199 protein-coding genes, 1 tRNA gene and 2 pseudogenes (2 of these 202 running past the window's edge) are annotated in these 230,686 nt (G+C 72.9%); 89 read left to right on the top strand and 113 right to left on the bottom strand.

The features are described 5' to 3' along the window. Positions 1-608: the 5' portion of a MurR/RpiR family transcriptional regulator gene (locus O7546_RS22855; protein WP_194800673.1), read on the bottom strand. The gene continues 307 nt to the left of window position 1, outside the view; 608 of the gene's 915 nt are visible here — the first part of the coding sequence; its start codon is at positions 606-608; its stop codon lies beyond the left edge, outside the window. Between the two features lie 268 nt (positions 609-876). Here O7546_RS22855 and O7546_RS22860 point away from each other — a divergent pair, with 268 nt between their 5' ends. Then, entirely contained in the window at positions 877-1,554 is a 678-nt protein-coding gene (locus O7546_RS22860) for an SDR family NAD(P)-dependent oxidoreductase (protein WP_194800672.1), read from the top strand. On the opposite strand, the gene O7546_RS22865 is transcribed toward O7546_RS22860, so the two are convergent. Next, positions 1,539-2,252: a dTMP kinase gene (locus O7546_RS22865; RefSeq protein WP_269697525.1), complete on the bottom strand. Its 714-nt coding sequence runs from the start codon at positions 2,250-2,252 to the stop codon at positions 1,539-1,541. The genes O7546_RS22860 and O7546_RS22865 overlap by 16 nt on opposite strands. A 149-nt stretch (positions 2,253-2,401) precedes the next feature. Between O7546_RS22865 and O7546_RS22870 the strand changes: the two genes are divergently transcribed. From O7546_RS22870 to O7546_RS22890, 5 genes and pseudogenes are all read left to right on the top strand, one after another. Beyond that, a complete protein-coding gene (locus O7546_RS22870; RefSeq protein ID WP_194800670.1) occupies positions 2,402-2,983 on the top strand; it encodes a nucleotidyltransferase in 582 nt (193 codons plus the stop codon). Positions 2,984-3,039: 56 nt separating this feature from the next. Further along, the gene (locus O7546_RS22875; protein WP_225853111.1) at positions 3,040-3,249 is read left to right on the top strand and encodes a hypothetical protein; all 210 of its coding nucleotides are present in this window, start codon (positions 3,040-3,042) and stop codon (positions 3,247-3,249) included. A 10-nt stretch (positions 3,250-3,259) separates the two neighbouring features. Beyond that, positions 3,260-4,040, top strand: a pseudogene (locus O7546_RS22880) (metallophosphoesterase). After that, positions 4,031-4,177, top strand: coding sequence for a GPGG-motif small membrane protein (locus O7546_RS22885; RefSeq protein ID WP_013288160.1), 147 nt, complete (start codon positions 4,031-4,033; stop codon positions 4,175-4,177). Before O7546_RS22880 ends, O7546_RS22885 begins: the two are co-directional and overlap by 10 nt. A 145-nt stretch (positions 4,178-4,322) precedes the next feature. Further along, positions 4,323-4,820, top strand: coding sequence for a TspO/MBR family protein (locus O7546_RS22890; RefSeq protein WP_281600020.1), 498 nt, complete (start codon positions 4,323-4,325; stop codon positions 4,818-4,820). Positions 4,821-4,863: 43 nt separating this feature from the next. Here O7546_RS22890 and O7546_RS22895 read toward each other — a convergent pair whose 3' ends face one another. Beyond that, positions 4,864-5,640: a peptidoglycan DD-metalloendopeptidase family protein gene (locus tag O7546_RS22895; RefSeq protein WP_281600021.1), complete on the bottom strand. Its 777-nt coding sequence runs from the start codon at positions 5,638-5,640 to the stop codon at positions 4,864-4,866. A 237-nt stretch (positions 5,641-5,877) separates the two neighbouring features. On the opposite strand from O7546_RS22895, the gene O7546_RS22900 reads away from it, so the two are divergent. The 5 genes from O7546_RS22900 (at position 5,878) to O7546_RS22920 (ending at position 12,114) form a co-directional block, all read left to right on the top strand. Continuing rightward, the gene (locus O7546_RS22900) at positions 5,878-7,218 is read left to right on the top strand and encodes an ABC transporter substrate-binding protein (RefSeq protein WP_194800665.1); all 1,341 of its coding nucleotides are present in this window, start codon (positions 5,878-5,880) and stop codon (positions 7,216-7,218) included. Positions 7,219-7,289: 71 nt separating this feature from the next. Continuing rightward, on the top strand, positions 7,290-8,336 hold the full coding sequence (locus tag O7546_RS22905; protein ID WP_194800664.1) for a sugar ABC transporter permease: 1,047 nt from the start codon (positions 7,290-7,292) through the stop codon (positions 8,334-8,336). A 1-nt stretch (position 8,337) separates the two neighbouring features. Beyond that, positions 8,338-9,297 carry a carbohydrate ABC transporter permease gene (locus O7546_RS22910; protein WP_194800663.1) on the top strand — a complete coding sequence of 320 codons (960 nt, stop codon included), beginning with the start codon at positions 8,338-8,340 and terminating at the stop codon, positions 9,295-9,297. 61 nt (positions 9,298-9,358) lie between these two features. After that, a complete protein-coding gene (locus O7546_RS22915; RefSeq protein WP_194800662.1) occupies positions 9,359-10,429 on the top strand; it encodes a LacI family DNA-binding transcriptional regulator in 1,071 nt (356 codons plus the stop codon). Between the two features lie 41 nt (positions 10,430-10,470). Next, entirely contained in the window at positions 10,471-12,114 is a 1,644-nt protein-coding gene (locus O7546_RS22920; protein ID WP_194800734.1) for an alpha-amylase family glycosyl hydrolase, read from the top strand. Between the two features lie 21 nt (positions 12,115-12,135). On the opposite strand, the gene O7546_RS22925 is transcribed toward O7546_RS22920, so the two are convergent. The 3 genes from O7546_RS22925 to xylA are packed head-to-tail and all read right to left on the bottom strand — an operon-like array spanning position 12,136 to position 16,249. Beyond that, a complete protein-coding gene (locus O7546_RS22925) occupies positions 12,136-13,572 on the bottom strand; it encodes an MFS transporter (protein ID WP_194800661.1) in 1,437 nt (478 codons plus the stop codon). A 56-nt stretch (positions 13,573-13,628) separates the two neighbouring features. Beyond that, entirely contained in the window at positions 13,629-15,050 is a 1,422-nt protein-coding gene (gene xylB, locus O7546_RS22930; protein WP_194800660.1) for a xylulokinase, read from the bottom strand. A gap of 11 nt (positions 15,051-15,061) precedes the next feature. Continuing rightward, positions 15,062-16,249, bottom strand: coding sequence for a xylose isomerase (xylA, locus tag O7546_RS22935; protein ID WP_194800659.1), 1,188 nt, complete (start codon positions 16,247-16,249; stop codon positions 15,062-15,064). 53 nt (positions 16,250-16,302) lie between these two features. On the opposite strand from xylA, the gene O7546_RS22940 reads away from it, so the two are divergent. The 3 genes from O7546_RS22940 (at position 16,303) to O7546_RS22950 (ending at position 20,411) form a co-directional block, all read left to right on the top strand. Beyond that, positions 16,303-17,562, top strand: a complete 1,260-nt coding sequence (locus O7546_RS22940) for an ROK family protein (RefSeq protein WP_194800658.1) — start codon at positions 16,303-16,305, stop codon at positions 17,560-17,562. Between the two features lie 147 nt (positions 17,563-17,709). Next, positions 17,710-19,377 (top strand): PP2C family protein-serine/threonine phosphatase, encoded by a 1,668-nt coding sequence (locus O7546_RS22945; RefSeq protein WP_281600022.1) that lies wholly within the window; start codon positions 17,710-17,712, stop codon positions 19,375-19,377. Further along, positions 19,374-20,411 carry a cobalamin-dependent protein gene (locus tag O7546_RS22950; protein WP_194800657.1) on the top strand — a complete coding sequence of 346 codons (1,038 nt, stop codon included), beginning with the start codon at positions 19,374-19,376 and terminating at the stop codon, positions 20,409-20,411. Before O7546_RS22945 ends, O7546_RS22950 begins: the two co-directional genes overlap by 4 nt. Before the next feature lies 1 nt (position 20,412). Here the strand turns inward: O7546_RS22950 and O7546_RS22955 are convergent, their stop codons facing one another. Further along, on the bottom strand, positions 20,413-20,928 hold the full coding sequence (locus O7546_RS22955; RefSeq protein WP_194800656.1) for a MarR family transcriptional regulator: 516 nt from the start codon (positions 20,926-20,928) through the stop codon (positions 20,413-20,415). Between the two features lie 95 nt (positions 20,929-21,023). On the opposite strand from O7546_RS22955, the gene O7546_RS22960 reads away from it, so the two are divergent. Then, positions 21,024-22,154: a PP2C family protein-serine/threonine phosphatase gene (locus O7546_RS22960; RefSeq protein WP_281600023.1), complete on the top strand. Its 1,131-nt coding sequence runs from the start codon at positions 21,024-21,026 to the stop codon at positions 22,152-22,154. Between the two features lie 9 nt (positions 22,155-22,163). On the opposite strand, the gene O7546_RS22965 is transcribed toward O7546_RS22960, so the two are convergent. From O7546_RS22965 to O7546_RS22995, 7 genes are all read right to left on the bottom strand, one after another. Further along, positions 22,164-23,645, bottom strand: coding sequence for a sugar transferase (locus O7546_RS22965; RefSeq protein ID WP_135241737.1), 1,482 nt, complete (start codon positions 23,643-23,645; stop codon positions 22,164-22,166). Positions 23,646-23,857: 212 nt separating this feature from the next. After that, the gene (locus O7546_RS22970) at positions 23,858-25,612 is read right to left on the bottom strand and encodes a substrate-binding domain-containing protein (protein WP_269697532.1); all 1,755 of its coding nucleotides are present in this window, start codon (positions 25,610-25,612) and stop codon (positions 23,858-23,860) included. Positions 25,613-25,789: 177 nt separating this feature from the next. Continuing rightward, positions 25,790-26,824, bottom strand: coding sequence for a lactonase family protein (locus O7546_RS22975; protein WP_194800653.1), 1,035 nt, complete (start codon positions 26,822-26,824; stop codon positions 25,790-25,792). A gap of 101 nt (positions 26,825-26,925) precedes the next feature. After that, complete coding sequence (locus tag O7546_RS22980; protein WP_194800652.1) at positions 26,926-27,528, bottom strand: ATP/GTP-binding protein; 603 nt, start codon at positions 27,526-27,528, stop codon at positions 26,926-26,928. After that, the gene (locus tag O7546_RS22985) at positions 27,509-27,898 is read right to left on the bottom strand and encodes a DUF742 domain-containing protein (RefSeq protein ID WP_281600024.1); all 390 of its coding nucleotides are present in this window, start codon (positions 27,896-27,898) and stop codon (positions 27,509-27,511) included. The genes O7546_RS22980 and O7546_RS22985 overlap by 20 nt, the downstream gene beginning before the upstream one ends. Beyond that, a complete protein-coding gene (locus tag O7546_RS22990) occupies positions 27,888-28,310 on the bottom strand; it encodes a roadblock/LC7 domain-containing protein (protein ID WP_013288181.1) in 423 nt (140 codons plus the stop codon). The genes O7546_RS22985 and O7546_RS22990 overlap by 11 nt, the downstream gene beginning before the upstream one ends. Continuing rightward, positions 28,310-30,658: a nitrate- and nitrite sensing domain-containing protein gene (locus O7546_RS22995; RefSeq protein ID WP_281600025.1), complete on the bottom strand. Its 2,349-nt coding sequence runs from the start codon at positions 30,656-30,658 to the stop codon at positions 28,310-28,312. Before O7546_RS22995 ends, O7546_RS22990 begins: the two co-directional genes overlap by 1 nt. 305 nt (positions 30,659-30,963) lie before the next feature. On the opposite strand from O7546_RS22995, the gene O7546_RS23000 reads away from it, so the two are divergent. The 5 genes from O7546_RS23000 to O7546_RS23020 all read left to right on the top strand — a co-directional run bounded on the left by O7546_RS23000 (position 30,964) and on the right by O7546_RS23020 (position 35,257). Further along, entirely contained in the window at positions 30,964-31,569 is a 606-nt protein-coding gene (locus O7546_RS23000) for a hypothetical protein (RefSeq protein WP_194800649.1), read from the top strand. A gap of 13 nt (positions 31,570-31,582) precedes the next feature. Next, positions 31,583-32,671 (top strand): hypothetical protein, encoded by a 1,089-nt coding sequence (locus O7546_RS23005; RefSeq protein ID WP_194800648.1) that lies wholly within the window; start codon positions 31,583-31,585, stop codon positions 32,669-32,671. A gap of 126 nt (positions 32,672-32,797) precedes the next feature. Further along, the gene (locus O7546_RS23010; RefSeq protein ID WP_281600026.1) at positions 32,798-34,456 is read left to right on the top strand and encodes a sodium:solute symporter family protein; all 1,659 of its coding nucleotides are present in this window, start codon (positions 32,798-32,800) and stop codon (positions 34,454-34,456) included. 17 nt (positions 34,457-34,473) lie between these two features. Continuing rightward, positions 34,474-34,797 carry a hypothetical protein gene (locus O7546_RS23015; RefSeq protein WP_194800646.1) on the top strand — a complete coding sequence of 108 codons (324 nt, stop codon included), beginning with the start codon at positions 34,474-34,476 and terminating at the stop codon, positions 34,795-34,797. A 76-nt stretch (positions 34,798-34,873) separates the two neighbouring features. Next, positions 34,874-35,257: a hypothetical protein gene (locus O7546_RS23020; protein WP_194800645.1), complete on the top strand. Its 384-nt coding sequence runs from the start codon at positions 34,874-34,876 to the stop codon at positions 35,255-35,257. Positions 35,258-35,365: 108 nt separating this feature from the next. Here O7546_RS23020 and O7546_RS23025 read toward each other — a convergent pair whose 3' ends face one another. Further along, entirely contained in the window at positions 35,366-37,177 is a 1,812-nt protein-coding gene (locus tag O7546_RS23025; protein WP_194800644.1) for a glycoside hydrolase family 6 protein, read from the bottom strand. Positions 37,178-37,755: 578 nt separating this feature from the next. Between O7546_RS23025 and O7546_RS23030 the strand changes: the two genes are divergently transcribed. Further along, the gene (locus O7546_RS23030; protein ID WP_281600027.1) at positions 37,756-38,961 is read left to right on the top strand and encodes a hypothetical protein; all 1,206 of its coding nucleotides are present in this window, start codon (positions 37,756-37,758) and stop codon (positions 38,959-38,961) included. Then, entirely contained in the window at positions 38,948-39,841 is an 894-nt protein-coding gene (locus O7546_RS23035) for a class F sortase (protein WP_194800642.1), read from the top strand. Before O7546_RS23030 ends, O7546_RS23035 begins: the two co-directional genes overlap by 14 nt. A 63-nt stretch (positions 39,842-39,904) precedes the next feature. Here O7546_RS23035 and O7546_RS23040 read toward each other — a convergent pair whose 3' ends face one another. Then, positions 39,905-44,968 carry an NAD-glutamate dehydrogenase gene (locus O7546_RS23040; RefSeq protein ID WP_194800641.1) on the bottom strand — a complete coding sequence of 1,688 codons (5,064 nt, stop codon included), beginning with the start codon at positions 44,966-44,968 and terminating at the stop codon, positions 39,905-39,907. 288 nt (positions 44,969-45,256) lie between these two features. On the opposite strand from O7546_RS23040, the gene O7546_RS23045 reads away from it, so the two are divergent. Continuing rightward, positions 45,257-47,224: a penicillin-binding transpeptidase domain-containing protein gene (locus O7546_RS23045; RefSeq protein WP_281600028.1), complete on the top strand. Its 1,968-nt coding sequence runs from the start codon at positions 45,257-45,259 to the stop codon at positions 47,222-47,224. A 73-nt stretch (positions 47,225-47,297) separates the two neighbouring features. Here the strand turns inward: O7546_RS23045 and O7546_RS23050 are convergent, their stop codons facing one another. From O7546_RS23050 to O7546_RS23060, 3 genes are all read right to left on the bottom strand, one after another. Next, positions 47,298-48,467 (bottom strand): arginase family protein, encoded by a 1,170-nt coding sequence (locus O7546_RS23050; protein ID WP_194800639.1) that lies wholly within the window; start codon positions 48,465-48,467, stop codon positions 47,298-47,300. 58 nt (positions 48,468-48,525) lie between these two features. Beyond that, complete coding sequence (locus O7546_RS23055; protein ID WP_194800638.1) at positions 48,526-49,443, bottom strand: tetratricopeptide repeat protein; 918 nt, start codon at positions 49,441-49,443, stop codon at positions 48,526-48,528. Between the two features lie 201 nt (positions 49,444-49,644). Continuing rightward, a complete protein-coding gene (locus tag O7546_RS23060; protein ID WP_194800637.1) occupies positions 49,645-51,333 on the bottom strand; it encodes a methylmalonyl-CoA mutase family protein in 1,689 nt (562 codons plus the stop codon). A gap of 317 nt (positions 51,334-51,650) precedes the next feature. Here O7546_RS23060 and O7546_RS23065 point away from each other — a divergent pair, with 317 nt between their 5' ends. Further along, positions 51,651-52,031, top strand: a complete 381-nt coding sequence (locus O7546_RS23065; RefSeq protein ID WP_281600029.1) for a hypothetical protein — start codon at positions 51,651-51,653, stop codon at positions 52,029-52,031. Positions 52,032-52,034: 3 nt separating this feature from the next. Here the strand turns inward: O7546_RS23065 and O7546_RS23070 are convergent, their stop codons facing one another. Beyond that, the gene (locus tag O7546_RS23070; protein WP_281600030.1) at positions 52,035-53,678 is read right to left on the bottom strand and encodes a PucR family transcriptional regulator ligand-binding domain-containing protein; all 1,644 of its coding nucleotides are present in this window, start codon (positions 53,676-53,678) and stop codon (positions 52,035-52,037) included. 149 nt (positions 53,679-53,827) lie between these two features. Between O7546_RS23070 and O7546_RS23075 the strand changes: the two genes are divergently transcribed. From O7546_RS23075 to O7546_RS23095, 5 genes are all read left to right on the top strand, one after another. Beyond that, entirely contained in the window at positions 53,828-55,318 is a 1,491-nt protein-coding gene (locus tag O7546_RS23075) for a CoA-acylating methylmalonate-semialdehyde dehydrogenase (protein WP_269698152.1), read from the top strand. 20 nt (positions 55,319-55,338) lie between these two features. Further along, the gene (locus O7546_RS23080; RefSeq protein ID WP_194800634.1) at positions 55,339-56,667 is read left to right on the top strand and encodes an aspartate aminotransferase family protein; all 1,329 of its coding nucleotides are present in this window, start codon (positions 55,339-55,341) and stop codon (positions 56,665-56,667) included. 116 nt (positions 56,668-56,783) lie between these two features. Beyond that, positions 56,784-57,914: a thiamine pyrophosphate-dependent enzyme gene (locus O7546_RS23085; RefSeq protein ID WP_281600031.1), complete on the top strand. Its 1,131-nt coding sequence runs from the start codon at positions 56,784-56,786 to the stop codon at positions 57,912-57,914. 28 nt (positions 57,915-57,942) lie between these two features. Further along, positions 57,943-58,911, top strand: coding sequence for an alpha-ketoacid dehydrogenase subunit beta (locus O7546_RS23090; RefSeq protein WP_228531967.1), 969 nt, complete (start codon positions 57,943-57,945; stop codon positions 58,909-58,911). A 14-nt stretch (positions 58,912-58,925) separates the two neighbouring features. After that, entirely contained in the window at positions 58,926-60,209 is a 1,284-nt protein-coding gene (locus O7546_RS23095; protein ID WP_194800632.1) for a dihydrolipoamide acetyltransferase family protein, read from the top strand. Positions 60,210-60,282: 73 nt separating this feature from the next. Here the strand turns inward: O7546_RS23095 and O7546_RS23100 are convergent, their stop codons facing one another. From O7546_RS23100 to O7546_RS23140, 9 genes are read right to left on the bottom strand one after another with little or no spacing between them, the layout of a single operon-like run. After that, positions 60,283-62,583, bottom strand: a complete 2,301-nt coding sequence (locus tag O7546_RS23100) for an arylsulfatase (protein ID WP_281600032.1) — start codon at positions 62,581-62,583, stop codon at positions 60,283-60,285. Between the two features lie 8 nt (positions 62,584-62,591). Next, positions 62,592-63,347 (bottom strand): SDR family oxidoreductase, encoded by a 756-nt coding sequence (locus O7546_RS23105; RefSeq protein ID WP_269697542.1) that lies wholly within the window; start codon positions 63,345-63,347, stop codon positions 62,592-62,594. Further along, complete coding sequence (locus tag O7546_RS23110; protein WP_194800629.1) at positions 63,344-64,168, bottom strand: ATP-binding cassette domain-containing protein; 825 nt, start codon at positions 64,166-64,168, stop codon at positions 63,344-63,346. The genes O7546_RS23105 and O7546_RS23110 overlap by 4 nt, the downstream gene beginning before the upstream one ends. Continuing rightward, complete coding sequence (locus O7546_RS23115; protein WP_252450490.1) at positions 64,165-65,151, bottom strand: ABC transporter ATP-binding protein; 987 nt, start codon at positions 65,149-65,151, stop codon at positions 64,165-64,167. Before O7546_RS23115 ends, O7546_RS23110 begins: the two co-directional genes overlap by 4 nt. Positions 65,152-65,156: 5 nt before the next feature. Next, entirely contained in the window at positions 65,157-66,041 is an 885-nt protein-coding gene (locus O7546_RS23120; protein WP_013288207.1) for an ABC transporter permease, read from the bottom strand. After that, positions 66,038-66,982: an ABC transporter permease gene (locus O7546_RS23125; protein WP_194800627.1), complete on the bottom strand. Its 945-nt coding sequence runs from the start codon at positions 66,980-66,982 to the stop codon at positions 66,038-66,040. Before O7546_RS23125 ends, O7546_RS23120 begins: the two co-directional genes overlap by 4 nt. A gap of 22 nt (positions 66,983-67,004) precedes the next feature. Beyond that, entirely contained in the window at positions 67,005-68,447 is a 1,443-nt protein-coding gene (locus O7546_RS23130) for an aldehyde dehydrogenase family protein (RefSeq protein ID WP_281600033.1), read from the bottom strand. Next, the gene (locus O7546_RS23135) at positions 68,444-69,688 is read right to left on the bottom strand and encodes a M20 family metallopeptidase (protein WP_281600034.1); all 1,245 of its coding nucleotides are present in this window, start codon (positions 69,686-69,688) and stop codon (positions 68,444-68,446) included. The genes O7546_RS23130 and O7546_RS23135 overlap by 4 nt, the downstream gene beginning before the upstream one ends. An 11-nt stretch (positions 69,689-69,699) precedes the next feature. After that, positions 69,700-71,226, bottom strand: a complete 1,527-nt coding sequence (locus tag O7546_RS23140) for a PLP-dependent aminotransferase family protein (protein ID WP_194800624.1) — start codon at positions 71,224-71,226, stop codon at positions 69,700-69,702. Positions 71,227-71,411: 185 nt separating this feature from the next. Between O7546_RS23140 and O7546_RS23145 the strand changes: the two genes are divergently transcribed. The 3 genes from O7546_RS23145 (at position 71,412) to O7546_RS23155 (ending at position 75,106) form a co-directional block, all read left to right on the top strand. Further along, the gene (locus O7546_RS23145) at positions 71,412-72,500 is read left to right on the top strand and encodes a 3-isopropylmalate dehydrogenase (RefSeq protein ID WP_269697546.1); all 1,089 of its coding nucleotides are present in this window, start codon (positions 71,412-71,414) and stop codon (positions 72,498-72,500) included. A gap of 7 nt (positions 72,501-72,507) precedes the next feature. Further along, positions 72,508-73,464: a formylglycine-generating enzyme family protein gene (locus tag O7546_RS23150; RefSeq protein ID WP_281600035.1), complete on the top strand. Its 957-nt coding sequence runs from the start codon at positions 72,508-72,510 to the stop codon at positions 73,462-73,464. A gap of 124 nt (positions 73,465-73,588) precedes the next feature. Next, positions 73,589-75,106 (top strand): ABC transporter substrate-binding protein, encoded by a 1,518-nt coding sequence (locus O7546_RS23155; protein ID WP_281600036.1) that lies wholly within the window; start codon positions 73,589-73,591, stop codon positions 75,104-75,106. Positions 75,107-75,790: 684 nt separating this feature from the next. Here the strand turns inward: O7546_RS23155 and O7546_RS23160 are convergent. The 4 genes from O7546_RS23160 to O7546_RS23175 all read right to left on the bottom strand — a co-directional run bounded on the left by O7546_RS23160 (position 75,791) and on the right by O7546_RS23175 (position 78,897). Continuing rightward, positions 75,791-77,257: a P1 family peptidase gene (locus O7546_RS23160; RefSeq protein ID WP_269697549.1), complete on the bottom strand. Its 1,467-nt coding sequence runs from the start codon at positions 77,255-77,257 to the stop codon at positions 75,791-75,793. Between the two features lie 190 nt (positions 77,258-77,447). After that, on the bottom strand, positions 77,448-78,164 hold the full coding sequence (locus tag O7546_RS23165; protein WP_269697550.1) for an FCD domain-containing protein: 717 nt from the start codon (positions 78,162-78,164) through the stop codon (positions 77,448-77,450). A gap of 152 nt (positions 78,165-78,316) precedes the next feature. Then, a complete protein-coding gene (locus O7546_RS23170; RefSeq protein ID WP_194800618.1) occupies positions 78,317-78,574 on the bottom strand; it encodes a hypothetical protein in 258 nt (85 codons plus the stop codon). Next, entirely contained in the window at positions 78,571-78,897 is a 327-nt protein-coding gene (locus O7546_RS23175) for a DivIVA domain-containing protein (protein WP_194800730.1), read from the bottom strand. Before O7546_RS23175 ends, O7546_RS23170 begins: the two co-directional genes overlap by 4 nt. A gap of 263 nt (positions 78,898-79,160) precedes the next feature. Here O7546_RS23175 and O7546_RS23180 point away from each other — a divergent pair, with 263 nt between their 5' ends. Then, positions 79,161-79,577: a winged helix-turn-helix domain-containing protein gene (locus O7546_RS23180; protein WP_030503874.1), complete on the top strand. Its 417-nt coding sequence runs from the start codon at positions 79,161-79,163 to the stop codon at positions 79,575-79,577. Between the two features lie 15 nt (positions 79,578-79,592). On the opposite strand, the gene O7546_RS23185 is transcribed toward O7546_RS23180, so the two are convergent. The 3 genes from O7546_RS23185 to O7546_RS23195 form a co-directional block, all read right to left on the bottom strand. Then, positions 79,593-79,997, bottom strand: coding sequence for an Asp23/Gls24 family envelope stress response protein (locus O7546_RS23185; protein ID WP_281600037.1), 405 nt, complete (start codon positions 79,995-79,997; stop codon positions 79,593-79,595). Positions 79,998-80,185: 188 nt separating this feature from the next. Then, positions 80,186-81,121 (bottom strand): methylmalonyl Co-A mutase-associated GTPase MeaB, encoded by a 936-nt coding sequence (gene meaB / locus O7546_RS23190; RefSeq protein ID WP_228532036.1) that lies wholly within the window; start codon positions 81,119-81,121, stop codon positions 80,186-80,188. Between the two features lie 78 nt (positions 81,122-81,199). Then, positions 81,200-82,393 carry an acetyl-CoA C-acetyltransferase gene (locus tag O7546_RS23195; RefSeq protein ID WP_194800615.1) on the bottom strand — a complete coding sequence of 398 codons (1,194 nt, stop codon included), beginning with the start codon at positions 82,391-82,393 and terminating at the stop codon, positions 81,200-81,202. A gap of 62 nt (positions 82,394-82,455) precedes the next feature. On the opposite strand from O7546_RS23195, the gene mce reads away from it, so the two are divergent. The 5 genes from mce (at position 82,456) to O7546_RS23220 (ending at position 89,868) form a co-directional block, all read left to right on the top strand. After that, the gene (gene mce, locus O7546_RS23200; protein ID WP_194800614.1) at positions 82,456-82,920 is read left to right on the top strand and encodes a methylmalonyl-CoA epimerase; all 465 of its coding nucleotides are present in this window, start codon (positions 82,456-82,458) and stop codon (positions 82,918-82,920) included. A gap of 281 nt (positions 82,921-83,201) precedes the next feature. Continuing rightward, a complete protein-coding gene (ccrA, locus tag O7546_RS23205; protein WP_281601180.1) occupies positions 83,202-84,557 on the top strand; it encodes a crotonyl-CoA carboxylase/reductase in 1,356 nt (451 codons plus the stop codon). 263 nt (positions 84,558-84,820) lie between these two features. Beyond that, on the top strand, positions 84,821-86,071 hold the full coding sequence (locus O7546_RS23210) for a DivIVA domain-containing protein (protein ID WP_194800613.1): 1,251 nt from the start codon (positions 84,821-84,823) through the stop codon (positions 86,069-86,071). Positions 86,072-86,243: 172 nt separating this feature from the next. Next, positions 86,244-88,358, top strand: a complete 2,115-nt coding sequence (locus O7546_RS23215) for a hypothetical protein (RefSeq protein WP_269697552.1) — start codon at positions 86,244-86,246, stop codon at positions 88,356-88,358. A 292-nt stretch (positions 88,359-88,650) separates the two neighbouring features. Continuing rightward, positions 88,651-89,868, top strand: coding sequence for an AI-2E family transporter (locus O7546_RS23220; RefSeq protein WP_194800611.1), 1,218 nt, complete (start codon positions 88,651-88,653; stop codon positions 89,866-89,868). A gap of 4 nt (positions 89,869-89,872) precedes the next feature. Here the strand turns inward: O7546_RS23220 and O7546_RS23225 are convergent, their stop codons facing one another. The 7 genes from O7546_RS23225 to O7546_RS23255 all read right to left on the bottom strand — a co-directional run bounded on the left by O7546_RS23225 (position 89,873) and on the right by O7546_RS23255 (position 96,420). Beyond that, the gene (locus O7546_RS23225; RefSeq protein ID WP_269697553.1) at positions 89,873-90,682 is read right to left on the bottom strand and encodes an alpha/beta hydrolase; all 810 of its coding nucleotides are present in this window, start codon (positions 90,680-90,682) and stop codon (positions 89,873-89,875) included. 67 nt (positions 90,683-90,749) lie between these two features. After that, a complete protein-coding gene (locus O7546_RS23230) occupies positions 90,750-91,082 on the bottom strand; it encodes a hypothetical protein (protein ID WP_281600038.1) in 333 nt (110 codons plus the stop codon). Positions 91,083-91,182: 100 nt separating this feature from the next. Continuing rightward, the gene (locus tag O7546_RS23235; RefSeq protein WP_281600039.1) at positions 91,183-92,262 is read right to left on the bottom strand and encodes a hypothetical protein; all 1,080 of its coding nucleotides are present in this window, start codon (positions 92,260-92,262) and stop codon (positions 91,183-91,185) included. After that, the gene (locus O7546_RS23240; protein WP_281600040.1) at positions 92,259-92,753 is read right to left on the bottom strand and encodes a SigE family RNA polymerase sigma factor; all 495 of its coding nucleotides are present in this window, start codon (positions 92,751-92,753) and stop codon (positions 92,259-92,261) included. Before O7546_RS23240 ends, O7546_RS23235 begins: the two co-directional genes overlap by 4 nt. Before the next feature lie 41 nt (positions 92,754-92,794). Further along, on the bottom strand, positions 92,795-94,585 hold the full coding sequence (locus O7546_RS23245) for a 3-hydroxybutyryl-CoA dehydrogenase (protein WP_013475372.1): 1,791 nt from the start codon (positions 94,583-94,585) through the stop codon (positions 92,795-92,797). 123 nt (positions 94,586-94,708) lie between these two features. Then, on the bottom strand, positions 94,709-95,773 hold the full coding sequence (locus O7546_RS23250) for an alpha/beta hydrolase (RefSeq protein WP_194800606.1): 1,065 nt from the start codon (positions 95,771-95,773) through the stop codon (positions 94,709-94,711). 200 nt (positions 95,774-95,973) lie between these two features. Next, positions 95,974-96,420, bottom strand: a complete 447-nt coding sequence (locus tag O7546_RS23255; RefSeq protein WP_194800605.1) for an FHA domain-containing protein — start codon at positions 96,418-96,420, stop codon at positions 95,974-95,976. A 215-nt stretch (positions 96,421-96,635) separates the two neighbouring features. On the opposite strand from O7546_RS23255, the gene O7546_RS23260 reads away from it, so the two are divergent. Next, a complete protein-coding gene (locus O7546_RS23260) occupies positions 96,636-98,138 on the top strand; it encodes an aldehyde dehydrogenase family protein (protein ID WP_269697558.1) in 1,503 nt (500 codons plus the stop codon). 9 nt (positions 98,139-98,147) lie between these two features. On the opposite strand, the gene nucS is transcribed toward O7546_RS23260, so the two are convergent. Next, positions 98,148-98,807 (bottom strand): endonuclease NucS, encoded by a 660-nt coding sequence (gene nucS, locus O7546_RS23265; protein WP_030503891.1) that lies wholly within the window; start codon positions 98,805-98,807, stop codon positions 98,148-98,150. A gap of 71 nt (positions 98,808-98,878) precedes the next feature. Between nucS and O7546_RS23270 the strand changes: the two genes are divergently transcribed. Further along, positions 98,879-99,496, top strand: coding sequence for a DUF4126 domain-containing protein (locus tag O7546_RS23270; protein ID WP_013288236.1), 618 nt, complete (start codon positions 98,879-98,881; stop codon positions 99,494-99,496). Between the two features lie 59 nt (positions 99,497-99,555). Beyond that, a complete protein-coding gene (locus tag O7546_RS23275; RefSeq protein WP_013288237.1) occupies positions 99,556-99,852 on the top strand; it encodes a DUF1540 domain-containing protein in 297 nt (98 codons plus the stop codon). 17 nt (positions 99,853-99,869) lie between these two features. Here the strand turns inward: O7546_RS23275 and O7546_RS23280 are convergent, their stop codons facing one another. The 4 genes from O7546_RS23280 to O7546_RS23295 form a co-directional block, all read right to left on the bottom strand. Then, positions 99,870-101,873: a protein meaA gene (locus O7546_RS23280; protein ID WP_194800603.1), complete on the bottom strand. Its 2,004-nt coding sequence runs from the start codon at positions 101,871-101,873 to the stop codon at positions 99,870-99,872. 100 nt (positions 101,874-101,973) lie between these two features. Next, positions 101,974-104,127: an ABC transporter permease gene (locus tag O7546_RS23285; RefSeq protein WP_194800602.1), complete on the bottom strand. Its 2,154-nt coding sequence runs from the start codon at positions 104,125-104,127 to the stop codon at positions 101,974-101,976. Beyond that, entirely contained in the window at positions 104,124-104,804 is a 681-nt protein-coding gene (locus O7546_RS23290; protein WP_194800601.1) for an ABC transporter ATP-binding protein, read from the bottom strand. Before O7546_RS23290 ends, O7546_RS23285 begins: the two co-directional genes overlap by 4 nt. Then, positions 104,801-105,325, bottom strand: coding sequence for a PadR family transcriptional regulator (locus O7546_RS23295; protein ID WP_091422661.1), 525 nt, complete (start codon positions 105,323-105,325; stop codon positions 104,801-104,803). The genes O7546_RS23290 and O7546_RS23295 overlap by 4 nt, the downstream gene beginning before the upstream one ends. Before the next feature lie 86 nt (positions 105,326-105,411). Here O7546_RS23295 and O7546_RS23300 point away from each other — a divergent pair, with 86 nt between their 5' ends. After that, on the top strand, positions 105,412-106,260 hold the full coding sequence (locus O7546_RS23300) for an ABC transporter ATP-binding protein (RefSeq protein ID WP_281600041.1): 849 nt from the start codon (positions 105,412-105,414) through the stop codon (positions 106,258-106,260). Then, the gene (locus O7546_RS23305) at positions 106,257-107,102 is read left to right on the top strand and encodes an ABC transporter permease (RefSeq protein WP_043328679.1); all 846 of its coding nucleotides are present in this window, start codon (positions 106,257-106,259) and stop codon (positions 107,100-107,102) included. The genes O7546_RS23300 and O7546_RS23305 overlap by 4 nt, the downstream gene beginning before the upstream one ends. 6 nt (positions 107,103-107,108) lie before the next feature. On the opposite strand, the gene O7546_RS23310 is transcribed toward O7546_RS23305, so the two are convergent. Continuing rightward, complete coding sequence (locus O7546_RS23310) at positions 107,109-108,062, bottom strand: helix-turn-helix domain-containing protein (RefSeq protein WP_121685141.1); 954 nt, start codon at positions 108,060-108,062, stop codon at positions 107,109-107,111. Between the two features lie 58 nt (positions 108,063-108,120). On the opposite strand from O7546_RS23310, the gene O7546_RS23315 reads away from it, so the two are divergent. Continuing rightward, on the top strand, positions 108,121-109,332 hold the full coding sequence (locus tag O7546_RS23315) for an MFS transporter (RefSeq protein WP_269697559.1): 1,212 nt from the start codon (positions 108,121-108,123) through the stop codon (positions 109,330-109,332). Between the two features lie 47 nt (positions 109,333-109,379). Beyond that, the gene (locus tag O7546_RS23320) at positions 109,380-110,189 is read left to right on the top strand and encodes an alpha/beta hydrolase-fold protein (protein WP_269697560.1); all 810 of its coding nucleotides are present in this window, start codon (positions 109,380-109,382) and stop codon (positions 110,187-110,189) included. Positions 110,190-110,232: 43 nt separating this feature from the next. On the opposite strand, the gene O7546_RS23325 is transcribed toward O7546_RS23320, so the two are convergent. Both O7546_RS23325 and murA read right to left on the bottom strand, forming a co-directional pair. Further along, on the bottom strand, positions 110,233-111,081 hold the full coding sequence (locus tag O7546_RS23325; protein WP_135241796.1) for a 3-hydroxyacyl-CoA dehydrogenase family protein: 849 nt from the start codon (positions 111,079-111,081) through the stop codon (positions 110,233-110,235). Positions 111,082-111,150: 69 nt separating this feature from the next. Continuing rightward, a complete protein-coding gene (murA, locus tag O7546_RS23330) occupies positions 111,151-112,572 on the bottom strand; it encodes a UDP-N-acetylglucosamine 1-carboxyvinyltransferase (RefSeq protein ID WP_281600042.1) in 1,422 nt (473 codons plus the stop codon). Here murA and O7546_RS23335 point away from each other — a divergent pair. Together O7546_RS23335 and O7546_RS23340 are read left to right on the top strand one after the other, a co-directional pair. Next, entirely contained in the window at positions 112,571-113,143 is a 573-nt protein-coding gene (locus O7546_RS23335; protein ID WP_013475364.1) for a cob(I)yrinic acid a,c-diamide adenosyltransferase, read from the top strand. The two genes, murA and O7546_RS23335, sit on opposite strands and share 2 nt — an antisense overlap. Next, a complete protein-coding gene (locus tag O7546_RS23340) occupies positions 113,119-113,535 on the top strand; it encodes a VOC family protein (RefSeq protein WP_194800595.1) in 417 nt (138 codons plus the stop codon). The genes O7546_RS23335 and O7546_RS23340 overlap by 25 nt, the downstream gene beginning before the upstream one ends. A gap of 56 nt (positions 113,536-113,591) precedes the next feature. Here the strand turns inward: O7546_RS23340 and O7546_RS23345 are convergent, their stop codons facing one another. The 14 genes from O7546_RS23345 to glyA form a co-directional block, all read right to left on the bottom strand. Then, entirely contained in the window at positions 113,592-114,167 is a 576-nt protein-coding gene (locus tag O7546_RS23345) for a hypothetical protein (RefSeq protein ID WP_281600043.1), read from the bottom strand. Positions 114,168-115,246: 1,079 nt separating this feature from the next. Next, entirely contained in the window at positions 115,247-115,702 is a 456-nt protein-coding gene (locus O7546_RS23350; RefSeq protein ID WP_120573385.1) for a DUF2550 domain-containing protein, read from the bottom strand. 12 nt (positions 115,703-115,714) lie between these two features. Further along, positions 115,715-115,993 (bottom strand): F0F1 ATP synthase subunit epsilon, encoded by a 279-nt coding sequence (locus O7546_RS23355; protein WP_047893558.1) that lies wholly within the window; start codon positions 115,991-115,993, stop codon positions 115,715-115,717. 109 nt (positions 115,994-116,102) lie between these two features. Continuing rightward, a complete protein-coding gene (locus tag O7546_RS23360) occupies positions 116,103-117,248 on the bottom strand; it encodes an LCP family protein (protein WP_194800593.1) in 1,146 nt (381 codons plus the stop codon). Between the two features lie 217 nt (positions 117,249-117,465). Continuing rightward, positions 117,466-118,911, bottom strand: coding sequence for a F0F1 ATP synthase subunit beta (atpD, locus tag O7546_RS23365; protein WP_194800592.1), 1,446 nt, complete (start codon positions 118,909-118,911; stop codon positions 117,466-117,468). Beyond that, complete coding sequence (locus tag O7546_RS23370; protein WP_194800591.1) at positions 118,911-119,840, bottom strand: F0F1 ATP synthase subunit gamma; 930 nt, start codon at positions 119,838-119,840, stop codon at positions 118,911-118,913. The genes atpD and O7546_RS23370 overlap by 1 nt, the downstream gene beginning before the upstream one ends. A gap of 4 nt (positions 119,841-119,844) precedes the next feature. Next, a complete protein-coding gene (gene atpA, locus O7546_RS23375) occupies positions 119,845-121,497 on the bottom strand; it encodes a F0F1 ATP synthase subunit alpha (protein WP_194800590.1) in 1,653 nt (550 codons plus the stop codon). A gap of 85 nt (positions 121,498-121,582) precedes the next feature. Next, the gene (locus tag O7546_RS23380) at positions 121,583-122,404 is read right to left on the bottom strand and encodes a F0F1 ATP synthase subunit delta (RefSeq protein WP_194800589.1); all 822 of its coding nucleotides are present in this window, start codon (positions 122,402-122,404) and stop codon (positions 121,583-121,585) included. Next, positions 122,404-122,943, bottom strand: a complete 540-nt coding sequence (locus tag O7546_RS23385; protein ID WP_194800588.1) for a F0F1 ATP synthase subunit B — start codon at positions 122,941-122,943, stop codon at positions 122,404-122,406. The genes O7546_RS23380 and O7546_RS23385 overlap by 1 nt, the downstream gene beginning before the upstream one ends. Positions 122,944-122,972: 29 nt before the next feature. Then, a complete protein-coding gene (locus O7546_RS23390) occupies positions 122,973-123,200 on the bottom strand; it encodes an ATP synthase F0 subunit C (protein WP_091422600.1) in 228 nt (75 codons plus the stop codon). A 70-nt stretch (positions 123,201-123,270) separates the two neighbouring features. Beyond that, positions 123,271-124,068 (bottom strand): F0F1 ATP synthase subunit A, encoded by a 798-nt coding sequence (gene atpB, locus O7546_RS23395; RefSeq protein ID WP_194800587.1) that lies wholly within the window; start codon positions 124,066-124,068, stop codon positions 123,271-123,273. Positions 124,069-124,079: 11 nt separating this feature from the next. Further along, complete coding sequence (locus tag O7546_RS23400) at positions 124,080-124,316, bottom strand: AtpZ/AtpI family protein (protein WP_194800586.1); 237 nt, start codon at positions 124,314-124,316, stop codon at positions 124,080-124,082. A 174-nt stretch (positions 124,317-124,490) separates the two neighbouring features. Continuing rightward, the gene (locus O7546_RS23405) at positions 124,491-124,922 is read right to left on the bottom strand and encodes a hypothetical protein (protein ID WP_194800585.1); all 432 of its coding nucleotides are present in this window, start codon (positions 124,920-124,922) and stop codon (positions 124,491-124,493) included. Beyond that, entirely contained in the window at positions 124,915-126,204 is a 1,290-nt protein-coding gene (gene glyA, locus O7546_RS23410) for a serine hydroxymethyltransferase (RefSeq protein ID WP_281600044.1), read from the bottom strand. Before glyA ends, O7546_RS23405 begins: the two co-directional genes overlap by 8 nt. Positions 126,205-126,239: 35 nt before the next feature. On the opposite strand from glyA, the gene O7546_RS23415 reads away from it, so the two are divergent. Beyond that, positions 126,240-127,706 (top strand): SDR family oxidoreductase, encoded by a 1,467-nt coding sequence (locus O7546_RS23415; RefSeq protein WP_281600045.1) that lies wholly within the window; start codon positions 126,240-126,242, stop codon positions 127,704-127,706. On the opposite strand, the gene O7546_RS23420 is transcribed toward O7546_RS23415, so the two are convergent. Then, complete coding sequence (locus O7546_RS23420; protein ID WP_194800582.1) at positions 127,703-128,485, bottom strand: SDR family oxidoreductase; 783 nt, start codon at positions 128,483-128,485, stop codon at positions 127,703-127,705. The genes O7546_RS23415 and O7546_RS23420 overlap by 4 nt on opposite strands. 120 nt (positions 128,486-128,605) lie before the next feature. Between O7546_RS23420 and O7546_RS23425 the strand changes: the two genes are divergently transcribed. Beyond that, positions 128,606-129,232 (top strand): TetR/AcrR family transcriptional regulator, encoded by a 627-nt coding sequence (locus O7546_RS23425; protein WP_194800581.1) that lies wholly within the window; start codon positions 128,606-128,608, stop codon positions 129,230-129,232. Between the two features lie 3 nt (positions 129,233-129,235). Here the strand turns inward: O7546_RS23425 and O7546_RS23430 are convergent, their stop codons facing one another. From O7546_RS23430 to prmC, 4 genes and pseudogenes are all read right to left on the bottom strand, one after another. Next, positions 129,236-131,344 (bottom strand): transglycosylase domain-containing protein, encoded by a 2,109-nt coding sequence (locus O7546_RS23430; protein ID WP_194800580.1) that lies wholly within the window; start codon positions 131,342-131,344, stop codon positions 129,236-129,238. Positions 131,345-131,460: 116 nt separating this feature from the next. After that, complete coding sequence (locus tag O7546_RS23435; RefSeq protein ID WP_281600046.1) at positions 131,461-132,072, bottom strand: phosphotyrosine protein phosphatase; 612 nt, start codon at positions 132,070-132,072, stop codon at positions 131,461-131,463. Further along, positions 132,073-132,726, bottom strand: a pseudogene (locus tag O7546_RS23440) (L-threonylcarbamoyladenylate synthase); the annotation flags it as partial. It lies immediately after the preceding gene. Continuing rightward, entirely contained in the window at positions 132,717-133,664 is a 948-nt protein-coding gene (gene prmC, locus O7546_RS23445; protein ID WP_281600047.1) for a peptide chain release factor N(5)-glutamine methyltransferase, read from the bottom strand. The pseudogene O7546_RS23440 and the gene prmC, both read right to left, overlap by 10 nt. A gap of 73 nt (positions 133,665-133,737) precedes the next feature. Between prmC and O7546_RS23450 the strand changes: the two genes are divergently transcribed. Beyond that, positions 133,738-135,291 (top strand): GGDEF domain-containing protein, encoded by a 1,554-nt coding sequence (locus tag O7546_RS23450; protein ID WP_194800576.1) that lies wholly within the window; start codon positions 133,738-133,740, stop codon positions 135,289-135,291. Between the two features lie 67 nt (positions 135,292-135,358). On the opposite strand, the gene prfA is transcribed toward O7546_RS23450, so the two are convergent. The 12 genes from prfA to argS form a co-directional block, all read right to left on the bottom strand. Beyond that, the gene (gene prfA, locus O7546_RS23455; RefSeq protein ID WP_194800575.1) at positions 135,359-136,447 is read right to left on the bottom strand and encodes a peptide chain release factor 1; all 1,089 of its coding nucleotides are present in this window, start codon (positions 136,445-136,447) and stop codon (positions 135,359-135,361) included. An 88-nt stretch (positions 136,448-136,535) separates the two neighbouring features. After that, positions 136,536-136,760, bottom strand: coding sequence for a 50S ribosomal protein L31 (gene rpmE, locus O7546_RS23460; RefSeq protein ID WP_013288272.1), 225 nt, complete (start codon positions 136,758-136,760; stop codon positions 136,536-136,538). 313 nt (positions 136,761-137,073) lie between these two features. Further along, a complete protein-coding gene (locus O7546_RS23465) occupies positions 137,074-140,502 on the bottom strand; it encodes a phosphodiester glycosidase family protein (RefSeq protein ID WP_269697565.1) in 3,429 nt (1,142 codons plus the stop codon). 141 nt (positions 140,503-140,643) lie between these two features. Continuing rightward, entirely contained in the window at positions 140,644-142,740 is a 2,097-nt protein-coding gene (rho, locus tag O7546_RS23470) for a transcription termination factor Rho (protein ID WP_281600048.1), read from the bottom strand. A gap of 336 nt (positions 142,741-143,076) precedes the next feature. Continuing rightward, positions 143,077-143,979: a homoserine kinase gene (gene thrB / locus O7546_RS23475; protein ID WP_194800572.1), complete on the bottom strand. Its 903-nt coding sequence runs from the start codon at positions 143,977-143,979 to the stop codon at positions 143,077-143,079. Positions 143,980-144,043: 64 nt separating this feature from the next. Next, positions 144,044-145,288 (bottom strand): MFS transporter, encoded by a 1,245-nt coding sequence (locus O7546_RS23480; RefSeq protein WP_194800571.1) that lies wholly within the window; start codon positions 145,286-145,288, stop codon positions 144,044-144,046. Between the two features lie 9 nt (positions 145,289-145,297). Continuing rightward, on the bottom strand, positions 145,298-146,119 hold the full coding sequence (locus O7546_RS23485) for a polysaccharide deacetylase family protein (RefSeq protein WP_194800570.1): 822 nt from the start codon (positions 146,117-146,119) through the stop codon (positions 145,298-145,300). A 116-nt stretch (positions 146,120-146,235) separates the two neighbouring features. After that, positions 146,236-149,481: an efflux RND transporter permease subunit gene (locus tag O7546_RS23490; RefSeq protein WP_194800569.1), complete on the bottom strand. Its 3,246-nt coding sequence runs from the start codon at positions 149,479-149,481 to the stop codon at positions 146,236-146,238. Between the two features lie 309 nt (positions 149,482-149,790). Next, a complete protein-coding gene (gene thrC, locus O7546_RS23495; RefSeq protein WP_135241817.1) occupies positions 149,791-150,840 on the bottom strand; it encodes a threonine synthase in 1,050 nt (349 codons plus the stop codon). A 112-nt stretch (positions 150,841-150,952) separates the two neighbouring features. After that, the gene (locus O7546_RS23500; RefSeq protein WP_194800568.1) at positions 150,953-152,257 is read right to left on the bottom strand and encodes a homoserine dehydrogenase; all 1,305 of its coding nucleotides are present in this window, start codon (positions 152,255-152,257) and stop codon (positions 150,953-150,955) included. Further along, positions 152,254-153,639, bottom strand: coding sequence for a diaminopimelate decarboxylase (gene lysA / locus O7546_RS23505; RefSeq protein WP_281600049.1), 1,386 nt, complete (start codon positions 153,637-153,639; stop codon positions 152,254-152,256). Before lysA ends, O7546_RS23500 begins: the two co-directional genes overlap by 4 nt. A gap of 4 nt (positions 153,640-153,643) precedes the next feature. Then, entirely contained in the window at positions 153,644-155,311 is a 1,668-nt protein-coding gene (gene argS / locus O7546_RS23510; RefSeq protein ID WP_194800566.1) for an arginine--tRNA ligase, read from the bottom strand. A 98-nt stretch (positions 155,312-155,409) separates the two neighbouring features. On the opposite strand from argS, the gene O7546_RS23515 reads away from it, so the two are divergent. The 8 genes from O7546_RS23515 to O7546_RS23550 all read left to right on the top strand — a co-directional run bounded on the left by O7546_RS23515 (position 155,410) and on the right by O7546_RS23550 (position 163,090). Next, positions 155,410-156,246: a DUF3105 domain-containing protein gene (locus O7546_RS23515; protein WP_194800565.1), complete on the top strand. Its 837-nt coding sequence runs from the start codon at positions 155,410-155,412 to the stop codon at positions 156,244-156,246. A gap of 10 nt (positions 156,247-156,256) precedes the next feature. After that, complete coding sequence (locus O7546_RS23520) at positions 156,257-156,931, top strand: DUF305 domain-containing protein (protein WP_194800564.1); 675 nt, start codon at positions 156,257-156,259, stop codon at positions 156,929-156,931. Positions 156,932-157,734: 803 nt separating this feature from the next. Next, on the top strand, positions 157,735-158,430 hold the full coding sequence (locus tag O7546_RS23525) for a winged helix-turn-helix domain-containing protein (RefSeq protein WP_194800563.1): 696 nt from the start codon (positions 157,735-157,737) through the stop codon (positions 158,428-158,430). A 76-nt stretch (positions 158,431-158,506) separates the two neighbouring features. After that, positions 158,507-158,578, top strand: a tRNA-Arg gene (locus tag O7546_RS23530). Between the two features lie 146 nt (positions 158,579-158,724). Next, the gene (locus tag O7546_RS23535; RefSeq protein WP_194800727.1) at positions 158,725-159,120 is read left to right on the top strand and encodes a GntR family transcriptional regulator; all 396 of its coding nucleotides are present in this window, start codon (positions 158,725-158,727) and stop codon (positions 159,118-159,120) included. After that, entirely contained in the window at positions 159,117-160,016 is a 900-nt protein-coding gene (locus tag O7546_RS23540) for an ABC transporter ATP-binding protein (protein WP_194800562.1), read from the top strand. Before O7546_RS23535 ends, O7546_RS23540 begins: the two co-directional genes overlap by 4 nt. Beyond that, complete coding sequence (locus O7546_RS23545) at positions 160,013-160,984, top strand: ABC transporter permease (protein ID WP_281600050.1); 972 nt, start codon at positions 160,013-160,015, stop codon at positions 160,982-160,984. The genes O7546_RS23540 and O7546_RS23545 overlap by 4 nt, the downstream gene beginning before the upstream one ends. A 108-nt stretch (positions 160,985-161,092) precedes the next feature. Then, the gene (locus O7546_RS23550; protein ID WP_194800560.1) at positions 161,093-163,090 is read left to right on the top strand and encodes a helix-turn-helix transcriptional regulator; all 1,998 of its coding nucleotides are present in this window, start codon (positions 161,093-161,095) and stop codon (positions 163,088-163,090) included. A 39-nt stretch (positions 163,091-163,129) separates the two neighbouring features. On the opposite strand, the gene O7546_RS23555 is transcribed toward O7546_RS23550, so the two are convergent. Both O7546_RS23555 and O7546_RS23560 read right to left on the bottom strand, forming a co-directional pair. Continuing rightward, complete coding sequence (locus tag O7546_RS23555; RefSeq protein ID WP_228531962.1) at positions 163,130-164,281, bottom strand: cupin domain-containing protein; 1,152 nt, start codon at positions 164,279-164,281, stop codon at positions 163,130-163,132. Continuing rightward, a complete protein-coding gene (locus O7546_RS23560) occupies positions 164,265-164,705 on the bottom strand; it encodes a hypothetical protein (RefSeq protein WP_228531961.1) in 441 nt (146 codons plus the stop codon). The genes O7546_RS23555 and O7546_RS23560 overlap by 17 nt, the downstream gene beginning before the upstream one ends. On the opposite strand from O7546_RS23560, the gene O7546_RS23565 reads away from it, so the two are divergent. Next, complete coding sequence (locus O7546_RS23565; protein ID WP_194800559.1) at positions 164,698-165,429, top strand: YoaK family protein; 732 nt, start codon at positions 164,698-164,700, stop codon at positions 165,427-165,429. The genes O7546_RS23560 and O7546_RS23565 overlap by 8 nt on opposite strands. Positions 165,430-165,441: 12 nt before the next feature. Here the strand turns inward: O7546_RS23565 and ligD are convergent, their stop codons facing one another. Then, positions 165,442-166,401, bottom strand: a complete 960-nt coding sequence (gene ligD / locus O7546_RS23570; RefSeq protein WP_281600051.1) for a non-homologous end-joining DNA ligase — start codon at positions 166,399-166,401, stop codon at positions 165,442-165,444. A gap of 90 nt (positions 166,402-166,491) precedes the next feature. Between ligD and O7546_RS23575 the strand changes: the two genes are divergently transcribed. The 3 genes from O7546_RS23575 (at position 166,492) to O7546_RS23585 (ending at position 169,739) form a co-directional block, all read left to right on the top strand. Beyond that, positions 166,492-166,893 (top strand): helix-turn-helix domain-containing protein, encoded by a 402-nt coding sequence (locus tag O7546_RS23575; protein ID WP_194800557.1) that lies wholly within the window; start codon positions 166,492-166,494, stop codon positions 166,891-166,893. A gap of 91 nt (positions 166,894-166,984) precedes the next feature. Next, entirely contained in the window at positions 166,985-167,530 is a 546-nt protein-coding gene (locus O7546_RS23580; RefSeq protein ID WP_194800556.1) for a TetR/AcrR family transcriptional regulator, read from the top strand. Between the two features lie 28 nt (positions 167,531-167,558). Continuing rightward, positions 167,559-169,739 carry an MMPL family transporter gene (locus O7546_RS23585; protein ID WP_194800555.1) on the top strand — a complete coding sequence of 727 codons (2,181 nt, stop codon included), beginning with the start codon at positions 167,559-167,561 and terminating at the stop codon, positions 169,737-169,739. A gap of 34 nt (positions 169,740-169,773) precedes the next feature. On the opposite strand, the gene O7546_RS23590 is transcribed toward O7546_RS23585, so the two are convergent. Further along, complete coding sequence (locus tag O7546_RS23590; protein ID WP_269697588.1) at positions 169,774-171,030, bottom strand: erythromycin esterase family protein; 1,257 nt, start codon at positions 171,028-171,030, stop codon at positions 169,774-169,776. Between the two features lie 92 nt (positions 171,031-171,122). Here O7546_RS23590 and O7546_RS23595 point away from each other — a divergent pair, with 92 nt between their 5' ends. Then, entirely contained in the window at positions 171,123-171,317 is a 195-nt protein-coding gene (locus O7546_RS23595) for a DUF2795 domain-containing protein (protein ID WP_091422483.1), read from the top strand. Here the strand turns inward: O7546_RS23595 and erm are convergent. Beyond that, the gene (gene erm, locus O7546_RS23600; RefSeq protein ID WP_281600052.1) at positions 171,301-172,107 is read right to left on the bottom strand and encodes an ErmE/ErmH/ErmO/ErmR family 23S rRNA (adenine(2058)-N(6))-methyltransferase; all 807 of its coding nucleotides are present in this window, start codon (positions 172,105-172,107) and stop codon (positions 171,301-171,303) included. The two genes, O7546_RS23595 and erm, sit on opposite strands and share 17 nt — an antisense overlap. Before the next feature lie 424 nt (positions 172,108-172,531). Further along, positions 172,532-173,428 (bottom strand): Gfo/Idh/MocA family oxidoreductase, encoded by an 897-nt coding sequence (locus O7546_RS23605; protein WP_194800552.1) that lies wholly within the window; start codon positions 173,426-173,428, stop codon positions 172,532-172,534. A gap of 125 nt (positions 173,429-173,553) precedes the next feature. Between O7546_RS23605 and O7546_RS23610 the strand changes: the two genes are divergently transcribed. Together O7546_RS23610 and O7546_RS23615 are read left to right on the top strand one after the other, a co-directional pair. Further along, the gene (locus O7546_RS23610; protein ID WP_269697590.1) at positions 173,554-173,976 is read left to right on the top strand and encodes a hypothetical protein; all 423 of its coding nucleotides are present in this window, start codon (positions 173,554-173,556) and stop codon (positions 173,974-173,976) included. Continuing rightward, positions 173,969-174,391 (top strand): hypothetical protein, encoded by a 423-nt coding sequence (locus O7546_RS23615; protein WP_194800550.1) that lies wholly within the window; start codon positions 173,969-173,971, stop codon positions 174,389-174,391. Before O7546_RS23610 ends, O7546_RS23615 begins: the two co-directional genes overlap by 8 nt. 25 nt (positions 174,392-174,416) lie before the next feature. Here the strand turns inward: O7546_RS23615 and fabG are convergent, their stop codons facing one another. Continuing rightward, positions 174,417-175,175 carry a 3-oxoacyl-ACP reductase FabG gene (gene fabG, locus O7546_RS23620; RefSeq protein ID WP_281600053.1) on the bottom strand — a complete coding sequence of 253 codons (759 nt, stop codon included), beginning with the start codon at positions 175,173-175,175 and terminating at the stop codon, positions 174,417-174,419. A 61-nt stretch (positions 175,176-175,236) separates the two neighbouring features. Then, positions 175,237-176,889, bottom strand: coding sequence for an alpha-amylase family protein (locus tag O7546_RS23625; RefSeq protein WP_281600054.1), 1,653 nt, complete (start codon positions 176,887-176,889; stop codon positions 175,237-175,239). Positions 176,890-176,942: 53 nt separating this feature from the next. Here O7546_RS23625 and O7546_RS23630 point away from each other — a divergent pair, with 53 nt between their 5' ends. Together O7546_RS23630 and O7546_RS23635 are read left to right on the top strand one after the other, a co-directional pair. Continuing rightward, the gene (locus O7546_RS23630; protein WP_194800548.1) at positions 176,943-177,539 is read left to right on the top strand and encodes a DUF1349 domain-containing protein; all 597 of its coding nucleotides are present in this window, start codon (positions 176,943-176,945) and stop codon (positions 177,537-177,539) included. Positions 177,540-177,609: 70 nt separating this feature from the next. Continuing rightward, entirely contained in the window at positions 177,610-178,272 is a 663-nt protein-coding gene (locus O7546_RS23635) for a DedA family protein (protein ID WP_281600055.1), read from the top strand. A gap of 13 nt (positions 178,273-178,285) precedes the next feature. On the opposite strand, the gene O7546_RS23640 is transcribed toward O7546_RS23635, so the two are convergent. From O7546_RS23640 to O7546_RS23655, 4 genes are all read right to left on the bottom strand, one after another. Continuing rightward, positions 178,286-179,848 carry a cellulose binding domain-containing protein gene (locus O7546_RS23640; RefSeq protein ID WP_194800546.1) on the bottom strand — a complete coding sequence of 521 codons (1,563 nt, stop codon included), beginning with the start codon at positions 179,846-179,848 and terminating at the stop codon, positions 178,286-178,288. Positions 179,849-179,990: 142 nt separating this feature from the next. Continuing rightward, positions 179,991-181,415, bottom strand: coding sequence for a carbohydrate-binding protein (locus tag O7546_RS23645; protein WP_194800545.1), 1,425 nt, complete (start codon positions 181,413-181,415; stop codon positions 179,991-179,993). Between the two features lie 78 nt (positions 181,416-181,493). Beyond that, entirely contained in the window at positions 181,494-182,240 is a 747-nt protein-coding gene (gene yidC, locus O7546_RS23650; protein WP_194800544.1) for a membrane protein insertase YidC, read from the bottom strand. Between the two features lie 126 nt (positions 182,241-182,366). After that, entirely contained in the window at positions 182,367-182,642 is a 276-nt protein-coding gene (locus O7546_RS23655; protein ID WP_091422448.1) for a DUF6412 domain-containing protein, read from the bottom strand. 206 nt (positions 182,643-182,848) lie between these two features. Between O7546_RS23655 and O7546_RS23660 the strand changes: the two genes are divergently transcribed. From O7546_RS23660 to O7546_RS23675, 4 genes are all read left to right on the top strand, one after another. Beyond that, on the top strand, positions 182,849-183,997 hold the full coding sequence (locus O7546_RS23660) for a glutamate--cysteine ligase (RefSeq protein WP_194800543.1): 1,149 nt from the start codon (positions 182,849-182,851) through the stop codon (positions 183,995-183,997). A 41-nt stretch (positions 183,998-184,038) separates the two neighbouring features. After that, on the top strand, positions 184,039-185,421 hold the full coding sequence (locus O7546_RS23665) for an FAD-dependent oxidoreductase (protein WP_281600056.1): 1,383 nt from the start codon (positions 184,039-184,041) through the stop codon (positions 185,419-185,421). A 78-nt stretch (positions 185,422-185,499) separates the two neighbouring features. Further along, positions 185,500-186,921: a WGR domain-containing protein gene (locus O7546_RS23670; protein ID WP_194800541.1), complete on the top strand. Its 1,422-nt coding sequence runs from the start codon at positions 185,500-185,502 to the stop codon at positions 186,919-186,921. 97 nt (positions 186,922-187,018) lie between these two features. Next, positions 187,019-187,891: an aminoglycoside phosphotransferase family protein gene (locus O7546_RS23675; RefSeq protein WP_281600057.1), complete on the top strand. Its 873-nt coding sequence runs from the start codon at positions 187,019-187,021 to the stop codon at positions 187,889-187,891. A 48-nt stretch (positions 187,892-187,939) separates the two neighbouring features. Here O7546_RS23675 and O7546_RS23680 read toward each other — a convergent pair whose 3' ends face one another. Beyond that, a complete protein-coding gene (locus tag O7546_RS23680; RefSeq protein WP_281600058.1) occupies positions 187,940-188,749 on the bottom strand; it encodes a DNA-formamidopyrimidine glycosylase family protein in 810 nt (269 codons plus the stop codon). A 278-nt stretch (positions 188,750-189,027) separates the two neighbouring features. On the opposite strand from O7546_RS23680, the gene O7546_RS23685 reads away from it, so the two are divergent. The 5 genes from O7546_RS23685 (at position 189,028) to rocD (ending at position 194,551) form a co-directional block, all read left to right on the top strand. Further along, the gene (locus O7546_RS23685; protein ID WP_194800538.1) at positions 189,028-189,777 is read left to right on the top strand and encodes a cellulose binding domain-containing protein; all 750 of its coding nucleotides are present in this window, start codon (positions 189,028-189,030) and stop codon (positions 189,775-189,777) included. A 5-nt stretch (positions 189,778-189,782) separates the two neighbouring features. Then, a complete protein-coding gene (locus tag O7546_RS23690; protein WP_194800724.1) occupies positions 189,783-191,240 on the top strand; it encodes an RICIN domain-containing protein in 1,458 nt (485 codons plus the stop codon). Between the two features lie 113 nt (positions 191,241-191,353). Then, on the top strand, positions 191,354-192,232 hold the full coding sequence (locus O7546_RS23695; protein ID WP_194800537.1) for a thrombospondin: 879 nt from the start codon (positions 191,354-191,356) through the stop codon (positions 192,230-192,232). A 289-nt stretch (positions 192,233-192,521) separates the two neighbouring features. Then, positions 192,522-193,337: a dimethylargininase gene (gene ddaH, locus O7546_RS23700; protein ID WP_281601181.1), complete on the top strand. Its 816-nt coding sequence runs from the start codon at positions 192,522-192,524 to the stop codon at positions 193,335-193,337. Further along, the gene (rocD, locus tag O7546_RS23705) at positions 193,337-194,551 is read left to right on the top strand and encodes an ornithine--oxo-acid transaminase (protein WP_269698155.1); all 1,215 of its coding nucleotides are present in this window, start codon (positions 193,337-193,339) and stop codon (positions 194,549-194,551) included. The genes ddaH and rocD overlap by 1 nt, the downstream gene beginning before the upstream one ends. 80 nt (positions 194,552-194,631) lie before the next feature. On the opposite strand, the gene O7546_RS23710 is transcribed toward rocD, so the two are convergent. Next, a complete protein-coding gene (locus O7546_RS23710; protein ID WP_135241854.1) occupies positions 194,632-195,780 on the bottom strand; it encodes an FHA domain-containing protein in 1,149 nt (382 codons plus the stop codon). A gap of 228 nt (positions 195,781-196,008) precedes the next feature. Here O7546_RS23710 and O7546_RS23715 point away from each other — a divergent pair, with 228 nt between their 5' ends. Beyond that, positions 196,009-196,773, top strand: coding sequence for a hypothetical protein (locus tag O7546_RS23715; RefSeq protein ID WP_194800536.1), 765 nt, complete (start codon positions 196,009-196,011; stop codon positions 196,771-196,773). Between the two features lie 51 nt (positions 196,774-196,824). Here the strand turns inward: O7546_RS23715 and O7546_RS23720 are convergent, their stop codons facing one another. Next, positions 196,825-197,877: an acyl-CoA desaturase gene (locus O7546_RS23720; protein ID WP_269697595.1), complete on the bottom strand. Its 1,053-nt coding sequence runs from the start codon at positions 197,875-197,877 to the stop codon at positions 196,825-196,827. Between the two features lie 284 nt (positions 197,878-198,161). Here O7546_RS23720 and O7546_RS23725 point away from each other — a divergent pair, with 284 nt between their 5' ends. After that, positions 198,162-198,941, top strand: a complete 780-nt coding sequence (locus tag O7546_RS23725) for a glucose 1-dehydrogenase (RefSeq protein ID WP_194800534.1) — start codon at positions 198,162-198,164, stop codon at positions 198,939-198,941. Positions 198,942-198,999: 58 nt separating this feature from the next. On the opposite strand, the gene O7546_RS23730 is transcribed toward O7546_RS23725, so the two are convergent. Genes O7546_RS23730 through O7546_RS23745 form a run of 4 tightly spaced genes read right to left on the bottom strand, consistent with a single transcriptional unit; the run spans position 199,000 to position 204,666 of the window. Then, entirely contained in the window at positions 199,000-202,386 is a 3,387-nt protein-coding gene (locus tag O7546_RS23730; RefSeq protein ID WP_281600059.1) for a hypothetical protein, read from the bottom strand. A 47-nt stretch (positions 202,387-202,433) separates the two neighbouring features. Beyond that, entirely contained in the window at positions 202,434-202,754 is a 321-nt protein-coding gene (gene cutA / locus O7546_RS23735) for a divalent-cation tolerance protein CutA (protein ID WP_194800532.1), read from the bottom strand. A 55-nt stretch (positions 202,755-202,809) separates the two neighbouring features. Further along, positions 202,810-203,832, bottom strand: coding sequence for a 1-acyl-sn-glycerol-3-phosphate acyltransferase (locus tag O7546_RS23740; RefSeq protein WP_269697596.1), 1,023 nt, complete (start codon positions 203,830-203,832; stop codon positions 202,810-202,812). Next, positions 203,833-204,666 carry a patatin-like phospholipase family protein gene (locus O7546_RS23745; RefSeq protein ID WP_281600060.1) on the bottom strand — a complete coding sequence of 278 codons (834 nt, stop codon included), beginning with the start codon at positions 204,664-204,666 and terminating at the stop codon, positions 203,833-203,835. A gap of 179 nt (positions 204,667-204,845) precedes the next feature. Between O7546_RS23745 and O7546_RS23750 the strand changes: the two genes are divergently transcribed. After that, positions 204,846-206,303 carry a serine/threonine-protein kinase gene (locus O7546_RS23750; protein ID WP_281600061.1) on the top strand — a complete coding sequence of 486 codons (1,458 nt, stop codon included), beginning with the start codon at positions 204,846-204,848 and terminating at the stop codon, positions 206,301-206,303. 4 nt (positions 206,304-206,307) lie between these two features. Here O7546_RS23750 and O7546_RS23755 read toward each other — a convergent pair whose 3' ends face one another. The 9 genes from O7546_RS23755 to O7546_RS23795 form a co-directional block, all read right to left on the bottom strand. Then, positions 206,308-207,369 (bottom strand): glycosyltransferase family 4 protein, encoded by a 1,062-nt coding sequence (locus O7546_RS23755; RefSeq protein WP_269698156.1) that lies wholly within the window; start codon positions 207,367-207,369, stop codon positions 206,308-206,310. A gap of 133 nt (positions 207,370-207,502) precedes the next feature. Next, the gene (locus O7546_RS23760) at positions 207,503-208,174 is read right to left on the bottom strand and encodes a BON domain-containing protein (RefSeq protein WP_194800527.1); all 672 of its coding nucleotides are present in this window, start codon (positions 208,172-208,174) and stop codon (positions 207,503-207,505) included. A 135-nt stretch (positions 208,175-208,309) separates the two neighbouring features. Then, positions 208,310-209,818: a trypsin-like peptidase domain-containing protein gene (locus O7546_RS23765; RefSeq protein WP_269697598.1), complete on the bottom strand. Its 1,509-nt coding sequence runs from the start codon at positions 209,816-209,818 to the stop codon at positions 208,310-208,312. Positions 209,819-209,880: 62 nt separating this feature from the next. Then, on the bottom strand, positions 209,881-211,437 hold the full coding sequence (locus O7546_RS23770) for a HAMP domain-containing sensor histidine kinase (protein WP_194800525.1): 1,557 nt from the start codon (positions 211,435-211,437) through the stop codon (positions 209,881-209,883). After that, positions 211,434-212,135, bottom strand: coding sequence for a response regulator transcription factor (locus O7546_RS23775; protein WP_043328553.1), 702 nt, complete (start codon positions 212,133-212,135; stop codon positions 211,434-211,436). Before O7546_RS23775 ends, O7546_RS23770 begins: the two co-directional genes overlap by 4 nt. A 64-nt stretch (positions 212,136-212,199) precedes the next feature. Beyond that, complete coding sequence (locus tag O7546_RS23780) at positions 212,200-212,820, bottom strand: PadR family transcriptional regulator (protein WP_194800524.1); 621 nt, start codon at positions 212,818-212,820, stop codon at positions 212,200-212,202. Continuing rightward, positions 212,817-213,647, bottom strand: coding sequence for a DUF4097 family beta strand repeat-containing protein (locus O7546_RS23785; protein ID WP_269697599.1), 831 nt, complete (start codon positions 213,645-213,647; stop codon positions 212,817-212,819). Before O7546_RS23785 ends, O7546_RS23780 begins: the two co-directional genes overlap by 4 nt. Positions 213,648-213,778: 131 nt before the next feature. Next, positions 213,779-214,654: a lysophospholipid acyltransferase family protein gene (locus O7546_RS23790; protein WP_281600062.1), complete on the bottom strand. Its 876-nt coding sequence runs from the start codon at positions 214,652-214,654 to the stop codon at positions 213,779-213,781. Further along, positions 214,651-215,427 carry a GNAT family N-acyltransferase gene (locus tag O7546_RS23795; RefSeq protein WP_269697601.1) on the bottom strand — a complete coding sequence of 259 codons (777 nt, stop codon included), beginning with the start codon at positions 215,425-215,427 and terminating at the stop codon, positions 214,651-214,653. The genes O7546_RS23790 and O7546_RS23795 overlap by 4 nt, the downstream gene beginning before the upstream one ends. A 172-nt stretch (positions 215,428-215,599) precedes the next feature. Here O7546_RS23795 and O7546_RS23800 point away from each other — a divergent pair, with 172 nt between their 5' ends. The 5 genes from O7546_RS23800 to O7546_RS23820 all read left to right on the top strand — a co-directional run bounded on the left by O7546_RS23800 (position 215,600) and on the right by O7546_RS23820 (position 222,407). Further along, positions 215,600-216,256, top strand: a complete 657-nt coding sequence (locus O7546_RS23800) for a hypothetical protein (protein ID WP_269698157.1) — start codon at positions 215,600-215,602, stop codon at positions 216,254-216,256. 140 nt (positions 216,257-216,396) lie between these two features. Beyond that, on the top strand, positions 216,397-217,335 hold the full coding sequence (locus tag O7546_RS23805; RefSeq protein WP_194800521.1) for an ABC transporter ATP-binding protein: 939 nt from the start codon (positions 216,397-216,399) through the stop codon (positions 217,333-217,335). Continuing rightward, complete coding sequence (locus tag O7546_RS23810; protein WP_194800520.1) at positions 217,332-218,159, top strand: ABC transporter permease; 828 nt, start codon at positions 217,332-217,334, stop codon at positions 218,157-218,159. The genes O7546_RS23805 and O7546_RS23810 overlap by 4 nt, the downstream gene beginning before the upstream one ends. A gap of 258 nt (positions 218,160-218,417) precedes the next feature. Further along, the gene (locus O7546_RS23815; protein WP_281600063.1) at positions 218,418-222,161 is read left to right on the top strand and encodes a multifunctional oxoglutarate decarboxylase/oxoglutarate dehydrogenase thiamine pyrophosphate-binding subunit/dihydrolipoyllysine-residue succinyltransferase subunit; all 3,744 of its coding nucleotides are present in this window, start codon (positions 218,418-218,420) and stop codon (positions 222,159-222,161) included. A 66-nt stretch (positions 222,162-222,227) separates the two neighbouring features. Next, positions 222,228-222,407, top strand: coding sequence for a DUF6104 family protein (locus tag O7546_RS23820; protein WP_194800518.1), 180 nt, complete (start codon positions 222,228-222,230; stop codon positions 222,405-222,407). Positions 222,408-222,413: 6 nt separating this feature from the next. On the opposite strand, the gene O7546_RS23825 is transcribed toward O7546_RS23820, so the two are convergent. Both O7546_RS23825 and O7546_RS23830 read right to left on the bottom strand, forming a co-directional pair. Next, the gene (locus O7546_RS23825; protein WP_281600064.1) at positions 222,414-224,651 is read right to left on the bottom strand and encodes a bifunctional polysaccharide deacetylase/glycosyltransferase family 2 protein; all 2,238 of its coding nucleotides are present in this window, start codon (positions 224,649-224,651) and stop codon (positions 222,414-222,416) included. Further along, complete coding sequence (locus tag O7546_RS23830; protein WP_194800516.1) at positions 224,644-225,180, bottom strand: hypothetical protein; 537 nt, start codon at positions 225,178-225,180, stop codon at positions 224,644-224,646. The genes O7546_RS23825 and O7546_RS23830 overlap by 8 nt, the downstream gene beginning before the upstream one ends. 102 nt (positions 225,181-225,282) lie before the next feature. On the opposite strand from O7546_RS23830, the gene pta reads away from it, so the two are divergent. Next, positions 225,283-227,349 (top strand): phosphate acetyltransferase, encoded by a 2,067-nt coding sequence (gene pta, locus O7546_RS23835; RefSeq protein ID WP_194800515.1) that lies wholly within the window; start codon positions 225,283-225,285, stop codon positions 227,347-227,349. Then, positions 227,346-228,458 carry an acetate kinase gene (locus tag O7546_RS23840; protein WP_194800514.1) on the top strand — a complete coding sequence of 371 codons (1,113 nt, stop codon included), beginning with the start codon at positions 227,346-227,348 and terminating at the stop codon, positions 228,456-228,458. The genes pta and O7546_RS23840 overlap by 4 nt, the downstream gene beginning before the upstream one ends. Positions 228,459-228,512: 54 nt before the next feature. On the opposite strand, the gene O7546_RS23845 is transcribed toward O7546_RS23840, so the two are convergent. Further along, a complete protein-coding gene (locus tag O7546_RS23845; protein WP_269697605.1) occupies positions 228,513-228,686 on the bottom strand; it encodes a hypothetical protein in 174 nt (57 codons plus the stop codon). 181 nt (positions 228,687-228,867) lie between these two features. Between O7546_RS23845 and O7546_RS23850 the strand changes: the two genes are divergently transcribed. The 3 genes from O7546_RS23850 to O7546_RS23860 form a co-directional block, all read left to right on the top strand. Continuing rightward, a complete protein-coding gene (locus O7546_RS23850; protein ID WP_281600065.1) occupies positions 228,868-229,866 on the top strand; it encodes an alpha/beta hydrolase in 999 nt (332 codons plus the stop codon). 135 nt (positions 229,867-230,001) lie between these two features. Then, positions 230,002-230,535 carry an aminoglycoside adenylyltransferase gene (locus O7546_RS23855; protein WP_194800511.1) on the top strand — a complete coding sequence of 178 codons (534 nt, stop codon included), beginning with the start codon at positions 230,002-230,004 and terminating at the stop codon, positions 230,533-230,535. Positions 230,536-230,575: 40 nt separating this feature from the next. After that, positions 230,576-230,686, top strand: the 5' portion of a protein-coding gene (locus O7546_RS23860; protein ID WP_194800510.1) for a chlorophyllase. It continues 855 nt past the right edge of the window; the window shows 111 of its 966 coding nt (coding positions 1-111); its start codon is at positions 230,576-230,578; the stop codon falls past the right edge of the window.

The raw sequence follows: 230,686 nt of genomic DNA on the forward strand, positions 1-230,686 counted from the left end.
GTGTGCGAGATGCCGACCGCGACGTCGCCGCGGCCCAGCAGGGCGGCGGAGGTGAGCGCGGTGTGCACGTCCGGGAAGTAGAACGCGATGCGGCCGATGCGGTGCAGCTTCTGCTGGAAGTCGGAGGCGACGAAACCGCTGGCGCCCGCGCCGTAGACGTCGATCCGGCCGGCCGCGGTGATCGCCTCGACCACCTGCTCGCAGACCGCCGGGTCGAGCTGCTCGGCAGTCTCCTCGACGGCCCGGGCGTCGTTGAACGCGATCGTGGCGATGATCTGGGCGAGATCCGCGCCCGGCGGGATGTCGCCGCCGACCACCCGCGCGTCCGGCGGCTCGACCCGGCGGGCGGCCTCGGCGGCGAGCCGGATCCGCAGCTGCGGGTAGCCGTCCATGCCGACCGAGCGGCAGAAGCGGATCACCGTCGCCTCGGACGTCTCGGCGGCGGTGGCGAGGTCGGTGATCGTGCGCCGGGCCGCATCCGCCGGATCGGCGACGACCAGCCGGGCCACCCGCTGTTCGGCCGGGGACAGCGAGGGCAGCAGGCCGCTGATGTGGACGATCAGTCCACCGGGCTCGTGACTCGCAGAAATCTTCGGACTCTTCGCCACGGATGAAACTTACTTTCACGAGGCGTGAGCGTCAACCATGACACCGCGTATCGGGAAATTTACTGTCTTCCGTACCCGCCCCCGGGCCAAGGATCCCATTGTCGCAGCCCCACTGCCTCATCCGGTCCGGTCGAGTCACTCCTGCCGCCCGACGTGCCGGTCCGCCGTCGCGCGGCAGGTCCTGCCTGGTCGGCCTCGGCCGGGCGGGCCGGACGGCCCGTGCGGGTCACCGGTCGGTCGGCGCGACGGTTGGCTAGCGTGTGTGTCCATGACGGAACGCACGGTGCTGGTGACCGGAGGCACGGGTGGGCTCGGCGGCGCGGTCACCGCCGCCTTCCTCGACGCGGGTTGGCGGGTGGTCGTACCCCAGCGGGAGCCCGGGGCGGACGACGGCCCGGTCCGGGTCGTGGCCGACCTGCTGACGCCCGAGGGGGCCGCGCGGGCGGTCGAGGCGGCGACCGCCGAGCCGGCCGCGCCGCTGCGCGCGGTGGTCAACCTCGTCGGCGGGTACGCCGCCGGCGGCCTGGTGCACGAGACCCCGGTCGAGGACTTCGAACGGATGCTGCGGCTCAACCTGCGCCCCACGTACCTGGTCACCCGGGCCGCGCTGCCGCACCTCGTGGCGTCCGGCGACGGCGCGGTGGTCTGCGTCTCGGCCCGGGCGGCGCTCTCGCCGTTCCCCGGCGCCTCCGGCTACGCCACCGCCAAGGCGGCGGTACGGGCGTTCGCCGAGACGGTGGCGGTCGAGTACCGGCAGCGCGGCGTGCGGTGCAACACGGTACTGCCGAGCGTCATCGACACCCCGGCCAACCGCGCCGCCCAGCCCGACGCCGACCATGCACGCTGGGTGCCGCCGGCCGAGATCGCCGCGGTGATCCGCTTCCTGGCCTCCCCCGAGTCCGCGCCCACCAGCGGCGCGAGCATCCCGGTCTACGGGCGGGCCTGAACCGGCACCGGCCCGTCCCGCCCGGCGCCACCGGCCGGCGTCGGACCGGGACCGGCGGACGGGTCGTCGGGCAGCCACTCGCTCAGGTGCGCCCGGATCCGGCGGGCCACCTCCTCCGGCGGGCCGTTGCCGTCCACCACCACGAAGCCGCCGTACTCCGGCAGCTCGCGGTAGGCGGCGTCCGCGGCGGTGAGCCACGCCATCGTCTCGTGGTCGGTGCCGCGCCGTTCGATCCGCCGGTACGCCTCGGCGGGGTCGACGGTGAGCAGGAACGTCACCCTCGGCGCCGGGAAGATCCGGTACCCGGCCCGGGCCAGCCGCTCCCACCGCTGTCCGCCGTGCGCCCGGATGCTGGCGTACTGGCAGGCCGACCACCTGTCCATCACCGCGGTCCGGCCGGTCACCAGGCAGCTGAGCAGCGCGAGCGCGATGGCCAGCCAGCGCAGCACCGACTCGACCACGAGCAGGCCGTCGCGCCCGACGAGCCGCTGCGCGTCCGGACGGCCGAGCCGCTGCGCGATGCGGCCGAGCCAGCGCCGGCCACCGGCGTTGCGGTGGTACGTGGCCGGAAGGCCGGCGGCGGTGAGCGCCTCGGCGAGCCGGTGGGCCTGAGTGGTCTTACCCGAGCCGTCGATGCCGATCAGGGCGACGGCACGCAGTCGGGCCCTGCCCCGCCGCGTCCGCAGTGAGCTGGCCACCCTCCCGAGGTTATCCGACCGATGCTCACACCGGCCCGTATGTCGCTTTCCTGCCCTGACGGGCCGATCGCGCCGCAACAGGTGTGACCGGAGCGTCCGCCGGGTACGCATCGTGGTCCCACCGCCCAATGACGACGAGGGAGCCGCAGATGGCCGAGCGCGGGGACGAGACCCTGGTGCACACGCTGAAGAAGGTCGCCGCCGTGCTCAAACAGTCCGACATCCCGTTCGCACTCGGTGGCAGCTTCGCGGTGTACGCGCACGGCGGCCACTCCAGCGACCACGACGTGGACTTCCTGCTCCGCGAGGCGGACGTGGAACGGGCGCTGGAGGCGCTGGTCGAGGCCGGCTTCACCGCCGAGCGCCCGCCGGAGGACTGGCTGGTCAAGGTCTACGACGAGGACCGGATGGTGGACCTGATCCACCGGCCGGTGGAGACCCCGGTCACCGAGGAGACGTTCGCCGACACGATCGTGCGCCCGGTCGACGCGATCCACATGCCGGTGCTCTCGGCCAGCCAGCTCATGGTGCACAAGCTGCTCAGCTTCTCCCAGCACTACTGCGACTTCGCCCGGGCCCTGCCGCTGGCCCGCTCGCTGCGGGAACAGATCGACTGGGAACGGGTACGGAAGGAGACGCAGCACTCGCCGTACGCCGAGGCGTTCCTGGTGCTGCTCGACCGGCTGGACGTGCTGCCCGGCGGCGCGCCCGGAGGAAGGGAGACCCTGTGACCGGACTGTCCGGCGACATTCCCCCCGACGAGTACGTCGAGGCGGAGATCCAGAGCATGCTGGCCGAGGACCCGACGGTGGCCGAGCAGGGCATCACCGTGGTGCGGCGGGAGAACGGGCTGGTGCTCTACGGCGAGGTGGAGAGCCCGCACCGGCGGGAGGAGATCCTGCGCCGGGTGGCCGAGCGCTTCCCGGACACGCCCGTGACCAGCGACATCGGGGTGATCCGCACGCAGGCGCCCACCCAGGTCGAGGAGTTGCCGTGAGGGAGGTTCGATGGTGATCCGGATCGCCGCCGTGGGCGACGTGCATCTGGACCAGGACGTGGTGGGCCGGTTCCGTCCGGCGCTGGAGGAGCTGCCCGGCTGCGCCGACGTGCTGCTGCTCGCCGGTGACCTGACCCGGCACGGCACCGAGGCCGAGGCGCGGTGCGTGGCCCAGGAGTTCGGCGACCTCGGCGTACCGGTGATCACCGTGCTCGGCAACCACGACCACCAGTGCGACGAGGTGCCGCAGGTGGTGAAGGTGCTGGAGGACGCCGGGATCACGGTGCTGGAGGGCACCGGCACGGTGGTGGAGACCCCCGGCGGGCGGCTCGGGGTGGCCGGCGTGAAGGGGTTCGGCGGCGGGTTCGCCGGGCGGTGCGCCAGCGACTTCGGCGAGCCGGAGATGAAGGCGTTCGTACGGACCACCCGGGAGAGCGCCGACGCACTCACCGGCGCGCTGCTCTCGCTGGAGTGCGACGCGCTCGTCGCGCTCACCCACTACTCCCCCGTGCCGGACACGCTCGCCGGCGAGCCGCTGGAGATCTACCCGTTCCTCGGCTGCTACCAGCTCGGCCAGGCGATCGACTCCGCCCCCACCGCGCTGGCGCTGCACGGGCACGCCCACCACGGCACCGAGCGCGGTACCACACCGGGCGGGGTACGGGTCCGCAACGTGGCCCACCCGGTGATCAAACAGGCGTACAGCGTCTTCCACCTGGGCGGTGATCAGCTCGACTGACCGGGAGGTTTCCGGTATCGGGCGGCCGGGTATTCAGCCGACATGGAGCTGATTCTCTGGATTCTCGCAGTCGTACTGGTGGTCGCCGGAATTCTCGCCCTGTTCCGCCGGCAGATCCTCTGGGGCATCGTCCTCATCGTCGTCGGCCTGCTGGTCGGCCCGGGTGGCGTCAGCATCTTCAACACGTAACAGCGGTTCCCGTACCCGCCGGGGTCACCCGGCCCGGGTGTTCCGTCCTGCCGGACCGGAACACCCGGGCCGGGTGACCCCGGCTTTTCCGCGCCCGGCGGCTCCCGGGCGTTTGCCGGGCCGGTCGAGCGGAAACATCTCGACCATGGAGATGTCGCAGAGTGCCGCCCGGCGTACCACAGGCGCCCGCACGTGGTTGGCGCTGCTCGCCTTCGGCGCCGCCACCTTCACCGCCGCCGCGATCGGCGGGCTGGGTGTCCAGGGCACCTCCGCCGAGTACCAGAGCCTGGAGCAGCCCGCCTGGGCGCCGCCGTCGTGGCTGTTCGGCCCGGTCTGGACCGTGCTCTACGTGCTCATCGCGATCGCCGGCTGGCTGGTCTGGCGCCGGGCCGGGTTCGGCCCCGCGGTCTGGGCCTGGGTGGTGCAGCTCGTGCTGAACGCGATCTGGACCCCGCTGTTCTTCGGCGCCGGGGCGTACGGGCTGGCGTTCGCCGAGATCGTGCTGATGTGGCTGGCGATCGGGGTGACGGTGGCCCTGTTCCGGCGGCTCTCCCGGCCGGCCACGCTGCTGATGCTGCCGTACTGGGCCTGGGTGACGTTCGCGTCCGCGCTGAACTTCGCGGTCTGGCGGCTGAACTCCTGACCGGTACGGGCGCGGGGGCCGCTCGCCTCCGCGCCCGCCGGGTTCAGCAGCGGGGTACGCCCGGGATGTAGCCGTCGTACCCGGTGTAGACGTAGGCGTCGGAGATGAACCGGCCGGAGCCGATCCGGTCCCAGATCGAGCTGGTGCCGTACGTGCCGGTGACGCTGGTGCCGCTGGTCTGACACTGGATGGTCACCTTCGCCCCGTCGGCGACCGTGCCGACCGAGCTGTAGCCGGTGCCGGGGCCGGAGCGGACCGTCAGCGGGGAGCCGGCCGTGTTGACGGTGCCCTCGCCGGTGTTCGTCCCGCCGCAGCCGTTGTCACTGGTGTAGGTCTTGGTGCCCCAGTAGAGCGCCTGGACGCCGTTGAACTTGATCTTCACAGAGCTGCCGTCGATGCGCTGCTCGTAGTGCAGGTGCGGGCCGGTGGAGCCGCCTGTCGTGCCGACGTACCCGATCACCCGGCCGTAGCCGACGGTCTGCCCGACGGAGACGTTGAAGGCGTTCAGGTGGGCGTAGTAGGTGGTGTGACCGCCACCGTGGTTGATCCGGACGTACTTGCCGTAGCTGGTGTCGCCGAGGTTGGTGACCACGTCGACGGTGCCGGGCGCGCTGGCGACCACCGGGTCGCCCAGGTCGTCGGTGCGGTTGAAGTCCATGGCGTTGGCCGGGCTGTGGTTGGTCCGGGTCTGACCGGACCAGGACTGGTTGCACGGGAACGGGACCTTGAACGTCGGGGCGGCCATCGCCGGCGCGGCCGGCACGAGCGTCGCCGCCAGGACCGCGGCGCTCGCCCCGAGGGCGAGCCATCGCTTACGCATCCACTGCCTCCAATGTTGAAAGTCTTCAATGTGATGCGGACATCCTGACAGAAAGTTCCGTTCCCGGGAAGTTTCGTGGGAGCGCACCCACCGCCGGTGGCCAGGGTTTCGGGATTGTTACCGGGCCGTGTCCGGCCAGGGGTGGACCCGACACGATGCAAGCGCTTACATGTGAGGACGACCATCGGACCGGCGCGGGTTCGATCCCCCCACGCGCCGGCAAGGAAGGAGATCGGCATGGCGTTTGCCAGATCGCGCCAGGCGCTCGCGGTCGCCGGCGTCCTGGGGCTGGCGCTCGGCGTCGCCGCCTGCGGCACCGGCAACGACAAGAAGAGCAGCAACGCGGGCTCGGCCGAGTGCGGCGCATACGAGAAGTACGAGGGTCACGACGGCAAGAAGGTGACCATCTACTCCTCGATCCGTGACATCGAGGACGAGCGCCTCCAGCAGTCCTGGAAGCAGTTCGAGGACTGCACCGGCATCGAGATCGACCACGAGGGCTCCGGCGAGTTCGAGGCCCAGCTGCCGGTGCGGGTCGACGGCGGCAACGCCCCCGACCTCGCCTTCATCCCGCAGCCGGGTCTGCTGAAGCGGTTCGTCGACTCGGGCAAGCTCAAGCCGGTCGGCGCCGACACCAAGGCGATGGCCGAGCAGAACTACTCCGCCGACTGGCTGAAGTACAGCACCGTCAACGGCCAGCTCTACGGCGCCCCGCTCGGCTCCAACGTGAAGTCCTTCGTGTGGTATTCGCCGAAGACCTTCAAGGAGAAGGGCTGGACGGTCCCCACCACGTGGGACGACATGATCAAGCTCTCCGACCAGATCGCGGCGAGCGGCACCAAGCCGTGGTGCGCGGGCATCGAGTCCGGTGACGCCACCGGCTGGCCGGCCACCGACTGGATCGAGGACGTGCTGCTGCGCACCGGCGGCCCGGAGGTCTACGACAAGTGGACCACCCACGAGATCCCGTTCAACGACCCGCAGGTGGCTGACGCCCTCAACCGGGCCGGCACCATCCTGAAGAACGAGAAGTACGTCAACGGCGGCTTCGGCGGCGTGAAGAGCATCGCCACCACCTCCTTCCAGGAGGGCGGCACGCCGATCACCGCCGGCAAGTGCGCGCTGCACCGCCAGGCGTCCTTCTACGCCAACCAGTGGCCCGAGGGCACCAAGGTGGCCGAGGACGGCGACGTCTTCGCGTTCTACTTCCCGGCCATCGACCCGTCGAAGGGCAAGCCGGTTCTGGGTGGTGGCGAGTTCGTCGCGGCCTTCGCCGACCGTCCCGAGGTCCAGGCGGTGCAGACCTACCTGGCCTCCGGCGAGTACGCCAACAGCCGCGCCAAGATCGGTGACTGGGTCTCCGCGAACAAGAAGCTGGACCTGAACAACGTCCCGAACCCGGTGGACAAGCTCTCCGTGGGCATCCTCCAGGACGAGAAGACGGTCTTCCGCTTCGACGGCTCGGACCTGATGCCGGCCGCGGTCGGCGCCGGCACCTTCTGGAAGGGCATGGTGGCCTGGATCAACGGCAAGGACACCACCGCCGTCCTGAACGACATCGAGGGCAGCTGGAAGTGATCTGGCAGGTGGCCCGGTCCGGTTCTCCGGACCGGGCCACCTCTGCTAGCCGAACCCTTGAAGGAGGGTCGATGGAGTTCGACTTCGCGGCGGAGCAGCCGAAGTTCCTCATGCTGATGTACGGCTTGATCGCCTTCGTCGCGGTGGTGGGCGGGCTGCTCCTGCTCCTCGACGTGGTGCCGTCGTACTTCGCCCGGCGCCGGGAGGCGCAGCTCGTCGCGGCCTCGGCCAGCGGCGCGCCGCTGGCCCGGCCGCGCAAGCGGGGCGAGGGCGCGTTCGCGTTCTTCTTCCTGTTGCCGACGCTGCTGCTGCTCGCCGTCGGGCTGGTGGTCCCCGCCGTCCGCACCACGCTGCTCTCCTTCATGGACTCCGGCAGCAACAACTGGGTGGGCCTGGACAACTACCGCTGGATGTTCGCCGAGGACTCGATCGTCCGGGTCCTGATCAACACGCTGATCTGGGTGCTCCTGGTGCCGCTGGTGGCCACCGCGTTCGGCCTGATCTACGCGGTCCTGGTGGACAAGGCCCGGTTCGAGGCGGTCGCCAAGTCCCTGATCTTCCTGCCGATGGCGATCTCGTTCGTCGGCGCCTCCATCATCTGGAAGTTCGTCTACGCCTACCGGGGCGAGGGCGACCAGATCGGCCTGCTCAACCAGATCGTGGTGAGCCTCGGCGGCGAGCCGAAGCAGTGGCTGCTGGACTCGCCGCTGAACACGTTCCTGCTCATCGCGATCATGGTGTGGATCCAGGCCGGTTTCGCGATGGTGGTGCTCTCCGCGGCGATCAAGGCCATCCCGGCCGACATCGTCGAGGCGGCCCGGCTCGACGGCACCACCCCGTGGCAGATGTTCTGGCGGATCACCATTCCGAGCATCCGGCCGGCCCTGATCGTCGTGGTGGTGACGATCTCCATCGCCACGCTCAAGGTCTTCGACATCGTCCGGACCGCCACCAACGGCAACTACGACACGAACGTGATCGCGACCGAGATGTACAACCAGGCGTTCCGCTACCAGGAGAACGGTCAGGGCTCGGCGCTGGCGGTGTTCCTGTTCGTCCTGGTGATCCCGATCGTGATCTACCAGATCCGCAACCTGCGCAAGCAGCGGGAGGGCTGAGATGACCACCGCCACGCCCACCGTCGGAGTCGGCGCCCAGGCCACCGGACCGACCACCCGGGGCGCCCGGGTGCGCAAGCGCCTGAACAGCCGTACCGCCACGCTCGTGTCGATCGTCATCGCGATGCTCTGGACGATCCCGACCTTCGGCCTGTTCATCTCCTCGCTCCGGCCGGAGAACGAGATCAAGACCACCGGGTGGTGGACGTTCTTCACCAACCCGCAGATCACGCTGGAGAACTACCAGGAGGTGCTGTTCAGCCGCGGCTCGTCCGGGCAGCTGGCCAGCTACTTCATCAACTCGCTGGCGATCACCATCCCCTCGGTGCTCTTCCCCCTGGCCTTCGCGTCGCTCGCCGCGTACGCGCTGGCGTGGATGAACTTCAAGGGGCGGGACTGGGTCTACATCGGGATCTTCGCGCTCCAGATCGTGCCGCTGCAGATGGCCCTGGTGCCGCTGCTGCGGTTCTTCTCCACCGGTGTCACAGTCGCCGGCGTGCAGATCATGCCCGCGTGGGACCTGGTCGACGAACAGAAGTTCGCCCAGGTGTGGTTCGCGCACACCTGCTTCGCGCTTCCGTTCGCCGTGTTCCTGCTGCACAACTTCATCTCGCAGCTGCCCGGCGACCTGATGGAGGCGGCTCGGGTCGACGGCGCCACCCACCCGAAGATCTTCCGCACCATCGTGCTGCCGCTGATCATGCCCGCGCTGGCGGCGTTCGGCATCTTCCAGTTCCTCTGGGTCTGGAACGACCTGCTGGTCGCGCTGATCTTCGCCGGTGGCGGCGACGAGACCGCCCCGATGACCGTCCGGCTCGCGGAACTGGCCGGTACCCGGGGCAACGAGTGGCAGCGGCTGACGGCCGGCGCGTTCGTGTCGATCGTCGTACCGCTGATCGTGTTCCTGTCCCTTCAGCGCTTCTTCGTGCGAGGTCTGCTCGCCGGCAGCGTCAAGGGTTGATCCGGTGCCCCGCCGCCGGCACGGCCGGCGGCGGGGTCCGGGTCACAGCGGGGAGATCACGATGACCAGGATTGACGACGTCGCCCGGCTGGCCGGGGTCTCCACGGCCACCGTCTCGCGGGCGCTGCGGGGCCTGCCGACGGTCTCGGCCGCGACCCGCCGCCGGGTGCTCGCCGCCGCCGAACAACTCCAGTACGCGGTGTCGCCCAGCGCGAGCCGGCTGGCCGGCGGCCGGACCGGCACCGTGGCGGTGGTGGTGCCCCGGATCACCAGATGGTTCTTCGGCACCGTGGTCGAGGCGGTCGAGGAGTTCCTCCAGGACAGCGGCTACGACCTGCTGCTCTACAACCTCGGTGGCCGGGAACGGACCCGGCAGCGCGTGCTGCGCACGGCGAGCCTGCACAAGCGGGTGGACGCGATCATCCTGGTCGCCACCCCGCTGCGGGCCGCCGACGTGCACGCGCTGACGAAGCTGGACCTGCCGGGCGTGACGATCAGCTCCGGCAGCGAGGTGCCCGGGTGGCCCTGCGTCCGGATCGACGACGTGGCCGCCGCCCGCACCGCCACCCGCCACCTGCTCGACCTCGGCCACACCCGGATCGCGCACATCTCCGGCGACCCGGACGACGAACTGGCCTTCACCACCCACCTGGACCGGCGGCGCGGCTACCAGGAGGCGCTGCGGGCCGCCGGTCTGCGGCCCGACCCGAGCCTCGACGTCGAGTCGCGGTTCACCATCGACGGCGGCACCCGGGCCACCGCGGAACTGCTGGCCCGGGGCGAGCCGCCGACAGCCATCTTCGCCGCCTGCGACGAGATGGCGATGGGCGCGGTCACCGCGCTGCGCGACGCCGGGCTGCGGGTGCCGCAGGACGTGAGCGTGATGGGCATCGACGACCACGACCTCGCCGGTGTGCTCGGGCTCTCCACGATCGCCCAGCCCGCCGCCGACCAGGGCCTGCTCGCCGCCCGCATCCTGCTCGACCCGCTCGGCGTACGGGCCTCCGAGCCGTACCCCGGCCTGGTGCCCGCCCCGCGCGGCCCCGACACCGACGGCGGTACGCCGTCGCCGGTGATCCTGCCCACTCGCCTGGTGGTGCGCGAATCGACAGCGCCGCCCCGGGCACACTGAAGAACTCGCTGGTCCCGCACCACCCAGACAGGAGTAAGGCGCTGAACACCGACGCGACGCAGCAGACCCCGGGCACCGGCTGGTGGACCGAGGCGGTGATCTACCAGGTCTACCCGCGCTCGTTCGCCGACTCCGACGGCGACGGCATCGGTGACCTGCCGGGCATCACGTCCCGGCTCGACCACCTCGCCGAGCTGGGCGTCGACGCGCTCTGGCTGTCCCCGTTCTACCCGTCCCCGCAGGCAGACGCCGGGTACGACGTGTCCGACTACCGCGACGTCGACCCGCTGTTCGGCACGCTCGCCGACGCCGACAAGCTGATCGCCGAGGCGAAGGCGCGCGGGCTGCGGGTGATCGTCGACCTGGTGCCCAACCACACCTCCTCCGCGCACCGCTGGTTCACCGCGGCCGTGGCCGCCGCGCCGGGCAGCCCGGAGCGGCAGCGCTACGTCATCCGCGACGGCAAGGGCCCGGACGGCGCCGAGCCGCCGAACGACTGGGTGAGCGTGTTCGGCGGCCCCGCCTGGACCCGGCTGCCCGACGGGCAGTGGTACCTGCACCTGTTCGACTCCGGCCAGCCCGACCTCAACTGGGACAACCCGGAGGTGCGCGCGGAGTTCCTCGACGTGCTGCGTTTCTGGCTGGACCGGGGCGTCGACGGCTTCCGGGTGGACGTGGCGCACGGCCTGATCAAGCAGGCCGACCTGGCCGACTGGCAGGAGCCGCAGGAGATCCTCTCCGGCAGCGAGGTGGACAAGCCGCGCCCGCCGATGTGGGACCAGGACGGCGTGCACGAGATCTACCGGGAGTGGCGGCGGGTGCTCGACTCGTACCCCGGTGAGCGGATCCTCGTCGCCGAGGCGTGGGTGGAGCCGGCCGAGCGGCTGGCCCGGTACGTGCGCCCGGACGAGATGCACCAGGCGTTCAACTTCGAGTACCTGCTGGCCGCCTGGACCGCGCCGGCCCAGTACGCGGTGATCACCCGCTCGCTGGAGGCCACCGACTCCGTCGGCGCGCCCACCACCTGGGTGCTGTCCAACCACGACGTGGTCCGGCACGCCTCCCGGCTCGGGCTCGGCACCGGCGGCGGCCGGGCCAACGGCGTCGGCGTGGACGACCCGCAGCCGGACGCCGCGCTGGGCCTGCGCCGGGCCCGGGCGGCCAGCCTGCTGATGCTCGCGCTGCCCGGCTCCGCCTACCTCTACCAGGGTGAGGAACTGGGGCTGCCGGAGCACACCACGCTGCCCGACGAGGCCCGGCAGGACCCGACCTGGAAGCGCAGCGGGCACACCGAGCGCGGCCGGGACGGCTGCCGGGTGCCGATCCCGTGGGAGGCCGACGCCCCGTCGTACGGCTTCGGGCCGACCGACGCGAGCTGGCTGCCCCAGCCGCCGGTGTGGGCCGAGTACGCACTGGACCGGCAGCGCGGCGTTCCCGGCTCGACGTACGAGCTGTACCGGACCGCGCTGCGGTTGCGCCGCGAGCACGCGCTGGCCCGGGGGCCGCTGCGGTTCCTGTCCTCCGGCGACGAGGTGCTCACGTTCACCAACGGCGACCTCACCGTGCTGACCAACTTCGGCGCCGACCCGGCACCGCTGCCGGCCGGCGCGCAGGTGCTGGTGTCGAGCGCGCCGCTCGACGGCGACGTCGTGCCGACCGACGTGACGGTCTGGTTCCGCAGCTGAGGCAGTGGCCCCGCCGGGCGGTCACCGTCCGGCGGGGCCCTCGCTCTCCAGCCGACCGGCGCGGGCGTGCAGCAGGTCGTGCACCTGCGCGATGTCCCGGGGTGAGGTGCGGGCGGCGAGCCAGTACATGATCCCGGTCGGGATGAAGAAGAGCTGGAAAGCGGCCAGCCCGACCGCGTAGTTCAGCGGCGGCGGGAACGCCGCCCGCAACCCGGCGAACGCCACCCCGACCAGCCCGTTGCCCGCCGCCCGGCCGACGCCGTTGACCAGGTTGCCCAGGCTGTAGACGGTGCCCCGGTGCTCGGGCGGGTTGACGTCGGCGATCAGGGCGAACCAGTTCGGCGAGTTCGCCGAGGTCAGCGCCAGCGCCACCACGGCGGTGAGCAGGCTCAGCCCCACCGACGGTTCGGTCAGCACGCTGGACAGCACGGCCGTGACCACCGCGCCGGAGCCGGCGCCGTCCGGCACGTCGATGCGGATCGGCACGAAGAACAGGACCAGGTAGAACGGCAGCGCCGCGAGGATGCCGACGGCCGCGACCACGGCCCGGCCACTCGGCGTACGCCGTTGCAGCGCGTCGCCCACCAGTCCGCCCACGATGGACAGCACGCCGCCGAGCTGGAACAGGGTGGCGAAGACGCTGCCCACCACCACGGCCGTGGCCGGTGAGTAGCCCTGCGCCTCGGCCCGCTGACTGAACAGCACCGGCAGCCAGACCAGCGAGCCGAACGCGGCCTGAGCGGTCAGCCCCTGCAGGATCAGCCAGCGGTTGGTCCGGCGGGCCAGGATCCGGGGCAGGTCGGCGCGGCTGATCCGGTAGTCGTACTCGTTCCCGGCGTCGATCGCCCCGGCCAGCTCCGGTTCGCTCTGCCCGCGCCGGATGTCGTAGGTGAACAGGTACGCCACTGTGGCGGCCAGGCCCACACCGGTCAGCAGCAGGAACGGCCGCCGCCAGTCGGTCGCGCCGAGGACGCCGCCGAGCAGCGTTCCGGCCAGCGTGCCGACGCCCTGCGACAGCCCCCAGAAGCTCATCACCAGGCCGCGGCGGCGCGGTGAGATCAGGTCGGTGACCACGGAGAAACCGACCGAGCCCACCGCGCCGAGCCCGACCGCGCCGACGAACTGCGCGATCAGGAACGTCGCGTACCCCCCGGCGAGCGCGCTGCCGGCGGTGCCGGCGGCCCACAGCAGCGTGCCGACCATGAGCAGCGGCTTGCGGTTGGTGCGGTCCCCCACGTACGCCCAGCCCACCGCCGCCACCGCGCTGACCAGGAAGCTGACGGCGGTGACCAGGCCGAGCATCCGCTGGGGTACGTCGAGGGCGGCGGAGATCGGCCCGTACAGCGGGGGCACCAGGCCGATCGCCACGTTGTCCAGCGAGGCGAGCACCACGAAGACCACGACGCTGTAGAACCGGTGTGCCGCGTTCCCGCGCCGGGAGATCCTGGTGCCCGTCATGCCGGGCAGCAAATCAGGTGCGGGTCACCTGCGCAGCACGACCCCCCGTACCGGCGTCATCCCCGCGCCTCGGCGTAGCGCTCGCGGATGGCGGGGACCGCCTCGCCCGTGTACTCCTCGGTGTCGCCGATGGACCAGGCGGGCGGGGTGTCGCCACCGAGCGCCACCCAGGCGGCCTGCCGGGCCGCGCCGTCCGCCACGTACTCGCCGGGCGGCGGCACCACCACCGGGCGGCCGAAGACCTGCGGCGCGATCCGGCGTACCGCAGCGGACCGGGCGCCGCCGCCGACCAGGATGATCCGGTCGGCGCGGGCGCCCTGCGCGATCAGCGCGTCCAGGCCGTCGGCCAGCCCGCAGAGCATGCCCTCCACCGCGGCCCGGGCCAGGTGCGCCGGGGTCGAGGTGCGCAGCGTCAGGCCCTTCAGCTCGCCGGTGGCGTGCGGCCGGTCCGGTGTCCGCTCCCCTTCCAGGTACGGCACCAGCACCAGCCCGTCCGCGCCGGGCGGGGCGGACAGGGCCAGTTCGCCGAGCGTGTCGAGGTCGACGCCGAGCAGCGTCGCGGCGGCGTCCAGCACCCGGGCCGCGTTGAGCGTGCACACGAGCGGCAGGAACCGGCCGGTGGCGTCGGCGAATCCGGCCACCGCGCCGCTGGGATCGGCGGCCGGCGTGTCCGCCACCGCGAACACGGTGCCGGAGGTGCCGATCGAGACGATCACGTCGCCCGGGCCGGCTCCGGCACCGAACGCCGCGGCGGCGTTGTCCCCGGTGCCCGGCCCGAGCAGGACCGGGCCGGACGCCGCGCCGTCGCCGAGCACGGCCGGGTCGAGGTGCCCGGCCGCCTCGGCCGGGCCGAGCACGACAGGCACCGTCACGCGCCGGCCGAAGGCCCGTTCCAGCAGGTCCAGCCGGTACTCGCCGGTGCGCGGCGACCAGTAGCCGGTGCCGCTGGCGTCGCCCCGGTCGGTGCGCAGCGCGTCCAGGCCGGGAGCACCGGCGAGCCGCCAGGTGAGCCAGTCGTGCGGCAGGCAGACGGCGGCGACCCGGTCGGCGTTGTCCGGCTCGTGCCGGGCCAGCCACCGCAGCTTCGTCGCGGTGAAGCTCGCCACCGGCACCGCGCCGGTCGCCTCGGCCCAGAACCGGCGGCCGGTCTCCCCGCCGCCGGCCTCCTCGACCAGGTCCCGGGCCGCGTCGGCGGACCGGGTGTCGTTCCACAGCAGCGCCGGCCGGACCACCTCACCGGAGGCGTCCAGGCAGACCATGCCGTGCTGCTGGCCGCCGACCGAGACGGCAGCCACGTCGGCCAGGCCGCCGGCCTCGGTCACCGCCGCCCGCAGGGCCTCCCACCAGGCGTACGGGTCGACCTCGGTGCCGGGCGGGTGCGGCGCGCGGCCCTGCCGGACCAGCGCGCCGGTCTCCGCGTCCCGGACGACCACCTTGCAGGACTGGGTCGACGAGTCGACCCCCGCGACGAGCGGCATGGCGGCCCGCCTCAGCGCGCGCCGAGCACGTGCTCGACGGCGAGCTGGTTGAGCCGGACGAAGCCGAAGCCCTTCGCCCCGGCGGCCTCCGGGTCGAACTCCTCGAACGCGGTCCGGTCGGCCAGCAGCTCGCGGTAGCCCTCACCGGGGTTGAGCGTCGGGGTGGCCAGCTCGGCCACCCGGGCGGCGGCGAGCGCCTCGATCACCTCCGGGTCGGCGCGGAACGCCGCGGCCCGCTCCTTGAGCAGCAGGTACGTGCGCATGTTCGCCTCGGCGGAGGCCCACACGCCGGTCATGTCCTCGGTGCGGGACGGCTTGTAGTCGAAGTGGCGCGGGCCGTCGTAGGCCGGGCCGCCGTTCGGGCCGCCGTGCTCCAGCAGGTCGACCAGGGCGAACGCGTTGAGCAGGTCGCCGTGGCCGAAGACCAGGTCCTGGTCGTACTTGATGCCGCGCTGGCCGTTGAGGTCGATGTGGAACAGCTTGCCCTGCCAGAGCGCCTGGGCGATGCCGTGGGCGAAGTTCAGCCCGGCCATCTGCTCGTGCCCGACCTCCGGGTTGAGCCCGACCATCTCCGGGCGGGCCAGGGTGGAGATGAAGCCGAGCGCGTGGCCGACGGTGGGCAGCAGGATGTCGCCGCGCGGCTCGTTCGGCTTGGGCTCCAGGGCGAAGCGCAGGTCGTAGCCGTTGTCGACGACGTACTCGCAGAGCAGGTCGACGGCTTCGCGGTAGCGGTCCAGCGCTGCCTGGACGTCCTTGGCGACGTCGTACTCGGCGCCCTCCCGGCCGCCCCACATGACGAACGTCTTGGCGCCCATCTCGGCGGCCAGGTCGATGTTGCGCAGCACCTTGCGCAGCGCGTACCGGCGCACGTCGCGGTCGTTGCTGGTGAAGCCGCCGTCCTTGAACACCGGGTGGTTGAACAGGTTGGTGGTGACCATCGGCACGACCAGGCCGGTCTCGTCGAGGGCCTTGCGGAAGCGGCTCAGCCGGGCGTCGCGGGTGGCGGCGTCCGCGCCGAACGGGACCAGGTCGTCGTCGTGGAAGGTGATGCCGTACGCGCCCAGCTCGGCGAGCCGGTGCACCGCCTCGACGGCGTCCAGCTCCGGGCGGGTGGCGTCGCCGAACGGGTCACGGGCCGGCCAGCCCACCGTCCAGAGACCGAAGGAGAACTTGTCCGCGGGGGTGGGGCGGGGTGCCATGGCAGACCTCCAGGTGGTGGTGTCGTCCGCGATTTGTTCAGCGGTTGAATTAAATGGCGGCGATGTGGCAGTGTCAAGAGGTGACAAGCACCAGCACCGCCGGGGCGGTCCGGCAGGGCAGCCTGCGCGAGTTGAACCTCGCGGTGGTGCTGCGGCGGATCGCCGCCGCCGACCGGCCGCCCTCGCGCGCCGGAATCGCCGCCGACACCGGCCTGACCCGGGCCACCGTCTCCGCCGTGGTGGACGACCTGATCGCCGGCCGGCTGGTCGCCGAGGCGGAGCCGGAGCCGCGTACCGGGGCGGGCCGCCCGGCCCGGGGCCTGGTGCTCGCCTCCGACGGCCCGGCCGGGCTCGGCCTCGAGGTGAACGTCGACTACCTGGCGGCCTGCGTGGTCGACCTGACCGGCGCGGTCCGGCACCACCTGGTCCGCCGCGCCGACCTGCGCCCGGTCTCCCCCGCCGACGCGCTCGCCCGGCTCGCCGCGCTGGCCGCCGAGGCGCGCGCCGCCGCCGTACGCGACGGGCTGACCCTGGCCGGCGCGGCGCTCGCCGTGCCGGGCCTGGTGGGCGACGGCGGCCTGGTCCGGCTCGCGCCGAACCTCGGCTGGCGGGACGTGGACGTGCCGGCCCTGCTCGCCGGGCACCCGCTGGCCGAGCCGGTCGACGGGGTGCCGCCGCTGGTGGTCGACAACGAGGCCAACCTGGCCGCCCTCGGCGAGTTGTACGCGGGCCCGGCCGGCCCGCGCAGCTTCCTGCATGTCACCGGCGAGATCGGCATCGGCGCCGGGATCGTGCTCGACGGCGCGCTCTACCGGGGCGCGCGCGGCTGGAGCGGAGAGATCGGTCACTTCCCGGTGCAGCCGCAGGGGCGGCCGTGCCGCTGCGGCGGCCAGGGCTGCCTGGAGCGGTACGCGGGCCAGGAGGCGATCCTCGCCGCCGCCGGGCTGCCCGGCGCGGAACTGCCTGCTGACACCGCCGCCACCCGGCTCGCCGACCTGGCCGAGGCCGGTGACCCGGCCACGCTGACCGCCCTGACCGACGCCGGCACCGCCCTCGGGGTGGCGGTGGCGGGCGTGGTGAACCTGCTGGATCTGGACACCGTGGTGCTCGGGGGCGGATACGCCCGGCTCGCGCCCTGGCTGCGGCCGACGGTGGAGGCGGAGGTCTCGCGGCGGGTGCTCACCGCCGCCTGGGCACCGGTGACGGTGCGCCCGGCAGTGCTCGGGGCGCAGTCCGCCGCGGTCGGCGGAGCCGGCTCGGTGGTCCGCCGGATCGTCGACCGGCCGGTGGGCTGGCTGGCCCGGGCCGGCTGACCGGATGACCGGATGACCGGATGATCCTCGACGGGCATTCCGTGCCTGCGCTCGGTACGCTTGCCGCCAGGCAACCTGTCCGCCGAGTGAGGGGTGCACCGACAGCATGCGCACGGGTCGACCGACCGAAGCGCCCGGCCACCGGAGGTGACCGCCGCGCGCCGGGGCGGTGTCGCGGGGCCGGTCAGCGGCGGTGGACACGCTTCGCGGAGACGGCCCCGGCGGATTGCCGAGGCCGCGCTACCGGCTGACGACCATCTGGCCCGGGAACTGCTCGACGGGCTCGCCGAGGCGGTCGTGACAGTCGACCACGCGGGCGTGGTGACGCTCGTCAACGCGATGGCCGCCGACCTGCTCCCCGAGGTGGCGCCCGGCGTCGACCTGGCCGCGTGCCGGGTGCCGGCGCTGGCCGACGCGGCCACCGCCGGATCGGACGCGTTCGAGACCGACCACCACGGCCGGCGGCTGCGCGGCGTGCGGCGGCCCCTGGCCGACGACCGCAGCGCCTGGTACGTCCGCGATGTCACCGAGGAACACGCGCGTACCGACGCACTGCTGGCCGAACGGTCGCGCACCGCGTTCCTCGCCGAGGCGGGCAGCCGGCTCGGGCTGTCCCTGCACCGCGAGCAGACGCTGCGTACCGCGGTGACGCTGCCGGTGCCCTACCTGGCCGACGTCGCGGTGGTGGTGCACCGCCCGCCGCCGCCCGCCGAGGACCAGCCGCACTGGATCCGGTACGCCACCGGCGATTCCGGCCCGGTCACCGGCCTGGCCGGCTGGCCGACTGTGGAGTCCGTACCCGGCCTGGTCGAGGCGCTCGACGGCGACCTCACCGAACCGAGTCCCTGGCTGGACGCCGAGCTGGCCGACCTGGCCGAGGTGCTGCCCGCCGGGTTCGGCCGTCCGGGCACCGTGTTGATCAGCCCGATGCCGAGCGCCGGTGGGCCGGCCGGCGCGCTGGTGCTGGCCCGGCGCCCGGAGCGGCCCGGTTTCGACAGGCGGGAGATCGGCCTGGCCCGGGAGTTCGCCGGGCGGGCCGGCGCCGCGCTGGCCGCCGCCGAGCTGTACGGCGAGCAGGCCCACCTGGCCCGGGTGCTGCAGAACAGCCTGCTCCCGCCGGAGCTGCCGCGCCTGCGCGGGATGACGCTGGCCGGCGGTTATCGCGCCGCCGGGGACAGCCTGCGCATCGGAGGCGACTTCTACGACCTGTTCCCCACCGGCGACGGCGGCCTGTTCGCGCTCGGTGACGTCTGCGGCAAGGGTGTCGGCGCGGCAGTGCTGACCGGCCGGGTCCGCCAGTCGCTGCAGACCCTGCGCCTGGTCGAGCAGCGCCCCCGGGAGCTGCTGGAGCTGCTCAACCGGGCGCTGCTGGACGCCCCCGACGCGGCCCGCCGGGCCCAGTTCACCACACTCCTGCTGGGCGCGCTGCGCCGCGAGCCGGACGGCGGGCTGCTGGTACGGCTCGCCGGTGGCGGGCACCCGTCACCGCTCGTCGTCCGCGCCGGCGGCGAGGTGGAGACGGTCCGGGTGGGCGGCATGCCGGTGGGCGCGCTCACCGACGCCCGGTTCACCGGCACCGAGGTACGGCTGGCGCCGGGTGACCTGCTGCTGGCGTACACCGACGGGGTGACCGAGGCCCGCGGCGGCCCCACCGAGCCGGCCATGTTCGGCGACGCCCGGCTGCGTCAGGCGCTCGCCACCGGCACCGGGCTTCCGCCCGCCGCGCTCGTCGAGCGGGTGCTCCAGCTCGTCGACGAGTGGCTGGACGGGCAGCCCCACGACGACATCGCCATGCTCGCCGTGGCGGCCGGGTGACACCGCCGCCGCCGGACCGCCCCACCCCCGCGGCCGGGCGCCGGATCGGGCCGGACACGCTCGTCGCGTACCTCGATCACCTGGACGCCGCCGACCGGGCCGGCGCGGTCACGCTGGCGCTCAGCCTGCTCGCGGACGGGTTCTCGGTCGCGGACGTCCTGGTCGACCTGGTCGCGGTGGCGCAGCGGGAGGTCGGCCGGCGCTGGCTCACCGGCTCGTGGAGCATCGCCCAGGAGCACGCCGCCACCCACGTCAGCGAGCAGGTGGTGGACGCGCTGGGCGCGACGGTCGGCCCACCGCGACGCGGGCACGTGGTGATGGCGTGCGTGGAGGGCGAGTGGCACGCGCTTGCCGCCCGCATCGTCACCGAGGTGGTCCGGGCGGCCGGCTGGCGGGTGACGTTCCTCGGCGCCAGCGTGCCGGCCCGGCACCTGGTCTCCTACCTGCACCAGACCGGTCCGGACGCGGTGCTGCTGAGCTGCGTGCAGCCGAACCGGCTGGTCCGGGCGGCGCGGATGGTGGAGGCCAGCCGGGCGGCCGGGGTGCCGGTGCTCGCCGGTGGTCCCGGCTTCGGCCCGGACGGCCGGTGGGCCACCGCGATCGGCGCGGCGGGCTGGGGCGCCAGCGCCCGGGACGCGGTGGAGCTGCTGGAGCGGCCGCTGTCTACCGAGCACACCGGCGCGCCGCCGCCCCCGCCCGACGACGCGTACGTGGCGGTGCTGCACCGGCGACGTGAGCTGGTGCGGCTCGCGCTCGCCGCGGTGGACCCGCCGCCGGAGAACGCCGAGGATGTCGCCGCCGGTATCGCGCACCTGGTGGACGCGCTGATCGCGGCCGTGCGGGTGGACGACGACCGGCTGCTGCGTGACTTCGTCGGATGGCAGGAGGAGGCGCTGACCTCCCGCGGCGGCCGGGCCCTGCTGGACCGGGTGCTCGACACGCTGGAACGGGCGCTGACCGAGCATCCCCGGGTGGTGGCACGGCTGCGGGCCGCCCGCGAAGCGGTGCCGGACGATCCAGGCCACGCCGGCTGAGTCAGGCGGTACGGGCCACCGGAGTTTCGCCGGACGGCCGGGCCGGGTCGCCGATCCGTTCCCCGGAGGGTTGCAGCATCGGCCAGCCCTCCGCCACGGTGGCCTCCCCGCGCCGGCCCACCTCGTCGAACTCGCGCATGCCGCGTACCAGCGCGGCCCGGCCCTCCGGGCTCATCCCGGCCAGGATCCGCTCCAGCCGGTGCCGCCGGTCGGCACGCAGCTCGGCGAGGAGCCGGAGGGCGGCGGGCGTGAGGTGCAGCGAGATCTCCCGCCGGTCGTAGCGGCCCGGCTCGCGCTCCAGCATCCCGGCCGCGACCAGCCGGTCGCACAGCCGGCTGGCGGAGGAGAGCAACATGTCGGTGAGCGTGGCGAGACGGCGGAGGTTGATGCCGTCATACTGCTCGACGACCATGATCGCGCGTAGTTGGGCACTCGACAGCCGGCTGGTGGTGCGCTCCCGGGCCGCCTCCCAGACGGCGAGCAAGGTGCCTGCCGCCTCGTCCAGGGCGGCGGACATACTCGTTACAGGTTCCCGGGTACTGCGCTCTTCGGTCATGGTGGGGCCGAGACTACTCCCCGGATCTGCCCGGCGACCTGTGCAAAGGAGCAAAGATGAGCGGAGCGGAGGGCCGCGCTCGCCGGGTCCTGACCGAGGCGCCGACGGATCTCATCGTGGACCGGCTCGCCGCCGAGCTCGCGCGCACGTACGGCGTCACCCACACCGAGCTCTACCAGGTCGACTACCGGCTCGCCGAGCTGCTGCCGCTGGACGACGGGCCGTCGGTCACCGGGCCCGGCCACCCGGCCTGGCGCGCCTTCGACCACCAGGAGCCGGTGATCGCCGACGGCGTCGGCTGGTTCCCGGTGGGCATGCGCGGCGAACGCCGGGGCGTGCTGAAGGTCTCGCCGGTGCCCGCCGACCCGGACGCCCGCCGGGAGCTGGACACCATCGCCACGGTGCTCGGGCACGAACTGAGCGCGGTCATGGCGACCACCGACATCTACCGGACCGCCCGGCGCAGCCGGCGGCTCACGCTGGCCGCCGAGATGCAGTGGGAGCTGCTGCCCGGGCGCAGCCGGATCCGGCCGTCGTTCAGCCTGGCCGGGCAGCTGGAGCCGGCGTACGCGGTGCGCGGGGACAGCTTCGACTGGTCCGACGACGGGCACCGGCTCTGGCTGGCGGTGCTGAACGGCTACGGCGAGGGGGTGGCGGCGGCGCTGCTCGCCTCGCTGGCCACGTACGCGCTGCGTAACGCGCGCCGGGCCGGGCTGGACCTGGCCGACCAGGCCGCGCTGGCCGACCAGGCCATCTACGCCCAGCACCGGGGCGAACAGCACGTCTCGGTGCTCCTGATCGAGCTGGACCTGGCCTCCGGCGAGATGACAGTGGTGGACGCCGGTTCGCCGCGGCTGCTGCGGCTGCGCAACGGCGCGGTGACCGAGCAGGAGCTGGAGAAGCAGTTCCCGCTCGGCATGTTCGAGGGCACCGACTACCGCCCGCAGCGGTTCCGGCTGGAGCGCGAGGACCGGCTCTTCGTGGTCAGCGACGGCGTGATCGACGCCACCACCGAGCAGGTGCGCTACGGCGAGGTGGCGCTGGACCGGTTCCTGCGCCGGACCGGCCCGATGGAGCCGCTGGACGCGGTCCGGTCGCTGATCGGCGACCTGCGGGCGTTCGTCGCCGGTGACCTGGTCGACGACGCCGTGGTGGTCTGCCTGGACTGGCTGGGGCCGCAGCCCTGACCCGCCCGGTCAGTACGCGCCGCGGCTGTTGACCACCGCGCCGAACGTCTTCCACAGGATGGTCAGGTCGGCGGCCAGGGACCAGTTCTCCACGTAGTACAGGTCGAGCCGGATGCCGTCCTCCCAGCTCAGATCCGACCGGCCGCTGACCTGCCAGAGGCCGGTCATGCCGGGCTTGACCAGCAGCCGGCGTGCCACGTCGCCGTCGTAGCGGGCCACCTCGGACGGCAGCGGCGGGCGCGGGCCGACCAGGCTCATCTGGCCGAGCAGGACGTTTGCGAGCTGGGGCAGCTCGTCCAGCGACCACTTGCGCAGCAGCCGGCCGACCCGGGTGACGCGCGGGTCGTCGCGCATCTTGAACATCAGGCCGTCGGTCTCGTTGCGCGCGGCAAGCTCGGCGAGCAGGGCGTCGGCGTTCACCACCATGGTGCGGAACTTGAAGACGCCGAACTCCTCGCCGCCCTGGCCGACGCGGGTCTGCCGGAACAGCACCGGACCACGGCTGTCGATCTTGATGGCGAGCGCGATCACGATCAGCAGCGGCGCCAGCACGAGCAGCGCGATCGACGAGATCGACCTGTCGACGAAGCCCTTTACCAGCTTGCGGGCGCCGCGGAACTCGGGTGCCTCGACGTGGATCAGCGGCAGGCCGGCGACCGGGCGGGTGTGGATGCGGGGGCCGGCCACGTCGGTGAGCGCCGGCGCCACCACCAGGTCGACGCCGGTGCCCTCCAGCTGCCAGCCGAGGCGGCGCAGCCGCGTCGCGGTCAGCTCGCCGGAGGCGGTGACCGCCACGGTGTCGGCGCCGATCGCGGTGGCCGCCTCCGGGATGCCGCGGAAGCTGCCGACCACGGGCACGTCGCCCAGGCGTTGCGGCACCGGGGCGAGCAGCGCGTCCGGGATGCACGCGCCGACCACCTGGTAGCCGGCGTACGGTTCCCGGCGCAGCGTGTGCACCAGCTCCAGCACGTGTGCGGTGTCGCCCACCACGAGCACCTTGCGGGACCAGCCGGCGCCCCGGTCGCGGGCCCGGTGCAGCCGCTTGCGGGCCGCGAACCGCGCCACCTCCAGGCCGATCGTGCCGACCGCGAAGGAGATGGCCAGGAAGCCCCGGGAGACGCCGACGTCGGCGATGTACCCGGCGATGGCGATGCCGCCGGCGAGTCGCATGCTGGCCGCGCTGACCCGCCGGTACTCGTCGGCGCCGTAGCCGAGCACCTGGTCGTCGTAGCACCGCATCGCCTTGAGCGAGACGAGCCAGACCAGCAGCAGCGCCGGGGCGACCACCACGTACGGGATCTCGGAGCCGGTCGGTTCCTCGTCGCCGAACCGAGCCAGGTAACCGACCAGGATGGCCACCGCGAGCACGGCGGTGTCCAGCACCACCAGGACCCGGATGTAGGCCCGCTCCGCCGCTCGCGTCGTCTTGCCCGGGCGTTCACCACCGGGTCGCGACGACGTGGCAGGGGTCAACAGCGTCGCCGAGGTCACCGGCCCTCCCCACTTCGCTCAGGACCGCCCCGTCCCCGCCCGGCTCCGGTGTGGAGCCCACGGTCGAGGCACCCGGTCATCATGCCTGGACAATTATGGTTACCGATTGATTCGGACGCATTACCGTCAGTTCTCATCCCGTGTCTTGACCCGGGAAGCCTTCCGCCGTACCGGATTTCCGGTACGGCGGAAGACTAGCGCTGAGCTTCAGGTCAGCGGGGAGCGGGCGGCCGCAGCGCGATCGCCCGGAGGAAGATCTCGCCGATCTTGCTGGGGTCGGTGGTGACGAACGCGCCGCCGCCGGTGACCTTGGTGATCGACTCCAGCTCGGCCCGGTTCACCTCGGTGCCGATGCCGATGATGACGACCTGGACCGGCTGCTCGTCGTCCTTCAGCTTCTTCAGCTGGTCCAGCAGTTCCTTCTGCGAGATGCCGTTGTCGTCCTCGTTCTTGCCGTCGGTGAACAGCACGATCGAGTTGACCTTGCCCGGCTCCCAGTCCTGCTGCACCTTCTTGTACGCCGCGAGCATCGTGTCGTACAGGCCGGTGTCGCCGCTGGAGGGCTTGATCGAGGCCAGGCCGCGCTGGAGGGCGCCCCGGTTGCTGGACAGAGGCTTTATTCCGACCAGCTCGCTCCAGTCCTGTGAGCCCTGCAGGTTGGTGGAGAACGTCCAGAGGCCGATCGACCAGGAGTCGTCGAACAGCCCGAGGCCCTGGCTCGCGGCGGCCACCGTGACCTGCTCCCGGCTGGCGCCGTTGGCGGTCGCGACCGGCTTCTTCATCGAGCCGGAGACGTCGATGACGCAGAGCATCCGGCCGGACTGGGTGGCCACCGACCAGGTGGTGGTGGCGGTCGAGATGGCACCGGGGTCGAGGTCGGCCGCGCCGCCCTGGCCCGACGGCGGCACCTGACGCTCGCCGCCGTTGGCCGGGCTCGGCGCGCCGGTCGGCGCCTGGAAACCCCGGCCCCAGTTGCCGTCCGGCGCGCGCAGCGCCTGCGCGGCGAGCCGGTCCTTGAAGCCCGGCGTACGCAGCACCTCGAAGAGCACCTTGGCGGCGGACGCCTTGGCCGGCTCGATGCCGGGCAGCACCGCGAACGGGTAGTCCAGCGAGATCGGCGGCGGCTGCAGGTACAGCGCGGCGAGCCGGATCGGCGGCTTGGTGCTGTTGTAGGCGATCACGTCCTCCTCGGACAGCGCCGCCGCCCCCAGCCCGTTGGCGATCGCCGTCGGGTCGGAGGAGCGCGGGAACCGCGCGAGGAGGTCCTGCCGCAGCGAGGACCGGTTGGTGGCAAGGGCCCGCAGCGCGCCGACCATCGCCTCCTGTGCCTTCGGCGAGCCGGACTCGCCGGCGGAACTGGCCGCGGCGGTCAGCGACAGCAGGCCGGACAGGCCGGCCGCGTCCTGGGTCGGCTCGACGATCCCGGCCCGCAGCGGCTTGCTGGCGGTGACCTGGGTGAGCAGGTCGGACCAGCGGAGTTCCTTGTCCGGCCACCCTATGCGGGAGGCCACCGGCTCGGGCAGCGCCACCACGACCGGGCTGCGTGCGATGGACGCGCCGTTGGTCGGCGCGAACGCGCTGGCCCCGCCGCTCTTGAGCCGGACCAGCCAGGTCGAGGAGTCCGGCACCCAGACGTCGGGGGTGACGGCGGTGCCGCTGGCCTGCCCGACGCCGGCGAGCGTGGCACCGTGCTTGCTCGCCACCGCGGCGGCCACCTCGACCGGCTCGGCCGAGGAGACGTTGACCGCGATGCAGGTTCCGCCCACCGCGGCGCCGTCGGAGACCCACTGGTCGGCGGCGGCGCGCACCGCGGGGGCGATCTCCGGGGCGGTCGCCACCGACAGCTCGACGCGGCCCGAACAGTTCGGGCCGGCCAGCTGCTGGTAACCGAACCAGGAGCCGGCTACGACGGCGACCAGGGCGGCCGCCACGGCGGCGGCACCTGCTCCGCGGAGGTGAGAACGCATGCGATGGCGGCCAGACACGGTGACCATCTTGCGTACCTCGTGGGGTTACCACCACAACCGTTCGGACGAAAGTTACGCAGCAGAAACAGTTGATCAGCTAACCCATACGCTAAGTTACCAGTCAGTCATTTATGGTGATGTCAATCCACTTCGGACTTTCACTTGGTGACCGTCCGGTCACGGCCGGACGCACGTCGGGCTCGCCATCGGCACCGGTTCCCCCACCGGCTCCGGCACCCCGCCGTCCGGATCGACCCGGAAGATCCTGATCATGTCGGCCCGCTCGTCGGCCACGTACAGGTGCTCCCCGGCGAACGCGAAGTGCCGCGGCCACTCGCCGCCGGTGTCGACCTCGGCCACCAGCTCCGGCGCCGGGCCGTCGAGCGCGAAGACAGCGATCGTGCCCACGCCGCGGTTGCCCACGTAGAGGAAACGCCCGCCCGGTCCGACAGTCACCTCGGAGGGCTGGACGTGCCCGGTCCGGCCGCTGGCGTCGACACGCGTCCGCTGCCGCGGCCCGTCCGGCGTCAGCTCGTACGCGGTGACGGTGGCGTCCAGCTCGCCGACCAGCCAGCAGCGCCGCCCGTCCGGGTGCCGGGCCAGGTGCCGGGGACCGGTTCCGGGCGCCGTCCGCAGCCTCGGCTCCCGCTCGGCCAGCCGGCCGGTGGCGTCGTCGACGTCGTACCGGTAGACCGAGTCGGTGCCCAGGTCGACGGCGAGCAGCCCGCCGCCGGCCGGGTCGGGCGAGACCATGTGGCAGTGCGCGTGCTCCTGCCGCTGCGGGTCGGCTCCCTGGCCGGAGTGCCGGACCAGGTCGGCGCGCTCCCCCGGCACGCCGTCGGCGTCCAGGCCGAACACCGCCACGCTGCCGCCGCCGTAGTTCGCCACGAACAGGTGCCGCCCGTCCGGGGCGACGGACACGTGGCACGGCTCCGCGCCGCCGGTCTCGCGGACGCCCAGCGGTGCGAGGTCGCCGTCCGGGGCCACCCGGAACGCGCTCACCTGACCGTCGGGCAGCTCGTTGCACGCGTACAGCACCGGCAGCGCCGGATGCCGCACCAGGAACGACGGCGACGGGGTGACCGCCACGACGCCCAGCGGGGTCAGTTCCCCGGTCGCCCGGTCCCGCCGGGCCGCCACGACGCCCTCGGCCCGCCCGCCCGTCTCCGCCGTGTAGCCGCCGATGTGGACGATCTCGTCCTGCCCGGTCACCGCACCCACCTCTCGTCGGTCCTGCCTGCGATCCAACCAGAGGCTTCCCGGTGGCGCGCCCGGTCAGTCCCACCAGGCCCGACGGATCGGGTACGGCGTGCTCAGCCCACCGGCACCGGCTCGCCGCGCTGCCGCGCCACGTGCTCGACGAGCGAGATCAGCACCAGCTTGCCGGACTGCCGGTCCCGGGCGTCGCAGAGCACCAGCGGGACGTCCGGGTCCAGGTCCAGCGCGTCGCGGACCGCCTCCATGCCGAACCGGCGGGAACCCTCGAAGCAGTTGACGCCCACCACGAACGGGATGCCCCGCTGCTCGAAGTAGTCGATCGAGGGGAAGCAGTCGGCCAGCCGCCGGGTGTCGGCGAGCACCACCGCACCGAGCGCGCCGAACGCCAGCTCGTCCCAGAGGAACCAGAACCGGTCCTGGCCCGGGGTGCCGAACAGGTAGACCTGAAGGTCGTCGTTGATGGTGATCCGGCCGAAGTCCATCGCCACCGTCGTGGTCGACTTCTGCTCGACCCCGGAGACGTCGTCGGTGCCGAGCCCGGCCCCGGTCAGGACCTCCTCGGTCTGCAACGGCCGGACCTCACTCAACGCGCTGACCAGCGTCGTCTTTCCGGCGCCGAAGCCACCGGCGATGAGGATCTTCAAAGCCAGCGGCACTCGTGGCGCCCCCGGCTCCCGGTCATAGCGCACGGAGTCCACTGACCACCGCCTTGAGGATGTTGTCGTCGGGCAGGTACGCGGTGGCCGGTGGCCGGTGCACCGCGACGAGCTCATGGGCGAGGAGGTCGCCGAGCAGCACCCGGACCACGCCGACGGCGAGGTCCAGGTCGGCGGCGAGGTCGGCCACGGCCTTCGGCCGCCGGGCCAGCTCGATCAGGCGGCGGTGCTCCGGCTGGAGACCGGGCGTGCCGGCCGGGTCCGCGCCGCTGGTGGCGAGCACGAACGCCAGCAGGTCGAAGCCGTCGACCGGCGGGTGCACCCGGCCGCCGGTGAGCGTGTACGGGCGCACCACCGGTCCGGCGTCGGCGTCCAGCCACTCGTGCTGCGGTCCCGGCGACTCAGCGCGCATCGGTCCGCTCCCCCGCCACCCGGCTCGGCGCGGCCAGGTTCTCCCCGACCCGGATGACGAGCATCGCCATCTCGTACGCCACCAGGCCGATGTCGGCGTCGGCGTCGCTCGCCACGGCGAGGCAGGCGCCCTGCCCGGCGGCGGTCACGAACAGGTAGGCCGACTCCATCTCCACCACGGTCTGACGGACCGCGCCGCCGCCCAGGTGCCGGGTGGCGCCCTTGGCCAGCCCGGAGAAGCCGGACGCCAGCGCGCACAGGTGTTCCGCGTCGGTGCGGTCCTGGTCGGTGGAGGCGCCGAGCAGGAGCCCGTCCGCCGAGAGCACCACCGCCTGACGGGCGGCGGGAACGCGCTCCACCAGGTCGTCGAGCAGCCAGTCGAGATCGGCGTTCTGCCGCGTCGTGTGCACCACTAGGCGTCCCTCTCAGTCGCGGTTCGTTGGTCCGGCGCCGGCGGGGCGGGCTGAACGGCCGACCCCGCGGTGGTGGACGGCGTACCGGTGTCACGCGTTTCGGTGGCGGGGGTGGCCGGATCGGTTCCGGCGGCGCGGGAGCCGTCCCGGCGCCCGCGCGCGGTGCCGGCCTGCAACGCCGACATGGCCCGGCGGGCCTCCTCCGGGGTGCGGTGGGCCGGGGTGTCGGCGACGGCGGCGCGAGGACGCGCGGTCGCGCCGCGGCGCCGGATCCGGCGGGGCAGGCCGTCGTCGTCGGCGGGTGGCTCCACCGTCGAGGCCCGTGCCGACTGCAGCGGGACGACTGTGCTCTCCGACCGGTCCCGGCCCGGCCGGACCGGCCGCCCCGGCCGCGGCACGGTGGTCAGCCGGGTCACCTTGGCCAGGCGCCGCCGTTCCGGCCCGGCGGAGGCGTCCGCGCCCACCGGCGGCTCGTCGGTGATCAGTTCCGACGGTACGAACACCGCGGCCACGATCCCGGCCGGGCGGGACGGCCGCAGCTCCACCCGGACGCCGTGCCGGGCGGCCAGGCGCGCCACCACGAACAGCCCCAGCCGGGCGCTGCCGGCCGGGTCGAACTCCGGTGGCTCGGCCAGCTTGCGGTTGGCCTCGGCCAGGGCCGGCGCGGACATGCCCAGCCCTCGGTCGAGGATCTCGACGGTGTAGCCGCCCGGGACGCTCCGGCCGGTGACGTCCACCCGGGTGCCGGGCGGGGAGAACGTGGTCGCGTTCTCGATCAGCTCGGCGAGCAGGTGGATCACGTCGCCGACGGCGCGGCCCAGCACCCCGGCCGGTGCCACCTCGCCCACGTCGACCCGGTCGTACGCCTCGACCTCGGAGATCGCGCCGCGCATCACGTCGACGGCGGCGACCGGCCGGCGCCAGCCGCGTCCGGGCGCGGCCCCGGCGAGGATTACCAGGTCCTCGGCGTGCCGCCGCAGCCGCGTCGCCAGGTGGTCGACCTGGAACAGCCCGGCCAGCTCGTCCGGATCCTCGGTACGCCGTTCCAGCCGGTCCAGCAGCGCCAGTTGCCGGTGCACCAGCCCCTGGCTGCGCCGGGCCAGGTTGAGGATCACCTCGTTGAAGCCCCGGCGCAGCGTCACCTCGTCGACAGCGGCCCGGACCGCGGTCCGGCGTACCTCGTTGAAGGCGCGCGCCACCTGGCCGATCTCGTCGCCGCCGTGGTCCAGCTCGGGCGCCTCCCGGGCCACGTCGACCTCCTCGCCCCGGCGCAGCCGCGCGACCACGTCGGGCAGCCGGCGTTCGGCCACCTCGGTCGCGGCCGCCCGTACGCCGCTCAGCCGCTGCGCCAGCGACCGGCCGACCCGCAGCGCCACCAGCACGCACACCACGATCGCGACCAGGCCCAGCACACCGGCGGCGGCGAGCTGGACGAGGATCCGGGTGGCCATCGGCACCGACCGCTCGGCGAGGGCGTCCGCGCCGCGCAGCTCGAAGTCGCGCAGGCTCTGCCACACCTCGGCGTGGCCGGTCTCCCACGCCCGCATGTCGAACCGGGCGGGCAGGGCGGGCGAGCGGATCAGGCTGTCCTGGAGCGCGCGCAGCCGGAGGAACCCGGCGCCCTCGGTCATCCGCTGGTAGGCGGTCCGCTCCCCGGCCGGCAGGTCGGCGACCGCCGTCTCGGCCAGGAAACGCTGGTTCTCCACTGTGCGTACCAGTTGCTCGTGCTCGCCGTCGGCGTACCGCCCGGCCGTGACGGCGCCGGCCAGCAGCGCGTCGGCCTGCCCGAGCAGCTCCCGGGAGCGGCCCAGCGCGGTCAGCGCGGTGGCCTCCCGGTTGAGCTGCGCGTCGGGCAGCGCGGCCATCGCGCCGAACGCCTGGAACGCCGAGCCGATCATCCCGCTGTAGAGGCCGACGGCGCCGGCCCGGTCCACCTTGCGGTCGTCGATGAACGCGCGTCCGGCGGGCAGCGCGTCGAGCGCCGAGACGAGTTGGTCGAGCCGGTTGTCGAGCTGGGCGTCGGCGACGTCGCGCAGGTCGCCGCCGTCGACCTTGCGGCGCAGCTCGACGATCGCGTCGTCGGTGCGTACCCGCTGCTCGGTCAGCTCGGGGAGGGCGCGGTCGCCGGCGAGCTGGACCACCGACAGCCGCCGCTCGCGTTGCAGCTCGGCCACCACGGCCTCGCCGGGACGGCCCAGGTCGTAGAGGAGGGTACGCGCGGAGAGCAGGTCGAGCGCGGGCCCGAAGGTGAGCGTGGTGGCGAAGATCCACAGGGCCAGCAGCCCGGTCACCGGGCCGATGACCAGCGCGGTCAGCTTGGCGCGGATCGGCCAGTCACGGGTGTTCAATCAGACCTCGCCCGGGAAGGTGTCGCTCGGTGGCGCCGGCAGCGGCCGTCACGTTCGCCGGCCACGACGCCGGGCCCCGGCCCGGACGCCTTGGGCAGGATACGTAATCCGGGGCGGATGCACTACCGGCCGTCTCGGCTCTCACTACGGTCCGAGACGGGCACGGCGGGCGCAGTCGGACACCGGTCCGGCACCGGACGGCGGTCGCGACACCGCGCCTATTTCCAGAAGCGGGGCGGAAAGTGCCGCACAACGGGATTGGCGATCACCCGCACGAGGGAATACCAGCGTGCGAAGGAGGAGCCATGTCGTCCACCCAGGTAGTCGTCATAGTCATCGTCGTCGCCGTCATCGCCGCGCTCGTCGCGGTCGCCGTGGTCGCCAGCCGCCGCCGGGCGCTGCGCGAGCGCTTCGGCCCCGAGTACGACCGGGTCGTCGCCGAGCAGGACAGCCGCAGCGCCGCCGAGCGCGAGCTGCGGGAACGCGAACGCCGGCACGCCGAGCTGGAGCTGACCCCGCTGAGCCCCGAGTCCCGGGCCCGCTACGCCGCCGCCTGGGAGGAACTCCAGGTGCGCTTCGTCGACTCCCCCGCGGAGACCGTCGGCGAGGCCGACGAGCTGGTCAGCCGTCTGATTGCCGAGCGCGGTTACCCCACCGGGGACTTCTCGGACCAGATCGCCCACCTCTCCGTCGAGCACGCCCGCACCCTCACCCACTACCGCGACGCCCACGAGATCCGGCAGCGCAACGAGCGCGGTGAGGCCGGCACCGAGGACCTCCGGCAGGCGCTCGTGCACTACCGGGCCCTCTTCGCCGACCTGCTCGGCGAGGAGCCGGTGCCCATGTCCACGCAGCAGCCGGAGCAGCGCCACCCCGACCACGACCACGACCACGACGTCCCGAGCCGCTGAGGAGGCCGCCGCCATGCGCCAGGATGAACAGCAGGTCACGCAGGACCACCCCGAGGCCGTCCGGTCCGCACCGGTGCCGGTGCCGCAGCCGGGCGAGCACGCCGACACCGACCGCCGCGACACCGACCGGGCCGACGTGCCCGAGGACGCGCTGGACGACCGCGGCACCTTCGACGACCCGGCGGTGACCGACGAGCGGCGCGACGCCGAGGTGGACGAGACCCGCGCCTACGACGCCGGGGAGCTGCGCGACGCGGCCGACCGGACCGACGACGACGGGCGTGCCCCGTACGCCGAGCCGGCGCCGCTGCCGACGGCGTTCGGCGCGGCCACTGTGGGCGACGCGGTGGCCGCCTCGGCCCTGGCCGGCGGCCGTCCGCAGGACGAGCGCGACGCGCGCGACGAGGACACGGCGGCGCCGGGCGACGGCGCGCCGGGACGCACCGACCCGCTGGACGACGAGCGGGCCGACCCGACCGCCGGGGACCGCCTGCACGACCGGGACCGCTGGGACGCCGAGCACCCCGGCGCCGGCGACCGTGACGTGGACGGCGACGGCCGGGACGACCGCACGGTGGACACCGACGCCCGGGACGACCGCATCGACGGCGTCGTCCGGGACGACGCGGCCGCCGACGGCGCGGTCGGGTACGGCAGCGCTGAGCCCGGCCTGGTCGACCCGGACGCCGAGCCGGTCCCCGCCACCGACGACGCCGACCGGCGGCACGACCGGGTGGACACCGCCACCGCGGCGGCGGGCGCGGCAGCCGCCGGCACGGCCGGCGCGAGCCTGGGCGGCGCGGACCGGCCCACGCCCGGCGCGGTACCCGCCGACGCGGCGACGCTGTTCGCGCCGGAGGCCGCCCAGGGCTTCCGGGACCGCTGGCGCGACGTGCAGCTGCGCTTCGTGGACGACCCGCGCGCCGCGGTCGGCGAGGCCGAGTCGCTGGTCGAGGAGGCGATCGAGGCGCTCTCCACGGCCCTGCGCGAGCAGCGCACCCGGCTCGGTGCCTGGCAGGAGTCCGGCTCCACGGACACCGAGCAGCTCCGGGTCGCCGTGCGCGGCTACCGCGACTTCCTGGACCGCGTGCTGGGCCGCTGAGAAACCGCCACGAAGCCCCGGCCGGTGACCCGGCCGGGGCTTCCGCACGTCCGGACCGAACAGCAGGTATGAAACTTCCCAATCGGGGTACGTGCGGTCAGCGGTGCACACGAGGGGAGCACGGTCATGGGCGGTGGCGGCCTGCGATTGAACATGAACGCCCTGGACTATCTGATTCTGGCGCTCTACTTCGTCACGGTGCTCGGCGTCGGTTTCGCCGCCCGGCGCGCGATCCGCACCAGCGTGGACTTCTTCCTCTCCGGCCGCTCGCTGCCCGCCTGGGTCACCGGCCTGGCGTTCGTCTCGGCGAACCTGGGCGCCCTGGAGATCATCGGCATGGCCGCCAACGGTGCCCAGTACGGCATCATGACCGTGCACTACTACTGGATCGGCGCCGTGCCGGCGATGGTCTTCCTCGGCATCGTGATGATGCCGTTCTACTACGGCTCCAAGGTCCGCAGCGTCCCCGAGTACCTGCGGCTGCGCTTCAACCGCCCCACCCACCTGCTCAACGCGATCAGTTTCGCGGTCGCGCAGGTGCTCATCGCGGGCGTGAACCTCTACGCGCTGGCCCTGATCATGCAGGCGCTGCTCGGCTGGCCGCTCTGGTTCGCGATCATCGTCGGTGCGGTGATCGTGCTGGCGTACATCACCGTCGGCGGGCTCTCCGGCGCGATCTACAACGAGGTGCTCCAGTTCTTCGTGATCATCGCCGGTCTGGTGCCGATCACGGTGATCGGGCTGGTCAAGGTCGGCGGCGTGAGCGGCCTGATGGACGCGGTCCGCGACTCCAGACTCGGCGAGGCCGGCCTGCACGCCTGGGAGGGCACCGGCAGCACCGGCAACCCGCTCGGCGCGCACTGGCTGGGCATCGTGTTCGGCCTCGGCTTCGTGCTCTCCTTCGGCTACTGGACCACGAACTTCGCCGAGGTGCAGCGCGCCCTGTCCGCGCGGAACATGAGCGCCGCCCGGCGTACGCCGATCATCGCCGCGTACCCGAAGCTGCTCATCCCGGCGGTCACCGTGATCCCCGGCCTGATCGCCCTGGTCACCGTGAAAGGGCTGGGCGCCGACGAGGGCGACCTGGTCTACAACAACGCGATCCCGCTGCTCATGCGCGACCTGCTGCCAAACGGCGTGCTCGGTATCGCGGTCACCGGCCTGGTGGCCTCGTTCATGGCCGGCATGGCGGCGAACGTCAGCGGCTTCAACACCGTGTTCACGTACGACATCTGGCAGGCGTACTTCCGGCGGGAAATGCCGGACGAGCACTACGTGAAGGTGGGCCGGCTCGCCACCGTCGGCGCCGTGGTGATCGGCATCGGCACCGCGTTCATCGCGGCCGGATTCAGCAACATCATGAACTACATCCAGGCGCTGTTCTCGGTGTTCAACGCGCCGCTGTTCGGCACGTTCATCATCGGCATGTTCTGGCGGCGGATGACGCCGCTGGCCGGGTTCTGGTCGCTGCTGTCCGGCACCGTCGTCGCCACCGCCACGTACCTGCTCTACAAGGGCGGCGTGATCAGCTTCAACTCGGACCTGGAGGAGAGCTTCTGGGGCGCGGGCCTGGCCTTCGCCACCGTCGCGGTGGTGGCCGCGATCGTCACGCCGCTGACCCGGCCGAAGACCGACGACCAGCTGACCGGGCTGGTGTACGGCCTCAGCGACACCACGCTCGCCGACGACACACTGGCCGGCGACGCCGCCTGGTACCGCTCCCCGGTGCTGCTCGGCGTCGTCGCGGTGATCCTCGCCGCCCTGTTCTACATCCCGGTCTTCTGAAGGAGGGGACGCACACCATGCCAGACGACGCGGACCGCCACTACCAGGGCGGCGAGGCGCACGACCCGCTGGTCGACGAGACCGAGGACGCCCGGGAGGAACGCTCCGCCGCGGCCCGGCTCTTCGACATCCGCCGGGTCATCGGTGGCCTGTTCGTGGTGTACGGGCTGATCGTCGGGCTGATGGGGCTGTTCGACACGTCCGCCGAGATCGACAAGGCGCAGGGCGTCCGGATCAACCTGTGGGCGGGCGCGGCGATGCTGGTGTTCGGCCTGCTGATGCTGCTGTGGCTGCGGCTGCGCCCGACCGAGACGCCGGAGCCGCACCGCGACGAGTCCTGATCCCCGCCGCCCGCATGGCGCGGCCCGCACCGGGTACGCCTCGGGGATCAGGCGGAAGGGACAGGAGGGCAGCAGCATGACCGATCGTGACCGCGGTGGCGAGCGGCCGCTGGAGGAGACCCCCGAGGTGGCCGCGGCGGTGGACGACGACAGCACGGTGCCCCAGTTGCGCGGCGGCGGCACCGACCCGGACAACCCCGTCTTCACCGAGCCCGACGGGGCGGTGCCCGACACCGGGTCGCCGAACCTCATCGGTGACCCGTACGCGGCCGGTACCGGCGCGACAGGCACCGGCACCGGTGCCGCACCGGACGACATCCGCACCGGAGCCGAGCAGCCCTGGGATCCGGAGGACCTGGTGCAGGCCCGGGGTCAGGACGTGACGCCGGAGAACCTGGAGCGGGCCCGCCGCGACCTGGCCGAGCTGGGCCGGGCGGCGATCGAGCGCACCGTGCCCTGACACCGGCACGGCCGAGGGCCCCTGGCCGACGTGGGCGTCGACCAGGGGCCCGGGGAACCCGCGCGGCGGTGCCTCACTCCCGCCGCCGCGGGTGGCCCGTACCGCGGCTCAGGAGAGCGGCGGGTACGCGTTCTGCATGAGCTGCTGGAACTGGGCGGCGAACCAGGCGCCGGAGATCGGCGCGTCCGGCAGGGCACCGGACATGCTGTTGCCGTTGCGGGCGTTACCGGTGTAGGTCGGGTCGCACATCCGGTCGAAGCCCTTGCCCTCGTTGTTCGGGATCTCCTTGCTGGAGCCGTCCGACTCACCCGGAGGCTTCACCCAGACGTAGGCGTCGATCCCGGGCTCCGGGTTGGCCTGCGGCCGCTCGCCGAGACCCGCGCCGGCCTGGTTGCACCAGTTGCCGGTGTGGAAGCGGCGGTCGACCCGGCCGCCGTCGACGTACGCGTCCACGCTGGTCGACGGGCCGGGGCCGGTCGGCCGGGCGGCGCCGCCCCAACCGTTGCGGGAGGTGTCGATCAGCATGCCGATGTTGCTGTCGAAGCCGATCGAGACCAGCTTCTGCCGGAACGCCTGGGCGAACGACAGCTCGTCGAGGTACTGGTTCCAGTCGGCCCACTTGGACTGCCGGACGGTCTGGCCGTTCACCGTGTCGGTGATCTTGACGTACGGCTCCTTCAGCGCGGAGTAGTTCGCCGTGTTGACGATGAAGCCCTGCACGTTGGCGACGGTGCTGCCGGACGCCACAGCGGCGGCCTTGAGCTGGTCGGCGACCGGGCCGAAGTTGCTGTCCCAGCCGATCCAGCCGTGGTGGGCGGCGTCGATGTAGTTGTAGACGTTGCCGATCGCGCCCAGCTTCGCCAGGGCGTAGCCGACACCGTTCACGTACGCGCCGTTGGCCTTCACCGTGTCACACATGACGGTGCCACCCGCGTTGCCCGAGGTGTTGGTCACCAGGTTGGGCAGCGAGTCGATCTCGATGATGTTGACGATGCGCAGGTTCCGGTACTTCGCGTCGCCCTGGATCGCGGCGATCGGGTCGATGTACTCGGCCTTGTAGCGGGGCAGCTCGTCCGGGCCCAGCTCACCGTTCGAGGCGAGCGCGGAGCAGTCCCGGCCGGGCAGGTTGTAGATGACGAACTGGATGTAGCCGGCGCCCTGGGCGAGCGCGGCGTCCAGGTGGTCACGGACGCCCATCGCCCCGTTGGAGCTGCTGTCCGGCGTGCCGTTGATGGCGGCGATCCGGTCGATCCAGACGGCGGTCGGGTTGTTCGACACCCGGTTGCCGCCGGACACCGACTCGGCCTTGGCCTTCCACTCGGGGTTCACGTACCCCTTCACACCGGCGTACGGGTTGTCGACCCGCTGCCCGGGCGGCGGCGGAGTGGTCGTCGGCGGCGTCGAGGTCGGCGGGGTCGACGTCGGCGGGGTGCTCGTGGGGGGCGTGCTGGTCGGCGGCGTGCTCGTCGGCGGGGTGCTGGTGGTCGGCGTGCCGCCGTTGCACACGGTGCCGTTGAGCGTGAACTGGGTCGGCTTGGGGTTGCTGCCGCTCCAGGAGCCGTTGAAGCCGATGGTGGTGCTGGCGCCGCTGGCGAGCGACCCGTTGTACGACTCGTTCTGCGCGGTGACGTTCTGGCCGCTCTGGGACCACCGCGCGGACCAGCCGTTCACCACCCGCTGCGAGCTGTTCGGGAAGGTGAAGCCGAGGTTCCACGAGCTGAGCGCGTCACCGATGTTCTTGATGGTCACGGTGCCGGTGAATCCACCGGGCCAGTCGCTGGTCGTGTAGGTCACGCTGCACTGCGTGGCGGCCTGCGCCGCGGTGACCGGGAGGGTCACCAGTCCACCGGCTACCAGGACGCCGGCGCTGGTGAGCGCAAGCGTCCGGTTCCGGCCGGACAGCCTTCTCCACAGATTCATGCCACTGATCTCCTTGGGCGAGACCGGATCCGCGTACGGCCCGGCGCAATGGCGGCTGCGGGCGTCCTGCGGGAACGACCGTGCGCGCCACGGGTTACTTCGGGGGACGCCCGACCCGGACGGGCGTTGTGGGGGTGGTGGTGCCGACCGGTCCGCAGGACCGGCCGATGGAGCCGGACGTCGGCCGGTGGTGCCGGCTGCCCTCGACGTCTGAGCTCGCGGTGTGGCTCCCCGAACCGCGTGGAACGATTCTTGCATGGGAGCGCTTCCATGACAATGGCTCGATGCGCCTCGCCCCACCGTACCGCCCGCCCCCACTCGCGCCGCCCCACCGACGCCCCTCAGCTCGGGTGGAACACCACGGGTGTCAAAACGGCCCGGAGACACCCATGACGTTCCACTCGGCGCGCGGACCGCGGTCGCGGCGAAGGGCATTCGATCCGCGCGCGACGTCGGACAGGGCACGCATCCGCCCCAACGTCAGCAAATCCCTAAAAGCGAATCTTTCCCCGAATAACTCGCGAAAAGGTCTAACGTCGGTCTTAGCTCGACTGACGTCGGGCTCAGGACGAACAGGGATGGAGACGCTGGTCATGGCTAAGAAGATGCTCGGGAAGGTGGTCGCGGGCGCCGCTCTCGGCGGAGCGGGCCTTCTCGCGTTCACCCCGGGAATGGCCTACGCGGGCGGGCACGACGAGGGCAAGGTCATCGCCAAGCCGCACGTGGTGAAGGCGGGGGACACCGTCGAGCTGCTCGCGATCTGCTCCGAGCCGCAGAAGCACGCCACCGTCTGGTCGAAGGTCACCGGCAAGGTCGACCTGCACCCGGCCCGCGACGGCGAGCACGGCGACTGGGCCGACCGCGGCGGCGACTGGGGCGGCGACAAGGACTGGGGCTGGGACGACAAGGGCCCGGACGGCAAGGACGACCACGGCAAGGGCCCGGACGGCAAGGACGACCACGGCAAGGGCCCGGACGGCCGCGGCGAGCCGGGCGGGGACGGGCACGGCCCGGACGGCAACGGCCCCGGTGGCAACGGGCCCGGCGGGAACGGCCCGGGTGGCGACGGCATGCCGCAGCCTCCGGCGAACCAGCCCCAGCCGCCGGCCGGCCAGCCGGAAGGGCAGCCGCAGCCGGGTGGCGCGGGCGCCGGCGCGGCCGTCGACCCCGGCGACTGGCAGGGGCACGACGAGTACGGCCAGGACGCCGAGCCGGGCTGGGAGAAGGAGAAGCCGGGCGGGCCGGACTGGACCAAGGACGAGCACGGCCCCGACGGCAAGGACCGGCACGGCAAGGACGCCAAGGACGAGCACGGCAAGGACGACCGTGGCGCCCGGCCGGACGACAAGGGCAAGGACGGCAAGGACGAGCACGGCTCCTGGCAGGACGGCAAGGACGACTGGCAGGGCGGCAAGGACTGGCAGGGCGGCAAGGACGACTGGCAGGCGAGCGGAGGCGCCTGGCAGGAGGACAAGGGCGACTACGGCAAGGACGCCGAGCGCGACTACGGCAAAGACGAGTGGGAGCACGGGAAGGACTTCGTCTACTACGGCGAGGCCACCGTGTCGCACGACGCCCGGCCGGGCCGGTACGAGCTGCGGGGCACCTGCGGTGAGGGCGAACTGGTGGTCCTGCCGCGCGGTGGGGTCGACGGCGGCGACGGCGGCATGACGACCACCGGCGTGGACCGCAACCTCGCCACCGGCGGCGCGGGCATGATCGGCGCCGCCGCGCTGGGCGGCCTGGTGCTGCTGCGCCGGCGGCGGGCCGGTGGCCTGGTCTGACCGGACGACGACCCGGGCCGGCGGCCGCCACGGAAGTCCGTGGCGTGCCGCCGGCACGGCCGTCGTCGTCCTGCTCGCCATGGCCGGGGCCGGTCTGATCGGCGCGTCCGTCCGGACCGTCCCGCCACCGTCACCGCCGCAGCCGCTCGGTCAGGCGGCCCCGGTCACCACCGGCCCGCAGAGCGATCCGGGTGGCGCCTACGCCGACCCGGACGCCGAGGGCCAACCCGCACCGGGCGCCGAGAGCCAACCGGCACCGGGCATCGGGCAGTCCACACCGGGTGGCACCGGCCGGCCGGCAGCGGGCCCCGCCGGGGGCGGCCCGGCGACGCCGGGCCCACCGAACGCCGCACCCGGCGCCACTCCGGGCGCCGCAGCCGTCCCGGGCGTCCCGAACACGACGGGCGCCGCCCCGGCCCCGCTGCCCCGGTCGGCGCCGGTCACCATCTCGATCCCCCGCATCGGGGTGCAGGCGCCGATCATGTCGCTCGGCACGAACCCGGACGGCACGGTCCAGGTGCCCCCGCTGGACCAGGCCATGAACGCCGGCTGGTACTCCCCCGGCGCCAGCCCGGGCGAGGCCGGCAACGCGGTGATAGTGGGTCACGTCGACTCCGCCCAGCTCGGCCCGGCGGTGTTCTTCAACCTCGGCGCGCTGGTGGCGGGCGACACGATAGTGGTCGCCCGGCAGGACGGCTCGTCCGCCACGTTCACGGTGCGGGAGGTCGCGTCGTACCCGAAGACCGCCTTTCCCGCCGCGCAGGTCTACGGCCCGTCGGACGTGCCCGCCCTGCGGGTGGTGACCTGCGGCGGGGTGTTCGACAAGACGGCCGGGAGCTACCTGAACAACATCGTCGTCTACGCCCCGATGACGAGCTGAGGGGCGGAAACGGCAGTGGCCCGGCGGTCGGGAACCGACCACCGGGCCACTCGCGTCGAGCGGTCAGGCCGCCGCCGAGGTCCGGACCAGGGTACGGATCTGTCGCAGCAGCACCGACAGCGCGGACAGGTCGGCGCGGGACTCGTCGAACTCCCCCATCGCCCGGTGCGCCCGGTGGATCGAGGTGGCGTTCGCCTGCTCCCACTCCTGCACCCGCTCCACCGGCGGCACGTCCTCCGGTGTGGACCCGAGCACCTCCGCGGTGAGCGCGGCCAGCGCGGCGTACAGGTCGTAGCGCAGCGCCATCCGGGCCAGGGTCTGCCACCTGTCCTCGCGGGGCAGCAGGGAGATCTTCGACAGCAGCGCGTCGACCCGGAACCGGTCGGAGAGCACGAAGTAGACCGAGGCCACCTCGCTCACGTCCCGCCCGGTCGCCTGCGCCGTCTCGACGATGTCCAGCAGGCCGAAGCTGTACATCAGGCGAGTCGCCTGCTCGGCCAGGTCACGCGGCAGCCCGCGCTCGACAAGCGACTCGATGTGCGCCGCGATGGCCTCCCGCTCGGTGCCCCAGAACCGGTTCTCCAGGTCCGGCAGGAGCCGGGCCACACCGTCGCGCAGCCGGGCGATCTCCGCCGGCACGTCGATCGGCGAGCGCCGGTTGGTGACCAGCCAGCGCACCGCGCGGTCGAGCAGCCGCCGGGTGTCCAGGTAGACAGCGGTCTGCAACTCGGGCGAGACCTTGTTGTCGAGCGCCTCGACCGCGTCCCACAGGTCGCGCAGGCCGAACACCTCGCGGACCACCACGTACGCCCGGAGCACGTCGGCAGCGGACGCGGCCGTCTCCTCGACCACCCGGAAGACGAACGAGATGCCACCCCGGTTGATCGCCTCGTTGACCAGGACCGTGGTGACGATGTCCCGGCGCAGGCGGTGCCGGCCCATCCGCTCGGCGAAGCGCTGCCGCAGCGGCGTCGGGAAGTAGTTGACCAGGACCTCGGTCGTCCACTCCTCGTCCGCCAGGCCCTCGCCGACGATCTCGCGCTCCAGCACGATCTTGACGTACGCGAGCAGCACCGCGAACTCCGGCGCGGTCAGGCCGCTCTCGGTGCGGACCGCCAGTTCCTCGTCCGAGGGCAACGCCTCCAGCGACCGGTTCAACGCGCCGGACCGCTCCAGCTCGTTGATCATCCGCCGGTGCACCGGGAGCAACGAGGCGGCCTGGGCCTGGGCGTTGTTGAGCGCACGCGCCTGGTCGTAGTTGTCCCGCAGCACCAGATCGGCGACCTCGTCGGTCATCTGGGCCAGCAGCTCGTCGCGCTCCGGCCGGTCCAGCTCGCCGTCGGCCACCGCCGTGTTGAGCAGGATCTTGATGTTGACCTCGTGGTCGGAGCAGTCCACACCGGCCGCGTTGTCGATGAAGTCGGTGTAGATGCGGCCGCCGGTCGAGGCGTACTCGATCCGGCCCTGCTGGGTGAAGCCCAGGTTGCCGCCCTCGCCGACCACCCGGCAGCGCAGGCCCTTGCCGTCCACCCGGATGGCGTCGTTTGACTTGTCCCCCACCTCGGCGTTGGTCTGGCTGGACGCCTTGACGTAGGTGCCGATGCCGCCGTTCCAGAACAGGTCGACCGGCGCGGTGAGGATCGCCTTCATCAGCTCCTGCGGGCTGAGCTGCGTGACGTCCTCGTCGAGGCCGAGCACCGCGCGGACCTGCGGCGAGATCGGCACCGACTTCGCCGTACGCGAGTGGACGCCGCCGCCTTCGGAGATCAGCTCGCGGTCGTAGTCCTCCCACGACGAGCGCGGCATGTCGAACAGCCGCTTGCGTTCCTCCCAGGACCGGGCCGAGTCCGGATCCGGGTCCAGGAAGATGTGCCTGTGGTCGAACGCGGCCACCAGCCGGATGTGCTTCGACAGCAGCATCCCGTTGCCGAACACGTCGCCGGACATGTCGCCGACGCCGACCACAGTGAAGTCCTGCGTCTGGGTGTCGTGGCCCAGCTCCCGGAAGTGCCGCTTGACCGACTCCCAGGCGCCGCGGGCGGTGATACCCATCTTCTTGTGGTCGTAGCCGGCCGAGCCACCGGAGGCGAACGCGTCGCCCAGCCAGAAGCTGTGCGCCTCGGAGATCTCGTTGGCGATGTCGGAGAACGTCGCCGTGCCCTTGTCGGCGGCCACGACCATGTACGGGTCGTCGCCGTCGTGCCGGACCACGTCGTCGGGCGGCACGATCTCGCCGCTGACGATGTTGTCGGTGACGTCGAGCAGCGCGGAGATGAACTCCTTGTAGCAGATCACCGCCTCGTCCCGGTCGCCCGGCTTCTGCTTCAGCACGAAGCCGCCCTTGGCGCCGACCGGCACGATCACCGCGTTCTTCACCATCTGCGCCTTGACCAGGCCGAGCACCTCGGTCCGGAAGTCCTCGCGCCGGTCGGACCAGCGCAGGCCGCCGCGGGCCACCGGCCCGTACCGCAGGTGCACGCCCTCGAACCGGGGCGAGTAGACGAAGATCTCGAACTTGGGCCGCGGCGCGGGCAGGTCCGGGATGGCCTGCGGGTCCAGCTTGAACGCCACGTACGCCTTGGGCCGCCCGCCCACCGGCTTCTGGTAGAAGCTGGTGCGCAGCGTGGCCTGGATCAGCGTCAGGTAGGCCCGCAGGATGCGATCCTGGTCGAGGCTGGCCACCTCGTCCAGCGCCTCACCGATCGCGTCGACCAGCTCGCCGCTGCGCTGCCGCCGCTCGTCGAGCGTGGTCGCGCCCGGGGCGAACCGGGTCTCGAACAGCTTCACCAGCAGTTCGGCGATCTGCGGGTACGCGATGAACGTCTGCTCCATGTACTCCTGGGAGAACACGGTGCCGGCCTGGCGCAGGTACTTCGCGTACGCGCGCAGCACGACGACCTGCCGCCAGGTGAGCCCGGCCCGCAGCACCAGCTCGTTGAAGCCGTCCACCTCGGCCTCGCCCCGCCAGGCGGCGGCGAAGGCGTTCTCCACGTGCGGACGCACCTCGGCCAGGTCCTGGTGCCGCTCGGGCAGCTCCAGACCGAAGTCGTAGAGCCAGATCCGGCCGTCGACGCGCTCCACCTCGTACGGGTGCTCGTCGACCACCTTCACGCCGAGCGAGTGCAGCACCGGCAGCACGGCGGAGAGCATCATCGGCTCGCCGTACCGGTAGACCTTGAACCGCACGTCCATCGTCTCGTCGGCGTCGGCGGCGCGGGCGGCGTACGGACGCGGCGGTGCCTGCTTGCGGAACAAGTGCATCTCCAGCTGGCCGGGCTCCTCCAGCAGCTCCAGCTTCGCCAGGTCCTTCATCGCCTCGTACGGCGTGTGCCCGTCCTTGTAGCCCTCCGGGAACGCGTCGGCGTACCTGGCGAACAGGTGCTTGGCCTGCTCGTCGCCGAGCTTGCGCTCCAGCACCAGCCGGTAGTCGTCGTCCCAGAGGCGGGTCGCGTCGGCCAGCTCCTCGGCGAGCAGGTCGGCGTCGATGTCGCCGGGCGGGTTGTTCGGGTCGGTACGCACGATGAAGTGCACCCGGGCCAGCATCGACTCGGTCACCCGCGTGGTGTAGTCGACGCCGACGCCGTTCAGCTCGCGCAGCAGGATGTCCTGCATGCGCAGCCGGTTCTGGGTGGTGAAGCGGTCCCGCGGCAGGTAGATCAGGCAGGAGATGAACCGCCCGTACGCGTCGCGGCGCAGGAACACCCGCAGCTGCCGTCGACCCGCCATCCGCAGCACGCCGATCACCGCGTGGTACAGGTCGTCGGTCTTGATCTGGAACAGCTCGTCGCGCGGGTAGGTCTCCAGGATCTGCAGCAGGTCCTTGCCGGAGTGGCTGCGCAGGCTCAGGCCCGAGCGGTCGAGCACCTCGGCGACCTTGCGCCGGACCACGGGCAGCTCCTGCACGCTGGTCCGGTACGCGGCGGTGGAGAACAGACCCAGGAAGCGCCGCTCCCCGACCACCTCGCCGGCCTCGTTGAAGATCTTGAAGCCGATGTAGTCGAGGTACGCCGAGCGGTGCACAGTGGCACGCGAGTTGGCCTTGGTGATGATGAGCAGGCGCTTCTCCAGCACCTTCTCGTGCGCCTCGGGCGTCATCGAGTTCAGCGACCGGGCCTCCGGCGAGTCGGAGCGCAGGATGCCAAGCCCGGTGCCGAGCACCGCCTCCAGGGCCTGCCCGCCGCGCGCGCCGTCGGTGTCGACCAGGCGGTACTCCCGGTAGCCGAGGAACGTGAAGTGGTCGTGCGCCAGCCAGCGCAGCAGCTCCACCGAGTCGGTGATGTCCTTCTCCGGCACCGGCGGGCGGTTGTCCGACGTCCGGGCGGCGGCCAGCTCGTCGGCGAGCGCGAGGGCCCGCTGCCGCATCTTCGGCCAGTCCTCGACCGCCTCGCGCACGTCGGTGAGCACCCGCTGCAACTCGCGCCGCAGCGTCTCCCGCTCGGCCGGGTCACGGACCGGGTCGATCTCGATCCGCATCCAGCTCTCGACCAGGTCACCGGCGATGGCGTCGTCCGGTTCCACGTCCGCCGACACCTCGGTGAGCCGGCCCAGCGGCTCGCGCCGCACCACGACCAGCGGGTGCACAAGCAGGTGCACGTCCAGGTGGTGGGAGTTCAACAGGGCGGTCACCGAGTCGACGAGGAACGGCATGTCGTCGGTGACGATCTCCACGACCGTGTGGTGCTGCTCGGCGTCCGGCTCGTGGATGCGGAGCTTCAGCTCGCCCGGCACCCGCTGCTGGGCCAGGTCCCGGTGCGCCCGGGCCGCCTCCAGCATCTCCTCGGCGGTGAAGCCGATCAGCTCCTCGTCCGGCGCGAACCGCCAGAAGCGGTCCACCAGTGTGGCCGCGTCGTGGTCGTCGCCGGCCAGCGCGACCGCCTGGGCGACCAGCCGCTCCGCGTTGGGAACGGGCTCGTCCAGCTCGGCGTCCTCCGACTCGTCGGCCAGCGCCTGCGCAGGCAGGCCCAGGTCGTAGAGGGTGTCGATGCTGGAACCGGTCATCCCGGTCACTCCTGTGTCGAGACGGCTGAAACCGTCCCCGTCGGTCGCCGAATCGAAGCTGTCGTCGTCCCGGCCGGTGTCAGCCTGCCGGAGGTCGGGTCCCGGTTTGATCGCCGGACGCCGGTCCATCGGTGCCACTCCCCTCGACCCACCGCGTTGTGGGTCACTCTGCCGCCCAGCCTAGGCCCTACCGCGCGGTACCTCCCGCGGCGGATCACTGGCCGGACGTCCGGATCGGGACTCTGTCCTTTCACCCGTTGCGGGTCCGAGGTCGGCCGCTCGCGGAGTACCCCGACTGGCGATGTTCATCACACTGCCACACGCTGCTTCTCGCGCTGCCGGAGGCCGTGGCGGGGCGGTGGGGAGCGCCGGGCCGTACTAGCGTGCAGGGCAGTTGAGCACCGGAGGGACCGCTTCATGCCCGTGTCGTACCCCGTCCGCCCCCACCGCCACACCCGTCACCGCGCCCTCGCGGCACTGGCCGCAGTCCTGGTCACGGCCGGTGCGCTGACCGGATGCTCCGGGGACGACGGCCCGGAGACGGCCGTCGAGGCGTTCCTCGGCGGCTGGCGCTCCGGCGACCTGCAGGCGGTCGGCTTCGTCCAGCCGGCCGGCGGGCGGGTGCCCGCCGGCGACGTGACCAAGCAGATCCAGGCGCTCGCCGGCGCGCTCGCGGCGAACCCGCCGGAGCTGGCGCGCACCGGCGAGATCACCACCAAGGGCGACGTCGCCACCGCCCGGGTCAAGGTGAGCTGGGCGCTGCCCGGCGGCGGCACCTGGGCCTACGAGAATCCGGTACGCCTCAAGCGCGGCGGCGACGACCAGTGGCAGGTGATCTGGGAGCCGTCGGTGGTGCACGAGAAGCTGGAGAGCGGCGACCGGATCGCGCTGCGGCGGGAGCCGGCGCAGCGCGCCGGTGTGCTGGACGCGGCCGGTCAGCCGATCGTCGCACCGCGCCCGGTGGTCCGGGTGCAGCTCGTCCCCGGCGAGGTCACCGACGTGCCCGGCACGGTCAAGAAGCTGGACGCCGCGTTCAAGGCGATCCGGCCCGCGCTCACCCCGCCGGTCGACCTGGGCGACCTGCCCAAGCGGCTCAAGGAGGCGAAGGCGGACGGGCTCGTCGAGGTGGTGACGCTGCGCGACGAGGCGTACCGGCAGATCAAGCCGCGCATCTACGACCTGCCCGGCACCCGGTTCGTCTCGGAGCAGCTCATGCTGGCGCCGACCCGCGAGTTCGCCCGGGCGCTGCTCGGCTCGGTCGACCAGGCCACCGCCGACGACCTCCAGGCCCACCCGGAGCGGTACGTGCGCGGCGACCTGGTCGGCCACGGCGGCCTTCAGGGCCGGTACGACGAGCGGCTGCGCGGCGTCCCCGGCGTCACCGTGATCACCGAGCGGACCACCCCGGACGGCAAGGTCGAGCCGACCGGCACGGAGCTGTACCGCGCCGACCCGAAGCCCGGTCAGCCGGTGAAGACGACGATCGACGCGGCCACCCAGAACGCCGCCGACGCCGCGTTGCGCGGGCAGACCCGCCGGTCCGCCCTGGTCGCCGTGCGGATCAGCGACGGCGCGGTGCTGGCCGCCGCGAACGGCCCGGGTGCGGCGGGCGAGAACCTCGCCTTCACCGCCCAGGTTCCGCCCGGCTCGACGTTCAAGATGGTCAGCGCGCTCGGCCTGCTCGACCGCGGTGCGGTGACCCCACAGACGACTGTGAACTGCCCGAAGACGGCGACCGTCGAGGGCCGGGTCTTCAAGAACTCGGACAACTTCGAGCTGGGCGCGGTGCCGTTCGCCACCGACTTCGCCGAGTCCTGCAACACCGCGTTCGTGGCGCTGGCGCCGAAGCTCGGCCCGGACGGGCTCGCGCAGGCGGGCCGGTCGCTCGGCCTGGAGGCCGCGTGGGATCTGGGCACCGACGCGTTCACCGGCAAGATCTCCGCCAACGGCCCGGCCACCGAGCAGGCCGCCGCCGCGATCGGTCAGGGCACCACGCTGGTGAGCCCGCTGGCGATGGCCAGCGCCACGGCGGCGGTGGCCCGGGGCAAGTTCGAGCAGCCCAAGCTGCTGCTCGACCCGGCGCCGGCCAAGCCCGCGCCGGCCGGCGAGGCGCTCAAGCCGGAGTCGGTGGCGGCGCTGAAGTCGATGATGCGCGGGGTGGTCACAGCGGGCAGCGGCAGCGCGCTCGCGGACGTGCCGGGCGAGCCGGTGCACGGCAAGACCGGCACCGCGGAGTACGACAACAACCCGGCGCACACGCACGCCTGGTTCGTCGGCTGGCAGGGCGACGTGGCCTTCGCCGTCTTCGTCGAGCAGGGCGGGGCGGGCTCGAAGGTCGCCGCGCCGATCGCCGAGAAGTTCCTGCGCGGCCTCGCCGCGAGCTGAGCGGGTCCCGCGCCGCCCGGCCGTGAGCTGAGCCCGGTCCTGCGCGGCGGGACGGCGCGCTGAGGCGTACCGGTCAGGCGATGTCGATGCCGGAGCGGGCCGGGTCCGGCTCGTCTCCGGCGGAGGCGCGGCGCAGCAGACCGGGCCCGAGCGGGTCGTCACCGAGGTCGTCGTCGGCGGTCGGGTCGGGGCCGATCGGCTCCACCGCGACCGCCGGCGCCGGTACGGCCGCCGGGGCGGGCAGCGGCTCGGGCTTCGACCGGCTGTCGGCGGCGCGGGGCTGCGGTGCGACAGGTCCGGCCGGCAGCAGCCGGGGCGGCACGGCACCCGGCGCGACGACCGGGGCGAGCCCGGCCACCACCGTGTTCACGATCTCGGCGGCGTACGCCCCGTCCGGGTCGTAGTCGGGGTCGAAGACGGTCAGCTCGACGCCGAGGCAGTGCGGGGTGTCGACCAGCCCGGCGAGCAGGATCTCCAGCTCGGCGAAGGCGATGCCGCCCGGGTCGGGTGCGTCCACTGCGGGCATCACCGCCGGGTCGAGCACGTCCACGTCGATGTGCACCCAGTAGCCGGCGCAGTCGACGAGCTGCTCGTGCGCCCACTGGGCGGTCCGGGCGGCGCCCTCGGCGCGCAGCGCCGGCACCGGCCGGGTGGTGATGCCGGCGGCCTGGAGGTCGAGCCGGTACTCGTCCTGTGCCCGGATGCCGAGTACCACCACGTCGATGTCCCGGAAGTACGGCCGGCGGCCCTCGATCGCGGCCAGGTCGGGCTGCCCCCGGCCGGTGACCAGGGCGAGATCCTCCCCGGCGGCGGCGCCGACGTACGAGGCGTTGCCGGGGTGCCGGAAGTCGGAGTGGCCGTCGACGAAGACCAGCCCGATCCGCCCGCCGACCGCCTCGCCGAGACGGTGCATGGCCAGCGCCGAGCCGAGCAGCACCGAGCAGTCACCGCCGAGCACCAGCGGGAACTCGCCCCGGTCGATGATCGCGCCGATCCGGTCGGCGAGCGCCACCGAGTACGCGGAGATCTCCGGCGCGTGGCAGACGCCGTCACCGGGTCGCCAGTCGCCCGGGTCGTACCGGGGCGGGGTGAGGCAGCCGGCGTCGCGGGCCCGCAGCCGCGCGAGCAGGCCGTGGTCGCGCAGCGCACCCGGCGCCTTGCCGCACCCGGGGACGGAGCTCGCGGTGGGCGGGCGCAGTCCGAGGTTCGTCGGCGCGTCGAGGACGGCGATCCGGCGCATCATGGGCTCCCGTCCTCGGCGGTCGGGCGGGCCGGCGGTGCGCCGGCCCGCGCGGGTTGACTCAGAACAGCGCGCTGGCCAGGGCGCGTCGGGCGGAGGCCACGGCGGGGTCGTCCGGGCCGGCGATGGTGAACAGGCCGAGCAGGTGCTGGCGTACCCGGTCCCGGTCGTCCCCGGCGGTGCGCCTGACCAGGCCGACCAGCCGCTTGTACGCCTCGTCGGCGAGGCCGCTGAGCACCTCGATGTCGGCGGCCAGCAACTGGGCGTCCACGTCGTCGGGGGCGGCCGCAGCGGCGTCCAGCGCGCCCTGCGGGTCGGCGCCGGCCACCCGGCGGGCCAGCCCGACCTGCGCCAGGCCCGCCTCCGCCGCCGCGTCCGCCGGCGACTCGGCCAGGATCTTCCGGTACGCCGCCTCGGCCGCGTCGAGGTCACCGCTCATCAGCGCGTCGTCGGCGGCGTCGAGGCGCGGGTCCTCCGGTTCGGCGACTGTGACGCCACCGGCCTTGAGTACGGCCTGGAGCCACTGTCGCAACTGCGACTCCGGCACCGGGCCGGGGAAGGCGTCGATCGGGCGGCCACCGACGATGGCGTACGTGGTGGGCAGCGTCTGGAGCTGGAACATCTGCGCGAGCCGCGGCTGCTGCTGCACGTCGACCCGGGCCAGCAGCCACGCTCCGCCGCCCTCGGCGGCCAGCTTCTCCAGCACCGGGGCGAACTGGTCGCTCTCCGGGTAGCCGGCGGCACCGAAGAAGACCACCACCGGTGTGGTGAGCGAGCGTTCGAGCACCTCGGACTGGATGTTCGCCTCGGTCACGTCGATCACGGCGGCGGAGCCTGCGGGGCTGCCCGGCAGCCCGGTCGGCCCAGCGCCCTGGGACGGTGTGGCGGAGGAGGTGTCGGCCGGTGCGGGGGTGCGCAGCGCGCTGAGGTCGACCGCGCCGCGGGTGAAGATCGACGAGGTGATCCGTGGGTCGCTCATGGTTGTCTAGTCTCGCACGTACCCCGGGGATCTCCGACCACCCGCAACGCCCACATCGCCACTCTCACCCCTGCTCAACCCCCGCGCCGCCCCCTCACCCCCACCTCCCCGCGATCTTGCACTTTCCGCCCCGGCAAATGCGACGAACTGCCACACGCGGAGGGCTCGAACTGCAAGATCGCGGGGGCGGGGGTGGGTGGGTCAGAAGCGGGCGGGTTCGCGGTAGACGCCCCACTCGGCGCGGAGTGCGTCGCAGATCTCGCCGAGGGTGGCCTCCGCGCGGACCGCGTCGAGCATGGCGGGGATCATGTTCTCGCCGGTCCGCGCCACCTCGACCATCCGCGCCACGGCGGCGGTGACGGCGGCGTCGTCGCGGGCCGACTTGCGCTCGGTGAGCACCCGGCGCTGCTCCAGCTCCACCTCGTGCGAGATGCGCAGGATCTCCAGGTCCTTGGCGACGGTGCCGGTGTGGCAGTTGACGCCGACGATCTTCTTGTCGCCCTTCTCCAGCGCCTGCTGGTAGACGAACGCCGACTCGGCGATGTGCCCGGTGAACCAGCCGTCCTCGATGCCGCGCAGGATGCCCGAGGTCATCGGGCCGATGGTGTGCGGGCCCTCGCCGCCGAGCTGCTTGATCCGGGCGAAGATCTCCTCCGCCTCGGCCTCGATCCGGTCGGTGAGCGCCTCGACGTACCAGGAACCGCCGAGCGGGTCGGCCACGTTCGTCACCCCGGTCTCCTCCATCAGCACCTGCTGGGTACGCAGGGCGATCTCGGCCGACTCGTCGGTGGGCAGGGCGAGCGTCTCGTCGAGCGCGTTCGTGTGCAGCGAGTTGGTGCCGCCGAGCACCGCGGCCAGGGCCTCCACGGCGGTACGGACCACGTTGTTCACCGGCTGCTGCGCGGTCAGCGACACCCCGGCGGTCTGCGTGTGGAACCGCAGCCACTGCGCCTTCTCGCTGGTGGCGCCGTACACGTCACGCAGCCAGCGGGCCCAGATCCGGCGGGCGGCGCGGAACTTGGCGATCTCCTCGAAGAAGTCCACATGGGAGTCGAAGAAGAAGCTCAGGCCGGGGGCGAACGTGTTCACGTCCAGCCCGCGCGACAGGCCCAGCTCGACGTACCCGAACCCGTCGGCCAGCGTGTACGCCAGCTCCTGCGCGGCGGTCGAGCCGGCCTCGCGGATGTGGTAGCCGGAGACGGACAGCGGCTTGTAGCGGGGGATCTCCCGGGCGCAGTACTCCATCAGGTCGCCGATGAGGCGCAGGTGCGGCTCGGGGTCGAACAGCCACTCCTTCTGCGCGATGTACTCCTTGAAGATGTCCGTCTGGAGCGTCCCGTCCAGCGTGGACAGGTCGGCGCCCTGCCGCTCGGCGGCGACCAGGTACATGCAGAAGACCGGCACGGCCGGGCCGGAGATGGTCATCGAGGTGGTCACGCCGGCCAGGTCGATGCCGTCGAACAGCACCTCCATGTCGGCGGCCGAGTCCACAGCGACGCCACAGTGGCCGACCTCGCCGAGGGACTGCGGGTCGTCCGAGTCGCGGCCCATCAGCGTCGGCATGTCGAAGGCGACGGAGAGACCGCCGCCGCCGGCACCGAGGATCATCTTGTAGCGCTCGTTGGTCTGCCGGGCGTTGCCGAAGCCGGCGAACTGCCTGATGGTCCAGGTCCGCCCGCGGTAGCCGGTCGGGTACAGACCCCTGGTGTACGGGAACTCGCCCGGCCAGCCGATCCGCTCGAACCCGGGGTACGGGGTGTCCTCCGGCGGGCCGTACACCGGTTCGACCGGCATTCCGGACAGCGTGGTGAAGTCCGCGTCGCGCTTGCGGGCGGCGTCGTAGCGGGCCTGCCAGCGGGCCCGACCGGCGGCGATCTCGTCAGCGTCCATGCGCGGAGCTCCTTCTCAAGTCGTCGTCCCGAGTCCGAGTGTAGAGCGAGATCCTGAACGATCCTTAAGGGCTCGCGTACCGGCCGGTAACCCCGCCACGGCCCCGCCGGGACGACCCATCACCGTCGATCCGCAGGTCAGGGCGCTGTCTCACGTGGCGGACGACTGCCCGGCGCAGCCTCCCGGGGACCGGGTTCCCGTGCCAGACTCCGGCCGTGGGCAATCGAATCGCGACCCGGCTGATTACCTAGGCGGCGTACGCCTCCGCGTGCGTCGCCGGCCAAGCGATCCTGTCGGCTCGTCCTAGTGAGGCCCCCGTGAGCGTGTCCGCATCCACCCCCGCAACCGTCGACCATCCCCGGCCCGCCCCCGGCCGCCCGTACGACGAGCCCGCCGCCGAGCACGGCACGCCGAGCACGATGGTGATCCACCTCGGCGTCGGCCACTCCACCACCGGCCTGCTCAAGGTGCTGTCCGTGCTGCACTCCCGCCGGGTCGCCGTCTCACACGTCCAGTACGTGCAGTGCCCCGACCGGTCCGCGGTGATGATCGTGGAGTGCTCCCCCGCCACGGCGCCGATGGAGACGGTCCGCAAGAGCGTCGCGAACGCCGTACCTGTGGTCAGCGTCAGCGTGCACAGCGCGCCGGCCCGCGACGGCGTCCGGCGCCTGCGGTCGGGCCGCGGCACCCACAGATGACCGTCAGCCGGTGGGCTCCGGGCCACCGGCGCGCATGACGTCCCGGGCGGTGAGCGCCACGTGCAGCGACAGGCGCCGTTCGCTCGAGTCCAGGTCGACGCCGAGCACCCGCTCGATCAGCTCCAGCCGCTGGTAGAGCGCCGACCGCGACAGCGACATCGCGTCCGCCGCGCGCCGCTTGTTGCGCCCCTCCACCAGGTACGCCTCCAGCAGCGCGACGTGGTTCGTGCCGTGGCGCTGGTCGTAGGAGAGCAGCGGGCCCAGCTCGCGCTCCACGAACGTCTGCAGGCGCACGTCGTCGCGCAGCAGGTACAGCAGGCCCCGGAGGCGGACGTCGTGCAGCCGGTAGAACGGGCGCGGTTCGGCGGTGTGCACTGTCGCGTCGGCCACCTGCGCCGCCTCGGCGAGTGAGCGCCGGGCCAGGTCGAGCGTCCGGACCACCGACCCGGCGGCGACCACCACGTCCGAGCCGGCCCGGTGGCCCGCCCGGGTGAGCGCGGCGGACAGGCCGCCCAGCGCCGCCTCGTCGGAGCCGGTCTCGTCGAGCGCGACGAGGAGGGTGACGCCGGTGCCGCCGGCCGCCTCGTCCACGTCGCCGGCGAGCGCGGCGAGCCCGCACTCGCGTACCGCCGTCTCCACCGCGTCGAGCAGTTCCCGCCGGTTCGCGGTCCCGTCGGCGCCGGTGCCCGGGGCCGGCCGGCGCCGCCGGACCACGACGCCGAACAGCCGGCGCTGGTCCAGGACGACACCGAGCCCGCGCGCCCGCAGCGCCACGTCCCGGGTGGGCGCCGAGTGGGTGACGATGCTCAGCAGCAGGCTGCTGCGCGCCTGCCGCTCGACCGACGAGGAGTCCCGGGCGACGAGCTGGTTCAGCGCGATGGTGGACGCGGCGCGTTCCAGCAGCACCCGGGTCCGGGCCGGTGGCTCCTGGTCGCACAGCAGCACGAGCCGCCCCCACCGGTTGCCGCGCGCCTCGACGCTCGTCACCAGCCAGCCCGAGCGCGGCTCGTAGCCGGTGCCGGACGGCATCTCGACCGCGCGGGAGCGGGTCTCCCAGCGGTCGAGCAGCTCCTCGGCGGTCAGCGGGCCGGTCTCGTACGCCAGCACCTGGTGGGCGAGGTTCTCCAGCACCGCGGGCCGCCGGGACAGGCGGGTGACCTCGCGGAGCACCTGGCGGGGCTCGGCGCCCTCCACCGACAGCTCGGTGAAGATGCGGTGGATCTCGTCCTTCGCGAGCAGATCCGCCGTCTGCTCCTCGACGATCACCGAGTGGACGACCTCGGTCACGGCCACGAACCGCATCTCGCGCCGCAGGGCGATCAGGGGCAGGTTCCGGCTGCGGGCGTGCTCGACCAGCCCGGCCGGCAGCGTGCCGCCGAACCGGCGGCCCAGCTCGACCACCACGCCCGCCACCCCGACGGCCGCGAGGCCGTCGATCCACCGGCGCAGCCCGTCGTCGTCGGGGGGCAGGCCGATGCCCGTGGTCAGGACCAGCTCGCCACCGCGGAGCAGGTCGGCGATCTCGGGGATCTCGGCGACGTGCACCCAGCGCACCGGCGCGTCCAGCCGGTCCCGGCCCGCCAGGACGCGCGGCCCGGCCTGCTGCAGAGCCGGCAGTTCCAGCACGTCACGGACGGTCATCGGCATCGGAGCGCCTCCCCCTTCCCTCCGGCGCACAGTATGTGCGCTTCCCGCGGACGGGAACGACACAGTGCCCATTGCCCGGACCTGGGGAAGCGCAGATGATCCCGGGCATGACCCAGACAGCACCCGGCACCGCGCCCGCTCCCGTCCCGCTGGAGCGGGTGACCCACTGGATCGACGGCAAGCCGTTCGCCGGAGTCACCGAGCGTACGGTCCCAGTCTACGATCCGGCGCTGGGCGCGGTCCGGACGGAGGTGCCGCTGGCCTCGGTCGACGAGGTGGACCAGGCCGTCGCGTCCGCCGCCGCCGCATTCGCCTCCTGGCGGACCTCGTCGCTGACCAAGCGCACCCAGGTGCTGTTCGCGTTCCGGGAGCTGGTCAACCAGCACAAGCAGGAGCTGGCCGAGCTGATCACGGCCGAGCACGGCAAGGTCGTCTCGGACGCCCTCGGCGAGGTCACCCGCGGCCTGGAGGTCGTCGAGTTCGCCTGCGGCATCCCGCACCTGCTCAAGGGCGGCTACTCGGAGGGCGTCTCCACGAACGTGGACGTCTACTCGATCCGGCAGCCGGTCGGCGTCTGCGCCGTCATCTCCCCCTTCAACTTCCCGGTGATGGTCCCGATGTGGTTCGTGCCCATCGCCATCGCGGCCGGCAACACCGTCGTGCTCAAGCCCAGCGAGAAGGACCCGTCCGCGTCGCTGCTCGTGGCCCGGCTCTGGGAGCAGGCAGGGCTGCCCGCCGGCGTGTTCAACGTCGTGCACGGCGACAAGGTCGCGGTGGACCGCCTGCTGGAGCACCCCGAGGTCAAGGCGGTGTCGTTCGTCGGCTCCACGCCGATCGCCCGGTACGTGTACGAGACCGGCACCCGCAACGGCAAGCGCGTCCAGGCCCTCGGCGGCGCCAAGAACCACATGGTGGTGCTGCCGGACGCCGACCTCGACCTGGCCGCCGACGCGGCGGTGAACGCCGGCTTCGGTTCGGCCGGCGAGCGGTGCATGGCGATCTCCGCCCTGGTGGTCGTCGAGCCCGTCGCCGACGACCTGGTGGCCCGGATCCGGGAGCGGATCGCCACGCTGAAGGTCGGTGACGGGCGGCGCTCCTGCGACATGGGTCCGCTGGTCACCAAGGAGCACCGCGACCGCGTCGCGTCGTACCTCGACGCCGGTGCCGAGGCCGGTGCCGAGCTGGTGGTGGACGGCCGCGAGGTGCAGGTCGACGGCGACGAGTCCGGGTTCTGGCTCGGGCCGAGCCTGCTGGACCGGGTGTCGCCGGAGATGAGCGTCTACACCGACGAGATCTTCGGGCCGGTGCTGTCGGTGGTGCGCGTCGGCAGCTACGACGAGGCGCTCGCGCTGGTGAACGCCAACCGGTACGGCAACGGCACGGCGATCTTCACGAACGACGGCGGCGCGGCCCGCCGCTTCCAGAACGAGGTCGAGGTCGGCATGGTCGGCGTCAACGTGCCGATCCCGGTGCCGATGGCCTACTACTCCTTCGGCGGCTGGAAGGACAGCCTCTTCGGCGACTCGCACGCCCACGGCGCCGAGGGCGTGCACTTCTTCACCCGCGGCAAGGTCGTCACGTCCCGGTGGCTCGACCCCAGCCACGGCGGCATCAACCTCGGCTTCCCCGAGAACGTCTGAGCAGCGGAGAGAGAACGCCGATGAGCAGCAGCGCACGCACCTACGAGCTCGACCGCGCGCACGTCTTCCACTCCTGGTCCGCCCAGTCGCTGCTCGACCCGATGGTGGTCGAGCGCGCCGAGGGGTCGTACTTCTGGGACGGCGACGGGAACCGCTACCTGGACTTCTCGTCGCAGCTCGTCAACACCAACATCGGCCACCAGCACCCGGTGGTGGTCGCGGCGATCCAGGAGCAGGCGGCCCGTCTGTGCACGATCGCGCCCTCGTACGCCAACGACGTTCGCGGCGAGGCGGCCCGGCTGATCACCGAACTGACCCCGGCGGGGCTCGACAAGGTGTTCTTCACCAACGGCGGCGCGGACGCGATCGAGCACGCCGTCCGGATGGCCCGGCTGCACACCGGCCGGCCGAAGGTGCTGTCGCAGTACCGCAGCTACCACGGCGGCACCCAGACGGCGGTGAACCTCACCGGCGATCCGCGCCGCTGGCCCAGCGACAACGGCACCGCCGGGGTGGTGCACTTCTTCGGCCCGTTCCTGTACCGGTCGGAGTTCGGCGCCACGACCGAGGAGGAGGAGTGCGCGCTCGCGCTGCGCCACCTCGAACGCGTCGTGGAGATGGAGGGCCCGTCCACCATCGCCGCGATCGTGCTGGAGACGGTGCCGGGCACCGCCGGCATCATGCCGCCGCCGCCGGGCTTCCTCGCGGGCGTACGGGAGCTGTGCGACAGGCACGGCATCCTCTACATCGCCGACGAGGTGATGGCGGGCTTCGGGCGTACCGGCGCCTGGTTCGCGCTGGACCACTACGGCGTGACGCCCGACCTGATCACCTTCGCCAAGGGCGTGAACTCCGGTTACGTCCCGCTCGGCGGTGTGGTGATCGCCGACCACGTGGCCGACACGTTCGCCACCCGCGCCTACCCCGGCGGCCTGACCTACTCCGGTCACCCGCTGGCCACCGCCGCCGCCGTCGCGACCATCAACGTGATGCGCGACGAGCGGATCGTCGAGAACGCCGCCACGATCGGCGCCGACGTGCTGGGCCCGGGGCTGCGCGAACTGGCCGACCGGCACCCGAGCGTCGGTGACGTCCGCGGGCTCGGCGTGTTCTGGGCGCTGGAACTGGTACGCGACCGCGAGACGAAGGAGCCGCTGGCGCCGTACGGGGCGTCGTCGCCGGAGATGAACGAGGTGCTGGCCGCGTGCAAGCGGGGCGGCCTGGTCGCGTTCGCGAACTTCAACCGGATCCACGTGGTGCCGCCGTGCACCGTGTCGGAGACGGAGGCCAAGGCGGGCCTGGCGATCCTCGACGAGGCGCTGACACTCGCCGACCGCCACACGGTCTGAGGCACTGCCCACCACCGCCCGCCGGGTCCACCCCGGCGGGCGGTCCCGTATCCGAGATCCGCGAGACGGCCGGCGACCCCGGTGACGCGGAGACCGACGCACCCAGAAGGTGACGAATGACTACCGTAGATCACGCCGACCCACCGGTAACCAACCCCTTCGCCGGCACCACCGGCCTTCCGCGTACGTCCGAGGGCTGGACCCAGCTCGTCACCTCGGACGGGCGCCTGCACCCCGAGGTCGACGCCGACCGTGACGCCCTCGGCCGCCTCACCCGCGACCTGTACCGGGGGATGCGGCTCGCCCGCCGCCTCGACGACGAGGCGTTCGCGTTGCAGCGACAGGGCGAGCTGGGCCTGTGGCTGCAGTGCCGCGGCCAGGAGGCCGCCCAGGTCGGTTCGGTCGCGGCGGTACGCGCCGACGACTACGTCTTCCCGAGCTACCGGGAGCACGCCGCGGCCCTGTGGCGCGGCATCGGCCCGGCCGACCTGCTGCGCCAGTGGCGCGGCGTCGCGCACAGCGGCTGGGATCCGGAGCCGTACTCGTTCCACATCTACACGCTGGTCCTGGCCGCCCAGCTGCTGCACGCCACCGGCTACGCCCTCGGGGTGCAGCGCGACGGCAGCGACACGGTCGTCGTGACGTACTTCGGTGACGGCGCCGCCAGCGAGGGCGACGCGAGCGAGGCGATGAACATCGCCGCCGTCAACGCCGCCCCGATGGTGTTCTTCTGCCAGAACAACCAGTGGGCCATCTCCACCCCGACGGCGTCGCAGACGCGTACCCCGATCCACCGGCGCGGCGCCGGGTTCGGCCTGCGCAGCGAGTGGGTCGACGGCAACGACGTGCTGGCGGTGTACGCGGTGACGTCGGCGGTGACCGCGCACGCCCGGTCCGGCGCCGGCCCCGCGATCGTCGAGGCCACCACGTACCGGATGGGCGGGCACAGCACGTCGGACGACCCGACCCGGTACCGCACCGACGACGAGCTGGCGGCCTGGCGGGCGCGGGATCCGCTGGCCCGGGTGGAGGCGCTGATGCGTGCCGAGGGCTGGAGCGACGAGGCGTTCCTCGGCGAGATCCAGGCCGAGGCGGACGAACTCGCCGACCGGACCCGCCGGGAGTGTCTGGCCCTGACAGCGCCGGACCTCGCGGACGCCTTCGCCACGGTGCTGGCCGACGTGCCCCAGCTCCTGCGGGAGGAGCGCGAGGCGTTCGTCGCCTACCGCGCCTCCTTCCTCGACTGACGCCCGCCTGCGATCGGAGAACTCGTTCATGCTCACCCTCTGTCAGGCACTGAACTCCGGCCTGCGCCGCGCAATGGAGGACGACGACAAGGTCCTCCTGATGGGCGAGGACGTCGGCCGGCTCGGCGGCGTGTTCCGGGTCACCGACGGTCTCCAGAAGGACTTCGGTGAGGCCCGGGTGGTGGACACCACCCTCGCCGAGTCCGGGATCGTCGGCACCGCCATCGGGCTGGCGCTGCGCGGGTACCGCCCGGTCTGCGAGATCCAGTTCGACGGCTTCGTCTACCCCGCGTTCAACCAGATCGTCTCCCAGCTCGCCAAGATGCGGGCCCGCACCGGCGGCCGTACCGCCCTGCCGGTGGTGATCCGGATCCCGGTGGGTGGCGGAATCGGTGCGGTGGAGCACCACAGCGAGTCGAACGAGGCGTACTTCGCGCACACCGCCGGGCTGCGGGTCGTCTACTGCGCCAGCCCGGACGACGCGCACTGGATGATCCGCCAGGCCGTCGCCGGTGACGACCCGGTCATCTTCTACGAGCCGAAGCGCCGCTACTGGGTCAAGGGCGAGGTGACCCCCGCCGGGCCGCCGCTGCCGCTGGACCGCGCCCGGACCGTGCGGCCGGGCACCGACGTGACGCTGCTGACTTACGGCGGCACCGTCGCCACCTGCGTCGCCGCCGCGGAGGCCGCGGCGCAGGAGGGCCGCGACATCGAGGTGATCGACCTGCGGTCCATCTCCCCGCTGGACGTGGCGACCATCGAGGAGTCGGTGCGCCGCACCGGCCGGGCGGTGGTGGTCCACGAGGCCCCCACGTTCGCCGGGTTCGGTGCCGAGGTCGTCGCGCAGGTGACGAGCCGGTGCTTCTACTCGCTGGAGGCGCCGGTCGAGCGGGTCGGCGGCTTCAACCTGCCGTACCCACCGGCCAAGGTCGAGGAGGAGTACCTGCCCGACCTGGACCGGATCCTCGACGCCGTCGACCGCGTCCTGGCCGCGTGAAGGGAGAGGTACCCGTGACCGTTCAGCAGTTCCGTCTGCCCGACGTCGGCGAGGGCCTCACCGAGGCCGAGATCGTCACCTGGCGGGTCGCCCCCGGCGATCCGGTCGGCCTCAACGACGTCATCGTGGACATCGAGACCGCCAAGGCCGTGGTCGAGCTGCCCAGCCCGTACGCCGGTGTGGTGGACCGCCTGCTGGCCGAGGAGGGGCAGACAGTCGAGGTCGGCGCGCCGATCATCGCGATCCGGGTGCCGGGTGACGGCCCGGCGGCGCCGTCCGCCGACGAACCGCCGACCGGCGACGAACCGGCCGCCGAGGAACCGGCGGCGGAACGCACCGCGGTGCTCGTCGGCTACGGGGTGTCGGCCCAGGCGCGGACCCGCCGGCCGCGTCGCGGGCCGTCCGTCCGCCCGGCCGAGCCGACCCGCCCGGCGCACACGTCCCGGCCGCCGGTGCTCACCAAGCCGCCGCTGCGCAAGCTCGCCAAGGACCTCGGCGTGGCGCTGGCCGACGTGCGCGGCACCGGCCCCGGCGGCCGGATCACCCGCCAGGACCTGCTCGACCACACCACCGGCCCGGCACCCGTGGCCGACCAGCGGCGGGACGTGCGCCTGCCCGTGCGCGGGGTCCGCAAGGCGACCGCCGCCGCGATGGTCGCCAGCGCGTTCACCGCGCCGCACGTCACCGAGTTCCTCACCGTCGACATGACCGGCACCGTCGAGTTCGTGGACCGGCTGAAGCAGGACCCGGCGTTCCAGGGCGTGAAGGTCAGCCCGCTGCTCGTGGCGTCGCTCGCGGTGCTGGACGCCGTCCGCCGGTACCCGGACGTCAACGCCCGGTGGGACGAGGAGAACCAGGAGATCGTCCGGTTCGCCGACGTCAACCTGGGCGTCGCCGCCGCGACGCCGCGCGGCCTGCTCGTACCGAACGTAAAGGCCGCGCACAACCTGGGGGTACGGGATCTCGCGGCCGCCCTGAACGAGCTGGCGGCCACCGCGCGGGAGGGCCGCACCCGTCCCGCCGACCTGGCCGGCGGAACCATCACCATCACCAACATCGGTGTGTTCGGGGTGGACGCCGGCACCCCCATCCTCAACCCCGGTGAGGCGGCGATCCTCTGCCTCGGCGCGCTGCGCCGCATGCCGTGGGTCGTCGACGAGCAGGTCGTTCCCCGGTGGACGGTGCAGTTGTCGCTGTCGTTCGACCACCGGCTGGTGGACGGGGAACTGGGCAGCCGGGTGCTCGCCCACGTCGGCCGGTTCCTGGAAGACCCGCTGTGGGGCCTGGCCCTGCGCTGAGCCCCCGGTGGACGGACGGCGCGTGGCGGACAAGGAGGTCCGTCCACGCGCCGTCGCCGTACGCGGGCGCGCGTCAGTCCACCACTTCGAACCCCACGCCGACGGACGGACGCGGCGCGACACCGCCCGCCGGTGCGATGGGCTCACCCACCTCCTCGGACGCGGCGAGGCGGAACCGCACGTACTCCAGCTCGCCGGAGAACTCGTGCCGGGCCGGGTAGCTCGGCGACACCGGCGAGTGGATGCTGCGCCCGACGTCCATGCCGGCGAAGCCGTGGAAGAACGGCAGCAACTGCGGGAACAGCGCCTCGCCCGCCGCCTCGCCGTCCACGTAGAGGCGGCCGGTGCCCTGGCAGTCGGCCGTCTTCGTCAGCTCGAAGGTCAGCTCCACCGGACCCAGCGGCAACTCGCCCTCGGACCGCAGCACGTAACGGGTGCCGAGGTGGTTGTACTCGTACACCAGGTGGTTGTCCTTGATGTGCAGCACGTACCCGCCGCTGACGTTGCCGAGCACCACGATCACGCCGCCCTGGGCGGCGTCGGTGCGATGCACCCGCGCCGTGATGACGTGCGAGCGGTTCATCGTCGGCGGCACCGCCGCGCCGGAGATCGTCGGTACGCCGGCGAGGTAGGTGAAGTCCAGCCGGTCCCGCACCGAGCCGGGGCGCGGCACCCGGGCCCGGATCGCGAATCCCCTGTCGTCGAGCGGCAGCACGTCGTAGCGGGCCGCCTCGATCCAGAACTCCTCGATGAGGCGCCGCAGCACCTCCGGATGCTCGGCGGCCAGGTCGCGGCTCTCGGTCGGGTCCTCGTCGATCCGGTACAGCTCCCAGCGGTCCTCGTCCCAGGAGGTGCCCCGCTCGTGGAACGCGACAGCCTTCCAGCCCTGGTGGTAGATGCCGCGGTGGCCGAACATCTCGAAGTACTGGCGGTCGCGCGACGGCGGCGCCGCCGGGTCGCGCAGCCCGTCGCGGAAGCTGCGGCCGTGCAGCGGCATCTGCGGGATGCCCCGGCGCACGGCGGGCGGCCGCACCCCGACGAGGTCCAGCACCGTCGCGGTGACGTCGATGCTGTGCTGGAACTGCGTCCGCACCTCCCCGCCGGGTACGTCACCGGCCGGCCAGCTCAGCACGAACGGCACTCGGACTCCGCCCTCGTGGGTGTGCTGCTTGTAGCGGCGGAACGGGGTGTTGCTGACCTGCGCCCAGCCCAGCGGATAGTTGCTCTGCGCCCGCGGGCCGCCGATCTCGTCGATCCGGTCCAGGCTGTCCTGGAGGTTCTCCGGCACCCGGTTCTGGAAGGCCGTCGGGTTGAGCGTGCCGAGCGGCGTGCCCTCGGGGCTCGCGCCGTTGTCCGACATGACCACGAAGATCGTGTCGTCCAACCGGCCGATCCGTTCCAGGAAGTCGACCAGGCGCCCGAGCTGGGCGTCGGTGTGGTCGACCATCGCCGCGTACGCCTCCTGCATGCGGGCGAACAGGCGCCGCTGCTCCGGCGGTACGTCGTCCCACGGCACGACGCCGGGGTTGTGCGGTGGCAGCGGCGCTTCCGGCGGGATGATGCCCAGCCCGATCTGCCGCCGGTGCCGGTCCGCCCGGATGACGTCCCAGCCGGCGTCGTAGCGGCCCCGGTACTTCGCCAGGTACTCCGGCGGGGCCTGGTGCGGCGCGTGCGCGGCGGCGTACGCCAGGTAGAGGAAGAACGGCTTCTCCGGGGTGAACGAGGTCTGGTCCCGGACGAACCCGATGGCCCGGTCGGTCAGGTCCTCGGTGAGGTGGTAGCCCTCCTCCGGGGTGGCCGGCGGGTCCACCTGGTGGTTGTCGTACACCAGCTCCGGATAGAAGTTGTCGGTCTCGGCCTCCAGGAATCCGTAGTACCGCTCGAAGCCGCGGCCCAGCGGCCACTGGTCGTACGGGCCGGACGGCGTGGTCTGCTCCAGCGGCGCGACGTGCCACTTGCCGACCGCCATCGTGTTGAACCCGGCGTCGGCGAGCATCTCCGCGACTGTGGCGGCGGCGTGGGTGATCCGCCCCCGCCCGCTCGGGAAGCCGCTGTCGAAGTTGGACAGCATGCGCATGCCGACGCTGTGGTGGTTGCGGCCGGTGAGCACGCTGGCCCGGGTCGGCGAACACAGCGGCGAGGTGTGGAAGTTGGTGTACCGCAGCCCGGTGGCGGCCAGCCGGTCGATCGTCGGGGTGTCGATCTCGGCGCCGAAGCAGCCGAAGTCGGCGAACCCGACGTCGTCCAGCAGTACGTACACCACGTTCGGCGTACCCGCGGCGGCCGACGGCGGCGCGCTCCAGTGCTCCGTCGACTCGTCGTAGGTGCGTCCGATGGTCCCCTCGTACGGAGGGTCCGCCAGAGGTCCGGTCACGGTACGCCTCAGCCGGCCGTCGTGCCGCCGTCGAGGACGAGCGTGTGGCCCGTGATCATGCGCGCCTCGTCGCCGGCGAGGAACACCACCGCGTCGGCCGAGTCTCGTGGCGTCGCCATGCGGCCCAGCGGGATCGACGCCCGGAAGTTCTCCCGCGCGCTGTCCGGCACGTCGCCCATGCCGCCCAGGAACGCCGACAGCATCGGCGTCTCGGTCGCCGCCGGGGCGATCGCGTTGACCCGGACGCCGTGCGGCGCGAGTTCCAGCGCCAGCGCCTTCATCAGGCCGATGACGCCGTGCTTGGCGGCGGTGTACGGCGCGTACCGGGGGCGGGCGATGACGGCCTGGAGCGACGCGGTGAACACGATCGCGCCGCCACCGGCCTCGATCAGCGCGGGCGCGGCGGCCTGCGCGGTCCAGAACGCACCCTTGAGGTTGACGTCGACCACGCGGTCCAGCGTCGCCTGGTCCACCTCGTCCAGCGGGCCGGTGAACGGCGTACCGGCGTTTGCGTGCATGAGGTCGAGCCGGCCGAACCGCTCGACGGCGGTCTCGACGGCGGCGCGGCAGTCGGCGGCCCGGGTGACGTCGCAGGCCACGCCGACCACGGCGGACCCGAAGCCGGCGGCGGCCTCGGCGGCGCGGTCGCCGTCGAGGTCGGCGATGACGACTCGCGCGCCCTCCTCGACGAGCCGGCCGACGGTGGCCAGTCCGATGCCGCTGGCGCCTCCGGTGACGACGGCGACGCGGTCAACCAACCTCATGTGCTGCTCCTGTTGAATCGGTCCAGGAGGTCGCCGCTCAGGGTGGGCACCGCGGACAGCAGCCTCTGGGTGTAGGGGTGCCGGGGGTCGGAGTAGATCGATTCGGTGTCACCCGTCTCGACGATCCGGCCCTGGTTCATCACCGCGATCCGGTCGCACAGGTACCGGACCACGGACAGGTCGTGGGAGACCAGGATCAGGGTCAGCTTGAACTGCTCGGCCAGGTCGGTGAGCAGGTTGAGGATCTGCGCGCGGACCGAGACGTCGAGCGCGCTGACCGGCTCGTCGCCGACGATGACCTTCGGCCCGGCCGCGAGGGCGCGGGCGATGGCGATGCGCTGCCGCTGGCCGCCGGAGAACTGGTGCGGGTAGCGGGTCACCGCCTCCTCGGGCAGACCCACCGAGTGCATCAGCTCGGCCACGCGGGCCCGGTGGTCGCCGGGCAGGCGCAGCGCGCGCATCGGCTCCGCGATGATGTCCGCGACGCGCATGCGCGGGTTCAGCGACGACATCGGGTCCTGCAGCACCATCTGCACGTCGCGGCGCAGGAATCCGAGCCGCCGCTCCGGTACGCCGCTGATCCGCTGGCCGTTGTAGTACGCGGTGCCGGAGGTCGGCTGGTCGAGTGCCATGAGGATGCGCGACAGCGTGGACTTGCCGGAGCCGCTCTCCCCCACGATGCCGAACGCCTCGCCCTCGTGGACCTGCACGCTCACGCCGTCGAGCGCGCGGATCGGCCGGCCCGGCGTACGCAGCGACCGCCGCGGGGCGCGGTACTCGCGCACCACGTCGACGGCTTCCAGCAACGGGGTGGTGGTCATGCGCTGGCCTTCCCGCTTCCTAGGGGCTGATCGCTCTCGATCGGGTGGTGGCAGGCCGCCCGCTGGGTGCTGCCGGGCGGCGCCGTCAGCAGCGGCACCGTGCCGCAGACGTCGTCGGCGCGCGGGCAGCGGTTGCGGTAGACGCAGCCGGTGGGGAACGATCCGAGCGACGGGACGCGGCCCGGGATCGTCGACAGCCGGCCGCTTCCGTCGGTGCTCTCCAGCACCGTGGACGCCCGCAGGCCCGCCGTGTACGGGTGCCGGGGCGAGTCGAACACCGTCGCCACGTCGCCGTGCTCGACGATCGAGCCGCCGTACATGACGAGCAGTTCCTCGCAGATGCTGGCGACGACCGGCAGGTCGTGCGTGATGAGCAGCAGCGACGCACCCTCCTCGCGCACCAGCGTGTCCATCAGCCGCAGCATCTCCGCCTGCACCGTGACGTCCAGGGCGGTGGTGGGCTCGTCCGCGACCAGCACGGCCGGGTCGCACGCCAGCGCGATGGCGAGCACGACGCGCTGGCGCTGGCCACCGGAGAGCTGGTGCGGGTACTTGCGCGCGGTCCGGTCGGGCTCGGGGAGCTGGACCCGTTCGAGCAGTTCGACGGCCCGGGCCGAGGCCGCGGCGCGGCTCATCCCCTTGTGCAGCCGCAGCGACTCGGCGACCTGGTTGCCGACCCGCATCAGCGGGTTGAGCGCCGTCATCGGCTCCTGGAACACCATGGCGATGTCGTTGCCGCGGACCGCGCACATCTCCTTGTCGGAGAGGTCGAGCAGGTTCCGGCCATTCAGCAGCACCCGGCCGGACGCGGTCACGCCGTGGGGCAGCAGGCCCATCAGCGCGAGCGCGGTCAGGGACTTGCCGCAGCCGGACTCGCCGATGAGCCCCATCCGGCGGCCCCGCCCGATCTCGAACGAGACGCCCTTGACGGCCTGGATGTCGTGGACCTTGACGACGAGGTCCTCCACCACGAGCCCGCTCACGCCGCTCACCGTCCTCTCAGCCGCGGGTCGAGGGCGTCGCGCAGCCCGTCGCCCATGAGGTTGAAACCGAGCACCGACAGGGCGATGGCCAGACCGGGCCAGACGGCGAGCATCGGCTGCACGACGAAGTAGTTCTGGGCCTCCTGGAGCATCCGGCCCCAGGTGGGGGTCGGTGGCGGGGTGCCGTACCCGAGGTACGACAGCGCCGCCTCGGCGAGCACCGCGTGCGCGAACGACACCGACGCCTGCACGATGAGCAGTGCCGCGATGTTCGGCAGCACGTACCGGACCATGAGCACCACGCCCCGGCGGCCGTAGCTGCGCGCGGCCAGCACGAAGTCGCTCTGCAGCACCTGCATCGCGCCGGCCCGGGTGAGGCGGCCGAACACCGGCACGTTGGCGACGCCGATGGCGATCATGCCGGTGAGCGTGGAGGCGCCGAAGCCTGCGGCCAGGATGATCGCCAGCAGGATGGCCGGGAAGGCGAACACGATGTCCAGCGCCCGCATCACCGGCTCGCTGAGCCAGCGGTGCCCGGTGGCGGCGAGCAGACCCAGGGGTACGCCGACGGCGGCGGCGATCGCGACGGCGACGACACCGACGAACAGTGTGGTCCGCGCGCCGACGAGGAGCTGGCTGACGATGTCCCGGCCGAAGTGGTCGGTGCCGAGCCAGTGGTCCCCGCCCGGGGAGAGCAGCGTCTGCGACGGGTCGACCCGGGTGGGGTCGTACGGCGTCCAGAGGAACGACACGAGCGCGGTGAGGACGACCAGGCCCACCAGGCCGGCGCCGATCACCAGCGTGAGGTTCCAGCGGCGGCGCGGCTTGACCGGGCCGGCCGCGACGACGTCGGCGGTGGCGTCCGGTGGGGCGTCGGCGACCGATGTCATGCCTTGCTCCTCAGCCTGGGGTCGACCGCGTGGTACACCACGTCGACGACGAAGTTGATCAGAAGCACCGCGGCGGTCAGCACCATCACGGTGCCCTGCACCTTCAGCAGGTCGCGGTTGCCCACGTCCTGCAGCAGCATCCGGCCGAGACCGGGCAGGCCGAAGACGTTCTCGATCACGACGGTGCCGATGAGCAGCGTCGCGAGTTGCAGACCGAGGACGGTGATGACCGGGATGGCCGCGTTGCGCAGCGCGTGCCGGGTCAGCGCCTGCGAGCGGCTGAGGCCCTTGGCGCGCGCGGTCTGGATGAAGTCCTCCTGCATGACCTCGACCACCGCGGACCGGACGTAGCGCATCAGGATCGCGCCCTGGGCCACGCCGAGGACGAGCGCCGGCATCAGCAGGGCCTGCACGGCGCCGCCGACGTCGTCCCATCCGGTGAACCCGCCGGCGGGCAGCCACTGCAACTTCACCGCGAACACGGTGATGAGCAGGATGCCCAGCCAGAACGACGGAACGGCGATGCCGACCTGGCTCAGCGCCGACAGCGCCGTCCCGATCGCGGTGCGGCTCTTCACCGCGGCGAGGATGCCCAGCGGGACGGCGATGAGCAGCGCCAGCGTCATCCCGGCCAGGATCAGCGGCACCGTCACGCCGAGCTTGTCGGCGATCTCCGAGCCCACCGACACCCCGCTGAGCGGCGAGATGCCGAAGTCACCGCGGATCAGGCCGCCGGCCCAGTCGAGGTACCGCTCGGTGAACGGCCGGTTCGTCCCGAACTGCTCCCGCAGCGCCTCCAGCGCCTCCGGCGTGGCGTTGACGCCGAGCATCGCCTGCGCCTGGTCGCCCGGCAGCAGCGACAGCATCGTGAAGACGAGGATCGACGCGGCGAACAGGGATACCGCGAGGATGGCCAGCCGCCGGACGAAGTAGATCACCATGCGTGTGTGCTCCCACTCCGAGTCATGGCCTGATCATCACCATCTTGGTCACGGTCAGCTCCTCCATGGCGAAGCGCGGTCCCTCCCGGCCGATGCCGGAGTCCTTGACGCCGCCGTACGGCATGTTGTCGGCGCGGAAGCCGGGCACCTCGTTGACCAGCACACCGCCGACGTCGAGCCGGCGCACGACGTCCAGGGCCACCGCCAGGTCACGGGTGAAGACGGCAGCCTGGAGCCCGTACCGGGACCGGTTCACCAGCTCGACCGCGGCGTCCATGTCCGGCACCGACCGGACGCAGACCACCGGACCGAAGATCTCCTCCGCCCAGCACTCGGCGTCCTCGGGGACGTCGACGAGCACCGTCGGTTGCAGCACCCGGCCCTGCGCCGTACCGCCGGCCAGGCAGCGCGCCCCGGCGGCGACCGCGCGGTCCACCCACGAGTGGACCCGCTCGGTGGACGCCTCGTCCACCAGGGCGGACACACGGGTGTCGGCGGACCGGGGGTCACCGGTGGTGACCGTCGCCAGCAGCGGCTGGAGGCGTTCCAGCAACGCCTCGCGGACCGGCTCCTCGACGATCACCCGCTGCACGCTGATGCACGCCTGACCGGAGGCGTAGAACCCGCCGCGTACCACCGCTTCGGCCGCCCGGTCGAGGTCGGCGTCGCGGCCGACGACGAGCGCCGCGTTGGACCCGAGTTCCAGCAGCACCTTGCGCGGGGCCGCGGCGCGGGCGATCTGGTGGCCGACGTGCGCCGACCCGGTGAACGACACGGCCGCGACGCCGGGGTGCGTGGTCAGGAGCTTGCCGACCTCGACGCCACCGGTGACGAGCTGGACGCCCGCCGCCGGGCAGCCCGCCCGCCGGAACAGGTCGACGAGCACCAGCGTGGCCAGCGGCGTGTTCGGCGCCGGCTTGACGATCACCGGGCAGCCCGCCGCTACCGACGGCGCGACCTTGTGGGCGGCCAGGAGCAGGGGGTAGTTGAATCCGGTGATGCCGACGACGACACCGACCGGGCGGCGTACCCAGAAGCCGAGCATGCCCTCGCCGGCCGGCTGCATGTCCAGCGCCACCGTCTCGCCGGTCAGGTGCCCGACCTCCTCGGCGGCCGTCTCCAGCGTGACAAGCGTGCGGGCGACCTCGACCCGGCAGTCGACGAGCGGCTTGCCGGTCTCCAGGACCAGCAGCTCGGCCAGCGAGTCGGCGCGGGCGCGCACCTCGGCGGCGACTGCCGTCAGGATCGCGCGCCGCCGGTGACCGGGCAGCCCGGCCATCTCCGCGGCGACCCCCTGCGCGGCCTCGACAGCCGCCTCCGCGTCGGCGATGTCGCCCCACGGCGCCTGGGTCACTGTGCTGCCGTCGTACGGGAAGCGCACCGGCGCGGTCTGCGCGGTGCTGGTCCAGCCCGCGCCGATCGGCAGGCCGGCGGGCAGCGCGGTCAGCAGCTCCTGCGCGGTCACGACGCCGCACCCGTCCGGGCGCCGGTGGCACCGGTGAGGAAGGCCAGCGCCGCCTCGGCGTACACCTTCGTCTTGCGGACGATGTCGTCGACCTCGACGTACTCGTCGGGCTGGTGGGCGATCCACTTCGGACCGGGGCCGTACACCACATTCGGGATGCCGCTGTCGCGCCACAGGATGGTGCCGTCGGTCGCGCCGGGCACGCCGCCGAAGACGGGCTCGGCGCCGGTGACGGTGCGGTGCGCGTCGGCCACGGCGAGCGAGATCGGGTGGTCCTCCGGGGTGACCGCGCACGGCCGGTCGTCGACGACCTCGACGGCGAAGGCAACGCCGTGCCGGACGCCGATGGCGTCGGCGTCGGAGCGCACCCGCGCGGCGAGGGCGGCGTGGTCGACACCGGGTACGGTCCGGCAGTCCACGCCGAGGACGGCGCGACCGGGGATGACGTTGAGCTGATCGGCGGAGCCGGCGTCCAGGACCGTGGGGGTCAGGTACGTCGGGCCGAGGTGCACGTGCTCACCCGGGTCGGCCTGCAGTTCCTTCTGGTACCGGCCGAGCGCGGCGACCAGCTCGGCCACCGCGGGGACCGGGTTGCGGCCGTGCTGCGGCATCGCGCCGTGCGCCATCTTGCCGGTGCAGGTGACAAGCAGCCGGACGGCGCCCTTGGCGACCGCGCAGATCTCCTCCGCCTCCGGCTCACAGATGATCGCGGCGTCCACCTCGCGGGCCAGCGCGGTGGTGGTGAAGTGCTTCGCCCCGAGCATCTGGCCCTCCTCGTCCACCAGGGCCGCCACCACGATCCGGCCCGGGAACGGCCCGGCCAGCTCGACGGCCCGGGCCGCGTGGATCATCGCGGCGACACCGGCCTTCATGTCGGCGGAGCCGCGACCGTACAGGCGGCCGTCGACGATGTCACCGCCGAACGGGTCGACCGTCCACTCCTCGGGAGCGCCCTCGGTGACGACGTCGGTGTGCCCCTCGAACATCAGCGTCGGGCCGGGCAGGCCACCGTCCACCACGGCGACGACGTTGGGGCGCCCGGGGACGACCTCGGTGACCTCCGGCCGCCAGCCGAAGCCCCGCATGACCCGCGCGACGAGGTCCGCCGCGGGCTGCTCGCTTCGCCCCTGCGCGGCGTCCCAGGTCGAGGGGATGCGGACCAGGTCCTGGGTCAGCGACACGACGGCTTGCTCGTCCACGAGATGGCCGGCGCGGAGGGAGGCGTGGGTGTCCGACGTCATGGCGTCGGAGGTTACGAACTCCGCCCCCGGAGGGGAACGTCCAGTTTCCGGGTCGGTGGGGGTACCAGTCGCGGCCGGACCTGGTCTTCTACCGCCTCGACGACCCGTCGCACCCCCTCGTCGATCCGGTCCAGCGGCATCACCTGGTACCCCAGGCGCAGGTGGTGACGCGGTGCCGGCCGGGCAGCCCAGTACGGCGCGCCCGGGTCCAGCAGCACGCCCTGCCGGCGCAGTTCGCGGGCCAGTTCACCGGCGTCCAGCCCCGGCGGGCCGGTGATCCACCGGGCCAGTCCACCGCGCGGCACCGGCTGCGGTCCCCAGCGCACATGCCGCTCGACCGCCCGCACCATCTCCTCGTACAGCCCCAGGTAGTGGGCGCGGACGCGGCGCACGTGGCGGGCCAGGTCGCGGCTGGCGATCATCTGCGCGAGGGCGCGTTGCATCGGGCCGGGCGGGTGACGCAGCACGTAGCGGGAACGGGCCCGCATGGCGTCCACGAGCGCCGGGGACGCCACCACGTAACCGAGCCGCAGGCCCGGCGCCAGCAGCTTGCTGAAGCTGCCGAGGTAGACCACGCGGTCCTCGTCGTCGAGCGCCCGCACCGCCACCGCGGGCATCCCCCGGAACGTCATCTCCGGGTCGTAGTCGTCCTCGATCACGACCGTGTCCGCCGCCCCGGCCCGGCGCAGCAGCTCCTCCCGCCGGGACGCCGACATGGTCGCGCCGGTCGGGTACTGGTGGCTCGGCGTGACGTACACGAGCTGGGCGCCGTGCAGGTCGGCCGGCAGGTCCTCCACGACCAGGCCGTCCTCGTCGACCCGGCCGGGCACCACGTCGGCGCCGGCCATCTGCATGATCGTCCGGGCGTCCGGGTAGCCGGGGTCCTCGACGAGCACCACGCTGCCCGGCCGGACGAGGACGCTCGCCAGCAGGTGCAGCGCGTGCGTCGAACCCAGCGTGATCATCACCTGGTCCGGGTGGGCGGAGATGCCGCGCGCGGGCAGCACGTGCTCGCAGAGCTGACGCACCAGCTCCGGGTCGTCGGCCTGGCCGGCGTCCCCGATGACCCGGGACAGCCCGTCCTGCCGCAGCGCCTCACGCTGCGCCCGCTCCCACGCGCCGATCGGGAACATGGACGGGTCGGGCTGGCCGACCACGAACGGGAACGGCGCCCGCGACCAGGCCGGATCCCGGTGTACCGGCGTGGGCGGCGGTTCCGGCAGCCGCGCCGCCCAGTCGATCGGCTGCATCGGCGAGCGGGCGGTCCGCCGCGCGGCCCGCATCCGCACCACCGCGTCGGAGGAGACGTAGAGACCGCGCCGCGGAACGGTCACGATCAGACCCTGCTCCATGAGCCGGTCGTACGCGGTCAGCACCGTGTTCCGGGAGACGCCGAGCGCCTCGGCCAGGCGGCGCGTGCTCGGCAGCGGGCCGTCGTCGTACTGCCCGGCGAGGATGGCGTCCTCGAGCCCGGTGATGATCTGTTCGTAGAGCGGAACCGTGCTCTGCGGGTTGACCGGCAGCAGGAAATCCGCCACCTCGACCTCCCACTTCCGCGGGGGCCTCGCCTCGTCCCGTCGTCGTACGCCCTGCACACGCCCTGTGCGTCCCGCTGGTACCAGCCTAGCCGGAGACCTGGACCTGTTGCGGAGGGCCCGTTCCCGCCACGCTTGGCCGGGCGATGGCAGGTGACGGTCTCCTGCACGCGGACAGGGGTGGACTCATGAGCGCCCAGCGAATCGCGCTGGTGCCCGGCGACGGCATCGGACCGGAGGTCACCGCACAGGCGGTCAAGGCGTGCGACGCCGCCGCCCGACGGTTCGGGATCGACCTGGTCTGGGAGGACTACGAACTCGGCGCGGACTACTGGCGGATAACCGGCCAGGTCGTACCGCCGGACGTGGAGCAGGAACTGGCCAAGGCGGACGCCATTCTCTTCGGCGCCGTCGGCGACCCGTCGGTGCCGCCCGGCGTGCTCGAACGCGGCCTGGTGATCCACCTGCGGACCGCGTTCGACCAGTACGTGAACCTGCGGCCGGTCAAGCTGCTGCCCGGGGTGCCCACGCCCATCGGCGGCCTGCGCCCCGAGCAGTGCGACCTGGTGATCCTGCGGGAGAACACCGAGGGCGCGTACGTCGGCGCCGGCGGCTTCATCCACCGGGGCGGGCCGGACGAGATCGCCACCCAGGAGTCGGTGAACACCCGCAAGGGGGTCGAACGCCTCATCCGGCACGGTTTCCGGCTGGCCCTGACCCGCCGCAAGCACGTGACCCTGGTGCACAAGGCGAACATCCTCACGTACGCCGGCGACCTGTGGCAGCGGACCTTCGAGGAGGTCGCCGCGGAGTACCCGGACATCGCTGTGGACTACGTACACGTCGACGCGATGTGCCTCTACCTGGTGACGCAGCCGGAGCGGTTCGACGTCGTGGTCACCGACAACCTGTTCGGCGACATCATCACCGACCTGGGCGCCGCCGTGCAGGGCGGTCTCGGTCTGGCCGCCAGCGGCAACCTCAACCCGACCGGGTCGGCGCCGAGCATGTTCGAGCCGGTGCACGGCTCCGCGCCGGACATCGCCGGCCGCGGCTGGGCCAACCCCGCCGGGTCGATCCTCAGCGCCGCGCTGATGCTGGAGCACCTGGGTCACCCGGAGGCGGCCCGCAGCCTGGAGGACGGCGTGAAGGCGGTGCTGCCGCGCCTGGGCGCCATGCGCGGGCCGGAGATGGGCATGTCGACCGAGGACTTCGGCGACGCGGTCGCCGCCGCCATCGGCGAGGGCGCGCACCAGGCGGACGCCCTGCCGGCGTGACACGGATGTGAGCACCGAACCGGTCGATCCGGGCGACGGCGGGGGCACTTCCCCGCCGTCGCCGTGTTGCGCGCCGAAACGCCCGCCCACCGCCGCCGACACCGGCGCCGCGGCGGGCGCGGTCCGCTCACCACACGGGGGTACGGACGACCTGATCGCGCTGCCCGGCGGCACCTTCCTCATGGGCACCGACGACCCGGAGGGCTTCCCGGAGGACCTGGAGGGACCGGTCCGGCCGGTGACCGTGGGCCCGTTCGAGATCGGCGCGACGCCGGTGACGAACCGGCAGTTCGCCCGCTTCGTCGACGCCACCGGCTACCGCACGGACGCGGAACGGTACGGCTGGTCGTTCGTCTTCCACCTGCTGCTGGCGCCGTCCGCGCACCGGTACGTGCTCGACGCGTCGGTGCCGCAGGCGCCGTGGTGGCTGGCCGTCGAGGGGGCGTACTGGGCCGCCCCGGACGGGCCCGGGTCGGACGTACGCGGACGCGAGCGGCACCCGGTCGTCCACGTCTCGCACCGGGACGCCGAGGCGTACTGCCTGTGGTCCGGCACCCGGCTGGCGACCGAGGCCGAGTGGGAGTACGCGGCACGCGGCGGCCTGTCGCAGGCCCGCTACGCCTGGGGCGACGAACTGACCCCGGGCGGGCGGCACCGCTGCAACATCTGGCAGGGCGCCTTCCCCACTGTCAACACCGCGGACGACGGGTTCGCGGGCACCTCTCCGGTGACCGCGTTTCCGCCGAACGGCTACGGCCTGTACGACGTCGCGGGCAACGTTTGGGAACTCACGGCCGAACCCTGGCGCGACCACCGAGGCCGCATCTCACCAGGTGAGAGCGTCATCAGGGGTGGTTCGTACCTGTGCCACGACTCCTACTGCAACCGATACCGCGTGGCAGCACGGAGTCGGACCACCGTCGACTCGTCGACCGGCAACACCGGGTTCCGGGTGGCCCGGTAGCCGGACGCTGATTGGTACCTGCCGACCCCGCTGAACTGGCCCTTTTGCATCGGGTACCACGCTCATAGTGTCCCGCCTCACAGGCTACGAGCGCCCTTGGCGTTCTTCGCGATGGGACACACGAATGAATCGGCTGAAGATAACGCTGCCCGCCGTGCTGCTCGCCACGGCGCTGGCTCTGACCGCGTGCAGTAGCGACGGCGACTCGGAGACCACCACCGGCGGTGGTTCCGGCAACGGAACGGTCACCCTCGGCGCCTACCTCGAGCCGGTGAGCCTCGACCTGACCGCCGAGGCCGGCGCCGCGATCCCGCAGGTCCTGCTCTACAACGTGTACGAGGGCCTGGTGCGCCAGAACGCCGGTACCGGCGAGGTGGAGCCGCTGCTGGCCAGCGAGTGGAAGGTGTCCGAAGACGGCACCAAGTACTCGTTCAAGCTGCGCGACGGCGTGACCTTCCACGATGGCCAGAAGCTCACCGCGCAGGACGTGGTGTGGAGCTTCAAGCGGGTCACCGCCGAAGGCTCGACGAACCCGTTCAAGTCGCAGATGACAGTCGTGAAGACCGTCGAGGCGCCGGATGCCTCCACCGTGGACGTGACGCTGTCCCGGCCCAGCCAGAGCTGGCTGTTCGACGTCGCCGGCCGGGTCGGCGTGGTGCTCAAGGAGAACGCCACCGACCTGGGCACGAAGCCGAACGGCACCGGCCCGTTCAAGTTCGACAAGTGGAACCGCGGCGACAGCATCACGCTGGTGCGCAACGACGGCTACTGGGGTGAGAAGGCCAAGGTCGGCACCGCCGTCTTCCGGTACATCACCGACGCCAACGCGCTGAACAACGCGATGCTCTCCGGCCAGCTCGACATCGTGGCGAACATCCAGGCGCCGCAGCTCCTCGAGGTGTTCAAGGGCAACAAGCAGTTCGAGGTGGTCGAGGGCAAGACGACCGGTGAGGTCGTCCTGGCGATGAACAACGCCAAGGGCCCGCTGGCCGACGCCCGGGTGCGCCAGGCCATCCGCCACGCGATCGACCACGACGCGCTCATCAAGACCGTCTGGTCCGGCTACGGCACGAAGATCGGCAGCATGGTGCCGCCGAGCGACCCGTGGTACGAGGACCGCACCGGCGACTTCCCGCACGACCCCGCCAAGGCCAAGCAGCTGCTCGCCGACGCCGGTCACGCAAACGGGCTCACCCTGACCATGGACGTCCCGCCGCCCGGCTACGCCCGCGCCTCCGCGCAGTTCGTCGCCTCGCAGCTCGCCGAGGTCGGCATCAAGGTGACCCAGAACAACGTCGAGATGCCGCAGTGGCTCGACAAGGTGCTCGGCAAGGCCAACTACGACCTGTCGATCATCGCCCACGTCGAGCCGCGTGACCTGGTTCGCTACGGCCAGCCGGAGTACTACTACCGCTACAAGAACCCGGCCGTCACGCAGCTCATGAACGAGGCCGACACGGCCCTGGACGCGGCGACCCGGGACAAGAAGTTCGCCGAGGCCGCGAAGGTCATCTCGCAGGAGGCGGCCAGCGACTGGCTGTTCCTGCTGCCGAACCTCGCGGTGATCCGCGACGGCGTCGAGGGCTACCCGAAGGACGCGGTGACCCAGTCCTTCGACGTCACCAAGGTCTCCAAGAAGTAACTCGGTTCCACGCGCAGAAGGACCTGGTGGGCTCCGCCCACCAGGTCCTTCTGTCATCCCCCCGCTCCCCGTCCCCGCTCCCCCCTCCCCGCGATCTTGCACTTGCGGCCCCTGGCGCGGGGGATTTGACCCCGTTCGCCGCGGCACAAAGTGCAAGATCGCGGGGGGCGGGGGGCCGAGGACGCCCGAGGAGCCGCGGTCGGTGCGGAGTGGACTGACGCGGTCGAGGTGCTGCCCGCGTGTAGCCCTGCGCGTCCGGGACCGCGGGGCGTCGACACAACGCACTGCCGAGCGAGGACTATGCCGCGGTGGACGTGTTCCGCCCGGCCGACGACCACGTCTGGCCCTACGGTGCGGCCTCTGCGTTGGAGCGCGATGCACCGGGCTGCCGAGGAACGGCGCAATCCCGCTCGCACTCCACACGCCAGGAGCTGACGTGCTGCGAAGTGGGTCGGCGTAGAACGCCCCGCGCCCCGTCGATCTTGGACTTGTGGCGCCTGGGATGCCCCGTATGCGAGCTGTGCGAGGTGCCACAACTCCAAGATCGGCGGGCTAGACCGAGCGCGGACGCGCCACCGGGCGGCGGGGCGGGAACGACGTGAGGCGGGCCCAGTCCGGGTGGACGGAGCCCGCCTCGATCGTCACGCGCCTACGGTGCCGGCGCGAGGTGAGACAGCGTGCGTGTCAGCTGAGCCGGGTGGAGGGCGTCCGGCGGCGTCCCCGCAGGTGCATCCCCAGCAGGCCGACACCGAGGATGGCGGCGGCCAGCAGGCCCGTGGTCACACCCGTGGAGAGCGTGGGGCCACCGGTGTTACCGGAGGCGAGAACCATGCCGTTCTGCGACTCCTGAGCGGCGTCGTTCGTGGTGTTGCCCGCCGGAGCGGCCTTGGGCTTGGGCTTGTCCTTGCCGTTGTCGGCACCGGCCGGCGCGGGGACCGGGGTCTGGGCCAGCGCCTGGGTCGCCTGGGCGAAGGTCTGCGGGGTCACGTCCGGGGCGTTGCCCTGCGTACGCCACTGCTTGAGCTGCTTCATGCCCTTGCAGGCCGAGGGGTAGCGGTCGCAGTAGCTGGTGGTGTTGCCGATGCTCTCGGACGAGAGGACAGCCTTGGCGATGGCCCGGGCGAGCGTGCTGGCGCCGGCGTTGAAGATGGCGTTGAGCTGGCGGCTGTCGGCCGGGTCGTTGATCTGGAGCGCCTCGCCCTTGCCGGTGGACACCGCGAACACGGTGTCACCGTCGCCGAGCGTGTGGATCGGGCTGATCGCGCGGGCCATGCCGTCGTGCGCGTTGCCGGACATGCGCTGCGCGGCGGCCTTCTCCAGCGGGGCGTTCGTGGCGACCACGGCGATCGTGGTGTTCGCCGGCTGCTCGGCGGCGGCGGCCGGCGGGGTCGGCGGGTTGCACTCCTTCTTCTTGGGAGCCTTGTACCCGGCGAACTCGTCGCCGATGCCGTACTTGACGCCGTACAGGGTGCAGTCGGCCGGGTCGACCGGGGAACCGGCCGGGTTCACGATCACCATCGCGCCGACGTAGATGCCGTCGCCGAGGTGGACGCTCGCGGTGCCGACGCCGCCGCGCATGCCGCCGCCCCGGGCGCCGGTGCCACCGCCGACACCGCCCTGGCGAACGGGACCGTCCGAGGTGGCCTGTGCCGCGAGGTAGCCCCACTCGGCGGAGGTGCGGGCCTTCGGGTCGCCGCCGCGGCCGAGGTCGAAGATGTCAGCGGCCGGCACGATCGGGGCCACACCGCCGGCGCCGACGCGTACGCCCTCGCCGCGGTCCTCCAGCCAGCGGATGATGCCGTTGGTGGCAGACAGCCCGTACATGCTGCTGCCGCCGAGCTGGATCGCGTTGACGCCCGGGTTCGAGTTCAGCGGGCTGAGCAGGTCGGTCTCCTTGGTGGCGGGGGCGCCACCACGCTGGTCCACACTCGCCACGGACATCTGCGGCATGTAGACGACCGAGGTGCCGGTCAGGTACGGAGCGGTGTCGGACTGGACCTGGCCGACCTGGATGCCGGGGACGTCGGTGATGGCGTTGTGGGCGCCCGGGGCACCGGCGGCGGGGTTGGCCGACGCGGGCGACCCGACGAGCACGAGTCCCGGACAGACCAGGGCTGCCGCGGCGAACGCGGCGAATCTGGACGACTTCATGCAGCTTCTCCCATGTGAAGCGGTGCGACCTCCGCCCCGATCGGGGCGGTCGATGCATTGGGCAACTGGTGGTCCCCCGTGGTACACGACGAGATGTGGGGGAGGCTACTGGTCAGACCAGTTGAAGGGAAGAGCCTGCTCAGCTGATGGCCGACTCGAATAATCCGAGGTCAGGCCACATCAGGCGGATTCAGAGCAATACGTCCACCATCGAGCGGCGCGCCTCCGGCACGTACTCGGCGTAGTAGTGGTGCAGCTCCTGACGGGTCAGCCGGGCCACCTCGTCGGCCTCGCCCGCCCGCATCGCGTCGATGACGCGCCGGTGGTGCGCGAGCGTGCGCTCCATCAGGGCCTCCGGGTCCGGAGCCTGGGCGAGCTTGGTCGAGATCAGGTCCAGCACCATGCTCCGGACCGCGTCGAGGCAGAGCACGAGCAGCTCGTTCCCGGACAGCCGGGCGACGTACTCGTGGAAGCGGAGGTCCGCCGCGCTGAACGCCTCGTATCCCTCGGCGACCGCGTCGCGCATGCCCGTCAGCGCCTGCTCCAGCTCGTCCAACTCGGACGGTGACGCCAGCCGGGCGGCGACCGACCCGGCCGCCGATTCGATGATCATGCGGAACTGGAGCAGCTCCGCCACGCCGAGCCGCCGACTGTCCACGACCCGGGCGAACAGCTTGCGCATCGCCGAGGCGGTCGACGCGATCACCTGCGGCCCGAGCGGGTCACCGGGGCGGGAACGGATCAGGCCGCTGCTCTCCAGCACGCGCAGCGCCTCACGCACAGTGGACCGGCTGACGTCGAACTGGGTCGTCAGTTCGCGCTCGCTCGGCAGGCGGTCCCCCGGCCGCAGATCCCCGGCGGCGATCCGCTCCTCGACCTGCCGGACGATCCCCTCGTACGCCCTCACGGTGCGCACTGGAGCGAACGAGACACCCTTCGGCATGGCGAACCTCCCGACGCACGGCGGCCTCGCGCCGCTGGGAACAACGGTACGGTGCATCGACCCGCGCGGTGGTCAGCCCCCGCCCGCCACGACGAGTGCGCAGGCCGCGCGGCGGGTCACCGGAGCAGCCGGCGGGCGCACGGGCCGTCGTGGTCGGCCCGCAGCAGGCAGCGCCGGCCGTCGCCCATCCGAAGATCGCAGAAGACCCGATGGCGTACGCCCTGCTCGTCCTCGGCCGAGACGGTGGTCTCGCCCGGGTCGGCCTGGGCGAGCACGCCCGACCAGCGGGCGACGACCCGGGCCAGGCGTACGGCGCCGGCCAGGTCACCGGCGACGACCGGCAGGTGGATGACGAACCGCTCGCGGGAACTCATCGACGGTACGCTCCCGCGTTCATCCGCCTCTGCGCCTGCTCGGACTGCCAGCACCGCAGCGCGTCCCGGACCCGCGCGGTCTCCTCCCGGCTGACGCCGAGCGCCCGGTAGACGTCGGCCAGGTCGAGCGCCACCCGGTCGAGGAACTCGTGCACCTCGGCCGGGTCGAGCCCGCGCCGGCCCAGCCGGGTCGTCCGGAACCGCCGTTCCCGCACCTGCCAGGGGCGCAACGGCGTGTAGTTGGCCGCCCGGTAGCAGCCCGGCTGGGTGGTGCCGCGACCGGCTCGCGCGCGCCGACCGGGCCACCGGAGGTTCCACCGCACGAACGCCTGCCTCTCGTGGTCGAAGGGACTGGAAGGGCGGGACCACCCGCCCGCCGCGCGCGGGCGGACCCGCCCGCCCCGCCACCGCAGCGTCACTTCGCGGTACGGCACCGGGGCAGTCGAGATTGAGCACTCGAAGGAGTCATGTCCGCCGGTTACCGCACGAACACGCTCCGACCATAGCAAGAATCCAACATGGCTACAATCCATCATCGCCATAAAGCCTTGATGGATCAGATCTACCGGGGCACAAGGCTTACGTCATGACCATCGATCCGCGCTCGCACACGCCGGTCTACGTCCAGCTCGCCGACCTGATCCGAGAGCAGATCGAATCGGGCGCGCTGCCGCCCGGGGCGAGCGTCGGCAGCGAGTCGCGGCTCAGCCAGGAGCACCAGATCGGCCGCGACGCGGTCCGGATGGCGATTTCGCTGCTGCGATCGGAAGGGCTCGTCACCACCAGCCGTCCGCTCGGCACGCGGGTCCGGGAGACGCCGCAGCGCAGGCAGGTGGAGCTGGCCGCGGGCGCGAGAGTCGTCGCGCGGATGCCTACCGGCGCCGAGCGCCGGAACATGCTGCTGGACGAGGGCGTACCGGTGCTCGAGATCCACGGCCCGGAGGGCGACGTGGAGTTGCTGCCGGGCGACGAGGTGGAGCTGACCCGCCCGGCACACGACTGAGCCGGGCGGCGCGCGTCAGGCGGTGGGCGTACCCATCGCCACGTCGTCGACCTTGATGTTGATCTCGGCGGCCCGCAGCCCGTACGCCTCGATCGCGGACGCCACCGCGGCCCGGACCTCACCCGTCACCTGCGGCACCGGGTACCCGGCGTCGATCACGAGGACGAGGTTGACCACTGCCGACCCGTCGGTGACGTGCGCCGAGCAGCCGCGCCGCGCGTCCCCGACCTGCTCCAGCCCGACCCGGTCCAGCACGGCGTTGAAGAAGCGGGCGATGTCGCCGCCCAGCTCGGCAACCCCGGGCACCGACTTCGCGGCGGCCACCGCGATCTTCTCGACCACCTCGTCCGAGACCGAAGTGCTCCCGCCCGCCACGGCCTCAGGCATCGCCGGCAGCTCCTGAGTAGCGTCGTGCTCCACGCGCCCACCCTCCTTCGTCCGAGGGAGCGTACATCGACCGTCGATCATGGAGTTACGGCCCCGGCACAAGCCGCGAAGCAGGCGCAACCGGGGCCGCAACTGCAAGATCGCGGGGTTTGTGGGAGCGCCTCCCGTCACGCGAGATCGGCGTTCCGTCAGGTGGCAGCGGTGGACGGGGCGGGGGCGGGTCAGGAGCCTAGCTGGGAGAGCAGCTCGTCCGCCGCCGCGTACGGATCGATCGCGCCCTCGGCCACCTTCGCGGCGAGCGTCGGAAGCTGCGTACCGTCGCGCAGTGAGCCGATCCGGGCGCGCAGCACGCCCAGCGCGATCGCCTCGATCTCGGCGGCGGCCCGCGCCTCCCGGCGGCGGCGCAGCTCGCCGTGGCGCTCCAGCCAGTCGCGGTGCTTGTCGATCGCGGCGGCGATGTCGTCGATGCCCTCGGCACGGGCGGCGATCGAGCGCACCACCTGCGGACGCCACTCCCCCGGCCCGCGCTCGCCCAGCGCGATCATGCCCTGGATGTCGCGGACTGTGGCGTCCGCGCCGTCCCGGTCGGCCTTGTTGACCACGAAGACGTCGGCGATCTCCAGGATGCCTGCCTTCACGGCCTGGATCGCGTCACCCATGCCCGGCGCGAGCAGCACGAGCGTGGTGTCGGCCAGCGAGGCCACCTCCACCTCGGCCTGCCCGACGCCGACGGTCTCGACCAGCACCACGTCGCAGCCGGCACCCTCCAGCACCCGCACCGCCTGCGGCGTCGCCGCCGAGAGCCCGCCCAGGTGGCCCCGGCTGGACATCGAGCGGATGTAGACGCCCGGGTCGGTCGCGTGGTCCTGCATCCGGACCCGGTCGCCGAGGATCGCGCCGCCGGTGAACGGGCTGGACGGGTCGATCGCCAGCACGCCGACCCGGTGCCCGCGCGCCCGCAGCGCCCGGACCAGCTCGTTCGTGGTGGTCGACTTGCCCACACCGGGCGAGCCGGTCAGGCCGACCACCTGGGCGTGCCCGGCGTACGGCGCGAGCGCCGCCGCCACCTGCGGCAGCACCTCGTCGCCGGACTCGACCAGGGTGATCAGGCGGGCCACCGCGCGGGGGTCACCCGCGCGGGCCCGCTCCACCAGCATGGGTACGTCCCGGCTGCGGCGCACCGGGCCGGTGGCCGCCGCCGGGGCGTTCTGTGCATCGTTCACAGGTATCAGCAATCAGCTCTCGGCGCCGTTCGGCACGTGGATGATCAGCGCGTCGCCCTGCCCGCCACCGCCGCAGAGCGCCGCCGCGCCGGTGCCGCCGCCGCGCCGCTTCAGCTCCATCGCGAGCGTGAGGACGAGGCGGGCGCCGGACATGCCGATCGGGTGGCCGAGCGCGATCGCGCCGCCGTTGACGTTGACCTTGTCGGGGCTGATGCCGAGGTCACGGGTGGACTGGATGCCCACCGCCGCGAACGCCTCGTTGATCTCGATGAGGTCGAGGTCCTCGATGCTCAGGCCGCCCTTCTTCAGGGCGTGGTTGATCGCGTTGGACGGCTGCGAGTGCAGGGAGTTGTCCGGGCCGGCCACGTTGCCGTGCGCGCCGATCTCGGCCAGCCAGGTCAGGCCCAGCTCCTTGGCCTTGGCCTTGCTCATCACGACCACGGCGGCCGCGCCGTCGGAGATCGGCGAGGAGCTGCCGGCGGTGATGGTGCCGTCCTTGGTGAAGGCGGGACGCAGCTTGCCGAGCGACTCGGCGGTGGTGTCCGGGCGGATGCCCTCGTCCTCGCTGATCACCAGCGGGTCGCCCTTGCGCTGCGGGATGACCACCGGGGTGATCTCGTCGCCGAAGTGGCCGTTCTTCTGCGCGGCGGCGGCGCGCTGGTGGCTGGCCGCGGAGAACGCGTCCTGCTCCTCGCGGGTGATGCCGTGCTTCGCGCCGTGCCGCTCGGTGGACTCGCCCATCGAGCAGCAGTCCCATGCGTCGGTGAGGCCGTCGAGGGCCATGTGGTCCTTGACCGTCACGTCGCCGTACTTGTAGCCGGAGCGCTGCCCGAGCAGCAGGTGCGGGGCGTTGGTCATGGACTCCATGCCGCCGGCCACCACGACGTCGAACTCACCGGCCCGGATGAGCTGGTCGGCGAGCGCGATCGCGTCCAGCCCGGAGAGGCAGACCTTGTTGATGGTCAGCGCCGGGGTGGACATCGGGATGCCGGCCTCGACGGCCGCCTGCCGGGCCGGGATCTGCCCGGCGCCGGCCTGGAGCACCTGGCCCATGATCACGTACTGGACCTGCTCGGGCGCGACGCCGGCGCGCTCCAGGGCCGCCTTGATCGCGATGCCACCGAGCTTGGTCGCGGGGAGGTCCTTGAGGTTGCCCAGCAGGCGCCCCATGGGGGTCCGCGCGCCGCTGACGATCACCGAAGCCATTGCCTGCCTCCGAGGGGGTGCCGACCTGTACGCCTTAACGATTGTTCGGTCAGACTAGCGTCATGGCTGAGAACTCCCCCGTCGAGCCCGCTGCCGAGTTTGTCACAGACATCGGCCTGCGCCGCATCGACCACGTCGGGATCGCCGTGGCCGACCTGGACGCCGCGATCGACTTCTACCAGCGCACGTTCGGGATGCGCTGCGTGCACACCGAGACCAACGACGAGCAGGGCGTACGCGAGGCGATGCTCGCGGTCGGGCCGGACGCCTCCGGCGGCATGGTGCAGCTGCTCGCGCCGCTCTCGCCGGACACCACGATCGGCAAGTTCCTGGACAAGCGCGGTCCGGGCATCCAGCAGGTCGCGTACACGGTGGCGGACATCGACGTGGCATGCGCGGCGCTGCGTGAGCGCGGCGTCCGGCTGCTCTACGACGCGCCCCGACGCGGCACGTCGGACTCCCGGGTCAACTTCGTGCACCCCAAGGACGCCGGCGGCGTGCTGATCGAGCTGGTCCAGCCCGCCTGACGCGCGTGGAGGGGGCCGGTCGCGGCCCCCTCCCGGCATGTGAGAAGGCGCGCGGCAGTGCGCACTTGCACGTTCCCACGGACACCTCCACGCATCGGTGGATGCAGTTTTTCACAGAGGGGTTCCCGCTTTAGCTACCGTTCAGTAACGTCCGCCCGAACAGCAGCGGCGACCGGTTGCCGAATGTGTCGATTGCCGACATGGCGGTCCCGTCGCACCGGCGCCGACGATGGCAGCACCCCTGCCCGCGTCGTGCGGGTGTGGACAAACGGGAGGTCACCGTGCAGGACATCCTCGAAGCGATCATGGCGGCGGAGGGTTCGTCGCAGCCGGAGCGGGAGCTCGCCGGCCTCGCCGGCCTGCCCGTGCCGGAGAGCTACCGGGGCGTGGTGGTGCGTGCCGAGGACACCCGCATGTTCGAGGGCATGGCCACCCGCGACAAGGACCCGCGCAAGGCGCTGCACGTGCAGGAGGTGCCCATCCCCGAACTGGGCCCGGGTGAGGCGCTCGTCGCGGTGATGGCCAGCGCGATCAACTACAACACGGTGTGGACGAGCATCTTCGAGCCGCTGCCCACCTTCAAGTTCCTCCAGCGCTACGGCCGGCTCTCCGAGCTGACCCGCCGCCACGACCTGCCGTACCACGTGGTCGGCTCGGACGCCGCGGGCGTGGTGCTGCGCACCGGGCCCGGCGTGACCAAGTGGAAGGCCGGCGACGAGGTGGTCGCGCACTGCCTGTCGGTCGAGCTGGAGGACTCCGCCGGCCACGACGACACGATGCTCGACCCGCAGCAGCGGATCTGGGGCTTCGAGACCAACTTCGGCGGCCTGGCCGAGCTGGCGATCGTCAAGGCCAACCAGCTGATGCCGAAGCCGCGCCACCTGAGCTGGGAGGAGGCGGCCAGCCCGGGGCTGGTCAACTCCACCGCGTACCGGCAGCTCGTCTCGCACCACGGCGCGAACATGAAGCAGGGCGACGTGGTGCTGATCTGGGGTGCCTCCGGCGGCCTCGGCGGCTACGCCACCCAGATGGCGCTCAACGGCGGCGCGATCCCGGTCTGCGTGGTCTCCTCGCCGGAGAAGGCCGAGCTGTGCCGCAAGATGGGCGCCGAGCTGGTCATCGACCGGACCGCCGAGGGGTTCAAGTTCTGGTCCGACGAGCAGACCCAGGACCAGGACGAGTGGCGGCGCTTCGGTGAGCGCATCCGCGAGCTGACCGGCGGCGAGGACCCGGACATCGTCTTCGAGCACCCGGGCCGGGAGACCTTCGGCGCCAGCGTCTACGTCGCCAAGAAGGGCGGCACGATCGTCACCTGCGCCTCCACCAGCGGCTTCAACCACCAGTACGACAACCGCTACCTGTGGATGCACCTCAAGCGCATCGTCGGCAGCCACTTCGCCAACTACCACGAGGCGTGGCAGGCCAACCGGCTGGTCTCGCTGGGCAAGGTGCACCCGACCGTGTCGAAGACGTACGCGCTGGAGCAGACCGGCCAGGCCGCGTACGAGGTGCACCGCAACGCGCACCAGGGCAAGGTCGGCGTGCGGTGCCTCGCCCCCGCCGACGGGCTCGGCGTCCGGGACACCGAGATGCGCTCGCGCCACGAAAGCGCCATCAACCGGTTCCGCGGTCACTGACCGTACGGTCGCACCGGATTGCCTTTCCGGCGGAGCCGGGCACCATTCGACCGGCGTACGCACAAAGGGCCGCGGGTACCCGCCCGCGGCCCTTTTCGCGCCGCCTTCCCCGCAGAAGCCCGACCCGCCCCACCCGCCCGGGAGCTGCCAAGATCGCCAATTGGTCCGGTCTCACCGGCCGACCGAGTTGACCATGTAAACAGGACGCGAAAGGTGCCGACCGCTCTTGCGAACCACCCTGGGGCGTCTGCCAGTATGTCCCAATGCCCCAGCAGCAGTCCTCCCCTCTTGCGTTCTTCGATAACGCGAACTCACAGCCCGATTTCACCGTTGGCCTGCGTGGTTACAACACCAACCAGGTCGACGACTTCATCGGCCGCCTCAGCGCCGCCCTGAGCCAGTCCGAACAGGCCCGCGCCGAGGCCGAGCAGCGGATGAACGACGCCCAGCGCCGGCTGCGGCAGGCCGAGCAGCGCCAGAGCGCGCTGGAGCAGAAGCTCACCGAGACCAACAAGCAGCTCGAGGAGAACAGCCGGCCGACGCTCTCCGGCCTGGGCACTCGCGTCGAGCAGATCCTGCGGCTGGCCGAGGAGCAGGCCAACGACCACCGCAACGAGGCCAAGCGCGAGTCGGAGGGCATCCTCTCCGCCGCCCGCCTCGAGGCGCGTGAGATCACCGACAAGGCCCGCGCCGAGGCCGCCGCCATGAAGGCGACCGCCGAGCGTGAGGCCGGCAGCGTCCGTACCGCCGCCGAGCGCGAGGCCGCCGAGGTCCGCGTGCAGGCCCGCCGCGAGGCCGACACGCTGCGCGCCGACGCCGACCGGGAGACCAAGCAGCTGCGTACGGTCACCGCGCACGAGGTGGCCGAGCTGAAGTCGACCGTGGAGCGCGAGGTCGCCACGCTGCGCGCCACCGCCGAGCGGGAGATCACCCAGCAGCGCGCCAAGGCCGCCCGGGAGGCCGAGGAGAAGCGGGCCGAGGCGACCAAGCTGCTCACCGACGCGCGCGACAAGCGCGACAAGGACCTGCAGGCCCTGGAGCTCCAGCTCGCCGAGCGGCGCGAGAAGGCCGAGCGCGAGGAGTCGGAGCGGCACGCCGCCCAGGTCGCGCAGACCCAGAAGCTGGTGAACGAGGCCGAGCAGCGCGCCCGCGCCGCGCAGGAGCGGGCCAAGGAGATCGAGCAGCGGGCCGAGGCCCGGCGGGTCGAGTCCGAGCGCACCGCCAACGAGACCGTCGACAAGGCCAAGGCGCTGGCCGACAAGACGCTCAACGAGGCGCGCGCCGAGGCGCAGCGGGTGCTCAACGAGGCCCGCACCGAGGCCGAGCTGACCACGCAGGCGGCCCGCCGCGAGGTCGAGGACCTGACCCGTCAGAAGGACGCGGTCACCTCGCAGCTCGGGCAGATGCTGTCCGGCCTGGCCGGCATCGTGCCGGGCGTGCCGGCCGGCGGCAAGACCGAGGCGCCGAAGGGCGACGCGGCCGCGCAGAAGGTGACGGCCGAGTCGGCCGGCTGACCGTTACACCCGCTGTCGGGGGCATGAGCCACGGCGCGGGGTGACGCCGGGTGACCGGTGTCGCCCCGCGCCGTCATGCTTGTGCGGCCCGTTTCGCCAGGAGGGTGAAGTAGCTCCCAGAAGGGGCGTCCGTATCGCCCCAGCAGAGCCGGATGCGTGTGAGGATGGGGGCATGTCGCACGGCGAGGAACTGTTCGCGCTCGGCGGGGACGTGACGACGGAGCCCAGCTTCGAGTCAGCCCTGCGGGGATACGAGAAACGGCAGGTCGACCGCTACGTCGCTCGCGCGGAGCACGAGATCGCGGCGTTGACCACCGAGCGGGAACAGGCATACACCCAGATCCACAAGCTGGCCGGTCAGGTCGAGGTGCTCCAGCGCGACCTGGCCCAGGTGCGCAAGCAGGCGGCGGTGGTGGACCGGGCGTCGTTCCGGCACCTCGGTCCGCGCGTCGAGCAGATCCTCACCATGGCCGAGGAGCAGGCAGACGACATCCTGGCCGCCGCCAACGAGGAGATCGAGGCCCGCCGCGCCGCCGCCGAGCACATCGTCGAGGAGGCCCGGGAGCAGGCCGCCCAGGCGCTCAAGGACTTCGAGATCGCGCTTGCGGCCCGCCGGACCGAGGAGGAGCGGCACACCGCCGCCCGCAAGGCCGAGGCCGAGGCCACGCTGAAGGCCGCCAAGGACGAGTCGGCGAAGCTGCGCAAGGACGCGCAGGACGAGTCGACGAGGCTGCGGACGGCCGCCCAGGACGAGGCCGAGAAGCTGCGCCGGACCGCCCAGGACGCACTGGCGAAGGCCCAGCAGGAGGCCACCCAGCTCCGCGACACCGCCAAGGAGATCCACTCCCGGGCCCAGCAGGAGGCCGCGCGGCTGCGGGAGTCGGCCAAGGAGGCGCTGGCCAAGGCCCAGCAGGAGGCGAACCAGCTCCGCGAGGCGGCCAAGGAGGTGCACGCCAAGGGCCAGCAGGAGGCCAAGCGGCTGACCGACGCCGCCGCCGAGGCCGGCCGGGCCACGCACGCCAAGGCGCTGGCCGAGGCCAAGAAGATCGTGGACGACGCGGAGGAGGCCGCCAAGGCCACCCGCGGCCGGGCCCGCAGCGAGGCCAACCGGCTCACCACCGAGGCCGCCGAGGCCGGGAAGCGCAACCGCGCCGAGGTCGAGGCGTACGTGCAGCGCATGCGCACCGAGACCGAGGCGTACGTGCAGCAGGCCCGCGCGCAGACCCAGCAGGAGCTGGGCGCATGGCGGGCCGGCGTGGAGAAGGAGGTCGCCGAGCGGCGGGACGGCGCGGAGAAGGAGCTGGCCCAGCGCCGGGCCGCCGCCGAGCAGGAGTTCGCCAAGCGCCGCGACGAGCTGGACAAGCAGCACGCCAAGCGGCAGGAGGAGCTGGAGCAGGCGTACACGACGCGGCGCGACGAGATCGAGCGCACCGCCGCCGACGTCCGGCAGGCCGCCGAGGCCGACGCACTGAGCATGCGGCAGCAGGCCGAGCTGGAGGCCGCCGAGCTGCTGCGCCGCGCCGAGGCGGATGCCGGCGCGCAGCGCCGCAAGGCCGACGAGCACGTCGCGGCCTCGCGACGCCAGTTCGAGGAGTACGCGGCCACCACCCAGCAGCACCTCGCCACCACGCAGCAGCACCTGGCCGCCACCCAGCAGGAGGTGGCCGCCGGCCGGCAGCAGCTCGCCGGGGTCATGTTGGAGATCGCCAAGGCCCAGCAGGAGCTGGCCGACCTGCGTACCGAGACCTGGAAGTCGCGGCAGGAGTCCGACGACCTGCAGCGCCGCCTCACCGACCTGCGGCGCGACGCCGATTCGGCCGGGATCGCGGCCACCCCGGTCGACCCGGACGACCTCGCTGCCGCCTCCACCGGCCGGTCCACCGGCGACGGCACGCCGGCGGGCGAGGGCACGCCGGCGGGCGAGGGCACGCCGGTCACCAGCGGCGCGGAGAGCCCCGGCGACACCCCGGCCGGCGGCGGGGCGCCGGTGGCCGCGAAGGGCACCGCCACCGCGGTCCCCAACGGCGCCGGGCCGGCCAGGGGTGACGGCGAGCCCGCCGACGCGGGCAAGGCGAAGCCGGTCGGCGAACCGGTGACCACGATGGACTCCCCCGGCGGAGCGGGCGTCGACGGCGAGCCCACTGTTGCCGCCGTACCGGGTGAGGGCGGCCGGGGCGCCACCCCCACGAAGATCACCAGCACCGGTGAGAACGGCAAGCGCCCGACCAAGCCGACCACCGACGAGCGCAGTGCCAAGCCCAGCACGGTGACTGTCGACAAGGACTGATCCACCCACCGCGCCGGATCGGGGAGGTGGCGGCATCCGCCCCACCCGGACCACGCCACCTCCCCGACCTGGCGGACCCAGCGCCACTTCGGCGAAGTGGCGGCATCCCACCCACCCGGACCACACCACCTCCCCGAACTGGCGGGTGACCCGCGCCGGGACGGCCCGGCGGGAAGTGGTGGTGGGATGGTCGGGGCGGACGGCGAGGACTACCCTGCGGGCAGAGGGCCGCGCGTCGGGCGTGGACGGCACCGGCGGGCGAGCCGGGCAGCGCGGGAGCCGGGAGGCACGGGTGTCGCAGGAGGGTTCCGCCGTCCCGGGTGACGAGGCGGCGGCCGTGCACCCCACCGGCGAGGCGGAACCCGCGCGCGACGCCACGACCGCCGCCGGCGAACCGCGATCCGGCACGGACACGAGCAGCGGACGGCCGACCGACGTCGAGCCGGGTGAGTTCGAGCCGAGCGGGCGCTTCGGCGTACCGGGACGCCCGCTGCGGCGCAGCGCCTTCCTGGTCGGGTTCACCGGCGCGCTCGGCGTGCTGCTCGCGTACGCGTTGTTCCTGGGCATCCGCAACGCCGCCGGCATCCTGGTGCTCGTGGTGATCGCGCTGTTCCTCGCGGTCGGCCTGCACCCGGCGGTGGTCCGGCTGCGCAAGTGGGGCGTGCCGCGCGGGCTGGCGGTGGCGGTCGTGACGCTCACCCTGCTGCTGCTGATCGTGGCCGGGCTGCTGGCGCTGGTGCCGCCGGTGGTGACCCAGTCCGGTCAGTTCATCCAGCAGCTGCCCGGGTACGTCGAGGAGCTGCGCCGCAACCCCACGGTCAACGACCTGGTGATCCGGTACGACGTGATGGAGCGGGTCCAGGCGGCGGCGAACGCGGACAACGTCGGGCGGGCGCTCGGCGGGGTGCTCGGCGGCGCGCAACTGATCTTCGGGACGATCTTCCGTCTGCTCACCGTGCTGGTGCTGACGATCTACTTCCTGGCGTACTTCGACAAGCTGCGCGAACTCGGGTACGCGCTGGCGCCGCGCTCACGCCGGGAGCGGGTCCGGCTGATCGGCGACGAGATCCTCACCCGGGTCGGCGCGTACATGGTCGGTGCGCTCGCCATCGCGGTGCTGGCCGGGGTGAGCACGTTCGTGTTCGCGCTGGCGGTCGGCCTGCCGTACCCGTTCGCACTGGCCGTGGTGGTCGCGGTGACCGACCTGATCCCGCAGATAGGCGCGACGCTGGGCGCGGTGGTGGTGACGCTCGTCGGGCTCGCCACGGACCTGCCGGTGGGCATCGCCTGCCTGGTGTTCTTCGTGCTCTACCAGCAGGTGGAGAACTACCTGATCTATCCGAAGATCATGCGCCGGGCGGTGTCGGTCAACGAGGTGGCCGCGTTGCTCGCCGCGCTGCTCGGGGTGGCGCTGCTGGGCGTGGTGGGCGCGCTCATCGCGATCCCGACGGTCGCCGCGTTGCAGCTGATCCTGCGCGAGGTGGTGCTACCGCGTCAGGACGCGCGCTGAGCCGTTACTCGGCGCGCCGCTGGGCCGGGCCGGGCACCGGGGTGTCGGCGAACGCGGCGACGGTGCGGTCGGCGTACGCGCTGACGTCGCCGGTCTCCATCGGGCCGTCCCAGGCGGTGGGCAGCGGCAGCGGTACGCCGGGGGCGACCCGCCGGACGATCTCGTCCAGCACCTTCTCCGCGTCGCCGACCCAGAGGTGCTTGGCGCCGTCCACGCCCACCACCTCGGCCTGCGGCACGGCGGCGAAGCGCTCCCGGGCCTCCTCCGGCCGCAGGTAGTCGTCGAACTCGGGGACCAGCGCGGTGAGCGGCTTGCCCGTCTCGGCCCAGACCCCCAGGTCCTCCGGGGCTGAGTAGCGCAGCGGCGGGGAGAGCAGGATCGCGCCGGCCACCGCCGGGTCGCAGCCGTACTTCAGCGCCAGGTCGGTGCCGAACGACCACCCGACCAGCCAGATGTTCGGCAGCTCGTGGAACTCGGCGTACTCGATCGCCGCGGCCACGTCGAACTTCTCGCCGACGGCGCCGTCGAACACCCCCTCGCTGGTGCCGCGGACGCTGCTGGTGCCCCGGGTGTTGAACCGGAGCACGGCCAGGCCGGCCAGCGCGGGCAGCCGCCACGCCGCCTTGCGGAACACGTGGCTGTCCATCATCCCGCCGTGGGTGGGCAGCGGGTGCAGGCAGACGAGTGTGGCGGCCGGTTCACGGTCCAGCGGCCGGGCCAGCTCACCGACGAGCGTCAGCCCGTCGGCGGTGTGCAGCTCGATGTCCTCCCGGCGGCCGGGCAGGATCGACGACGCGCGAATCGGAGTGCTCACGCCTGCCAGTCTCCCGCGTCGGCGGCCCCGCCGCCCAGCGGGACGGGAACCGGGTGATCCAGATCGCTCAGCCGTAGCGCGGGGCGCCCCGGCCGCGCTGGAGGCTCGGCCCGCGCCGGTCCCGGGCCCGCCAGCAGCCGGAGTGCCAGTGCCGGCGGTCGGTCAGGTCGCCCCGGTCGTCGGCCGGCCAGGCCACCACGTGCGCCACGCCGGGACGGATCTCCTGGTCACAGCCGGGACAACGGTACGTCTTGACCGATGCCCCGCCGCTGATCGCGCGTATCTGCCAGTCGCCGTCGCGCCACTGCTGCACTGTCGGCACGCCGTGGCGGGCACGCTCGGCGTCCAGGCCGGGGTTCTCCTCCCGGCGGGGGCGGTTGCGACGAGGGCTCACGGTCACCAAGCGTACGGTCCGCCGGCCGGACCCGGGTCGGGCGATCTTGGTACGGATGCGCCCTTCCCGGGGCCGTTCCGCACCAGGATCTGCTCGTGGTGACCGATCAGGGCCAGGTCTGCGGACGGGTGAGGTCTCTCGCCACCTTCGTCCCGACGAGCACCGTCGCCGCGTCGGCCTCGGTGAAGTTCACCTGGCCCGGGGGTCCGTAGCCGGGGAAGGGCCAGGCGAAGTCGACTGTCAACCGCACCTTGGGCAGGCCGAGCAGTTCCAGGCGGTTGCCGTCCGGATACCGGAAGCCCGGACGGCCACCGAGGTCGCGGTTGCTGGCGCGGCCCGTGTCCTCCCCCATCTCCGCCCCGTAGACCAGCTTGATCCACATGTTCGACGAAGGTGCCCGGAAGACGGTGAGCTGAACCGTGAGGCCCTTCGGGAAGGCGGCCGCGTCCACCGAGCATCCCGTCACCGCCGCATTCGCCGGCAACGTGGTCGGTCGGACCGGCCCGGTGCATCGCCGGGCTTCCTCCCAGCGCACCAGACCGGCCACCCGGTCCAAGGCGGCTACGTCACCGCGAAGCGTGGCCGCCCGGGCGTAGAGACCGGGGAAGGGCTGCCACGACTTGACCAGACCGTCGGTACCGGCAACCCGCAACACGGCACCGTCGAAGGTCAGCCGACCGCTGACGGCCTGCACCGGGAAGCCTTCGATCGGGGTGTCGTCGAGGGTCTTCGCCACCGGGCTCACCTCGAGCAGGACCGGGTGCCCGTCACCGACGCTGAACCGGATCGACTCGACCAGGTTGGCGCTGTGGACGGACCAGCCCAGATAGCGGGCCCGGGTGGTGTCGACGCCTAGGTGCAGCACCTGCGGGTCGGTACCCACCAGATCGGGACGCTGAAGCGCCCCGGGCACCCCGTCGGCGAGCGGCGGCACCGGCGGTGGCGCCGCCTCCGGGGTTGCGGCCGTCCAGGGCATCCGCCCGGCCACCCCGCCCACGTCCGCGCGTATCGCGCCGGTGAAGCCGAGCACGCCGACCAGGGCGAGCGCGGTGCCGGCGGTGAGTCGGCGGCGTACCTGCCGGCGCCGGCCGAGCGCGCGGGAGCGGCGCAGCAGGCGCCCGGTGTCTGTCTCGCCCTCGGCGTGCTCCCGCAGCACCGAGGCGATCCGCTGGTCGAGGTCGGTCACGGCCGGCTCCCCTTTGTCATCGGGACGCCGCAGCGCTCCCGGAGGTGGGCGAGCGCCCGCATCGCGTGGGTGCGGACGGTGACCGGGGAGCAGTCGAGGATCTGGGCGATCGTGGCGTCGTCCAGGTCCTCGTAGTAGCGCAGCACCAGCACGGCGCGCTGGCGGTCCGGGAGGGCGCGGATCAGCCCCCACATCTCGTCCCGGTCCGCCGCCTCGCCGCTCAGGTCTCCGCGTTCGGGCCGGTCGGCGAACGTGTCCACCGCCAGTTCGCGGTTGGACCGCCGCCGCCACCAGGACGTGTTGGCGTTGACGAGCATCCGGCGCACGTACACGTCGGGCCGGTCGATCCGGGCGATCTTCCGCCAGTGCACGTACGCGCGCGCCAGCACGTCCTGGGTCAGGTCCTCGGCCCGGTGCGCGTCGCCGGTCAGCAGCCGGGCCAGACGCAACAGCACCGGGCCGCGGCTGCCGACGTACTCCTCGAAGGTCACACCTCGAAGACGCCGTCACCGGGCCCGGCTGTTGACAGCGGTCAGCGCCGGGTGTGGTCGCGGAACCCGCGGCCGGACTTGCGGCCCAGGTAGCCGGCGGTGACCAGGTGCTCCAGCAGCGGCGCCGGGGCGAATCCGGGCTCGCGCAGTTCCAGATACAGCTCCCGCTGGATGGCCAGCGAGACGTCCAGGCCGACCACGTCGAGCAGCTCGAACGGGCCCATCGGGTAGCCACAGCCGAGCTTCATCGCGTAGTCGATGTCGTCGGCGGTCGAGTAGCTGGCCTCCAGCATCTTCACCGCGTCGTTCAGGTACGGGAACAGCAGCGCGTTGACGATGAAGCCGGACCGGTCACCGCAGACCACGCCGGTCTTGCCGAGCTTCGCGCAGACCGCGCGGGCGGTGGCCGACGTCTCGGCGGAGGTGCGGATGGTCTGCACGATCTCCACCAGCGGCATGATCGGCGCCGGGTTGAAGAAGTGCAGGCCGACCACGTCGGCGGGACGCTGGGTCGCCATCGCCACGTCGATCACCGGCAGCGACGAGGTGGTGGTGGCGAGCACGACGCCCGGCTTGCAGATCTCGTCGAGGCTGGCGAAAAGCGCCTTCTTGACGCTCAGCTCCTCGATCACGGCCTCGACCACCAGGTCGACGTCGGCCAGGTGCTCCAGCGTCGCGGACCAGGTGATCCGGCCGAGCGCGTCGTCCCGGTCGGTCTCGCTGAGCTTGCCCCGCACCACGCCCTTGTTCAGCGAGGTCTTCACCGCCTCGCAGACCTTCGCGGACTTCTCCGCGCCCCGGGTCACCGAGATGACCTCGTACCCGGCCTTGGCGAACACCTCGATGATGCCGGTGGCCATGGTGCCGGACCCGACCACGCCGACCTTCGCGATGGCGCGGGCGCCGTCGGCGAGCGCGGCGTCCGCGGCGAGCGGCGTGTACTCGTCGGGTACGACCTTCGGCGAACCCGGCCGCTCGTAGGTGTAGAAGCCGCGGCCCGACTTCCGACCCAGCAGACCGGCGGTGACCATCTGCTTGAGCAGCGGGGCCGGGGCGTGCCGGCGGTCCCGGCCGCCGCGCCGGTACATCGTGTCGAGGATCTCGTACGCGGTGTCCAGACCGATCAGGTCCATCAGCGCCAGCGGGCCCATCGGCAGACCGCAGCCGAGCTTCATGGCGGCGTCGATGTCCTCGCGGGTGGCGTAGCGGGCCTCGAACATGCCGACCGCGTGGTTCAGGTAGCCGAACAGCAGCGCGTTGGCGATGAACCCGGCCCGGTCGCTGATCGTCACGTCGACCTTGCCGAGCCGCTCGCAGAGCGCCTCCACGTCGGCGACCACGTCGGCGGAGGTGACCACCGTGCGGACCACCTCGACCAGCTTCATCACCGGGGCCGGGTTGAAGAAGTGGATGCCGATGACCTGGTTGGGCCGGGTGGTGGCGACGGAGATCTCGGTGACGCTCAGCGAGGACGTGTTGGTGGCGAGGATCGCCTCGGGCTTGCAGACCCGGTCCAGCTCGGCGAAGATCCGCTGCTTGAGGTCCAGGTGCTCGGGCACCGCCTCGATCACCAGGTCCACGTCGTGCAGCGCGTCCAGGCCGACCCGGAAGTCGACCCGGGCCAGCAGGGCGTCCCGCTCGGCCTCGGCGAGCTTGCCCTTGGCCACGGCCCGGTCCGTGGAGCCGGTGAGCGTGGCCCGGCCGCGCTCCAGCGCCGCGTCGGAGATCTCGACGGCTGTGACGTCGACGCCGTTGCGGGCGAACACCTCCACGATGCCGGCACCCATGGTGCCCAGACCCACCACGCCCACCCTGGTGAACTCCCGCGCCACGACCGGCCTCCCCTGGCTCGACTCCGCCGTCCGCGACATGAACGGCCGCTAAGGTTATGCGCCGGAGTCTGCCACGTGACGCTGTGTTGTCGAGACGCCGTGGGATATTTCACGCACCGCGCCTCACCCGGTGGCGTTCTCCCCGGTCAGCGCCAGCAGTTCGGCGACGAACTCGGCCGGCCGTTCCAGGTGCGGGCTGTGCCCGCAGCCGGGCAGCACCACCTCGCGGTACGTCCCGCCGGCCGCCGCGTACCGGTCCAGCACCGCGCGGGTCTGCCCGACCATCGGCTGCGGCGGGCACTGGGCCTCGCCCGGCCAGCCGGGCACCACACCGAGCCGGCCGAGGTACGCCAGGTCGAACAGCGAGGTGTCCGAGACGATCACGTCGGCGTCGCCGCGTACCCAGGTCACCGGCGGCTTGACCGGCACGGCGACGAGCTCGTCGGCGAGCCGGAAGTGGGCCGGGGCCAGCGCGTTGAGCACGCCGCGCGGACCGGCGGCGGTCCCCGGCCAGTGGGCCGAGGCCACGGCGGTGCCCGGGTAGTTGTCGTCCCCGGTGGCGGTGGTCAGCATGCTCTCCAGCAGCAGGTCCTCGTCGTCGCCGAGGGACGCCGGGTCGGCCACGTACGCGGCACGCAGCACCGCACGTGGGCTGGTCGGGCCGTCCGCGCTCCGGTCACCGGCGGCGAGCCGGGCCACGAAGTCGGGGTTCGCGCCGCCGGCGCCGGTGCCCGCGAAGTCGGGCGTCGTCGGGGTGCCGTCGAGGTCCCGGGTGCCGCCGAAGCCGTACGGGGACACCGGCGCCTCCAGCAGCAGCCCTGCGACCCGCTCGGGGTGGCCGACGAGCAGCCGCATCGCCACGCCGCCGCCCAGCGAGTGCCCGGCCACCACCGGCCGGGCGCCGGGCGGGAACAGCCCCGGGGCGTCCAGCAGCGCGGCCACGTCGTCGGCGAAGTCGTCCAGCCCCCGGGTGGCGTCGACAGGCGCGGTGTCTGTCTCGCCGTAGCCGCGCAGGTCGGGCGCGACCACCCGCAGCGTCTCCGGCAGCCGGGCCAGCAACGGTTCCCAGAACGCGGAGGAGGAGACGTTGCCGTGCACCAGCAGGACCGGTACGCCGTCCGGTGGACCGGCCACGCGGACCGCCTGGGTGATGCCGTTGGCCTGGACCGTGAGCCGTGCGCTGCGCATCCGCGCATGCTGGCACGCGCCCCCACCCCCGGTCCATGTGCCCCACCCCCACACCGCCGCACGCGACGGTGGCGCACACCCCCGCCCCCTCACCGCGTCGATCATGAGGTTGGCGGCGACAAATCGGACGCGGACCGCCGCCAACTTCATGATCAACCGAGGGTCGCGGGGGGCCCGAGAGGGCGGCGGGTGGTGAGGGGCTAGCGGGCGTCGGCTGGCTGCGCCTCGCGCGCCTCGATCGGCTGGCGTGGCCCGGGGACGGGCAGCGGCACTGTGGGGCGCTGGTCGCGGCGCATCGCGCCGAAGCTCATCCCGACCGGGTCGGTGCGGGCCACACCCGGGTCGTAGAGGCGCAGATCGGTGCGGCCGAGCCGGACCACGTCGCCGTCGGCGATCGCCACGCTGCCGGTGACCCGGGTGTCGTTGAGCCAGGTGCCGTTCGTCGAGCCGAGGTCGGTGAGCAGCACCCCCTCCGGGGTGGCCCGGACGGTGGCGTGCCGCCGGCTCAGGTGCGGATCGGCGAGCACGATGTCGGCGGTCGGCGCACGGCCGATCACCTGCGCCTCCTGGCCGACCCGGAACGTGAGCCCCCGCATCGCCCCGCCCGACACCGTCAGCAACGGCATCAGCTCAGGATGCTCCTCCATGGACAGTCCTCCACCCCACATCGCCCCGCGGCGTCAGCCTGCCACCTCACCGTAGTGGCTTGCACCACCGCGCGGTCACCCCCGCGACCCCGGCCGGTCATCTCCCGTTCGCCGTTTCGGACGGCACTTCCGTCGATGCGACGGCTGATCGTCCGCGCAGCGTACGGCGCATTCGACACCTACCGGCGAGTAATCCTCGGGTCTAGACTTCGGCCATGACCGCTGTACATGTGCCGGGCGCCCCGCTCATCTCCGAGGGTCAATTGGTGTCGACCAGCCCGGCCACCGGCGCCGAGGCGGGCCGATTTCCGCTGGCCACCGAGGCGGACGTGCGCGCCGCCGTCGACCGCGCCCGGGCGGCCGGTGACTGGTGGGCCGGGCTCGGCTTCGCCGGCCGGCGCGACCGCCTCCAGCGCTGGCGCGGCGTGCTCGCCCGGCGGATCGAGGAACTGGCCGACCTGATGCACACCGAGGGCGGCAAGCCGGTCGGGGACGCGGTGGTGGAGATCCTCACCGCGCTGGAGCACATCGACTGGGCGGCCCGCAACGCGCAGCGGGTGCTCGGGCCGCGCCGGGTCCGCTCCCGCCTGGTCCTCGCCGAGTTCAGCGGTCACCTCGAATACCAGCCGTACGGCGTGATCGGTGTGATCGGCCCGTGGAACTACCCGGTCTTCACCCCGATCGGCTCCGCCGCGTACGCGCTCGCGGCAGGCAACGCGGTGGTGTTCAAGCCCAGCGAGTACACGCCGGCGGTCGGCCAGTGGCTGGTCGACAGGTTCGCCGAGGTGGTGCCGGAGCAGCCGGTGTTCCAGGTGGTGCACGGCTTCGGCGCGGTCGGCGCGGCGCTGTGCCGCTCCGGGGTCGGCAAGGTCGCGTTCACCGGCTCGACCGCCACCGCGAAGCGGGTGATGGCCGCCTGCGCCGAGACGCTCACACCGGTGCTGCTGGAGGCCGGCGGCAAGGACGCGATGATCGTGGACAGCGACGCCGACCTGGACGCCGCCGCCGACGCGTGCGTATGGGGCGGGATGACGAACGCCGGCCAGACGTGCATCGGCATCGAGCGGGTCTACGCGGTCGACCAGGTCTTCGACGCCTTCGTGGAGAAGGTGGTGGCGAAGGCCGGGCGGCTCACCGTGGGCGCCGACGGCTCCGACCTCGGCCCGATCACCATGCCGTCGCAGATCGACGTCATCCGCCGGCACATCGACGACGCGATCGACCGGGGCGGCCGGGCGGTGCTGGGCGGCCCGGAGGCGGTCCAGCCGCCGTACGTGCACCCGACGGTGCTGGTCGACGTGCCGGAGGACTCGGCCGCCGTGCAGGAGGAGACGTTCGGCCCGACGCTCGTGGTCAACCGCGTCCGGGACGTGGACGAGGCGGTCGAGCGGGCCAACGCGCTGCCGTACGGGCTCGGGGGTTCGGTCTTCGGCCGGGCGCGGGCGGTGGCGGTCGCGCGGCGGCTGCGTTCCGGCATGGCCTCGGTCAACTCGGCGCTGACCTTCGCCGGCATGTCGACGCTGCCGTTCGGCGGCACCGGCGAGTCCGGCTTCGGCCGCATCCACGGCGAGGAGGGGCTGCGCGAGTTCGGCCGGCCCAAGTCGGTCACCCGCCGCCGGGCCCGGTCGCTGCTGCCGGCGATGACGTTCGAGCGCACCCCGGCCGACATCGCCCGCATTGTCAAGATCGCCAAGCTGATGTACGGCCGGGGCCGCTGAGGCGGCGCCTCAGAACAGCGTCAGCTCGTCGCGCTCGATGCCGCGCAGCTTGTCGTAGTCGACCACCACGCACCGGATCCCCCGGTCGGTGGCGAGTACCCGCGCCTGCGGCTTGATCTCCTGCGCGGCGAACACGCCGGCCACCGGCGCGAGCAGCGGATCGCGGTTCATCAGCTCCAGGTAGCGGGTGAGCTGCTCGACGCCGTCGATCTCGCCGCGCCGCTTCACCTCGACCGCCACCGCGCCGCCGACCGCGTCCCGGCAGAGCAGGTCGACCGGCCCGATAGCGGTCATGTACTCGCGCCGGACCAGCGTGAAGCCCTCCCCCAGCGTCTCCGGGTTCGCGGCGAGCAGCTCCTGCAGGTGCGCCTCGACGCCGTCCTTGCGCAGGCCCGGGTCCACGCCCAGCTCGTACGAGGTGTCCTGGAAGATCTCCTCCAGGGTGATGCGCAGTTCCTCGCCGGCCTTGTTGACCACCCGCCAGACGCCGGGTGCCTCCTCCAGCCGGCAGGGCGGGCTCATCCAGTTCAACGGCTTGTAGGCCCGGTCGTCCGCGTGGATCGACACCGACCCGTCCGCCTTCACCATCAGCAACCGGGTCGCCGGGGGCAGGTGGGCCGAGAGCCGTCCGACGTAGTCCACCGAGCACTTCGCAATCACCAACCGCACCCGCCGAGGGTAGCCGAGGCCCCGGCGGACGCCGACGAGCGCCACTGGCGTACCGGTGCCATATTGAGATCGTGCTCGAAGTCCTCACCGGTTCCGGCCTGGCCGCCTCGGCGGGCCTGAACGCCTACATCCCGCTGCTGCTGATGGGGCTGCTGTCCCGCTACACCGATCTGGTCGAGCTGCCGAGCGGCTGGCAGTGGCTCGGCAACGGCTGGGTGGTGCTGATCCTCGCCGTCCTGCTCGCGGTCGAGGTGGTGGCCGACAAGGTGCCTGTGGTCGACCACGTCAACGACGTGGTGCAGACGGTGGTGCGGCCGACCGCGGGCGGGCTCGCGTTCGGCGCGGGCGCCGGCTCGGAGACCGTCACGGTGAGCGACCCGGACACGTTCTTCTCCACCCACCAGTGGGTGCCGGTGGTGGTCGGCGTACTCATCGCGCTCGGCGTGCACCTGCTCAAGGCCGCCGCCCGGCCGGTCATCAACGCGACCACCGCCGGGGTGGGCGCGCCGGTGGCCAGCACCGCCGAGGACGCGACGAGCGTGGTCATGTCGGTGGTGGCGCTGCTGCTGCCGGTGCTGGTCCTGGTCTTCCTGGTCGCCCTGGTGTTCTTCGTACCGTGGCTGTTCCGCCGCCGCCGGGAGCGGCGCCGCGAGCGCGCCGCCGCCCGCGCGGCGGGCTTCCGCGTCTGACGCGCACCGACTCCCGAAACCTCTAAAATCGGGGCAAGACACCCAAGGAGGTACGGGAGATGACCGCGTCGTTGGAGATGCCCCGGGTCCAGGAGTGCGCCGTCCGGTCCTGCGCCTACAACCACACGAACGACTGCCACGCGTTCGCCATCACGATCGGCAGCAGCGACCACGCGCACTGCCACACGTTCGTGGAGATGCCGGTGCGCGGCGGTCTCGACCAGTTGGTCGCCCAGGTCGGCGCGTGCTCGCGCGCCGACTGCCGGCACAACGCCGACCTGGAGTGTCACGCCCCGGCCATCACCGTCGGCCCGGACATGGACATGGCCGACTGCATGACCTACGAGAGCCGCTGACCCACCCGCGAGGGCGTTCAGCTCAGCGCGTTGGCCTCGCGGATCACTGTGACCAGCTCGTCGATGATGCCGGTGAGCGCGAAGTCCTTCGGCGTGAACACCCGGGCCACCCCGGCGGTCCGCAGCGCCTCGGCGTCGGCGGCCGGGATGATCCCGCCCACCACCACCGGCAGGTCGCCCCGCCCGGCCGCGCGCAGCCCGTCCAGCACCGCCGGCACGGCGGCCAGGTGCGAGCCGGACAGCACGGAGAGGCCGACCAGGTCGACGTCCTCCTCCACCGCCGCCGCGACGATCTGCCCGGCGGTCAGCCGGATGCCCTGGTAGACCACTTCGAAGCCGGCGTCGCGGGCGCGTACCGCGATCTGCTCCGCGCCGTTCGAGTGCCCGTCCAGCCCCGGCTTGCCGACCAGCAGCCGCAGCCGGCCGCTGCCCAGCTCCCGGGCGGTCGCGGCGACCCGCTCCCGGACCCCGGCGAGGGTCGCGTCACCGGTTGTGCCGACCGCCCCGGCCAGGCCGGTCGGCGCGCGGTACTCGCCGTACACCTGGCGCAGCGCGCCCGCCCACTCGCCGGTGGTGACACCGGCCCGCACGCAGTCCAGCGTCGCCGGCATCAGGTTCGCCGTGGTGGCGGCGTCGGCGCGCAGCCGGTCCAGCGCCGCCTCGACCGCCGCCGCGTCCCGGTCGGCCCGCCACCGGCGTACGCCGTCGGTGGCGGCCTCCTCGACGGCCGGGTCGACCTGCTCGATCGCCTCGGCACCGGCCGCGGTGAGCGGCGACGGCTCGGTCTCGGTGAACCGGTTGACGCCGACCACCACGTCCGAGCCGGACTCCATCCGGCGGCGCCGGTCGGCGAGCGACGCCACCAGCGCGCTCTTGAGGTAGCCGGTCTCGACGGCGGTGACCACGCCGCCCATCTCCAGCACCTTCTCCAGCTCGACGCGGGCACCGGAGACGATGTCGTCGACGAGCGCGGTCATCACGTGCGAGCCGGCGAACAGGTCCGGGTACTCCAGCAGGTCCGACTCGTACGCCAGCACCTGCTGCATGCGCAGCGACCACTGCTGGTCCCACGGGCGGGGCAGGCCCAGCGCCTCGTTCCAGGCGGGCAGTTGCACGGCCCGGGCGCGGGCGTCGCGGGACAGCGTGACGCCGAGCATCTCCAGCACGATGCGCTGGATGTTGTTCTCCGGCTGCGCCTCGGTCAGGCCCAGCGAGTTGACCTGGACGCCGTAGCGGAACCGGCGCTGCTTCGGGTTCTCCACGCCGTAGCGGTCGCGGGTGATCTCGTCCCAGAGCGCGCCGAACGCGCGCATCTTGGCGATCTCCTCGACGAAGCGCACCCCGGCGTTGACGAAGAACGAGATCCGCTGGACCACGTCGCCCATCCGCTCGGGCGGCACCTGGCCGGAGTCGCGGACGGTGTCCAGCACGGCGACGGCGGTGGCCAGCGCGAAGCCCACCTCCTGCACCGGCGTGGCGCCGGCCTCCTGAAGGTGGTACGAGCAGATGTTCACCGGGTTCCACCGGGGCATCTCACGCAGTGTGTACGCGATCACGTCGGCGGTCAGCCGCAGCGACGCCGCCGGCGGAAAGATGTACGTCCCCCGGGACAGGTACTCCTTGATGATGTCGTTCTGCGTGGTGCCGGCGCAGCGGCTCAGCTCCGCGCCCTGCTCGGCCGCGACGGTGCCGTAGAGGCCGAGCAGCCACATCGCCGGGGCGTTGATGGTCATCGAGGTGTTCATCTCGGCGAGCGGGATGCCCTCGAACAGCGCCCGCATGTCGCCCAGGTGCGCCACCGGCACGCCGACCCGGCCCACCTCGCCGGAGGCCAGCTCGTGGTCCGGGTCGTACCCGGTCTGGGTGGGCAGGTCGAAGGCGACCGACAGGCCGGTCTGCCCCTTCGCCAGGTTGCGGCGGAAGAGCGCGTTGGTGGCCGCGGCGGAGGAGTGCCCGGCGTACGTGCGCATCACCCACGGGCGGTCCCGCTCGGGCAGCCGTCCCGGCATCGCGTCGTCCATGGCCGGAGTTTAAGTTACCGTTCAGTAAAAGAGAGTGTGGAAAACCACACAACCCGATGCCCGCACCGGTGGGCCGGCGTGCGGCCGGCCCACCGACGGGTCATTCGCTACGGGCGGTCTCCGGACCGGTGATCCGTTCCAGCAGCGGCAGGGTGGCCGCGATGACGGCGAGGCAGCCCAGCACGCCGAGGACCACCACGGCGGCGAACCCGATCCCCGGTAGGCGCAGGTCGTAGTCCATCTGCGCGCGCAGGAACAGCTGCGCGGCGACCAGTCCCATCCCGACCGCCACCACGGCGACGGTCAGCAGCGGCACCGCGCTCTCCAGGGCCACCACCCGGCGCAGCAGCCGCACCGGGGCGCCACTGAGCCGCAGCAGGCTGAACGGCCGCTTCCGTTCACTGAGGCCGGCCGCCACCGCGACCGCCAGGCTGCACCCGGCGAGCACGAGACCGGTCACCACGACGAGGTCGGCCAGCCGCTGCCAGCCCCGCATGGTGTCGGCGAAGTCGGCCTCGAAGTCGCCCGGCACGTTCGGGGCCACGAAGAACGTGGGGAAGGCGGCTTCGAGGACCGTCCGGACCCGCTCGACAGCGGCCGGGTCCGCCGCCTCGACCGCCACCGAACCGGCGGGCAGCCCGGGAAGCGCGGCCGGCTCCACCGGGGACGGCGGCCAGACCCGGTCGGCCGAGGCGGACTCCCGCCAGGGGATCAGGTCCGGCGGCACCTCGGCGACGCTCGCCCCGGCGGCGCACCGCCCGTACGCGGGTGGGATGTCCGCGCAGGCGATCACGCCGGAGTCGCGGCCGTCACCGCGTACCGGGTTCTCCCGGACGAGCACCGGGTTGCGGACCCCGGGAATCGCGGCCAGGTCGGCCACCAGCGTTCCGGGCACCGGCGGGTCGTCCGTCAGCACCATCGACACCCGACCGGCCTCCAGGGAGCCCTGGGGCGCGGGACCGCGCTCGTACGCGATCGTCCCCATCACGCCCACGGCCACCGTCGTGACGAACAGCGCGAGCATCACCCCGCCCACCGCGCGGAAACCGGCGGCCGGGTTGTCGGCGAGCCGGCGCGCGGCGATGAGCGCGGCGGGCCGGGTGGCGCGAGCGGCCATCGCCCGGGCGCCGACCATGGTGAGCCACGGCCCGCCCGCGATCAGCCCGACCATGACCAGCAACAGCGCGGGCAGGAACAACGCGGTCTGACCGTCCGACGTGGGCGGCCGGTACACCAGGGCGAAGCCCAGCCCGGCCAGGCCGAGCGCGAGCGGGATCAGCCGGTACACCCGGGGCGGCCGGGGTGTGACGCGGCGGCTGACACCGAGTGGGGAGATCCGGACCCGGCGCAGCGCGACCCAGGCCGCGGCCGCCGCGCCCGCCGGCACGCCGAGCGCCACCAGGACGGCCTCCGGCGCACCGATGGCCATGTCCCGGGGGAAGAACGGCATGCCGGTGAACGGGATGCCGGCGAGCTGTCCACGGAACGCGAAGAACACCGCGAAGCCGACCGCCGCGCCGGCCGCCGCCGCGAGCGCGGCCTCGACGGCCGCGACCGCCGAGATCTGCCGGGGCGTGGCCCCGACCAGCCGCATCGCGGCGAACCGCTGCTCCCGGCGGGCGGCGCCGAGCCGGGTCGCCGTGCCGATGAAGACGAGTACGGGAAACAGCAGTCCGCCCGCGGCCACGCCGAGGATGAGGTCGATCGCCGCCCTCGGCAGCGGAGCCCGGTTGTCGTCGAGCCGGGTGACCTTCCTGACCTGGTCCAGCTTCCTCACCTGCTCCGGGGTGCCACCGACCAGGACGAGCAGGGTGTCCGGCGAGGTGAGCGCCGCCGGCCCGACGACGCCGAGGTCCCGGCCCGGGTAGCGGTCGGCGAGCTGGTCGGCGGGGGTGGTGGCCAGCAGCTTCCGCAGCGCCGGGGAGGCGTAGAACTCGCCGGGCCCCGGCGCGCGGGGGACGCCGATCGGCGTGGGCGCGTCCGGACCGGTCGCGGCGACGTCGATGCGAACGATCTGATCGCCCCGGAAGTAGTCAAACCGGGTCGACCACAGCAGCGGGTCGGCGGACCCGCCCGCCGTCTCCTGCGGGTACATCGACGCGTAGCGGGTGAGCTGGGCGTCGGTGGCGTGCACACCGGCGAGCGTGGTGAGCAGCAGCCCGGTGCCGACCGCGACGGCGGCGGCGATGGCGACCAGCCGGACCAGCGCCTCCCGGCCACCCGCGACGGCGAGCCGGAGCGCGAGCCCGATCACGAGGCGACCCCGGCGGGGGCGTTGACCCGGCCGTCGCGCACCATGACCTCCCGGTCGGCGTACGCCGCGATGCGCGCCTCGTGCGTCACCAGGACGACTGTGGTGCCCTTCTCGCGGGCGGCGTCCACCAGCAGCGTCATCACCTCCTCGCCGGTGAGCGAGTCGAGCGCGCCGGTGGGCTCGTCGGCGAACAGCACCCGGGGCTCGGCGACCAGGCCACGGGCCAGCGCGACCCGCTGGGCCTGCCCACCGGACAGCTCCCCGGAGCGGCGGTGCTCCATGCCGGCCAGGCCGAGCCGCTCGAACCAGCCCCGCGCGGCGCGCAGCGCCGGAGTGCGGCGGACACCGCGCAGCAGCAGCGGCAGCGCCACGTTCTCCGCCGCGGTGAGTTCCGGCACGAGCTGGCCGAACTGGAAGACGAAGCCGAAGCTGTCGCGGCGCAGCGCGCTGCGGTCGGCCTCGCCGAGCGTGTCGATCCGGGTGCCGTCGAACCGGACCTCACCGGAGTCGGGGCGCAGGATGCCGGCCAGGCAGTGCAGCAACGTCGACTTGCCGGAACCGCTCGGTCCCATCACGGCGACGACCTCACCGGCGGCCACGGCGAGGCTCGCGCCGCGCAGGGCCGGTGTCTCGCCGAACGCGTACGTGACGTCACGTGCCTCGATCATCGGGCTCATGGCCGTACCGCCTTTCTCAGGGCGTCCAGCCGGGCGCCCGTCGTCTCGATCCACCGCAGGTCCGCCTCGAGGTGGTAGAGGCCGTGGTCGGCCAGCATCACGTCGACGAGTTCGCCGCTGCGCTTGATCTCGGTGAGTTCGCGCATCCGGCGCAGGTGGGCGGCGCGCTGGGTGTCCAGGTACTCCTCGGCCGGGCGGTCGAGCATCAGCGCGAGCACGACCTTGGTGAACAGCAGGGTCTGCAGGTGCGGTTCCGGTTCGACCGGCTCGGTCAGCCAGTGCTCCACCTCGGTGGCGCCCACGTCGGTGATGACGTAGCGCTTGCGGTCCGGCCCGGCGCCGGGAGCGACGTCGCCGACCACCACCTTGCCGTCGCGGGCCAGCCGGCTCAGCGTCGAGTAGACCTGCCCGTACGGCAGCGGCTTGCCGCGTCCGAAGAAGGTGTCGTAGTCGCGCTTGAGGTCGTAGCCGTGGCTGGGTTCGCGTTCGAGCAGCCCGAGCAGGGTCAGGGGAACCGTCATGAGCAGAGACTACACCGAGTGTATACCTCGCGTATATAGCTGACCCGGCAGTGGAACGGGCTACCGCACGACGCACACTTGACGTCATGGAGAACGAGCTCGCGATTTCCGTGCGAGGGCTGCGCAAGGCGTACGGCGACAACGTCGCCGTCGCCTCGGTGGACCTGGACGTCCACCGGGGTGAGGTGTTCGCCCTGCTCGGCCCGAACGGCGCCGGCAAGACCACAACGGTCGAGATCCTGGAGGGCTACCGGCAGCGCGACGCCGGCGAGGTACGCGTGCTCGGCGCCGACCCCGCCCACCCCGACGCCGGCTGGCGTTCCCGGGTCGGCATCGTGCTCCAGGGCACCGGCGAGTTCGACGAGCTCAGCGTCATCGAGGTGGTCCGCCACTTCTCCGGCTTCTACCCGGGCGCCGACGACCCGGACAAGGTGGTCGAGCGGGTCGGGCTGGGCGCCAAGGCCAAGGCGCGCACGCACACGCTCTCCGGCGGGCAGAAGCGCCGCCTGGACGTGGCGCTGGGCATCATCGGCCGCCCCGAGCTGCTCTTCCTCGACGAGCCGACCACCGGCTTCGACCCGGAGGCCCGGCGCGAGTTCTGGGAGCTGATCCGGGACCTGTCCGCCGCCGGCACCACGATCGTGCTCACCACCCACTACCTGGACGAGGCCGAGGCGCTCGCCGACCGGGTCGGCGTGATCGCCGCCGGGCGGGTGATCGAGGTCGCGCCGCCGAACGCGCTGGGCAACCGGCAGGAGTCGCTGGCGACCGTCGCCTGGCGTACCCCCGACGGGACACCGGCCTCGGCGGAGACCGCGACGCCGACGGCGCTGGTGTACGACCTGGCCGCGCGCTTCGGCGGCGAGGTGCCCGGTCTCACCGTGACCCGGCCGACCCTGGAAGACGTCTACCTGCGGATGATCGGACACCCATGACCACCACGACCAACCCCGCGGCCCCGGTCACCGCCGCCGCGGCCCGGCGGCCCGGCGCGGGCGCGCTGGCGCTGCGCCAGGGGCGGCTGGAGATCACCCAGTTCCTGCGCAGCCGGGAGTCCGTCGTGTTCACGATGGGCTTCCCGATCATCATGATCCTGATCTTCGCGGCGATCTTCAGCGACGAGATCGCCCCCGGGGTCAGCTACACGCAGTACTTCATCACCGGCATGATCGCGACCGGCCTGATGACGGTGAGCTTCCAGAACCTCGGCATCTGGATCCCGATCGAACGGGACCGGGGCGTGCTCAAGCGCTACCGCGGTACGCCGATGCCGAAGTGGGTCTGGTTCGCCGGCAAGGTGATCATGGTGGTGGTCATCGGCATCGCCGAGACCGTGCTGCTGCTCGCCGTCTCGGTGGCGATGTTCGACCTGGACCTGCCGCAGACCACCGCCAAGTGGCTGACGTTCGCCTGGGTCTCCGTGCTCGGTGTCACCGCCTGCACGCTCTGCGGCATCGCCATCTCGTCGCTGGCCCGCACCGCCCGCAGCGGCTCGGCGGTGGTCACCCCGGTCGCGCTGGTGCTCCAGTTCATCTCCGGCGTGTTCTTCGTCTTCACCAGCCTGCCCACCTGGATGCAGCAGGTCGCGGCGATCTTCCCGCTCAAGTGGATGTGCCAAGGGCTGCGCTCGGTCTTCCTGCCGGACAGCTTCGGCGCCCGGGAGCCGGGCGGCTCGTTCGAGCTGGGCACCGTCGCGCTGGTGCTGGGCGCCTGGTGCGTCATCGGCCTGGTGCTGTGCCTGACCACGTTCCGCTGGACCACCAAGCGCGACGGCTGACGCCGCTCATCCGCCGTCGACGAGCGCCGCACCGAGCGGCGTACGCCAGTAGAGCACCTCGCGCCCGGACCGCCGCTTCGCGACCGCGCCCGCGTCGAGCAGCACCCGCAGGTGGTCGCTGACCGTGCCCAGGGACAGCCCGGTCACCACCACGAGCTGCGAGGTGCTCAGCGGAGCGTCCAGCCGGGCCAGGATCTCGGCCCGGTTCGCGCCGATCAGCCGGGCCAGGCCGTCCGGCGCCGGTGAGGTCGGATCGACCAGGATCCCGCGCGCCGGATAGACCATCCCGAACCGGGCCGGCGCGTCCCAGACCACCCAGCCGCGGCGGCAGTGGGCCGGCACGAACACCAGCTGTTCGGCCGCGTGCAGCGACAGCGGCGGTTCCGGGTAGTCGTTCACCTGGAGCCGGCCGTCACCCAGCCACCGCACGTTGCGGTTGATGTCGACGATCGCCCCGGCCAGGCCGCGCATGCTCAGGGCGGCGGTACGGGCCACGATGTCCGCCCGCAGCCGGCGTTCCCGCTCCGGCCACTCCGGCGCGACTGTGTGCGCCCAGATCCAGTCGAGCAGTTCCACGACCTGCCCGGTGAGCCCGTCCGCCAGCAGCTCGGCCGCCAGCGGGCCCGGCCGGGTGGCACGCAGGTCGGCCCGGATCCGCTCGTCGGACAACCGCTCGATCGCCGCCAGTTCCCCGGCGAACGTCGGATCCGCCGAGGCGGGCGCGATGGTGAGGAAGTCCGCCACCCAGCGAAGGCCGAACGACGCCTCCACCAGCGCCCGGACCACCGGCCGGGCAGCCAGCATCTCCCGGAACGCGTCCACGTGCGGCCGTCGCCAGGCCTGCTCCCAGGGGACCTTCGGATGGCGCAGCGCCTTCAGCGCGCCGACGGTCTCGGCCATCGGCGACACCGTGAAACGACTCCGCGCGACCAGGTCGGACGGCACCTGCCAGACGCCCACGTTTCGCCTCCAGACGTAAGTCTAGGGATTCCGCCGACGACCGGCCGACCATGCCCGGGTGAGAACGTACGCAGAACTGTTCGCGGTCCGGGAGTTCCGCAACCTGTTCCTGGCCAACTGCGCCGGGATCGCCGCCCACACCACGTCGGCGCTGGCCCTGGGCGCGCTGACCTACGCGTCGACCGGCTCGGCGCTGCTCACCGCGCTGAGCATGTTCGGGGCGCCGCTGGCCGGTGTCCTCGGCAGCCTGACGCTGCTGTCCGCCGCGGACAGCGTGCCGCCGCGCCGGGCGATGGCCTTCGCCGCCCTGCTCGCCACCGCCGGCGCGGCGCTCCAGGCGGTGCCCGGGCTGCCACTCTGGGCCCGCTTCGCGATCATCTTCGCCAACGCGTACGTGGGCTCGGTCGCTGCCGGCGCCAAGTGGGCCCTGCTCACCGACATCGTGCCGGTGAACGCCTACGTGCTGGCCCGGGCCACGATGAACACGAGCGTCGGCGTCATGCAGATCGCCGGGTTCGGGCTGGCCGGCGTCCTGCTGGTGTGGCTGAGCCCGTACCAGGTGTTCCTGCTGGCGCTGGTCCTGCGGGCGGTGTCCGCCGCGGTGGGATGGTTCGGGCTCACCGAGCGTCCGGCCCGGACCAGCGAGCGGGTGACGGTCGCCCGCACGCTGCGCGTGAACCGGGTGCTCTGGGCCGACCCCGGCCGCCGGTCGCTCCTGCTCAACCTCTGGGTACCGGGCGGCCTGATCGTCGGCTGCGAGGCGCTGTTCGTTCCGTACGCCGCCGACCGCGCCGGCTTCCTGCTCGCCGCCGCCGCGCTCGGCATGCTGGCCGGGGACGTGGTGGTGGGGCGGTTCCTGTCCCCCGCCCTCCGCGAGAGGTGGATCCACCCGCTGCGGGTGCTGCTCCCCCTGCCGTACCTGCTGATCCTGCTGTCGCCGCCGCTGCCGGTGGCCGTGGCCGTCGCGCTCGTCGCGTCGGTCGGCTACGCCTCCACCCTGCCGATGCAGGAACGGCTGATCGCCCACTCGCCGTCCGAGGCCCGGGGCCAGGTGCTCGGCCTGCACGGCAACGGCATGCTCGCCGCGCAGGCGGTGTGCGCCGCGCTCGCCGGGGCGCTCGCCGACCTGACCACCCCGGCGCACGCCGTCGCGGTGCTCGCCGCCGTTGCGCTGGCCGTCACCGTCGCGCTCACCCCCGGCCTGCGCCGGACCACGCCGGGCGCCGGGGAGCCGGACAGCAGACCCACGGCGGCCGTCCCGGCACCGTGATGCCGCGCGGCTCCCCGCGACGCGTACCGGATGGCACACTCGCCGGCATGGCACACACGCTGACCCGGCGGACGGTGCTCACCGCCGCCGCCGGGATCGCCGGGGCCGGCCTGGTCGGCGGCCTCGCCGCCCGGCAACTGGCCGGCCCCCGCCCGGGACCGGCGCCGGCCCTGCCGGACGCCCCGCCCGGCGACGAACGGCTCATCCGCATCGCGTCCGGCGCGCGCGGCCGCGAGGTGGACTTCTGGACGGCGGTCCCCGAGGGGTACGGCGACGGCCGCGGCCTGCCCGTCTGCCTGGTGCTGCACGGCGCGTCGGCCACCCCGCGCGACTACGGCCGGTTCGGGCTGGCCCGCTTCCTCACCGAGGCGGTACGCCGGGGCGCCCCGCCGTTCGCGCTCGCCGGCGCCACCGGCGGGCGGCTGTCCTGGCGCGCCTCCGGTGACGACGACCCGCAGCGGATGGTGCGCGAGGAGGTGCCCACCTGGTGCGCCCGGCGCGGGTTCGACAGCAGCCGGCTGGCCGTGTGGGGCTGGTCGATGGGGGGCTTCGGCGCCTTGCTGCTCGCCGAGACGTACCCGAAGTGGCTGCGGATGGCTGCGGCCTTCTCCCCCGCGGTGAGCCCCGGCGACGCGGTCTTCACCGGCGCGGAGAGGCTGCGCGGCACCCCGGTGGGGCTGTGGTGCGGGCGGCAGGACAACTTCCTCAAGGACGTGCGCGCGCTGGCCCGGGCGCTGCCCGAGGAGCCGGTACGCGCCGCCTGGGCCGACGGGCGGCACAACTTCGGCTACTGGGGCACAGTCATCCCGGACGCGTTCGCGCTGATCGGCGCCGCGCTCAGCCCACCCCGGACGTGAACCGCCCCCGGCCGCGCGGGCCGGGGGCAGGAGGACGGGCCGGTCAGTACGAGTAGAAGCCCTGGCCGGTCTTGCGGCCCAGGTCACCGGCGGTGGCCATGCGCTGGAGCAACTCCGGCGGGAAGAACTTCTCGTCGGCGGTGTCGGTGTAGATGTTGCGGGTGGCGTTGAGCAGCACGTCCACGCCGGTCAGGTCGACAGTGGCGAGCGGGCCCATGGCGTGGCCGAAGCCCAGCTTGCAGGCGGTGTCCAGGTCCTCGGCGGAGATCACGCCGGACTCGACGAGCTTGACCGCCTCCATCGCCAGCGCGCAGATCAGCCGGGTGGTGACGAAACCGGCGATGTCCCGGTTGACCACCACCACGGTCTTGCCGATCCCCTCGGCGAACGACTTGACCGTGTCCATCGTCGCGTCGCTCGTCTTGTAGCCGCGTACCAGCTCGCAGAGCTTCATCATCGGCACCGGCGAGAAGAAGTGCGTGCCGACTACCGACTCCGGGCGCTCGGTGGCGGTGGCGATCTGGGTCACCGGGATGGCCGACGTGTTGGTGGCGAGCACCGCGTCCGCCTTGCAGATCTTGTCGAGCGCGCGGAACACCTCGTGCTTGATCTCGATCTTCTCGAAGACGGCCTCGACCACGATGTCCGCGTCGGCGGCGGCCTCCAGGTCGGTGGTCGGGGTGATCCGGCCCAGCGTCGCCTCGACGTCGGACGCCTCGATCTTGCCCTTCTCGGCGAACTTCGTCAGCGACTTCCGGATGCCGTCCACACCGCGCTTCGTGGCCGCGTCGTCGATGTCGCGCAGCGTCACCTGCCAGCCCGCCTGCGCCGCCACCTGGGCGATGCCCGAGCCCATCAGCCCGGCACCGACGACCGCGAGTCGACCCGCCATCTGCTTCTCCCTCGCCGTGTTCTGCAACGTCTGCGAGAACCCTACTTAACGAGGGATAAGCCCCGGCTGTCAGATGGCCAGGTCCGGCTCCTCCGGCGCGGTGCCGCGCTCCACCTCGACGCCGAGCGCCCGCAGGTCGGCCACGAAATCCGGGTAGCCCCGGTCGACGTGGTGCACGTGCGAGACCTCGGTCAGGCCGTCGGCACAGAGCCCGGCGATGATCAGGCCGGCGCCGGCCCGGATGTCGGTGGCGCGGACCGGGGCGCCGGACAGCCGCTCCCGGCCGCACACCAGCGCGTGGTGGCCGTCGGTACGGATCTCCGCACCCAGCCGCATCATCTCGTTGGCGAACATGAACCGGCCGTCGAAGATGTTCTCGGTGATCAGCGAGCCGCCCTCGCTCACCGCCGCCAGCCCGATCGCCATCGGCAGCAGGTCGGTGGCGAAGCCCGGATAGGGCAGCGTGACCACGTCGACCGCCCTCGGGCGGTCGTCCACGCGTACCCGGAAGGCGTCGCCCCGGGTCTCCACCAGGCCGCCGGCCGCGACCAGCTTGTCCAGCGCGACCTCCAGGTACGCCGGGTCCAGGCCGGTCACCGTCACGTCGCCGCGGGTCATCGCGGCGGCGAACGCCCAGGTGCCGGCCACGATCCGGTCCCCCACCGTGGCGTGCCGGACCGGGCGCAGCTCGGGTACGCCGACGATGTGCAGCGTCGAGGTGCCGGCCCCTTCGATCCGGGCGCCCATCCGGTTCAGCATCGTGCAGATGTCGACGATCTCCGGCTCCCGGGCCGCGTTGTCGATAGTCGTGGCGCCCCGGGCCAACACCGCCGCCATCACCAGGTTCTCGGTCGCGCCCACGCTCGGGAAGTCCAGCACGATGTCGGCGCCGTGCAGCCCGCCCGGCGCCTCGGCGATGACGAAGCCGTGCTCACCGGAGATCTCCGCGCCCATCCGGGCCAGCCCGGCGATGTGCATGTCCAGGCCGCGCGAGCCGATGGCGTCGCCGCCCGGGTGCGCCACCCGGACGTACCCCCGGCGGGCCAGCAGCGGGCCCAGCACGCAGATCGAGGCGCGCAGCCGCCGGACCAGGTCGTAGTCGGCCTCCGCGCCCGGCTGCTCCGGCACGTCGATGAGCACCGAGCGGGACCGCGCCACACCGCCGTGGGCCACCATCGGGTCGACCGGGTCGTCCGGCCCGAAACGTACGCCGCAGCCGAGCCGCCGCAGCACCTCGCCCATGATCGCGATGTCGGTGATCCGGGGCACGTTGGTGATCATGCTGCGGCCGGGCGCGAGCAGCGCCGCGGCCATCAGTTTCAGCGCGGAGTTCTTCGCACCCACCACGTGCACGGTGCCGGCGAGGCGGGCGTCACCGCGTACCCGGATGACGTCGACATCGCTGAGCGCCGGATCTCCCGCGTCCCCCGGCCCCACCGGGCTCGGCCGGGCCGGGATGGTCAGGTCCGGTATCCGTAGGCTGTGCGTCATGGCCGTCCACCTCACGCGCATCTACACCAAGGCCGGCGACGCCGGCATGACCAGGCTGAGCAACAACGAGCAGGTGCCGAAGACCGATCCGCGTATCGCCGCGTACGCGGACGTGGACGAGTGCAACGCCTCGATCGGCGTCGCGCTCGCCCTGGGGCAGCTCTCGGACGAGCTGCGGGCCGTGCTGGAGTCCGTGCAGAACGACATGTTCGACGTCGGCGCGGATCTGGCGACGCCTGTCGAGCCGGATCCGAAGTACCCGCCGCTGCGGGTGACCGAGGAGTACGTCGAGCGCCTCGAGGGCTGGTGCGACGAGTACAACGCGCGCCTGAGCAAGCTCGACTCCTTCATCCTCCCCGGCGGCACCGCTGGTGCGGCACTGCTGCACGTGGCACGGACGACCGCCCGGCGCGCCGAGCGTGCGGCATGGGCGCTGGTCGCACACGACCCCGATCGGACCAGTCCCCTCCCGGCAAAGTATCTCAACCGGCTCTCCGATTTGCTCTTTATCCTGTCAAGAACGGCAAATCCGGACGGCGACGTGCTATGGGTGCCGGGCGGGAAGCGCTGACCATCGGCGGCCTCCATCACGTGGAGGTCTGGGTACCCGACCTGGCGGCGGCCAGTCGTTCCTGGGGCTGGCTTCTCGGCGAGCTGGGCTGGACGCCCTACCAGGACTGGCCCGCCGGCCGCTCCTGGCGGCTCGGCGCGACCTACATCGTGCTGGAGGAGTCACCCGCGCTCACCGGCCGCACCCATGACAGGCGCGCGCCCGGCCTGAACCACCTGGCCTTCCACGCCGGCCCGCCGTCCGCCGTCGAGCGGCTGGTCACTGCCGCCGGAGAGTACGGCTGGACGCTGCTGTTTCCGGACCGGCACCCGCACGCGGGCGGCCCGGACAGCTACGCCGCTTACCTCAGCGACGGGCAGGGGTACGAGGTCGAGCTGGTCGCGGAGACGTGAAAAGGCCGGCACCCCGTTTGGGGTGCCGGCCTTTCGCTGTGTCTTGCTTGTTGGTCTTAGCTGTTCCAGTGCTCGGCGACGAGGTCGGCGGCCTGCTGCTCCCACTGGGCGTAGTGGTCCGGGTAAGCACTGACCTGGACGGTCTGGGCGGCCTTGGTCAGCGGCATGTCCTGCCAGCCGTCGACCTGCTTCAGACCCTTCAGGAACGCCGTCGTCGAGTACTCAGGATCGGTGATCTGCTCCACCGTGCCCCAACCGGAGGACGGGCGCTGCTGGAACAGGCCCTGCGAGTCGTGGTCGTTACGGTCACCCAGGTGGCCCAGGTTCTCCAGCTTCGACTCCTGCAACGCCGTCGCGATCGACACCACCGCGGCACGCTCGTCCATACCGGCCTTCTTCGTCGCCGCGATGATCGCCTTCACGTTCTTGGTCTGCTCGTCGTTCAGCTCGATGCGCGACTGCTCACCCTGCACACCGTGCGGGATCAGCTTGTCACCCTGCACGCTCACACTCACCGGCTTCACGCTCGCGGTGGTGTCCGCCGCGTGGGCGGCCACCGGACCGGCGAACACGCCACCGGTGAAAGCCAGACCAGCAATACCCAGAACGCTCTTACGCAGAATCGTGTTCATCACAAGTGCTCCATTCGGGGGTCGACGCACCCGCCGGGGAACGGGATACGTGGGCACCGTCAGGCGCTCAAAAAGTCTTCGGGGGGATCTCCCGGCTGCTCGCGGGGGCGGGGGCCTCTACGCGGCGCCGGAAGCATGTCCAACGACCCGCCACCCGGCATCATTCCCGGGCCGGCTCACGCCGTCGGAACCGCAACGACCGGCCGGGCCGGGGTGATTCCCCGCGGCTCACGTCGCCGGAACCGTACTCAACGACCAGCCAGCCACGTCCGTTCCCGCAGGCCGTGCGGCCCATCAGGGGCGGGGCCGGTGCTCGGTCGTTCACCCGGTTACAACGCCACCGGCCCGCCCACGATTCCGCCCCCAGAGTGCCGCCCACCACCCCCGAACCGGACACCCCACACACACGCTCGGACCCGGCACCACACCCACACGCGCCCGGCACTCCCGCCTCCCGCACCTCGGAGCACCTCGGAGACCTCCCGCCAGCACCTTCTTCCATCACCTGAGACACATGTCCGCATTCCAGGAACAGCCGTAGATCTCCGCACAAAAGTGCCCTCACGGGCTCCGTTTCGTACCAAGATCTAGAGATAGCTCGGTCGCAGGCTGCGGAGGGCGCGCGGGGCAGGCTCGCGTGCACGGGTGGCACCACAGCCCACCCGCCCCCCAGACCGTCGATCATGAGGTTATCGGCGGCAAACCGGACACCAGACGCCGCCAAGTTCATGATCGGCCCGACCCAGGCGGGGCTGGCCGGTCAGAGCTGGCCTGGGCGGGACTGACGCAGGGCGGGGCCGGCCCGAGCGGGGCTGGCCCGGTGCGGAGCGCGACGCCGCCGGTCGCCCGCACGACTGCCCGCGCGATCTTGCAGTTCGAGCCCTCCAGGCGTCCCGTTTGCGAGTTTCGCCGGGGCCCCAAGTGCAAGATCGCGGGTGCCCCCGGGAGGGCGCGGCGATCTTGGAGTTGTGGTGCCTCGCGAAGGGTGCGAAATGGGCATCTTGTGGCGCCACAACTCCAAGATCGGCGTCAGCGGCGGCGCCCCGGCACGCCCCCCGTAACCCGGGGAGGGGGCGAGGTCAGGCGGCGGGCCAGTCCTGGGAGGCCAGACGCGGCGAGACCGCCCCGGGTGGGGCGGCCTCGAGCCAGGACAGGAATCCGGTGACAGTGGATCGCGCCATCGCGATCTCGATCGGCGCGTGGTGGCTGGTGCAGCGCAGGATCACCCACTCGGCGGGCATGGACATGCGCTCCTGCCCCTCGGGCAGCCGGCGGCGCTCGACCGCCAGCCCCTTGCGGGAGAGCACCCGCTTGGGGCGCAGCGCGAAGCTGAACATGCGGTACCAGCGGAGTTCGTCGCCCACGAAGCGACCGAACCCGGGTGACCAGCCACGACCGTCGAGGATCGTGTTGACCCGGACGCTCAGCCGAATGATGCCACCGCTACGCGTGAACAGGGCCCGCCGGATGAAGAGGATCAGAAGCGCGACGACGACGATCGCGACGCCGATTCCGATCCCTTCGACGATCTCCATCGGCGGGTCGGCTCAGCGGGCCGGGGTGGCGGGGGTTGCGCTCTCGGCGAGTACCGTGACGCCCTCACCGGTCACCGACAGGAAGCCGCCGGCCACGTCGTACGCGACCTGCTGGCCGCCGGCCTGCTTGATACGTACCTGGCTGGGTTCGGCGAGCTGGCCGAGCAGCGGTGCGTGCCCTGGCAGCACACCGAGCTCACCCTCGGTCGTCCGGGCGACGACCATCTCGGCCTCGCCGGTCCAGACCTTCTCCTCGACGGCTACGAGCTCGACGTGAAGCTGCTGTGCCACGCTGTCTCCTTGCTGCGGCGGCGGATTGCCGAAAGTCTAGTCGCGCCCCCGCAGCCCACCCAACGCGGGTGGTGAGAGCCGGACCACCACGGCCCCGCACCCGCTCAGGCTACTTGGTCTTCTGGACGAAGTCGGGGTGCTCCAGGAGGAAAGCGTCGAGCTGTTCGGTACGCAGGGCGGTGAAGAAGTCCTCCGCCGGTTCGAGCAGTTGCTCACCCCGGTAGTTGCTGCCGGTGCCGATCCCCCCGCCCGGCAGCTTGATGGTCTCGATCGCATCCGGGCGGATGTCCTTCAGGGCCAGCCCGAAGTCCACCACGCTGTTGCCGCGTCCGTTGAACACCAGCGACTTGCCGGCCGCGCGCAGCACCCGGTCCAGCTTGACCGGGTTGGTCACCACGTCGGCGCTGAACGCCTGGCTCGCCATCGCCTTGACGAACTGCTGCTGGTGCCGCTGCCGGCCGTAGTCGCCGTCGGGCACGCCGTTCTTCGGGTAGCGCTGCCGGACGTAGTCCAGCGCCTGCCAGCCCTCCAGGTGGGCGTTGCCCTTCTTGTACACCGCCTGCGGCCCGAGGTAGCCACCGCCGCCGGGCCGGAGCTGGCGTGGGGTGCCGTCCGGCTGGAGGTGCTCGGAGCGCACCTCCCGCTCGATGTACATGTCGACGCCGCCCATCGCGTCGACGATCTTCTTGAAGCCGCTGAAGTTGATGATCGCGCCGGCGTCGAAGCGCTTGATGCCGGTGACGTCCTGCACGGTCTTGGCGAGCAGCTCGAAGCCCTGTGCGGTGCTGGGGTTCTGCCCCGGCACGTTGCTGCCGTGCGACATGGCCGCGTTGAGCCGGTCGTTGGCGCCCGCGTAGTCGGCCTTGGGGAAGGCCGGGATGTCCACCCGCAGGTCACGTGGGAGCGAGAAGAGGTAGCCGCGGTCCATGGTGGCGGGCACGTGCAGGACCATGATCGAGTCGGCGAGCGGGCGAGCGGTCGACGTGCGGGGGTCCACACCGACGAGCAGGATGTTGAGCGGGCCCTTGATGTCGCTCTTCTTCTCGTTGGCGCCGGCCGCCTGGTCACCGAAGAGGTCGGCCTTGCCCACCGATCCCTCGTAGCGGGCGACCAGGGCGCGGGAGCCGATCAGCACGGAACCGCTGAGCACCACCATGACGATGCCCAGGATCGTGCAGACGCGGGCCCACCGGGGCACGCCGCGCCACATGGACCGCTTGCCGCGATCCGCGCCGCCCTTGTCACCCACGAGCATCTCCAATCGTCGCGCCCACGGGTAGGAAGACGGGCACGGGGGTCCGTTTGGTTGCAGAGATCAACGGCCAGGATGTGAAGTCGTGTCAGGAACGGTACCGCGCGATCCGGCGAACTGCTTTGCTGGAGAACCGGGCATCTGGTAGTGGAGTGGCCCGAAAAGGCGAAGGCCGCCCCGGCTTTCGCCGGGACGGCCCTCGTGGGTTGTGAGCGGGCTCTCAGCCCTCCTCGCCCATCAGCTCCTTGGCCTTGGCCCGAAGGTCGTCCAGGCCGCCGCACATGAAGAACGCCTGCTCCGGGAAGTGGTCGAACTCCCCCTCGCTGATCCGGCGGAAGGCGTCGATGGTCTCGGCGATCGGGACCGTCGAGCCGGGCACGCCGGTGAACTGCTCCGCCGCGTACGTGTTCTGCGAGAGGAACCGCTCGATCCGGCGGGCGCGGCCGACGGTGAGCTTGTCCTCCTCGGAGAGCTCCTCGATACCGAGGATGGCGATGATGTCCTGCAGGTCCTTGTAGCGCTGCAGGATCCGCTTCACCTCGGTGGCGACGGCGAAGTGCTCCTCGCCGACGAACTCCGGGGCGAGGATCCGGGACGAGGACGCCAGCGGGTCCACGGCCGGGTAGATGCCCTTGTCGGAGATCGACCGCTCCAGGTTGGTGGTCGCGTCGAGGTGGGCGAACGTGGTGGCCGGCGCCGGGTCGGTGTAGTCGTCGGCGGGCACGTAGATCGCCTGCATCGAGGTGATGGCCTGGCCCCGGACGGAGGTGATCCGCTCCTGGAGCTCGCCCATCTCGTCGGCCAGGGTCGGCTGGTAACCCACGGCGCTCGGCATACGGCCGAGCAGCGTGGAGACCTCGGAACCGGCCTGGGTGAAGCGGAAGATGTTGTCGATGAAGAGCAGCACCTCCTGCTTCTTCACGTCACGGAAGTACTCCGCCATGGTCAGCGCGGACAGGGCGACCCGCAGGCGGGTGCCCGGCGGCTCGTCCATCTGGCCGTAGACCAGCGCGGTCTTGTCGATGACGCCCGACTCGGTCATCTCGGCGATGAGGTCGTTGCCCTCGCGGGTGCGCTCACCCACGCCGGCGAAGACCGAGGTACCACCGAAGTTCCGGGCCACACGGGTGATCATCTCCTGGATGAGCACCGTCTTGCCCACGCCGGCACCGCCGAACAGGCCGATCTTGCCGCCCTTGACGTACGGGGCGAGCAGGTCGATGACCTTGATGCCGGTCTCCAGCATCTCGGTCTTCGGCTCCAGGTCCGCGAAGGCCGGGGCCTTGCGGTGGATGCCCCACCGGTCGTCGGCCTGGATGGTCTCGCCCTCGGTGAGGTTGAGGCACTCGCCGATCGCGTTGAACACGTGGCCCTTGACCGCGTCGCCCACCGGCACGCTGATCGGCGCGCCGGTGTCGCGCACCTCGGTGCCGCGGACCAGGCCGTCGGTCGGCTGCATCGAGATGGCGCGGACCAGGTTGTCACCCAGGTGCTGGGCGACCTCCAGGGTCAGCGTCTTCTCGCCGCCGGAGAGCGTCACGTTGACGTGCAGGGCGTTGAACAGCTCCGGCATGCCGTCGCGCGGGAACTCGGCGTCGACGACCGGGCCGATGACCCGGACCACGCGACCCGTGGCCGTCTTGGTCTCAACTGCGGATACAGTCATCACACTTCACTTCCCGACGCGGCCAGCGCGTTCGCGCCGCCGACGATCTCACTGATCTCCTGGGTGATGCCGGCCTGACGGGCCGAGTTCATCTCACGCGTGTACTTCTCGATCATCTCTTCGGCGTTGTCGGTGGCGCTCTTCATCGCTCGCCGACGGGCGGCCGACTCACTGGCCGCCGACTCCAGCAACGCCGCGTAGATCCGCGTGTTGATGTACTTCGGCAGCAGGGCGTCGAGCAGCGACTCCGGCTCCGGCTCGAACTCGTACGCCGGCAGCAGACCCTCGGACCGGGGCCGGTCCTCGACCTGCATCGGACCGACGATCCGGGTCACCGGGTTCTGCGTCATCAGGGACTTGAACTCGGTGTAGACGATGTGCAGTTCGTCCACGCCGAGGATCCCGTCGGCGCCGGCGTCGTTGTCGGTGTCGTCCGCGCCGGCGGTGAACGCCTTGATCAGCGTCTCACCGACCTCGCGGGCGTCCTCGAACGACGGCTGCTCGGAGAAGCCCGTCCAGCTGGCGGCGATCTGCCGGTTGCGGAACCGGTAGAACGCCACGCCCTTGCGGCCGATGACGTAGAGCACGGGCTCCTTGCCGTCGGCACGCAGGCGGGCGATCAGCGACTCGGCGGTCCGGATCGCGTTCGAGCTGTAACCACCGGCCAGGCCCCGGTCGGCGGTGACCAGCAGGACGCCCGCCCGCCGCACCCGCTCGCGCGGGGTGAGCAGCGGGTGGTCGATCCGCGCGTTCGAGGCCAGCGCCGTCAGCACGCCGGTGATCGCCTCGGCGTACGGCAGCGACGCCGCCACCTTGGCCTGGGCCTTGGCGATGCGGCTCGTCGCGACGAGCTCCATCGCCTTGGTGATCTTCTTCATCCCCTTGGCGGAACGGATCCGCTGCCGGAGAACGCGTACCTGGGCGGCCATCGGATCAGCTCTCGGCCGGGCGGTCGGTGGTGCCGTCGCGGAAGCGGGTCACCGTCTCGCGGGTCTGGTCGCCCTCCAGCGGCTTGGCCGGCGCGTCGTTGACCCGGACCTCGTCCTCCTTGCCCAGGAAGACCTGCTTGAACTCGGCGATCGCGGAGTCGAGCGAGGAGATGATGTCGTCGTCCCACTTGTTGTCCGCGATCCCGGCCAGGACGCCCTCGTGCTTGTGCCGGAGGTACTGGAGGAACTCCGACTCGAAGCGGCGGACCTCGCCGACCGGGACGTCGTCCAGCTTGCCCTCGGTGCCGGCCCAGACGGAGACGACCTGCTCCTGCACCGGGTACGGCGAGTAGTTCGGCTGCTTGAGCAGCTCGACCAGGCGGGAACCGCGGTCCAGCTGGGCCCGGGAGGCCCGGTCCAGGTCGGAGGCGAAGGCGGCGAACGCCTCCAGCTCGCGGAACTGGGCCAGGTTCAGCCGCAGCGAGCCGGCGACCTTCTTCATCGGCTTCACCTGCGCGGCGCCACCGACCCGGGAGACCGAGGTGCCGACGTTGATGGCCGGCCGGACGCCCTGGTTGAACAGGTCGGTCTCGAGGAAGATCTGGCCGTCGGTGATGGAGATGACGTTGGTCGGGATGAACGCCGAGATGTCGTTCGCCTTGGTCTCGATGATCGGCAGACCGGTCATCGAGCCGCCGCCCAGCTCGTCGGAGAGCTTGGCGCAGCGCTCCAGCAGACGCGAGTGCAGGTAGAAGACGTCACCCGGGTAGGCCTCGCGGCCCGGCGGGCGGCGCAGCAGCAGCGACACGGCGCGGTACGCCTCGGCCTGCTTGCTCAGGTCGTCGAAGACGATCAGGACGTGCTTGCCGCCGTACATCCAGTGCTGCCCGATGGACGAGCCGGTGTAGGGGGCGAGGTACTTGAAGCCGGCCGGGTCGGAGGCCGGGGAGGCGACGATGGTGGTGTACTCCATCGCGCCCGCCTCCTCCAGCGTCCCCTTGATGGAGGCGATGGTGGAGGCCTTCTGGCCGATCGCGACGTAGATGCAGCGGACCTGCTTCTTCGGGTCGCCGGAGCGCCAGTTCTCGCGCTGGTTGAGGATGGTGTCCAGGGCGACCGTGGTCTTGCCGGTCTTGCGGTCACCGATGATCAGCTGGCGCTGGCCGCGGCCGATCGGGGTCATCGCGTCGACGGCCTTGATGCCCGTCTGGAGCGGCTCGTCGACCGACTTGCGGGACATCACGTTCGGGGCCTGGAGCTCCAGCTCGCGGTAGCCCTCGTTGGCGATGTCGCCGAGGCCGTCGATCGGCTCGCCCAGCGCGTTGACCACGCGGCCGAGGAAGGCGTCGCCGACCGGCACGGAGAGCACCCGGCCGGTGCGCTTGACGCGCTGACCCTCTTCGATCCCGCCGAAGTCACCGAGGACGACGACACCGATCTCCCGGACGTCGAGGTTCAGCGCCACGCCGAGCGTGCCGTCCTCGAACTCCAGGAGCTCGTTGGTCATGGTCGAGGGGAGACCCTCGACGTGGGCGATGCCGTCACCGGCGTCGGCGACGGTGCCGACCTCCTCGCGGGAGACGTCGGCCGTGTAGGAGGAGACGTAGCGCTCCAGGGCGCCGCGGATCTCCTCCGTCGAGATGGTCAGCTCGGCCATCCTCTGCTTCCTTAAGTATCAGGGGCCCGGGATACCTAGTACCGACCGGTCCGATGGCGTCGAATCAGGGCTGCTAAGACGCTGGTCAGCGCTTCGCGAGCGCGTTGCGGGTCTCGTTGAGGCGGCGCAGGACGGTCCCGTCGTACAGGTCGGATCCGACCCGTACGCGCACTCCGCCGAGCACGTCGGGGTCGACCGTCTGCTTGACGGACACCTCCCGACCGTACATCTGGGAGAGGCGGGCGCCGAGGCGTCGCTCCTCCTCGTCGTTCAGCGGAGCCGCCACTGTCACGTACGCGACCTGACGGTCCCGCCGGTCGGCGGCCAACTCGACCAGCCGGGTGAGCGCACCGGTGAAGGAGCGCCCCCCGAAGCCGGCGAGCGCGGCCTCGACGAGGCGGACGGTGACCGGCCGGGCCTTGCCGGCGAGCAGCTGCCGGGCCAGTTCGGCCCGCCGCTCGACAGTGGCCATCGGGTCGGAGAGCGCGTTGGACAGCTCGCCGGAGCCGGAGACGACCTGCCCGAAGCGGAACAGCTCGTCCTCGACCTCGCCCAGCTCGCCGGTCGAGTCGGCGCTCGCCAGGAGCGCCTCCACGCCGAGCCGCTCGACGCCGTCGAGCAGCTCCGACGGGGCCGACCAGCGACCGGAGACCAGCGTGGCCAGCAGGTCGAGCGCGTCCGCGCCGACCTTGCCGCTCAGGATCCCGGTGAGCAGAGCGGTGCGGTCCTCACCCGAGCGCGCCGGGTCGGACAGCGCCCGGCGCAGCCGCGGCTCCCGCCGCAGCAGGGCGGCGACGGAGAGGATGTCGTCGGCGGTGGAGGCCACCGCCGACGGCTCCGCGCCGCGGGCGTACGCGTCGAGGCGCTCGGCCCCGGCGGAGTACGACTCCCGGCTGGCGGCCTGCATCAGCGGGCCCCCGTGCTCTCGAGACCGCTCAGGAACCGGTCGACGGTGCCCTTGCGACGCGCCTCGTCGGCGAGCGACTCACCGACGATCTTGCTGGCCAGGTCCACCGCGATGGTGCCGACCTCGGTGCGCAGCTCGCGCACGATGGTGGCCCGCTCCGCGGCGAGCTGCTCCTTGCCTGCGGCGATGATCCGGTCGGACTCCTCGCGCGCCTTGGCGAGGATGTCCTGGCGGATGCCCTCGGCGTCGGCACGGGCGTCGTCACGGATCTTGGCGGCGTCGGTACGCGCCTCCGCGAGCTGGGCCCGGTACTGCTCGAGCAGCTGGTTCGCCTCGGCCTGCGCGGCCTCGGCGCGCTTGATGCCGCCCTCGATCGCGTCCACCCGGGCCTGGAACGTCTGCTCCATGCGCGGGAAGACGAACTTCATCAGCACGAAGCAGAGGACACCGAAGGCGACCAGGCCGACCACGATCTCCTGCCAGAGCGGGATGATCGGGTTGTGGGTCGTCTCACCACCCTCAGCGGCGAGGAAGTACATGGGAAAACCTCCCGGTCAAAGGGGCTGGTTCAGCCGGCCCAGATGAAGCCGAAGGCGATGCCCAGCAGCGCCAGCGCCTCGATGACGGCGAAGCCGATCCAGACGTACGGAAGGGTCATCCGGGACGACTCCGGCTGGCGGGCGGTCGACTGGATGTAGGCCGAGAAGACCAGGCCCACGCCGATGCCCGGGCCGATGGCCGCGAGACCGTAGCCGATGGCGGCGGTGCTGCCCTCTACCGCGGCGTAGATGTCCATTGGTTGGTTCCTCCTGGTTATCACGCGTGACGGTCACGCGGGACGACAACGGTTGGTGCGAAAGATCGGATCAGTGCTCGTCGGCGAGGGCGCCCTGCACGTAGCTGGCGGTCAGCACCGTGAAGACGTACGCCTGCAGACAGATCACCAGGAACTCGAGGAAGGTCAGCGCGATCGTCATCGTCCAGGACAGCACCGAGACCGGCGCCAGCCAGGCGTTCGCGCTGAGCATGGCGAACCCGCCGAGCGTGAAGACCAGCAGGAGCATGTGGCCGGCGAACATGTTCGCGAAGAGACGAACGGCCAGCGAGAACGGCCGGACCAGGAACGTGGAGAAGAACTCGATCGGGATCAGCAGCGGCAGGATGTACCAGGGCGCCGGCGGGACCAGAGAGTTCTTGAAGTACTTCACGAAGCCGTGGTGCCGGATGCCGACCCAGTTGAACAGCACGTAGCTGATCACGGCGAGGATGGCCGGGAACGCGATGTGCGAGTTCGGCGAGATCTGGAAGAACGGCACGATCGCGAAGAAGTTCGTCAGCAGGACGAAGCAGAAGAGCGTGGTGAAGTACGGCGCGAACCGCACCCCCGCGTGCCCGATCATGTCCACCGCGATGTTGTTGCGCACGAAGCCGTAGATGGACTCGGCGAACCACTGCTTCTTGGTGGGGACCAGCTGCGGGTTCCGGTAGCTGGCCAGGAAGAAGATGATCAGCACGCCGACGGCGATCCACACCATCGCCGTGATCTTGGTGAACCAGTACGAGTTCTCCGCACCCCAGGGCAGGATGCTGGGCAGGTAGAAGTCCCCCACACTGGGTGGGAATTCCGCCTGGCCCTGAGCCAGGACGTTCGCCTGTCCGAACACCGCGTCCCTTCCTAAGTAGGCGTGCCCAGTCGGCGGACGACCAGGATGATCCCCCCGGCCATGCCGAGCACGACCCCGATACCGGTGGCGACGCCGCCGGTATCGAGCCAACGGTCGACCAGCCAGCCGATGAAACCCCAGACGAGCATGCCCCCGATGAGGTATGAGAGCGCAGTCCAACCCTGACCGGCACCGGACGGAACGTCGCCCGGGCCGCCAGTGCTGGGGGGTTTCTGGTCACCGGCCATGACGGGGCGAACGATATCAGTCGAGCAGAAGAGGCTGTGCCTCACCCCCCGCACAACCTGGTTGTGTGGGACACGGGCGGGCGAAGTCGTCTGGAGGCACGGTACTCCTCCCCCGCCACTGAGAGAATGACCGATCGCGGACAGAACGGCGCGTCGCCCGAAGGGTGGGACGCCTCAGCGCGACATCCGTCGGGCATGGACGGTTGTGAGCCACCAGACGTGCACACCGGTCCACACCACGACACCCGCGGCGATGCCGAGCGCGAACGGGATCAGTCCCGGCCAGCCGGTCGACGCCACCAGCACCATCACGCCGCCGAGCGCGGTGATCTTGGCGACGTACAGGCCCAGGCCGAACGGCAGCACGAGCTGCGGGTCCTTGGAGTCCGCCCAGGCCAGAACCACTGTGGTGAGCGTGTAGCTGGCAGCCGTGACGGCCACCCCGGCCGCCGCGCCGAGCGCGCCGTCCGCGCCGCGCCACACCCCGCCGGCCACCGCCGCGGCAGCGGCGAGCACCGCCACCGCCGCCAGCAGCACCGGCAGGTGGCGCAGTCGCCAGCCGCGGTCCGCGGCCGCCTCCGCCGCGTGCGTCCCGGGCTCAGCCACGGGGGTACGCCGGGAACTCGGTGACCAGCTCGGTCACGTCGGCGGCGATCCGGGTCAGCTCGTCGCCGCCACCGGGAGACTCCGGATCGGTGCGCACCGCCCGCCCGACAAGCGCGGCGATCCGGCGCATCTCCCCCTCGCGCATGCCCTGGGTGGTGACGCTCGGCGAGCCCACCCGGATGCCGGAGGCCACGGCGGGCGGCTGCGGGTCGTACGGGATCGCGTTCTTGTTGAGCGTGATGCCGGCGGCGTCGCAGCGGGCCTCGGCCTGGGCGCCGGTCACGCCGGTCTCGCGCAGGTCGAGCAGGGCCAGGTGGGTGTCGGTGCCGCCGGAAACAGGCGGCAGCCCCTCCGCGGCCAGCCCGTCGGCGAGCGCGCGGGCGTTCGTCACCACCTGGGCGGCGTACGTGCGGAACTCGGGCTGCGCGGCCTCGCGCAGCGCGACCGCCTTGGCGGCGACGGCGTGCATCAGCGGGCCGCCCTGGGTGAAGGGGAAGACCGCCTTGTCGACCCGGGCCGCGAGCGGCTCGCGGGAGAGGATCATGCCGCCGCGCGGGCCGCGCAGCACCTTGTGGGTGGTCGCGGTGACCACGTCGGCGTACGGCACCGGGGACGGGATCGCGCCGCCGGCCACCAGGCCGATGAAGTGGGCGGCGTCCACCATCAGGTACGCGTCGACCTCGTCGGCGATCTCCCGGAAGCGGGCGAAGTCGATCAGGCGCGGGTACGCGGTCGCGCCGCAGATGATCATCTTCGGCCGGTGCGCGCGGGCCAGGTCGCGTACCTCGTCGTAGTCGATCCTCCCGGTGTCCCGCCGGACGGTGTAGCCGACCGGGTGGAACCACTTGCCGGAGAAGTTCACCCGGCTGCCGTGGGTCAGGTGCCCGCCGTGCGGCAGGTCCATGGCCAGCACCGTGTCGCCCGGCTGCACCAGGGCGGCGTACGCGGCCAGGTTGGCGCTCGCCCCGGAGTGCGGCTGCACGTTCGCGTGCTCGGCGCCGAACAGCTCCTTCGCCCGGGACACGGCCAGCTCCTCGGCCCGGTCCACCTCGGCGCAGCCGCCGTAGTAGCGCCGCCCCGGGTAGCCCTCGGCGTACTTGTTCGTGAGCGTGGAGCCCAGCGCGGCCAGCACCGCGGGCGAGGTCAGGTTCTCGCTGGCGATCAGTTGCAGGCCGCCGCGCAGCCGGTCCAGCTCACCCAGCACCACCTCGGCGATCTCCGGGTCGACGGTGCTGAGCTGCTGGAAGTCCGGTCCCCAGAAGGTGTCCCTCGCGTTCTCCACAGCGAAGGAGTCTACGGAGCCGCACACTGGAGGCCGTGAGATGCCTCGTCACCGGTGCTACCGGCTACATCGGCGGACGCCTCGCGCCCCGGCTGCTGACCGAGGGGCACACCGTACGCTGCCTGGCCCGGACCGCCGGGCGGCTGCGGGACGTGCCGTGGGCGGCCCAGGCGGAGATCGTCGAGGGTGACCTGCGCCGGCCGGAGACGCTGCCGGCCGCGTTCGAGGGCGTGGAGGTGGCGTACTACCTGGTCCACTCGTTGGGCCAGCGCGGGTTCGAGGCGGCCGACCGAGAGGCGGCGACGAACTTCGCCGAGGCGGCGCGCGCCGCGGGCGTACGCCGGATCGTGTATCTCGGCGGGCCGCAGCCGGCGGAGCGCGAGGGCCTGCCCTCGGCGCACCTGCGCTCCCGGGCGGAGGTCGCACGGATCCTGCTGGACAGCGGCGTGCCCACGGCGGTGCTGCGCGCCGCGGTGATCATCGGGTCCGGCTCGGCCTCGTTCGAGATGCTGCGCTACCTGACCGAGCGGCTCCCGGCGATGGTCACCCCGCGCTGGGTGCGCAACCGGATCCAGCCGATCGCGGTCCGGGACGTGCTGCGCTACCTGGCCGGCTGCGCCCACCTGCCGGCCGACGTGAACCGGGCCTTCGACATCGGCGGCCCGGACGTGCTGACGTTCGCCGAGATGATGCAGCGGTACGCCCGGGTGGCCGGGCTGCGGCGCCGGCTCATCCTGCCGGTCCGCCCGCTCACCCCGTCGCTCTCCTCGCACTGGGTCGGCCTGATCACGCCGGTGCCGAACGCGATCGCCCGGCCGCTCGTGGAGAGCCTGGTGCACGAGGCGGTGGCGCACGAGCACGACATCGCCCGGTACGTGCCGGACCCGCCGGACGGGCTGATCGGCTTCGACCAGGCGGTCGCGCTGGCGCTGACGAAGGTGCGGGACGCGGAGGTGGAGACGCGCTGGTCGAACGCGAGCGGGCCGGACGCACCCGCCGAGCCGTTGCCGTCGGACCCGCACTGGTCCGGCGGCACCGCGTACACCGATCTGCGGGAGCGGACGGTGGACGCGCCGCCGTCGGCGCTGTGGCGGGTCATCGAGGGCGTCGGCGGCGAGCACGGCTGGTACTCGTTCCCGCTGGCCTGGTCGGTGCGCGGCTGGATGGACCGCCTGATCGGCGGCGTCGGGCTGCGCCGCGGCCGGCGCGACCCGCACCGGCTGCAGGTCGGCGAGGCGCTGGACTTCTGGCGGGTCGAGGAGATCGTCCCGGGTGAGCTGCTGCGGCTGCGCGCCGAGATGCGGCTGCCCGGGCGGGCCTGGCTGGAGATGCGCGCCGAGCCGGACGGGGACGGCCGCAGCAGGTACGTCCAGCGTGCCGTGTTCCTCCCGCGCGGCCTGCCCGGCCACCTCTACTGGGCCTCGGTGGCCCCGTTCCACGCCGTCGTCTTCGGCGGCATGGCCCGCAACATCGCCAAGGGCGCCGAACACCCGGCCGGTTAGGCCGGAGAGCCGTTCTTCAGTGCGGGGCCGAGGAGCAGCCCTCCGTCGATGACGTACTCGGCGCCGGTGATGAAGGCCGCCTCCGGCGACACGAGGAACATCAGCAGCGCGGTGATGTCGGCGGGCTGCCCGAGTCGCGGGACGGCGAACGGCTCGGGCGAGTAGAAGTCGGCGATCGGGGCGTCGCTGCCGGCTGCCGGCTCGGTGATGAACGGGGTGGCGACCACGCCGGGGTGGATCGCGTTGACGCGGATGTTGTCGCGACCCAGTTCGAGGGCGGCGGTCCGGGTGAGCCCTCGAACCGCCCACTTGCCGGCCACGTACGGCGCGTAGAGGGCGGTGCCGCCGATGCCCATGGTGGAGCCGATGTTGACGATCGTTCCTCCCCCCGCGCGCCGCAGCGCCGGGGCGGCTGCCTTGATGCCGAGGAACGTGCCGGTGAGGTTGACGTCGAGGATGCGGGACCACGTGGCCCGGTCGGTGGACTCGATGAGGGCCGGCGGGTTCTGCACCCCGGCGTTGTTGACCAGGATCGTGAGCGCACCGAATGCCCTCTCGGTCTCCGCGACGGCGGCCGCCCACGACTCCTCCCGGGTGACGTCCAGGCGGACGGAGAGGGCCCGGTGCTCCAGCTCGGCGGCGAGGCCGGCGCCACGCTCGGCGTCGACGCCACCGATGACGACATTGGCGCCTTCGGCGTGCAGGGCGCGGACGTGGCTGGCCCCCTGCCCACCGCTGCCTCCGGTGACGAGAACTGTCTGATCGGCGAAGCGGGACATCGGATCCTCCGATACGTACGACGACCACCCGGGACCGGGTGGTGAGTCGAGCGACTCACCACCCGAAGCTACGCTCCCGTCGATGGTGAGTCAACCCACTTACCTCGCTATGATGGGCGCATGACCCCAGCGCCGTCGGCCTATCACCAGCGCGTGGCGGAGGAGAAGCGCGCGCTGATCGTGCAGGCCGCCACCGAGCTCTTCCTGGAGTCGGGCTACGACCGCGCGTCACTGGCGCGTATCGCCGAGAGTGCCGGCGTGTCGAAAGCGACGCTGTTCAAGCAGTTCCCGACGAAGGCGGCGCTGTTCGATGCCATCGTCATCGACTCGTGGGCCCGCGACGACGTCGCCGACGTGCCGCCCGCCGGTGACCTGACAGCCGGCCTGACGGTTCTCGGGCAGCACTACGCGACGCTGTTGAGCCGGCCGGAGATGAGCGACCTGTTCCGCATCGTGATCGCCGAACTGCCACGCTTTCCCGAGCTGGCCCGAGCGCATTTCTCCCAGGGCAAACTGCCGTACTTCGAGTCCGTGCGGACCTACCTCGTGGCCGAGCACGAGGCGGGAGCCGCGGACATCGACGACCCCGAGATGGCAGCTACGCAGTTCCTCGGGATGATCTCCAACTACCTGTTCTGGCCGCGCCTGGTCCTCCCGGACTGGACGGTCACTCCCGACCGCACGACAGCGGTGGTGGACGAAGCCGTCCGGACCACTGTCGCGCGGTACGGCAGGTCGACGAGCTGACTCTCAATTGCCGGTGCGCGGGCTGGTGTGCTGGAAGGCCACCGCCTGGCCGGGCGGCACGAAGTCGCGTACCGGCTCGTCGCGCAGCGACCACGCCAGGATGCGGCCCACGGCGGCGATCTGCCGCTTCTGCACGCCGCCGCCGACCGCGTCCCGGGGGTCGTCCGGGTTCGCCGCGATCGTCGCCACCGACAGCTGCGGGGTGAACGCGACGACCGTCTCGGTGGCGTTCCGCTCCGAGCTGCCGGTCTTGCCCGCCACCGGCCGGCGCAGACCGGGGGCCAGTTCCTCGGCCGTACCGCCGTCGCAGCGCCGGTACATCGACTGGTCGCCGACCGGGCAGCGGCTGGCGTCCGCCGCCGCGCGGGCGACCTCGGTGTCGAGCACCTGCCGGCAGTCGGTGTTGCCGGCCGCCACCTTCCGGCCGGCCGGGTCGGTGATCGAGGCGACCGGCGTGGGCCGGCACCAGGTGCCCTCGGCGGCCACCGCGGCGTACGCGCCGGCCAGGTCCAGCGGCGTGGTGGCGGAGACCCCGAGCGTGAACGGTCCCCAGCTCCTGGCGCCCTCGCGGGCCATCTCGGCGTCGGCCGGGGCACGAAACACGATGCCCAGCCGCTGGGCCATCTCGACCACCCGGTCCGCGCCGACGCGCTCGGTCAGCCACGCGAAGTACGTGTTCACCGACCGCCCGAACGCGTCCCACATGTCCCGGTCGCCGTCCATCCAGTAGGTGTTCGCGTTCTCCGGGCACCACCGGCCGCCGCAGCTCGCCGGGCCGGCACCGACCGGGTACTGCGTCACGTAGACGCGCGGCGCGTCGAACTCGGTGTCCAGCGGCAGCCCCGACTCCAGCGCGGCCAGCAGCGCGAACAGCTTGAACGTGGAGCCCGCCTGGTAGCCGGTGATGCCGCCACCGCCGGCCACGAGCTGGTTGACCGTGTTCGGGTAGTTCTGCTGCCCGTCCGGGTTCGCGGCCGTGCCGTAGGTGCGGTTCACCGCCATCGCCAGCACCCGGCCGGTGCCCGGCTGCACCACGGCTGTCGGCGCCGCCCGCGCGATCGTCTCCGGGTAGATCGCCCGCACCTGCTCGCTCGCCTTGGCCTGCACGTCCGGGTCGAGCGAGGACACGATCTTCCAGCCGCCCCGGCGCAGCGTCCGCTGCCGCTCGTCCACGTTCTCGCCGAACGCCGGCTGGGCGTTCCACCACTGGGTGAACCAGTCGCAGAAGAAGCCCCAGTCGTTGTGGTCGGCGGGCACCGCCGCGCAGTCGTTCGGCGTGGTGTTGGGTTTGAGGGCCAGCTCGGTGGCCTTCGCCGCCTCGGCGTCCGGCGCGCTCACCCGGCCGGTCTCCACCATCCGGTCCAGCACGTACGCCCGCCGTTGCCGGGCCGCCTCCGCGTCGCCGTTGATCGGGTCGTCGGCCGGGGACCGGACCAGCCCGGCGAGCAGCGCGGCCTGGGCCAGCGTGAGCCGCTCCGGGGTGGTGGAGAAGTAGCGCTTGCTGGCCGCGGCGATGCCGTACGCACCGGCGCCGAAGTACGCGATGTTCAGGTAGCGCCCGAGGATCTCGTCCTTGCCGACCTGCCGTTCCAGCGTCAGCGCGTACCGCATCTCGCGGATCTTTCGCCCGACGGTGATCTCGGTGGCGGCGGCGCGCTGCTCCTCGGTCAGCCGGGTGTCACCGGCGAGCGCGTTGCGCACGTACTGCATGGTCAGCGTGGAGGCACCCTGGCGGGTGCCCTCGCGGCGGTTGGCCGTGAACGCCCGCGCCACGCCGCGCACGTCGACGCCGTGGTGCTCGTAGAAGCGCACGTCCTCGGCGGCCACGATGGCGTCGCGCATCACCGGCGCCACCTCGCCGACCGGCACGTCCACCCGGTCCTCGACGTAGAACGAGGTGATGAGCGTCCGCCCGTCGTTCGCGTACAGGTTGGACCGCTGTGCCGGCTGCGGCGTCTTGAGCGCCTCCGGCAACGCGGTGTACGGCATCAGGTTCTTCACGCCCAGCCCGAAGACCAGCGCGGCCGGCAGCGCGGCTGCGGCCAGGGCCAGTCCGGCGAGCACGCCGGCGAGCACAACGGTGAACAGCTTGTCGAGATAGGCCCGGTTCATCAGCTCTCCCCGCAGGAGCCGGCCGTACGGACCCGTTCAGAATGACCGGATTGGCCGCTTTCGCCGCCATCTTCCGCGAAATGCGCAGGAAGTTCGCGAGGAAGGATGAACCGCGATCAGGGGAGCAGGACGGCAGCCAGGGGCTGCACGGTCTCCTCGATCTCGTCGGCGACCCGGCTGAAGCACTGGTCGCCCCGGCCCCACGGGTCGTCCAGGTCGTCGGTGGGCAGCGCGGAGGCGTTCTGCCGCGCCGCGTCGACGGCCGCGACGAGCGCGGTGCCGCGGGCGTACACGGCGTCCGGCGTCGGCTCGGCCGGCGGCAGGGCGGACCGGTCCAGCGCGCCGAGCAGGCGGCCGAACTCACCGAGCACGAACGTACGCGCGGCGGCGTCCGGCCGCAGCGCCACCACGTACTCCTGCTGGTCGGCGGTGGCCGTGAGCACAAGGTCGGCGGCGTCGATCAGGTCGGAGCGCAGCCGCCGGGCGGCGAACCCCTCGGTGTCACCGCCGCGCGAGATCACCTGCCGGGCGGCGGGCGGGTTCATCTCCTCCCCCGCGTGCCAGCCGCCGGTGCCGGCGCTGTGGCTGTGCACGAGCGCGTCCGACCCGGCCGGGTCGACGTCGAGGCGGACCAGCCGCTCCCGGACCGCGAGCAGCAGCAGCCGCTCGGCCATCGGCGACCGGCAGATGTTGCCCATGCAGACGTGCAGGACGGTGAAGGGCGGCACTCAGACCCCCCGCTCGTCGAGGATGTCCGGCACGACCTCGCGCAGCTTCGCCAGCGTCACCGCGCCCTCGCGCAGCACCCGCGGCACGTCGCCGGTCAGGTCGACGATGGTGCTCGGCACCGGGTCCACCGCCGGCCCGGCCTCCAGGTACGCCCGGACGCCGTAGCCGAGCTGGTCACGCGCCTCCTCGGCGGTGAGCGCGGCGGGCTGGCCGACCTTGTTGGCCGACGCGACGGCCATCGGCCCGGTCTCCCGCAGCACCTCCAGCGCGACCGGGTGCAGTGGCATCCGCACCGCCACCGTGCCGCCGTTGTCGCCCAGGTCCCACGCCAGGCTCGGCGAGTGCTCCACCACGATGGTCAACGCGCCGGGCCAGAACGCCTCGACCAGGTCGCGGGCCGCGCCGGGCAGCGAGAAGACCAGGCCGTCGAGCGTGTGCCGGGAACCGATGAGCACCGGTGGCGCCTGCCGGGCGCCACCCTTGGTGTCCGCCAGGGCCTTCACCGCGTACGGGGTGAACGCGTCCGCCCCGATGCCGTAGACCGTGTCGGTCGGCAGGACGACGAGTTCCCCGTTCTTGACCGCCTCGATGGCAGCGGCGATGCCGCGGTCCCGGTCGGCGGGCGACCGACAGTCGTAGAGCATCACGAGGAGTCAGTCTGCCACGCCCGGGCGGGCTCGGCGTGGGTGCCGTCCGCCCGCCGGGACGCGCTCGCCCAGCGCGGCCGCCCGGCGAGGTCCCGGTGCTCCTCGACCCGGTCGTAGCGGCCGTCGCCGCGCAGCAGCGCGGGCACCGCCGCGGCGTGCGTGTCGTCGTGCTCGATACCGATCGCGCCGCCCGGGCGCAGCAACGCGGCGGCCCGGCCGACCACCGGCCGGATCACGTCCAGCCCGTCCGCGCCGCCGAACACCGCCTCGTCCGGGTCGTGCCCGGCCACCTCCGGCGGCACCGGCACCGACCTCGGCACGTACGGCGGGTTGCACAGCAGCACGTCGACCCGCCCGGCCAGGCCGGCCAGCAGCTCCGAGTCGGTCACGTCGGCGGCCACCACCTCGACCGGCCGGTCCCCGGCGGCGGCCCGGTCCGCCGCGTTGCGCCGCAGCCACGACAGCGCGGCCGGGGACCGCTCCACCGCCACCACCCGCGCCGTGGGCACCTCCTGCGCGACGGCGAGAGCGATCGCGCCGGAACCGCTGCACAGGTCGACAACGAGCGGCGCGGCGTGCTCCCGGGCCCGCTCGATCCCCCAGCCGGCCAGCAGTTCGGTCTCCGGCCGGGGCACGAAGACGCCCGGCCCGACCGCCAGTTCCAGATGGCGGAAACCGGCCGAGCCGAGCAGGTGCTGCAACGGCTCGCGGGTCACCCGCCGCCCGACCAGCTCGTCGAGGCGGTCACGCTGCGCCGGGGTGAAACCGTCGGCGAGCGCCAGCCGGCCCCGCGGCACGTCGAGCACGTACGCGGCGAGTTGCTCGGCCTCGGCGCGGGGCGCCTCGACGCCCGCCGCGGCGAGCGCACGCGCCACCCGGTTGATCACCAGCGAGGGCCGTTCGCGTTCTGTCCCTTCGGACGGGTGTTGCGGGAGTGCGGTCACGCAATAATCATGAGGCGTCGCGGCTCACCTCACGAGCGGGTGCGTCCGGGCGCACACCGCAGGGAGGTCGCGAGTGGGCTGGCTCGACCAGGTCGAGGACCAGGTTGACGCTCTCCGCCGCGCTCGGTCCCTCCAGGAGGCCAGCCGGTCCGCGGAGGCGTGCGCCCTGCTCGACCGCGTCATCCGCACCACAGACGACCCGTACGCCCGCGCCGACGCGCTCGTGCAACGCCTGTCCGCGCTGATCAACCTCGGCCGCACCGCCGAGTTCACCAGGGCCGTCGAGGACGCCTCCGCCGCCGTCCGCGACCTGGCCGAGCCCTACCTGCACGGGCACCTCAACGCGCTGGCCGCGCTCGCCGCCCACCATCAGGGCGCGCTGGACCGCTGCGTGATGCACCTGGTCCGGGCCGCCCGCGCGCTCGGCGCCGACGACGACCCAGACCGGGACACCGCCTGGGGCTGGCACGACCTGGCGATGGCGTACTCGTACCTCAGCTTCCACGGTCACGCGCTCGGCGCGATCGAGCGGGCCCGGGAGGTCGGGCTCAGCGTCGGCATCCCCGAGGAGACGTTCGCCGCGCCCGGCATCCGGCTGCGCAACGCGGTCGCGCTCGACCACAACGGCGACAGCGACGGCTGCCTGCGGGTGCTGCGCGACGTCGCCGGTGACCTGGCCCGATTCCTGCGCGGCGGGCGGGCCGGCAACCTGCGGCCGAGCAGCCTGGCCGCGTACGGCTACGCCGCCGCCCGCCGGGCCGCGCTCGGCGACCGGGTGGAGTCCGCCGGAGACGCCGACCCGAACCGGCTGCTCGGCCACGGCGGGGACAGCGCACGCGCCCGCGACCTGCGCCAGCTCGGCCAGGTCTGCCTGGCGGTGGCGGCCGGCCGCCCGATCGAGGCGGTCACCCGGCTGGACGCGCTGCGGGTCTCCGACGAGACGCTCGGCGCGGCCGAGCCGCCCCGGCTGCGCAGCATCGCGCTCGCACGGGCCGGCGACCACGCGGGCGCGCACCGGGCCGACCGGCACGCGTTCCGGCTGGCGGCGCGGCGCAGCGATCGGCTACGGGACGTCTACATCGACGGCATCGCCGCCCGGATCGACCACGAGGAGATGCGCCGCGAGGCGGCCCGGTACGAGGGCGAGGCGCTCACCGACCCGCTCACCGGCCTGCCCAACCGGCGCCGGCTGGAGCGCTACCTGGGCGCCGTGGTGTCCCGGGGCGAGCGGGTGGTGATCGGCGTCTGCGACCTCGACGGGTTCAAGGCGGTGAACACCCGCCACGGCCACCACTCCGGTGACCTGGTGCTGCAACGGGTCGCCGGCGTGATCAACCGGGTGATGCGGCGGGGCGACTTCGTGGCCCGCTACGGCGGCGACGAGTTCGTCGTGGTGCTGCCCGACACCGGCATGCCGGAGGCGGTCGAGGTGGCCCGCCGGATCGAGGCGGCCGTCCGCACCGAGGACTGGGAGTCGCTGGTCCCCGGCACGCCGGTCGGGGTGACCATCGGCTTCGCCGAGGTCGACGGCAGCACCACGGTGAGCGTCCGGGAGGCGCTCGGCACCGCGTTCGAGCTGGCCGACCGGGAGATGCTGCGGGCCAAGGCGCGGTTGCGGGCGAGCTGAGCGGTAAGGAAGGGCCCCCTGTTAACGCATCCGGTAGAGGAAGGGCCCCCGCTTAACACCCCACCGGTCAGCGGCGGGACAGCTCGGTCTCGCCGGCCAGCCGGGCCGCGCGGTCCGCCTCGGTCAGCGCGTCGAGCACCCCGTCCAGCTCGCCGGCCAGCGCCAGGTCCAGGTTGTACGCCGTGTAGCCGATGCGGTGGTCGGTGATCCGGTTCTGCGGAAAGTTGTAGGTGCGGATCCGCTCGGACCGGTCCACGGTGCGGACCTGCGCCTTGCGGGCGTCCGAGGCCGCCGCGTCCGCCTGCTCCTGGGCGGCGGCGAGCAGCCGGGCGCGCAGGATGCGCATGGCCTGCTCCCGGTTCTGCAGCTGCGACTTCTCGTTCTGGCAGGAGACCACGATGCCGGTCGGCACGTGGGTGATCCGGACCGCCGAGTCGGTGGTGTTCACCGACTGCCCACCGGGGCCGGACGAGCGGAACACGTCGATACGCAGCTCGTTCGGGTCGATGGTGACGTCGACGTCCTCCGCCTCGGGCAGCACCAGCACACCGGCGGCGCTGGTGTGGATGCGGCCCTGCGACTCGGTGACCGGGACGCGCTGCACCCGGTGCACGCCGCCCTCCCACTTGAGCCGGGACCAGACGCCGTTGCCGCCCTCCGGTACGCCCTTGCTCTTGATCGCCAGCGAGACGTCCTTCACGCCGCCCAGGTCGGAGTCCTGCGCGTCGATCACCTCGGTGGCCCAGCCGTGCCGCTCGGCGTACCTGGTGTACATCCGCAGCAGGTCACCGGCGAACAGTGCGGACTCCTCGCCGCCCTCGCCGGCCTTGATCTCGACGATGACGTCCTTGGCGTCGTGCGGATCGCGCGGGATGAGCAGTTCCGCGAGCCGCTCCTCCAGCGCCGGCAGCGAGGCCGCGATGGCGTCCGCCTCGGCGCCGAACGTCGGGTCCTCGGCAGCCAGCTCACGGGCCGCGGCCAGGTCGGCGCGGGCCTGCTCCAGCTCACCGGCCGCCTTGTGCAGCGGGACCAGCTCGGCGTACCGACGGCCGACCCGCCGGGCGGTGCCCTGGTCGGCGTGGATGGCCGGGTCGGCCAGCCGCCGCTCCAGCTCGGCGTACTCGTCGAGGAGGGCGGCCAGACGCTCACTGCTCATGCTGCGGATGCTCCTTGGAGGTGGAACCGGCACAAACGGACGAACGCCCGTGCCCGGCAGGAGCCGGACACGGGCGTCGTCGACGGAGCTACTTGGCCTTCTTGGCCTGAACCTTGGCGTACTTCTGCTGGAACTTCGCGACCCGGCCGGCGGTGTCCAGCACGCGCTGCTTACCGGTGTAGAACGGGTGGCAGGCGCTGCAGGTCTCGACGCTGATGGCGCCGCCCTTGGCGGTGCTGCGGGTCGTGAACGTGTTGCCGCAGGAGCAGCGGACCTCGGTGGTCACGTACTCCGGGTGGATGTTGGGCTTCATGTCGCCTCGGTCCTTTCGTCGGTGGTCGCCGGGTCGCCGTCGGTGCTCCCCGTCGTCACGACGGGCTCGGGCGTGAACCGGAACCGGTGGCCGATTGACCAGTCTGCCACGGGCGTCTTCCACCCGGCACAGGAGGTCCGCCACCTCCAACGCCGGCCCACCCGTCAGCATTCCCACCCCCACCCCACCCACTCCCCCACCGTCCCCGCCCCCCGCCCCCGGCCCGACCCCGGCGATCATGAAGTTAGCGGCGTTTCCTGTCGCTTTTGTCCGGGCCAACTTCATGATCACCGGGGCGGAGGGCGGGGGTTGGCTACCGGGTCGTAGTCACCTGGGTCTCGGCCTTCACTCCGTTCACCGTGACCGTCAGCTGGACCTGGGCACCGGGGCGCAGGGCGGTCAGCTTGCCGGTCAGTGGGTCGAAGCGGGCGGCGTGCCAGGGGCGTACGCCCGCCGCACCGCCGACGTGCAGGTTCGGCGAACCGGACCAGTCGGCGCTGACCGGCGCGGCCACCGGCACCTGCCGGCCGCTGGGCTGGGTGAGAGTGGCCGCGACGTCGGCCGGCGTATGCCGGGACACCTGCGCGGGCGCGGTCAGCGCGAGCCGGTCGACATGCGCGTGCATCTCCGCGCTCACCCACTTCGGCCCCTCGGCCAGCGGGTCACGGCGGGCCCGCTCGGCCTCCCCCGGCGTCACCGGGTCCACCCCGAACTCGGTCCACCCGGTGAACCCGCCGAGCGCCGCAGGGGTGGACGGATCCTTGCCCGAGTTGCCGTTGATCACGTACGGCACGCCGTCCACCCGGTCGGCGTGGAACGTGCCGACGTGGCCGTTGACCATGACCGCGCCCTTGCCGGTGCGGTGCTGGAAGTCGGCCAGCCACTGCTCGACCAGTGCCGCCTCCTTGCGGTCGCCGAGCTGGCTGGCCTTGGCCGGGCTCGGGTCGCGCGGCGGGTGGTGGAAGAACACCGCCACCGAGCCCACCGAGCGGTCGGCGGCGGCCTGGTCGAGCGTCCGGCGCAGCAGCTCCACCTGGTCGAACCCGCCGCCGCGCAGCGACCCGGTGGCGGTGCTCAGCGTGAGGAACCGGGTGCCCCGGTGGTCGAAGACGCGCGAGGTGTCCCCGAAGACGCTGCGGAAGTTGTCGATCGGCGCGCCCATGATCTCGTGGTTGCCGGGCACGTAGTGGTACGGCACCTCGCCGCCCAGTTCCTCGTCCAGGATGCGCTTGGCCAGCGTGAAGTCGGCCGGGTAGGCGGTGTCCACGAAGTCGCCGTTGATGATGAGGAAGTCCGGCCGCGCGGCGCGGACCTCGCGCAGCGTACGGCGGGCCTGGGCGACCAGGTCGCTGTCCGGGTTCGCGGCGACGAACTGGGCGTCGGAGAGCACCGCGAAGCGCCAGGGCGCCCCGTCCACAGTGCCGTCACGGACGACCACCCGATCGGTGCGGTTCGGCTCCGGCGGCGCCTGCACGTCCGGCGGCACCCGGGCCACCAGGTCGTCGATCACCACCTCACTGCGGTACTGCTTGGCCGGGTCGGTCTCGGCCACGTAGAACCGGCGTACCCGCACCGGGTACTGCACGCCCGGCGGTACGGCGAACTCGACGTACTTCCAGCCGGTCCAGTCCAGGTACGGGCCGCGCAGCACGAACTGGGTGTCCTGCGCGTCGTGCAGGTGCAGGCTGGGCCACTCGCCGGTGCCGTTCGCCTTGATCCACATGCCGAACGCCTGCGGCTGGCCGGGGACGTCGATCCAGGCGGGCGGGTCGGCGTACGCGGCCCGGGTGCCGGTGGACTGGCTGAAGTCGTACGACATCCGCAGCCCGCCGCCGGTGTGCCCCTCGGCCGGTGCGACCGACCCGGAGGCGCGGGCCTGGCTGAACTTCCAGGACGCGGCGTCGTCGAACCCGGCCACCGGCACGTCGGTCAGCCCGACGGTCACCGGCAGGACCGTGGTGCGGTTGCCGACCCGCGCGGTGACCAGCGCCGAGCCGGTCGCGGCGAGCGCCTTGACGGCCAGGTTGCCGTCGGCGGTGGGGGTGACGGAGAGCAGGTCGCTGTCGTACTCCAGCGTCAGGTCGGCCGGCTCGATCGGCGCGGTGTTGCCCTCGGCGTCGTAGCCGACGACGCCGAACAGGCCGCTGTCACCGGCCCGGTCCAGGCCGACCCGGTCGACGGTGCCGTCGATGCGCGCGAGCGGACCGAGCACCGTCAGCTCGATCGTGCCCCGGGCCCGGCCGCGGGCGGCGGTGACGGTGCTGCGGCCGGGGACGGCGGCCCGGAAGACGCCGTCGCCGTCGACCCGTCCGTGGGTGGCGTGCCAGCGCGGCTCGCCGGCGGCCGGGCCGTACGTCTCGTCGTATCCGGCGGCGGTGAGCCGGCGGGTGAGGCCGGGGAAGACCCGGTCCGGCCGGCCGCCGCGCACCGGCGCGACACCGGGTGCGGCGGTCGGGTCGCTGGCGGTCTCCAGCCAGTAGCCGGTGAGCCGGCCGCTGCCCTTCGGCGCGTAGACGGCGAGCCCGTTCGGCACCGGCCGCTCGCTGCCGTCGGACGGGCTGTTCTCCACCTGGACCGTGGCCGCGCCCGGCTCCCGGGCGAGCAGCGTGGAGGAGCCGCCGCCGTCGAGGTTGAGCGCGTTCGCGGCGCCCAGCTCGGCCATCATGCGGCCCATCTCGGTCTGGGTGACGCCACGGCTGTCCACCTGCCGGCCGTCCACGGTCAGCATGATCATCTTGCGGCCGTCGGCGGAGAAGCCGACGGCGGTGCGCGGGGCCAGCGACGCGTCGGCGATGCTCTGCACCACGCCGTCGCGGACCAGCACGTTGCCGCCACCCACGGCGGCGCGCAGGTCACCGCCGTCGGAGGCCCGCGGCCGCCAGGTCAGGTCCACCGCGTCGCCGGGACGCAGCGCGGCGAGCGCGTCGGCGCCGGCCTCGCGGCCGAGCAGCACGGTGGTGCCGGCCGGGATCGGCCCCTCGCCCGCCGTGGTGGCCACGCTCGCCACCCGGCCGCCGGTCACCGTCACCTCGACCGTCCGGGCCGCGCCCTCCACCGCCCGCGTGCGGGTGTACGCCCCCCAGAGCGGCGTGAACACTCCGACGCCGTCGCGCTGCACCATGTTGTTGAACTGGGTGAGCGGCACCGGCCCGGCGGGCAGCGTCGCGGTGCCCTCGAAGCCGACCTGGACGACCCGGCCGATGCCCTGGGCGCTGATGCCGGCCGCGTTGGAGTGCCCGGCGACGGGCGACTGCACCAGTTCGCCGGAGCGGATGCCGACGCCCTGGGCGGCACCGGAGTTGTTGATGTCGAAGAAGTCGCCGTTCACCGCCGCGACGGCACGGGAGCGGTCCACCGCGGCGCGCAGCGGCTCGTCCTTGGTGACCTCACCGGAGTTGACGTAGTCGACGGTGAGCCCGCCGGCCAGGTCCGCGGTGAGGGCGTCGGCGCGCAGCCAGCCGGCCGCGTCGTACCTGTCGAAGGAGGTCAGGTCGAGGCCGGGCGCGACCGGCCGGGTGGTCTTGGCGGTCTCCAGGCCGCCGGCCGGTTCCACACCGGCGAGCGCGACGGCGGAGTCGGGACGGGAGGAGGCGCGTGGCGCGTCCTCGGCGGCGGTGGCGCCCGGCGGTGCGACGGCCGACGGCGCGGCAGTCGCGGCGGAAGGTGGCGGCGCGGTGAGGGTCAGCAACGGCGTCAGCAGCAGGACGCCGGCGAGGCGGGCGGGTCGACTGCGGGTTCGCATGGACGACAGTCAACCCGACGGTGAACAGAAGTTTCAATACCTAGCGGCTTAACCGTAGAAAAACTTCACGACCTGCCACCCGGTACGCGACGAGGGGCACGGCCGATGCGGCCGTGCCCCTCGTTCGTCGGAACCGTCAGCTCACTCGCCCGGAGTGGACTTCGCGATCTGCATCAGGAACTCGATGTTGGTGCGGGACTGCTTGAGCCGGTCCAGCAGGAGGTCGAGCGCCGCCTGCGAGTCCAGCGAGTGCAGCACCTTGCGGAGCTTGTGGATGATCGCCAGCTCCTCCGGCGCGAGCAGGACCTCCTCCTTGCGGGTGCCGGAGGGGTTGATGTCGATCGCCGGGAAGACCCGCTTGTCGGCGATCTTCCGGTCCAGCTTCAGCTCGGCGTTACCCGTGCCCTTGAACTCCTCGAAGATGACCGTGTCCGCCATGGACCCGGTCTCCACCAGCGCGGTGGCGAGAATGGTCAGCGAACCGCCGTTCTCGATGTTGCGCGCCGCGCCGAGGAAGCGCTTGGGCGGGTAGAGCGCGGTGGAGTCGATACCACCCGACATGATCCGGCCGCTGGCGGGCGCCGCCAGGTTGTACGACCGCCCGAGCCGGGTCACCGAGTCGAGCAGCACGACCACGTCGTGGCCCAGCTCGACCAGGCGCTTCGCCCGCTCGATCGCCAGCTCCGCCACTGTGGTGTGGTCCTGCGGCGGACGGTCGAACGTGGCCGCGATGACCTCGCCCTTCACCGACCGCTGCATGTCGGTGACCTCTTCCGGCCGCTCGTCGACGAGCACCACCATCAGGTGGCACTCCGGGTTGTTGCGGGTGATCGCGTTCGCGATCGCCTGCAGCACCATCGTCTTACCGGCCTTCGGCGGCGACACGATGAGCGCCCGCTGGCCCTTGCCGATCGGCATGACCAGGTCGATCACCCGGGTGGTGAGGATGTGCGGCTCGGTCTCCAGCCGCAGGCGCTCCTGCGGGTAGAGCGGCGTGAGCTTGTAGAACTCCGGCCGGCGCTTCGCCTCGTCCGGCTCCATCCCGTTGATGGTGTCCAGCCGGACCAGCGGGTTGTACTTGTCGCGCCGCTGCTCGCCGTCCCGCGCGGCCCGCACGGCGCCGGTGATCGCGTCACCGCGGCGCAGGCCGTACTTCTTGATCTGGGACATCGAGACGTACACGTCGTTCGGGCCGGCCAGGTAGCCGGTGGTCCGGACGAAGGCGTAGTTGTCGAGCACGTCGATGATGCCGGCGACCGGGACGAGCACGTCGTCCTCGCCGACCTGCGGCTCACGGCCGCCACCGCTGTCACCCTCGCCCCGCTCGCCGCGGCCGCGACGACGGTCCCGGAACCGGCTGCGCCGGCCCCGCCGGCCGCCGCCCTCACCGTCGTCGTCGCCGTCGTTGTCCCGCTCCGCGCGCTGACCACGGTCGTTACGGTCACCCCGGTCGTTGCGGTCGTTACGGTCGCCGCGCTCGTTCCGGTCGTTGCGCTCGGCGCGCTCGCCCCGCTCGTTGCGGTCGTTGCGGTCGCCCCGCTCGCCACGCTCGGCGCGGTCACCACGGTCGTTGCGCTCACCGCGCTCGGCCCGGTCACCGCCACGGTCGGCCCGCTCGCCGCCACGCTCGGCCCGGTCGCCGCCACGTTCGGCCCGGTCGCCGCCACGTTCGGCCCGCTCGCCGCCACGCTCACGGCCCCGGCCCTCGTTGCGCTCACCGCGCTCGGCCCGGTCACCGCCACGCTCGGCGCGCTCGCCGGTCTCGGCGGGCGCCTCCTCGGCGCGCGTCGTCTCGGCCGGCCGCGCCTCGGTCGCCGGCGCCTCGGCCGGTCGGGCCTCGGTGGTCGCGGCGGCGGCCCGGCTGCGGCGACCGCGGGTACGACCCTCGGTCACCTCGGCGGCCGGCGCCTGCTCGGCGGGGCGTGCCTCGGCCCGCTCCTCACGGACCTCCGCGTGCACCTCCTCACGGGCGGGAGCAGCAGCAGCCGCCACCTCGGCTCGCGGTCGAGGGGTTCCGGCCGCGCCGCCCTGCTGCCGCTCGGTGATGGCACTGATCAGCTCGCCCTTACGCATGCGAGCGGTACCAGAGATGCCGAGCGAAGCGGCCAGGCTCTGCAGCTCCGGCAGCAGCATCGCCGACAGACCGGTGCCGCTCCGCCGGCGGCGTGTGGGGGCGGCGGTGGTGGCATCGCCAGCGACGTTGGAAACATCCGACGTCACGTCGGTGGTGTCGCTCAATGGATTCCTTCCCTCGATAGGCCGGGCTGCCCGGAGTCGTGGAACCAGGTGGCCGGGCGGCCTCGGTGCACCCGCCTCGCATGGACGCGTCGCGGGAGTCTGTGACACAGCAGCCGGTGGTTTCCCGACTCACCACCATCGGTGAGCAGGTCTCGCCGTCTGCGGCGACCTGTGGAAACTGCGGTGCGGCGTGGGCCTTGAGCAGGGGTGACGGGCTACCGCCGAGAGCTTCGGGGGTGCGCCGAACCGCAGGAAGATCGCATGCTTCGCGGCTGTGCTAGGTCTAGAGCGTAATCGCCTCGTCCGACCTGCGGCAACAGGGCCCCGCTCGGCGTGTCAAAGTCTACCCCGGATGACCCGGGCACCGCTGACATCTATCGGCAACTCCCACCGGCGCCAATCTGTTCCCAGCCGGAATCCCGCCGGGACCTCGGAGAGCGCCAACACGGTCGGCCCCGCCCCACTGACCACAGCCGCCACACCCGCCGCACGCAGCTCAGCGACGAGCGCCGCCGTGGCCGGCATCCCCGGCGCCCGCTGCTCCTGGTGCAGCCGGTCGACCGTGGCCGGCAGCAGCAGCGCGGGATCGGCGGTCAGCGCGTGCACCAGCAGGGCCGCCCGGCCCGCGTTCGACGCCGCGTCGGCGTGCGGCACGGTGGCCGGCAGCGCCGCCCGGGCCACCGCGGTCAGACCCCGCTCGGCGGGCACGAAGACGGTCGGGCGCACGGCCGGCGCCACCGGCAGCGAGACCGCCCGCGCGCCACCCGGTTCGGTCCAGGCGATGGTGAAGCCGCCGAGCAGGCAGGGCGCGACGTTGTCCGGATGCCCCTCCAGCTCGGCCGCCAGGCGCAGCGCGGCGTCGTCGTCCATCCGCCGCTCGCCGCCGGCAACCAGCGCGCGGGCCGCCAGCACCCCGGCCACGATCGCCGCCGACGACGAGCCGAGACCGCGGGCCTGCGGGATGCGGTTGATGCACTCCAGCGCCAGGCCGGCCGGCTGCGCGCCGAGCACGTCGAAGGTGGCCCGCATGGCGGTGACGATCAGATGCCGCTCGTCCGACGGAAGCTCGCCGGCGCCCTCGCCGGTGACCGACACCCGTACGCCGCCGTCTGTCACCTCGGCCGTGACGTCGTCGTGGCGGCCCAGGGCCAGCCCGAGCGCGTCGAAGCCGGGGCCCAGGTTGGCGCTGGTCGCGGGCACCCGGACCCGCACCGGGCCGGTGGTGAATGTGGTCGGCACCGGCTCATGCTAGGACGTCACCCCGACAGCCCGGCCGGACCGCCCGGAGCGTGGGACCGGCGTGTCAGCCGGTGCGCTCGGGGGTCGGCGTGTCGACCGGGTCGGTGAGCGAGAGCCGCCGGGTGGCGAACCGCCAGCCGATCGCGTACACGACGGTGACCAGGCCGCAGCCGGCCAGCACGGTGCGCTCGTCCACCCGGTCCACCACGAGCGCCACCACGAGCTGGCTGACCGCGATGGCGAGCGTCGCCAGCATCATGTCGGTGGCGAAGACCCGGCCCCGGAGCCGATCCGGCACCTCGCCCTGCAACGCGTAGTTGGACAGCACCCAGTTGCTGCCGCCGCCCAGGTGGGCCAGGAACACCAGGACCAGCACCAGCGGGAACCAGGTCACCACCGACGCGCCCAGGTAGGCCAGGCCGTACAACGACATGGACATCGCCAGGCCGGTGAGCAGCCAGGCCCGGTTGCTCAGCACCCGGCGCATCATGATCGGGCCGACCAGCGCCCCGGCGCCGCGGGCGGCGAAGAGCAGACCGGCGCCGACCGCGCCGACCCCGTACACCCCGGCGAGCAGCGGGAAGACGGTCAGCACGCCGTTGCCCAGGCCGACCGCCGACTTGACAGTCACCAGCGCCAGCACGCGCGGGCGGTGGGCGATGTAGCGCAGCGCCTCCCGGATCGCCGCCCACGTGCGCGGCACCGTCGCCGTCGGGTCGCGCGGGGCCTGCAACGGCCGGCGGATCAACGCGGCCAGGCCCGCGGCGGCGACCAGGCCGACGGCGGCGACCCAGAAGCTGGCGTACGGGCCGGCCGCGGCGCTCAGGATCCCGCCGAGCGAGGCGCCGACCACTGTCATCGTGCCCCAGGCCGACCCGGCGACCGCGTTGCCGGCGGCCAGGTCCTCCGGGTCGACCACGTTCGGCAGCGCGGCCTGGGCGGCCGGCGAGTAGAACGCCTTCGCCACCGCCACCAGCGCGATCGCCGCCAGCGCCAGCCACGCCGTACCGGCGCTGCGCACGCCGAGCAACAGCAGCACCCCGGCCAGCGCGCCCACGTTGGCCACCATCATCACCTTGCGGCGGTCGAACCGGTCGGCGATCGTTCCGGCGTACGGAAGCAGCAACGCGGTCGTGCCGGTGTCCACCGCCAGCACCAGCGCGCCCCAGACCCCGCTGCCGGTCAGGTCGGGCAGCAGCACCAGCAGCGGCACCATGACGAACCAGTCCGCACCGAAGACGACCAGCTCGGCGAGGAACAGGTGGCGGAAGTCGCGGTTGCGGACCAGGACCGACAGGGTGGGTGACACGCGGGCACCCTACCGGGCCGCCCCTGTGGCGGCAGCGCGGCGCAGCAGGTCGGAGACCGTGACGAAGGTGTATCCCCGGGCCCGCAGACCGTTGATCATGTCGGGCAGGCCGCGGAGCGCGACGAGCCGGGTGTCGTTGCCGACGTCGTGGCCGAGCAGGACCGTGCCGGGGCGTACGTCGGCGACGATGCGCCGGGCGTGACCGGCCGGGTCGTGCGGGAACTCGCTCTCGACCATCTGAAGCGTCCAGAGCACCAGGCGGTAGCCCAGCCGGGCCGACGCGTACAGCACCGACCCGCCGAGGTGCCCCCACGGCGGGCGCAGCAGCCGGGGCGCCGAGCCGGTGGCCGCCGTGATCGCGTCGTGGCTGCGGCGCAGGTCGTCGTAGACCGTCGCGGCGTCCATCCGGGCCAGGTCGCGGTGCGCCCAGCTGTGGTTGCCGACCTCGTGGACGTCCATCCGGCCGCGGACCAGCGCGGCGTGCTCGCGGGCCCGTTCACCGACCAGGAAGAAGGTGGCCGGCACCCGGTGCTCGGCGAGCGTGTCGAGCACCATCGGGGTCCACTGTGGGCGTGGGCCGTCGTCGAAGGTGAGCGCCACCAGGGGTTCCTCGGTGCGGACGCCCCAGACGACCTGCACCCCGCCGGTGCCGACGTCCTGGTGGCGGTTGCCGAGCGTGGCGCTCGCCGGCCCGCCCGCGATCGGAAGCCGGCGGTCGGCCACCCAGGTGCTCTCGGCGGTCGCGAACGAGCCGACCACGGCCCCGCCGAGCAGCAGTGCGGAGCGGCGCAGCACGGCACGCCGATCCCACCGGCCCGCACCCCCCGCCATCGCACCCCCGAACCGAAAGTAGGCATCAGCTCACTGAGCGTACCGCCCGGCCCGGTTCCGGTGTGTCCCGCGCGCCGAGGTGCCGGGAGGGGCCCGCGCGGGCCCCTCCCGGTCCGTCACTCGGTCGGCGGCAGCGGCGACTGGCGGCTCTTGGGCAGGCGGAGCACCTCGAACTGGTCGGTGCCGTCGACCAGCGCGCCCGACGGGCGGGCCGGCGGCGGCGCCACCACGGCCCGCTCCTCGGCGCGCTCCCCGCCGCCGACCGTCACCGGCACCGGGTCCGGCTCCGGCTTCGGCCCGACCGGCTCGGGAGCGCCGCCCCGCCGCCGGTTCCGGAACGAGCCCTTCGTGTGCTCGACCATCGTGTAGAGCGTCGGCACGAGCACCAGCGTCAGCAGCGTCGAGCTGAGCAGGCCACCGATCACCACGACCGCCAGCGGCTTGGAGATGAAGCCGCCCTCGCCGGTCAGGCCGAGCGCCATCGGCAGCAACGCGAAGATGGTGGCAACGGCGGTCATCAGGATCGGCCGCAGCCGACGCCGGCCGCCCTCCACCACCGCCTCGGTCACGTCCATGCCCTGGGCCCGGTACTGGTTGATCAGGTCCATCAGCACGATCGCGTTCGTCACCACGATGCCGACGAGCATGAGCACGCCGATCAGCGCCGGCACACCCAGCGGCGTGCCGGTGACGAGCAGCAGCCCGATCGCGCCGGTCGCGGCGAACGGCACCGAGATCAGCAGGATCAGCGCCTGGGTCAGGCTGCGGAACGTGGCCACCATGATCAGGAAGACGATCGCGATGGCCGCCAGCACCGCGAGACCGAGGTCCGCGAACGCGTCCGCCTGGTCGGCGCTGACGCCGCCGATCACGTACGTGGCGCCCGGCACGTCCAGCGCGTCCAGCCGCTTCTGCAGCTCCTGCGTGGTGGCGCCCAGGTTCGAGCCGGTCGCCGTGCCGGTGACCGAGACGCTGCGCTCCCCGTCGATCCGGGTCACCTGCTGCGGGCCGTCGACCTGCTCGACGTCGGCGATCGCGTCCAGCGGCACCGCGCCGACCCGCAGCGCCTTCAGCTCGTCGACGGTCAGCGGCGGCCGGGCGCCGCTGCTCAGTACCACGCTCTGCGCCGTACCGTCGAGCGTCACCTGCCCGAGCGGCGCACCCCGGTACGTCTGCGCGACGAGCTGCCCGACTGCCGCCTCGGTGAGACCCGCGCGGGCCGCCGCCACCCGGTCCACAGTCACCTCGACGCGAGGCACCTGCGTGGCCAGGCTGCTGGTGACGTCCTCCACGCCCGGCGTGCCGGCCATCGCGCCCCGTACCGCCTCGGCCGCCCGGGTCAGCGTCTCCTGGTCGGCGGCCTGCACGACCACCTCGACCTGGTTGGCGGAGGCGTTCTGCCCGCCGCCGAACGTCAGCTCGCCCACCTCCGCGCCGAGCGCGTCGAACTCCTTGCGCAGGTCCTGCCGTACCGCCGCGGCGTCGGTGTCGTCGGACAGCGACAGCGACCAGGTGGCCCGGTCACTGCCGCCGCCCGCGAACGGGTTATCCCCACCACCGGCGCTGACCTGGTAGGTCTCCACCCCCGGCGTACGCCGCAGCACCTCCTCGACCCGCGCGGCGGCCCGGTCGGTGCCGGCGAGCGAGGTGCCGGCCGGCATCTCCTGCCGGATGGCGAGCGTGTCCTGGCCGGAGTCGTCCAGGAAGTTCGTCTCCAGCTTCTGCGCCAGGCCGAACGTGCCGAGCAGCACGAGCAGCCCGAGACCCACGGTGGCCCAGCGGGTCTTCCGCGAGCGGGTGGCGAAGTCGATCACCGGCAGGTACGCCCGCTGCAACGGGTTGCGCAGCTCCTTCTCCTCGGCTTCCCGCCGGGCCGCGGCGTCGTCGGCGCCGCCGCGCGGCCGCAGGAACCAGTACGCCAGCACCGGGATGACTGTGAGCGACACCAGCAGCGACGCGAGCAGCGCCACCGTCACGGTGATCGCGAACGGCGCGAACAGCTGCCCGACGAAGCCGCCCACCAGGGCGATCGGCGCGAACACGGCGACAGTGGTGAGCGTGGACGCGGTCACCGCGCCGGCCACCTCGCGTACCGCGGTCAGGATCGCGTCCCGCTTCGGTTCGCCGTACTCCAGGTGGCGTTTGATGTTCTCCAGCACCACGATGGAGTCGTCCACCACCCGGCCGACGGCGATGGTCAGCGCGCCGAGGGTGAGCAGGTTCAGCGAGTAGTCGCCGGACCAGAGCACGATCAGCGCGACCAGCACCGACAGTGGGATGGACACCGCGGTGACGACGGTGGAGCGCACCGACAGCAGGAACACCAGGATCACCACGACGGCCATGACCAGGCCCAGCAGGCCCTCGGTGGTCAGGCTCTCGATGGACTTCTCGACGAACGGGGCCTGGTCGAAGACCACCGTCAGCTCGGCGCCGGAGGCCTCCGACAGCTCGTCCAGCCGGTCCCGGATCTCGTGCGAGATCTCCACCGCGTTGCCGTCCGGCGCGGCGGTCACCGCGATGCCGAGGCTGGGCTTGCCGTTGGTCCGGGTGAACGAGGTGGCCGGGGCGAGCTGCTGCTCCACGGCGGCCACGTCGCCGAGGCGTACCGGGGCGGCGGGAGCCGTGGTCAGCACGATGCCGCGCAGGTCGTCGACGGTCCGGATCGGCGTGCCCACCTGCACCGGCAGCGACCGGTCGCCGTCGGCGAGCGCACCTGCCGGCACGGCCACACCGTTGCTCTTGAGCGCCGACGCGATCGCGGTCGGCGCCACCTTGGCGGCAGCCAGCTTCGCCGGGTCCGGCGTGATCGTCACGACCTGGTTGCGCGCACCGGTGACGTCCACCGAGCGGACGCCGTCCAGCGCCTCCAGCTCCGGTACGACGGCGTTGCGCAGCTTCTCCGCCAGCGCCCGCTCGTCGCCGTCACCGGTCGCGGCGACCACCACTGCGGGCAGGTCGTCGGTGCTGCCGGCGATGACCTGCGGGTCGACGCCCTCGGGGAGCTGGGAGTCGATCCGGTTGAGCGCGGTCTCCATCTTGTTCACGACGTCGTCCAGGTCGGTGCCGAACTCGTACTGCACCTGGACCGTGGCCGCGCCCTCACGGGAGGTCGAGGTGACCTCGTCGAGGCCCGGGATGCCCTTGAGGCTGTTCTCGATCGGCTCGGCGACCTGGGATTCCACGATCTCCGGCGCGGCGCCCGGGTACGTCGCCACGATGAACGCGGCGGGGAACTCCAGCGACGGCAGGAGCTGCTGCTTCAGCGACGGCACGGCGAACAGGCCGAAGGCCGTGGTCACCAACGCGACGAGGGCGATCAGCCCCCGGTTGGCGAGGCTGAATCTGGCGAGCAGCGACATCGGCGTTACTCACTCCTGGAGAGGTGTCCGGCAGGGGGGTGTCTGAGTCTGCCGCACGCCCCGACACTCCCGACATCCGCCCCAGCCGATGACACCGCCGCGCTGCGGGGGTCGTCCGTTGCCGCCTTGGTCGACGCCACTTCGCCGAGGTGACGGCGTCCAGCCCACTCCGATCCCGCCCGTGAGCACGTCACCCGGTTGTTGATCCACTCCACTTCGCCGAAGTGGTTGCATCCCACCCACCCCGACCCCGCCACCTCCCCGAACTGGAGTCGATCAAGGAAGGGGAACGTCGCGGGGAGGGAGAGATCAGACCAGGTCGAGGGAGCGGGCGGCGGCCAGCGCGTCGTTGGCGATGGTCACCGGCGCCGGCGCGGTCGAGATGGCCCACTCCGGGTCCTTCAGGCCGTGCCCGGTGACCGTGCAGACCACCCGCGACCCGGCCGGCACCCGGCCGGCCTCGGCCTGCTGGAGCAGACCGGCGACGCTCGCCGCGCTGCCCAGCTCGACGAAGACGCCCACCTCGCGGGCCAGCAGCCGATACGCCGACAGGATCTCCCGGTCGGTGACCGCCGAGATCAGGCCGTCCGAGGCGTCCCGCGCGTCGATGGCCTTCGTCCAGCTCGCCGGGTTGCCGATCCGGATGGCGGTGGCGATCGTCGACGGCTCCGGCACCACCTGACCGGTGACGATCGGGGCGGCGCCGGCCGCCTGGAAGCCGTACATCCGGGGGGCCTTCGTGGCGTTGCCGTCGCGCAGGTCCTCGGAGTAGCCCATCCAGTACGCGGTGATGTTGCCGGCGTTGCCGACCGGCAGGCAGTGGATGTCGGGCGCGTCGCCGAGCGCCTCGACGATCTCGAAGGCGGCGGTCTTCTGGCCGTGCAGCCGGTCGATGTTGACGGAGTTGACCAGCGCGACCGGGTAGTCCTGGGCGAGCTTGCCGGCGAGCCCGAGGCAGTCGTCGAAGTTGCCCTGCACCTGGAGCAGCTTCGCGCCGTGCACGAGCGCCTGGGCCAGCTTGCCCAGCGCGATCTTGCCCTGCGGCACCAGCACCGCGCAGGTGATCCCGGCGCGGGCCGCGTACGCGGCGGCGGAGGCGCTGGTGTTGCCGGTGGAGGCGCAGATGATCGCCTTGTCACCGGCCTCGACGGCCTTGGAGACCGCGACGGTCATGCCGCGGTCCTTGAACGAGCCGGTCGGGTTGGCGCCCTCGACCTTGAGCCACACGTCCGCGCCGACCCGGGCGGAGAGCACCGGCGCCGGCAGCAGCGGCGTGTTGCCCTCGTGCAGGGTGACGACGGGAGTCGCCCCGGTGACCGGCAGCCGATCCCGGTACGCCTCGATCAGTCCCCGCCACATGTCGTGCTCCTCGCCTCTGTCGCCCCGCTCCGGGGCCTGCCAACAGCGTGGACCAGCCTGCCCGCCCGGCCACCGGCACACCCTGCTCTAACCATCAGGCGGGACGCGTGGGTTACGCGCCGCCCTCCACCCGAAGCACACTCGTCACCGACCTGACGATGTCGAGTCCGCGCAGCTCACGCACGGTGGCCGCGAGCGCGGCGTCGGGCGCGACGTGGGTGACGATAACGAGTTCCGCGTCACCGCCGGCCGGGCCCTGACGGACGGTGGCGATGGACACCTCGTGCCGGGCGAAGACGCCCGCCACCCCGGCCAGCACACCCGGCCGGTCGGCCACGTCGAGGCTGATGTGGTAGCGGGTGAGCGCCTCGCCCATCGGCCGCACCGGCAGGTCCGCGTACGCCGACTCGCTCGCCGCGTGCACCCCGGCGAGGCGGTTGCGGGCCACCGCCACCACGTCGCCGAGCACCGCGCTGGCGGTGGGCGCGCCACCGGCGCCCCGGCCGTAGAACATGAGCTGCCCGGCGGCGTCGGCCTCGACGAAGACCGCGTTGAACGCGTCCCCCACGCTCGCGAGCGGATGCGTCAGCGGGATCATCGCCGGGTGCACCCGCACGTTGACGGTCTCCCGGCCCTCCGCGTCGACGCCCCGGGCCGCGATGCAGAGCAGCTTGATCGTGCAGCCCATGGCCTTGGCGCTGGCCACGTCGGCGGCGGTCACCTCGGTGATGCCCTCGCGGTGCACGTCGGCGGCGGTCACCCGGGTGTGGAACGCCAGCGAGGCGAGGATGGCGGCCTTCGCGGCGGCGTCGAAGCCCTCCACGTCGGCCGTCGGGTCGGCCTCGGCGTACCCCAGCTCGGTGGCCTCCTCCAGCGCCTCGGCGAACCCGGCGCCGGTGGCGTCCATCGCGGAGAGGATGAAGTTCGTGGTGCCGTTCACGATGCCGGTGACCCGGGTGATCCGGTCGCCGTGCAGCGACTCGCGCAGCGGGCGCAGCAGCGGGATGGCCCCGGCGACGCTGGCCTCGTAGTAGAGGTCGGCGCCACCCTCGGCGGCGGCGTCGTGCAGCGCGGCGCCGTCCTCGGCGAGCAGCGCCTTGTTGGCGGTGACCACGCTCTTGCCCGCGCGCAGCGCCTCGACCAGCCAGCCCCGGGCCGGCTCGATGCCGCCGACCACCTCGACCACCACGTCCACGTCGTCGCGCTTGATCAGCCCGAGCGCGTCGGTGGTGAACAGCGCCGGGTCGACCGGCAGGTCGCCGCGGTCACGGCCGATCCGGCGTACGGCGATCCCGGCGATCTCCAGCGGGGCGCCGATCCGGGCGGCGAGGTCTTCCGACTGCTCGTGCAGCAGCCGGACCACGTCGCTGCCGACAGTGCCGCAGCCGAGCAGCGCCAAGCGAACCGGTGAGGTCATCCCACATCCAATGCCAGCAGGTCGTCTTCGGTCTCCCGGCGGACGATCAGCCGCGCCCGACCTTCGCGGACGGCGACGACCGGCGGCCGCGGGACATGGTTGTAGTTGCTCGCCATGCTCCGGCAGTAGGCCCCGGTGCCGGGCACCGCGACAAGATCTCCGGGCTGCACGTCAGCGGGCAGGAATTCATCCTTCACCACGATGTCCCCCGACTCACAATGCTTTCCCACCACGCGGGCGAGCATCGGCTGTGCGGCTGACGTGCGGTTCGCCAGCGTGGCCGAGTACGAGGCGTCGTAGAGAGCGGTACGGATGTTGTCGCTCATCCCCCCGTCCACGCTCACGTACGTCCGCAGGCCATCCACGTCTTTGACGGTCCCGACCGCGTAGAGCGTGAACACTGCCGGGCCGACGATCGCGCGACCCGGCTCGACCGACAGGTGCGGCACGGCGAGGTTCTCCGCCGCGCACTCCCCGTCGACGATCTTGCGCAGGCGCTTCGCCAGATCGTGCGGTGACGCCGGGTCGTCCTGGGTGGTGTACGCGATGCCGAAGCCGCCGCCCAGGTCCAGCTCGGGCAGCTCCACGCCCCGGGCGTCGCGGATCTGCGACTGGAGGGCGAGGACCCGGCGGGCGGACACCTCGAAGCCGCTGGCGTCGAAGATCTGCGAACCGATGTGCGAGTGCAGGCCGCGCAGCTCCAGCACGTCCTCGTCGAGGATCTTGAACGCGGCCGCCGCGGCGGCACCGCCCGCGAGCGAGAAGCCGAACTTCTGGTCCTCGTGCGCGGTGGCGATGAACTCGTGGGTGTGCGCCTCCACGCCGACGGTGACCCGGACCAGCACCTTCGGGCGTACCCCGCGCTCGCGGGCCAGCTCGGAGAGCCGGTCGATCTCGGTGAACGAGTCGACGATGATCCGGCCCACGCCGGCGTCCACCGCCCGGGTCAGCTCCGCCACCGACTTGTTGTTGCCGTGGAAGCCGATCCGCTCCGGAGGCATCCCCGCCGAGAGCGCGGTGGCCAGCTCGCCGCCGGTGCAGACGTCGAGGAACATGCCCTCCTCGGCGATCATCCGGACCACGGCGCGGCACAGGAACGCCTTGCCGGCGTAGTAGACGTCCGCGTCCGGGAAGGCCGCCCGGAACTCGCGGCAGCGCTCGCGCAGGTCGTCCTCGTCCAGCACGTACGCCGGGGTGCCGTACTCGACGGCCAGGTCGCGGACGTCCAGGCCCGCGACGGTGAGCGCGCCGCCGGGGCCGCGCGCCACGTTGCGCGGCCACAGTTGCGGCACCAGGGCGTTGACGTCGACCGGGGTACGCAGCCAGGCCGGCCCCCGGGTGCCGATCTCGCCGTGCAGCGCGCCCGCCTCGTGAGCCCGCACGGCGCTACATCCGCTCCGGCGCGGACACCCCGAGCAGGTGCAGGCCGTTGGCGATGACCACCCGGGTGGCGTCGTTGAGCCAGAGCCGCGCCCGGTGGGTGTCGGTGATCTCCTCGTCGCCCTGCGGGGCGATCCGGCAGTTGTCGTAGAACCGGTGGTACGCCTGCGCGACGCTCTCCTCAAGGTAGCGGGCCACCCGGTGCGGCTCGCGCAGCTCGGCGGCGGTCGCCACCACCGCCGGGAACTCGGCGAGCGCCTTGAGCAGCTCGTTCTCCTTGTCGTGGCCGAGCAGCTCCGGCTGGAACGCGGCGGCGTCGCCACGGGTCAGCCCGATCTCGGCCGCGTTGCGGGCCACCCCTGCGGTACGCGCCGCGACGTACTGCACGTAGTAGACCGGGTTGTCGTTCTTGGCCCGGGTCCACAGCTCCACGTCGATGTCGATGGGCGAGTCGGCCGAGTAGCGGGCCAGCGCGTACCGGGCGGCGTCCACGCCGATCGCGTCGACCAGGTCCTCCAGCGTGACCACGGTGCCGGCCCGCTTGCTCATCCGCACCGGGGCGCCGTCGCGGACCAGGTTGACCAGCTGGCCGATGAGGATCTCCAGGTTGCGCGCCGGGTCGTCGCCGAAGCACGCGGACATCGCCTTCATCCGGCCGATGTAGCCGTGGTGGTCCGCGCCGAGCATGATCACGACCCGGTCGAAGCCGCGCTCCCGCTTGTTCAGGTAGTAGGCGCAGTCGGCGGCGAAGTACGTCCACTCGCCGTTGGACTTGCGCAGCACCCGGTCCTTGTCGTCGCCGAACTCGGTGGTGCGCAGCCAGGTCGCGCCCTCGGACTCGAAGACGTGGCCCTGCTCCCGCAGCCGGTCCAGCGCCGCGTCCAGCGCGCCCCCGTCGTGCAGGTCCTTCTCGTTGAAGTAGGTGTCGAACTCCACCCCGAAGTCGCGCAGCGAGGACTTGATCTCGGCGAACATCAGCTGGACGCCCTCGTTGCGGAACACCTCCTGGGCGGCGTCCTCGGTGAGGTCGAGCACATCCGGCCGGCGCCGGACCACCTCGGCGGCGATCTCCGCGATGTACGCGCCGCCGTAGCCGTCCTCCGGCGCGGGCTCGCCCTTCGCGGCGGCCAGCAGCGAGCGGGCGAACCGGTCGATCTGGGAGCCGGCGTCGTTGAAGTAGTACTCCGTGCCCACGTCGGCGCCGGTGGCGCGGAGCAGACGGCTCAGCGCGTCGCCGACGGCCGCCCAGCGGACCCCGCCGATGTGCACCGGGCCGGTCGGGTTCGCCGAGACGAACTCCAGGTTGATCCGCTGACCGGCGAGGGTGTCGCTGCGCCCGTACGCCGGACCGGCCTCGACGATGACCTTGGCGAGCTGACCGGCGGCGGCCGCGTCCAGGCGGATGTTCAGGAAGCCGGGTCCGGCGATCTCCACCGACTTGATCCCCGGCGCCTTGGCCAGTTCGTCGGCCAGCGCTGTCGCCAGTTCCCGCGGCGGTACGCCCACCTTCTTGCTGAGCTGGAGCGCCAGCGTCGAGGCGTAGTCACCGTGATCGGGATTACGGGGTCGCTCGACGGTGGTCTGCGCGGGCAGCGCGGCGCGGTCCAGTCCCCGCTCGTCGAAGACGGCGTGGGCTGCGGCGAGGACGACCTCGGCGAGTTCTGCGGGAGTCACTGATCCATGTTATCGGGGGTAGACTCGGGCACCGCGGAGGCGACCCAGCATGTGAACCGGCCCCGCGCTCCCCTGACCGACCGACCTGACGAGGCACGATGAGCATCAGCACCCCGGGCGGCCCGGAGCGCCGTCCCACCGTGGTCAGCACCGGCAAGAAGCCGGCCGCCGGCCGGCCCTCGGCTGCCGACAAGCCCGCCGCGAAGGCCGGCTCGGGCAAGGCCGGGGGCGGCAAGGGCACGCCACGGCAGGGCGCCGGGGGCAAGGGCCGCAAGCCGGTCGCCCCGGTGAAGGTGAGCCAGGGCCGTTCGTGGGGCCCGATCGCCCTCTTCGTCGCGGTCGGCGTCCTGGCCGTGGGCATCATCGGTGTCGGCGCCTGGGCGGTCTACCAGGGCGGCCAGCCGTGGCAGAAGCGGGCCGAGGCGATCGACGGCATCGTCGACTACCGCGCGAAGGACAAGGACCTGGTCAAGGGCGGCAACCACCAGCCCGGCGCGATCAAGTACGACGTCCTCCCGCCGGTCGGTGGCCCGCACAACCAGGCCTGGCAGAACTGCATGGGTGACGTCTACGACGCCCCGATCGCCAACGAGCACGCGGTGCACAGCCTGGAGCACGGCACGGTGTGGATCACCTACCGCCCGGACCTGCCCGCCGACCAGGTGGAGAAGCTCCGCAGCAAGGTGCAGGGCAAGGAGAAGACGATGCTCAGCCCGTTCGAGGGGCTGGACAAGCCGATCTCGCTCCAGGCCTGGGGCTACCAGCTCAAGGTCGACAACGCCGACGACAGCCGGATCGACGACTTCATCAAGACCCTGCGGGTGAACGCCTCCATCGAGGGCCCGAACGCGCTCTGCGACCAGGGCGTCACCGCCACCGGCACCGCCCCGCGCGACAACCTGCAGAACACCATGCCCCAGCAGCCCACCCAGTGAGGACGCCGCGATGACCGCTCCGGTGACCACCGACAGCGAACTGGACGAGGCTCCGGCCGCCGACCAGGGCGGCCGGGGCGCGGTGCGCCGCTACGGCCTGCTGGCGGTGGCCGCCGCCCTCGTGGTCGGGCTGGTCCTCGGGTACGCGGGCGGCCTGCTCACGCCGACGCTCACCCGTCCGGGTGAGAACTCGGCGGAGGCCGGCTTCGCCCGGGACATGACCGCCCACCACAACCAGGCCGTGGCGATGGGTCTGCTGGCGTTCAGCCAGGGCCAGGACCCGGAGGTACGCCAGGTCGGCGTGGACATCGCCACCGGCCAGCAGGGCGAGATCGGCACGATGCAGACCTGGCTGCGGTCCTGGAAGCTGGACCCGACCGGCGAGCAGGCGCCGATGGCGTGGATGAAGGACGGCGGCGGGCTGATCAAGAACGGCCTGATGCCGGGCATGGCGACGCCGGAGGAGATGGCGAAGCTGCGCGCGGCGAGCGGCCGCGAGTTCGACGTGCTCTTCCTCCAGATGATGATCCGCCACCACATCGGCGGGGTGCACATGATCGACGGCATCCTCGACGAGGGGGGCGACGACGACGTGCTGGCGGTCGCCCAGATCATGAAGAACACCCAGCAGAACGACCTGACAAACCTGAACGCCGCCCTGAAGCGCCTGGGCGGCACCCCGTAACACCCGCCGCCCCGCACGATCCCGAGGCCCGGTCCCCTTCCCAGGGGCACCGGGCCTCCCCCGTCCCCACCCCCACCCCCGGCCCCGGCCCCGGCCCCGGCCCCGGCGATCTTGCACTTACTGCCTCAGCGCTGCCGGATTCGCCCCGTTATGGGAGGTCCGCAAGTGCAAGATCGCGGGAGCAGGGGGGCAAGGGCGGCCCGGGGTCACCCGACAGGGCATCCTCGCCGCCTCGCGCGTGCGCGCTTCCGGTTCCGCGCTCGCTCGACACCAGCTCGGGGAGGTGGGGTTATCCCCACTCTTGATCGACACCAGCTCGGGGAGGTGGTGGGGTCGGGTTGGGTGCGATGCAGCCACTTCGGCGAAGTGAAGTCGATCAGCAACGGATGAGGCGTTCGGGCGGGAGAGGCGGTCGAGTGGGGCGGGACGGGACGGGCGGCCGTGTCGAGGGTCAGGTGGCAGCCCGAGGGGTCGGCCCGACAGTGGCATTCCCGCCCACCTCGCGTACCCGCGCCTGCGGTTCGATGCTTGATCGACACCAGCTCGGGGAGGTGGTGGGGGTCGGGGTGGGTGCGATGCAGCCACTTCGGCGGAGTGGAGTCGATCAGCAACGGATGAGGCGTTCGGGCGGGCGAGGCGGTCGAGTGGGGCGGTGTGGCCCACGCGAGGGTTGGGTGATCAGGGATAGTATGTTCCGGTTTGGGTGTTTGTAACGGTTTGGGGTTAACGGGTCATTGTGGAGGTTGGAGAGTTTTCTACCCACATATCGTGACCAGTTGCGATTCGGGCTCGTTGCCCAAGACGTGGGGGTTGCACTCAGAGACGCAGGGCGGTCGGTGACCAGCTGGTGCCGACGCCACACCATCGGCGGTGACGGAGCGGTGGCAGCCGTCCGTCGCGGACTGCGGCAGGGCGAGCCGGGAACGCTCAGCCGCGAACAGGAACTCGAACTCATCGACGTGCTCCGGGGGGTCCACCCCGACGAGTTCGGCCTCGACGAGGAGCTCTGGACACGGCAGAGCCTGACCACCCTCATCGAGCGCCGGTTCGGCCTGGCGATGGAGGCCGGCACCGTCGGGGCGTACCTCCGGGCCTGGGGTCTGGGGCCGCGCGAGCCGCGCGAGCGGGCCTGCGGCCTGTGCGTCGGCGCGGTCGAGCGCTGGGTACGCAGCGAGTACCCGGCGATCACGCGGGCGGCCCAGGAGCACGCCGCGGAGGTCTACTGGATCGGCCGGGTACGTCTGCGCGGCACCATGCCCGCCGCCGACGTGGTCTCGGCGGTGTCCTCGCGGGGACGGGTGCGGTTCATGGTGACCACGCCGTCGGTGGACCCGCCGCTGCCCCGGGACTTCGTGCTGCGGCTCAGCGGCGCCGAGGAGCGCACCGTGCACCTGATCGTGGACGGCTCGTGGCCGCGCAACGAGTGGCCCCGCCGGCTGCCCCGCCGGGTCGTGCTGCACCCGCTGCCGAGCTGCGGTCGCGCCGTCGCCGCGGCCTGATCCGACGAAGATCGACTCGCGGGGGTACCGATTCGGTGATCCGGGAGGGGGTTTGCTACTCTTCTCGGGTCGCTGAGCCCCCGTAGCTCAGGGGATAGAGCACCGCCCTCCGGAGGCGGGAGCGCAGGTTCGAATCCTGCCGGGGGCACACCTGCTAAGAACCCAGAACAAAAGACCTTCACGAGCCCGACAGCCACCTTGGCTGCCGGGCTCGTTTCGTTTCCGGGCGAGCCGGCCTCCTTGACCACCGACCCACCGCTTTACTACGTTACTAGTAAAGCAGTGAGGAGCACCGTGTTCGTCTTCCGGCTCGACACCCACTCCGGCGTGCCGCCGTACCTGCAGCTCGTCCAGCAGGTCCGCCAGGCGGTGCTGCTGGGCTTCCTCCAGCGCGGCGACCGCCTCCCGCTCATCCGCGAGGTGGTCGAGGACCTGGCGATCAACCCCAACACCGTGGCCAAGGCGTACCGGCAGATGGAGCAGGAGAACCTGGTCACCGGCCGGCCCGGCCAGGGCACGTTCGTCAACGAACAGCAGTCGGCCGCGATGTCGGCGTCCACGTACACGTCGCTGCGCCGCGGCCTGGAGACCTGGTTGCGCCGCGCCTACGCGGCCGGCCTCGACGAGCAGGCGGTGGACGCGCTCTTCACCTCCGTCCACCAGCAGACCAGGAAAGAGGACGTGGCGTGACAGCGACCGGGTTGGCGCTACGCACCGACGGTGTGGGCAAGCGGTACCGGAAGGGCTGGGCGCTGCGCGACTGTACCCTGGCCCTGCCTGCGGGCGGCGTGATCGCCCTGGTCGGGCCGAACGGCGCGGGCAAGACCACGCTGCTGCGCATGGTCGTCGGGTTGCTGGCACCGAGCACCGGCACGGTGGAGGTCCTCGGCCGGGACGTCACTGCGAGCACCCCGCAGACCCTGTCCCGGGTCGGGTTCCTGGCCCAGGACCACCCGCTGTACAAGCGCTTCACCGTCGCCGAGATGCTCCGCTTCGGCCGGGCCTGCAACAGGCGGTTCGACCAGGGGCTGGCCGAGCGCCGGCTGGCGAAGCTGGGCATCCCGCTCGACCGCAGGGCCGGTTCGCTCTCCGGCGGGCAGCAGGCCCAGGTCGCGTTGGCTCTGGCCCTGGCGAAGCGGCCGGAGCTGCTCGTCCTCGACGAGCCGGTGGCCAGCCTCGACCCGCTGGCCCGGCACGAGTTCCTCCAGGTCCTCATGGGCGCGGTGGCCGAGGGCGGGGTCACCGTCCTGTTCTCCTCCCACGTCGTGCACGAGCTGGAGCGCGTCTGCGACCACCTGGTCGTGCTCAACCAGGGCCGGGTCACGCTCGCCGGTGACATCGACACCCTCCTCGCCGAGCACCGGCTGCTCGTCGGCCCGCGCACGGCCAACGACCTCGACCCGGCCGCCGCCGTCGTGGAGGCCGTCCACAGCGACCGGCACACGACCCTGCTGGTACGCGACGGCGGGCTCCCGGCCGCGCCCGGATGGCAGGCCCAGCCGGTCGCGCTGGAGGATCTGGTGCTGGCGTACCTGCGCCGGCCGTCCGAGCCGGGCGCCGCGGTCACGCCGGGGGTGCCGGCATGACCTGGTTGATCTGGCGCCAGCACCGGACCGAGGTCTGCGTCCTGGGTCTGCTCGTCGGCCTGTTCGGCGTCGCCCTGCTCGTGCTCGGAGCGCAGGCCCACGACCTGTTCCCCGGCGGTCCCGCCCGGTGCGCCGGCGGAGCCGGTGTCGACGAGGCCTGCGCCGCCTCCTTCCGCCGGCTCGACGACGAGTACGGGTACGTCGAGAACCTCCTGGCGGCCTTCTACCTGGTTCCCGTCGTCATCGGCGCGTTCCTCGGTGCGCCGCTGCTCGCGCGCGAACTGGAGGACGGCACCTGGCAGCTCGCCTGGACCCAGGCCGTGCCGCGGATGCGCTGGCTGGCGGCCAAGCTCGTGGCGCTGGCCGGCGTCACAGTCGCGCTCACCGGGATGTTCACCGCGGTGCTCACCTGGTTCCGTCAGCCGTTCGACGCGTGGGAGGGGCGGTTCCAGTACGACGCCTTCGACCTGGAAGGGCTCGTCCCGGTGGCGTACGCGCTGTTCGCGTTCGGCGTCGCCACCGCCGCGGGGGCGATCCTGCGGCGCAGCCTGCCCGCGTTCGGCGTCGCGTTCGGCGCGTTCCTCGCCACCCGGATGGCTGTGGCGCTGCTGGCCCGTCCCGCGTACGCCACACCGCTCACCGCCACGGCGCCGGTCCCCGCCGGCGGTTCGACGGACCGGGCGGAGCGCCTGCCCGGCGTCGCCGACTGGGTGATCGAACGCGGCTACGCGGACGCCACCGGGCGCCGGCTGAGCAGCGTCGAGTACTACGAGCTGGAGGACGCCGCCAACCGGGCCGGCACCAACCTCAACCAGTTCCTGCACGCGCGGGGCATCCAGCAGTTCGGCGTCTACCACCCGGCCGACCGGTTCTGGACGTTCCAGCTCGTCGAGGCGGCAGTGTTCCTCGCCGTCGCGGCAGTCCTGATCGGTGTGGTGGTGTGGCGGGTCCGGCGCCGGATGATCTAGGTACCGGGCGAGCGAACCGCTTTCACCTTTGTCCCCCGATTCGGGGATGGGCAGGTCGTGACCTGGCTAACCTCGCGGTGAACGGGTCGAACCTCAGCACCTGCGAAGGTGAGCCAGTTGCCCGAGACACCGTTGACCAACCGCCCCAAGATGCACACCGGCGTACCCTCGTCGCTCACCACCGCGCAGCGGTGGGTACTGCGCGGCGTCGCCGTCGCGGACGCCCCCTGCGGCCTGTGGTTCCTCGAAGCGGTTGCCGAACGTACCGGCAGCACGCCGGACGAGCCGATCGACGCGACGGTGGAGGAGCTGATCGCGCGCGGGTTCCTCGTCGACACCGCGGCCGGGCTGCGACTGGCCTCGATCGCGCTGCGCGACGACGTCCTGCGGGACACGCCGGCCTCGGTGCGCCAGGCGCTGCGCGAGACGGCCGCCGAGGTGCTCGCCGACGCCGGACGCCCGGCCCAGGCCGCCCGGCAGCTCCTCCGGGTGCTTCCGGCGGTGAGCCGGTCCGCCCGGGCGCTCGCCACGCGGCTGGCGGCCGACCCGGCGGTCGGACCCAGCCTCGCCGCGGACCTGCTGCTGGCCGCCCCGGCACCCGGCCCGGCCGACGAGCGCCTGGCCTGGCTGGTCGACGTCGCCGACAACCTCTATCTGGCCGGTCGGGTGGACCATACGCTGCGCATGCTGCACCGGGAGGTCGCCGCCGACAGGTACGGGCCACGGCAGCGGGCGATGCTGCTCGGGCGGCTCGGCGCCTACTACGCGACGCAGCGCCCCTCGCTGTCCCTGACGTACCTCGGTCGGGCGCTCAACCAGGAACTGGACGCGGCCGGGCGGAGCTGGACGCTCACCATGCTGGCGTCGCAGGCGGCCCGGTTCGGGCACCCCGACGCCGCCGAGCTGGTGGCGGCGGCGGAGCGGGCCCACGAACGCAGCCCCTCCCCCGGCGGCGGCATCCGGCTGGCCCTGGCGCACGCGTCCCGGGCCAGCGCCACCGGCGACCTGCCCCACGCCGCGCGGATCCTCCGGGAGGTGGACGCGGGCGAGCCCACCGCCCGCACCCAGGCGATCTTCCTGCGCGTCGACCGGGTGGCGAACCAGATCGCGCTCGGCCGGTACGTCGACGCGGCGACCGCGCTCGACAGCGTGGCCACGGAGATCGACACGCTCGGTGCGGTGGCGCAGCCGCTGGTGACCGCGCTGGACTGCGTCCTGCGGCTGACCACCGGTGAGCTGGCCGAGGCCGAGGTCCGGGCCCGTCTCGCGCTTACCGGACGCGGTGGCGCCCTGCCGGCGCAGGCCCGGGTGGACCTGCTCGCCACGGTCGTGGAGGTGCTGCTGCGCCGGGGTGAGGTGGCCGCCGCCCGGGAACTGCTCGCCGGGGAACGCCCCGCCGTGGGCTGGCCGGACGAGATGCAGTGGTTCCGGCTCGGCTGCGCCGCCGCCGGCGACCCGGAACCGGGCCGGCACGCCGCGCTGCTGCGCGCCGCCTTCGCCATGCCGGACCGCTCGGTGGCTCCCCTGCTGCTGGTGCCGCACCACGGCCCGAGACTGCTCCGCGCGGCGCTGGCACTGGGCGACCGGCAGCGGGCCGAGGCCCTCGCCGACCACCTGAAACGGGCCGCCGGGACGGCGAACAACGCGCTCTGGCGCGGGGTGGCGCACCAGGCCGACGGGCTGCTGACCGGCGATCCGGCGGCGCTGCGCGCGGCGGTACGGCTGCTGCGCACCACCTCCGCCCGGCCGGCCCTGGCCGACGCGCTGTACGACCTGGCGCGGTCGCCCGGGCTGCCGTCGGCCGAGACGTTCGACCTGCTGGCCGAGGCCGACGCGATGTACACCCGGATGGGTGCCGGCGGGACACGGGAGCACGACGGCCCGGCAGGCGACGAGGCCCGCCGTCCGGCCGTGGCCGCGCTGACACCCGCCGAGGTACGGGTGGCCGAACTGCTCGCGGTCGGCATGACGAAGCGGGAGGCGGCCCGGGACCTGTTCGTCTCGTTCCACACCGTCGACACCCACCTGCGCTCGATCTACGCGAAGCTCGGTGTCCACAACCGGGTGGAGCTGGCGCTGGTCTGGGAGTCCCGGGAGGACGGCTGAACGCGGACGCCCCTGCGGCGTCCGCGCTCAGCGTCGTTCTCAGTGCCGCTGCAGCGGGCTCTTCGTCTTCGGAAGCGCCTCGACCAGCTCGCGTGGCACGTTGATCGTGTCGGCGACCACCTCCGGCGGGATGTTCGCCAGCCACTGCGCGAGTGACACGTCCTCGAACTTCGCGGTCCGGAACAGCTCCAGGTAGACGAAGGGCTTGTCGCCGATGTTCTCGATGTAGTGGCCCATCGAGATCGGCACGTAGCCGACGTCGCCGGTCTCCATGTTGAAGGTGCGGGCCGTGGCGTGGTTCGCGAAGACACCCATCCGCCCCTTGCCCGAGATGACGTACTGCATCTCCGCGCCGTTGGGGTGCCAGTGCAGTTCCCGCATCGCGCCGGGTTCGATCTCCACCAGCGCGGCGGTGGTGGTGACCGCCGCGGCGAAGTTGCTCGAGTCGGCGATCCGTACGCTGCCGCCCTCGAACTTCTCCGGTGTCTGGGCGAGCAGGCTGTGCTTGAACGTGCGGGGCACGTCGCCGGTGGGGCTGAACACCCGGTCCTCGGCCAGCGGTGGCGGGCTCTGGCCCGGGAAGATGTAGCGTTCCGACTCGGGCGGGAAGTTGGCCATCTGCTGCATCGTCCAGCCGAAGTTCTTGGCGATGACCTCCCTCGGCACGTGCGCGAAGAAGTCCGTGACCTGGAACGTTCCGTCCTCGGAGTAGCAGCCGTCGTCGAAGACGAGCAGGAACTCCACGCCCTCGTCGTGGGCCTGGATGTGGTGCGGGATGCCGGCCGGGAAATACCAGAGGTCACCCGCCTTGACGTCCTCCAGGAAGTTGCGGCCCTCCTGGTCCACCGCGGCGATCCGGCAACTGCCGGACAGGATGAAGGCCCATTCGGACTGGATGTGCCAGTGCAGTTCCCGGTAGGCGCCGGGGTCGAGCTTCATGTTCACGATCGCCAGGTCATGGGCGATCGGCAGCAGGCGGTTCGTGACCTCCCGGGTCCAGCCGCCGCTCTCCCGGCGGGTGTGGGCCAGCGAGAACGGGAACACCAGGTTCGGCATGAGGCCGTGGTCGGTCGACGGCGGGTTCACCAGGTCCGGGTGGGTGTCGTCGATCGCCGGGTTGCGCGGAACCGTGCCGACCATCGAGTGGTCCTTCGCCGATCCCTTGCCGACGGGGTCAGTGGATCTGGGCATGACGGATGTCCTTCCGGGTGAGGGCCGCCGGCTCGGTGGCCCGGGACGGGACGAACAACGCCCGCAGGTGCTCCGGGCTCTGAATGGCCACCGCGAGCGGAATCGCGACACAGAGGAACAGCGACGCCGCGATGCTCCAGAACGGAGCATCAGTGGCGACTCCGGCGACGGCCAGCGCCGCGATCGAATAGAACGTGACGCGGATTCTGGCGACGGGGAGCACGAACATGCGCTCGACCTCCTTCGGCTTCGAGTCTCGCCGTCGAGACGCAATTGCGATGCTGCCGAACCGGATGCCGATGGTGAATAACGCGATCGCGCCATTCACCGGAAACGACAGGAAACCCTTTTCCCGGCACTTGCGCGCAGCGCGCGTCGTAACGGTTTCACGGGTGCATCCAGGGGTAGGGAGGGCAATGTCCAACAACGCTGAGGATCGCTGGCGGGTGGGGGAATACGACTTCCACGTACCGTTTCTGGCACTTGCGCTCGCCACCGGCCTCGCCGGTGTTGTCGACGCGTTCTCGTTCCTCAGGTACAAGGTGTTCGTGGGTATTCAGACCGGCAATGTGGCGTTCGTCGGAATGGGGGCCGCCGATCACTTTCCGCCCTGGCCGGCCGCGGTGGCGTCGCTTGTCGCGTTCGGTCTCGGCGGCCTGCTCGGCGCCGGGATCCGCCGCCTCCGTCCGGCCGGTCCACTCACCCCGCCGGGCATGGAACTGCTCGCCATGCTGGCGCTGCTCGTGCTCTGGGGAGTGGTGGACCGGTCCCTCGACTCGGGGCGCGACTCGCTGACCGAGCGCACGATCCTGACCGCGCTGCTGGCCTTCCCGGTCGGCATCCTCGGCGGGCTCGTCGTCCGCACGTTCGGCGTGCAGACCGCCACGTCGTACCAGACCGGCACCGTGCTGCGCACCACGAAGGGCATCGCCGACTGGGTGTTCGAGCCGGAGGGCCGCAGCGCGGCCGGGCGCCTCGCCGCGACCGGTCTGCTCTGCCTGGTCAGCTACGCGATCGGCGGGTTCGTCGGCGCGGCCACCGAGACCCGCCCGATCTGGACGATGATCGTCAGCTGGGCCCTGGCCGTGGTGCTGATCGCGTTCACCTGGGGCAAGCGCCCACCGGCGACGGCAACCCGGCGCCGCTGACGCGGCGCGGCGTCACCCGGCCTCGCGGCGGGCCTTCGCGCGGCGCTTACCCTCGTGCATCGCCTGGACCCGGGCCACCGGGATGGTCCGGCCCTGCTCGACCAGGTCCGCCGGCAGGCGCTGCGGCGCGGGCAGCGCCTCCGCCCAGGGATCCCGGTCACCGAGCAGCGCGGGCACGGTCCGCATGGTGAAGTCGGCCGGGCTCGCCGCCTCCAGGTCGGTCCAGCCCACCGGGTACGACACCGGGGCGCCGGGCCGGATCCGAGGGCTGTAGGCAGCCACCACTGTCGCGCCGTACGCCCGGGTGGAGTCGACGAAGACGCGGCCACCGCGGTCGGCGACGATGAACGCGGTGGTCGCGGCCGCCGGGTCGAGCCGTTCGGTACGGGCGGCGAGCGCCCGGGTCGCGGCGGCGGCCTCCTCCGCCGTGGTGGCCGGGTCCACCGGCACGATCACGTGCACCCCCTTGGCGCCGCTCGTCTTCACCGCGCCGGCCAGCCCGGCGTCGGCGAGCGCCTGCCGCACCAGCAGCGCGACCCGCACCACGGCGCCGAACGCGTCCCCCTCCGGCGGATCGAGGTCGAGCACCAGGTGGGTCGGGTGCTCGGCCTGCCCGGCAGGAGCGAGCGTCGGGTGGTACTCCACGGCGCGCTGGTTGGCGAACCAGAGCAGCGTCCGCCGGTCGTCGCAGAGGGCGTACGAGATCCGCCGGTGCGACGCCTCCGCCCACACCTCGGTCCGGCGGACCCAGTCGGGCGTGTACTTCGGCAGGTTCTTCTGCATGAACGGCTCCTGGCCGGGCCGCACCCGCAGCACCGACAGCGGCCGGTCCCGCAGTTCCGGCAGGATCCGGTCGCACACGGCGTCGAGGTAGTCGACGAGGTCGCGTTTGGTCGCCCCGGCGCCGTCGAACAGCGGCTGGTCGAGGTTGGTCAGCGACACTCCGGCCCGGGTCTCGTCGGCGGCACCCATCGGACCACCTTCCCGGGCCGGGCCCGGCTCGGCAACCCCGACACGGCGCCCGGCGCGCCGTACCGGCCGGCACCTGCGACGATCGGGGGCGTGGGTGAGGCGGAGGCGGACCGGTGCGGACCGGACGCGGCGGGGCAGGCCAGCGCCTGCACCGTCCGGGAGGCGCTGGACCGGGTCGGCGGCAAGTGGGCCATCGGCATCCTGATCGCCGCCTCGGCCGGCCCGGTCCGCTTCACCGAGCTGGAGCGCCGGGTGGAGGGGATCAGCCGCCGGATGCTCACACTGACGCTGCGCAACCTGGAGCGGGACGGGCTGCTGGACCGGCACGTCCACCCCTGCGTGCCGCCGAAGGTCGAGTACACGGCCACCCCGATGGCCCGCGAGCTGTACGACTCGCTGGTGGCGCTGACGAGCTGGGCCGAGCGGCACCGCGAGGCGATCAGCGCGGCCCGGGCCGAGTACGACCGGCGGCACGGCGGCCCACCGGCCTGACCTGCGGAAACAGGCCGTTGTGGCGAACGCCACGCGGCGGATCTGACCGATCGGTCAGCACCTGACCGATCGGTCAGGCATGCTGGAGGACATGGCGCGACCCACCACCGCCACCCACGACGAGCTGCTGGCCGCCGCCGCTCGCCGGTTCGCCGTCACCGGATACAAGGGCACCTCGCTGCAGGACATCGCCCGCGACGTCGGCTGCTCCAAGGCCACGGTGCTCTACCACTTCGCCAGCAAGGACGCCCTGCTCTGCGAGCTGATGGCCCCGGCCATCACGATGCTGGAGGAGCTGGACGTCCGCATCGCCGCGCACACCGGCGCCGAGGCCCAACGCGTCGCGGCGGACGGCTTCGTCGACCTGGCGGTCCGCTTCCGCCGGGAGATCGCGCTGCTCCGGGGCGAGTTCCCCGACCTGCTCCAGCAGCCCGCGTTCGCCCACATCCAGCAGATCTCCGAACAACTCATCGCCGCCTTCTCCGGCTTCTCCGACCGTCCGGAGGCCCGCGTCGCGGCGCTCGTCGTGCTCGCCGGCATCGCCGAGACCTGCGGTGAGTTCCTGGACATCCCCGACGAACAGCTGCGACCCGCGCTGCTCGCCGTGGCGTACCGCGCGCTCGAAGTCACCACCTGAACCGAACCTGCGAGGACAAGGAAGGTCCATGGCGACCCTGCTGTACCGGCTCGGCCGGGCATCCCTGCGCCGGCGGCGACTCGTCGCCGTCGTCTGGCTCGTCGTACTCGTCGGCCTCGGCCTGGCCGCGGCCACGCTGCGGGGCCCGACGGCGAGCAACTTCACCATGCCGGGCACCGAGTCGCAGAAGGCGATCGACCTGCTCGCCGACCGCTTCCCGGCGGCCAGCGGCGCCACCGGCACCATCGCGATCAAGGCGCCGCAGGACGGCGCGCTGACCTCACCCGCCGGACAGGCGGTGGTCAAGCAGGTCACCGAGGAGGCGGCCACGCTGCCCGGCGTGGTCGGCGCGGTCGACCCGTACCAGGCGCAGGCGCTCACCCCGGACGGCCGGTACGCGCTGGTCCAGGTGCAGTTCGCCGGCGGCGCGGACGAGGTCACCGACGAGCAGCGCGACGCGTACGAGAAGGTCGGCGCGCAGGCCGAGGCGCAGGGCTGGCAGATCGCCCCCGGTGGCGAGGTGCTGAACGCCGAGCCGGAGGTCGGCTCGACCGAGGCGATCGGCGTGCTGGTCGCGGCGATCGTCCTGGTGATCACGTTCGGCTCGCTCGTGGCGGCCGGCATGACCATGCTGAACGCGCTCATCGGCGTCGGCGTCGGCATGGCCGGTCTGTTCGCGCTCAGCGGCGCGGTCGAGCTGACCAGCACCGCGCCGATCCTGGCGCTGATGCTCGGCCTCGCGGTCGGCATCGACTACTCGCTGTTCATCACCTCCCGGCACCGGCAGAACCTCCTCGACGGGCTCTCCCCGGAGGAGGCGGTCGGTCGCGCGGTCGGCACCGCCGGCTCGGCTGTGGTCTTCGCCGGCGCGACGGTCGTGGTGGCGCTCGCCGGCCTGGCCGTGGTGGGCATCCCGTTCCTCACCGTGATGGGCCTGGCCGCCGCCGGCACCGTCACGATCGCCGTACTGGTGGCGATCACGCTGGCCCCGGCGCTGCTCGGCTTCGCCGGCCACAAGGTGCTGCCGCGCAAGCTGCGTGACCGCAAGGCGGTCGAGGACCCGACCACCGGCTCCGAGGACCGCTCCGGCTTCGGCTTCCGCTGGGCGCGGTGGGTGACCAAGCTGCGCATCCCGGTGATCCTGGTCGGGCTGCTCGGCCTCGGCCTGCTCGCGATCCCGGCCCAGGACATGCGCCTGGCGCTGCCGGACGCCTCCGCCGCCGCCGAGGGCACCCCCGCCCGGGTCAGCAGCGACCTGATCCGTGAGGGCTTCGGCCCCGGCTTCACCGGCCGGCTCGCGGTCGTGGTGACCGCCGACTCGCCGCAGGACACCCAGGCCGCCATCCCGCAGGTGACCGCGCTGGTCCAGAAGACCGACGGGGTGCTGGCCGTGGCCCCGCCGCAGGTCGACCCGTCGGGGCGTACCGCGCTGATCGGGGTGATCCCGAAGACCGGACCGACCGACGAGGCCACCGAGACGGTGGTGCATGACATCCGCAAGCAGGTCTCCGGCATCCAGAACGCCGACGTGCTGCTCACCGGCGTCACCGCGGTCGGCATCGACGTGTCGGAGAAACTCTCCGACGCGCTGCCGGTCTACCTGCTGCTGGTGGTGGGCCTGTCGATCCTGCTGCTGATGCTGGTGTTCCGGTCGATCCTGGTGCCGGTCAAGGCGGCGCTCGGCTTCCTGCTCACCGTGGCGGCCACGTTCGGCATCACCGTCGCGGTGTTCCAGCAGGGCCACCTGGCCGACCTGGTCGGCCTGGACACGCCGGCCCCGCTGGTCAGCTTCCTGCCGATCCTGCTCATCGGCATCCTGTTCGGCCTGGCTATGGACTACGAGGTCTTCCTGGTCTCCCGGATGCGCGAAGACTTCGTGCACGGCGACACCGCCCAGCAGGCCACCATCAACGGCATGGGGCACGGCGCCCGGGTGGTCACCGCCGCCGCGCTCATCATGATCTCGGTGTTCGGCGGCTTCGTGTTCCTGGAGGACCCGATCATCAAGTCGATGGGCTTCGCGCTCGCGATCGGTGTCGCCATCGACGCGTTCGTGGTCCGGATGACGATCGTGCCGGCGGTGATGTCGCTGCTGAACAACGCCGCCTGGTGGCTGCCGCGCTGGCTGAACAAGATCCTGCCCAACGTGGACGTCGAGGGTGAGGGCCTGCGCGCCCACCTCGCCGAGAAGCAGCACGCGAACGTGTGATCGGTGCGGGTGGGGCCGCGCGGGGCCCCACCCGTCACACACCCGCCGGGTACGTCTCCATCTCGCCCGGCGTCACGCACGCCGGCAGCGGGTGCAGCGCGGTCGTCTCGTCGCACCAGATGAACGCGTCGTAGCGCTCGCCCAGCCGGGTCGGCACGTAGTTGCCCCAGGACTCGAAGCTCGGGTCGTACACCACCCCGATGGCCCGGTGGTCCGCCTCGCCGGTCACCCACTCCGGCTGGTCGTCGCCGCCGAACACGAGCACCGCCCGGTCCGGCATCAGCTCGTGCAGCCGGTGCTCCACCGAACCCTCCCGAGCCGGCGGCACCACCATCGTCTCGGCCGGTGAGCCCCAGCGCGGCGCGGCGACCACGCTGCCGTGCCAGCTGCCGAAGCCGATCAGCGCCACCGCGTCCCGGCCGTGCCGTTCCCGGCCCAGCTGCCCGATGTTGACCATGCCGTCCGCCGCCATGTCGGTGGCCCGGGCGTCGCCGACGTGCGTGTTGTGCGCCCACACGATGCCCCGCGAGTCCGGCCCGTACCGGTCGAGCAGCCGGTCGAGCGTGTCGGCCATGTGGACGTCGCGGACGTTCCACGACTCGGGGCCGCCACCGACCATCGCCCGGTAGTACCGCTCCGCGCCGGCCACCACCTCCGCGTTCTGCCAGGCCGAAAAGCGGTCCGGGCCGTCCGCGGCGGCCTGCTCCCGGGTACGCGCCAGCAGCCGGACCACCTCCTCCTCGCACCGGGCGGAGACGAACCGGCTGGCCATCCCGTACTCCTCGGGTCGCTTGCCGTACGGCTCGAAGCAGCGGTACGCCTCCTGGGCGGCCTCCAGCGAGGCCGGATCCTCCTCACCGAGGTAGTCGAAGATGGCCTGCATCGATTCCCAGAGGGAATACACGTCCAGCCCGTGGAAGCCGGCCCGCTCCCCCTCGGGGCGGTCCAGGTTCCACGCCCGCAGCCAGCGGCAGAAGCGGGCCACCTCGGCGTTCGCCCACATCCAGGTCGGCCAGCGTTCGAACCGTTCCAGCGCGACGAGCGGATCGGCCAGCCCGCCCGGCGCGCCGACCACCGACCGGTGCACCCGGTCGCAGTCCGGCCAGTCCCCCTCCACCGCCACGAAGTCGAACCCCTGTTCGGCGATGAGCCGCCGGGTCAGCTGTTCCCGCAGCCGGTAGTAGTCGTAGCTGCCGTGCGTCGCCTCGCCGATCATCACCACCCGGGCGTCCCGTACGCGGTCCAGCAAGGGGTCGAAGTCGCTCGGCGCGCCGAGCCGCTGTACCAGCATGTCCGCGGCTACCCGGGGCCCGCCGGGACAAACCGCAACCGCGGCCCGGCGGCAGCGGGCATGCCGCCGGGCCCAGCGGGTAGCCGAGCGGCATGACCGTCACCGGCGCGCAGTTGCAGGAGTTCCTGGCCGGGCTGGACTACCCGGTCTCCCGGGAGGACCTGGTCCGCTGGGGCCAGGAGAACGGAGCCAGCACCGAGACGCTCCAGCGGCTGCGCACGCTGCCGGCCGAGGAGTTCGACACCCCGGCCGAACTGGTCGAGGCGCTGGTCACGCTCGCCGGTTGAGCGGCGCGTGCAGCAACCGGAACAGCACCAGCCACTGTTCCGGCCAGACCAGCCCGACCGGGGTGTCCGGCGCGATCCGCGCGGCCCGCAACGCGCCGTCGACCCGCGGCCGGGGATGGCCCGCGCGCAGCGAGGCCGCGAGCGAGCCGCCGACTCCGCCGAAGCCCAGCTCCACCATCCGCCGGTACGCGGGCAGCATCGCCGGTGCCACGAGTGGCGTCGTCCGGCGCTCCAGCCGCAGAATGCCCCCGTCCACCCCCGGCACCGGCCGGAACGCGGCCCGGGGCACCCGCCCGGCCAGCCGCCAGTGGTGTTCGGGCCAGGTGAGCACGGTGAGCCGGCTCCACCGGCCGTGGTCGCCGGTGCGCTTACGGGCGTAGTCGAGCTGGGTGAGCAGCGTCGCGACACGCAACCCTGGTGCGGCCAGGCACCAGCGGACCACCGCCGCGGTGAGCGACCAGGGGATGTTGCCAGCCACCGAGAACGGCCCGGCGGGCGGGGGCGCGGCCAGGAAGTCGGCCGCCCGTACCTCGACGTTCGGCAGCGGAACGCAGGCCGCTGTCAGCTCGGGCAGCACGGCCGGGTCGACCTCGTACGCGATCAGCCGCCCGCACCGCGCGGCGAGCGGCCGGGTCAGCCGGCCGCGACCGGCGCCGACCTCCAGCAGCAGGTCGTCCGGGCCGGGCCGGACCGCGCGGACCATCCGCGCGACGGCGTCCGGGTCGGCGAGGAAGTTCTGGGACAGTACGCGACGGGACCGGTCGCGTGCGGTGGTTCGGCGGGGCGCCACGGGTTCGTCCTGTCTGTCGCCGGACGGCGACGGGTACGGACCGCTGCGCTGGTGTCCCCCGCCGTCGAGGCGGCGTGGGGCGGATCGGGCGGGCGGTCCGAGCGGATCGGGACTCGGACGACCCTGGACGGTGGCCGGGACGCGGCGCATGCCTGAGAGGGCCACCTGGGCGAGGTGGCGTGGACTAACCACGGGTACCGCCACCTCGGCGAGGTGGCACGACCGGCGCCCCTCGGGGCGGGTCGGGAACCGGCGGTCGGGTCAGACGCGGGCGGCGTACCGGCCGGCCAGGGCCGGGCGCCGGAACCGCGGACGGGCGTCCAGGAGGAGCCCGTACGCGGCCGGCGCGGCGGCCACGCGGACCAGGGCATGCGTGAACATGCCGCCACGCTAACGACCGGGTCCGGCCCGAGCGACCGGTTTCCTACAGGTCGACGGTGCGTCCCTGCGCCCGGGCGGTCTGCGCGGCGTCCAGCACCGCCACCACCTCGCGGCCGAACCGCACGTCGCAGCGGTGGTCGCGGGTGCCCGCGTCGACCTCCTCCAGCAACTGGTCGAGCGCAGCGCCGAACGCCTGGAGCGCGCTGCCGTCGCCGGGCGGGACGGTCTCGGTGCCGTTCTCGCCGAAGAAGACGAAGTCCCGGGTGACCGCCTCGGACGGCGCGTCCAGGGTGAGCGAGAGCGAGCTGGTCGCGCCGCCGTCGTGGGTGAGCAGCAGGTGCACCAGACCGCTCGGGCCGTCCATCGCGGCGACCCGGGTGACCCGGCCGAGCACCGGCAGGATCAGCGACAGGGCGTGCGGGCCGATGTCCCACAGCGCGCCGCGCTCCCGCCGCCAGGTCGAGTCGCCGTACGGGTTCCCGGGCTGGAAGATCGACGCGAACATGGTGGCGCGGGCGTGCTGCCAGCCACCCGCCGCGGCGGTCGAGGCGAGGAACCCGGTGACGTTCGGGTGGAAGCGCTGGGTGAAGAAGACCACCGACGCCACCCCGGACGCCTGTGCCGCGTCGACCACCCGGTCGGCGTCGTCGAGGTCGAGCGCCAGCGGCTTGTCCAGCAGCAGGTGCCGCCCGGCGGTGGCGGCCCGGACGGCGATGTCGGCCTGCACGTCCGGCGGAAGCGCCACGGCGACCGCGTCGCAGGCGTCGATGAGCGCGTCCACGTCGGTGAAGACCGGTACGCCGTGCCGGGTGGCCAGCTCCTCCGCCTTCGCCGGGTTGCGCCCCCAGACGCCGGCGAGCCGTGCCCGCGGGTGCGCCTCGATGGCCGCGGCATGCGTCTCCGCCGCCCAGTAACCGGTGCCGAACAACCCGAACCGCACCCCGACCCCCTGCCGTCGACGTCCGCCACCGGCGTACGCCGGGACCGTGATCCACGCTAGTCCCCCGGCCCGTCCGGCGCGCCCCGACCCGGCGGGCGAGCCGCTACTACACCGGTTAGTAGGCTGTGCCGGTGAACGACACCGTGTCGACGACCAGCGCGGCGGCCGCCTCCGCCTCCCCGGTGGACGGGCCGCTCGCCACGGTCGCGATCGTGATCTCGCTGGCGGTCGCCGTCTGGGCCCTGGTGGCGGCGGTACGCCACCGGCCGCCGGACCGGATCCAGTTCGCCGGCCTGGCCGTGCTGGAGGTGGCGCTGCTCGCGCTCACCGTGACGGCTCTCGTCGCGCTCGGCGGCGGCGAGCGGCCGGGCGAGCCGGGCGCGTTCTTCGGCTACCTGGCGACGCTCGTCTGCCTGCCGCCGCTGGCCTGGGTACTGGCCCGGATGGAGCCGACCCGCTGGGGCTCCGGCATCGTCTGCGCGATCTGCCTGGTCACGCCGGTGGTGGCGGTACGGCTCCAGCAGACCTGGGAGGTCCTCGGTGGCTGACCCGACGACCGCGAACGAGCAGCGCGCCACCAACCGCGGCCCGGGCCGGCTGCTGATCGCCGTCTACATCGTGTTCGCCATCGCCGCGACCTCGCGGGCGAGCTTGCAGATCGCCACGAAGTTCGACGAGGCGCCGGTGGCGTACCTGCTCTCCGCGGTCGCCGCGCTGATCTACATCGTGGCGGCGGTCGGGCTGGCCCGGGCCGGGCACGCCGGCCGCCGGGTCGCGCTCGCCTGCTGCACGGTCGAACTGGTCGGCGTGCTCGGGGTGGGCGTGCTGAGCATCGCCGACAAGGAGCTGTTCCCGGACGAGACGGTCTGGTCCGACTTCGGCAGCGGCTACGGCTACGTGCCGCTGGTGCTGCCGGTGCTCGGCCTGTTCTGGCTCTGGCGCACCCGGCGCGACCCCGCCTGAGCGGGCCCGCGCCGGGTCGGGCCGGTCAGTCCTTCGGACCGCCGGCGACGTAGATGACCTGGCCGGACACGAAGGACGCGCCCTCGCTGGCCAGGAACGAGATGGTGTGCGCGACGTCCTCCGGGCGGCCGGGACGGCGGACCGGGATCTCGGCTGCGGCGTGCTTCTGGAGGTCGTCGAAGTCGACCTTCATCCGCGCCGCGGTGGCGGCGGTCATGTCGGTGACGATGAAGCCCGGCGCGACCGCGTTGACAGTCACCCCGAACGGGCCCAGCTCGATCGCCAGCGTCTTGGTGAAGCCCTGGAGACCGGCCTTGGCGGCCGAGTAGTTCGCCTGGCCCCGGTTGCCGAGCGCGGACGTGCTGGACAGGTTGACGATCCGGCCCCACTTCGCCTCGACCATGTGCTTCTGCGCGGCCTGGCTGAACAGGAACGCCCCGCGCAGGTGCACGCCCATGACCGTGTCCCAGTCGCCGTCGGTCATCTTGAACAGCAGGTTGTCGCGCAGCACGCCGGCGTTGTTGACCAGGACGGTCGGTGCGCCGAGTTCGGCGGCGATCCGCTCCACGGCCGCCTCGACCTGGGCCCGGTCGGACACGTCGGCGCCGACGCCGAGCGCCCGGCCGCCGGCCGAGCCGATGGCGTCCACCGTCTCCTTGGTCGCGGACTCGTCGATGTCGACCACGGCGACGGCCATGCCGTCGGCCGCCAGCCGTCGGGCGGTCGCCGCCCCGATGCCGCGCGCGGCTCCGGTCACGACGGCGACGCGGGGCTCCTCCGACATGCTTACCTCCCGGTAACTTGTGGCTCGATCGAAGGAGCTTAACCCGCCGGTACGCCGCCCCCTACCGCTCGTGTCCCCGGCAGAGCCGGATCCACCGGTAGCCGTACCCGGCGAGCTTGAGCCGGTCGAGCTTGCCCACGTCCTCGTAGTTGCGGTCGCTGAGCACGTCGATCGGCAGGTCCGCCTCCGGCGCCAGCGCGCTCAGGTCCACCTCCACGTCCTCGGTCCCCAGGTTGTGCAGGAAGACCATGGTCCCGGTACGCCCGTCGGCACGGTGCGCGAGCACGCCCGGGGGCATCGGCACGTCGATGTGGGTGGTGCTGCCCGAGCCGGTCTCCGGCGCCTCCCGCAGCGTCCGGATCATCCGCTCGAACCAGCCGAGCAGCGACCGCGGGTCCTTGCGCTGGGCGGTCACGTTGACGTTCTGGTAGCCGTACTCACCCTTGTCGATCACCGGGCGGACCAGCTTCTCCGGCTCCGCGGTGGAGAAGCCGGCGTTGTCCGCGTAGGACCACTGCATCGGGGTGCGGATCGCGTCGCGCCCGTCCAGCGTCAGGTCCTCCCCCATGCCGATCTCCTCGCCGTAGCGCAGCACCGGCGTGCCGCGCAGCGAGAACTGCAGCGAGTACGCCAGCTCCATGTGCCGGCGGTCGTTGCCCAGCATCGGCGCGAGCCGACGGCGGATGCCCCGGCCGTAGAGCTGCATGTTCTCGTCCGGACCGAACTTCGCCAGCACGTCGTTGCGCTGGTCCGCGGTGAGCCGGGACAGGTCGATCTCGTCGTGGTTGCGCAGGAACGTGGCCCACTGGCCGCCGGTGGGCAGCTTCGGGGTGTCGCGCAACGCCTCGATGATCACCTCCGGGTCCTCGCGGGCCAGGGCGAGCATCAGCCGGCCGTTGAGCATGAAGTCGAACAGCATGTGGATCCGGTTGCCCGAGCCGCTGCCGTCGCCGAAGTAGACCGGCAGCTCGTCCGGCTCGACGTTCGCCTCGGCCAGCAGGACCGAGTCGCCGCGCCGCCACTGCACGTGCTGACGCAGATCGGTGAGGAAGTCGAAGTCCTTCGGCGAGTTCGGGTTGCCCGGTTCGGTGCGCTCGATGATGAACGGCACCGCGTCCATCCGGAAGCCGGAGACGCCGAGCTGGAGCCAGAACGAGGTGATCTTCTTGATCTCCGCGCGGACCTTCGGGTTCTCGATGTTCAGGTCCGGCTGGAACTTGTAGAAGCGGTGGTAGTACCACGCCTTGGCGGTCCGGTCGTAGGTCCACGTCTCGTGCTGCTCGCCCGGGAACACCATGCCCTGGTGGCGGTCGGCCGGCTCGTGGTCGGCCCAGACGTACCAGTCCCGGTACGGCGAGTCCGGCGACGAGCGGGCGGACTGGAACCACGGGTGCTGGTCCGAGGTGTGGTTGACCACCAGGTCGATGATCACCCGGATGCCCCTGTTACTCGCCTGGTGCAGCAGTTCGGCGAAGTCGCCGAGCGTGCCCAGCCGCGGGTCGACGTTGTAGAAGTCGGTGGCGTCGTACCCGTCGTCCTTGTTCGGCGAGGGATGGATCGGGTTGAGCCACAGGCAGGTCACGCCGAGCCGGGCCAGGTAGTCCAGCCGGCCGATCAGCCCCTGGAAGTCACCCACCCCGTCGCCGTCGGAGTCCGCGTACGTGTCGACGTCGAGGCAGTAGACGACCGCCTCCTGATACCACCTGTCACCCATGCGAGGACTACTTCTCCGAACGCGCGCGACGGCAAACCCGGTACGGTGCTCCGATGAGCGAGGAGGCGTACGACTGGTCCGCCGGCACCTGGCTGAACCCGCCGGAGCGGGCCGAGCCGGTAGACGGCGGCGGCCTGCTGGTCGAGCCGCACGGCGGCAGCGACTTCTGGCGGCGCACCAGCTACGGTTTCGTGCACGACGACGGCTCGGCGCTGCTCGCGCCGTTCGGCGTGGACAGCGCCGTGGAGGTGTCGTTCGTCCTCGACTACACGGCCCAGTTCGACCAGGCCGGCGTGCTGGTGCGGGTGGACGACCGGCGGTGGACCAAGGCCGGGGTGGAGGTGAGCGACGGCGCGCCGCAGGTGGGCGCCGTGGTCACGGACGAGTTCTCCGACTGGTCGGTGGCGCCGGTGCCGCAGTGGTCGGGCCGGGAGGTGACGGTCCGGGTGAGCCGGGCCGGGGACGCGCTCACCGTACGGGCCCGGTGCGCGGACGAGCCGTGGCGGCTGGTGCGCGTCGCGCCGCTCGACCCGGCGGCGGAGGCGTCGGCCGGCCCGTACTGCTGCTCGCCCAGCCGGGGCGGGCTGCTGGTCCGCTTCACCGGCTGGCGGCGGGGTCCGGCGGACGCCGCGCTGCACCCCGAGGGCTGAGTCACAGGTGTGACACCGGCCGGTCCGGGTAAAACCTTCGGATCTCCGGCTCTCGCGTGGAAGGACCGACATGGCCCTGGCCCAGGACGTCGACCCGAACCAGTTCACCGGGCTGACCGGCTGGGTGGCGAGCGTGATCGACTCGCTCGGCGCGGTCGGTGTGGCGCTGCTGGTGGCGCTGGAGAGCATCATCCCGCCGATCCCGAGCGAGATCGTGCTGGCGATGGCCGGCTACCTGTGCGCCGAGGGGCGGTTCAACGTGGTGGTGATCGTGGTCGCCGCGACAGTCGGCTCGCTGATCGGCGCGCTGGTGCTCTACTGGCTGGGCGCGGCGCTCGGAGAGGACCGGCTCAAGCGCTGGCTGGACCACATCCCGCTGGTCGACCTGGAGGATCTGGAGAAGGCCGACCGCTGGTTCGAGCGGCACGGCCGGTGGGCGGTGCTGATCGGCCGGGTGGTGCCTGTGGTGCGCAGCCTGGTCTCGATCCCGGCCGGCGCCAACCGGATGCCGCTGGGCGAGTTCATCCTGCTCACCACGCTCGGCAGCGGCGTGTGGAACGCCCTGATCGTCGGCGCGGGGTTCGCCCTCGGGTCGCGGTGGGAGGACGTCGACAGGTACAGCCAGTGGTTCAACTACGCGATCTTCGCCGTCTTCGGCTTCATGATCGTGAGCTGGGCGGTGAAGAAGGTGCGCCGGCGGCGCGCCCGGCAGTCGGTGACCACCGGGCGCTGACCGCCGCGCGGGCTCAGAAGCCCGCGGTGATGCCGGTGAACTCCCAGGTGTTCTGCGCGATGCCGGAGCAGTTTGCGACCACGCCGCCGCCGGGGCAGGGCCGGTCCCGGTTGACCGACCAGAACGTGAACCGGGCCAGGCCGCGGGCCTTGGCCCAGTCGCGGATCTGCGTCCACGTGGCCGGCGAGGTCAGTTCCTGCTGGTCGGAGAGGCCGTTCATGCCGGACAGGCCCATGTGGGCGTACGCGGTGGCGTCGGACCAGCCGAACGCGTTGCGCAGCGCGGTCTTCAGGCCCTCGGCCGCGTTCACGGTGTTCTGGTACATGTTCGCGCCGCCGCCGAAGTCGAACGGCATGATCGTGAACACGTCGATCCCGGTGCCCTTCGCGGCGGCCTGGTTGATCAGCCGGGTGCCGTAGTACGACGGCCCGGTGGTCGAGGTGCCGAACGTGATGATGGTCTTGATCCCCGGGTTGTTCTGCTTGACGATCTTCAGGGCGTCCAGGATGCGGTCCTGCACCACCTCGTTCTCGAACTCGTCGCTGTTCTCGATGTCGATGTCGATCGCCTTCAGCCCGTACGCATTGATGACCTGCTGGTACGCGCCGGCCAGGGCAGCGGCGGTCGAGCAGTTCGGGCCGAGCTTGTTGCCGCTCCACCCGCCGAAGGACGGGATGACGTCGCCGCCGGCCGCCTTGATCGCGGCGATGGTGGCGGCGTGCGTGCCGCCCGTCAGCGGCCCGGTGCCGTCCCAGGCCGGGGTGCAGCCGCCGCCGGAGAGCACGAACGCGATGGTGAACCACTTGATCCCGGTCGCGCCCATCACGGTGGCGGGCGCGGGCGGGTCGCCCCAGCCCGGGTAGAGGTAGGGCGCGGCGGCCATGACACCGCCGCCTCCACCGGTGCAGCCGCTCGTGGTGGCCGCGACCGCCGCCGACTTCGCCGACTCGCCGCTGCCGTTGTACGCGGTCACGGTGTAGCTGTGCCCGCTGCACGCGGCCAGCCCGGAGACGGTGGCCGAGGTGCCGGTGACGGTGGCCCTGACGGTGCTGCCCTCGTACACGCGGTAGCCGGTGACGGTCCCGGAGACGGCGTTCCAGGCGAGTGCGACGGAGGACGCGGTGGTGCCGGTGACCCGCAGGCCGCCGGGGGTGGCGGGCGCGCCCGGGTTGCCGGGGTTGCCGCCGGTGCAGGAGGCGCCGTTCACTGTGCAGTTCACCGGGTCGCCGGTGCCGCTGACGACGAAGCCGAAGCTGGTGCTGGCGCCCGGGGCGAGCGCGCCGTTCCAGGACTGGTTGACGGCGGTGACGTGCTGGCCGGAGGTGGTCAGGCGGGCGTCCCAGAACGAGCCGAGCGTGCTGCCGGACGGCAGGTCGAACTGGACGTTCCACGAGGAGATCGCGGCGGAGCTGTCGTTTGTGACGGTGAACCGGGCCTCGTACCCGCTGCTCCAGCTGGAGGTGCGGACGAAGGCCGCGGTGGCGGCGGAGGCGGGCGGGGCGGCGAGCAGGGCACCGGCGACCACTGCTGTGGTCAGCGCGGCGGCGAGCGTCGCCAGGCGGGGGCGGAGTCTCACGGCGTCCTCCAGGGGACGGGCGGGGGTGGAGAGGAATTCACAACCGTCGACGTGCGCCTATTATTAGGAGTGTTAACTGTTTCTGTCCAGCACCGGTTCGACGCGGCCCGGACCGGTGGGTCCGGGCCACGCCCGGCCGCGCTCAGCGGCGGAAGGTGAACCAGTTGACGTTGACGAAGTCGGACGGCTGGCCGCTGCTGAACGTCAGGTAGACGGTGTGCCGACCGGTCACCGCGCCGACGTTGCCCGGCACCGAGCGCCAGGTCTGCCAGCCGCCGGTGTTGCCCACCGCGAAACTGCCGATCGGGGGCGCGGTCGGGCTGTCCACCCGGACCTCCACCAGCCCGCTCACCCCGGACGCCGCGCCCGAGGCGACCCGGGCCACGAAGTCGCGCGGCGGCGTGGAGCCGAAGTCGACGTTGTCGTAGCGGGCCCAGTCGCCGTTGGCGAGCCAGCCGATGTCCTGGCCGCCCTCGGAACACGTCTCCACCTGCACGCCGTTCTGCGCGTTGAACGACTCGGCCTGGATCGTCGCGTACGGGTCGCGTACCCCGCCCGGCGGCGGCGTGGTCGGCGTCGGCGACGGGTTGCTCCCGCCGCCGCGGGTGTAGACGGCCACGTAGTCGACGAGCATCGACCGGCCGGACACGGTCGAGGCGGTGGGCGTCGCCGAGCCGGCCACGCCGTCCGGGAAGCCGCCGCCCATCGCCACGTTGAGCAGCAGGAAGTAGCCGGCGTGGTTGGTCATCTGACTCCAGTACGGCTCACCGATCTGGTTCTGCCCGACGGTGTGGAAGAGCTGGCCGTCGACGTACCAGCGCAGTTGCTGCGGGCTGACCGAGGCGTCCCACTCGAACCGGTAGGTGTGGAACGCCGACTGGCAGGTGCTGCCCGGGCAGGCCCGGGAGGCGCCGATGCCGTTGAACTCCCCGCACGGACCGCCCGGCGCGACGCCGCAGTGCAGGACGCCCCAGACCGAGTTGATCCCGTTGACGTTCTCCATCACGTCGAACTCGCCGATACCCGGCCAGTTCTGGTAGTTGCCCCGGTACGGCGAGCCGAGCGCCCAGAACGCCGGCCAGTACCCGGACGCCGCCGCGCCTGTCACATTCGGCATCTGGATCCGGCCCTCCAGGGCCAGCACGCCGCCCGACGGCGGCTTGAAGTTCGCCCGTACCGTCTCGATCCGGGCCGAGGTCCAGCGGCCTGCGGAGTCCCGCAGCGGCGTGATGCGCAGGTTGCCCGAGCCGTCGTGGGCCAGGTTGGCGGTGCTGGACGTGTAGGTCTGGATCTCGCCGGTGCCCCAGTTGGCCGGGCCACCCGGATAGCTGGTGCCGGTGTCGATGATCCAGTTGGCGGACGAGGGCAGCGTGCCGGCGGAGCCGATGAAGTCGTCGCTCCACACCAGGTTCCACCCGGACGGCGTCGGGGGCACCGCGGCCTGGGCGGTCATCGAGACGCCCGCGAGGGCTGTGGTGAGCGCGAGGACGCCGGCGGCCGGGGCGAGCCGGCGGCGTGATCGGGGCACGGTGGCGGAGGCGGCCGCAGCCGCCGGGATCGGGTTCATTCGGGGTGCCTCTCTGCGGGGACGGGTCCGGGAGAGCGCTCTCTGAGAGCGATTTCTACGCGCCCGCCCCCGCACTTGTCAACGCTTGTCGATGGCCTCCGCCGGCTGCGGCCGACGCAGCACCACCTGCTCCAGCGCCGTCCACGCGGTGGTGGTGACCAGATAGAGCACCGCCGCCAGCGGCACCACGAGCGCCACCAGCACCGTGCCGTACGGCAGCAGCGGCAGCACCCGCCCGAGCACCGCCGCGCCCGGACCCTCGGTCGGCGTCCCGGCCACCGTGCCGGTGGCGGCCGCCGCCCGGCGCATCCGCCGCGACGACCACCAGGCCAGCGCGAGCAGCGCGGCCAGCAGCACGCCGAACACCAGCGGCACCGGGCCGGCCAGGCCGTCGCCGAGGTGCCACCCCAGCGGTACGCCGGCGAGCCGCTCCCCCAGCAGCTGCGGCGCGCCGTCACCGGTGGCGAACAGGCGGTACATGACCAGGAAGAACGGCGCCTGCAACAGCGCCGGCAGACAGCCCGCGACCGGGCTGGCCCCGGCGTTGCGGTAGAGCGCGAACAGCTCGCTCTGGAGGCGGGCCGGGTCGTCGGCGTACCGGCGCTGGAGTTCCCGTACCTCGGGGGCGAGCGCGGTGCGGCGCCGCTCCCCGCGGATCTGGGCCACCGTCAGTGGTGAGATCAGCAGCCGGACGCCGACCGTGAACAGGACGATGGCGGCGGCCGTCGCGGCGCCGCCGGTGAGCGGGGCGAGCACGTCGGCGAGCCAGGTGACGACTGTGGCCGCGGCCGAGGCCGCGGAGTGCAACGGTGCGAAGGCGAGCATGGGTGGACCCCTCGATGGCGATTCCGGGTGTCCCGGGTGGCGACGTGCCGCACCTCGGGACGGATGACGACGGAATCGGCCGCGGAAGCCGGGGAGGGAGGCCCGCCGACGCGGGCCGGGAGGTGGCTACGCGGCCGAGGGGTGCAGGCCGGGTGCGCGGGGCCGCGGACGGCCCGGCGCGTCCGGGTCGACCTGCCGGGGCACCCCGCGACGGCGGGCGCGGGCACGCAGAGCGGCGGCGAACCGGGTGCCGGGCGGCGTGGGCAGCGCGCGGACCCGCAGCGCGAGCAGGGTGGCGAGCAGCAGCGCGGCGACGACCGCCGCACCGGCGAGCAGCCCGGCCGGCCGGTCGGCGAACAGGGCGAGGGCGTACGCCCACGCCCCCGTCAGCACCGCCAGCATCCCCGCCACACGGCCACCCTAGCCCGCCGTGTCACGCCCCGCGGGTCCGTGCGCGCACACCGGTCCGGCGCCCGGCCGACCCGGCCGGCGTACCCCGAACGGGCGAACCGGCCGACACGCCCACCGGCACGTTTCCCGAAACGGACACGGTGGGTAACAGATCCTCGACCACGCGGCACGGTGCCGCGAGCGGTCCGGAGGAGACGGTGGTGACGATGAGTGGCTCAGTGGCGGAGCGGGAGCGGAGCGCCGCATCGGGCGGAACCGACCTGCTGACAGTCGGCGTCGAGGAGGAGTTCCTGCTCGCCGACCCGCACACCGGGACCGCCGTACCCGCCGTCGACCTGGTCATGGAGCAGGTGCCGGCCGAGCTGCGCGGTCAGGTGGAACGCGAGTTCCAGACCAGCCAGATCGAGATCGGCAGCCCGCCCGGGCTGGACCTGTCCTCGATCCGGCACTCGCTGTCGATGCTGCGCGCCGAACTGGCCGACGCTGCCGAGCGGGCCGGCGTACGGCTGCTCGCGATCGGCACCGGGCCGGTCGACGGGCCGGTGCCGCCGGTGGTGGACAAGCCGCGCTTCGACCGGATGATCGAGCGGTTCCGGCTGCTGGTGCCCGGTCCCGGCAACAACGGCATGCACATCCACGTCGGCATCCCCGATCCGGACACCGGTGTGCAGGTGCTCAACCACGTCCGGCCCTGGCTGCCGATCCTGCAAGCGGTCACCGCGAACTCCCCGTTCTCCCGGGGCGAGGACACCGGGTACGCGAGCTGGCGCTCGGTGGAGTGGGAACGCTGGCCGTCGGTCGCACCCACCCCGTTCCTGGAGTCGCACGAGCACTACGAGCGGCTGATCCGGCAGCTCATCGCCAGCGGCGTGATGCTGGACGAGGGGATGCTCTACTGGTACGCCCGCCTGTCCGCCAAGTACCCCACGGTGGAGATCCGCATCGGCGACGTCTGCCCGTCCGTGGACGACGCGGTGCTGGTGGCGGCGCTGGTCCGCGCGCTCGTCGCCACCGCGCTCACCGACATCGCCGCCGGCCGTCCGGCCGTCAACACCGACCACCACCTGCTGGTGGCGGCGCACTGGCGGGCCGCCCACGACGGGCTGGAGGGCGAGGGCGTCGACCTCACCGACGGTGAGCTGCGCCCGGCCTGGGAACTGCTGGACCGGCTCGTCGACCGGCTGCGCCCGGAACTGGAACGGCACGACGACCTGGACCGGGTGACCGACCTGCTGGGCGCGCTGCGGCGGCACGGCAGCGGCGCGGCGCGGCAGCGGGCGGTGTTCGCGCGTACCGGACGGCTCGTCGACGTGGTCGCGGACGTGGCACGGCAGACCCGTGGCTGAGCGGTCGTGCGGCCGCGGCCCGGCGTGACAGGATGGGCGACGTGGCCGAGCGCATGATCGTCATCGGTGGCGACGCCGCCGGCATGTCGGCGGCGTCGCAGGCGCGGCGCCGCCGCCGCGACCGCTCCGACCTGGAGATCGTCGCGTTCGAGCGAGGGCACTTCACCTCCTACTCGGCCTGCGGCATCCCCTACTGGGTGAGCGGCCTGGTGGAGGAACGGGACGAGTTGATCTCCCGTGATCCGCAGACCTTCCGCGACGAGTTCGGCATCGAGGTCCGTACCCGGCACGAGGTCACCGCCATCGACCTGGACCGCCGCGAGGTCCTCGCGCGGGACCTCGACGGCGGCGGCGAGGTCCGCGCCGGTTTCGACACCCTGGTGTACGCCACCGGCGCGTCCCCGGTGCAGCCGGACTGGGCACGCGACGACGTGTCGGGCGTGTTCGGCGTGCAGACGCTGGACGACGGCGCGGCGCTGATCGCCTGGCTCGAACGCGAGCCCCGGCCCCGGCGCGCGGTCGTCGTCGGCGGCGGTTACGTCGGCGTCGAGATGGCCGAGGCGCTCGTGCAGCGCGGGCTCTCCGTCCAGCTCGTGGAGCAGGCCGACCAGCCGATGTCGACAGTGGACCCGGACATGGGCGAGCTCGTGGCCGACGCGATGCGCGGCACCGGCATCGGCGTCCGCACCGGCCTCACGGTCACCGGTCTCCAGGAGCGGGACGGCCGGATCTCCGCCGTGGTCACCGACGAGGGGCCGATCCCGGCCGACGTCGTGGTGCTGGGTCTCGGCGTACGCCCCAACACCGCGCTTGCGGAGGCCGCCGGCCTGCCGATCGGTCCCTCCGGCGCGGTGCGGACCGACCGCCGGATGCGGGTGCCCGGCGTACCCGGTGTCTGGGCGGCGGGCGACTGCGTGGAGTCGCTGCACCGGGTCAGCGGCATGCCGGTGCACATCCCGCTCGGCACGCACGCCAACAAGCAGGGCCGGGTCGCGGGCATCAACATCGGCGGCGGGTACGCCACCTTCCCCGGCGTCATCGGCACCGCCGTCACCAAGGTCTGCGAGCTGGAGGTGGGCCGTACCGGGCTGCGCGAGCGGGACGCGCGGGAGGCCGGATTCGAGTTCGTGACGGTGCTGGCCCAGTCGACGAACCGGGCCGGCTACTACCCGGGCGCGCGGGAGATGACCGTCAAGCTGATCGCCGAGCGGCCCAGCGGGCGGCTGCTCGGGGCGCAGATCGTCGGCTGGTCCGAGGCGGCCAAGCGGATCGACGCGCTCGCGGTCGCGCTGTGGAACGGCATGACGGTGGACGAGATGACGGCGCTCGACCTGGGGTACGCGCCGCCGTACGCGCCGGTGTGGGACCCGGTGCTGATCGCCGCCCGCAAGGCCGTCGACGCCCTCGCCGCCGACGGCAGATGAGAAGTGTCGGTGGCCGGCGTTAGCGTGTGCGCGCTGTCGCGTTGCCGGTCCGGCACTTCCCCTCGGAGGTAACCCCCCATGTCGCAGGAGACGACCTACCTCGAACTGTCCGAAGTGGATGGTGGAGCGCACAAGTTCTACGAGGTGGTGGTCGACGACACCGCGATGACAGTGCGCTACGGGCGGATCGGCGACCAGGGCCAGGTGAAGACCAGCACCTACCCGGACAACGCCCGCGCCCGCGCCGCCGCCGCGAAGAAGATCGGCGAGAAGGTCCGCAAGGGGTACGCCCCGGCGGTGCCGGGCGTACGCCAGAAGCGCACTGTGTCGCGCCGGCAGATCGTCAGCACCCGCTCGACCGCCCGCACCGCCCCGGTCCTCTGGCGGTACGCCTCGGGCGCGCCGGCCTTCGGCATCTTCGTCGACGACAGGCACTGCATGGTCGGCAACGAGCACGGCGTGATCACCACGCTCGACCACGACGCCCGGCTGGTCAACCAGGTCCGGCTGCCCGACGGGGTGAAGTGCATCGTCGCCGACGACGCCTGGGTCTACGCGGGCTGCGACGACGGCAACGTCTACGACCTGTCCGGCAAGGTGCCCCGCGCGGCGTACGCGATCGCACCCGAGATCGACATCTACTGGCTGGACATCCACGACGGCGTGCTGGGCGTGTCCGACCGGGACGGCGGCATCTCGGCGATCGACCACGAGGACGAGTTCCTCTGGCGCCGGCCGGGGCGGGGCCGGTCGGCGTGGATGGTGCGCTGCGACGCCGACGCGCTCTACCACGGCCACTCGCAGGGAGTCACCGGCTACGACTGGCGTACCGGGCGCGAGCTGTGGCACACCGGCACCGGGGCGGTGCTGTTCGGCTGGCAGGAGCGGGACGCCGTCTTCGCCGGTACGGGCACCCGCGAGGTGGTGCGCCTGCGCAAGGACGGCCGGGCCGAGCAGGTCTACCGCTGCGACTCGGCGGTCTTCTCCTGCGCCACCGCAGAGGGCGGCCGGTACGTGTTCGCGGGCGACAGCGCCTCCTCGATCTACTGCTTCGACCAGGCCGGCAACCGGCTGTGGAAGCTCGGCACCGGCTGCGGCTCGGCGTACTCGATGCAGTACCACGACAACCGGCTCTACGTGGTCACCACGAGCGGCTACCTGGCCTGCATCGACGCGAGCGAGACGGCGATCCGGGCGGCCGAGGCGGGCAGCGTGCCCGACGTGGTCGACGTCAAGGCGCCGGCCCGGATGCCCGAGACGGCCGCCTGGACCTCGGTCGAGGTGACCACCGACGCGCGCGACGGCGTGCTGGTGCAGTGCGTCGAGCAGGGCGGCCGGCTGCGCGTGCACGTGCTCGCCGACGGCTACCGGCGGGACTGGTCGGTGCAGTTCCCCAAGGGCATCCGCGAGCCGGGCGCCCGCTACCTGGTGACCGAGGTCCGCGAGTCCGGCCGGGGCGGCTTCTACCGGGCGTACGGGGACATCCGCCGGCTGCGCTGACGCGCACCGGCGAGGCGCAGGGGCCGCACCGGCGAGCGCGAGACCGGCCCGGGGGGGGGGGACAGCGGATCGTCGCCCTACCGGTCAGGATGTCCGGATGCGGTGCGACATTCCCGAAGGGCTGCGCTGGGTCGAGCGGACGGAGGCCGGCCGGGCGTGGCTCGCGGAGCTGCCCGGCCGGCTGGCCCATTGCGTCGCGCGGTGGGAGCTGACGGTCGGCTCGCCGTTCGCGTACGCGTTCGCCTCGCTGGCGCTGCCCGCGACGCTTCCGGACGGGACCCGGGCGGTGCTGAAGCTCCAGTACCCGGACGACGACAGCGTCCACGAGGCCACCGCGCTGGCGCACTGGGACGGGCGGGGTGCGATCCGGCTGCTCGGGCACGATCCCGGCCGGCGCGCGCTGCTCGTCGAGCGGTGCGACCCGGGTACGCCGCTGCACTCCCTGGCGGCCGACGCGGCGCTCGACGTCGCGATCGGGCTGCTGCCGGGGCTCGCGGTGCCGGCCGGCGCGCCGTTCACGCCGCTGGCCGAGGAGGCGGCCGGCTGGGCGGACCGGATGCCCGGCAACTGGCGGCGGGCCGGCCGCCCGTACGAGCGACGGCTGCTCGACACCGCGCTCGGGCTGCTCGCCGACCTGGCGCCGAGTCAGGGTGAGCAGGTGCTGGTCAACCAGGACCTGCACGCGGGAAACATCCTGGCCGCCGGGCGCGAACCGTGGCTGGTGATCGACCCGAAGCCGCTGGTCGGTGAGCGGGAGTTCGCCGTGGTGCCGCTCGTGCGCGGCGCGGAGCTGGGCCACTCCCCCACGGCGGTCCGGCACCGGCTCGACCGGCTCAGCGCCGAGCTGGGTCTGGACCGGGAGCGGGTACGCGGCTGGGCGATCGGCCAGACGGTGGCCTGGAGCATCGGCGGCGACCAGGTCTTCCCCGGCAACGTCGAGGCGGCCCGCTGGCTGCTCGACGAGATGTGACAGCGCCGCCGCACCCGGAGCGGGCGCAGCGGCAGGTACGCCGAGAGGTCAGCCCGCCTGGCAGGTGGGGCACCAGTAGAGGTTGCGTCCGGCGAGCGCGCCCCGGCTGACCGGGGTGCCGCAGACGTGGCAGGGCGCGCCGGGGCGGCGGTAGACGTACACCTCACCGCCGTGCCTGTCCACGCGCGGCGCACGGCCGGTCACCTCCGGCAGGTCGGCGTCGCGCACCGTGTCGATCCGCCCCCGCTCGACCGCGCGGGCCATCAGCATCACGAGGTCCGCCCAGAGTTCGGCCCAGCCGGCCGGCGTCAGCTCCCGGCCGGGCAGCAGCGGCGGCAGCCCGGCCCGGAACAGCGCCTCGGTCACGAAGATCAGACCGGTGCCGGCCACCACCGACTGGTCGAGCAGCAGCGCGGCCAGCGGGGTGGGGCTGCGGCGGATCCGCGCGTACGCCCGGTCCGGGTCGGCGTCGGCGCGCAGCGGGTCGGGCCCGAGCCGGTCGCGCAGCGCCGCCACCTCGGGTGGGGTCAGCAACTCGCAGGCGGTCGGGCCGCGCAGTTCCAGCCAGTGCCGGTCGCTGTGCAGACGCAACCGCACCTGCCCGACCGGGGCCGGCGGCTCCCCCGGCCCGTCGGCGAACTTGCCGTACAGACCCAGGTGTACATGCAGCGTCAGCTCGCCCGCGTAGTGGTGCAGCAGGTGCTTGCCGTACGCCTCGGTGCCGTCCAGGACGGTGCCGCTCAGGCGGGCCGCGCCCTCGGCGAAGCGCCCCTGCGGGCTGTCGGCGTGCACCTTGTCGCCCGCGAACAGCTCGGCGTGCCGGGCGGCGAGGCGGTGGATGCTGTGTCCCTCTGGCACAACGGCCAAGCGTAGCCAGCAGGCCGCGCCGCCGGCGACGTCGGGTGCCGGGACGGCATTGAATCGACGGTCGTCTACTGAAAGACTGGCGGCGGCAGCGCTCGGGAGCCAGTGCGAGCAGCTCGATCTCGCCGGAGGGACAAGCGCGGGGTGATGCGCCACCCCGGTGCCGGGCAGTCGTCTCCGGCAAGTCCGCCGTGCCGCCGCGGCGGCGACATCGCGGTCCACCACCACTCCGGCGCCGACCGCCCCCGGCGCCCCCAGCTCGGGAGAGACAGATGCTCCGTACCCTCGGCGCGGCGCTGGCCGCCACCCTCGCCCTGACCGGCCTGGCCGCCTCGGCCGGTGCCGACCGGTCGCCCACCACCACGGCGATGACGCCCGCCACCGCGGCGACGCCCACCCCGACGCCCACGTACGCCTGCCCGCCGGCGCTGCCGGTCACCGGTCAGGCCACCGGGGCCACCACGACCAGCCTCACCATCACCTACTGGATGGTGCTCAGCCCGCCCTGCGGTTACGACCCGCCGCTGCTCATCAGCCTCTTCACCAGCCGCGAGGACGCCACCGCGTGGCGCGATCCGGTGGCCGAGGCCGTCACCGGGCCGGAACGATCCGGCACGGTGACCATCGGCGGCCTGGCCCCTGGTAGCGAGTACTGGTTCCGGTTCGGCGACACCAAGGGCACGCGGGATCCGTACGTGATCGGTGGACCGGCGCGCACGCTGTCGCTCTGCTCCGCGACCGCCACTGTCGACAGCAGGTGGGGCGGCGGCTTCGTCGCCACGGTGACTGTGCGCAACGGCGGCACCGAGCCGGTCCCGGGCTGGCTCGTCTCGTGGCGGTGGCCCGGTGACGAGCGCATCCAGTCGGTCTGGGGCGGGGTGGCCGAGGGCTCCGGCCAGGACGCCGCGGTCCGCAACGCCTCCTGGAACGGGACGCTGGCACCCGGCGCGTCGACGACGTTCGGCCTGCTCGTGGCGAGCAGCGCGACGCCCGCCGCGATCACGCCGGCCTGCGGGCGATGACCGGCATGCGGTGGACGGCACGGCACGGCGGTGCCGGCCGCCTCCTGGCGGCAGGGCTGGCGCTCGCCGTGGCCGTCGCGGCGACGGTGGTGGGCCCGGCGGCGGGTGCGCTGGCGGCCCCGGTGACCGTCCCGAACGGCACCCAGTTCACCGACACCAGCGGCGCCGTGGTGCACGCCCACGGCGGCGGTGTGCTCAAGGTCGGCGACTACTACTACTGGTTCGGCGAGAACCGCAACCCGGACAACACGTTCCGGGCGGTGTCCGTCTACCGCTCGACGGACCTGCGCACCTGGGAGTTCCGCAACCACGTGCTCACCCAGTCGTCGGCCGCGGAGCTGCGGGTCGCCAACATCGAGCGGCCGAAGGTCGTCTACAACGCGGGCACCGGCCGGTTCGTGATGTGGATGCACAAGGAGAACGGGTCCGACTACAACGAGGCGCGGGCCGCCGTCGCCTCGTCTGCCACAGTGGACGGGAACTACACGTACCACGGCAGCTTCCGGCCGCTCGGCCAGCACATGTCCCGCGACATCACGCTCTACAACGACAACGGCACCGCGTACATGATCTCGGCGGCCGACGACAACTACGACCTGCACATCTACCGGCTCACCTCGGACTATCTCAACGTGGCCGCCCTGGTGGGCAACTTCTGGGACGGCGCGCACCGGGAGGCGCCGGCGATGTTCAAGCGGGGCTCGACGTACTTCCTGCTGACCTCGGGGGCGACGGGCTGGAGCCCGAACCAGGCCCGGTACGCCACCGCGCCGAGCATCTCGGGACCGTGGAGCGGCTGGACCGACGTGGGCAACGGCACCACCTTCAACTCCCAGCCGGCCTTCGTGCTGCCGATCCAGGGCACGTCCGGCACCAGCTACCTCTACCTGGGTGACAGGTGGGCGGGCGCCTGGGGCGGCCCGGCGAACGACTCCCAGTACGTGTGGCTGCCGATCGCCTTCCCGACCGCCACCAGCATGAGCCTGACCTGGTATCCGTCCGTCACCGTCGACACGGCGGCGGGCACCGTCACCGGCAACTCGCCCACGTACCACCGGGTGACCGCCCGGCACAGCGGCCGGGTGCTCGACGTGATCAACGGCTCCACCGCGAACAACGCCGAGGTCAAGCAGTGGGGCTGGAACGGCGGCGGCAACCAGCGGTGGGAGTTCCAGGACGCCGGTGGCGGCTGGTTCCGCCTCGTCAACGCGGCGAGCGGCAAGTGTCTCGACGTCGCCAACGCGTCCACCGCCGACGGCGCCAACATCATCCAGTACACCTGCGGCAGCGGCGCCAACCAGCAGTGGCAGTGGGCCGCGCTCGGCGGCTGGTTCCAGTTGCGGGCCCGGCACAGCGGCAAGTGCCTGGACGTGGTGAACGCCGGCACCGGGGACGGCGCGGACGTCCAGCAGTACGCCTGCGGTACGGGCACCAACCAGCAGTGGTCACGCACCGTGTCGTGACCGTGCGGCGCGCCTGAGTGTGCGGAGCGGACCCAGGGGTGTCGATTTCGGCACACCTGGGTACTTCCTGCTTGTCATGCGCGGCCTCCGCGCCTGGATCAGGAGGTGCCATAGTGAAGATCCTGTCCCGCCGGAACTCTCCGGCGACCAGTACCGATACCAACGGCGACGGCGTGGTCGACGAGCGCGACCGGGCCGCCGAGCAGCCGGCCGACCGGCCCGTGGTCACCGACCGCGACGAGGAGCGGACCACGTACCGCAGCGCCGCCACCGCTACCGACGACGAGCGCGCCCGGGACGCGGCGACCGACCGGGACGCCCGCGACCTCGACGCGACGGCGGCCACCGACGGCCGGACGACGGCGACGGCCACCGACGGCCGGATCGCGACAGCCGACGACGAGCGGGACGCGGAGGCGCGGCGGCGGGCCGCGGACCGGGGTGCGGCGGCGCGTGCGGTCACCGGCCGCCGGGTCGACGCCGACACGCGGACGGCTCCGGTGACCGACGCCCGGACCGCCGGCGCGGTGCCCGTCGCCGAGCGCACCGCCGACCTGGACCGCGACGGCCGTCCGGACCGCACCGACCTCGACCGGGACGGCCGGCCCGACGGTACGGACACCGACCGCGACGGCCGGGTGGACCGCCCGGAGCCGTACACGACCAAGCGTCCCCGGGCCAGCCTGCTCGCCACGCTGGGCCTGATCGTCTCCGTGGTCGGGGCGATGTTCGTGCTCTCCGGCACGCTCGCCGGGTACGGCATCGGCGTCGGCGCGGCCGGCGCGGTGCTGGCGGTGCTGGGCCTGATCGCCACCCGTCGGCGGCACGTGGCCGGCAAGACCGACGCGCTGATCGGCATCGCGGTCGGCCTGGCCGCCGTGGTGCTCGGCATCGTGGCGATGACCGGCCAGTTCGACTGGCCGACCACCGACGGCGACTGGGTGGGCCGCTTCCGCGAGTGGCTCGACTCACAGTTTGGCGACTGGTTCTGACGGGCACTGTCCCGATCGCCGACGCAGGGCGTCGGCAGCCTGATCAGCTCCGGTGGTTCACCGGCCGGGCAACACCTCTTTCGGGGGCGGCGGTTCGCCGCCCCCGAAGTGTGTCCGGCGTCGGCGCAACGATCGCTCGTCGTTGACCGATTCAACGCAACGATCCGCTGCCGAACGCAACTTCCCACGGTGGATGTCGTCTACCCGGGCCGCATAACGTTGGATCACGGCGCCAGCCCGTGGGCCGACGGTGGCCGGGCGCGCCCGACCCTGGGAGCACGACATGACGATGGACGCCATCCGCCAGCGCTTTCTGATGTGCCGGCCGACGTACTTCGCCGTCGACTACGCGATCAACCCGTGGATGGACCCCACCGCCCCGGTCGACACCGACCTGGCGATCCGGCAGTGGGAGCAGCTCCGGCGCACGTACCTGGACCTGGGCCACGAGGTCGACCTGATCGAGCCGGTCGCCGGCCTGCCGGACATGGTCTTCGCCGCGAACGGCGGCACCGTGATCGACGGTAAGGCCGTGGCGGTGCAGTTCCGCGACCCGCAGCGCGCCGACGAGGCGCCCGCGTACCGCGCCTGGTTCGAGGGCGCCGGCTTCGAGATGTACGACCCGAAGCACGTCAACGAGGGCGAGGGCGACGTCCTGCTGGCCGGTGACCACCTGCTCGCCGGCACCGGGTTCCGCACCGCGCACGCCTCGCACGCGCAGCTCCAGGAGGTCTTCGGCTACCCGGTGATCACCATGCAGCTGGTGGACCCCCGCTTCTACCACCTGGACACCGCGCTGACGGTGCTCGACGAGCGCACCGTGGCGTACCTGCCGGAGGCGTTCTCCCCCGGCAGCCGGGCGGTGCTGCGCCGGCTGTTCCCGGACGCGATCCACGCCACCCTGGCCGACGCCGAGGTGCTGGGCCTGAACGCGGTGAGCGACGGCCGGCACGTGGTGCTGCCCGCGCAGGCCACCGACCTGGCCGCGAAGCTGCGCGACCGGGGTTACGAGACCATCGGGATCGACCTGTCCGAGCTGCGCAAGGCCGGCGGCGGACCGAAGTGCTGCACGTTGCGACTCCGTCAGGGAAAGGCGAGCAAGTGATCATCGACGACATGCTGCGGACTCCGTCCGCGGTCCGGGACGCGGAGCGTCACACGGCGCACAACTACCACCCGCTGCCCGTGGTGATCTCGTCGGCCGAGGGCGCCTGGCTGACCGACGTGGACGGCCGCCGCTACCTGGACTGCCTGGCGGGATACTCGGCACTGAACTTCGGCCACCGGCACCCGAAGCTGATCGAGGCAGCGCACACGCAGCTCGACCGGCTCACGCTGACCAGCCGTGCGTTCATCCACGACCAGTTCGCCGACTTCTGCCGCGAGCTGGCCGCGCTCTGCGGCAAGGACCTGGTGCTGCCGATGAACACCGGCGCCGAGGCGGTGGAGACCGGCATCAAGGTGGCCCGCAAGTGGGGCTACCAGGTCAAGGGCGTCACGCCGGGCCGGGCCAACATCGTGGTGGCGGAGGGCAACTTCCACGGCCGTACGACCACGATCGTCAGCTTCTCCACCGACGAGGACGCACGCGCCGACTTCGGGCCGTACACCCCGGGCTTCACTGTGGTCCCCTACGGCGACCTGGACGCGCTGACCGCGGCGATCGACGAGAACACGGTGGCCGTGCTGCTGGAGCCGATCCAGGGTGAGCAGGGCGTCGTGGTGCCGCCGGAGGGCTACCTGCCGGGTGTGCGCCGGGTCTGCACCGAACGCAGCGTGCTGTTCGTCGCCGACGAGATCCAGTCGGGTCTGGGGCGTACCGGCGCGACGTTCGCCTGCGAGCACGAGGGCGTCGAGCCGGACATGTACCTGCTGGGCAAGGCGCTCGGCGGCGGCATCGTGCCGGTGTCGGCGGTGGCCGCGAACCGCGACGTGCTGGGTGTGCTCCAGCCGGGCCAGCACGGCTCGACGTTCGGCGGCAACCCGCTGGCCTGCGCGGTCGCGACCGAGGTGGTCCGGCTGCTGGCGACCGGCGAGTTCCAGCGCCGCTCGGCCGAGCTGGGTGAGCGGCTGCACGCCGGCCTGCGCGGCCTGATCGGCAAGGGCCTGGTGGCGGTACGCGGTCGCGGGCTGTGGGCCGGGCTGGACATCGACCCGGCGCTGATGACCGGCCGGCAGGCGTGCGAGCGGCTGATGGAGCGGGGTGTGCTCGCCAAGGACACGCACGGCTCGACCATCCGGCTCGCCCCGCCGCTGGTGATCACCGAAGAGGAGATCGACCACGCGGTGGCGCAGCTCGCCGCCGTGCTCGCCGGCTGAGGCCGTACGCGAGAAGGCTCACTCCGTACGCGAGGAAGGCGCCGGGACCACGACGGTCCCGGCGCCTTCGCACGTGCCCGTCACTGACGCGGCAGCCGCATCGCCATCGTCGGTGCCTCGGCCATCACCGAGTTCGGGGTGTACTTCGCGTCGCTGGTCATGTCGTCGGCGCGGCCGACCTGCACGCCCGGGTACAGCTCGATCAGGTCGCCCTCGGCGAGCACCCGGGACTGCTGCGGCGCCAGCGCGATCCGCTCGTGCTCGGCCATCGAGCCGCCGGGGCGTACGCCGGAGCCGTTGGTGCTGGTGTCGGTGACCACCACCTCGCCCACCCGCAGCTCCAGGCGGATGTGGCTGCGGCTGATCCAGCGGCGGGCCTCGTCGTTGAGCCACTGGCCGAGCGTCACCCCGCCCGGGCCGTCCGGCGCCCGGCCGATCGCCACCGGCTCGGTCTCGGTGAGCACGAACCGCTTGCGGACCAGGCCGCCGATGCGCGCCGCGAGCACCGCGGTACGCGGGCGCGGGCCGGCGTCGGAGAGCCGCGCGCCGTGCCGGGGGCAGGTCGGCGCGCCGGTACGCAGCGTGGGCGGCGGCTGCTCGGCCGGCACCCGGTCCACGGCGGCCAGGTCGGCGAAGGCTCCGCCGCCCCCACCGCCGCCGAACAGCGCGCAGCCCGGCTCGGGACAGCGCCACTTCCGGGAGAGCACCTTGACGCCGGCGGGTGAGCGGCTCCCGGTGGCCGGGTCCTGGCCGCCGCCGACGTGCGCGATGAAGACCGGCCCGCCGGCGCCCGGCACCGGGGCGAGCACCCGGCCCGCCTGCGCGACCCACGGGTACCGCCCGACGAGCCCGTCCAGCCGCGCCCGGGTGAGCACCGGCAGGCCGAGCAGGTCGGCCACCTCCAGCATCCGGTCACCGGGCTGGTCGAGCACCTCCACCAGGCCGTCGTCGGCCCACCGGCGCACCACCATCCGCTCGTTGGACGTCAGGTCGGCGTCGGACAGCAGCGCCCGGTGCACGATCGCGTAGACCGGGACGCTGTCCTCGCCGATCTGCCGGGACAGCGCGTCGATCACCATGCCGAGCCGCAGCAGGCTGGCCGGGCGTCCGCCGTCCAGGTTCTGCCAGCGGATGACCTCGGCCAGGTCGACCACGGCCCGGGCCAGCGACGGGTCGGTGCAGACCCGACCCTCGATGGCGTCGAGCACCTTGCTGATCTCGAATCTCATGCCGCAGCTCCGCACGATGTCGTCCCGTGACGCGGCCGGGGCCGTTCACCCCGCCGCGCCGCGCGCCACCACCGCGACGCGCCCTCCACCATGCGACGACCCTACCGGCCACCCCCGCCGGAGGCCTCGCCGCGCACCGCGGAAAAGGGGCGCACGCCACCCGGCGGGTGCCGTTACATTGATCGTCCGGCCCCGGTGCGGGGCCCTCTTCGCGGAGGAACATCACTGATGACGAAACGACGGCTGGCGACCACGGGGGTCGCGCTCGTCGCGGTGCTCGGCCTCGGTCTGACCGGATGCGGCGACCGGACCGGAGCGGACGCGCCAGCCGAACGGGCCGCGGCTGCGGGCTCCGCGAGCCCGGCGACGACGCCGCGTGACGAACTGACCGCCGCCATCGGGAAGCTCAACGAGCAGACGCTGCGGGTCAAGCTGGACTCGGCCATGCTCACCGCGCACGGCGTCACCGATCCGCGGGCCCGCACCATGCAGACCACCCTGACGATGGCCGCGTTCGGTGAGGTGCGGATGCTGGTCATCGGCAACGACACCTGGGTCAAGTTCGACGGTGCGCTGGGCGAGCAGCTCGGCGGTTCCCGGAAGTGGCTGCGCATGGACACCGGCGACGGCGTGATGCCGGTGGACGACCCGGGCGGCGTCAAGAAGCTGCTCGCCGCGGTGGTCGACGTCCGCGGCTCGGGTGACCGCTCGTACGCCGGGACGCTCGACTACACGCGCAGCGGCGCCACCGGGAAGGCGCTCACGGCGGCGGGCGACAAGGCGAAGGCGCTGCCGTTCACCGCGACCGTCGACGAGCAGGGGCGCCTCAGCACGTTCAAGATGGACATGACTCCCATCGATGCGTCGCTCGGCGAGATGTCCGTCGCCTACTCCGAGTTCGGCACGCCGGTGAAGCTGAGCCCGCCCGCCCCCGGCGCGGTGGAGGAGGCACCTGCGGCAATCGCCGCGGCCTTCTCGGGGTCCGGGTCCTGACCTGACGCCGGGCGGAGGCGCCCCCACTCGCCCCCGCCCGGCCCGCCGCGCTCAGGCCGCGCGCAGCGGCCGGCCCACGTCGTGCAGGTGCGCCAGGGCCTGCCGGTACGACTCGAACAGCCCGGTCTCCGCGTACGGGACGCCCTGCTCGGCGCAGTACGCCATCACCAGCGGCCGGGCCCGGCGCAGGTTGGCGCGCGGCATGTTCGGGAACAGGTGGTGCTCGATCTGGTAGTTGAGCCCGCCCAGCGCCAGGTCGACGAACCGGCCGCCACGGACGTTGCGCGACGTCAGCACCTGCTTGCGCAGGTAGTCCAGCTCGTCGTCGGCGGTGGGCATCGGCATGCCCTTGTGGTTCGGGGCGAACGAGCAGCCCATGTAGAGGCCCCACAGCCCCTGGTGCACGGCGACGAACAGCAGCGCCTTCGCCGGTGACATGACCGCGAACAGCAGCCCGAGGTAGCCGGCGGCGTGCACGGCGAGCAGCAGCGCCTCCACGGCCCGGTGCCGCATCGGCACCCGCCACCGCCCGTCCGGTTCCCGGCCGACGAGCGCCTGCACGCTCGCCACGTGCAACGCCAGCCCTTCCAGCAGGAGCAGCGGGAAGAACAGCCACGCCTGGCGGCGGGCCATCCACCGGCTCAGGCCACGCGTGGCCATCGCCTGCTCGTACGTCCAGACCAGCGCGCCCGCGCCGACGTCCGGGTCCTCGTCGGTGTGGTTCGGGTTGGCGTGGTGCCGGTTGTGCTTGTCGACCCACCAGCCGTAGCTGAGCCCGACCGCGAGGTTGCCGGCGACCAGTCCGGCCGCCTCGCTCGGCCCACGCCGGCGGAACATCTGCCGGTGCCCGGCGTCGTGGCCGAGGAACGCCACCTGCGTGGTGGCCACCGCCATCACCACCGCCAGCGGCACCTGCCACCACGAGTCGCCGACGAGCGCCACCACGACCCAGCCGGCCAGGAACGCACCGAGCGTGAGCGCGATCCGCAGCGCGTACCGGCCGGGCCGCCGCTCGAACAGCCCCGCCTCGGCGATCCGGCGGGACAGCCGCGCGTAGTCGCTGCCCCGCCGAGCCGCGGGTTCCGTCGACGTGGAAGTAGTCATGTCGCCCCCGATGCCGCGAGCCACGCTCCGTACGCGACTCTCCGTCACCGATTTTGCCGATGACCGTCGCCGTGGGTAATCCCGCAGGCCCCCGGCTCGGGGGTGGTGCTGTCCCTACCCCTCCGGGCCGACGCAGTGCAACGATCTTCGTCACACCGCAGTGGACCCTCTCGCCGGTGGGCGCACCCCCTCTGACCAGCTAATCTGTACGTAAAGATGAGTGACACTCAGCCGAACGGCCGATAGGCCGGTTGCACGGTCATCGAGAGACGGGAGACAGCGCGGTGCGTGGATTGACGGACAAGGTGGTGCTGGTGACGGGCGGCGGTTTCAGCCCGGACCAGGTCGGCTCCGGACTCGGCATGTCCATGTGCGTCGAGCTGGCCGCCGAGGGCGCGAAGGTGGTCGTCTCCGACCTCTCCCTGGAACGTGCCGAGGCGACAGTCACCCGCGTCAAGGAAGCCGGCGGCGACGCGGTGGCGGTGGCGGCCGACGTCACCGACGAGGACTCGGTACGCGCCATGGTGAGCGCCGCCCTCGACGCGTACGGGCGCATCGACGTGCTGGTGAACAACGCCGGTGTGTTCGGCGCGTACGTGCCGCTGCTGGAGATCGAGAACAAGCAGTGGGACCTGGTCATGGAGGTCGACCTGAAGGGCGTCTTCCTGGTGACGAAGGCGACGCTGCCCCACATGCTGGAGCGCGGCAAGGGTGTCGTGATCAACGTGTCGTCGGCGTCCGGCGTGGTCGCCAGCGAGGTCGGCGCGGAGTACACCACCGCCAAGCACGGCGTCATCGGGCTCACCAAGCAGATCGCCTACGACTACGGCCACCAGGGCATCCGCGCTGTGGGCATCGGCCCCGGCGTGATCAAGACCGCCGCCTTCGAGGGTGCGGAGATCACCAGCGACTTCCCGTTCTACGACCTGACCATGCAGGCGCCCGCCGGCCGGTACGGCGAGCCGCACGAGATCGCCCGCGCGGTCTGCTTCCTCGCCAGCGACGACGCGTCATTCATCCACGGCCACACCATCCCGGTGGACGGCGGCTCGCCGATCAGGTGAGACGCACGGATGCGGCCCGGGCCGGGATCGTTCCCCGTCCGGGCCGCATCCGTGCCGGTCAGCCGAGCCGGGCGACCGCGTCGCGCAGCCGGACCAGGTCGCGCCGGCGCCGCTCGTAGGTGGCGGCCAGCCCGATCAGCAGCAGCCCGCCCACTCCCAGGAAGATCCAGCGGGGCAGCAGGTCCCAGCCCCGGGCCAGCTCGTGCAGCGCCAGCGGCACCAGCGTGGCCGCGCCCAGCACCACAGGCGCCTGCCAGCGCCGGGTCGCCCCGCCGAGCACGACGACGAGCGCCGCCGCGCCGAGTGCCAGCCGCCGCCACGGCTGCGGCTCACCGGAGACCAGAACCGACACGAGGCTCGGCAGGAAAGCCGCACCGAGCCCCGGGCCGAGCGCCGGCCAACTGGTCAGCCCGGGCCGGCGCCGCAGCGCCAGCAGCCCGGCGCCCAGGGCGAGCGCCGCCGCCGGCAGCGTGTACGCCTCCAGCACGACCACCCCGCCCGCGGCGAGCAGCAGCCACGCCCCGACCAGCTCGCTGCCGGCGGCCACCGCCGCCAGCACGCGACGTCCGGCCGGCGACTCGCCCCGGCGCGGCACCCGGACCGCGACGGCCACCCCCCACAGCACGCAGACCGCCGCCGCGTGCCGCAACGAACCGCCGGCGAGCAGCAGCGCGAGCAGCGCCACTGCCTGCGCCGCCGCCTCCATCGCCCACACACCCGGCCGCCCGGATCGGCGCACGCGCAGCAGCGGCACCGCGTGCAGCGTCACCGCCGCGACGGCCAGGGCGGCGAACGCCGCGGTACGCAGCGGCAGCCCCGCCGCCAGCGACGCGGTGACCGCGAACCCGGTGGCAGTCGCGACCGCGCCCAGCCACCCCGCGATCCGGACCACCGCCGGCCGCCCGGCCGCCCCGGTCACGGCACCGGCCACCACCAGCGCCCCGAGTGCGGCGAGCGTCAGCGCCCGGGTGGCGAGCAGGCCACCGAACCCGGGTACGGCGAGCACCGCCCCGAGCGGCACGAGCACCGCCGGGCGGGCAGGGGTGAGCGCGGCGACCAGCAGCGCGCCCAGCCCGATGCCGAACGCGACCGCCGGCACCACCGGCCAGGGCGCACCGGCCGCCTCCGCCAGCACCGGCAGCGCGACAGCGCCGAACGGCAGCGCGGCGAGCCACCAGGCGACGCGGCGATCCGTCGCGGCGTACGCACCGGCGGCAGCACCCAGGAGCAGCAGCACCAGCCCGGCGCGGGCGGTCCCGGCGGACGCCGCCGCGGCGGCGGGCACCCCGGACCAGGGTTGCACCGGCAGGTCCACGAGCACTGTCAGCACCACCGGGGACACCGCCAGCAACGCCACGACAGCCAGCGCGCCGCCGACCGCGCGCAGCGCGACCGCCGGCCGGGAGCCGGCCCCGGCGGCGAGCGCCAGCAGCACCCCCGCCGTGGCGTACGGCGCCACCGGTTCCCCGCCCGGCGCGACGAGCGGCACGAGGCCGGTCCCGGTGAGCGCCACGGCGAGCCCCGTCGAGGCGTACCCGCTCAGGTCGGTCCACAGGCGACGGACGGCGAGGACGACGACGACCGGCACCACGACGGCGGCGAGGGCACCCCGCAGTTGCCACCAGAGCGGCGCGCCCAGGCCGAGCAGCGCGACCGCCACAGCCGCCGGTACGGCGAGCAGCGCCACCGCGAGCGCGAGGCCGCCCACGACCGGCTGCGCGTCCCGCCCGCGCCGGCCCAGCGCGGCGAGCGCCACGCCGAGCACCGCGGTCACGGCGAGCACGGCGACGGCCCCGCCCGGGGCGGCGCAGCCGACGAGCAGCGCGTGCCCGAGCAGTACCGCCCCGGCCGACGCGGTGACCGGGACGACGACCCGTCTCCCACGCGGCCGGGCCACCGCCGCCAGCAGCAGCGCGGCGGCGGTCGCCAGATCCACGACCAGCACCAGCGGCCACGGCGTCGCCGTCACGGCCGGCGCGGCGAGGGCGACCAGCCCGGCGGCGGCCACACCGGCGAGCGGCCGGACGGCCCGGGGCGTCAGCAGCGCGACCGCCCCGGCGGTCAGCAGCAGGGCCACCGGAAGCTGCCAGCCCCAGGACGGAACCGGCACGTCCCGGCCGCCCTGCCAGGCCGGGAAGCCGACACTCGCGGTGGCCGCGCCGACCACGCCGGTGAGCACGACCACGACCTGGCCCAGCGCGGCGGCCACCGCGAGCGCGCCCACGAGCGGGCCGGTCCGGACCGGCGCCGGCAACGCCCGGACCGCTCCGGCGAGCGCCGCCACCACGAGGCCGGCGGCGATCAGCAGCAGCCCGGGCCGCCACTCGGCGACCGGCCGGATCAGCGCGAGAGCGAGCACCGGCACCAGCAACCCGGTGGTCGTCGCACGCCAGAGGCGGCCACCCGCGGCGAGCGCGCCGGCGACCAGCGCCAGCGCCACCACCAGCAGCGGGCCGCCGGCCAGCAGCGGCGTGCCCGCCGCGTGGCCGACCGCCAGCGGCACCAGCGCGCAGCCGGCCGCCAGGACCAGCGCCAGGCCGTGCCCGGTCCAGCCCAGCACCCGCCCGGCCGCGAGCGCCGTGCGGCTGCCGGAGGTACGGCGGCGCAGCACGACCACGACCGCGAGGTCACCGAGCGCCACGGCGGTCAGCACCAGCGCCCAGCCGGCGGCGGTGGGCCGGAACGCGGCAGCGGCCAGCGGCAGCACCGGCTGCGCGAGCAGCCACGCCGCGAACCAGGGTGCGGTGAGGCGACTGACCAGCGCGTAACCGGCGGCCACCGCGGCGCTGCCCGCCGCCACCAGCGCCGCGTACCGGCTGCCGGGCAGGCCGGTCACCCCGAACAGGTTTACCGACCAGGCGGCGGATCCGTCCAGGACCACCAGGAGCAGCGCCACCGAGGCGAGCGTCTCGGCGGTGCCGCGCAGCCCGCGGGCCCGGGCGACGAGCGGCGCGACCAGGGCCAGCGCGGTGACGGCGAGCAGGATCAGCGCCCGGCCGGCCACCCCGAACGTGCTCCAGGCGACGGCGGTGAACACCACGGCGGCGGTGCCGAGCAGCAGCCCGCCGAGGACGAACAGCAGGCCCTGGACCGCGCGGGTGGAGGTCTCCGCGCCGCCGGGGCGTACCGCGGCGGGGGCCTGCGGAAGTTGACGCGGCGGCGCCGCCGGGAGCGGCGCGGGACCGGCGGCGCGCGGCGCGGGGATCTCCTGACGGACCCGGGCGGCCAGCGCCGCCCGTCGCTGCCGGGCCGTGACCAGCCGGCCGGACAGATCCTGGTACGCGAGCCGGGCCGCCTCGACGCGCGGCACCAGCTCGGTGATCTCCCGGTCCAGCCGGACCACCTCGGCGGCGGGCGGGTAGGGCGGACGGCCGCAGCCGCGGCATCCGGCGACGAGGTCGGCCGGGGCGCCGCAACCGGGGCAGGGGTAGCCGGTGTTCTCCACCCGGCCAGCTTCGCGGGCGGCGGAGCGGACGGACAGAGTAGGAGTACCTAGGGGCGGGTCTGCTCGCGCACCCAGGCGGTGTAGCCGGGGTTGCCGCTGTCCTCCCGGCTGACCAGGATCTCCGGCACCTCGTACGGGTGGTTGGCGCGGAGCTGGTCGACCAGGGCGTCCACCCGGTCCGGCAGGGTCTTGAACCGCACCTGCCACTCGGCGGTGGTCTGGATCGCCGACTGCCACCAGTAGGTGCTGTCCACCGGGCCGCCGACCTGGGCGCAGGCCGCCAGCCGGCCGGCCACGGCCGCGGCCGCCAGCACGTCCGCGACCCCGCGGGCGTCCACCACAGTCGTCACCACGCAGATCTGCTCCACGAGCGCACCCTACGCGGCCCGCTGCCACCGCGCCGAGCAGGCGCGGGGAATCGGCTCAGGCGTCGACGGTGCCGTCGCGGTTGTCCGCGATCCACCTGTCGATGCGGGCCCACCAGTCGAACAGCCAGTCGACGCGTTCCTGCTTGCCGGCCGGGATCTCCTCCGGCGGCACCGACCAGAACCGCATCACGATCCGCTTGTCCATCGGCAGCTCGCGCCACACGTCCGCGACGGTGAGCATCTGGTCCAGCCCGGTGTGCGCCACGAAGATCACGCCGGCGTCCGGCGCGGCGTCGAGCGCGGCGAGCAGCCCGCCCGGCTGCGGGGCGAGCACGTGCCGCATCCGCTCGGCGCGGCGCGCCATCCGTTCCAGGCCGAGCGACCGAAGCCGGTCGATCGCACGCAGCCGCCGCGCCGGGGTGAAGTTGCCGCCCTCCGGGAAGATCACGAAGGCGTCGTCGTCGTCCAGGCCGGTGGCCAGGTGCCCGACCTGCCGGGCCACCGACTCACGCCCGTCCGGCCCGGCCGCGATGAACCGGTTGGGCAGCCGGTTCAGCAGCACGTCGATCGCCGGATCCCACTGGAGGGTCTCCTTGAGCACGATCCGGGGTTCCCGGTTGAACCAGTTCACCAGCGCGTGGATCAGGATGAACGAGTCGCCGGGCCCGGCGTGCCGGCAGACCACCAGCTCGGGGCGGCCGGGCAGCGCGGTGTCCGGATCGGTGCCGACCACGTCGATGCTCAGCCGCAGCGTCCACCGCGCCTGCCAGAACATGATCCGCAGGAACCAGCCGGCCAGCACGTAGTGGGCCCGCTGGAAGGCCGGCGCACGCTTGTACACGCCGAAGCCGGAGGCGAGCCAGAGCAGGAACAGGGCGAGCAGCGCGGCGGCGTCCCAGACCAGGTAGACGGTGCCGATCCAGAGCAGCCGCAACGGCCGGAGCCGTCCCGGCACCAGCGGCGACGCGGCGAGCGCCAGCAGCGCCCAGCCGGGAAGCGTGGTCACCACGAGGAAGGCGAGCAACACCACACCAGGGGCGAGCACCAACCGGCGTAGCCAGCGGGGTGGCAGCGGCATTCAGCGCTCCAGCGCGGTGTCCAGGTATCGGCGGGAGGCAGTGTACGCGCGACTGATCCGCCGTCCCACCGCCGCCGTGTCCCGGTACGCCCACGGGCTGTCGTCGCGTGGCTCCAGCCCGCCGGTGGGCAGCACGTGCACCTCGACGTCCTCGGGCAGCGCCGCCATCTCCCGCGCGAACCGGTGCCGGCGGGCGATCTCGAACGCCACCTGGGCGATCTCCCAGGGGCGGCGCGGCGGGGTCAGCTCGCGTTCGATCCGGCCCACCTGGAGCACGAAGATCTGCTTCGCGCCGAGCAGCACCGCCTCGCCGACCGGGATCGAGTTGACCACCCCGCCGTCGATGTAGTGCTGGCCGTCGATCTGGGTCGGGGGCAGCAGCCCGGGCACCGAGGCGGAGGCGAGCACCGCCGGCACCAGCGGTCCGGTGTGGAACCAGTGCTCGGCCGCGCGCTCGATGTTCGCGGCGCAGCAGCGGAACGGCACGGCCAGGTCGGCGAAGGTGGTGTCCTCGCCCAGCGCGCTCTCCAGCAGGCGGTACAGCGGGCGGGGCGAGTGCAGGTGGGTACGTGCCGCGAACCGGCGCAGCTGCCGGGCGACCGAGTCGCCGTACACCTCGCTGGCCTCGGGCGACGCCCAGAGCCGGACCAGCCGGTCGGTGACCGCCTCGGTCGGGTCGGCGGCGACCAGGGCGCCGTTGACCGCGCCGATCGACGTACCCAGCACCATGTCGGGTCTGATCCGGGCGCGGAACAGGGCGCGCAGCATGCCCACCTCGACCGCGCCGAGCACTCCCCCGCCGCCGAGCACGAACGCCACCGGACCTGCTGCCATGCCGTTCATCCTGGCACGCGGCCCACACCCGGCCGGCCGGCCGCCCCGCCCGTGACCGGACCGTCACGCGACACCGGCCGAGTCGTGACGCAGCGCGATCGTCAACCGGACGACTGTTGACAGGTCAGACACATTCCCGCAACCTGATAGCGCTCCCGAGCACAGGCAGGTGCGAGCTGATGGCGACACTCCAGGCCGGCCGTCTGCTGGCCCGGCGGTACCGGCTCATCGACCCGATCGGTGCCGGTGGCATGTCGGTGATCTGGCGTGCCCGCGACGAGGTGCTCGACCGGATCGTGGCGGTCAAGGTGCTCGCTCCCTCCCTCGCCGCCGACGCCCGGTTCCGCGACATGGTGCGCGAGGAGGCCCGCTCCGCCGCCCAGCTCGACCATCCGCACGTCACCGCCGTGCACGACTACGGCGAGACGGTGGCCCCGGACGGCACGATCACCTCTTTCGTCGTGATGGAGCTGCTCAGCGGCGAGGAGCTGGAACACCGGCTCACCGAGGGGCCGCTGCCCTGGCCGGCGGCGGTGGAGACGGGCGCGCAGGTGGCCGAGGCGCTGGCCGCGGCACACCGGCTCGGCATCGTGCACCGCGACGTGACCCCGGCCAACGTGATGATGACCGGCACCGGCGCGAAGGTGCTCGACTTCGGCATCGCCACCCGGATCGGCGCGCCGGACGACGACGAGGACGGCGGCACGTTCGGCACCCCGGCGTACGTGGCGCCGGAACGGCTCGACGGCGCGCCCGCCCAGCCGGCCACCGACGTCTACTCGCTGGGCGTGCTGCTGTTCGAGACGCTGACCGGGCACCCGCCGTACCCGGCGGAGACCTGGGAGCAACTGAGCGCGGCCCTCGCGGACTGTCCGGAGCCCACACTGGACGACGTACCGGGACTGCCCGGTCCGGTCGCTGACATCTGCCTGCGCTGCCTGGCCCGCGACCCGCGCCGGCGGCCCACCGCGCACCGGGTCGCCGCCGTGCTGCGCGACCAGTTGCTGCCCGCCGACCCACAGGCCGCCACCATGCTGGCGCCGACCATGACGCTGCCCGCGCTGACCTCGCGGCCGCCGGCCGGCCCGGAACCGGCCGGGCCGCCCGCCCCGGGCCCGGCCCCCGCCGCGCAGCCGGCGCCGAGCCGGCGCCGCACCCTCACGCTGGCCGCCGTCGGCGTCACTGTGGTCGCCGCCGCGGCGCTGCTGGCGCCCGCGCTGACGCCGGACCGGACCACCGGCCCGCGGGTGCTGCCGACCGCCGGGCCGGTGCAGCCGTCGCCCGCCGACCCGCCGGTGGCCGAGGAACCGGCCACCACGCCGCCGGCCGCGCCGACGTCAGTGCCGCCGAGCGAGGGCGCCCGCCCGCCGGCCGCCGGTCAGGCCGACGCCGCCGAACGGGTGGACGGGCTGATCGAGGCCGGGCTGACCGAGGGCCAGATCCGCGAGGACGTCGGGGTGGACCTGCGCAACCTGCTGCGCAACGCGGTCGCCGCGAACGGCGAGGGCGAGGTGACCGCCGCCGTGGACCGGCTCCGCGGCAAGATCGACGAGCGTCGCCGGGAGGGCAGCATCAGCCCCGGGTACGCGCGGCGACTCGACGCCGCGGCGGCGGAACTCGTGGCCGGGCGGACCTGACCGGTCAGCCGGCCACGGCGGGCGCGACCGTCCGGGCTGCCCGGGCGGGCGCCCGCGCGGCCAGGAAGCCCCGGTAGACCGTCTCGTAGTCGGCGGCCATCCGCTCCACCGAGAAGTTCTCCGCCACGTGCGCGACGCAGTCCGCCGGATCCAGGTCCGCCGCCGCCCGCAGCGCCGCCGGCAGCTCGCCGGGGTGCTCGCAGACGAAGCCGGTGATCCCGTCGCGGACCAGCTCCGGCACCGCGCCCCGGCCCAGCGCCACCACCGGCGTACCCGTCGCCATCGCCTCCACCATCACCATGCCGAACGGCTCCGCCCACTGGATCGGCATGATCAGGCAGCGGGCGTCCAGCAGCAGCCGCAGCGCGGTGGCACGGTCCGCGTTCACCACGAGCGTCACGTCGTCGCCGAGCAGCGGCCGGACCACCTGCTCCAGGTAGCGGTGCTCGGCCGGCTCGTTGCTCTTGCCCGCGAGCGTGAGCGGCAACCCGGCGGCCCGGCAGGCCGCGATCGCCACGTCCGGGCCCTTGTCCGGGCTGAACCGGGCCAGCCAGAGCACCGGGCCCGCGCCCGGGCTGCGCTTGCGCGGGATGTCCCGCAGCGGCATCGCGTTGTGCACGGTGCCCGCCCAGGGCAGCCCCGGGTTCGCGCGGCGCTGGGCGTGCGAGATCGCGACCAGGCCCACCCCCCGGTCGGTGTTGCCGAGCACGGTGCCGTACTCGCCGACCGGGTTGCCGTGCACGGTGGCCACTGTGGGCACGCGGCGGCGGCCGGCCACCATCGGGCCGATCGTGGTGTGGTCGTGGATCAGGTCGAAGCCGGCCGGGTCGACCAGGCGGTCCACGTGGGCCAGGTGCGCCAGTTCGGGCAGCGACTCGCCCATCCGCTCGTACTGGAGGTCGTCGCAGGTGGAGACGAAGTCGGCGGCGGTGCCGTGCTCGGTGCCGGCGCCGAACAGCGTGACGCGGTGCCCCCTGTCGACAAGCGCGTCGACGAGACCCGCCACCACGGTCTCCAGTCCGCCGTAGCCGGGCGGCGGCACCGACAGCCACGGCGGCACCACCATGGCAATCCGCAACGGCCCGGCCTGGGCGCGCTCCGGGGACTGCTGGTTCACGGCCACGAGTCCTCCCCGTCGGTCCCCGGCGTACCCCGCTGCGCGCGGGTTCCCGGCCCGGCCCGCGGTAAACGACGGGCGGTCAGCCGGACACCACGATCCCGACGTGCACCTCCCGTACGCCGGGCAGCGCCCAGGCGGCCCGTTCCGCGTCCTCGCGCTGCCACCAGGCGCTCACCACGCCGTCGAGCACCACCGTGTCGCCGTCGACCCGGGCGTCGATCCGCTCGGTCCCGGTACGCCGCAGCAGCAGGGCGCGCAGGTCGAGTCGCCTCTGCTCGTCACTCGGCGGCGTCGGGGGCCGCACCTCGACCAGGTTCGTCAGCCCGCGTACGCCGCGCAGCCGGCGCAGCTCCCGCTCGGCGGTACGGCGCTGGAAGCCGAACTCGACCTCGCCGCGCAGCATGATCCAGCCGTCGGCGACGGTCACGTCCAGCCGCTCGGCGGGCACGAAGCTGTCCCACTCCAGCGCCCGGCTCGCCGCGATCGCGATGTCGGCGTCGGTACGCGAATCCGTGGCGGGCAGGTCGACCGCCAGGTCGCTGGCGACCGCCCGGACCCCGCGTACCCGGTGGGCGCAGCGCTCGGCGGCCCACCGCCGGGCGTAGCTGTCCACCTGGCCGGTGAGCGTCACGACGCCCCGCGAGACCGTCACGCCGATCTCGGTGGCCCGGGTCTGCGCGTCCCAGTCCAGTTCGGCGAGGACGTCGCGCTGGATCTGCTGGTCGGTACGCACGGCGGACGTGGTCGTCATGCCCCGAGCCTGCCGCCGGTACGGGTGAGGCGCGCTCACCCGCACCGGGTGAGAAACGAGGAGGGGCGGCGGGTGACGGAGCCAACCCCCTTGGCTCCGTCACCCGCCGCCCGGGAGGGAGGCAGGTCCTCGGGACTATGACGTCTCGGCGAGCGTCACGGTTGCGCTCTCGCTGGATCCGTTTCGCTTGTACTGCACCTCGACCCGGTCGCCGACCTTGCCGGCCTGCACGGCGCCGACCAGGTCGTTCGAGTCGTTGATCACCTTGTCGCCGAACTTGGTGATCACGTCGCCGCGCTGGAGCCCGGCCTTCTCGGCGGGGCTGCCGGGCGTGACGGCGGCGACGAGCGCCCCGCCGTCCTCGGCGCCGTTCACGCTCACCCCGAGCGAGGGGTGGCTGATCTTCTCGCCACGCTGGAGCTTCTCGGCCACGTTCTTGGCCTTGTTGCTCGGGATGGCGAAGCCCACGCCGATGTTTCCGGTGCTGCCCTGCCCGGCGGTGGCGATGGCGGTGTTGATGCCGATCACCTCGCCGCGGGTGTTGACGAGCGCGCCGCCGGAGTTGCCCGGGTTGATCGGGGCGTCGGTCTGGAGCAGACCGGAGATCGAGCTCGCGCCCTGCTGCGGGTTCTGCTGGCCACCCTCGCCCGCCTGGATGGTGCGGTCGCGGGCGCTGAGGATGCCGGCGGTCACCGAGCCCTGCAGGCCGAGCGGGCTGCCCAGGGCGAGCACCTGGTCACCGACCTGCATGGCGTCGCTGTCGCCGAACTTGGCCGCCTTCAGGTTGCTCACGCCACTGGCCTGGACCACCGCGAGGTCGGTCTTCGGGTCGGTGCCGACGATCTTCGCGGAGGCGCTCTTGCCGTCGGCGAAGACCACCCGCACGGTGTCGCCACCGGCGCCCGCGACGACGTGGTTGTTCGTGAGCACGAACCCGTCGGCGCTGAGGATCACCCCGGAGCCCTCACCGCTGTTCGTCATGATCGTGACGATGCTGTCCTGGACGGACGCCGCGATCTTGGGTAGGTCGGCGCTGTTGATCACCGGGGCGGCGGAGTAGGTGCGGGTGGGGCCGTCCCCGTCGAGCGCGAGGGCCAGCGCGCCACCGGCCACGCCGGAGCCGAACATCAGGGCCAGCGCCAGCGCGCCCGCGCCGACGAACTTCCCGGCCCGGCTGGGGCGGGCCGGCTGCTGCGGGCCCCACTGCGGCATCTGCTGCCCGGGCTGGTACGACTGGTAGCCCTGCTGCGTCTGGTACGGCTGCGCCTGGTACGTCGGCACCGGCCCGCCGTGCTGGGTGGACGGGTAGCCGCCGGCGGTCTGCTGGTTCCAGCCGCCCTGCTGCTGCCCGTACCAGGGGTGCGGCTGCCCCGAGGCCGGGTACGGCGGCGCGGACGGTGTCGCCGGCTGCGGCGGGTACGGCCCGGCGGGCGCGGCGTCTCCGGCGCTGCCGGCCGGGTTCGTGTGCCCGGCGGGTGTGCCGGTTCCGGCGGCCGGGGAGTCGGCCGGAACCGACGCGGGGGCCGGGGTGCTGGAGGAGTCCGACGTCCCGCTCTCGACGCGGGGCAGCTCGGCGGTGTGGTGCGACGGCTCGGCGTCGGCGGGGGCCGGCGACCGCTGCGGATCGGTCTCGTGGTCGGTCATGTCACCAGCTTTCCCCGTAGCACTGTCACCAGCCTGGAATCCGCCTGGAAGTTTTCTGAATGTCACTCCCCGGACTCGGGCTCCTCGGGCAGCAGCGGCAGCTTCACCCGGAACGTCGCCCCGCCGCCCGGCGTCTCCGCCACCTCGACGCTGCCGTGGTGCGCGGCGACGAGCGCGGCCACGATGGCCAGGCCGAGGCCGGTGCTGATCGGCCCGCCGGCCCGGCGGGTACGGGCGGCGTCCACCCGGTAGAACCGCTCGAAGACCCGTTCGGCCTGCTCCGGGGTGAGGCCGGGACCGGTGTCCGCCACCTCCACCACGGCGAGGTTGCCCGCCTCGGCCCGTAGCCGCAGCGTCACCGAGGCGTCCGGCGGCGTGTGGGTGAGCGCGTTCGTCATCAGGTTGCCGATCACCTGGCGCAGGCGCGCGTCGTCGCCGAGAACCACCAGCGGCCCGGCGCCCGGTTCCCGCTCCAGCTCGATCCGCCGGTCCGGGGCGATCACCCGGGCCGCCTCCACCGCGTCGGACGCCAGCACCGGCAGCTCGACCGGGGCCAGCGCGATCGGCCGTTCCCGGTCCATCCGCGCCAGCAGCAGCAGATCCTCCACCAGCAGACCCATCCGGGACGCCTCGTCCTCGATGCGGCGCAGCAGGTCGGCGGTCTGCTCCGGCGCCCGCGCCGCGCCCTGGCGGTACAGCTCGGCGAAGCCCCTGATGGTGGTCAGCGGCGTGCGCAGCTCGTGCGAGGCGTCGGCGATGAACTGCCGCATCCGCTCCTCGGACCGGCGGGCCCGCGCCTCCGACGCCTGCGCGTACGCGGCGGCGTCCCGCGCGCCCATCTCGGCGCTGCGCGCCGCCGCCTCGGAGGCGGCCCGCGCGGTGAACGCGGCCTCGATCTGCGCGAGCATGGCGTTGAGCGCCCGGGACAGGCGGCCCAGCTCGGAGGTCGGGCACGACCGCCCCTCCTCGGGGTCGGGCACCCGCCGGGTCAGGTCGCCGCCGGCGATGGCGGCCGCCGTACGTTCTATCTCCACCAGCGGCTTCAGGCTGGTACGGACGATCCCGGCGCCGACCGACGCCAGCGAGATCAGCACCGCACCCCCGACCAGGAGGTCTATCCACACCAGCCGCCCGACTGCGGAGTCGACGCCGGTGAGGTGCTGCCCGAGCGCGATGATCCGCCCGTCGGGCAGGGCGGTGTAGAGCATCCGCCACCGGCTGCGGCCGTCCTCGGAGCGCACGGTGAACGGCTTGCCCACCCGATCCTGGTAGCCCGCGTAGTCGACGGGGAACCGGGGCAGTTCCTCCTCGCGCAGGCCCTCGTAGCGCGTCGGCTCCTCCGGCAACTCGCCGGGCGCCATGACGGACGCCACGTAGTCCGACGGAATGGTGATCTTGATCGGGCCGCCGCCGGCCTTGTCGAGCGTGTTGGCCACCGTGTACGCGCCGCCACGGAGCTGGTCGTCCGCCTGCCCGATCAGATAGTTCCGCAGCAGGAACGCCGTCAGGCCGCTGATCACGACGAGCGCCACGGCCACGAGTGCGAGGACGGCGGCGACGAGCTTCAGCCGGAGCGGGACGCTGCGCAGCCTGCCCTTCGCGTCGTCGACGACGTTCACGCCGCCGGCTTGCGTAGCACGTAACCAACTCCCCGGAGCGTGTGGATCAGCCGGGGCTGGGTGTTGTCGACCTTGCGCCGCAGGTAGGAGATGTAGGACTCGACGATGTTGTCGTCACCGCGGAAGTCGTAGTTCCAGACGTGGTCGAGGATCTGCGCCTTGCTGAGCACCCGGTTGGCGTTGAGCATCAGGTAGCGCAGCAGCTTGAACTCGGTCGGCGACAGCTGCACGCGCTGGCCGGCCCGGTGCACCTCGTGGGTCTCCTCGTCCAGTTCCAGGTCGGCGAAGGTGAGGCGGGAGGGGGTCTGGTCGCCGGTCGCGGTACGCCGCAGCACGGCCCGGATCCGGGCGGTCAGCTCCTCCAGGCTGAACGGCTTGGTGACGTAGTCGTCGCCGCCCAGGGTGAGCCCACGGATCTTGTCGTCGGTGGCGTCCCGCGCGGTCAGGAAGACCACCGGGGTACGCGTACCGCCCTCGCGCAGCATCCGGATGACCTCGAAGCCGTCCAGGTCGGGCAGCATCACGTCGAGCACCACCAGATCGGGCCGGTGGTCCTTGGCGGCGTTCAGGGCGGCGCTGCCGCTGGTCGCGGTGGCCACGTCGAAGCCCGCGAAACGCAGGCTCGCGGAGAGCAGTTCGAGGATGTTGGGATCGTCCTCGACGACGAGAAGCCGTGCCTCGGTCTGGGTAGCCGCCATGTCACCCATCATCCGCGCTGCGGCTGCGGCCACGCTGGGCGCTCCCTGGAAACAACCTGTGAGATCAGCGGAGCAGCCGCCGGAGCCCTTCCAGCGCGCCGTCGAGCAGCCGGATCGCGGTACGGAGCTGGTTGTCGCTCAGCCGCCGGGCCCGGACGAGCGCACCGACCTCGACTGTGAACGCGGCCAGCCGCCTGTCGAAGTCGGCGAGCAGCGGCGAGTCGTCCGGACGGGCCGCGCCCTCGCCGGTCGCCGGACGGGCGGTGGCGGACGCCGCCCAGCCGCCCTGCCGGGTCTGCCGGGCCACCTCGCGCAGTTCCCGCTTCAGGTCGCGCACCGATCCGCGTACCTCGGTGCGGATCTCCCCGGCCAGCGCGGAGAGATCCTCGACGGCGGCGCCGATGTCGTTCTCCAGCGTCGACAGCTCGTCGGCGCGCTGGCGCAGTTCGGCGCGGCCCGCCTCGGTGATCTCGTAGACCTTGCGCCCGCCCGCGGCGGTGTGCGTGACCAGCCCCTCCGCCTCCAGCCGTTGCAGGCGCGGGTAGATGGTGCCGGCGCTCGGTGCGTACAGGCCGAGGAAGCGCTCCTCCAGCAGGCGGATCAGCTCGTAGCCGTGCTTCGGGCCGTCGTCGAGCAGCTTCAGCAGGTAGAGCCGGAGCCGGCCGTGGCTGAACACCGCGGTCACGGCACGTCCTCCACATGGTCGGCGGGCGCGACCGGGCGGGCGAGCAGCGCGATGCTGCCGGAGGTCGCGGAGGCCCAGAGCCTACCCGCACCGCCGCCGAGCACACCGTGGCTGTCCTTGATCGAGCCGAGCCCGCGTCCACCGCTGTCCACCTGGGGAAAGCCGCTGGTGATCTTGCCGGACGTGGTGTGCAGGTGCACTGTGAGGTCGCTGTCCTCGCGGACCCGGACGGTGATGCTGCCGGAGATGGCGCTGAGCCGGATCTCGCTGCCGCGCGGGTTGTCCAGGTCGCAGGTGATCGAGCCAGAGACGGCGTGGGCGCGGACCCGGTCGGGCGCGCTGTCGGCGAGGATCAGCTCACCGGAGACCGTCTCCAGGTCCAGGTCGCCGCCGATGCCGAGCGCCTCGACCGGCCCGGAGATGACCTTCGCGCTGGTGCGTCCCCGCAGCCCGCGCAGCGTGACCTGCCCGGAGGTCACGTCGACCCGGGTCTCCCGGCGCAGCCCGGAGGCGACGAGCGCGCCGCTGACCACCGACAGGGTGGCGAGCACGTCCGGCGGAACCGCTACCGACACCTCGGCCCGGATCCGGTTGCCGAACCAGGAGAAGATGCCGAACAGGCCGGGCTTGCGCTTGTGCCGGATCGTCAGCCGCCCGTCGCGGACCTCGACGAGGAGCGGCCGGCTGCTGACCCGGGTCACGTCCACCCGGGCCGGACCGTCGGCGCCGACCACGTTGAGCCGGCCGCTGATCAGTTCGGCGTCGAGCCGGGTGATCGGCTCGTCCACGGTGATCCGCTGCGGGCTCTCGACCGTCCAGTTGGCCATGACACGCTCCCCTCGTCGGCGTGCCGACCCACGGCACACCCGGTGTTGCGAGGAGCATAACGCGATACATCGCGACTGAACAAGATACTATCGCGACTGTGTCGCGTCCCTGACGGCCGCAGGTCAGGCTGTCAGGTCGAGCGGTGGCGCGAGCAGGGGTCGAGGGCCGGGTGGACGGCGGCCTCGGCGATCCGGGCCAGCGACCTGCGGTCCGCGCCCTCGGCCGGGTGCAGCGCGGCGCTCACCGTCACCGACGCGGTCAGGTCCCGGGCGGCGAGCACCCGGCGTCCCGACGCCCAGAGCGTCTCCTCGCCGAGGAAGGCGGGCAGCGTGCTCGGATCACCCGCGTACCGGTAGCCGATGCGCAGCGGCACCACCGGAGCGCCCGCCGCCACGGCGGCCTGGAACATCGCCGGGCGGAAGCCGCGGCTCGGGCGGCAGTCCGTCGCGGCGCCGCACCAGGTCGTACCCTCCGGGAACACCGCCACCGACCGCCCGGACCGCAGCGCGCCGGCCACCCGCGCGACGGTGGCCGGCAGGTCACGCGGCCGGGACCGGTCCACGAAGACGGTGCCCGCCGCGGCGGCCAGCGCGCCGACCAGCGGCCAGCTCCGGACCTCGCGCTTCGCCACCATCCGGACCGGCGACACGGCGAGCACCGCCAGGACGTCCAGCCAGGAGACGTGGTTGGCGACCAGCAGCGCACGCCCGCGCGGCACCCGGCCGCGGACCAGCAGCCGGACCCCGAGGGTACGCAGCGTCCACCGCGCCCAGCCCCGCAACGCGGCCCGGCCCCGGGCGGCGGACAGCAGCGGCAGCAGCACGGTCAGGCCCGCCCCGGCCAGCAGCATGCCGAGTACGCCGAGCAGCCGTCCCGCCCGGCGCAGCCGCGACACGTCCGGGGCGGCGAGCGGCGGAAGGCAGTCCGGCCCGCAGCCGGAGGTGGGCCGCCACAGGCCCTCCCCGGCACCCGGACCGGCCACCCACGGCTCGGCGGCGGCGGTCACGACCCGGCCTCGCCGAGGAAGTGCCGCAGGTAGCGCGGGTTCATCCGGTCCAGCGAGAACAACACGTAGAAGTCGGCGCAGCCGAAGTCCGCGTCGTACCCGGGCTCGCCGGCCACCCAGGCGCCCAGCCGCAGGTAGCCGCGCAGCAGCGGCGGCACGAGCGCCCGCCGTTGCGCCGGCTTGAGCGCGGCGAGGTCGGCGGCCGGCGCCTCGGCGAACCAGGGCCGGCGCGGGGTGACCCGCAGCAGCGGCGGGGCGAGGTGCCGGGCGGTGACCTCGGCCCACACCTGCGCGGCGGCGGTCCCGCCGTCGGCGACCGGCACCGAGGCGCAGCCGCCGAGCCAGCGGGCGCCGCGCAGGTGCAGGTAGCGGCAGATCCCGGCCCACATCAGGTTGATCACCGCGCCGGTGCGGTGATCGGGGTGGACGCAGGAGCGGCCCGCCTCGACCAGGTGGTCGCGGAGCGGGGCCAGCGGGCTCAGGTCGAACTCGGCGTCGGCGTACCGGCGGTCGGTGCGGCCGGGCGGCAGCAGCCGGTACGTGCCGACGACCTCGCCGGTGCCCTCGCGCAGCACCACCAAGTGGTCGCAGTACGCGTCGAACCCGTCGGTGTCGAGCCCGGTGGCGGCGGTCGGCAGGGTGGCGCCGAGTTCGCCGGCGAACACCTCGTGGCGCAGGCGTTGCGCGGCCGCGACCAGTGTCGGGTCGTCGGCGATCAGCAGGGTGTAACCGCTGGTCGTGAGCGGTGCGCCAGCGGCGTGCAGAACGGCCATGACTCCTGTGTAGGTGCCCCGGGTTGCCGCCGGACGGGATGAGGGGTGTCGATCCGGTGAACGCCGGTCGGCGGCGGCGTGCGAACCGGGACGGCCGGGACGGGACCGGCGTGTGCGAGGCTGCCGGGCGGACCGCCGCGACGGCGCCGGCGGAGGGAACCCGGAGGTGCACATGCTGGTCGAGGCCCGCTTCCAGGGGCCGGACGGCTCCGGCAACGGCGGCTGGAGCGCCGGCATCTTCGCCGCGCTGATCGACGACCGGGGGCCGGTGGAGGTCACCCTGCGCCGGCCGCCGCCGCTGGACACGCCGCTGACCGCCGCCGACGGCGAGGTACGCGACCCGGACGGTCACCTGATCGCCCAGGTGCGCCGGATCGAGCCGGTCGACGCGGTGGTGCCGCCGGTGGACCCGGCGACGGCGGAGCAGGCCGCGCGGGCGTACCCCGGTCTGGTCGACCACCCGTTCCCCCGCTGCTACGTCTGCGGCCCGGCGAACCCGGACGGGCTGCGGATCTTCCCCGGCCGGCTGCCGGACGGGCGGACCGCCGCGCCGTTCCGCGCGCCGGCCGAGGTGGTGCCCGCGACGGTGTGGGCGGCGCTGGACTGCCCGGGCGGCTGGGCGGTGCTCGCGCCCGGCCGGCCGTACGTGCTGGGGCGGATCGCCGCGCAGGTCACGGCGCTGCCACGGCCCGGCGACGAGTGCGTGGTGACCGGCGTCGCGGTCGGTTCCGAGGGACGCCGGGCCGAGGTGCACACCAGCCTGTACGGTGCGGACGGCGCGCTCCTCGGCCGTGCCCGGGCGACCTGGGTGGCGCTGCCGGCCCGGTGATCTCCTCCCTGAGGAGGACGGCGCGTACGCGTCCCGCCTGATTGACCCCCTTGCGCCGGGTTGGAAGGCTGTTGCCGGGTGCCCCCGCAACGGCGCCCCACCGGCGCGCGACGAGCCCGCCGGGGCAGGAGAGGAGAATGATGTCCGACGGGCAGCCACGCCCCAGTGCCGGGACCGGCCAGATCATCGTGTCCGGCCTGACCAAGCAATACAAGAACGTCCGCGCGGTGGACAACCTGTCGTTCACCGTCGAGCCGGGCCGGGTCACCGGCTTCCTCGGCCCGAACGGCGCCGGTAAGACGACCACGCTGCGCATGCTGCTCAACCTGGTGACGCCGAGCGCCGGCACGGCCACCATCGGTGGCAGCCGGTACGCCGACCTGCCCGACCCGCTGCGTACGGTCGGCGCGGTGCTGGAGGCGTCCAGCGCGCACAAGGGCCGCACCGGCATCAACCACCTGCGGGTGATCTGCGCTGCGGCGGGCCTGCCGAAGGAGCGCGCCGACGAGGCGCTGGCGCTGGTCGGGCTCACGCCCGCCGCCAAGCGCAAGTTCAAGGGCTACTCGCTCGGCATGAAGCAGCGGCTCGGCATCGCCGCAGCGATGCTCGGCAACCCGCAGGTGCTGATCCTGGACGAGCCGGCGAACGGCCTGGACCCGGAGGGCATCCGCTGGATGCGCGGCTTCCTCAAGGGGCTCGCCGCCGAGGGACGGACGGTGCTGGTCTCCAGCCACCTGCTCTCCGAGATGCAGCTGCTCGCCGACGACGTGGTGATCATCGCGGCCGGCAAGCTGGTCCGGCAGGGCCCGGTCGACCAGGTGATGGCGTCGATGACGCACGACGTGCGGGTGCGGGTGCGCACCCCGCAGGCCGACGAGCTGGTCGCGGCGCTGCGCGAGCAGTCGGCAACCGTCGACACCGACCCGCACGGCGCGCTGCTGGTGACCGGCGTGGACGCGCCGACCGTGGGCCGGGTCGCGCTGGCCGCCAAGGTGGAGCTGCACGAGCTGACCACCGAGCGCCCCGACCTCGAAGGGGTCTTCCTGGAGCTGACGGCCGGAAAGGCGGAGATCCGATGACGCTGGTCCGATCCGAACTGCTCAAGATCCGTACCACCAGCACCTGGTGGATCTTCGGGCTGATCAGCCTGGCGCTGTGGGCGCTCACGCTGTTCTTCAACTGGTTGCAGACCGAGGCGCTGGCCGGCGGGGACTTCGGCGAGGTACCGGCCGAGCAGTCCGACCAGTTGCAGGCCATCTCGGCCGCCGACAACCTGGCGGCCAACCTCTACACCAACGGCCAGTTCTTCGGCCTGCTCATCGTGCTGCTGCTCGGCATCGTGGTGGTGACCAGCGAGTTCTTCCACCAGACGGTGACCACCACGTTCCTCACCGCACCGCACCGCACCGCGGTGATGCTGGCCAAGCTGGCCGCGGCCGGCGTGCTGGCGCTGCTGTTCTGGCTCGTCACCACTGTGCTGAACCTGATCATCTCGCCGCTGATCCTCAACTCGGTGGACGTCGGCTCGCAGCTCGGCAGCGGGGCGATCTGGCGGGCGATCGCGCTCAACGGCCTGGCCTACCTGCTCTGGTCGGTGCTCGGCGTCGGGCTCGGCGTGCTGATCCGCAGCCAGATCGGCGCCACCGTGACCGGCATCCTGTTCTACCTGGGTGGCGCGATCGGTGCGGCGATCGTGCTGAGCCTGCTCGCCTCGCGGTACGGCGACTGGATCAACAAGCTCCAGCTGCTGGTCCCGTCGCTGGCCTCCGGGCTCATGGTGGGCGGCGACACCGACATCCCGGGCAACCCGCCGCAGTGGGCGGGCGCGCTGGTGCTGATCGGGTACGCGGTGGTGGCCGGCGCGATCGGCGTGGCCACGATCCGCAAGCGCGACATCTCCTGACCTCGCGGTCAGGCCGGGCCCCGGCCGGTGACACCCGTCACCGGCCGGGGCCTTCGCCGTCTAGCAGGAGTCGGCGGATCACGCAGCGTTTGCCGAACTTCTGGCATCTTCTGTGAAACGGACCACCAGCCGGAGGCGAGAATGCCTGGGCGCAGCGCACGGCGTAGCCTTGGCATCGGTTTACCCAGCGTCGGCAACCGGGGGTCACCGGGGGCCACCGTGACATTCACAACCGCGTGAAAGAGGCGATTAGCGGCCGTGTCGACCCAGCAGACTTCGCAGGAGAACCCACTGGCGGGTTTCGGCCCGAACGAGTGGATCGTCGAGGAGATGTACCAGCGTTACCTCGCCGACCCCTCGAGCGTCGATTCGGCCTGGCACGACTTCTTCGCCGACTACCGGCCGGCCCCGGGCGCCGCCACGCCGCGCCCGGACGGGCAGGCCAAGCCGGCCGCGAAGCCGGAGCCGGCCGAGCAGCAGGAAGCAGTGGCCACGGTCAAGGAGCAGCCCGCCAAGGCGGAGCCGAAGGCCGCCCCCAAGGCCGCGGCCGCCCCGGCCAAGCCCGCCGCCAAGCCGGCGGCGAAGGCGCCTGAGCCGGCCAAGAAGTCCGCCCCGGCCAAGCCGGCCGCCAAGGCGCCGACCGCGAGCGCCGCGGGCACCACGCCGCTGCGCGGCGTCGCCGCCAAGATCGTGCAGAACATGGACGCGTCGCTGTCGGTCCCGACCGCCACGAGCGTGCGCGCCGTCCCGGCCAAGCTGCTCGTCGACAACCGCATCGTGATCAACAACCACCTGACCCGCGGTCGCGGTGGCAAGGTCAGCTTCACCCACCTGATCGGTTACGCGCTGGTCCGCGCGGTCGTCGAGCACCCGGAGATGAACAACTCCTTCGCCGAGGTCGACGGCAAGCCGGCGATGGTCCGCCCGGAGCACGTCAACCTGGGCATCGCGATCGACCTGGTCAAGCCGGACGGCTCGCGGAACCTGGTGGTGCCGTCCATCAAGGGCTGCGAGCAGATGGACTTCCGGCAGTTCTGGCAGGCGTACGAGGACGTGGTCCGGCGCGCCCGCCGCAACGAGCTGACCATGGAGGACTACTCCGGCACCACGATCTCGCTCACCAACCCGGGCGGCATCGGCACTGTGCACTCGATCCCGCGCCTGATGCAGGGGCAGAGCGCCATCATCGGCGTCGGCGCGATGGAATACCCGGCCCCCTACCAGGGCATGAGCGAGGCCACCCTGGCCGAGAACGCGGTCAGCAAGGTCATCACGCTGACCAGCACGTACGACCACCGGATCATCCAGGGCGCGCAGTCCGGCGAGTTCCTGAAGGTCATGCACGAGCTACTGCTCGGCGAGCGCGGCTTCTACGACGACATCTTCACCTCGCTGCGGATCCCGTACGAGCCGGTGCGCTGGATGCGCGACGTGGCAGTCGACAGCGAAGGTCAGATCAACAAGACCGCGCGGGTGCACGAGCTGATCCACGCGTACCGGGTCCGCGGCCACCTGATGGCCGACACCGACCCGCTGGAGTTCAAGATCCGCAAGCACCCGGACCTGGACGTCCTCCAGCACGGGCTCACGCTGTGGGACCTCGACCGCGTCTTCCCGGTCAACGGCTTCGCCGGCCAGCAGCGGATGAAGCTGCGCTCGATCCTCGGCGTGCTGCGCGACTCGTACTGCCGCCGCGTCGGCATCGAGTACATGCACATCCAGGACCCGGAGGAGCGCCGCTGGATCCAGGAGCGGGTCGAGCGCAAGTACGAGAAGCCCAGCTCCGACGAGCAGAAGCACGTGCTGAACCGGCTCAACGCCGCCGAGGCGTTCGAGACGTTCCTGCAGACCAAGTACGTCGGCCAGAAGCGCTTCTCGCTGGAGGGTGGCGAGTCGCTGATCCCGCTGCTCGGTGAGGTGCTGGAGTGCTCCGCCGAGGCCGGGCTGGACGAGGTCGTCATCGGCATGGCCCACCGCGGCCGGCTCAACGTGCTGGCGAACATCGTCGGCAAGCCGTACGAGAAGATCTTCTCCGAGTTCGAGGGGCACCTCGACCCGCGGTCCACGCAGGGCTCGGGCGACGTGAAGTACCACCTCGGCCAGAACGGCAAGTTCACCACCCCGGACGGCGAGCACGCGGTCAAGGTGTCGGTGGTGGCGAACCCGTCGCACCTGGAGGCCGTGGACCCGGTGCTGGAGGGCATCGTCCGGGCCAAGCAGGACCGGATCGACCTCAAGCTGGAGGGCTACACGGTGCTGCCGCTGGCGGTGCACGGTGACGCCGCCTTCGCCGGCCAGGGCGTGGTCGCCGAGACGCTCAACCTCTCCCAGCTGCGCGGCTACCGCACCGGCGGCACCGTGCACGTGGTCGTCAACAACCAGGTCGGCTTCACCACCGCACCGGAGTACAGCCGGTCCAGCCTCTACAGCACCGACGTGGCCCGGATGATCCAGGCGCCGATCTTCCACGTGAACGGCGACGACCCGGAGGCAGTGGTCCGGGTGGCCCGGCTCGCGTTCGAGTACCGGCAGGCGTTCAACAAGGACGTCGTGATCGACATGGTCTGCTACCGCCGGCGCGGGCACAACGAGGGTGACGACCCGTCGATGTCCAACCCGGAGATGTACAAGATCATCGACTCGAAGCGGTCCGTCCGGAAGCTCTACACCGAGGAGCTGATCGGGCGCGGCGACATCACCGTGGAGGACGCGGAGGAGCTTCTGCGTGACTACCAGGGGCAGCTGGAGCGGGTCTTCAAGGCCACCCGGGACGCCGCGACCACGCCGCGTCAGCTCAGCCGCCCGGCGCGGGAGGAGGAGCCGGAGCCGCAGGTCGACACCGCCACCGACGCCTCGGTGGTCAAGGCGATCGGCGAGGCGCACGTCAACCTGCCGGAGGGCTTCACCCCGCACAAGCGGATCCAGCAGCTGCTGGAGCGGCGCCGCAAGATGTCCGTCGAGGGCGGCATCGACTGGGGCTTCGCCGAGATCATCGCGTTCGGCACGCTGCTGCACGACGGCGTCACCGTCCGGCTCGCCGGGCAGGACTCGCGCCGCGGCACGTTCGTCCAGCGGCACGCCTCGGTGGTCGACGCCAAGACCGGCGAGGACTACCTGCCGCTGATGTCGCTCACCGCCGACGGCGAGCGGTCGCGCTTCTTCGTCCACGACTCGCTGCTCTCCGAGTACGCGGCCATGGGCTTCGAGTACGGCTACTCGGTGGAGAACATCAACGCGCTGGTGGCCTGGGAGGCCCAGTTCGGTGACTTCGTCAACGGCGCCCAGTCGGTGATCGACGAGTTCATCTCGTCCGGCGAGGTGAAGTGGGGCCAGCGCTCGGCGGTGACGCTGCTGCTGCCGCACGGCCACGAGGGCCAGGGCCCGGACCACACGTCCGGCCGCCCGGAGCGGTTCCTGCAGCTCTGCGCCGAGGACAACATGCGGGTGGCCATCCCGACCACCCCGGCGAACTACTTCCACCTGCTGCGCCGCCAGGCCCTGTCGCCCAAGCGCAAGCCGCTGGTGGTGTTCACGCCGAAGTCGCTGCTGCGGCACAAGCTGTGCGTGTCGCGGGTGGAGGACTTCACCACCGGGACGTTCCAGCCGGTGCTGGCCGACACCGCGGCTCCGGCGCCGGAGCAGGTGAAGCGGGTGCTGCTCTGCTCGGGCAAGGTCTACTACGACCTGTTCCAGGCCCGGCAGGAGCGGGGCGTGACCGACACCGCGATCATCCGGATGGAGCAGCTCTACCCGCTGCCCGTCGAGGAGGTCCGGGCCGCGCTCGCGCAGTACCCGAACGCCGAGGACTTCGCCTGGGTCCAGGAGGAGCCGGCCAACCAGGGCGCCTGGTCGTTCGTCGCGCTCAACCTGCTGGAGCACCTGCCCGAGGTCCGGCTGCGCCGCATCTCCCGGCCGGCCGCCGCCGCGCCGGCGGTGGGCTCGGCGAAGATGCACGAGGTCGAGCAGAACGCGCTGATCGAGGCGGCTCTCCCCCGCCCGTGACACCACCGGCAGCGGCCCGTCCCGACCCGGGGCGGGCCGCTGCCGTACGACGACGAGAGGAAAACCGTGTACTTCACCGACCGTGGCATCGAGGAACTGGTCGAGCGCCGGGGTGACGAGCAGGTCAGCCTGGAGTGGCTGGGCGAGCGGCTGCGCGACTTCGTCGACCTGAACCCGGAGTTCGAGACCCCGATCGAGCGGTTCGCCACCTGGCTGGCCCGTCTCGACGACCCGGACGAGGACTGACGGGCGTCAGCCGGTCGCGCCCCGCCCGGCGACCCGGAGGTCTCCGGTGCGCCGCAGCTTCTGCCAGCCCAGCCGGCCGCCGGTCAGCGCGGTGCCGACCGCCTGGAGCAGCACCAGGTACATCACCTGCCGGTAGACGAACTGCTGCAACGGCAGCACCCAGAGCACGCCGAGCTTCTCCCGGTCCAGCCGGAAGGCCAGTACCGCGGTGAGGAACTGGAGCGCGAGCATCGCCAGCCAGGCCACCACCGTGTCGCTGCGGTCCAGGAAGATCAGCCCGTAGATCGCGAGCAGGTCGATCACCGGGGCGGCCAGCGGCAGCAGCACGCCGAACAGCGTCAGGAACGACAGGGACCGGCGGCCGAACCGGCCCGACGGGCCGCTCTCGATCACCGAGCGCCGGTGCTTCCACATCGCCTGCATGGTGCCGTAGCTCCACCGGTACCGCTGCTTCCACAACTGGCCGATGGTGGCCGGCGCCTCGGTCCAGGCGCGGGCGCTCTCCTCGTACACGATGTGCCAGCCGGCGCGGCCGATGGCGATGGTGACGTCGGTGTCCTCGGCCAGCGTGTCGTCGGTCAGGCCGCCCACCTGCTCCAGCGCCTGGCGCCGGAACGCGCCGATCGCGCCGGGGACGGTGGGCATGCAGCGCAGCGTCTCGTAGAGGCGGCGGTCGAGGTTGAAGCCGATGACGTACTCGACGTGCTGCCACTTGGCGATCAGGCCGCGCCGGTTGCCGACCTTGACGTTGCCGGCGACCACGCCGACGCGGGGGTCGGCGAACGGCTGGACCAGCCGGCGGACCGAGTCCGGCTCGAAGATCGTGTCGCCGTCGACCATGACGATCAGGTCGTGCCGGGCCAGCGCGACGCCGGTGTTGAGCGCGCTCGGCTTGCCGCCGTTGGGCTTGCGGACGACCCGGACGTTCGGCAGGCGCAGCGCCGCGACGATGTCGGCGGTGCCGTCGGTCGAGCCGTCGTCGACCACCACCACCTCGATGCCGCCGGGGTGGTCACCCAGGGCGAGCGAGCGGACCGCCGCGGCGATGCCCTCCCGCTCGTTGTAAGCGGGCACGATCACCGAGACCGGTCCGGTGACCGGCGGACCCCACGACCAGTCGCGGCGACGGCGGCGGCGGGCGTGCCGTGGGGCCAGGACGAACAGCAGCAGGGTCCGGCCGATCGTGAGCACCCCGACGAGCACGAAGAAGGCGCCGAGCACCCCGAACATGCCGTCGGCGACGCGGACCGCGCCGACCAGGACGTGGCCCCGCAACCGCTCGTCGAGCGTGGCCTGCGTGTGCCCGCCCACCGGGCCCGAGACGCCCGCAGCCGCGAACGTCTGGTTGAGTCCCTCGCTCACAGTGGTGAAGCGGTATCCGCGCTCGAGCAACGCCGGGATGTAGCGGTCCAGCGCGGCCACGGTGCCGGACCGGTCGCCGCCCGCGTCGTGCCAGAGCGCGATCGTGCCGGCCGTCCCGTCCGGCGTGGCGCTGGCGACCATCTCGTCGACCGGGGGCAGCTCCCAGTCCCGGCTGTCGACGTCGTTGACGACGGTGAGGTAGCCCAGCTCGCCGGCCTGCCGCAGCATCGGCCAGTCCCGGTCCGTGTAGGCGTCGGCGCGGGACGAGTACGGGAAGCGCAGCAGCGACGTCCGGACACCTGTGGTGCTGGCGATGGCGAGCTGCGTCTGTGCGTACTCCAGTTCGCGCCGCCACTCCGGCAGCGCGGCGAGGTCGGGATGGGTGAACGTGTGCACGCCCAGCTCGTGCCCCTCGGCCACCAGCCGGCGGGTCACCTCCGGGTTTCTGACGACCTGCGAGCCGATCACGAAGAAGGTGCCCTTCACCTGGTACTTGTCCAGGACGCGCAGCACCTCCGGCGTCCACCGCGGGTCGGGCCCGTCGTCGAAGGTGAGCGCGACGGTGCGCGGCGGCAGGTGGTGCGACTGGGTGCGGCCCTCCGCGCCGACGTTGACGATCGGGCCACCCCCGATCACCGAGCTGGGCACCTCCCGCTGGCTGCCGGGCGTCACCCGGTTGTCGGGTACGAACGCGGCGTTCGTGTACGCCTCGACGACCAGCAGGCCGCCCAGGACGACCACGACCATGATGACCAGGGCCCAGCTCGGCCGGGGCAGGAGACGCCGGCCCCGGAACCGGCGCCGGCCGGCGATGCGGCGGGCGTCCAGGACGACGGTGGGCTGATCACCTGTCGAGGGGCGGCCGGGCCCCTCGTCACTCATCGGTGGGCGCGGCGGGCGCGACAGGCTCGGCGGGCGGGTCGACGACGGACGGCGGGTCGACAGCGGGCGGCGGTGGCACCTCGGCGGTGGGAGCGGTGGGCGGCGCGGTGAGGGTCGGCGCCTGGGTGGCCGGCGGCGCGGTGGGGGCGGGCCGGGTCGGCCGTTGGTACCGAGGGCTCGGCGGGACCGTGGCGTCAGGGGTGACGGAGGTGGCCGGCACCCGCACCGGAGCGGTTCGGACGTCGGTGGGCGCGTCCGGCGTGGGCCCGGTCACCGCGGGCGCGGGCGACGCCGGCGCGTCCGGCGACGGCAGCCGCTGCTCGCTGGTCGGCTCGACGAACGGGATGACGCTGTCCGGGGTGATCGGCCCACCGGCGAAGCTGGCTCCGACCATGACCGTGTAGATCACGCCGGCCGCGCCGGCGCAGTAGGCGAGACGGCGAAGCCGCCGACGTCGCCGCCCGCTCGGATCGACGAAGACGGGGGGCGATTCCGGTACGACGGGAATCAGTGCGGTCGGGCCATCCACGCGGCCAAGTGTAGATGCGAAAAATCCCCACCTTCTCCACCGGGCAGCCGGTGTGACCAGGCAGAACAGGTAACACTGACCTCGATCTTGTAGGTTGGTGCCGTGGCGCGCAGCGTATACCTGACCGGCGTTGGTTCGGGCGGGGGAAAATCAACTGTGGCACTCGGGCTGGCCGAGCTGTTGTCCCGGCAGGTGGAACGGATAGGCGCGTTCCGGCCGCTCGTCGCCGGTGACGGCACCGACCCGATCCTCGCCCTGCTCACCGAGCGGTACCGGATGGATCTGCCGGTCGACGAGCTGTACGGCGCGACGTACGCCGAGGCGAGCGCGCTCGTCGCGGACGGCCGCCGGGAGGAGCTGATCTCCCGGATCGTCACCCGCTACCGGGAGGTCGAGCGCCGCTGCCCGGCGATAGTGGTGGTCGGCAGCGACTTCGCCTACGGCGACGGCACCGGCCCCCGTGAGCTGGCCTTCAACGCCCGGCTGGCGACCGAGTTCGGCAGCGTCGTGGTACCCGTGGTGGACGGGTTCGGGCAGGAGCCCGACGCGATCGCGGCGGCGCTGCGCGGCGCGTACCACGATCTGGTCGACCTCGGCGCGACGGTGATCGCGGCGCTGGCCAACCGCGTGCCGGAGCCGATGACGCTGCCCGAGCTGCCGGTGCCCGCGTACGCGATCCCAGAGGTGCCGACCGTGTCGGCGCCGACGGTGGCCGAGGTGGCGGCGGCGCTGCGCGGCACGGTGCTCACCGGCGACGAGACCGCGCTCGACCGCGACGTGCTCGACTACGTGGTGGGCGCGGCGCACGTGCCGACGCTGCTGGACCACCTCACCGACGGGGCGCTGGTGATCACCCCGGGCGACCGCGCGGACCTGCTGGTGGCGGCCGGCGCCGCGCACGTCGCCGGGCAGGTGTCGCTGGCCGGGCTGGTGCTCACCCTCGGCGAACAGCCCGACCCGCGCGCCATGCGCCTGGTCGAGCGGATGAACACCGGGCTGCCCGTGCTGTCGGTGCCCAGCGACAGCTACGACACGGTCTCCGCGTCCAGCCGCATCGAGGGCCGCCCCAGCACCGCCAACCCGCGCAAGGTCGAGGCCGCGCTCGGCGCGTTCGAACGCTGCGTGGACACCGACGACCTGGCCCGTCGGCTGCGGGTCAGCCGGTCCGCACGGGTCACCCCGCTGATGTTCGAGAACGACCTGATCGACAGGGCCCGCGCCCGGCGCCGCCGGCTGGTGCTGCCCGAGGGCGCGGACGAGCGGATCCTGCGCGCGACCGAGGTGCTGCTGCGCCGGGGCGTCGCGGAAATCACCCTGCTCGGCCGCCCGGACGAGATCGCCCGGCGGACCCGGGAACTGGGCGTCGACCTCGGGGACGCCCAGGTCGTCGACCCGGTGACCAGCCCGTGGCGGGACGAGTTCGCCGATGCGTACGCGCAGTTGCGCGCCCACCGCGGCGTCACCGTGGAGCTGGCGCACGACATCGTGGCGCAGCCCAACTACTTCGGCACGATGATGGTGCAGACCGGTCACGCCGACGGCATGGTCTCCGGCGCCACCCACACCACAGCCGCCACCATCCGCCCGGCCTTCGAGATCATCCGGACCGTGCCGGGCGTCTCCGTCGCGTCCAGCGTCTTCTTCATGCTGCTCGCCGACCGGGTGCTGGTGTACGGGGACTGCGCCGTCAACCCCGACCCGGACGCCGACCAGCTCGCCGACATCGCCATCTCGTCGGCCGACACCGCGGCCCGGTTCGGCATCGAGCCGCGGGTGGCGATGCTGTCGTACTCCACCGGCAGCTCCGGCGCCGGCGCCGACGTGGAGAAGGTCGCGGCGGCCACCAAGCTGGTCCGGGAACGCCGGCCCGACCTGCTGGTCGAGGGCCCGATCCAGTACGACGCGGCGATCGACCCGCAGGTGGCGGCCACCAAGCTGCCGGACAGCCCGGTCGCCGGGCGGGCCACGGTGTTCATCTTCCCGGACCTGAACACCGGCAACAACACGTACAAGGCGGTGCAGCGGTCCGCCGGGGCGGTGGCGGTCGGGCCGGTCATGCAGGGCCTGCGGCGGCCGGTAAACGACCTGTCCCGCGGCGCCACCGTGCCCGACATCGTCAACACGGTGGCGATCACCGCCATCCAGGCCGCCGCGGAGGCGTCGGAATGAGCCGCATCCTGGTCCTCAACAGCGGATCCTCGTCGGTCAAGTACCGGCTGTACGACGGCGACGACGTCCTGGACAAGGGCACCGTCGAGCGGATCGGCGAACCCGGCGGCGGGCCGGCCGACCACGAGAGCGCGGTCCGGGAGATCATCGGCCGGCTCGACCTGACCGGGCTGTCCGGCGTCGGCCACCGGGTGGTGCACGGCGGGCGGAAGTTCAGCGCGCCGGTACGCATCGACGACGCGGTCGTCACCGCGATCGAGGACCTGGTGCCGCTGGCGCCGCTGCACAACCCGGCCAACCTGGCCGGCATCCGGGTCGCGCTGGAGGCGCTGCCGGACACCCCACAGGTGGCGGTCTTCGACACCGCGTTCCACCACACGCTGCCCGAGGCCGCCGCCACGTACGCGATCGACAAGGCCACCGCCGAGCGGTACGGCGTCCGCCGGTACGGCTTCCACGGCACCTCGCACGCGTACGTCTCGCGTCGTGTCGCCGACCTGCTCGACCGCCCGTACGACGAGCTGAACACGATCACCCTGCACCTGGGCAACGGGGCGAGCGCGTGCGCCGTCCAGGGTGGGCGCAGCGTGGCCACCTCAATGGGCATGTCCCCGCTGGAAGGCCTGGTGATGGGCACCCGCAGCGGCGACCTCGACCCGACAGTCATCTTCCACCTGCGCCGCGAGGGCGGCATGGTGGTGGACGACATCGACGACCTGCTCAACCACCGCAGCGGCCTGCTCGGGCTGACCGGCGCCAACGACATGCGGGAGGTGCTGGCCCGCCGCGACGCCGGTGACCCGGACGCGACGCTGGCGTTCGACGTCTACTGCCGCCGGATCACCGGTTACGTGGGGGCGTACTACGCGCTGCTCGGCCGGGTCGACGCGATCGCGTTCACCGCCGGGGTCGGCGAGCACGCCGCTCCGGTGCGGGCGGCGTCGCTGGCCGGGTTGGAGCGGCTGGGCGTCACGGTCGACCCGGCGCGCAACGACGGCCACGGCGACCGGGTCGTCTCCCCGGACGGCGCGGAGGTCGCGGTGCTCGTGGTCGGCACCGACGAGGAGCGGGAGATCGCCCGCGAGACCCGTGAGGTGCTGGGCGTCTGACCGCGTGCGTCCCGGCCTCTTCGCGCGGACCGGGCCGGCCGGGAGCAACCCCGGTCAGCCCAGGGCGATCCAGGCGATCAGGGCGACCACCACGACGGCGGCGACTGCCGCACCGGCGATCAGCGGCAGGCGCGACGGCGCCGACGCCGACGCGGCCGGCTCGGGAGAATCGACGAATGCGCGGAACTGCGCGGTGTTGCCACTCGGGTCGGTGTAGTTCTCAGCCATGCGGCTGACCCTAGCGAAGCCCACCGGACCGGTCCGCCCCGCCGGGCCGCCACCTGCGGATCCGGTCGGCGGGATCGGGCAAACCCGGCCACCCGGTGGAGGCGGTAGCCGCCCGGGTGGCGGCGCCGACCGGCCCGGACGGCGGGCGCGGACCGACCGCTCGGCTGCCTACCGTGCAGGTGTGAGGGGGCAGCGGCTGGTCGCCGCGCTGATGACGGCGCTGCTGGCCGGTTGCGGCCCGGCCGTGGCCACGTCCGACCCGGTCCCGGCAGGCGTCGGGCCTGCGCCGGAACGCTCGTACGCGGTGGGGATGCGGCAGTTCACGCTCGACCCGGACGGCAGGCGCCAACTGCCGGTCACCGTCTGGTACCCGGCCACCCCGTCTTCGCCCGGGCCGCCCACGTCTGCTTCCGCCACTGCCTCCGGCTCCCCCCGGGCCGTACCGGCGAGTCCCGGTCCGGCGCGCGGACCGCGCGTCCGGCCGGGAGCGCCGTTCGCCGCCGGACGGTTCCCGGTGGTCCTCTACAGCCACGGGCTGCGCAGCCTGCCCGCGTTGCACGCGGCGCTGACCAGCCGCTGGGCCGCCGCCGGGTTCGTGGTGGTCGCGCCCACCTACCCGCGGACGAACCAGCGCGCCCGCGCGTTCACCCGGGAGGACGTCCGCAACCAGCCCGCCGACGCCTGGCGGCTGATCCGTCACCTGGTCCGGCTGGGCGCCCGCCCCGGCGATCCGCTCGGGGCGCACCTGGCGGTGGACCGGTTCGCCGCCGCCGGGCACTCGGCAGGCGGGCACACCACGCTCGGCATGTTCGCCTCCGGGCAGTCGTCCCCGCTGCGGGCCGGAATCGTGATCGCCGGTGGCCGCATGGTCGCCGGCCCCTCCCGGCCGCTCGCACCGATGCTGTTCGTGCACGGGAGCGCCGACCGGATCGTGCCGGAGTCGATCGGCCGGGCCGCGTACGCCCGCTGTCTCGGGCCGGCCGCCTTCCTGAGCCTCACCGGTCAGGGCCACGGCGAGTACCTGACACCGGGGCGGCCCGGCTTCCCCCAGGTGCTCGACACCACCACCGACTTCCTGCGCTGGACGCTCTACGCCGACCGCGCCGCCCTGCACCGCCTCCCCACCGACGCCACAGCGCCGGCCACCACCACCTTCACCACCCGAGCCCTCCCCACCTGACGCCCCGCACTCCCGCCTCCCGCCCTGTCGTCCCGTCGATCATGAAGTTGACGGCGTTCGCTGTCCGGTTTGTCGCCGCCAACTTCATGATCGACGCTTCCCCCCGGGGCGGAGTGGGGTGGGTAGGGTGCCGGGGTGGACAGGCTGGAGGGGCGGCAGCTGGGGGCGATCCGGGAAGTGATCGACGTCGCCGGCGGGTGCGGGGTGAACGTGTGGCTGCGCGGGGGGTGGGCGATGGACTTCCACCTCGGCGAGGTGACCCGGCCGCACGTCGACGTCGACTGGTACTGCCGGCGGCGCGACGCCGACACGCTGGCCGACCGGCTCGGCGCGCTCGGCTGGCGCCCCGATCCCCGGATGCCCGCCGCGACGCAGCTCGACCTGCTGCGCGACGACGTCGAGCTGAGCTTCGCGTACCTCGACCTGGACGCGGACGGCCGGGTGGTCGTCGGCGCCGGACCGTGGGCGGGCACGCGCCTGCCGGACGGCATGCTGGCCGGGCCGCCCGGCCGAATCGGCACGCTCACGGCGCCGATCATCAGCGTCGCGGCGCAGATCGAGTTCAAGGAGATGTTCCCGGTCTGGATGCCGGAGCGCCCCCGCCGGGCCAAGGACGCCGCCGACCTGGCCCGACTCCGGGCGTCAGCGGGTGGTCACCCGGCGCGCTGACCGGGCCTGGCCGCCTCGATCGCGAGGCACAATCGAGTTCATGCGCCGTCGTCCCGTCGCCCTGCTCACCGCCGCCGTCCTCGGCGCCGCCCTCGCCGGCTGCTCGCAGCAGCCCACCGCCCCGGCCGGGCGGCCCGCCCCCGACATCCCA

Source organism: Micromonospora sp. WMMA1976 (assembly GCF_027497335.1).
GTDB lineage: Bacteria > Actinomycetota > Actinomycetes > Mycobacteriales > Micromonosporaceae > Micromonospora > Micromonospora aurantiaca.

Bases quoted from the DNA above. Each gene is read 5' to 3' on its own strand.
- O7546_RS22860 (WP_194800672.1), top strand. From the start codon at position 877: ATGACGGAACGCACGGTGCTGGTGACCGGAGGCACGGGTGGGCTCGGC.
- O7546_RS22870 (WP_194800670.1), top strand. From the start codon at position 2,402: ATGGCCGAGCGCGGGGACGAGACCCTGGTGCACACGCTGAAGAAGGTC.
- O7546_RS22875 (WP_225853111.1), top strand. From the start codon at position 3,040: ATGCTGGCCGAGGACCCGACGGTGGCCGAGCAGGGCATCACCGTGGTG.
- O7546_RS22885 (WP_013288160.1), top strand. From the start codon at position 4,031: ATGGAGCTGATTCTCTGGATTCTCGCAGTCGTACTGGTGGTCGCCGGA.
- O7546_RS22890 (WP_281600020.1), top strand. From the start codon at position 4,323: ATGGAGATGTCGCAGAGTGCCGCCCGGCGTACCACAGGCGCCCGCACG.
- O7546_RS22895 (WP_281600021.1), bottom strand. From the start codon at position 5,640: ATGCGTAAGCGATGGCTCGCCCTCGGGGCGAGCGCCGCGGTCCTGGCG.
- O7546_RS22900 (WP_194800665.1), top strand. From the start codon at position 5,878: ATGGCGTTTGCCAGATCGCGCCAGGCGCTCGCGGTCGCCGGCGTCCTG.
- O7546_RS22905 (WP_194800664.1), top strand. From the start codon at position 7,290: ATGGAGTTCGACTTCGCGGCGGAGCAGCCGAAGTTCCTCATGCTGATG.
- O7546_RS22910 (WP_194800663.1), top strand. From the start codon at position 8,338: ATGACCACCGCCACGCCCACCGTCGGAGTCGGCGCCCAGGCCACCGGA.
- O7546_RS22915 (WP_194800662.1), top strand. From the start codon at position 9,359: ATGACCAGGATTGACGACGTCGCCCGGCTGGCCGGGGTCTCCACGGCC.
- O7546_RS22925 (WP_194800661.1), bottom strand. From the start codon at position 13,572: ATGACGGGCACCAGGATCTCCCGGCGCGGGAACGCGGCACACCGGTTC.
- xylB (WP_194800660.1), bottom strand. From the start codon at position 15,050: ATGCCGCTCGTCGCGGGGGTCGACTCGTCGACCCAGTCCTGCAAGGTG.
- xylA (WP_194800659.1), bottom strand. From the start codon at position 16,249: ATGGCACCCCGCCCCACCCCCGCGGACAAGTTCTCCTTCGGTCTCTGG.
- O7546_RS22940 (WP_194800658.1), top strand. From the start codon at position 16,303: ATGGCGGCGATGTGGCAGTGTCAAGAGGTGACAAGCACCAGCACCGCC.
- O7546_RS22955 (WP_194800656.1), bottom strand. From the start codon at position 20,928: ATGTCCGCCGCCCTGGACGAGGCGGCAGGCACCTTGCTCGCCGTCTGG.
- O7546_RS22960 (WP_281600023.1), top strand. From the start codon at position 21,024: ATGAGCGGAGCGGAGGGCCGCGCTCGCCGGGTCCTGACCGAGGCGCCG.
- O7546_RS22970 (WP_269697532.1), bottom strand. From the start codon at position 25,612: ATGCGTTCTCACCTCCGCGGAGCAGGTGCCGCCGCCGTGGCGGCCGCC.
- O7546_RS22985 (WP_281600024.1), bottom strand. From the start codon at position 27,898: ATGCGCGCTGAGTCGCCGGGACCGCAGCACGAGTGGCTGGACGCCGAC.
- O7546_RS23000 (WP_194800649.1), top strand. From the start codon at position 30,964: ATGTCGTCCACCCAGGTAGTCGTCATAGTCATCGTCGTCGCCGTCATC.
- O7546_RS23005 (WP_194800648.1), top strand. From the start codon at position 31,583: ATGCGCCAGGATGAACAGCAGGTCACGCAGGACCACCCCGAGGCCGTC.
- O7546_RS23010 (WP_281600026.1), top strand. From the start codon at position 32,798: ATGGGCGGTGGCGGCCTGCGATTGAACATGAACGCCCTGGACTATCTG.
- O7546_RS23015 (WP_194800646.1), top strand. From the start codon at position 34,474: ATGCCAGACGACGCGGACCGCCACTACCAGGGCGGCGAGGCGCACGAC.
- O7546_RS23020 (WP_194800645.1), top strand. From the start codon at position 34,874: ATGACCGATCGTGACCGCGGTGGCGAGCGGCCGCTGGAGGAGACCCCC.
- O7546_RS23025 (WP_194800644.1), bottom strand. From the start codon at position 37,177: ATGAATCTGTGGAGAAGGCTGTCCGGCCGGAACCGGACGCTTGCGCTC.
- O7546_RS23030 (WP_281600027.1), top strand. From the start codon at position 37,756: ATGGAGACGCTGGTCATGGCTAAGAAGATGCTCGGGAAGGTGGTCGCG.
- O7546_RS23040 (WP_194800641.1), bottom strand. From the start codon at position 44,968: ATGGACCGGCGTCCGGCGATCAAACCGGGACCCGACCTCCGGCAGGCT.
- O7546_RS23045 (WP_281600028.1), top strand. From the start codon at position 45,257: ATGCCCGTGTCGTACCCCGTCCGCCCCCACCGCCACACCCGTCACCGC.
- O7546_RS23050 (WP_194800639.1), bottom strand. From the start codon at position 48,467: ATGATGCGCCGGATCGCCGTCCTCGACGCGCCGACGAACCTCGGACTG.
- O7546_RS23055 (WP_194800638.1), bottom strand. From the start codon at position 49,443: ATGAGCGACCCACGGATCACCTCGTCGATCTTCACCCGCGGCGCGGTC.
- O7546_RS23060 (WP_194800637.1), bottom strand. From the start codon at position 51,333: ATGGACGCTGACGAGATCGCCGCCGGTCGGGCCCGCTGGCAGGCCCGC.
- O7546_RS23070 (WP_281600030.1), bottom strand. From the start codon at position 53,678: ATGCCGATGACCGTCCGTGACGTGCTGGAACTGCCGGCTCTGCAGCAG.
- O7546_RS23080 (WP_194800634.1), top strand. From the start codon at position 55,339: ATGAGCAGCAGCGCACGCACCTACGAGCTCGACCGCGCGCACGTCTTC.
- O7546_RS23085 (WP_281600031.1), top strand. From the start codon at position 56,784: ATGACTACCGTAGATCACGCCGACCCACCGGTAACCAACCCCTTCGCC.
- O7546_RS23090 (WP_228531967.1), top strand. From the start codon at position 57,943: ATGCTCACCCTCTGTCAGGCACTGAACTCCGGCCTGCGCCGCGCAATG.
- O7546_RS23105 (WP_269697542.1), bottom strand. From the start codon at position 63,347: ATGAGGTTGGTTGACCGCGTCGCCGTCGTCACCGGAGGCGCCAGCGGC.
- O7546_RS23110 (WP_194800629.1), bottom strand. From the start codon at position 64,168: ATGACCACCACCCCGTTGCTGGAAGCCGTCGACGTGGTGCGCGAGTAC.
- O7546_RS23120 (WP_013288207.1), bottom strand. From the start codon at position 66,041: ATGACATCGGTCGCCGACGCCCCACCGGACGCCACCGCCGACGTCGTC.
- O7546_RS23125 (WP_194800627.1), bottom strand. From the start codon at position 66,982: ATGGTGATCTACTTCGTCCGGCGGCTGGCCATCCTCGCGGTATCCCTG.
- O7546_RS23135 (WP_281600034.1), bottom strand. From the start codon at position 69,688: ATGACGTCGGACACCCACGCCTCCCTCCGCGCCGGCCATCTCGTGGAC.
- O7546_RS23145 (WP_269697546.1), top strand. From the start codon at position 71,412: ATGAGCGCCCAGCGAATCGCGCTGGTGCCCGGCGACGGCATCGGACCG.
- O7546_RS23155 (WP_281600036.1), top strand. From the start codon at position 73,589: ATGAATCGGCTGAAGATAACGCTGCCCGCCGTGCTGCTCGCCACGGCG.
- O7546_RS23160 (WP_269697549.1), bottom strand. From the start codon at position 77,257: ATGAAGTCGTCCAGATTCGCCGCGTTCGCCGCGGCAGCCCTGGTCTGT.
- O7546_RS23170 (WP_194800618.1), bottom strand. From the start codon at position 78,574: ATGAGTTCCCGCGAGCGGTTCGTCATCCACCTGCCGGTCGTCGCCGGT.
- O7546_RS23180 (WP_030503874.1), top strand. From the start codon at position 79,161: ATGACCATCGATCCGCGCTCGCACACGCCGGTCTACGTCCAGCTCGCC.
- meaB (WP_228532036.1), bottom strand. From the start codon at position 81,121: ATGCTGGTGGAGCGGGCCCGCGCGGGTGACCCCCGCGCGGTGGCCCGC.
- O7546_RS23195 (WP_194800615.1), bottom strand. From the start codon at position 82,393: ATGGCTTCGGTGATCGTCAGCGGCGCGCGGACCCCCATGGGGCGCCTG.
- mce (WP_194800614.1), top strand. From the start codon at position 82,456: ATGGCTGAGAACTCCCCCGTCGAGCCCGCTGCCGAGTTTGTCACAGAC.
- O7546_RS23210 (WP_194800613.1), top strand. From the start codon at position 84,821: ATGCCCCAGCAGCAGTCCTCCCCTCTTGCGTTCTTCGATAACGCGAAC.
- O7546_RS23215 (WP_269697552.1), top strand. From the start codon at position 86,244: ATGTCGCACGGCGAGGAACTGTTCGCGCTCGGCGGGGACGTGACGACG.
- O7546_RS23250 (WP_194800606.1), bottom strand. From the start codon at position 95,773: ATGCGCAGCGCACGGCTCACGGTCCAGGCCAACGGCATCACCCAGGCG.
- O7546_RS23255 (WP_194800605.1), bottom strand. From the start codon at position 96,420: ATGGAGGAGCATCCTGAGCTGATGCCGTTGCTGACGGTGTCGGGCGGG.
- O7546_RS23260 (WP_269697558.1), top strand. From the start codon at position 96,636: ATGACCGCTGTACATGTGCCGGGCGCCCCGCTCATCTCCGAGGGTCAA.
- O7546_RS23275 (WP_013288237.1), top strand. From the start codon at position 99,556: ATGACCGCGTCGTTGGAGATGCCCCGGGTCCAGGAGTGCGCCGTCCGG.
- O7546_RS23280 (WP_194800603.1), bottom strand. From the start codon at position 101,873: ATGGACGACGCGATGCCGGGACGGCTGCCCGAGCGGGACCGCCCGTGG.
- O7546_RS23290 (WP_194800601.1), bottom strand. From the start codon at position 104,804: ATGAGCCCGATGATCGAGGCACGTGACGTCACGTACGCGTTCGGCGAG.
- O7546_RS23295 (WP_091422661.1), bottom strand. From the start codon at position 105,325: ATGACGGTTCCCCTGACCCTGCTCGGGCTGCTCGAACGCGAACCCAGC.
- O7546_RS23300 (WP_281600041.1), top strand. From the start codon at position 105,412: ATGGAGAACGAGCTCGCGATTTCCGTGCGAGGGCTGCGCAAGGCGTAC.
- O7546_RS23305 (WP_043328679.1), top strand. From the start codon at position 106,257: ATGACCACCACGACCAACCCCGCGGCCCCGGTCACCGCCGCCGCGGCC.
- O7546_RS23320 (WP_269697560.1), top strand. From the start codon at position 109,380: ATGGCACACACGCTGACCCGGCGGACGGTGCTCACCGCCGCCGCCGGG.
- O7546_RS23325 (WP_135241796.1), bottom strand. From the start codon at position 111,081: ATGGCGGGTCGACTCGCGGTCGTCGGTGCCGGGCTGATGGGCTCGGGC.
- O7546_RS23335 (WP_013475364.1), top strand. From the start codon at position 112,571: ATGGCCGTCCACCTCACGCGCATCTACACCAAGGCCGGCGACGCCGGC.
- murA (WP_281600042.1), bottom strand. From the start codon at position 112,572: ATGACGCACAGCCTACGGATACCGGACCTGACCATCCCGGCCCGGCCG.
- O7546_RS23340 (WP_194800595.1), top strand. From the start codon at position 113,119: ATGGGTGCCGGGCGGGAAGCGCTGACCATCGGCGGCCTCCATCACGTG.
- O7546_RS23345 (WP_281600043.1), bottom strand. From the start codon at position 114,167: ATGAACACGATTCTGCGTAAGAGCGTTCTGGGTATTGCTGGTCTGGCT.
- O7546_RS23350 (WP_120573385.1), bottom strand. From the start codon at position 115,702: ATGGAGATCGTCGAAGGGATCGGAATCGGCGTCGCGATCGTCGTCGTC.
- O7546_RS23360 (WP_194800593.1), bottom strand. From the start codon at position 117,248: ATGCTCGTGGGTGACAAGGGCGGCGCGGATCGCGGCAAGCGGTCCATG.
- atpD (WP_194800592.1), bottom strand. From the start codon at position 118,911: ATGACTGTATCCGCAGTTGAGACCAAGACGGCCACGGGTCGCGTGGTC.
- O7546_RS23370 (WP_194800591.1), bottom strand. From the start codon at position 119,840: ATGGCCGCCCAGGTACGCGTTCTCCGGCAGCGGATCCGTTCCGCCAAG.
- atpA (WP_194800590.1), bottom strand. From the start codon at position 121,497: ATGGCCGAGCTGACCATCTCGACGGAGGAGATCCGCGGCGCCCTGGAG.
- O7546_RS23380 (WP_194800589.1), bottom strand. From the start codon at position 122,404: ATGCAGGCCGCCAGCCGGGAGTCGTACTCCGCCGGGGCCGAGCGCCTC.
- O7546_RS23385 (WP_194800588.1), bottom strand. From the start codon at position 122,943: ATGTACTTCCTCGCCGCTGAGGGTGGTGAGACGACCCACAACCCGATC.
- O7546_RS23390 (WP_091422600.1), bottom strand. From the start codon at position 123,200: ATGGACATCTACGCCGCGGTAGAGGGCAGCACCGCCGCCATCGGCTAC.
- O7546_RS23400 (WP_194800586.1), bottom strand. From the start codon at position 124,316: ATGGCCGGTGACCAGAAACCCCCCAGCACTGGCGGCCCGGGCGACGTT.
- O7546_RS23420 (WP_194800582.1), bottom strand. From the start codon at position 128,485: ATGTCCCGCTTCGCCGATCAGACAGTTCTCGTCACCGGAGGCAGCGGT.
- O7546_RS23425 (WP_194800581.1), top strand. From the start codon at position 128,606: ATGACCCCAGCGCCGTCGGCCTATCACCAGCGCGTGGCGGAGGAGAAG.
- O7546_RS23430 (WP_194800580.1), bottom strand. From the start codon at position 131,344: ATGAACCGGGCCTATCTCGACAAGCTGTTCACCGTTGTGCTCGCCGGC.
- prfA (WP_194800575.1), bottom strand. From the start codon at position 136,447: ATGAGCAGTGAGCGTCTGGCCGCCCTCCTCGACGAGTACGCCGAGCTG.
- rpmE (WP_013288272.1), bottom strand. From the start codon at position 136,760: ATGAAGCCCAACATCCACCCGGAGTACGTGACCACCGAGGTCCGCTGC.
- O7546_RS23465 (WP_269697565.1), bottom strand. From the start codon at position 140,502: ATGCGAACCCGCAGTCGACCCGCCCGCCTCGCCGGCGTCCTGCTGCTG.
- O7546_RS23485 (WP_194800570.1), bottom strand. From the start codon at position 146,119: ATGGCGGGGGGTGCGGGCCGGTGGGATCGGCGTGCCGTGCTGCGCCGC.
- O7546_RS23490 (WP_194800569.1), bottom strand. From the start codon at position 149,481: ATGTCGCTGCTCGCCAGATTCAGCCTCGCCAACCGGGGGCTGATCGCC.
- thrC (WP_135241817.1), bottom strand. From the start codon at position 150,840: ATGTGGCGGGGACTGATCGAGGCGTACCGGGATCGGCTGCCGGTCACC.
- O7546_RS23500 (WP_194800568.1), bottom strand. From the start codon at position 152,257: ATGACCTCACCGGTTCGCTTGGCGCTGCTCGGCTGCGGCACTGTCGGC.
- O7546_RS23515 (WP_194800565.1), top strand. From the start codon at position 155,410: ATGAGCATCAGCACCCCGGGCGGCCCGGAGCGCCGTCCCACCGTGGTC.
- O7546_RS23520 (WP_194800564.1), top strand. From the start codon at position 156,257: ATGACCGCTCCGGTGACCACCGACAGCGAACTGGACGAGGCTCCGGCC.
- O7546_RS23545 (WP_281600050.1), top strand. From the start codon at position 160,013: ATGACCTGGTTGATCTGGCGCCAGCACCGGACCGAGGTCTGCGTCCTG.
- O7546_RS23555 (WP_228531962.1), bottom strand. From the start codon at position 164,281: ATGCCCAGATCCACTGACCCCGTCGGCAAGGGATCGGCGAAGGACCAC.
- O7546_RS23565 (WP_194800559.1), top strand. From the start codon at position 164,698: ATGTCCAACAACGCTGAGGATCGCTGGCGGGTGGGGGAATACGACTTC.
- ligD (WP_281600051.1), bottom strand. From the start codon at position 166,401: ATGGGTGCCGCCGACGAGACCCGGGCCGGAGTGTCGCTGACCAACCTC.
- O7546_RS23580 (WP_194800556.1), top strand. From the start codon at position 166,985: ATGGCGCGACCCACCACCGCCACCCACGACGAGCTGCTGGCCGCCGCC.
- O7546_RS23585 (WP_194800555.1), top strand. From the start codon at position 167,559: ATGGCGACCCTGCTGTACCGGCTCGGCCGGGCATCCCTGCGCCGGCGG.
- O7546_RS23590 (WP_269697588.1), bottom strand. From the start codon at position 171,030: ATGCTGGTACAGCGGCTCGGCGCGCCGAGCGACTTCGACCCCTTGCTG.
- O7546_RS23595 (WP_091422483.1), top strand. From the start codon at position 171,123: ATGACCGTCACCGGCGCGCAGTTGCAGGAGTTCCTGGCCGGGCTGGAC.
- fabG (WP_281600053.1), bottom strand. From the start codon at position 175,175: ATGTCGGAGGAGCCCCGCGTCGCCGTCGTGACCGGAGCCGCGCGCGGC.
- O7546_RS23625 (WP_281600054.1), bottom strand. From the start codon at position 176,889: ATGGGTGACAGGTGGTATCAGGAGGCGGTCGTCTACTGCCTCGACGTC.
- O7546_RS23630 (WP_194800548.1), top strand. From the start codon at position 176,943: ATGAGCGAGGAGGCGTACGACTGGTCCGCCGGCACCTGGCTGAACCCG.
- O7546_RS23635 (WP_281600055.1), top strand. From the start codon at position 177,610: ATGGCCCTGGCCCAGGACGTCGACCCGAACCAGTTCACCGGGCTGACC.
- O7546_RS23645 (WP_194800545.1), bottom strand. From the start codon at position 181,415: ATGAACCCGATCCCGGCGGCTGCGGCCGCCTCCGCCACCGTGCCCCGA.
- yidC (WP_194800544.1), bottom strand. From the start codon at position 182,240: ATGCTCGCCTTCGCACCGTTGCACTCCGCGGCCTCGGCCGCGGCCACA.
- O7546_RS23655 (WP_091422448.1), bottom strand. From the start codon at position 182,642: ATGCTGGCGGTGCTGACGGGGGCGTGGGCGTACGCCCTCGCCCTGTTC.
- O7546_RS23670 (WP_194800541.1), top strand. From the start codon at position 185,500: ATGTCGCAGGAGACGACCTACCTCGAACTGTCCGAAGTGGATGGTGGA.
- O7546_RS23675 (WP_281600057.1), top strand. From the start codon at position 187,019: ATGCGGTGCGACATTCCCGAAGGGCTGCGCTGGGTCGAGCGGACGGAG.
- O7546_RS23685 (WP_194800538.1), top strand. From the start codon at position 189,028: ATGCTCCGTACCCTCGGCGCGGCGCTGGCCGCCACCCTCGCCCTGACC.
- O7546_RS23690 (WP_194800724.1), top strand. From the start codon at position 189,783: ATGCGGTGGACGGCACGGCACGGCGGTGCCGGCCGCCTCCTGGCGGCA.
- ddaH (WP_281601181.1), top strand. From the start codon at position 192,522: ATGGACGCCATCCGCCAGCGCTTTCTGATGTGCCGGCCGACGTACTTC.
- O7546_RS23710 (WP_135241854.1), bottom strand. From the start codon at position 195,780: ATGAGATTCGAGATCAGCAAGGTGCTCGACGCCATCGAGGGTCGGGTC.
- O7546_RS23715 (WP_194800536.1), top strand. From the start codon at position 196,009: ATGACGAAACGACGGCTGGCGACCACGGGGGTCGCGCTCGTCGCGGTG.
- O7546_RS23720 (WP_269697595.1), bottom strand. From the start codon at position 197,877: ATGACTACTTCCACGTCGACGGAACCCGCGGCTCGGCGGGGCAGCGAC.
- O7546_RS23740 (WP_269697596.1), bottom strand. From the start codon at position 203,832: ATGCCGCTGCCACCCCGCTGGCTACGCCGGTTGGTGCTCGCCCCTGGT.
- O7546_RS23745 (WP_281600060.1), bottom strand. From the start codon at position 204,666: ATGGCAGCAGGTCCGGTGGCGTTCGTGCTCGGCGGCGGGGGAGTGCTC.
- O7546_RS23750 (WP_281600061.1), top strand. From the start codon at position 204,846: ATGGCGACACTCCAGGCCGGCCGTCTGCTGGCCCGGCGGTACCGGCTC.
- O7546_RS23755 (WP_269698156.1), bottom strand. From the start codon at position 207,369: ATGGTGGTGCCGCCGTGGCTGTCGGTGCCGCCGCCCGGCTACGGCGGA.
- O7546_RS23760 (WP_194800527.1), bottom strand. From the start codon at position 208,174: ATGACGACCACGTCCGCCGTGCGTACCGACCAGCAGATCCAGCGCGAC.
- O7546_RS23765 (WP_269697598.1), bottom strand. From the start codon at position 209,818: ATGACCGACCACGAGACCGATCCGCAGCGGTCGCCGGCCCCCGCCGAC.
- O7546_RS23775 (WP_043328553.1), bottom strand. From the start codon at position 212,135: ATGGCGGCTACCCAGACCGAGGCACGGCTTCTCGTCGTCGAGGACGAT.
- O7546_RS23785 (WP_269697599.1), bottom strand. From the start codon at position 213,647: ATGGCCAACTGGACGGTCGAGAGCCCGCAGCGGATCACCGTGGACGAG.
- O7546_RS23795 (WP_269697601.1), bottom strand. From the start codon at position 215,427: ATGGCCGTTCTGCACGCCGCTGGCGCACCGCTCACGACCAGCGGTTAC.
- O7546_RS23800 (WP_269698157.1), top strand. From the start codon at position 215,600: ATGCTGGTCGAGGCCCGCTTCCAGGGGCCGGACGGCTCCGGCAACGGC.
- O7546_RS23805 (WP_194800521.1), top strand. From the start codon at position 216,397: ATGTCCGACGGGCAGCCACGCCCCAGTGCCGGGACCGGCCAGATCATC.
- O7546_RS23810 (WP_194800520.1), top strand. From the start codon at position 217,332: ATGACGCTGGTCCGATCCGAACTGCTCAAGATCCGTACCACCAGCACC.
- O7546_RS23825 (WP_281600064.1), bottom strand. From the start codon at position 224,651: ATGAGTGACGAGGGGCCCGGCCGCCCCTCGACAGGTGATCAGCCCACC.
- O7546_RS23840 (WP_194800514.1), top strand. From the start codon at position 227,346: ATGAGCCGCATCCTGGTCCTCAACAGCGGATCCTCGTCGGTCAAGTAC.
- O7546_RS23845 (WP_269697605.1), bottom strand. From the start codon at position 228,686: ATGGCTGAGAACTACACCGACCCGAGTGGCAACACCGCGCAGTTCCGC.